This window comes from Haemophilus haemolyticus, from assembly GCF_003490935.1.
Taxonomy (GTDB): Bacteria; Pseudomonadota; Gammaproteobacteria; order Enterobacterales; family Pasteurellaceae; genus Haemophilus; species Haemophilus haemolyticus_M.
On sequence record NZ_QQGD01000001.1, the window covers coordinates 230,142 to 450,725 of the forward strand.

Sequence of the window (220,584 nt, forward strand, 5' to 3'; positions counted from 1 at the left end):
AAATGTTTGGTCGAAAAGTCGGAGACAGTGAAACCATCGGTTTTTTTGAATACGCGAATGAGGGAACTGTATTACTAGATGGCATTGCAGAACTTTCATTGGGCTTGCAGGCTAAATTATTGCGTTTTTTAACGGATGGCTCTTTTCGTCGGGTGGGTGAAGAGAAGGAACATCATGCAAACGTACGAGTGATTTGCACATCACAGGTTCCACTTCATTTGCTTGTTGAGCAAGGCAAAGTTCGTGCTGATTTATTTCATCGCTTAAATGTTCTCACTATTAATGTGCCTCCATTACGTGATCGCATTACAGATATTGAGCCACTGGCACAAGGTTTTTTACAGGAAATCAGTGAAGAATTAAAAATTGCAAAACCAACTTTCGATAAAGATTTTCTTCTTTATTTGCAGAAATATGATTGGAAAGGGAATGTTCGTGAGCTTTATAACACTCTTTATCGTTCCTGCTCTCTGGTACAAGATAATCATTTAACTATCGAAAGTTTAAATCTTGCTCCGCCACAAAGTGCGGTAATTTCTTTGGATGAATTTGAAAATAAAACCTTAGATGAAATCATTAGTTCTTATGAGTCGCAAGTCCTAAAATTATTTTATGCAGAATATCCAAGTACGAGAAAATTAGCTCAACGTTTAGGCGTTTCCCATACTGCGATTGCGAATAAATTGAAACAATATGGGATTGGAAAATAATTTTCTATAAATTAGGCATTGTCAGATTGTATTTTAATATCCGCTAATCTAGAAAATTGCTTACATAACTTTAACCACATAATTTTATCAATCTGTACGTCTAACAAGAACTCGCCTTGTTCCGAAATTTGTTCATGGCGTACACAATCAAGTTGATAAAAAGCATGGCGAAGTTTGCCTTCGTGTGGTTGTAAAATTAAAGAAAGAGAAAGTATCTCGTTTTTTAACCGCACTTTAATGGCTTCAAACAATAAATGAATACCCAGCTCATCTTGCGCAGAGAGATAGACTGCAACAGGCTGATTTTCATCATTGTATTCGATATGCGGTGCAACATTTTCCAGCAAATCAATTTTGTTATATACCAATAGAACAGGAACTTCTCCTGCACCAATTTCTTCTAGCACATCATTGACGGCATCGATATTTTCTTGTTTTCGCGAGTCAGCGGCATCAATGACATGGAGTAATAAGCTAGCTTCTACTGTTTCTTGTAAAGTCGATTTAAAGGCTGAAACAAGATCATGCGGAAGCTGTCGAACAAATCCTACTGTATCCGCTAAAATTGCCGTACCCACATCTTGAATCTGTAATTTTCGTAAAGTGGGATCTAATGTTGCAAAAAGCTGATCTTCGGCATAAACCTCTGCATTGGTTAAGCGATTAAATAAGGTTGATTTTCCTGCATTGGTATAGCCAACAAGTGAAATCGTTGGAATGTCTGCTTTTTGGCGTGTTTGGCGATTTTGATTGCGCTGTTTCTCCACTTTTGCTAAGCGATTTTGTAATTGAGAAATGCGCACTTTAATTAAGCGGCGATCTGTTTCTAACTGGGTTTCACCCGGTCCACGTAATCCTACCGCGCCTTTTTGTTGATCTAAGCCTGTTTTGCGACGAACTAATCGAGTGGATAAGTGTTTTAGTTGCGCAAGTTCAACCTGTAATTTCCCCTCATGAGAGCGTGCTCGTTGGGCGAAAATATCTAAAATGACGCCAGTGCGATCGACCACTCGACAATGACATAAACTTTCTAAGTTACGTGTTTGTGCTGGGGTTAATTGATGGTTAAAAAGCACAACATCAGCATTATGTGATTGCACCGCATCTGCAATTTCTTGAGCTTTTCCCTCACCTACAAAATATTTAGCTTGAGGAGTGTTACGGCTTGTAGTGATAGTATCTAATACATCCACATTGGCAGAATCAGCGAGTAGCAAAAACTCTTGTAGATCATCAGTGTTTTTATCTTGCGCAAAGAAAACGTGAACCACGATGGCGGTATCACGCATTTTTTCAGATTGTTGGGATGAAGAAAGTGCGGTTGAAATTTCCTGAGAATTTCCAACCGCACTTAATAAATATTGATTATCCATTGATGGAGCTGTGATTATTCTGCTTGAGTTTCCACGCTTTCAACGGCTTCAGGTGTTGCTACATGATGGCTGCTATTGTGATGAGAAACAGAGCGCGCAGGCACAACAGTTGAAATTGCGTGTTTATATACCATTTGGTTCACAGTGTTTTTTAATAAAATCACAAATTGATCGAATGATTCAATTTGACCTTGAAGTTTGATTCCGTTTACAAGGTAGATTGATACAGGAATGCGTTCGCGACGAAGCGCATTTAAATAAGGATCTTGTAAAGATTGTCCTTTTGCCATTTTGCTATCCTTTGTTGTCGTTATTATGAAATTTTGGTGATAGAAACGAGTTGTCTCCGCGCGCAAGTGTAGCAATAAACACAAATGTTGTCTATTTGCTTTCCCGTAACTTTTGCAAAATTGCTTTCATTTTATGATCTAGTGGTGCATTGAAGCGCAGTGTTTCGCCATTTTTAGGGTGCTCAAATCGAATTGAAAAGGCATGCAAGAACAAACGGTTCAATCCTAATTCGCTCATTTGTTTATCAAAATCTTTATCACCGTATTTATCATCTAATGCAATGGGATGTCCGGCATATTGTGTATGTACACGAATTTGATGTGTTCGCCCTGTGACTGGCGATGCTTTTACAAGTGTAGCATTTGTATAGCGTTCTTCAATGCTAAATCGGGTTTCAGATGGTTTGCCTTGCTCGCTGACACGCACAATACGCTCGCCGCTGGATAATTCATTTTTCAAAAGAGGGGCCTGAACAACTTTTACATGGGATTGCCATTGCCCACGTACTAACGCTAAATAATCTTTTTGAACGGTTTTTACGCGAAGTTGTTCGTGCAAATTGCGTAATGCTGAACGTTTTTTCGCAATTAATAAAATGCCTGATGTATCGCGATCCAAACGATGAACCAATTCTAAAAAGCGCGCTTCTGGACGTAGTGCTCGTAAGGCTTCAATCACCCCAAAATTTAAACCACTTCCACCATGCACAGCGATTCCTGAAGGTTTATTTAAAACAATCAAGCAATCATCTTCAAATAAAATTTGGTTTTCAAGTGCGGCGACTTTATTGAGATTTTTGGAAATCGATGCGTCGTTTTTTTCAGCCACACGCACTGGTGGAATGCGAACGATATCACCTGTTTGCAATTTATACTCTGGCTTAATACGGCCTTTATTTACCCGCACTTCACCTTTACGCACAATGCGATAAATTAAACTTTTAGGCACACCTTTGAGTTTTGCTAATAAATAATTATCGATACGTTGGCCGCTTTCATCTTCACTAATTGTCAGCATTTTTACTGATGAATTAATGATTTTTTCGTTTTGTTCTGTCATCTTTTTTCCTTTTGAAAATTGGCGCGAATCATATCACAAAGGCGCTATTAACGTAACTCTATGAACGTAATATTCACCTTGCTAATTAATCGTTTTCTATGGATAATAGAGCGTCTTTTTGCGCCTAAGAATTTGCGTAAAAAAGGATAAGTTTTGTTGGTGAAAACTCAATGCGGCAATCGGCATAAGACATTGATAATCAACATTTTTCTTAAAATAAATTAGCCGCTTGCAACGCGTGCGGAATATCGCGTTGTTTTATAAAGCAAATGTTTATGCTTAATAACGTTATCAATGCACCCAGCAACATACAGTCGTGAGATTGACTGGCGCGAGAAACACGAGGTCGATAACGAAGCAAAGTGCGGTTTATTTTGAGGTCTTTTAAAAATTTAATAAGAGAATTGACAATGAAAAGAATGTTAATTAATGCGACTCAAAAAGAAGAGTTGCGTGTAGCGCTTGTTGATGGACAGCGCTTATTTGACCTGGATATTGAAAGCCCAGGACATGAGCAAAAAAAAGCGAATATCTACAAAGGGAAAATTACTCGCGTTGAGCCAAGCTTAGAAGCGGCTTTTGTAGATTATGGTGCAGAACGTCATGGTTTTTTGCCATTAAAAGAAATTTCTCGTGAATATTTTCCCGATGATTATGTTTTCCAAGGTCGTCCGAATATTCGCGATATCTTGAACGAAGGCCAAGAAGTTATCGTTCAAGTTAATAAAGAAGAACGCGGAAATAAAGGCGCAGCCTTAACCACTTTCGTTTCTCTTGCGGGTAGTTATTTGGTTATTATGCCAAATAATCCGCGTGCCGGTGGGATCTCTCGTCGCATCGAAGGAGATGAGCGTACTGAATTAAAAGAGGCATTAAGTTCATTAGATGTGCCTGAAGGCGTGGGATTGATTGTTCGTACTGCAGGTGTGGGTAAATCTCCAGAAGAGTTGCAGTGGGACTTAAAAGTTTTACTTCACCATTGGGAAGCGATTAAACAAGCATCTCAAAATCGTCCAGCACCTTTCTTGATTCACCAAGAAAGTGATGTAATTGTACGTGCTATTCGTGATTATTTGCGCCGAGATATTGGTGAGATCCTTATTGATAGCCCGAAAGTGTTTGAAAAAGCAAAAGAGCATATCAAACTTGTTCGCCCAGATTTCATCAATCGCGTGAAACTTTATCAAGGTGAAGTGCCTCTTTTCAGCCACTATCAGATCGAATCTCAAATTGAGTCAGCATTCCAACGTGAAGTGCGTTTACCTTCTGGCGGTTCAATCGTTATTGATGTAACCGAAGCATTAACCGCTATTGATATTAACTCCGCGCGTTCTACTCGTGGTGGCGATATTGAAGAAACGGCATTAAATACTAACCTTGAAGCGGCAGATGAAATTGCGCGTCAATTACGTTTGCGTGACTTAGGTGGTTTAGTTGTTATCGATTTCATTGATATGACGCCAGTTCGTCACCAACGTGAAGTGGAAAATCGTATTCGTGATGCCGTTCGCCAAGATCGTGCTCGCATTCAAATTAGCCGCATTTCTCGTTTCGGTTTGTTAGAAATGTCGCGTCAGCGTTTAAGTCCTTCATTAGGTGAGTCTTCACATCACATTTGTCCTCGTTGTCAAGGAACAGGTAAAGTGCGTGATAACGAATCTCTTTCCTTGTCTATCTTGCGTTTAATCGAGGAAGAAGCGTTAAAAGAAAACACCAAGCAAGTGCATACGATTGTGCCTGTACAAATTGCTTCTTATCTTCTTAACGAAAAACGTAAAGCAATTAGCAATATTGAAAAACGTCACAATGTAGATGTTATTGTTGCGCCAAATGAAGCAATGGAAACACCGCACTTTAGCGTTTTCCGCTTACGCGATGGCGAAGAGGTAAATGAATTGAGCTATAACTTAGCGAAAATTCACTGTGAGAAAGATGAAAGCACTGAGGAATCTCTTGTTTCTCGTAATGTGGAAACAACAGTTGTTGCTGAACAACCTGCCGTTGAAAGTGCGGCAGTGGCGCTTTCTATTTCTGAAGCTGCTCCGACTCCAGTTGAGCGTAAATCGAATGAACCGTCTTTGTTAGCGAAAATTATCGCGAAGATTAAAGGATTGTTTGCTTCTGAATCCGAAGAAAATAAACTAAAAAATAACCGCACTTCGCGCAATTCTAATCGTAATCAACGTCGTCCACAGGATCGTCGAACTTCTCGTCGTCCACGTTCTGAAAATAACGAAACGGAAAGAACCGAAGAACAAGTTCGTAATATTCGTGAGCGTAATCAACGCCGTCCGCGCCGTAACTTAGTGGAAGAAAGTATCGCTGAAAGTGCGGTAAATTCTACACCGGTTTTTGAGGCTCAAGATGAAAAAACTGAGCAAGTGACTCAACGTCGTCAACGTCGTGATTTACGTAAACGCGTGCGTGTTGAAGATAATGAGATGGCTGTTGAAAATAACGAAAGCATTATTGAACAAATGCCAGAAATGGATGTTGTCTCAGTTCAAGCCGTTCAAGATGATGAAAAACCAGCTCGTCAAAACCAAGAACGTTCTGAACGTCAAGATCGTCAACGTCGCACTCCACGTCATTTACGAGCAGCGAATAATCAACGTCGTCGCCGTCATCAAGAGCCAAAATCACCAATGCCATTATTTGCTGCAGTGGCTTCACCTGAATTGGCAAGTGGAAAAGCTTGGGTGGACTATTCAACAGTGAACACTCCGAAAGAAAATAATTTCTTATCTGTGGATGAATTGCTTGAGCAAGAAAAAACTAAAAAAGGTTTTATCACGCCAGCAATGGGGATTGTGGTTGAAGAAAAATCTCTTGAAGTAAAACCAGCATTAGATTTTATTACTCAGCCAGCCAACGAATCTGTACAGAAAAAAGTACAAGAATCTTTAGAGCGTTTAAATTCTCATAAACCTCAAGAGATTGTTGAGTCTATTGAAGCAACGATTGCTGTAAATGAGTCTGAAACTGTAAATGAACCAGCCTTTGTTCGTACTTATGAGTTTAATGGGCGTTTAGGTACCATTTCTTCAGTTGCTCATACAAAAGCAGAGATGACTTTGGCGAAAGCGAGTGATGAAATGCCAGAAACTTTCCCAATTATTGAATGGCAAGATTCTCGCTATTATTTTTACGGTAAAGGGGCAGCAGGACATCATTGTGCGATTAGCCATGTATATTCTGAGCCTACCCGAGCTAAATCAGAGTAATCTAAAATAAAAAATTAGAATTGGCGTGATGTTTATTACGTCAATTCTTTTTATTTTTGGAGTGCAGTAAAAATAATCACTTGATAAAAACGAGATGATTTCTGCTTGACGGTCTTTCTCAAAAAACGTATTATGCGTGCGCATTAAATCACGGAGGAATGGTCGAGTGGTTGAAGGCACCGGTCTTGAAAACCGGCGAGGGTTTACGCCCTCCTAGGGTTCGAATCCCTATTCCTCCGCCATCAACCTTTCAAAGTTAACTAACTCGAGAGAATTAGTTTTTCTATTTCTAATCATCTATTTTCCGTATTTTCACGGTTTTCTAATTCTTCCTTAAACACCAAATATTCTTCTAAAAGATCGATTGCATCCTGGCATTTCTGTTGACGTTTTTTATAACCTTCTGCAAGTTGAGCATAACGTATTTTTTCATCATTATTTTTTTCTGCCTGTGCTAAATCTTTATGTTGTTGATAAAGCTTATTCAAGCGTTCTAATGCTTCATAGTATTTTTCCAACCGTTCTCTTGGTGGTAATTTATGAATGCTATGTTGAGATTTTTGAATGGTTTGTTTCGTTGTTGTTTGGGGGGCTGTTTGGTGAGTATTCTTGCGAGTTAAAGCTTCTGAAAGAACGGAACATTGAGCGAGTAAACGCTCTGCCAGAAAATTATAGTAATTAAGATCGTTAGATTCTAATGTCTTTATTCTATCTAGCGTTTGATTGATTTCATTTAGATAAAAGGAAACATTCTGTCCATGTTCACTGAACAAAGTGCGGTCAAATTTGGCGAAGATTTTTTCTTCTCGTTTTGATAAATGAGCTTGATAAAGTTGCTGAACTTTTTGATCTAAGATCTGGATAAGTTGTTGAATGGTCATAAAAAATCCCCCAAGTCGGGGGATTATAATCGTTAAAGGTACATTGCTGCAATCCAGCCAAACGCTAATAATGGAATATTGTAGTGTAGGAAAGTGGGTACAACAGAATCCCAAATGTGGTCGTGTTTACCATCCATATTTAAACCTGATGTTGGACCTAAGGTGGAGTCAGATGCTGGGGAGCCAGCGTCTCCTAATGCAGCCGCAACACCAACGATTGAAACGGTGGCTAATGGTGAGAAACCAAAAGATAAACAAAGTGGCACGTAGATAGAAGCAATGATTGGTACAGTTGAGAATGACGACCCAATTCCCATTGTAATCAACAATCCGACCAGTAACATTAAGAATGCGGCTAAACCTTTACTTTGAATCGCACCATTACTTAAGCTTTGAACTAAATCTGTTACACCCGTTGTTGCATTAATCACATTAGCAAAACCAGATGCCGCAATCATAACAAATCCAATCATTGCCATTAAACGTAAACCTTGTTGGAAAATATCGTTACTTTCTTTCAATTTGAAAATGCCAAATATTGCGAAAATGACTATCCCAACTAAACCACCAATAATGGTTGAACTTGTCACTAATTGTGTTGCGAAGGTCGCTACAATGGCGATTAAACTTGCAGTGATTTGTTTTGGTTTTATGTTTGCGATGTGTGCTTCAATTTCTTTTGTGGTTGGCTCTTGAATAGTCACATCATATTCTCTTGGTTTGCGATAAGTGATGAATATTGCGGTGAGCAACCCTAAAATCATACCAATTACGGGCAATAACATCGCGAGGGATACCTGAGCTACATTTGTTTGTAAACCAAGAGCAGCACCTGCTTGATTGATATTTTTGACCAAAATACTTTCGATAAAAATTTTACCAAAGCCAACAGGAAGTAACATATAAGTTGCCGTTAAGCCGAATGTAAGTACACAGGTTACAGCGCGACGGTCTATTTTTAGACGATTAAAAATAGAAAGTAACGGCGGCACGACGATTGGAATAAAAGCAATGTGTACAGGAAGTAAGTTCTGTGAAGAAATGGCGAATAATACCAATACACCAAAAATTAAATATTTAAACCAGGTTAAATTGCTGGAACTTGGAGTTTTATTCATTTTAGTGATGATCTTATAGGCAATTAAGTCGGTAATACCTGATTTAGAAATCGCAATCGCGAACGCACCAAGCATTGCATAGTTCATCGCTACTTCAGCACCGCCACCTAAGCCGCCTGTAAAGGTTTCGATGGTTTTAGTTAAGCCTAAATTACCGATAAATCCTGCGGTAAGCGCAGCAATCACCAGTGCGATAATAACGTTGATGCGTAGCAAACTTAGTGCCAGCAAAACGATGATTGAGATAACAACAGGGTTTGATAACATTGTGTTTTTCCTTGTAAATTAAATGATGAATACTTTACTTTAAAATTTGTATTTGTTGAACAAATAATAACGCTAAATTAATGCCTCCTATATCATAAATAAAACAAAACCCCTCGAAAGTCGCCTTCCGAGGGGTAAGATTTTTATTATCCTGTCAGCTCGGAAGAAATCTTCCAAGCACACCAAAAACCTGAAAGATTATTCAGTTGAATGGTGATGATGGTGACGACGGATAATGTTCATTTTCAAATCTCCAAATAAGAATTGCTTTTTAAACTACTGGAAAAAGAAAACGATTGCAACCACTTTTTTATTTTTTTAAAGTGCGGTCTCTTTTTTAGTTGTTTTTTCCTGTTCCAGTTCAGAAGCAATATGCGGGAATCCCCCGAGATCTTTTAAATGATTCACCATATAGCAAAATAATTCCGCCGTGCGTTCTGTGTCGTATAGGGCGGAGTGAGCTTGCTTCCCATCAAATGGGATTTTAGCAGCAAGACAGGCTTTAACGAGAACAGTCTGACCAAACATTAAACCTGCTAAACTTGCTGTATCAAACATTCCAAAAGGGTGGAAGGGATTACGCTTTACGCCAGTACGTTCAGCAGCAGCCATCACAAAACTTTGGTCAAAAGCAGCATTGTGCGCCACGATGATAGAACGTTGGCAATCTGCATCTTTTTGTCCTCGACGTACCATTTGAAATAACCCCGTGATTGCATCGAGTTCAGACACTGCGCCACGTAATGGATTGTGAATATCAATGCCATTAAATTTCAAGGATTCTGGATTAATATTTGCTCCTTCAAAAGGCTCGATATGAAAATGGCATTTCTGATCAGGATGCAAATAACCGTTTTCATCCATTTTTAATGTGATGGCGGCTAGTTCGAGTAACGCATCTTTTTTTGCATCAAAACCTGCAGTTTCAACATCAATAATGACGGGGAAATAGCCACGAAAGCGATTTTTTAATTGGTTGTGATAAGGGATTTCTTGAGAATCGGACATAATCTATCTCTTAAAAATAAAATAACGTAGGAATCCCTACGTTATTCAAAATATAATAAAAATTGACCGCACTTTAGTTGCCTAAACCAGATTTAGTACTTTTGTTTTCGATAAATTCAATTTTATAACCATCTGGATCTTCAACAAAAGCAATGACGGTTGAGCCACCTTTAACTGGCCCAGCTTCGCGAGTAACGTTACCACCGTTTGCGCGAACGGCTTCACAAGTCGCATAAATGTCATCTACACCGATAGCGATATGTCCATATGCTGTGCCGTGTTCATATTTATCTACGCCCCAGTTGTATGTTAATTCAATTTCTGCCGCACTTTCGCCATCTTCGTAACCTAAAAAAGCCAGCGTATATTTGTATTCTGGGTTTTCACTGGTGCGTAATAAGCGCATACCTAAAACATCTTGATAGAATTTGATTGAACGATCTAAATCGCCCACGCGTAACATAGTGTGTAAAATTCGCATTGGTTTAATCCTTTTTTGATAAAAGTGCGGGCATTATGCCACAAAAAAGTTTAATTAAATAAATTTGTTATGAATTATTTAACCGCAATCATTGAGCCAAAATTAAAGCATTGGAACCAAAGTTCTACTTGTGAAAATCCTACGTTTTTTAACCGCACTTTGTGTGTCTCGATAGAATCTGTACGCATCACATTTTCAAGTGCGGTGCGTTTCTGACTCACTTCAAGTTCGCTATAACCATTAGCACGTTTGAATTGGTGGTGGAGATCAATCAGTAGCTCATTTACCTTTTCATCTTCAAAACGGAATTTTTCAGATAGCACCAATACACCATTTGGATTTAAACCTTCATAGATTTTGGTAAGCAATGCGATACGATCTTCAGGCGGTAAAAATTGCAAGGTGAAGTTGAGAATGACCATTGAGGCATTTTTAATTTCAACGTGGCGAATATCGTCACAGAGAATTTCTACAGGTACTTCACTATGATATGCCGCAATATGTTGACGACAACGTTCAACCATAGGTTGAGAATTATCGATGCCAATAATTTTTACGTTTGGTTGATGAATATTTCGACGTGCCGAAAGTGTGGCCGCACCTCGTGAGCAACCAAGATCATAAACATGACTATCAGCAGTAACGAAACGTTCTGCCAGCATACCGATTGCCGTAATAATGTTGGAATAGCCTGGTACGGAGCGTTGAATCATGTCTGGAAAGACTTCAGCAACGTTTTCATCAAAGGTAAAATCGCCGAGTTTTTCAATAGGCGCGGAAAAAATAGTATCTTTCATGATTTACATTGTGTGCGGGATGTGTTTTTTAACTTTCCACACCCTACGGATTAGAAAATATTTAAAAAGTGCGGTCATTTTAAGGAAAGTTTTCAAAGGGTCAAATAAATTTCCGTTTAAGATTTAAAAGACGCGCCTTTTTCCGTATAATTCTGCGGTATTTTTCCATTTTTATAGAGAGTTAAGGAATTGAATATGATGCGTACACATTATTGCGGAGCATTAAACCGTAACAATATCGGACAAGACGTAACATTAAGCGGTTGGGTTCATCGCCGTCGTGATTTAGGTGGCTTGATTTTTATTGATATGCGCGATCGTGATGGTATCGTGCAAGTTTGTTTTGACCCGAAATATCAAGAAGCGTTAACTGCAGCTTCAGGCTTACGTAATGAATTTTGTATTCAAATTAAAGGTGAAGTAATCGCGCGTCCTGACAATCAAATTAATAAAAATATGGCGACAGGCGAAGTGGAAGTGTTAGCAAAAGAATTACGCATCTACAATGCTTCTGATGTTTTACCGTTAGACTTCAACCAAAACAACACAGAAGAACAACGTTTAAAATATCGTTATTTAGATTTACGTCGTCCAGAAATGGCACAACGTTTGAAAACTCGTGCGAAAATCACCAGTTTTGTACGCCGTTTTATGGATGACAATGGTTTCCTTGATATCGAAACCCCAATGCTTACCAAAGCAACGCCAGAAGGTGCGCGTGACTATTTAGTGCCAAGCCGTGTACATAAAGGCAAATTCTATGCATTGCCGCAATCACCACAGCTTTTCAAACAGCTTTTAATGATGTCTGGTTTTGATCGTTATTATCAAATCGTAAAATGTTTCCGTGATGAAGACTTACGTGCAGATCGTCAGCCTGAATTTACTCAAATCGATGTGGAAACCTCTTTCTTAACTGCACCAGAAGTACGTGAGATCATGGAACTCATGGTACATGGTTTATGGCAAAATATCATTGGTGTGGATTTAGGTAAATTCCCGCAAATGACCTGGCAAGAAGCGATGACTCGTTTTGGTTCAGATAAACCAGATTTGCGTAACCCGCTTGAATTAGTCGATGTGGCAGATATCGTTAAAGACGTTGAATTTAAAGTATTTAATGAGCCTGCAAACAATCCAAACGGCCGTGTGGCAGTCATTCGTGTACCAAATGGTACTGAAATCACTCGTAAACAAATTGATGAATATACACAATTTGTTGGTATTTACGGTGCAAAAGGTTTAGCTTGGGCGAAAGTAAATGACATTAATGCAGGTCTTGAAGGCGTACAAAGCCCGATTGCGAAATTCTTAAATGAAGAGGTATGGAAAACCTTAGCTGAACGTGTGAAAGCTCAAACTGGCGACATCTTATTCTTCGGTGCAGATAAATGGCAAACCACCACTGATGCAATGGGTGCGTTACGTTTGAAATTAGGTCGTGATCTTGGCTTAACTCGTTTAGACGAATGGCAACCGCTTTGGGTGATTGATTTCCCAATGTTTGAACGTGATGAAGACGGTAATCTTGCTGCAATGCACCACCCATTCACTTCACCAAAAGATTTCAGCCCAGCGCAATTAGAAGCGAATCCAACCGATGCGGTAGCAAATGCTTACGATATGGTGATCAATGGCTATGAAGTAGGTGGTGGTTCTGTTCGTATTTTCGATCCGAAAATGCAACAAACGGTATTCCGTATTCTTGGTATCAATGAACAAGAACAACGTGAAAAATTTGGTTTCTTATTGGATGCATTAAAATTCGGTACACCGCCACATGCAGGTTTAGCATTTGGTTTAGACCGTTTAACCATGCTTTTAACTGGAACGGAAAATATCCGCGATGTGATTGCTTTCCCTAAAACTACAGCGGCAGCGTGCTTGATGACAGAAGCACCTAGCTTTGCGAATCCGCAAGCATTGGAAGAGTTGGCAATTTCTGTCGTTAAAGCAGAATAAGTTTGAAATATTAGGAATGAAGTGCGGTCAGATTTGGCCGCATTTTTGTGGAGAAAACGGAATGAAAAGACCAGCTGTTGTTACAGTAGTTAGTTATTATTTTTTGATCAATCTTTTTATTATCTTAACGAATATTTTATTGAATTATTTTTTAGGTTTTACGAATCTAGAATTAGAGTCTTTAATCATGATGAACATAGGTGTTATAGTTTCGGCTATTCCAGCTTTATTAATGCTTAAAGGTAAGAACAGTGGGCGGATTCTTTATATCTTTTTTGAAATATTTGCCATAGGTTACTCTGCTTATAATGCAAATGGATATCCACCAGCATTAATTGGAACGGTTGCACCAATAATTTTATTTATTGTTTCTATTATTTTGTTATACCAACCTGCAGTAAATGAATATTTTAATACTTCAAAAAGTGATGAAGTTCAAAAATAATCAATCTGTTCTCGTTGTAATTTACGCAAAAGATACAAACCAAGTTTTAATGCTCCAGCGACAAGACGATCCTGATTTTTGGCAGTCTGTTACTGGCACCATTGAAAGTGGTGAAACACCAAAAAACACAGCAATTCGTGAGCTTTGGGAAGAAGTGCGGTTAGAAATTTCGGAAAATTCCACCACACTTTTTGATTGCAAAGAGAGCATAGAATTTGAAATTTTTCCACATTTCCGATATAAATACGCACCGAATGTGACTCAATGTCATGAACATTGGTTTTTATTGGCAGTTGAGCAGGAATTTGAACCGATATTAAGTGAGCATTTGGCGTATCAATGGGTTTCACCTGAACAAGCGATCCAAATGACGAAATCTTCTAATAATGCGGAAGCAATTAGAAAATATATTCTTAAAGTTAAATAGAAGGAAAACAACATGGCAGGCCATAGTAAGTGGGCTAATATTAAACACCGCAAAGCAGCACAAGATGCACAACGCGGTAAAATTTTTACTAAATTAATTCGTGAACTTGTTACTGCAGCTAAAATTGGTGGTGGTGATGTGAGTGCTAACCCTCGTTTACGTGCAGCAGTTGATAAAGCGCTTAGCAATAATATGACTCGTGATACTATCAACCGCGCCATTGATCGTGGTGTAGGTGGTGGCGATGACACCAATATGGAAACCAAAATTTATGAAGGTTATGGTCCAGGTGGAACTGCTGTGATGGTTGAGTGTCTAAGTGACAACGCAAACCGTACGATCTCACAAGTTCGCCCAAGTTTCACTAAATGTGGGGGTAATTTAGGGACTGAGGGATCGGTTGGTTATTTGTTTAGTAAAAAAGGTTTAATTCTAATTACTGAAGCAGACGAAGATGCGTTAACTGAAGCAGCAATTGAAGCTGGAGCTGATGATATTCAACCACAAGATGATGGTTCATTTGAAATCTATACTGCTTGGGAAGATTTAGGTTCAGTGCGTGATGGCATTGAGGCAGCTGGCTTTAAAGTTCAAGAAGCAGAAGTAACGATGATTCCATCAACAACGGTTGATCTTGATATTGAAACTGCACCAAAATTACTTCGTTTAATTGATATGTTGGAAGATTGTGATGACGTACAAAACGTATATCACAATGGCGAAATCAGTGACGAAGTGGCATCTCAACTTTAATAATGTAATAAATGGGTAATTTAATTACCCATTTTTTATAGAAATTATGAGCATTATTTTAGGTATTGACCCCGGCTCTCGTGTAACTGGCTACGGTGTGATTCGCCAAACAGGGAGACATTTAGAATATCTCGGCAGTGGCGCAATTCGAACTCAAGTTGAAGATTTACCAACCCGATTGAAACGGATTTATGCTGGAGTGGCTGAAATCATCACGCAATTTCAACCTGATATGTTTGCGATTGAGCAAGTGTTTATGGCGAAGAATGCAGATTCAGCTTTAAAACTCGGGCAGGCTCGTGGTACGGCGATTGTGGCGGCAGTAAATCATGATTTACCTGTTTTTGAATATGCCGCACGTTTAGTAAAACAAACGGTTGTGGGCATTGGTTCCGCAGATAAAGTGCAAGTGCAAGAAATGGTGACTCGTATTTTGAAGTTGTCAGATAAACCTCAAGCTGATGCCGCGGATGCATTGGCTATAGCAATTACACACGCTCATTCTATTCAGCATTCTTTACATATTGCCAATTCTGTGAAAGTGACAGAAACGCAAGAAAAAATGACCGCACTTTTAAAGACCAGATATAGCCGAGGACGCTTTAGATTAAAAATTTAACTGGATGTTCGTCCAGTTTTATTTTATGCTATGTGCTATGTTTTTTATCATTCGGAAGAATTATGATCGGTCGTTTACAAGGCATTCTTTTAGAAAAACAACCTCCAGAAATTTTACTTAATGTGCAAGGCGTAGGCTATGAATTGCTTTTGCCTATGACGAGTTTCTATGATTTACCAGAAATTGGTCAAGAAACTACTTTATTCACCCATCTTGTTGTTCGTGAAGATGCTCACTTACTCTTTGGATTTGCCCAGAAAACAGACCGCACTTTATTTCGTGAATTAATTAAAACAAATGGGGTGGGGCCTAAATTAGCCTTAGCGATTTTATCTGCCATGTCTGTCGAACAATTTGCTTATGCGATAGAGAGAGAAGAACTTTCTAAACTCACTAAAATTCCGGGAGTTGGCAAAAAAACAGCTGAACGTTTGTTAGTTGAACTCAAAGGTAAATTCAAAGGCGTAAAACAAAGCGATTTCTTTGTAGAAAGTACTCATATTCCGTCAGTTCCATCTATTGAACCGAGTGTAGAAAATTCATCTGATGAAGCTATCTCAGCCTTGATTGCTTTAGGTTATAAACCTGCAGAAGCCGAAAAATTGGTAAAACGCGTAGCTAAACCTGAATTAACCAGTGAACAAGTTATTCGTGAAGCTTTAAAAGCCGCATTGTAGGAAAAATATGATTGAAGCAGATAGAATTATTAGCGGGCAAGCTAAGGTTGATGAAGAGGTTATCGACCGCGCTATTCGCCCTAAACTATTAGCAGATTATGTTGGGCAGCCGCAAGTACGCGAGCAAATGGATATTTTCATCAAGGCAGCCAAACTCCGTCAAGATGCCTTAGATCATTTGTTAATTTTTGGCCCTCCCGGTTTGGGAAAAACAACTCTTGCTAATATTGTGGCAAATGAAATGGGCGTGAATATTCGTACAACGTCAGGGCCTGTATTGGAAAAAGCGGGAGATTTAGCTGCAATGCTAACCAATCTTGAACCGCACGATGTGTTGTTTATTGATGAAATTCATCGACTTTCCCCTGCGATTGAAGAAGTTCTTTATCCCGCAATGGAAGACTATCAATTGGATATTATGATTGGTGAGGGGCCTGCTGCTCGTTCTATTAAATTAGATTTGCCTCCTTTTACTTTGGTTGGCGCAACGACTAGAGCGGGTTCTTTGACTTCGCCATTGCGTGATCGTTTTGGTATTGTGCAACGTTTGGAATTCTATTCTGTAGAAGATTTAACATATATCGTTGCAAGAAGTGCGGGGTGTTTGAATCTCGAATTAGAACAGCAAGCTGCTTTTGAGGTGGCTCGTCGTTCACGAGGCACTCCTCGAATTGCAAACCGTTTATTACGACGTGTGCGTGATTATGCAGATGTGCGTAATGGGGGAGTAATTTCGGTAGATGTGGCAAAACAAGCGCTTTCAATGCTGGATATAGATGATGCCGGATTTGATTATTTAGATAGAAAATTATTGTCTGCAGTTATTGAACGTTTTGACGGTGGGCCAGTAGGGTTGGATAATCTTGCTGCTGCAATTGGTGAAGAACGCGATACTATTGAGGACGTTTTAGAGCCTTATTTGATTCAACAGGGGTTTCTACAAAGAACGCCACGTGGCCGTATTGCAACATCGCAAACTTATCGCCATTTCGGTCTGCAGAAATTATCAGACTAGATAAATTTAATCACTAAAAAAGCCTTATTGTATTCAATAAGGCTTTTTTAATTACTCACTATAACTTTTCAAATTACTTAATTTTGCTAAACCCACTTCACAACTTTTTAACTGAGTTGCTAATTCCATTTGAAGAATCTGTTGTTTACTTTGGTTTAACTTATTTTTAATTTTTCCTACCTGTGTATGTGTGCCAGGTTGTTTTTCTGCTTGCGCAATCAAATTCTCTGTTTCTTTAAATAGTTGTTCACATTGTTGTGGCAGAATATTTGATGCAAAAGTAGAGGTTGATACAGTAGAGAAAAGTGCGGTTAAAATAAGGAATGTTTTTTTCATTTTAAGTCCTTGTTTCTCTTTATTATAAAATCTAAAAATTAAACTAGGCGGGAAAATAGCAAAATATACTTAGTATGTCTAGCTTTTGAAGTCATTTATTGTTGTAAATTGTGATAAGGATCACGTGTAACATATATTTTTGTACAAAAAATAGCAAAATTGATTTATATCAATTAAATTATTTTTAATAAATAATAGGTATTTTATATCTTATGTCAAAAATGTGATCTAGATATCGTTTTTACTGTTTTTTATACTTATATTTAGTAGTAGAATACCCGCCAATTTGGCTTATCTCTATAATAATTGGTGTTTTTTAACCATTTGAGAATGATTATGTAGATAAACCAATTTAAACTTAGCTAATTGGAGTTGAGTGATTAGGGATTATTTAAGGCTTTGCCTTTTTAATCATTGTTGGAACTAATGTTGTTTATACAGAGGAGTTGAGAATGTTGGACGTTGTTGACCTTTCTCGCTTGCAGTTTGCTTTAACTGCGTTGTATCACTTCATTTTCGTGCCGCTGACATTAGGTTTGTCATTCGTCCTTGTGATTATGGAAACCATTTATGTGGCGACAGGCAAAGAAGTTTATAAAGATATGACAAGATTCTGGGGTAAGTTATTTGGTATTAACTTCGCCCTTGGGGTGACCACAGGTATCATTATGGAATTCCAATTCGGTACTAACTGGTCTTATTATTCTCATTATGTAGGTGATATTTTTGGTGCGCCATTAGCGATTGAAGCGTTACTAGCCTTTTTCTTAGAATCAACTTTTGTGGGGTTATTCTTCTTTGGTTGGGATCGTTTAACTAAAGGTAAACACTTACTTGCTACATATTGCGTAGCTTTCGGTTCGAACTTATCTGCAATGTGGATTTTAGTTGCTAATGGTTGGATGCAGTCTCCTGCTGGCTCAGAATTTAATTTTGAGACAGTACGTATGGAAATGACGAGCTTCTTAGACCTTTGGCTAAATCCAGTTGCCCAAAGTAAATTCTTGCACACGTTAACAGCAGGTTATTCGACTGGTGCAATGTTTGTATTAGGTATTAGTGCATTCTATTTATTAAAAGGTCGTGATATTGGTTTTGCCAAACGTTCATTCTCTGTTGCTGCAACCTTTGGTTTTATTGCGGCATCAGCGGTGTTAATTATGGGGGATGAATCAGGTTACGACATAGGTAAAGCACAACCAGTGAAATTGGCTGCAATGGAAGCCGAGTTTGAAACTCATCCTGCGCCAGCGCCATTTCATCCAGTTGCAATTCCAAATACTGCAGAAATGAAAAATGATTTTGCGATTGAGATCCCATATTTGGGTGGTTTAATTGCAACGCGTTCTTTAGATACTGAAATTGTTGGTTTGAAAGATATTCAAGCGAAAAATGAAGGTCGTGTTCGTAACGGTATGGTAGCTTACGATTTATTCACGCAATTAAAAGCAGAGAAAAAATCAGCAGGCCACGTAAATCCAGAAACTAAAGCAAAATTTGATGAAGTAAAAGGTGATTTAGGTTTTGGTTTATTATTAAAACGTTACACAGATAAAGTTGTAGATGCAACAGATGAACAAATTAAACAAGCTGCTCGCGATACTATTCCAAACGTAGGTCCTAACTTCTGGGCATTCCGTGGGATGTTAGCAGCCGGTGGTTTAATTATTTTACTGACCTTCGGCGCATTTGTTCAAAATTTACGTAACAAAGTCACTTCTTCTCGCTTATTGCTTAAAGCATTACTTTGGTGTATCCCATTGCCAATCTTAGCAATTGAATTTGGTTGGTTCTTAGCTGAGTCTGGTCGTCAACCTTGGGCAATCTATGAAGTTTTACCTGTTGGGGTATCAGCGTCTCAGTTAAGTACTGGTGATTTATGGTTCTCTATTGGTTTAATTTGTGCGCTTTATCTTGCGTTCATTATTGTTGAGATGTATTTGATGTTTAAATATGCGCGTTTGGGTCCAAGTGCGTTAAAAACCGGCAAATACTACTTTGAACAATCATCTAAATAAGCAGGAGATGAATTATGGTTGATTATGAATTTCTACGTTTTATTTGGTGGGTGTTAGTTATTGTATTGTTGATCGGTTTTTCTGTTACCGACGGATTCGATATGGGCGTGACCGCACTTTTACCTGTAACAGGCAAAAAAGAAGTGGAACGCCGTATTATGATCAACTCTATTGCCCCACATTGGGATGGTAACCAAGTTTGGTTGTTAACTGCGGGCGGCGCAGTATTTGCGGCATGGCCAATTGTATATGCAGTTTCATTCTCAGGTTTCTACATCGCTTTAGTATTGGTTTTAGCTGCATTATTCTTACGCCCATTGGGTTTTGAATATCGTGCAAAAATTGATAACCCGACTTGGCGTTCTGTTTGGGATTGGGGACTATTCGCAGGTGGTTTTGTACCATCATTAGTATTTGGTGTGGCTTTTGGTAATTTATTACAAGGCGTTCCATTCCATTTCAACGAATTGACTCAAGTAACTTATACCGGTTCATTCTTTGAATTATTAAATCCATTTGCATTATTGTGTGGTGTTATTAGCTTATCAATGCTTGTGACTCACGGTGCGAACTGGTTACAAATGAAAACAACCGAAGAATTGCGTGATCGCGCTCGTTCAGTAAGCCAAATCGGTGCTATTGTGACTTTAATTGCATTCGTATTAGCTGGAGCATGGTTATACTTTAAAGAGGGTTATGTAGTAACGAGTGTAGTGGATCATTACGCGCCATCTTCTCCAATGAATAAAGAAGTTACTGTTGAAACTGGTGCGTGGTTTAGAAATTTCAATGAAATGCCAATTCTTTGGATTTTCCCTGCATTAGCCGTAGTTGCTGCGCTATTAAATGCGGCATTTTCTAAAGCCAATCGTTGTGGTTTTGCATTCTTTTTCTCTGCATTAACAATGGCTGGTGTAATTATTACTGCTGCAGTATCTATGTTCCCATTTGTGATGCCTTCAAGCTCACATCCTGAACAAAGTTTGTTAATGTGGGATGCAACTTCAAGTGAATTAACATTAACGTTAATGTTGATTTTTGCGCTTATCTTTGTGGCTATTTCTTTGGTTTATACCATTTGGTCTTATTCGAAGATGTTTGGTCGCTTAGATGCGAATTTCATTGATGAAAATAAACACTCATTATACTAAGGAGATTAATATGTTATATGTAATTTGGGTAGTGGGTGTGTTATTAGCTATATTTGCCAGTGCAAAATTAACCATTGGCAAAGAAAAAGCAGGAAAATTTGACGAGTAATATGATTCGTTCACTCTATCAATTAATTAATAAGGGTTCGTTTCGAACCCTTTCATTTATTTTAGCGCTAGGACTAACAGCTGTATTTTTCTTTAATATTGATAATTTTTCAACGTTGTTACGAAATGATTCTCCTTGGTGGATTTTGATGATCTTTTGGGGATTGATTACGGTTTGGATTCATGGAATCGGATTTGAAATTAAAAGCGTAATTTGGAAACTAATTTTCTTACCTTATATCGCTTATATCATTATATTGATTAGTGCTGTAGAGCATTTTTATTTACGAGGATGATTTTTTTCTTCGGCATATTGCTTATCTAAAAAACAGGTTCTAAAATACCCGACCTATTGCGGTGGCAAAGCTTAATAATGTCAGAAAAAACCTTCTATCTTCCCGTTCGAGTATATTATGAAGATACTGATGCTGGTGGCGTTGTGTATCATGCTCGTTATTTGCATTTTTTTGAGCGGGCTAGAACAGAATATTTACGAGCGTTAAATTTTACGCAGCAAACTTTATTACAAGAACAACAACTCGCGTTTGTTGTCAAATCGCTCGCTATTGATTATTGCGTTGCGGCAAAATTGGATGATTTACTCACGGTAGAAACAGATGTCATAGAGATAAAAGGTGCAACAATCCTTTTTGAGCAACGACTTATGCGTGATACGGTGATGTTATCAAAGGCTACAGTCAAGGTAGCCAGTGTTCATCTTGGCAATATGAAACCTGTGGCTCTTCCTAAAGAAGTAAAAGCTGCGTTTTACAACCTAAAATAAACTTTTCGGAGTATGCAATGACTGCAGAATTGAATTTTTTAGATCTTTTTCTAAAAGCAAGTATTGTTGTTCAACTTGTAATTGTGATTTTGATTTCATTCTCAATTATTTCTTGGGCAATTATTATTCAACGTAGCCGAGTTTTAACGGCTGCTTTAAAAGAAGCGAATACTTTTGAAGACCGTTTCTGGTCTGGTGAAGATTTGAATAAGCTATATGAAGGATTATCAAATCGTCGTGATATTTTAACGGGTAGTGAGCAAATTTTCTTTGTTGGTTTCAAAGAGTTTTCTCGCTTGAAACAAGTGAATCCTGATGCGCCAGAGGCGATTATTAAAGGAACCACTCGAGCAATGAATCTTACAATGAATCGTGAAGTTGAAAGTCTTGAAAGTCGCGTTCCGTTTTTGGCTACAGTAGCTTCTGTTAGTCCTTATATTGGTTTATTCGGAACCGTTTGGGGTATCATGCACGCTTTTATGGCATTAAGTGGTGCTAAACAAGCAACTTTACAAATGGTTGCTCCTGGTATTGCTGAGGCTTTGATTGCTACTGCAATCGGTTTGTTTGCTGCGATTCCGGCTGTAATGGCTTATAACCGTTTAAGTTTACGCGTGAATGCTATCGAACAGAATTACGGTAACTTTATTGATGAATTTACGACGATTTTACATCGCCAAGCTTTCGGCAAAGCACCGCACTAAAATATAGAAAAAATACACCGCACTCTTTCGTTAAGTGCGGTGAAAAATAAGAGAGATTTGAATTATGGCTCGTCGTCAGCGTAAAGATATTAAATCTGAAATTAATATTGTACCGTTTTTGGATGTATTATTAGTGCTTGTGTTGATCTTTATGGCAACAGCACCAATTATTAGCCAAAGCGTACAAGTGGAATTGCCGGATTCAGTGCAAAGTCAAAATGTATCTAATGAAGATAAAGTGCCGGTAATTCTTGAAGTTTCAGGGATTGGACAATATGCGATTTCTATTGGCGGAGAACGTCAAGAAGGGTTAACGGAAGAAATGGTGACACAGTTATCTCGACAAGAATTTGATAAAGATAATAACACACTATTTTTAGTGGGTGGAGCTAAGGAAGTTCCCTATGAAGAAGTGATTAAAGCACTTAATCTGCTCCACCTCGCTGGAATTAAATCTGTTGGTTTAATGACAAACCCAATTTAACTAAGTAGGTAACCGTGCAAAATAATCGACAAAAAAAAGGCGCAAATGCATTTGTTATTTCTATAGTGATGCACCTTGTTTTGTTTGGATTGTTGATTGTCAGCTCTTTCTACCATACAGTTGAAATTATGGGTGGTGGAGAAGGTGATGGTGATGCTATGGGGGCAGTAATGGTCGATACTGGCTCTGCAGCGCAAGAATGGGGTAGAATTCAACAACAGAAAAAAGGGCAAGCGGATAAACAGAAACGTCCAGAACCCGTTGTTGAAGAAAAACCGCCACAACCTAATCAAGAAGAGATTAAGCGTCAACAGGAAGTTCAACGACAAGAAGAGTTAAAACGTCAGCAAGAACAGCAACGTCAGCAAGAACAGCAACGTCAGCAAGAAATAAAAAAACAACAAGAGCAAGCTCGTCAAGAAGCGTTGGAAAAACAGAAGCAAGCTGAAGAGGCTAAGGCTAAACAAGCTGCTGAAGCTGCAAAATTAAAAGCAGATGCAGAGGCTAAACGTTTAGCTGCAGCTGCAAAACAAGCTGAAGAAGAGGCGAAAGCTAAAGCGGCAGAACTTGCAGCACAAAAAGCAAAACAAGAAGCAGAAGCCAAGGCAAAAGCTGAAGCCGCTGCTAAAGCAAAAGCTGAGGCTAAAGCGAAAGCAGAAGCTGATGCAAAAGCTAAAGCCGCTGCTGATGCTAAAGCAAAAGCTGATGCAGAGGCTAAAGCTGCGGCAGAGGCGAAAGCTAAGGCTGCTGCAGATGCTAAAGCTAAAGCGGATGCAGCAAAACGAAAAGCGGACCAAGCCAGTTTAGATGATTTCTTAAATGGCGGAGATATTGGTGGCGGTAGTGCATCTAAAGGCGGAAATGCGAATAAAGGTGGAACTCAAGGTAGCGGTGCTGCGCTTGGTTCTGGCGATGGTGGCAAAGTAGGAGATCAATACGCTGGAGTGATTAAGAAAGAGATTCAACGTCGTTTCTTAAAAGATCCAAGTTTTGCAGGAAAAGTTTGTCGTATTAAAATTCAATTAAGTCGAGATGGAACAATCTTGGGATATCAAAAAATTTCAGGCCCTGATGATATTTGTACAGCAGCATTAAGTGCGGTTGCTAGAACGAAAAAAGTTCCAGCTGCGCCATCAGATGAAATTTATGAAAAATATAAATCGCCAATTATTGACTTTGATATTCGATAATTCTTTAGAAAAATTTATTGTTAAATTTTAAAGGTAACAAAATGAAATTATTAAAACGTTTAGTGAGCGTATTAGCGATTGTACTTGCTGTTGCAAGCAATGCATTCGCAGATGATGAAGTTCGCATTGTAATTGATGAAGGGGTTGATGGTGCACGTCCTATAGCTGTTGTGCCGTTTGCCGGATCTGCACCGGAAGATATTAGCAAAATTGTTGCTGATGATTTACGTAACAGTGGTAAATTTAATCCTATTGCGGTGTCTCAGATGCCTCAACGTCCAACTTCAGCAGCTGAAGTAAATCCTGAAGCTTGGTCTAATATTGGCATTGACGCAATTGTGGTCGGACAAGTTGTTCCATCTGGTAATGGTTATAGTATTACTTATCAATTAATTGATACCGTTGGTGCATCAGGTACGCCAGGGGCGGTATTAATGCAAAATAGCTATACAGTGACAAATAAATGGTTACGCTATGGTGCTCATACTGTTAGTGATGAGGTTTTTGAAAAGTTAACTGCGATTCGTGGTGCGTTTAGAACTCGTATCGCTTATGTCGTGCAAAAAAATGGTGGTTCACAGCCCTATGAAGTGCGTGTTGCAGACTACGATGGCTATAATCAATTTATCGTAAATCGTAGCTCTCAACCAATTATGTCACCAGCTTGGTCTCCTGATGGTCAACGTTTAGCATATGTATCCTTTGAAAATAAAAAATCACAACTTGTTGTACAAGATTTAAATTCTGGTGCTCGTAAAGTGGTGGCTTCTTTCCCTGGACATAATGGTGCTCCTGCATTCTCTCCGGATGGTTCACGTTTAGCCTTTGCCTCTTCACAGGATGGATCATTAAATATTTATGTGATGAGCTCATACGGCGGAGCTCCAACTCAATTAACTCGTGGTGCAGGTAATAATACAGAACCATCTTGGTCTCCAGACGGTAGCTCAATTTTATTTACATCCGATAGAAGTGGTTCACCACAAGTTTATCGTATGAGTGCAAACGGTGGTGGTGCAACACCGGTTGGTGGTCGCGGTAGTGCACAAATTAGCGCTGATGGCAAAACCCTTGTGATGATTAATGGAAACAATAATGTTGTTAAACAAGATCTTACATCTGGTGCATCAGAAGTACTTAGTACGTCTTTCTTAGGCGAAAGTCCAAGTCTTTCACCAAATGGAATTATGATTATTTATAGTTCTACACAAGGCTTAGGAAAGGTGCTACAATTAGTTTCTGCAGATGGTCGCTTCAAAGCGAGCCTTCCAGGAAGTAATGGCCAAGTGAAATTTCCTGCTTGGTCGCCATACTTAACTAAATAAAGAAAACTCATTGAGGAGAAATCTAATGAACAAATTTGTTAAATCATTATTAGTTGCAGGTTCTGTAGCTGCATTAGCTGCTTGTAGTTCATCTAACAACGATGCTGCTGGCAATGGCGCAGGCCAAACTTTTGGCGGTTACTCTGTTTCTGATCTTCAACAACGTTACAACACCGTATATTTCGGTTTTGACAAATACAACATCGAAGGTGAATACGTTCAAATCTTAGATGCACATGCAGCATATTTAAATGCAACTCCAGCTGCTAAAGTATTAGTAGAAGGTAATACTGACGAACGCGGTACACCAGAATACAACATCGCGTTAGGTCAACGTCGTGCAGATGCAGTTAAAGGTTATTTAGCTGGTAAAGGTGTTGATGCTGGTAAATTAGGCACAGTATCTTACGGTGAAGAAAAACCTGCAGTATTAGGTCACGATGAAGCTGCATATTCTAAAAACCGTCGTGCAGTGTTAGCATACTAATTCTTAGTATTTCTAATACTTGAAAAACAGGATCCATTTTATTGGATCCTGTTTTGTTTTCATCGTTTGTAATTTAATCAATTAGTTTGAAAGAATGAATTTATTCTTTTGATTCTAAAATAAATGCGCTATCATTAATTCATCAACACAGTGGGTCGTTAGCTCAGTCGGTAGAGCAGCGGACTTTTAATCCGTTGGTCGAAGGTTCGAATCCTTCACGACCCACCACTCTCTGATTTAGTTGTCCAGTTGGGTTGTTAGCTCAGTTGGTAGAGCAGCGGACTCTTAATCCGTCGGTCGAGAGTTCGAACCTCTCACAACCCACCATTCTTATTTTTATTATTCATCTCTAATATTTTAAATTTCTTTAATTTGCTTAAATTCTTGACTATTTTTAGCGGTTATTGTGGTAGAATATCCTTAAATTTTAGTCGGGCATCATTATGTTGGAAAATATTCGTATTGTTTTAATTGAGACTTCGCATAGCGGTAATATTGGTTCTGCTGCTAGAGCAATGAAAACAATGGGATTGACCCAGCTTTGTCTTGTTTCACCAAAATCCGTTGATGAACAATCTTATGCTCTTTCAGCTGGCGCAGAAGATATTGTAAAAAATGCAAGAGTTGTCGATAGTTTTGATGAAGCTGTCAATGATTGCTCTTTGGTGATTGGAACAAGTGCTCGTTTACGTCATTTGCAAAGTACATTGATCGAGCCTCGAGAATGCGCGGAGAAAGTTGTAGCGCATGAAGGCAAGATAGCTATTGTGTTTGGTCGTGAACGTATTGGATTAACGAATGAAGAGTTGTTGAAATGTCATTACCATTTGAATATCCCAGCTAATCCTGATTATTCTTCTTTAAATTTGGCAATGGCTGTGCAGTTGGTGAGTTACGAATTGCGTATGGCGTTTTTAGCACAAGATAAGAAGGAAAATTCACTTTCTTTAATAGAACAAAACTATCCAACAGCAGAACAACTCACTTATTTTTTTGAGCACACAGAGCGTGTATATCAAGCACTAGGATTTATTCAAAATCAAGGTGTTATGCATAAATTGAAGCGCTTATATTACCGCGCTCAACTTGAAAAAAATGAATTAAATATTTTAAATGGCATGCTAAGTGCGGTCGAAAAATGGATTGATCTTGATTTAGATTAATTGACTGATTTAGTAGGATATGTAAATATTGCAACATCACTTTTTAAGGATACTTCATGAAACTTACATCAAAAGGTCGTTATGCAGTCACTGCGATTCTTGATATCGCTTTAAATGCAGAAAAAGGTCCTGTGAGCCTTGCAGATATTTCTGAGCGTCAACATATTTCGTTATCTTATTTAGAACAACTTTTTGCTAAATTACGCCGTGATGGATTAGTAAAAAGTGTTCGTGGACCTGGCGGAGGTTATCAGCTAGGTTTACCAAGTGACCAAATTTCAGTGGGAATGATTATTTCAGCGGTAAATGAAAATATTCATGTGACAAAATGTCTTGGTCGTGGAAATTGTCAAAATGGCGTAGAATGTTTAACTCATACATTGTGGGAAGATCTGAGTAATCGCATTGAAAATTTTCTTAATGAAATTACTTTGGCTGAATTGGTGAGTAAACGTGAGTCAAAACGCCAAACTCATAGCGATTTTGAGAATTTAATTAATTGTTAATCAATAAAGGAAAGTAGTCCGTACAGTGCAAAATGCATTAAAAGTGCGGTCAAATTTAGAATGATTTAGGAGTGAAAAATGAAATTACCTATTTATTTAGACTATGCAGCAACTTGTCCTGTGGACGAGCGTGTTGCGAAGAAAATGATGGAATTTTTAACCATTGACGGTACATTCGGTAACCCAGCTTCTCGCTCGCATAAATTTGGTTGGCAAGCAGAAGAAGCGGTTGATGTGGCTCGTAATCAAATTGCGGATCTTATTGGTGCCGATTCTCGTGAAATTGTGTTTACTTCTGGTGCGACAGAATCAGATAACCTTGCAATTAAGGGTGCTGCGCATTTTTACCAAACTAAAGGCAAGCATATCATCACTTGCAAAACCGAGCATAAAGCCGTTTTAGATACTTGTCGTCAATTAGAGCGTGAAGGTTTTGAAGTGACTTATTTATCACCCGAGTCTGATGGTTTAATTGATTTAGAGAAATTTAAAGCCGCACTTCGTCCCGATACTATTTTAGTTTCAATTATGCATGCCAATAATGAAATTGGCGTGTTGCAAGATATTAAAGCTATTGGTGAGCTTTGTCGTGCAAATAAAACGATTTTCCATGTGGACGCAACTCAAAGTGTGGGCAAGGTTGCGATTAACTTGGAAGAGTTGCCAGTTGATTTATTATCTATGTCTAGCCATAAACTTTATGGACCTAAAGGTATTGGTGCGTTATACGTTCGTCGTAAACCACGTATTCGTTTAGAAGCGATTATTCATGGTGGTGGTCATGAGCGCGGAATGCGTTCAGGTACATTACCTGTCCACCAAATCGTGGGAATGGGCGAGGCTTATCGAATTGCAAAAGAAGAAATGGCAACAGAAATGCCACGTTTAAAAGCTCTTCGTGATCGTTTATATAATGGCTTAAAAGATATTGAAGAAACCTACGTAAATGGCTCAATGGAGCACCGTTTAGATAGTAATTTAAATATTAGCTTTAACTATGTTGAAGGTGAATCTTTAATGATGGCATTGCGTGATATTGCAGTATCTTCTGGTTCTGCTTGTACATCAGCTAGCTTAGAGCCGTCTTATGTATTACGTGCACTTGGTTTAAATGATGAATTGGCACATAGTTCAATTCGTTTCACACTTGGTCGTTACACCACTGAAGAAGAAATTGATTATACAATTAATTTAGTAAAAGGTGCGGTGGAAAAACTTCGTGCATTATCGCCATTATGGGATATGTTTAAAGAAGGCATCGACCTTAGTACAATTGAGTGGTCAGCTCACTAGGATTTAACTGCTATTATTAAATGGCGTTTCTCAAGGATTTAAAAAAGGAAAGTTAAAATGGCTTATAGCGAAAAAGTAATCGATCATTATGAAAATCCGCGCAATGTGGGTTCTATGGATAAAAAAGATAGCAATGTTGGTACTGGCATGGTGGGGGCGCCAGCTTGTGGCGATGTAATGCAGTTACAAATTAAAGTAAATGATAACGGCATTATTGAAGATGCAAAATTCAAGACTTATGGTTGTGGTTCTGCTATTGCATCTAGCTCATTAATTACCGAATGGGTGAAAGGTAAATCTTTAGAAGAAGCAGGTGCTATCAAAAATAGCCAAATTGCAGAAGAGTTAGAATTACCACCAGTGAAAGTACACTGTTCCATTTTAGCAGAAGATGCAATTAAAGCGGCAATTGCTGATTACAAATCCAAAAAAGGCGAATAATATGAAAAAGTGCGGTCGGTTTTGACCGCACTTTTAGTGGTTTTGGGGGATATATGAGTATTACATTAACAGAAAAAGCCGCTCAACGAGTGAAAGCTTTTTTGGATAATCGTGGCAAAGGTATTGGTTTGCGTTTAGGAGTGAAAACATCAGGCTGTTCTGGCTTAGCTTATGTGCTTGAGTTTGTTGATGTCTTAAATGAAGAAGATCAAGTTTTTGAACAGTACGGTGTGAATATTATTGTCGATCCAAAAAGCTTAGTTTATCTCAATGGTATTGAGTTGGATTATGTGAAAGAAGGCTTAAATGAAGGCTTCAAATACAATAATCCAAATGTAAAAGAATCTTGTGGCTGTGGCGAAAGTTTCCATGTTTAAGGTAATAATCTGATGTTAAATCCTTTTCAAATTTTTGATTTACCCGTTGATTTTCAGTTAGATGAGAAGGTGTTAAATACACGTTATTTAGAATTACAAAAGGCGCTACATCCAGATAATTTTGTATCAAGTAGTGCGTTAGAACAACGCGTTGCGATGCAAAAATCCACCGAAGTGAATGATGCCTTAAAAACGTTAAAAGACCCAATTTTGCGAGCGGAAGCTATCATTGCGCTTAATACGGGTGAACAGATAGATCTTGAACAAAAAAGTACGCAAGATGTGGCGTTTTTAATGCAACAGTTACAGTGGCGAGAACAACTAGAAGAACTTGAAGATCAGAAAGATGAAGAAGCATTAAACGCTTTTACAAAAGAAATTAAACAAGAAACTCAGTCATTATTAACCGCACTTTCGGAGAGTCTGACATCCCAACAATGGACGAAAGCATCTCAACAGTGTGATAAATTACGTTTTACTCGTAAGCTTTCTGAAGAAATTGAACGTGTAGAAGAACGCCTTGTTGAACTGTAATAGATCTATATCTCAATATCCCTTGATATTATGCAAACTCTCGAACAACTAATCTCTTCAGAAAATTCTGCTTGGCCTATACTTTCCCAATGGATTGAAAGTGCACGTAATCATTGTTATGTCATTAAAAAAGATCAATCAAGTGCAGAACGTGAACTTTTTACCATGCAAATGCCAACATCATCACCAATGGGGGCTGTGATTTATGAAACAGGTGGAATTTTAATTCATTATGGTTGGTTGCGTATTTTAGGTTCAGGAAGTTTTAAATTACCGCGTGGATTGATGGATTGGAATTTTAGTAAGTCTTTTAGTGAGTCTGGTGAAAAACCAAAATATTTATTGGTTGCAGATGATGTGATAGGCGGTTACTTTGCATTAAATGGTGGTTCGTTAGGCGATAACCTTGGCAAAATTTATTACTTTTCACCAAAAGATCTCACTTGGCATAATTTAAATTTTACTTATACAGAATTTTTAGCTTGGGCATTGAATGGTGATTTAGAGGCTTTTTATCAAGGTCTATTTTGGCAAAATTGGCAAGATGATGTAAAACAATTGGATGGTAATCAAATTTTTATATTCTCGCCTGACTTAAGCGAAGAGAGAAAAATAGCGATTGATGAACGTCAAAAACACGAAGTCAATATTGAAACACATTACCAAGCAAGCTTTGCAGAAAAAAATAAATTTGATTTGGCGTATTCCGTCGCATAACCAGTAGAAAGATAACATATGGCATTATTACAAATTGCAGAACCAGGACAAGCTGCTGCACCGCATCAACATCGTTTAGCCGTTGGGATTGATTTGGGAACAACCAATTCTTTGGTTGCATCCGTGCGTAGTGGGCAATCCGTGATTCTTAATGATGAAAAAGAGCGTAGTCTTTTACCATCAGTTGTTCATTATGGCGTTAAAGAGAAGAAAGTTGGTTTAGAAGCTTTTGAACAAGCCTCACTTGATCCAAAAAATACGATAATTTCGGTAAAACGCCTAATTGGTCGTAGTCTTGCTGATGTTCAGTCTCGTTATCCTAGTTTGCCTTATGAATTTGTGGCGAGTGAAAATGGATTGCCTTTAATTGTCACGGCACAGGGGCCAAAAAGTCCAATTGAAGTGTCTTCAGATATTTTATCGCGCTTAAATCACATTGCAGAACAACGCCTTGGTGGTGAGCTTTCGGGGGTTGTGATTACGGTTCCTGCTTATTTCGATGATGCTCAACGTCAAAGTACTAAGGATGCTGCGCGTTTAGCTGGGCTAAATGTATTACGTTTATTGAATGAACCCACTGCAGCCGCAGTCGCTTATGGATTAGATAGCGGGCAGGAAGGGATTATTGCCGTTTATGATTTAGGTGGTGGTACATTTGATATTTCAATTTTACGCTTATCAAAAGGTGTTTTTGAAGTTCTAGCAACAGGGGGCGATACTGCGCTAGGTGGTGATGATTTTGATCATTTAATTGCAGATTGGATAGTTGAACAAACCCAAATAAAACCACAAACCCCAAATCAACAGCGCGAATTGATAACCCTTGCGAGCCATGCCAAAATTGCTTTAACTACAGAGAAAAGTGCGGTGATTTCTTGGCAGAATTTTTCAGTAGAAATTTCACGAGAACAATTTAATGCGTTGATTCATTCACTGGTAAAACGTTCATTGCTAACTTGTCGCCGAGCTTTGAAAGATGCCAACGTTGAATCTGAAGAAGTGCAAGCTGTGGTGATGGTTGGTGGTTCAACTCGAGTGCCATACGTACGAGAACAAGTTGGCGAGTTTTTTGGTAAAACACCACTCACTTCCATTGATCCAGACAAAGTTGTGGCACTTGGTGCCGCAATTCAAGCGGATATTTTAGTCGGTAATAAAACTGATTCAGATATGTTGTTGTTGGATGTCGTGCCGCTTTCTTTAGGCATTGAGACGATGGGGGGATTAGTGGAAAAAATTATTCCACGTAACACAACAATTCCTGTGGCTCGTGCACAAGAGTTTACTACTTTCAAAGATGGCCAAACAGCAATGACCGTTCATGTTGTACAAGGTGAACGTGAGCTGGTAGATGATTGTCGCTCTTTAGGGCGTTTTACTCTACGAGGTATTCCGGCAATGGCTGCGGGTGCCGCTCATATTCGAGTGACTTATCAAGTCGATGCGGATGGTTTATTAAGTGTGACTGCAATGGAAAAATCGACGAAAGTGCAGGCATCAATCCAAATTAAACCTTCCTATGGTTTAACCGATGAAGAAGTGACCGCAATGATAAAATCTTCTTTTGATAATGCGCAAGAGGATTTACAAGCTCGCGAATTAGCTGAGCAACGAGTAGAAGCGGATCGTGTGATTGAAAGTGTGATTGTTGCGTTACAAGCAGATGGGGCTGACTTGCTGAGCACAGAAGAGTTTCATCATATTGAAAGTGTGTTAAAACAATTAATGGATGTAAAACAAGGTTCAGATCGTGATGCAATCGCGCAAGGAATTAAAGCCTTGGATACTGCTACCCAAGAATTTGCAGCACGTCGAATGAATGCATCGATTAATAAAGCTTTGACAGGCAAAAATTTGTCAGATATTGAAAAACCGTAAAAGTGCGGTCAGATTATTAAATAATTTTGAGGAAAGTGTTATGCCAAAAGTGATTTTTTTACCTAATGAAGAATTTTGTCCCGAAGGTATGGTTGTTGATGCCGCTGCAGGTGATAATTTATTAGAAGTTGCCCACAATGCAGGAGTAGAAATCCATCATGCTTGTGATGGCTCCTGTGCTTGTACAACTTGCCATGTCATTATCCGTGAAGGCTTTGACTCTCTAAATGAAACGAGTGACCAAGAAGAAGATATGCTGGATAAAGCTTGGGGATTAGAAATGGATAGTCGTTTATCTTGCCAATGTGTCGTGGGAGACGAAGATCTTGTGGTAGAAATTCCGAAATATAACATTAACCATGCCAATGAGGCTGCTCACTAATGAAATGGACTGATGCACAGTTAATTGCAGAAGAACTTTACGATCGTAATCCAGATTTAGATCCAAAAACCGTTCGTTTTACCGATTTACATAAATGGATTTGTGAACTTGAAGATTTTGATGATGATCCTAATAAGTCAAATGAAGCGATTCTTGAGGCTATTTTATTGAAATGGTTGGATGAATTTGAATAATCAGAAATTTGATTGAAAAAATACCCGCACTTTGGTGCGGGTATTATTTTTTTAAAGGTTATTTAATTTCATTTTTGCCATTTGTTGTTCTAATTGGCTACCACTTTGTTGTGCTTGCTCAAAGCTGTTTTTAGCCGCAACTTTATCTCCTTTGGCGACTTGGATATCGCCGGTTAAAATTGCTTTACGAGCATTAAAGCTTTCGCCTTTCACTTGGTTTAAGGTGGTTAAAGCATTGTCTAATTGACCCAGTTGAAATTGCACCGCACTCAGACGTAATGCAACAATAGATGTTAATACTTCATCTTGAGATTGGGTTAATGCTTGATTTAAGTTTGCTTCTGCTGCAGCAAAGTCTTGTTTTTCAGTCGCTTTTTTCGCTTCATCTAACAAAGCAAAGACAGCGTATGCCGTTTTGCTGTTAGCTTGCACAAATTGTTCTATATTGGCTTTTTTAGCTTGTTCATCCTGTTGTGCAGAATAGATTAACGCATCATACTGAGCAGAAGCTTGAGCGATTTGTTCTGCCTGGTGAGCTTGCCAATAACGCCATCCAAACATACCACCAACCCCTAAGATAAAAGCGACAATAATTGTTTTGCCATTTTCTTTCCACCAGTCTTTCAACTGGTTAATCTCTTGTTCTTCTTCAATGGAATAAGCCATGTTTTTCCCCTTTTAAATTAAAATTGAGTTTGAATATAGTCGATTATATTCACTAAATCTAAGGTTTGCTGCTCTGCACCACCTTGTAAGTGTTTAACAACGACTTGTTTATTTTGTACTTCGCTTTCGCCGATAACTAATGCCAATGTTGCACCAGATTTATCTGCACGTTTAAATTGTTTTTTGAAATTACCGCCAGAGCAGTGCAACATCGTATTTAAGTGCGGTAATTCTGAACGCACTTTTTCCGCTAATTCAAAAGCGACTAATGTTGCGCCTTTGCCTTGATAAACAACATAAATATCCACCGCACTTTTCACAGGAATATTTGGATTAACTTCTTGCACCAACAAGACTAAACGTTCTAATCCCATCGCAAATCCGATGCTCGGTGTTGCGTGTCCGCCAAGTTGTTCCACTAAACCGTCATAACGACCGCCGCCACATACAGTACCTTGTGCGCCGAGGGCGGAGGTTACCCATTCAAATACAGTTTTGTTGTAATAATCTAAGCCACGAACGAGTTTAGGATTAATTTCATATTGAATACCCACTGCATCTAATAATGAACATAATTGTTCAAAATGCTCACGGCTTTCATCATCTAAATAATCAAGTAATTTTGGCGCGTTATCTAATACTTTTTGTAATTCTGGGTTTTTGGTATCCAAAATACGAAGTGGATTTTTTACCAAGCGATCTTTTTCTTCATCACTCATTAAATCTTGATGATTTTCTAAGAATCCAACCAAAGCTGAACGATAATTTGCTCGTGCTTCTAAAGAGCCAATTGAGTTAAGTTGAAGTGTCACATGTTGATCGATACCTAATGCTTTCCATAAACGGTAGGTAAGCATGATTAATTCTGCATCGATTTCTGGATTCGCAATACCGAATACCTCAACACCTGCTTGATGGAATTGACGGTAACGACCTTTTTGTGGGCGTTCATGACGGAACATTGGTCCCATATACCACAAGCGTTGTTCATTGTTATAGATCCAGCCGTGTTCAATAGCGGCACGCACGCAACCTGCCGTGCCTTCGGGGCGTAAGGTTAATTGTTCATCGTTATCCCAAAATGTGTACATTTCTTTTGAAACAACATCTGTTACTTCCCCGATTGCACGCGCAAATAATGGCGTGCTTTCTACAACTGGCATACGCACTTCGGAATAACCGTAGTTGTTTAATACTTGGCGTACTTGTGCTTCAATCCATTGCCATAATGGAGATTCAGTAGGGGAGCAATCGTTCATTCCGCGAATTGCTTGAATAGTTTTAGCCACGAGCTTTCCTTAAATAATTCTGTTTTTTGGATCTTGTTGTGCCAATTTTGCACGAATTTTTGCTTCTAATTGGTTAACAATATCTTCGTTATCGAAGCGTTCTTTTTGGCGTTCGCCATTAAGATAATAACCGCTTTTTTTGTTACCACCGGTTACCCCTAGATCAGATACGAGTGCTTCGCCTGGACCATTCACTACGCAACCGATAATCGATACATCCATTGGTGTAATAATATCTTCAAGGCGTTGTTCTAAGGCATTTACTGTACCGATTACATCAAACTCTTGGCGAGAACACGTTGGGCACGCAATAAAATTAATGCCACGAGAGCGAATTCGTAAAGATTTCAAAATATCAAAACCGACTTTGATTTCTTCTACAGGATCTGCCGCTAAAGAAACGCGTAGCGTATCGCCAATGCCCTCAGCTAATAACATTCCTAAACCCACCGCAGATTTTACTGCACCAGCGCGTGCGCCACCTGCTTCTGTAATGCCTAAATGTAAAGGTTGTTTAATTGCTTTAGCTAATAAACGATAAGCTTCCACCGCTAAGAATACATCAGAGGCTTTTACACTCACTTTAAATTGATCGAAATTAAGACGATCTAGAATTTCTACATGACGTAATGCTGATTCTAATAATGCTTCTGGTGTTGGCTCGCCGTATTTTTCTTGCAGATCTTTTTCTAAAGAGCCTGCATTTACGCCGATCCGAATCGGAATATTTTTGTCACGAGCACAATCAACAACGGCACGAATGCGATCTTCACGACCAATATTGCCTGGATTGATACGTAAACAATCCACTCCATATTCTGCAACTTTTAGTGCGATACGATAGTCGAAATGAATATCTGCTACGAGAGGGACATTCACTTGCTGTTTAATTTGTTTAAATGCTTCTGCAGCATCCATTGTTGGAACAGATACACGAATGATATCTGCACCAACACGTTCTAATGATTTAATTTGAGCAACTGTCGCTTCCACATCAGTGGTACGAGTATTTGTCATAGATTGCACGGCAATTGGCGCATCACCACCAACTGGTACATTTCCTACATAAATTTTTGTCGATTCACGACGCTTAATGCTTGGTTGAAAAGCTGACATCTTTTTCCTTATTAAGGTTGTGAAAGTTTGAATTTTGCAATGCGGCCATCCACTTTTAATGGATAATTTTCACCTTTATAGGTGATACGCACATTACTTGGTGCGCCAACAATTAATGAAAACTCATCTCCATTAAAAGTTAATACTTCACCTTTTTTGTACTCTTTTTGTGCTAATACTCGGCGATTTTTATCTTTTACGCTGAGCCAGCTCGTATTATTTAAGATTTCTACAATCAAGTCTCCTTTTACAGTAGGAGATGCTTGAGAAATTGATGGATTTTCTACCGCACTTTGAGTGTCTGAAACTGATTTTTCATCGTTTTTTGTTTGTGGAACGGCATTTTCTTGTGCTATGTCTGGTAACACATTATTTGTTATTTCTACTGGTTGTGAGACAGCTGCTGTTGTTTCTGGTGCAGTTTTATTACTTTCTTCTGTCGTCACAAGAGCTGTGGCTGGCTGATTGTTTTCGGTAGAGGCAACATAGCTTTGTACTAAGTCATCACGTTCTTGATTATTTTGTTGGTAACTTTGCCACCACCAAAGTCCAGTCATGCCAAGGACTAAAATAAGTACAATGATAGATAAACGTCCGACCCAACGAGAGTGCGATGAATATTGATTTACTTCACGAGTTGAACGAGCATTTTTACTCAGATCGTTTTTATCATTTTCTGCAAATGTAATATTTTCCCATACAGAATCAGGTAAGCGTAAGAACTTGGCATAGCTACGCACATAACCTTTTACAAAGATTGCAGGGGTAGATTTTTGAATAAATTCGTTATTTTCAAGCTGCTGTAATATGGAGGGACGCAGCGAAATTTCTTTGGCGACGTCTTCGAGAGAAAGATTTAAGTTTTCACGTGCTTGGCGAAAAATCTCACCCGGTGAAAGTTCTTGCTCAGTTGTTGGATTCATAAATTCAATTAAATAATATGCGATAAATAAAGGCTAAATTTTAAAGTCCAACGCTTGATTTGGCAATGCTTTATTTGAGGGTATTAAATTTTTCCGCTCGTTTACTATCAGTTTGTCGCAATTTTTGTAATGCTTGTTGATAAATATCCATTTTTTTAGCGGAATAAGCACAAAGAGCCATATTTTCAAATGTATCTGCTTGATGATAATAATTAGGTGAATTCAGTGCGAGTTGAAATTGCTGCATGGCTTGTTCAAATTGCTTTTGACGACATAAAAATGTGCCAAAATTATTATGTAAGTCTCCCTGTTGATTATTGAGTTTTAACGCTATTTCATATTCACGATGTGCGTTCTCGATTTCACCTTGTTGTTGATAATAATGCGCAAGTGCTGAATGCACGAGATAGTAATTTTTATCGTGTTGAAGTGCTTTATCTAAGTTGATTTTAGCGAGTTGAGGATTACCTTGTTGAAGGTAACCGAGTGCAAGTTCTACGCGAGCTTTAGCTGCTGATTGTTGATTGAAATCTTGAATGGTTGATTGGGAAACGCAAGCAGAAAAAATGAAAGGGAAAATAACCGCACTTAGTTGTTTACTTATTGTTTGCATTTTTTCTCCTTTTAACGGGGGGGGGGGGGAAGAAATAGTTAATATGCTTTAATTTGTATGAAAACATAGGGCATGTGAACTTGATTCATTCACATGCCTAGAATATTAATTAATTTCTGTCACCCCAATATTTTGTCCAAATTGGCGTTTCATTGCCGTACGTTTAGTACGATCGATAACATCTCCAGCTAACTGTCCGCAAGCCGCATCAATGTCATCTCCACGAGTTTTACGAATAATCACGGTAAAGCCATATTCCATTAAGGTTTTTTGGAAACGGTCAATACGCGTATTCGAGCTTTTTGCATAAGGTGCTTCTGGGAACGGATTCCACGGAATTAAATTAATTTTACAAGGTGTATTTTTTAATACTTCTGCAAGTTGATGAGCATGTTCTACACCATCATTCACATGATCGAGCATGACATATTCGATCGTGACTTTGCCGTGGTTTGCATTTGATACACTCAAATAACGATTTACTGAGTCAATCAAGGTTTTGATATTATATTTTTTGTTGATTGGCACAATTTCATCACGCAATTCATCGTTTGGGGCATGTAATGAAATAGCCAAAGCCACATCGATCATTTTGCTCAAATTATCCAATGCTGGCACAACGCCAGAAGTTGATAAAGTGACACGACGTTTTGATAAACCGTAGGCAAAATCATCTAACATAATTTCCATTGCGGGAACAACGTTAGCGACATTTAACAAAGGTTCACCCATTCCCATCATTACCACATTTGTAATTGGTCTAATGCCAGTAACTCCAAAGTTGCCAATAATTTTAGAGGCTCTCCAAACTTGGCCGATAATTTCTGAAACCGTTAAATTGCGATTAAATCCTTGTTGTGCTGTTGAACAGAATGTACAAGCCAAGGCGCAGCCAACTTGGGAAGATACACAAAGCGTAGCGCGATCTGCTTCGGGAATATACACAGTTTCAACTTGTTGTTCACCCACTTGCATTGCCCATTTTATCGTGCCATCGGCTGAACGCTGTTCAACGGCAACTTCTGGGGCTTTAATTTCTGCAACCGCCTTGAGCTTTTCTCGCAATTTCTTATTAATGTTTGTCATATTGTCGAAGTTATCTTCGCCAAAATGATAAATCCATTTTACTAACTGATCTGCTCGGAATGGTTTTTCGCCAAGTTCTTTAAAAAATTCGCGCATTTGTTGGCGCGTTAAATCCATTAGATTAATTTTTTTAGCTGGTGCCTCTGATTGCACAGACAATAATTCTGACATTTTAGCCTCGTTATTACACATTGTGGCGATAGCGTTGTACAGGTGTTTTTATTAAAAACTCACAACGAAAAATTCGCAATTAAAAAATGAACGGCGATTGTACAGATTTGTCACCGCATAATCTAGCGGAATTAAAAAACGATGGAAAATATCACCGTACTTTTTTGCGATCTAGATCGCAAATATTTCCAATTACAGCGTAAAAAGTGCGGTAAAATGTAAGCCTATTTTCTAAGGTGACCAATAATGTTTAAAAAAGCTTTATTTATTTTATCTTTGTGTCCTTCTTTTGCGGTGGCACAGTCTTATGTTGTGTATGATTTTACGCATAATCGAGTGTTGGAAAGCCATGCGCCTGATAGCGTTCAGCCCATTGCTTCTGTAACTAAATTAATGACGGCGAACGTTTTTCTAGAGAATAATACAAATCCTAATTGTACCATTGCGATAACCAGTGACGATCGTGATTACATTAAAGGTACAAGCACAAAATTACCAATGAATGTTCCGATGGCCTGCAGAGAATTATTAAAGGCGATGCTTGTACATTCTGATAACTATGCTGCCCATGCGCTTTCTCGTGCAGCAGGAATGAGCAGAGTACAATTTATTAATAAAATGAATGAAAAAGCTCGCCAATTAGGCATGTATTCTACTCGTTTTCATGATAGTTCAGGTTTATCGAGTAGCAATATCTCCAGTCCTATGGATTTAGTTAAACTTGCTAAACATTCTTTAAATAAACCTGAAATTCGACAACTATCCAATATCAGTGCTACGAATATTCAAGCTGGAAGACATAGCGTATTAATGAAAAATACAAATAAATTAGTGCGTGATGAAATTTTTGATGCTGTAGTAAATAAGACAGGATACATTCGAGAATCTGGTTATAACCTTGTTTTCATCAATAAACACCCGTGTAAAAATGCAACTATTGGCGTAATTAGTTTAAATAACGCTTCCTCTGCGTATCGTTCTAGTTTTACTAAAAGTAAATTAGAGAAATTTGGCTGCACGGCATTAAATGGAAGAACAATTCGTGATGTAGCAGGAGAAGCCCAATATGAAGATGGTTACGATGAAGCGGGATTTAATACGCTAATTCAGAAATTATCAAAATAATGTTCATAAACATAAAAACGCGAGATAACAGTTTGTTTTATCTCGCGTTTTTTGCTTGATTTAAATAGCAATGAGAAGAATGAAACTTGCCCTATTTTTCGGAAGATTGAGCTTATTGATTAGCCTTATTGGCAGCTTCTTCAGCCTCTTTAGAAAGCTGAATTGAAAGCGTTGAAGCTGCTTCTGATTCTTCTGACAATTTTAGAGACAAATCTGCAGCTGAATTGGATTCGTCCATCTTTTGTTTAGAAAGTTTTTCTGCATCTTCACCTCCTTGTTTTAAGATAATTTGTGCTTCTTCCTGCTTCTGCATTGCTATTTTTACAGCTTCTTTAGCTTGTAACGATTTATCTTTCGCTAATGCAGACGCATCTCTTGCTTGTTTAGATTTATCTAGTGCAATCTGTTTATAGTTTATAGACACCGTCTTTTGAGCAGGTTGTTCCATCGCAGTTTTAGTTTGTTCAGGTGCCTTAGATTTATCATCACAGGCAGTTAAGAGCATGGCTGAACCCAATACTAACCAAAGTACTTTCTTCATATTTTATCCTTGAAAAGTAAATTTAAAGTTTTTTTCATTCTAGACTTAATTTTTGAAAAAGTCATTATAATAGCAGAAAAATATTTTCACTTTGCGTCAATCATTCAATCAACAATAAGTGTAAAAGATACCTAAAACTTAGCTTATCACGATGATATAACACTTAAAAACATAGGGAAAATCTATCTCACTTTTTGTTATGCTTTCAAAAATCAAAATAATTTTAATGTTTGATAATTATTTTCATTTAAAAGGCGTAATAAAAATAGTATTATTACCCTTGATGAATAATTGTTGAGCTGTTGAGCGATTATTCAGGCATCCAATCTAATACTTTTTTATAAGGACATCTTATGCGAAATTCATTAAAAATTATGACCGCACTTGCACTTGGTTTATTTGCAATGCAGGCTAATGCAAAATTCAAAGTCGTCACCACCTTTACCGTGATTCAAGATATCGCGCAAAATGTGGCAGGCAATGCAGCTACAGTGGAATCTATCACCAAACCAGGTGCTGAAATTCATGAATATGAACCTACTCCAAAAGACATTGTGAAAGCACAATCTGCCGATTTAATTCTATGGAACGGCTTAAATTTGGAACGTTGGTTTGAACGTTTCTTCCAAAATATTAAAGACAAACCAGCAGTAGTGGTGACTGAAGGTATTCAACCATTGTCTATTTATGAAGGTCCGTATAAAGATGCGCCTAACCCACATGCGTGGATGTCGCCATCTAATGCATTAATTTATATTGAAAATATTAAAAATGCATTGGTGAAATACGATCCACAGAATGCAGCAGTGTACGAAAAAAATGCTGCTGACTATGCTCAAAAAATTAAACAACTTGATGAGCCACTTCGTGCAAAATTAGCACAGATTCCAGAAGCTCAACGCTGGCTTGTGACAAGTGAAGGTGCTTTCAGTTATTTGGCGAAAGATTACAACTTAAAAGAAGGTTATTTATGGCCAATTAATGCTGAACAACAAGGCACCCCACAACAAGTGCGTAAAGTGATTGATTTAGTTCGTAAAAACAATATTCCTGTTGTGTTTAGTGAAAGTACAATTTCACCAAAACCAGCACAACAAGTAGCAAAAGAAAGTGGCGCAAAATACGGTGGTGTATTGTATGTTGATTCACTTTCTGCGAAAAAAGGCCCTGTGCCAACTTATATTGATTTGCTTAACGTCACTGTATCAACCATTGTTAAAGGATTCGGAAAATAATGGACTCTTTCTCGACATCAATTTGGGTTAATGATGTAACTGTTCGTTACAACAATGGCCACACAGCTATTCACAATATGACGTTCTCATTAAACAGTGGAACTATTTGTGCATTAGTGGGTGTGAATGGCAGTGGTAAATCCACATTATTTAAAAGCATAATGGGGCTTGTGAAGCCACAACAAGGTGAAATCAGACTTTGTGATTTGCCAATTTCCCAAGCACTGAAACGTAATTTGGTTGCTTATGTTCCACAATCTGAAGAAGTAGACTGGCAATTTCCTGTGTCAGTGTATGATGTCGTGATGATGGGGCGTTATGGGTATATGAATTTCCTTCGTATCCCCAAGGCGATTGATAAACAAAAAGTTCAAGAGGCGATGCAGCGGGTGAACATTGAGCATCTCGCGCATCGTCAAATTGGTGAGTTATCTGGCGGGCAGAAAAAACGCGTGTTTTTGGCCCGCGCTTTAGCACAACAAAGTCCAATTATTTTATTGGATGAACCTTTCACTGGCGTTGATGTGAAAACTGAAAATGCCATTGTTGATCTTCTTCAACAGCTTCGAGAAGAAGGTCATCTTATTCTTGTTTCAACCCATAACTTAGGTTCTGTCCCAGATTTCTGTGATCAAGTAGTGATGATTAATCGTACGGTGATTGCTGCAGGGAAAACTGAAGATACCTTTAACCAACATAATTTGGAAATTGTGTTTGGTGGGGTATTACGCCATATTAAATTATTGGGCGAAAATTTACATAATGATGAAGATAAACGTGCGGTTACTGTCTTAACGGATGATGAAAAAGCCGTTGTATTCTATGGTGAAACTAAACAAGATCCACCTGCACCAACAACACAGGATTGCCATTTTGAAGACTGTCCTTGTAAAAATTCGGTCAAAAAAGAGAAGGATTAAGGCATGTTAGCATTATTATTAGAACCCTTTTCCTATGATTATATGCTCAAGGCGATGATCTTGAGTACCGCAGTTGGTGGGATTTGTGCTTTTTTGTCTTCATATTTAATGCTTAAAGGCTGGTCTTTGATTGGCGATGCGCTTTCTCATTCCGTTGTGCCTGGCGTTGCGATAGCTTATGCCTTCTCTTTGCCTTATGCCCTTGGTGCATTTTTTGCCGGAATTTTAGCCGCACTTTCCATTCTTTGGATTAAATCCATTTCTAAACTGAAAGAAGATGCCGTTATCGGGTTTATTTTCAGTACTTTTTTTGCATTAGGTCTGTTAATTATTTCTTTAAATCCAACAGCAGTAAATGTGCAAAGCATCATTTTAGGCAATATTTTAGGCATTGCTGACGAAGATATTTACCAAGTGGCAATTATCATCGGTGTTTGTTTAGTATTGCTTTTATTATTTTGGAAGGATTTACTACTGATTTTTTTCGATGAAACTCAAGCGATTACAGTTGGTCTTTCTCCATTATTTTATAAAATTTTATTTTTCACATTATTGAGTGCTTGTGTGGTAGCTGCATTGCAAACTGTAGGCGCGATTTTAGTGATTGCGATGGTCGTTACCCCAGGTGCGACAGCATATTTACTCACAGATAAATTCAAAACCTTGTCAATCATCGCTATTATTTTAGGGGCGGTGACAAGTTTTGTTGGTGTTTATATTAGCTATTATTTAGATGGTGCCACTGGCGGTGTGATTGTGACATTGCAAACATTATTATTCTTGGCAGCTTTCTTATTTTCACCAAAATATGGCTTACTCACTCGTAATAAAAAGGCGGTAGAAAATGTTTGATTGGCTTTTAGAACCGCTACAATTTGAGTTTATGCAAAATGCCTTGTTGACCGCATTTATTGTTTCAATTATTTGTGCGCTGCTTTCTTGCTATTTAGTCTTGAAAGGTTGGTCATTAATGGGCGATGCGATTTCCCATGCGGTGTTGCCTGGTATTGTGCTTGCGTATTTGGCAGGAATTCCTTTAGCGATTGGCGCATTTTTCTCAGGCATTTTTTGCTCCCTTGGCGTGGGGTATTTAAAAGAAAATAGTCGCATAAAAGAAGATACCGCAATGGGCATTGTATTTTCTGGAATGTTTGCTATTGGTCTTGTTATGTTTACCAAAATTCAAACAGAACAGCATTTAACGCATATTTTGTTCGGTAATGTATTGGGCGTAAGTCATCAAGAGCTTATTCAAAGTGCGGTCATTTCTGCGATAATTTTTTGTATGATTGTCTTTAAACGTAAAGACTTTTTGCTTTATTGTTTTGACCCAAGTCATGCTCGTGTTGCAGGGCTTTCTCCTAAAATTTTACATTATGGCTTATTAATGTTGCTTGCTTTAACCATTGTAAGCACGATGCAAGTAGTAGGCGTTATTTTGGTTGTGGCAATGTTAATTGCGCCAGGAATTACCGCACTTACGCTCACAAAATCTTTTGATAAAATGTTATGGGTTGCTATTGTAAGTTCCATTACATCAAGCCTAATTGGCGTAATATTGAGCTATCATTTTGATGCGTCAACTGGAGCTTGTATTATTCTGTTACAAGCTGTGTTTTTTGTTATTGCATTAGCTTATAGCAAAATTAAAACAAGATAATTTCCCTTCTTTGAAAAACGGTACAAGCTTAGGTTTGTACCGTTTTTATTCAATGAAATATTCTTTTAACTTCCACAAGGTATTTATTTTACATAACTCATTCTTTATCTTATTTCTCTCATAATTCTCAAAATCTTCTTTAGCTGAATTTTGTGGTATCTCTTATTGAATAGATATAGGTGAGGATTTAACGTAGAGAAAAATCGAAATGAATAACCATAAAATAACGTCGCATACTTTGTAATATATGTCGGTCTTAAATATTTTAAAAAACTTCAGATTGTCTTATTCGATTTTAGAACAAACAAAAAGGCGAATCTTTCGATTCGCCTTCATAGTTTCTAATCATTTAATTAGAAGAATACACGCATACCTACGCCAATAGCTTTGTCTCTAACTTTGCTACCTTCGTAATTACCTTGTGCATCATATCCTTTAGTAACTTGGTATTTACCTTCAACATAAGTGATGACTTGTTTATGAAGTTTATAGTCAACACCTAACAAGAAACCGTGTTGTTTGGTTTTTGAATCATCGCTATCTTTAACTTGTTCGTATTTGTAGTTACCATATACGCTACTTAAATCAGTAACTTGATATTGGAAACCTGGAGATACAAAGAAACGTTTTTCTTTCTTAGGTGTGTTAATGAATTTAGTTTTAGCATAACCACCATCTACAGAAAGAGTAAGACCATCAAATTCATAACCAAGGCTTGCAAGAACTGCATCTTTATGTTGAGTAGTATAGACTACAGGAGTAATTTTAGTTGTAACTGGGGCACCGTCTGTTGCGCCAGGAACTACTTTAGTAATAGTTTCTGTGCCAGTTTTATAATTTGTGCGTCCAAGTCCTAATTTAGCGATAATTCCGTCTTTTTCATAAGATGCACCAACTTGGAAACCATTTTGAAGTTTACCGCTTAATACTTCATTACTTTCATCACGTTCATTTGCGAACAAGTAATCTGCGCCGATTACTAAACCTTCAATGCCTTTATAAGTATAACGAACAACTGAGTTACCTTCATCTGGAAGATAATCGCTTTTCTCAATGATTCCGTAAGTATAATCTTTAGCGGTGCTTAAAGAATCTGCGAATGTTGCTTGGCGACCAAATGTAACTTCACCACGTTCTTTATGACCCAAACCAACAACTGCACGTTTAGTACCTAAAGCGCCGAAACCATCGCCTTTAGCGCCATTACCTTGTTTTCCATCAAGACGAACTTGTAAATAACCTAATGCATAATAGCCACTATCTAAAGTATGTTTTGCTTTAACTTCTAAACGAGAGCCTGCATTTCTTAAGCCTGAGTGGGTGTGTTTATTTGCTTCTCCACCTTTGTTAGTTTTTTCTAAAATAAGACGAAGAGAACCGCCAACTTCAACTTTAGTTCCTTCGTTATCGTAAACTACTGCTGCGTTCGCTGCTGAAGCTGCGAATGCACCGATGATTAATGCTGCAAGTGTTTTTTTCATAATTTGTATTCCTTATGGTTGTTTACTATCTATGATTGAACTCTTTTCATATAAGATTGTCCAACCGCCTAAATAGACATAGCGAATCATTACAAATTCGCATTTTGATGTCAACTCTCCAAAATTTTAATTTTCTTGAAATCTGATCGAGATCACATTTTTTGTATATTTTTGTCTGTTTTTTGTTCTTTTTTTGAGGTTTAAGTATCGTCTATAAATATTTTTAGGTATTGGGGAATAGGATGGTATATCTGTTTTCTATATTATTCTTCCATATAGCCAATATCTTCCTGTGTTGGGTTTTCAGCCCCTTTTTTAGCTAATTCATCGCACATTTCATTTTCTCTGTGTCCAGCATGCCCTTTCACCCATTGCCAATTAATTTTATGACGTTGGATGGATTCATCTAAGGCTATCCATAAATCTTGGTTTTTTACATGCTTTCCAGAACTTGCTTTCCAATTATTTTTTTTCCAGTTAAAGATCCATTTTGTTATGCCATTTTTCATATATTGGCTATCACTATAAAGCGTGATCAAGCAAGGTTCTTTTAAGGCATTTAATGCTTCAATAACAGCGCGTAATTCCATTCGATTATTGGTGGTTTTAAAATATCCTTTGGAGAGCATTTTTTCATGCTGTTTATAGCGTAATACGGCGCCAATTCCCCCTGCTCCAGGATTACCTAAGCAAGAGCCATCAGTAAAAATTTCAATCTGTTTTTGCATAACAAAAAGGTTGTTGTGTAGAATGACAGGTATTTTAATGGAAAGAGATAGGTTGAACAAATGATTAATCCCAATCGCCAAATTGTATTAGATACTGAAACTACAGGTATGAATCAGCTTGGTGCGCATTATGAAGGACACTGCATTATTGAAATTGGTGCAGTTGAATTAATAAATCGTCGTTACACAGGTAATAATTTCCATATTTACATTAAGCCAGATCGCCCCGTTGATCCTGATGCGATTAAAGTTCATGGTATAACCGATGAAATGTTAGCAGATAAACCTGAATTCAAAGACGTTGCCCAAGATTTTTTGGATTATATTAATGGTGCGGAATTGCTTATTCACAATGCCCCCTTTGACGTTGGATTTATGGATTATGAATTTCGTAAACTCAACCTTAATGTGAAAACTAACGATATTTGTTTGGTGACAGATACTTTGCAAATGGCGCGTCAGATGTATCCTGGAAAACGTAATAATTTGGACGCACTTTGTGATCGTTTAGGTATTGATAATAGCAAACGTACTTTGCACGGTGCGTTACTGGATGCCGAGATCTTGGCGGATGTTTATTTGATGATGACGGGGGGGCAAACAAATTTATTCGATGAAGAAGAATCTGTTGAGTCTGAAGTTATCCATGTTGTGCAAGAAAAAGCGGCGGAAGAAATAAAAAGTGCGGTGGATTTTGCGCACAATTTAAAATTACTTCAACCTACTGATGATGAGCTACAAGCGCATTTAGAATTATTAAAGATGATTAATAAAAAAAGTGGAAATAATTGTATTTGGGATAAACGCTTTGGCAATGATAATGTGCATTAATCGTTTGGAATTTAAGCAGGTGAGTAAAATTTCATAAAAAAAGATTGACGAGATTTATGTTCGTCATTATGATACGCACCACTTAGCGGAGTGGTAGTTCAGCTGGTTAGAATACCTGCCTGTCACGCAGGGGGTCGCGGGTTCGAGTCCCGTCCATTCCGCCAATTTAAAATTAATATCTTATCTCGGAGTGGTAGTTCAGCTGGTTAGAATACCTGCCTGTCACGCAGGGGGTCGCGGGTTCGAGTCCCGTCCATTCCGCCAATTAAGATAAATAAAGATAGCACCTAACGGTGCTTTTTTTGCATCTAAAATTTGCTTCATCCTTGACAAAAATAAAGCAAACTTTTAAGATTTGAAGAACTAGGGAGCTGTTACTCCCTAGTATGTCGTGTTATTAGTAAGTCGGTAAACTCACTAATAATAGTAGTACGACAAGGATAATGAGTTTCATCATTTTCTTATCCTCTTCAAACGTTGCGAAAAAGCGCAACACTCGCTTTCAAGTTGGATCCTTGAAAGCGAGATTATTATAACGTTAAGTTATAGATAAATAAACAGTGTTTAGAAAGCCATAGGATTGTATCCTGTGGCTTTTCTTTTCTTTATGAAATCATTTTTTACCAATCCTTTAACTTCCGATATAATAGCCGCCATTTTTGACAAAATAAGAGATTTTTTATGGCAACTCCAGTTGTGGCCCTTGTTGGTCGCCCGAATGTGGGAAAATCCACATTATTTAATCGCCTTACTCGTACGAGAGATGCGTTAGTCGCTGATTTTCCTGGTTTAACTCGTGATAGAAAATATGGCCATGCTCATATTGCTGGCTATGAATTTATTGTTATTGACACTGGCGGGATTGATGGAACCGAAGAGGGCGTAGAAGAGAAAATGGCGGAGCAATCTTTGCTTGCTATTGATGAAGCCGATATTGTTCTTTTCCTTGTGGATGCTCGTGCAGGTTTAACGGCAGCTGATATTGGTATTGCCAATTACTTACGTCAACGTCAAAACAAAACGACGATTGTGGTGGCGAATAAAACCGATGGCATTGATGCGGATTCTCATTGTGCTGAATTTTATCAGTTAGGTTTAGGGGAAATTGAGCAAATCGCTGCTTCGCAGGGTCGTGGTGTTACTCAATTAATGGAACAAGTGCTTGCACCGTTTGCGGAACAAATGGGAAACTCCGATGAAAATGACCGCACTTCTGAGGAGGAACAAGACGAATGGAAACAAGAATTTGATTTTGATTCAGAAGAAGATACGGCCTTGCTTGATGAGGCGTTAGAAGAATCGGAAGAAGAGCAAGATAAAAATATTAAGATTGCCATTGTTGGCCGCCCAAATGTGGGTAAATCTACCTTAACCAATCGTATTTTAGGTGAAGATCGTGTGGTGGTTTACGATATGCCGGGTACGACACGCGATAGTATTTATATTCCAATGGAGCGTGATGGGCAGCAATATACCTTGATTGATACGGCAGGCGTGCGTAAACGCGGTAAGGTGCATTTAGCTGTGGAAAAATTCTCCGTAATTAAAACCTTGCAAGCGATTCAAGATGCTAATGTTGTATTATTGACTATTGACGCGAGAGAGAATATTTCTGATCAGGATTTATCTTTGCTCGGCTTTATTTTAAATGCAGGGCGTTCTTTAGTGATCGTCGTGAATAAATGGGATGGTTTAGATCAAGATGTGAAAGACCGCGTTAAATCTGAACTTGATCGTCGTTTAGATTTTATTGATTTTGCTCGCGTGCATTTTATTTCCGCATTGCACGGCAGTGGTGTGGGTAATCTTTTTGATTCGATTAAAGAAGCCTATGCTTGTGCCACTCAAAAAATGACGACTTCGCTTTTAACTCGTATTTTACAAATGGCAACGGACGAGCACCAACCACCGATGATTGGCGGTCGTCGAATTAAATTAAAATATGCTCATCCAGGTGGTTATAATCCGCCGATTATCGTGGTTCACGGTAACCAAATGGATAAATTACCCGATTCTTATAAACGTTATTTATCTAATTATTATCGTAAGAGTTTGAAAATTATTGGTTCACCGATTCGTCTTCTTTTCCAAGAAGGCTCAAACCCATTTGCAGGACGCAAAAATAAACTCACTCCGAACCAATTGCGTAAACGTAAACGTTTGATGAAGTTTATTAAGAAATCGAAACGTTAAATTCAAGATAAATAAAACTTAGCAAGATTTAACCGCACTTTTAAAACTCTTTTTGGAGAACTAAAGTGCGGTTATTTTTTTACTTGTTTTGCAGAAGAAATGTATGGCGATATTTTAAGTGCGTTGTAATAAAAATGATGAAACCGATTAAACCTAATGCTGCGCCCGTATAACCAATTTCGTTTAATCCTAAATAGGTTGTCGCAAGATTTCCAAATAATGCGCCAGCTCCAATTCCTGCATTGAAAATGCCCGAGTAAATAGCTGTTGCAACATCGGTTGCATCTGGTGCAAGTTTTAGTACGCGCATTTGTAGAGATAGTCCGATACAAGAAATGCCAATCCCCCAAATAAACACAAGGCTGAACATTGCTATCATTGTTTCGGTCGAGAAAAGGAGTAGCAGGAGAGAGAACATCAATAAACTCATCGAAACAATAATAAATTTTGTAGGAGCAAGTCGGTAGAATCTGTTAAATAATAGACTTGCGGCAATACCTGAGAAACCAAAAACTAATAATACAGCCGTGGCAAAATTTGGATCCAAGTGCCCGACATCAATCATGAATGGTTCGATATAAGTATAAGCAGTAAAGTGTGCTGAAATCACGATTGCCGTTGTTACATAAAGCCAAAGTAATAATGGGCGTTTAGCAAGTAAGGGCAAACTTGCAATAGAGCCAGCATTTTTACTTGGTAAATTTGGCAATAATCGAATAATTAAAAACATGATGGATAATGCCAGTACTGCAATAATGCCAAAAGTGACCCGCCAACCGACGAGCTGTCCGACAATTCGCCCAATCGGTAAGCCTAATATGGTGGCAAGTGCGGTGCCAATAGCGAGCATTCCTAATGCTTGAGTTTTCTTGTGTTTAGGTGCGATGCGCATCACAAGTGAGGCAGTAATTGACCAAAACACTGAGTGGGCTAATGCAATACACATTCGAGCGAGAAGTAATATCCAAAAATTCCAAGCAATGACCGATAAAATATGCCCAACAATAAATATAATGAAAAGTTTGATTAGCAGGCTTTTACGTTCCATATTGCCAGTAGCAAGCATTGCAGGCAGAGACATAATTAGTACCGTCCAAGCATAAACTGTCATCATTAAACCAGTATCAGCAGTTTGCATATTAAAACTTTGTGCAATATCGCTTAACATTGCGACAGGCACAAATTCTGTAGTATTAAAAATAAATCCTGCGCAAGCCATAATAAACACGCGCCACGATTGAATTTTTTCAGCTTTTAAATATAACGACATTAACGTAACTTTTCTTTAATCGCATCAATTAATTGATGGCGGAATTTCTTCGTAAAATTAATTTTATATTGTGGTGAACTGCAGTTACCAAAAAAATTGATTGGTAGTGTCAAATTTTGATAGCGTTGATCCGTAGAATGTAAATTGATATTTGCATTACATTCCATTCGATTTAAATCAATGATGCCATTTCCAAGCCCTAAAAGTGCGGGCGTTTTTAATTCGATTTTTTCAGCAATAAGTTGATTTTGTTGGAGAAATAATTGTAAGTAAAATTGTTCAAAGCGAGTGTTTAATTCTTTGTTTTGTAACAGATCACCGTTGTAATTGATAGGGAAATATTGACTGACCATATCCAATAAATTTACACCAAGAATTTCACCATTTTGAGCGAGGATATTTAACTTTCCTTGAATAAGTTGTGAATGTAAAAATGTGAAATCAATATTAAAATCTGCGTGTCCACTTAATATTTCGGGTATGTTTAATAACGTTAATAAGCGTTTAACCGGGAAATATTTGCCTGAAAAATTTACCGCACTTTGGTTGCCAATTTGTTGATATTTCAATACGGCTAAACAATCGTTATCGCATTGTGGTTTTATATAAGTCACCATTTGTTGGTGGGCTATGTGAGTTTCAATATAACCGATAGGCTGATTATTTAGGTTTGCATCTACAAATTGAAGTAGGGCTGATTCTGATGTTGAGAAGTCTAAATTCGCTTTATGGAAAGAAAAATGGAAAGTTTTTGTTTTTCCATAAATAGGTTTGTTAAATTCCATGCGAATATGGTTTTCGCCATTCAATATTACTTTTTTTGATAAAAGCTGTTTTAACGAAAAAGGCGAAACCTCTATTGATACATTGGCAGGATTTTGTGTATTTTGAAGTAATTGAAGCTGTTGAATATTGAGCGAACGAAGTGCGGTATTACCATACAAAAGAGGCAAGAAATTAAGTTTAGCTTCAATTTTTTGAGCTGAAAATCGCGTAGTTTTTATATTTTCAAAGGAAAGTGCGGGAGAAAATAATGATAAATTGATTGACTGAACGGCAAGGTTTTGTTGTGCCAGTTGTTCACTAATGGCACTTTGCACTCGGTAAAGTTGAATATATAAAAAAGAAAAGATCGCCAAAGCGACGATCCCTACGACAAGCGCGAACTTTTTCATTGATTATTCCTTGTCTTCGTCAATACGACTTGCTACCGCACTTTGTTGATTCTTATATTTTGCATCTTTGCGGCTACTGTATGGTCGTTTCGCTTCGCCACTTAATATTTCAAAGCTTAATGCACCAATCACCATATTTGGACGTAATGCTAATGGTAATTTCCCTGAATTATAAAATTCCAACACGATTTTACCTTCCCAACCTGGATCAATACGGTGTGCGGTTACGTGTACCATTAATCCTAAACGGGCTAAAGAAGAACGACCATCTAACCAACCGATAATATTGGCGGGTAATTTCACAGATTCAAGTGTGGTTGCTAACGCTAAAGTACCAGGATGCAAGAAAAATGCTTCCCCGTCTGGGATAATAATTTCATCGCTCATTACCGATTCAAGCTGAGCAGATACTTCTTCTTTCGGGCCGCTTAAATCAATAAAAGGCGCAGAATGTTCACGAAATACACGGAAAGAATTACCCAAGCGAACATCAATCGTCGCACCGTTGATCTTGTCATTATTTGGACGTGGTGTTAATGAAATAATGCCATCATTGAGATAGCGTTCAATATCAGTATCGCAAAGACGCATAAGATTTCCTATTTTTGATTCAATAAATGAAGGATTTGAGCTTTTAACATATTGATTGCAATACGGTTTTTCCCGCCACGAGGAATGACAATATCTGCATATTGTTTAGATGGCTCAATAAATTGTAAGAACATTGGGCGCACGGTTGCACGATATTGATCAATAACTGATTGTAGGGAACGACCGCGTTCTTCCATATCACGTTGTAAACGGCGAATAAAACAAATGTCTAATGGCGTGTCCACGAATACGGAAATATCCGCAAGTTGACGAACGCGTTCATCAGTAAGCAGTAAAATCCCTTCTAAAATCACAATACGTTTTGGTGTAAATGTTGTGGTTTGACCCGTACGAGTATGATCAACATAGCTATAAACAGGCACATCAACCGCTTTTCCCGATTTTAAATCTTTTAAATGTTGAATGAGCAAATCGCGATCCATTGAGCTTGGATGGTCGTAATTTGTTTTTATGCGTTCGCTCATTTCTAAATGGCTTTGATCTTTGTAGTAACTGTCTTCGGCAATAATCCCAATTTCTTGGCAGCCTAATTCATTACAGAGTTCTTTGTGAACGGTAGAAGCGATAGAACTTTTGCCTGATGCGGATGCGCCAGTGATGGCGATGATGATACAAGAATCTGACATAATCGTATTTTGATGTAAGGGAAATTTCGGCAATTATAAGTAAAAGTGCGGTGAATTTCACGTTTATTTTTTTTCTGATAATTTCTAAAACTGTGAACTTCATCACGGTATTATTTTGGGGTTTCACGTAAGATTTTGACGTTTTTATCCAATAAGGAGTATTTATTATGAAGTTCAACAAGATTTCTCTTTCTGTTTCTGCCACACTTTTAGCGGCTGGCTTAGCAATTTCTGGTTCGGCTAGTGCAAAGGGTAGATTGGTAGTGTATTGTAGTGCAACGAATGCGCTATGCGAAGCAACAACGAAGGCGTTTGGCGAAAAATATGATGTGAAAACATCCTTTATTCGCAATGGTTCAGGCAGTACTTTTGCCAAAGTTGAAGCTGAAAAAAATAACCCTCAAGCGGATGTTTGGTTCGGCGGTACTTTTGACCCTCAAGCTCAAGCTGCAGAATTAGGGTTAATTGAGCCTTATAAATCCAAACACATTGATGAAATCGTAGAACGTTTCCGTGATCCAGCGAAAACGAAAGGTCACTATGTTTCCTCAATTTATATGGGGATCTTAGGTTTCGGTGTGAATACTGAACGTTTGGCAAAATTAGGCATTAAAGAAGTGCCGAAATGCTGGAAAGACCTAACAGATCCACGCTTAAAAGGTGAAGTTCAAATTGCAGACCCTCAAAGTGCGGGTACAGCCTACACTGCATTGGCGACATTTGTTCAATTATGGGGTGAAAAAGAGGCGTTTGAATACTTAAAAGCCTTGCATCCTAATGTTTCTCAATATACCAAATCGGGTATCACGCCATCACGTAACTCTGCTCGTGGCGAGGCAACTATTGGTGTGGGTTTCTTACATGATTATGCATTAGAAAAACGCAATGGTGCACCGTTAGAATTAGTCGTGCCTTGCGAAGGAACTGGTTATGAGTTAGGTGGAGTGAGTATCTTAAAAGGTGCGCGTAATATTGATAATGCAAAATTATTCGTCGATTGGGCTTTATCAAAAGAAGGTCAAGAATTAGCTTGGAAACAAGGGGATTCTTTACAAATCTTAACTAACACAACCGCAGAACAATCACCAACTGCATTTGATCCAAATAAACTCAAATTAATCAATTATGACTTTGAAAAATACGGTGCAACAGAACAACGTAAAGCCTTAATTGAAAAATGGGTACAAGAAGTTAAATTAGCGAAATAGCGCTGAATAAGTGCGGTAAAAAATACTGAAGTTTTTGACCGCACTTTTTCGTATTTTTAATGTGATTTCGTTTTCCCTCTAAGAGATTGCAAAACCTTCATTCATAAGGGAGTTATAAGTCAGATGAAACTATCAAAAATCGCAGTAACCCTGTCTGGTGTGATGCTAAGTGGATTAGTGTTAAGTAATCCATCTTTTGCAAAAGGGCGTTTAGTCATTTATTGCAGCGCGCAAAATACGATGTGTGAGCAAGAAGCGATGGCATTTGAGAAAAAATTTGATGTTAAAACAAGTTTTATTCGTGGTGGCACGGGAACCATTTTAGCAAAAATTGATGCTGAAAAAGATAATCCACAAGGCGATGTTTGGTATGGTGGAACGATGGATCCTCATTCTCAAGCAGGAGAAATGGGCTTGTTGGAACCTTATAAATCATCCAATCTTCCTCAGATCGTAGAAAAATTCCGTGATCCAGCCAAAATGAAAGGGAATTATTCTTCGGCGATTTATTTAGGCGTGTTAGGTTTTGGCGTAAATCCAGAGCGTTTGAAAAAATTGAATTTACCTATTCCAAAATGCTGGAAGGATTTAGCTAACCCAATTTACAAAAATGAAATTCAAGCTGCGGATCCACAAAGTTCTGGTACGGGTTACACTCAGCTAGCCACTTATATGCAGCTTTGGGGAGAAGACGAGGCGTTTAAATTCTTAAAAGAGTTGAATAAAAACGTATCGCAATATACCAAATCTGGTAATACGGCAACACGCAATACAGCGCGTGGGGAAACGGCAATTGGCATTGGTTTCTTACATGAATATTCTTTAGAAAAAGCGAAAGGCGCGCCAGTAGAATTAGTTGTACCTTGTGAAGGTACTGGTTATGAAATTGGCGGAGTCAGTGTCATTAAAGGTGCTCGTAATTTAGATAATGCGAAACTTTTTGTTGATTGGGCATTATCCAAAGAGGCGCAAGAATTAACTTGGCAAAAAGGTGAGGCGTATTCCATTTTAACGAACACCACCGCACAACAATCGCCTTATGCGTTAGATTTTAAATCTATTAATTTAATTAACTATGATTTTGATAAATACGGTGCGACTGATTTACGTAAACGCTTAATCACAAAATGGGTTGATGAAGTAAAATTAGCCAAATAATGATGTCATTAACGAAGTGATATGTCGCATATCGCTTCGTTTTTTTACCTTATGCGAGGTTGTATGAACGCAAAAAAACTTTCCATAATGCATTCTGCTTATTTTTGGATTATTTTATCCTTATTGGCATTTGTGCTTCTGCCTTCCAATGCACTTGATTACGGTTTGTTTGAAAGTACTTCAGATGAATATTTAGAGGCAATGGGCTGGGCTTCTTTCAATTTAACTTGGGCTTGGTTCCTGCCTGTTATTGTGTATGGTGCTTTGCCGTTATTGAGATTGCCACAGCAAACCCAAGCAAAAACAGAGCTATTTTTGACCGCACTTTCTGTACTGTTTATGTTTATCAGTGCGACGGTGTACAAAATTAGTATGGGCTATTCCGTGATTGTGTTGCTTGTGGGATATACCGCATTAGCAACACTTTCATTGGCAAAACTGAAAGTAATGCAAGGGGATAAGTTTATTATCACTTCTTTACTTTGCATTATTTTGTTGATTTTCTTCTTTATCGTTTATCCAACATTGGCGATTTTCGTTTCAATGTTTTATGACGGCGATACCTTTTCTCCACAACAAGTGATGCGTATTTTAACGCAGAGCTATATTGTTCGCGTAATTACCAATTCGCTTTTCTTATCGGGCTTTGTGGGCATCGTTTCGACTATGTTTGGTTTGGCCTTTGCGCTTTATACCACGCGTATCGCTCGTAGAACGGCATTTATCGGAAAAATTTTCTCTATTTTGCCAATTGTTACGCCACCATTTGTTGTGGGATTAGGGGTAACGTTAATGCTTGGCCGTTCTGGTTATGTAACCGAATTTTTAAGTGAATATTTTGGTTTTTCCAATCATAACTGGCTTTATGGTTTTAATGGGATTGCGATTGCGCAAATTCTCGCTTTTGCTCCGATTTCTTTTATGATTTTAGACGGCGCATTAAAATCAGTTCATCCTTCAATTGAAGAAGCCTCTTATACGTTACGAGCCAATCGCTATCAAACTTTTTATAATATTATTTTCCCATTGTTACGCCCCGCATTGGCGAACTCATTTTTAATTGTATTTATCCAATCGCTTGCAGATTTTAGTAATCCATTGGTATTGGGTGGTAGCTTTGATGTGATTGCAACACAGATCTATTTCTATATTGCGGGTTCACAATTAGATTACGCATCAGCAAGTACCTTAGGTTCAATATTATTAATTTTCTCTCTAGCGATTTTTATCATTCAATACATTTGGATTGGTAACCGCTCTTATGTCACCGTTTCAGGTAAATCTTATCGTGGTGATGTGCAAGATCTTCCAACTGGTTTGAAATATACCATCATTGGTATGCTTGGATTCTGGGTGATCTTTAATATGGCGCTTTACGGAAGTATTTTCTACGGAAGCTTCACTGTAAACTGGGGCGTAGATTACACTTTAACCTTGAAAAACTATGCCATGTTATTCGGGCAAGGATTGAGCGATGGCGCGTGGCCGTCACTAATCAATACCTTAATCTATGCAGGTATTGCCGCACCATTAACCGCATTCTTTGGATTATTGATTGCGTACATTGTGGTGCGTAAAGATTTCCAAGGTAAAAAATCCCTTGAGTTCTTAACCATGCTTTGTTTTGCCGTGCCGGGTACAGTGGCGGGGGTGTCTTACATTTTAGCCTTCAACAATGCACCGCTTTATATTACGGGTACTGGCATTATCGTGATTATTTCAATGGTTATGCGTGACTTACCAATCGGTATGCGAGCAGCGATAGCTGGGTTAGGTCAGCTTGATAAATCTCTTGATGAAGCATCGCTTTCTTTAAAAGGGAGTTCGTGGAAAACCTTATGGTATATCGTCTTGCCATTACTAAAACCAGCATTGCTTTCAGCGCTTGTTACCAGTTTCGTTCGTGCAATGACGACAGTAAGTGCAATTATATTCTTAGTGACAGCAGATACTCGGGTTGCAACAGCTTATATCCTAAATCGCGTTGAAGATGGTGAATACGGTGTTGCTATTGCGTACGGCTCAATCTTAATTGTTGTCATGATGGCAATTATTTTATTCTTCGACTGGATTGTAGGTGATACACGTATCTCTCGTTCTAAAGCGAAAAAAATGAATTAACTCGTTAAGTTGTAGGTAAATATTATGAGTAATAATGATTTCTTAGTATTAAAAAATATCACCAAAGCATTTGGTAAAGCCGTCGTCATTGATAATTTAGATTTAACGATCAAGCGTGGCACGATGGTGACATTGTTAGGGCCGTCAGGTTGTGGCAAAACTACCGTATTGCGTTTGGTTGCGGGGTTAGAAAATCCAACATCAGGTCAAATATTTATTGATGGAGAAGATGTAACAAAATCCTCTATTCAAAATCGAGATATTTGTATCGTTTTCCAATCTTATGCGCTCTTTCCGCATATGAGCATTGGTGATAACGTGGGCTACGGCTTAAAAATGCAGGGCGTTGGCAAAGAAGAGCGTGCTCAACGTGTAAAAGAGGCTTTAGAGTTGGTGGATTTAGCTGGGTTTGAAGACCGTTTCGTGGATCAAATTTCTGGCGGTCAACAACAACGTGTTGCATTGGCTCGTGCTTTGGTATTGAAACCAAAAGTCCTATTGTTTGATGAACCATTAAGTAATTTGGATGCAAACTTACGTCGTTCAATGCGTGAAAAAATCCGTGAATTGCAACAACGTTTAGGCATTACCTCGCTTTATGTGACACACGACCAAACAGAGGCTTTCGCTGTATCTGATGAAGTTATTGTTATGCATAAAGGTAAAATTATGCAAAAAGCGTCAGCGAAAGAGCTTTATCTCCGACCCAACTCCTTGTTCTTAGCAAACTTTATGGGCGAATCCAGTATTTTCGATGGAAAATTAGAAAATGGTATGGTGGATATTAATGGTTATCATGTGCCTTTAAAAAATGCTTCACAGTTTAATTTACCCGATGGTGAATGTTTAGTAGGTATTCGCCCAGAAGCAATTTATCTTGCTGCAGAGGGCAGCGATGCTCAACGTTGTGAGATTAAAAGTGCGGTCTATATGGGCAACCATTGGGAAGTGGTCGTAAATTGGGCAGGAAAAGATTTATTGGTGAATTGTAAGCCAGAAGATTTTAATGCCGATTTAAAACAAGCCTATGTCAATTTATCTGATCACGGTATTTTCTTATTGAAGAAAGAGTAATCCAAGTATAAAAAAGTGCGGTGAAATTTCACCGCGCTTTTGTGATTACAATTAAGGGGAAGGATTTTCCCCTTTCTTATTTCTGTTGTTAAATCGCCCAACCGCCTGCATAGAATGCAACGAGTACGATTGCAATAATCACAGTACCTACATTTAAGCGTTTAATATCGCCACTCACGATCCTTCCAATCACTAATGCCGCAAAACCTAACATAATGCCTGTTACGATGTTAGCGGTAAGTACGATAAATACTGCGCAGACTAATCCACTCATCGCGCCAACGAAATCATCGAAATCTAATTTGCTTACATTGCTTAACATTAATAAACCAACATACATTAATGCTGGGGCAGTTGCGTATCCAGGAACTAAGAAAGCTAATGGTTGGAAGAAAAGCATTAATAGGAATAACACCCCAACAACGATAGCAGTAATACCTGTTTTACCGCCTGCTGCTGTTCCTGCTGCTGACTCAATATAAACAGCAGCTGGTGCTGTACCGAATAGGCCTGAGAATAAGCTACTGATTGAGTCTGAAGTTAAAGCTTTACCGCCATTGATAATTTGACCATCCTTATCAAGCAAGTCGGCTTGACCTGCAACTGCGCGAATAGTGCCCGTTGCATCAAATACGGCGGTCATCACTAAAGCAAATACGACAGGCAAGATTGCGGGTTGTAGTGCGCCCATAAAGTCTAATTGTAAGAAAAGAGAATTTTCACCAAAGGTTGGCATTTTGAAAATCTCTCCGCCAAATTTTACATTTGGATCAAAAATTAAACCTACGATAGTAATAGCAATGATTACCCATAAAATGCCGCCTTTAATTTTCATTTTTTCAAGGCCGATAATGAGCGCTAAACTAATTAAGGACATCATTACAGGGAATGAGGTGAAATCGCCTAATTTTACTGGTAAGCCAGATTGGTTGCTGACGACTAAACCAACGCCATTTGCCGCAATTAAAAGTAAAAAGAGTCCGATACCAATGCCTGCTCCGTGAGCGATACTGGATGGTAAATTACGCAAGATCCATGCACGGATACCTGTGGCAGAAATTAAGGTAAACACAACCCCCATTAAGAATACTGCGCCTAGAGCAACAGGAATGGCAACCTTTTGACCAATTACTAAGCTAAATGCCGTGAAAGCAGTGAGAGAAATTGCACAACCAATTGCCATTGGTGCATTAGCCCATAAGCCGATTAAGATAGAGCCTAATCCTGCAACTAAACAGGTGGCAATAAAGACAGATTCAGCGGGAAAACCTGCAGCACCTAGCATATTGGGTACCACGATTACAGAATAAACCATTGCTAAGAACGTGGTTAGACCCGCGATAATTTCTTGACGAACAGTTGAACCACGTTGCTTGAGCTCAAATGTTTTTTCTAAAGTTGGCATAGTGTTCCTTAAAGTTGAGTGAAAAATTGAAGTGAATAAGGTGCGCTATTTTACATCATAAAAATGATAAGTAAACGTTTGCGTGAGTTTTGTTTAGGATAAAGTGCGGTCAAAATTATGAATAGTTATGAAATAATTTATTTGCTTATTTTCTCTACAAATGAGACTGTGAGTCAGCAGAAAAACTGCTATACTTGTCGCGTTTTTTAACTTGATAAAATGAAGGAAACAAAATGGCTGATTTTAATCAAATTTTAACGCCAGGCGATGTAGATGCTGGCATTATCAATGTAGTAAATGAAATTCCAGAAGGTAGCTGCCATAAAATCGAATGGAACCGTAAAGTTGCGGCATTCCAGTTAGATCGCGTTGAGCCAGCAATTTTTGCAAAACCAACTAACTATGGCTTCATTCCACAAACTTTAGATGAAGATGGCGATGAGTTAGATGTGTTATTAATCACTCGCCAACCATTAGCAACAGGTGTATTCCTTGAAGCTAAAGTAATTGGTGTCATGAAATTTGTTGATGATGGTGAAGTGGATGACAAAATCGTTTGTGTTCCAGCAGATGATCGTGATACAGGCAATGCGTACAATTCATTAGTAGATTTACCGGCAAACTTAATTAAACAAATTGAGTTCCATTTCAATAACTATAAAGCGCTTAAGAAACCAGGCTCAACGAAAGTAACTCATTGGGGCGATGTAGAAGAAGCGAAAGAAGTGATTCGTGAGTCTATTAAACGTTGGAATGAGCGTTAATTAACAAATAGATTTGGTTGTAAAAGTCCCTGATTCTTTGAGTCGGGGATTTTTTTATAGTAAATTTCAGGAATTTAGATAATAAAAAAACACCTTTCGGTGCTTGCTTTATTTTTAAGTGGTGGGTCGTGAAGGATTCGAACCTTCGACCAACGGATTAAAAGTCCGCTGCTCTACCGACTGAGCTAACGACCCAATTAGATGATTTTAAAGTAAATTTTAAAATCTTTGGATTGGTGTTTAAATGGTGCCCGAAGCCAGACTTGAACTGGCACGCCTCGAAAGGCGAGGGATTTTAAATCCCTTGTGTCTACCGATTCCACCACTCGGGCATATAGACAACTAACATTTGCGCATTATGGAGGCGTGTCCCGGAGTCGAACCGAGCTACATGGATTTGCAATCCAGTGCATAACCGCTTTGCTAACACGCCACGAATTGGAGCGGGAAACGAGGCTCGAACTCGCGACCCCGACCTTGGCAAGGTCGTGCTCTACCAACTGAGCTATTCCCGCATTCGCTGTTAGTGGTGCGCATTTTACGGAAATTCAGATAACTGTCAATTACAGATTTAAAAAAATTATCTAACCGTTTAAAAAAAGTTCATTTTGTTCAAATAAATCACAGAAAATGATGGAAAAATGGAATTTTATGTAATTTTCTAATTTCTACTTTTATCACTTTTTCCTTTGTGCCAAAATGCTAAACGTTTTTTAGCACGTAAAGTGCGATTAATTTTTTCATTATTTTTAGAGGATGTTATGACACAACAATATGCTATCGATACTTTATTAGCTCAAGCAGGCAATCGCAGCGATGAGCGTACGGGTGCGGTTTCTACACCAATTTTTCTATCTACGGCTTATGGTCATTATGGTATCGGTGAAAGCACGGGATTTGATTACACACGTACCAAAAACCCAACTCGTACAGTATTAGAAGAAACGATAGCTAAATTAGAGAATGGAGATCGTGGCTTTGCGTTTTCTTCTGGTATGGCTGCAATTCAAGTTTTGATGACGCTTTTCACTGCCCCAGATGAATGGATTGTTTCTAGCGATGTGTATGGTGGTACTTATCGATTATTAGATTTTTCTTATAAAAATAACAATAGTGTAAAACCTGTTTATGTTAATACAGCATCTGCTTCTGAAATTGAGGCGGCAATTAATCCAAATACGAAAGCGATTTTTATTGAAACCCCATCGAATCCTTTAATGGAAGAATGTGATGTGGTTGAAATTGCAAAACTTGCGAAAAAACATAATTTGATGTTGATCGTGGATAATACGTTTTTAACGCCTGTGCTTTCTCGCCCATTAGATTTAGGCGCTGATGTGGTGATTCACAGCGGGACCAAATATATTGCTGGTCATAATGATGCACTTGTCGGGTTGATTGTTGCAAAAGGGCAAGAACTTTGTGATCGCATTGCTTATATTCAAAATGGTGCGGGTGCAGTACTTTCACCTTTTGATTCTTGGCTGACTATTCGCGGTATGAAGACCCTTTCTTTACGCATGAAACGCCATCAAGAAAATGCACAAGCTATTGCGGAATTTTTAAAAGCTCAACCACAAGTGGAATCGGTGCTTTATCCAAATAAAGGTGGAATGTTGTCTTTCCGTTTACAAGATGAAGCTTGGGTTAATACATTCTTAAAATCCATCAAATTGATTACTTTTGCAGAAAGTTTAGGCGGCACAGAAAGTTTTATTACTTATCCTGCTACTCAAACTCATATGGATATTCCAGAATCCGAGCGTGTAGCTCGTGGGATTACTAATACCTTGTTGCGTTTTTCAGTCGGTATTGAAAATGTAGAAGATATTAAAGCGGACTTATTACAGGCTTTTGCAAACTTAAAATAATTGGAGCAAACCATGAAAATTGCAATCTATAGCACTAAAAGCTATGACCGAAAATATATTGAGCTCATTAACGCGAAATATAATTTCGATTTAGAATTTTTTGATTTTATGTTGAACGAGAGCACCGCGCGTTTGGCAGAACATTGCGAAGTAGTATGCATTTTCGTGAATGATAATGGTAGCCGAAAAGTATTAGAAAAATTAGCCGCACTTGGTGTGAAAATCGTGGCTTTGCGCTGTGCCGGTTTCAATAATGTTGATTTAAAAGCCGCTCAAGAATTGGGCATTCAAGTTATACGCGTTCCAGCTTATTCGCCTGAAGCGGTAGCGGAACATACCATTGGTTTGATGATGACACTGAACCGTCGAATTCATCGTGCTTATCAGCGTACCCGAGAAGCGAATTTCTCTCTTGAGGGATTAATTGGTTTCAATATGCACGGACGCACGGTCGGCGTAATCGGAACGGGTAAAATTGGGATTGCGGTGATGCGAATTTTGAAAGGTTTTGGCATGAATATCTTGGCGTACGATCCTTTTAAAAATCCAGTGGTGGAAGAACTGGGTGGACAATATGTTGAATTAGATGAGCTTTATGCTAAATCTCATGTGATTACGCTCCATTGCCCAGCAACGCCAGAAAATTATCATTTATTAAATCGCGAGGCTTTTGCCAAAATGAAAGATGGCGTGATGATCGTTAATACGAGCCGCGGTTCTTTGATTGATACTCAAGCCGCAATTGATGCGTTAAAACAGCGTAAAATCGGTGCGTTAGGTATGGATGTGTATGAGAATGAGCGAGATTTGTTCTTTGAAGATAAGTCTAACGAAGTGATTCAAGATGATATTTTCCGTCGTTTATCTTCTTGCCATAATGTATTGCTGACAGGCCATCAAGCATTTTTAACCGAAGAGGCACTAACCAATATTGCGGATGTGACTTTATCAAACGTTTATAAATTGAAGTCTGGTAAAGTGTGTGAAAATATTATTTTGCCGTCTTAGCTTTTGGCAATTAAAACGATTAGTTTACATTTTTTAAAACGGTGTTATTCTGCACCCCACTTGTAAGTTTAAAAAAAGCCCTTATATAGGGATTCCATTCACAAAATAAGGAAAACAAAATGAGCGAAGTATTACACATTAATGACGCAGATTTTGAAAGTGTTGTAGTTAATTCAGATATCCCCGTTTTATTAGACTTTTGGGCACCATGGTGTGGTCCTTGCAAAATGATTGCGCCAGTGTTAGATGAACTTGCGCCTGAATTTGCGGGTAAAGTTAAAATCGTGAAAATGAATGTGGATGACAACCAAGCAACGCCAGCACAATTTGGTATTCGTAGTATCCCAACATTATTATTGATTAAAAATGGTCAAGTTGTTGCAACTCAAGTTGGCGCATTACCAAAAACTCAATTGGCTAACTTCATTAACCAACATATTTAATAGTTGCTTAAAGTTATAAGTAACTTTAGAGTATTGATAAGATTGCCCCTTAATGGGGCAATTTTTTTGTCTGAAATTTAGATGAACGACTTGATGAGAATCAAAGCACTTGCTCAAATTCTATATTTAAAGGAAAGGCTTTGATTATCGTGTTGTAAACAAAACAACAGCGTAATGCGTTTTGTGTGAGTTGTGTGAAGATATCATCGGTTAAATCTGATGAAATAAAAATTTTAATTTTTCCGTCATTAATGACAGGCTGCTCACTATAGCCGCGAACACCCAGTAAGGTTAAAGGATTGGCGAGGTTGAGCCAAATTTTTCCTTCCATTTCTACAATATCGGCTCGTTGTTGAGCAAAATGGGCTTTTACACTGCTCAAAATGCCACCTAAAATAGAAACAGCAAAATAATCTACCGCACTTTTTTGTAACGATTGGTTATCAAAATTGACTTGTGAATAGAGCGAGATACTGTCATTCGGGGTGAATAATTTAATTTCTTCTCCGCGTAATACGGCTCGATATTTCGCTGTAAAACATTCACTTTCAGGTACGTTATACATAACGTTCCCTCAATATTGATTTTGCCTCATTTAATACCTTAAGTTTGGCTTCAATAATGTCAAAACCATTTAAAGGGCGGTTAGAAAAAGTGGCAAATCCACAATCTGGATTTAGCCAAATTTGCTCTGGTGGAAGGTAATTTAAGGCTTTTTCCGCTCGTTGAACAATCTGATCTACGCTTTCCACTTCATCAGAACGAGGATTGATGACCCCTAAGCCTAAAATGCATTTTTGTCTTAAGATTTCACTTTCTAATAACGAACTTAATTCTCCCGCTCTTGGCGTAGAAAATTCGAGCATTAAAATATCAGGTAATGCCGATTCAAATAAATCCACTAATGATGTATAAGGCCCGCGCAGTAATACGCTTTCATCTTTGCTCCAGTTGCCTCGGCATACATGTAGTGCGGTTTTGATATTTTTATTTCTTGAATACTCAAAGATTTGAGTAATTAAACTTTTTGCAAACTGTAGTTCTGCTGCAAAATCTTGTTTTTCGCTTAATGCTGCACACATAAATGAACGTGTTTGATGATGGCTAAAAATAACTTCAGTCAAAACAGGCTCATCAAATTGAACTACGCTTACGCCTAGCTCACACAAATGATCAATTTCTTGCTTTAAGATAGCAACAACATCTTTTGCCATTTCTTCTTTTGATGAATAATGTTGCCCTGACACAGGCGAAAGCCACATGGAGCGAGCCATTAAGTAAGGCCCTGGCAAGGTTGCTTTAATTAGCTGCTTAGTTAGATTTTTCAATAGCAACATTTCATCTGCGACTAAAGATTGTTTGTAGCTGATTTTTCCCACGCAAATAGCATTCTTTATGGAAAGTGCGGGAACATCCAAGGTTTCTAGCATTGACTCAAAAATTTGCTTTTCTTTAATGTGATCGAGCATTTCACTCATGCTCATTAAGGTCGCGCCTTGAATTTTTTGTGCAATAAAAGAAAGGTAATTGTCGCGAAGTAATTCACCGCTAGTGATGATATCAATGCCAGTTCGTTGTTGAAGTTCGACAATTTGTTTCGTTTCTTGAACAACGATTTGCACAAGCTCTGCTGTGGTTATTTTGCCGAGTGCGTGCTTTTTACGCGCCATCAAAAGTGCTTGGCTACGAGGCATTGAGCCTAAAAGGGAGGTTGTGAAAAGTTCCATAGAAAATCCACAATGATGGGCGTTTATTACACGCCCATCATGACATATCAATCTTAAAAGAATTTTAAATATTCATTGGCAGCTTGTAATTGAGCAAAACCTTCTGTTCTACCCGCAACCCAACGTTTTAATCCTTCCAAATCCATCATTTCTTTATGTTCTGGATTGTTGTAATCCATTTTGAACAAGGTTTCGGTGAATGCATTGAATTTGGTTTCATCTAATTCCACGCGCCCACTGAAAATACAATGGTCAAATGATGGTGTTTTTGCAAGTACTCGAACTGTTGCTGGATCGAGTGTGCCATCTTTTGTCCAACGTTCAAAGTTGAAATCTAACATCCATGTTGCCACGACTTGGCGATCTTTTAATGCATTGGCTGCATCTAATTCACCGCCTACATGATCGCCGTGCAAACCAACACCCACATCAAAGCGTTTTTCTACATAATCTTGACCAAATTCCAAGCCATGTTGATGTAAAAACTCGATTGGAATTAACCGCGCTTGTGGAGAATCTATCGCACCAAAAGCAATAGTTTTATTTTTTAAATCTTCAATCGATTGGATGTTTGGATCATTAACAACTAAATAGCTTTGACGATCTTGGTCGGTATCACGCATGGCACCATTTAAGGTTTTACCGCCACTACGTAAGTAACCATCTAACCAAGCTAGGGGAGAGTTCCACGCTACATCAATTTCATTATTGAGTAACGCATCAACTTGTCCTTTGTAATCTTTGAAATACACGGGTTCAATAGAGAAGCCTTCTTTTTCGAAAAAGTCTGCAATAATGCCCCAAATCACTGTCACTTGTGGGGCGTAGATTACCGCCCCAATTTTTAATTTCTCACTCATTTTTCACCGCACTTTATGGAATTTGTTGACCTGTAATGGCTTTACCTAACCAAATATTTAGCACATCGACACTTGGCGCCATCACTTGGCTTGCTAATGCATCGCGTAAATAGCGTTCCATTGGTCCCATTTTGTTATAAGCTTTGCCACCGCCAATACGCATACCAATTTGTGCAAGAGTAATCGCATTTTCGCTCGCGATAATACGAGCAGCTAATAATTTAGCCAAGGCATCAGTATCCCCTTCTGTGGCTGCTCGAGCCGCATCTTGCGTAGCACATACAGCAGCGTTTGTGTTTGCATAGATTTTAGCTAAGTGAATTTGCACGGTTTCGATTTCAGCTAATGCAGTGCCCGATGTGTATTTACGGTGTGTTGAATGTTTAATTGCTTCAGTAAGCACGGCTTTACAGACGCCACTATAGACAGCTGCCAAACCGCAAATAAAGGCTGGTGCAATGCCACCAAATACTTGTTCTGCGCCTGCGCCAACTTCACCAATACGCCAGCTACGATCCAATGGCATATCGGTCATGCGCATAAAGCAAGAGACATTGCTACGCATACCTAATCCATTCCAGCTATCGGCTTCAAAAGTTAAGCCTTGAGTGCCAAGTGGAAGCACCCAGTTATCAATAGTTTCACCATTTTCGGAAGGCAAAAGTGCTAAATAATAAGAGGCATAATTGCCCGATGTCACCATGGATTTTAAGCCATTGAATACTACATGTTCAGCATTAAATTGTGCGGTTGCATCGGTAATATAGAAGTGAGTTCCAGTGCCTAATTCACTATAGGCGAGTGCGGCAAAGGTTTGATTTTGAACAATGTCAGAAAAGATTTTTTGTTTGAGTTGAGCGCTGCCGAATAGATTTAAACAATTCACTGCAACGTTACTCATCATGTAACAGAGACCAGCAGAGGCTGAACTTTCAGCTAATGCCATACAGACTTCAGCGTGTTCTTTTAGGGTTAATCCCATTCCGCCGTATTCTTTTGGAATTAAAAGTGAAAACCAACCGGCTTTACCTAATTCCTTAAATGCCTGAACAGGAAATTCTTTTTTTTGATCGAGTTCGTCGGCGTAAGGCTCAATAAACTGTTCCGCTAACTTTCTCACCTGAGTATAGATTTGCGACATAATATATCCTTATTGTGTGTTGAGAAAAACTTTCTACGAGGCGGATATTATTATGCTCAGTTTCTTTTTTCTAGTATTTAATTCAAAATAATTTCAGTAATGTGACGTGGATCAAGAAAAAATCTGGCAAGCATTTTCCCATGTGGCTTTTTTAATCAATTCTGCAGATTCATTTCTTAAGGTGCAAAGGGCTTTGAAACTTTCCACAATACGCTCTGGTCGATTAGGTTGGCCTTGAAAACCAAATACAGGCATATCTGGACTGTCTGTTTCCAACACTAAGGCATCAAGTGGTAGTTTTGCAATCGCTTGACGAGTTTTATTGGCGCGTTCATAAGTGATAGTGCCGCCAACCCCGATTTTATAACCTAAATCAACAAAGCGTTTTGCTTGATCGTAGCTTCCTGAAAAACCGTGTACCACGCCAAGTTTAGATAATGGAATACGTTTTAAAAAAGTAAAAATTTGATCATGGGTTTTTCGACTGTGAATATTGACGGGTAAGTTAAATTGCTTTGCCAAATAAAGTTGGCTTTCAAAAAAATGGCATTGTTTCGCCCAAAGTTCATCGGTGAGCAAATCAGGAATCGTGCGTTCTAAACCAATTTCTGCCACCGCCGTGCAATTTGCATCACGATTTTTTAAGGCTTGTTCTAACAGAATCAAATCATTTTCGGCGTGTTCTTGAATATAAAGAGGATGGAGCCCAAGCCCATAGCACAAATTATTAGGAAAAAGTGCGGTCATATTTTGGATTGTTTTAAAATCAGCTTCTTTCACTGCCACAATCAGTATTTTTTGCACATCGGCTTGCTTAGCATTATCAACAAGCTGTGACAAAGGATCCCCAGTAAATTGTTGGAGATAATCAAGATGCGTGTGAGTGTCGAAGAAAGGCATGAGAATTTTCCTTTAGGTCGATAAAAAATGGCGGAATTCATCCGCCATTCACCATTATTCTACTGAAACCGATGTAATCACTACATCTTCAGTTGGAACATCTTGATGAAAGCCTTTGTTGCCTGTTTTCACTTTTTTGATTTTATCCACAACATCCATACCTTCAACCACTTCACCAAATACCGCATAGCCCCATTCTTGAACGACTTCGCGACCAAACATTTCTTTTGAACGATAATTTAAGAAATCGTTGTCTGCCACGTTAATGAAAAATTGTGCGGTCGCTGAATGTGGATCTGAAGTACGAGCCATTGCAATGGTTCCACGTTTGTTACTTAAACGATTGTTCGCTTCATTTTGGATAGGTGCTTTGGTTGCTTTTTCGCGCATACCGCTTTCCATACCACCGCCTTGAATCATAAAGCCATCAATAACACGGTGAAAAATTGTGTTATTATAAAAACCATCTTTGCAGTAATTTAAGAAGTTTTCTGCTGTAACTGGAGCTTTATCAAAATCCAATTTAATTTTAATGTCGCCAAAGTTTGTGTGTAACGTAACCATTTTGTTTTCCTTCTGAAAAATTAAGGGTCGTATTATTCCACAATCGAGGTAAAAGTGCTATAAAAGTGCGGTTTGTTTTTATTTCATTTTACGAGCTTAAAAATGCTAAAAATTTTCAATACCTTAACGAGAGAAAAAGAAATCTTTAAACCTATCCACGAAAATAAAGTGGGAATGTATGTTTGTGGCGTCACTGTTTATGATTTGTGCCATATCGGTCATGGACGCACTTTTGTGTGTTTTGATGTGATTGCCCGTTATTTACGTTCTTTGGGTTACGATTTAACTTATGTGCGCAATATTACGGACGTAGATGACAAAATTATTAAACGTGCGTTAGAAAATAAAGAAACCTGTGATCAGTTAGTGGATCGTATGGTGCAGGAAATGTATAAAGATTTTGATGCTCTTAATGTATTACGCCCTGATTTTGAACCTCGTGCGACCCATCATATTCCAGAAATTATTGAAATTGTGGAAAAATTAATTAAACGCGGACATGCTTATGTTGCGGATAATGGTGATGTGATGTTTGATGTAGAAAGCTTCAAAGAATACGGAAAATTATCTCGTCAAGATCTTGAGCAATTACAAGCGGGTGCACGTATTGAAATCAATGAAATCAAGAAAAACCCAATGGATTTCGTGCTTTGGAAAATGTCGAAAGAAAACGAACCAAGTTGGGCTTCCCCTTGGGGCGCAGGTCGTCCGGGTTGGCACATTGAATGTTCCGCAATGAACTGCAAACAGCTTGGTGAGCATTTTGATATTCACGGTGGTGGCTCTGATTTAATGTTTCCACACCACGAAAATGAAATTGCGCAATCTTGCTGTGCGCATGGTGGCCAATATGTCAATTATTGGATCCACTCTGGCATGATTATGGTGGATAAAGAAAAAATGTCGAAATCCCTCGGCAATTTCTTCACAATTCGTGATGTATTAAATCACTATAATGCAGAGGCAGTACGTTATTTCTTATTAACGGCACATTATCGTAGCCAGCTCAATTATAGCGAAGAAAACTTGAATTTAGCGCAAGGTGCGTTAGAACGTTTATACACGGCTTTACGCGGAACAGATCAAAGTGCGGTTGTTTTGGGCGGAGAAAATTTTGTAGAAACTTTCCGTGAGGCAATGGATGATGATTTTAATACGCCAAATGCACTTTCTGTTTTATTCGAAATGGCGCGTGAAATTAACAAATTAAAAACAGAAGATATTGAGAAAGCCAATGGCCTTGCCGCACGTTTGCGTGAATTGGGGGCGATTTTAGGATTACTTCAACAAGAACCAGAGAAATTCTTACAAGCAGGTTCCGACGATGATGAAGTGGCAAAAATTGAAGCGCTCATCAAACAACGCAACGAAGCGCGTGCAGCTAAAGATTGGGCAGCTGCAGATGCTGCGCGTAATGAGCTTACAGCTATGGGTATCGTATTAGAAGATGGTGCGAATGGAACAACTTGGCGTAAGCAATAAATTCAAACCTTAAATCACTTCCATTAAAAAGACTAAGTTCAGAATGTAATAGAACTTAGTCTTTTTATTCTTTCATCATTTCTTAATATAGGATTTCAATGTTTGTTCCACTTCATAAATCCAATCTAACTCATGCTGAGTGAAACCTGCTTGAATACGAGCATCGGTATTAATGACACCTTTAAAAATCACAATACGATATTTGTGTAACAGCTCTGTAAAACATTTCATCGCATCCAAACCCCGTTTTTTAGAAAGGGCGTGATACCAATGGTTGCCGATATACACATGTCCAATTTCATCGCGCAAAATAATATCCAAAATGTTCACTGCGGCAAAATCTTTACGTTGTGCGATTTTCTCTTGCAGAACAGGTGTTGCATCGAGACCTCGAGCTTCTAATACACGAGGAACTAACGCCATTCGTTCCCAAATATCGTGTGCGGTGGCTTGCGCCATTTCCCATAATCCAGCATGTGCTTCAAAATCACCATATTGATAACCCAATGTTTTCAAATGTTCATTGACTAAGGAAAAGTGCGTGCTTTCTTCACGAGCGACACGCAACCAATCCTTCACAAAAGCCAAACCTTCACCAAGTTCTTCTTGTGCATTACGCCCGAATCGCCAAGCGGCATCTAAGCCTAAATTAATCGCATTAAACTCAATATGGGTAATAGCGTGCAATGTGGCTGCATAGCCTTCTTCTGTAGCAAAAGAACGTTTTGGCACATCTTTCGGTGCAACTAAGAGTGGTTTTTCAGGAAAAGCGGCAATATTATCTTGCGGTACGACTTCGGGAAAATCTTCTAATTTAATCAACTGAATTTGTGGCAGAAGATTATCGTAGAGGTCATTAACTAAACTACATTTTTCTTGTGGATTCGCTGTTTTTAGTGCGGTTTCAACTTGTTGCCAAAATTGTGTAATAAGTGCGGTCATTTTTTCTCTCTTATTCGTTAAAACGGATCAAGCCTTCTTGTTGTGTTGTCGCGATTAATTTACCATCTTGCGAGAAAATTTGTCCGCGTGCTAAGCCTCGGCCTCCAAATGCATTATTGCTTTCAATTGCGTGCAAATGCCAGTGATTTAAATCAAACGGACGATGGAACCAAATACTGTGATCAATGGTTGCCACTTTCATTCCTTTTTGTAAAAAGCCTTTTTCGTGCGGATGAAGTGCGGTCAAAATACAGTGAAAATCAGAAAAATAAGCCAATAAACATTGCTGAATTTTTATATCAAGCGGCGTTTCACCATTGGTTTTAAACCAAGAATATTGCTCGGCTGGCAATTTTGTCCCGTTAAATGGGTTATTCAAATATTTGGTACGTACCTCAAATGGACGCTCTGCTGCAAATTTTTCATTGAGTGGTTCTGGCAAGGTTTGAGCCACTTTTTGTAGCATCACATTTTCATCCGTAAAGTCTTCAGGCGCACCAACATTTGGCATTGTATTTTGATGTTCAAAACCTTTTTCTGGCACTTGGAAAGAAGCGGTTACATGACAAATAGTATTTTTATGTTGAATGGCTTTCACGCGTAATGCAGAAAAATTACGCCCTTCACGCAAGGTTTCCACATCGTAAATAATCGGATATTGGCTGTCTCCTGGGGCAAGAAAATAGGCATGACAAGAATGTAAAATGCGATCTTCTGGCGCGACCTGCATTGCTGCTGATAATGCTTGAGCCACAACTTGCCCGCCAAATACTTGACGAAAACCTAAATCTTGGCTTTCACCACGAAAGATTAAATCATCAATTTTTTCAAGTTTAAGAAGATGAATGAGGTTATTGAGAATATCTGACATATTGCTTTCCTTTAAGATAAGAAAAAGTGCGGTTATTTTAGCGGAGATTTTGGGGAATGCCAAAGTTGGAAAAACAAAAAGCACGTATTAAAAAATGCGTGCTTTTGCTAGCGTGTTAATCAAAGATGTTTAACTCTTCTCTTCACTTCTTCCTGTTTTCCAGCATTAAATGGGCGGGCATCAGGGCTGCCTAGATAGCCACATACGCGGCGAGTGACAGACACTTTTGTGCTATCGTGATTGCCACATTTCGGGCAGACGAAACCTTTACTGGTACATTCAAACTCACCGGTGAAACCACATTCATAACATTCGTCAATCGGTGTGTTTGTGCCGTAGTAAGGCACGCGATCGTAGCTATAATCCCACACATCTTCCAATGCTTTTAAGTTGTGTTGAATATTTGGATATTCGCCATAGCAAATAAAACCGCCGCTGGCGAGTGGGGGATATGCCATTTCAAAATCCAGTTTGTCGTAAGGATTCACTTTCTTTTCTACATCTAAGTGGTAACTATTTGTGTAGTAGCCTTTATCCGTGACGCCTTCAATCACGCCAAATTTTTTGGTGTCTAGACGGCAGAATCGGTCGCATAAGTTTTCGCTTGGCGTGGAGTAAAGACTGAAGGCATAGCCTGTTTCTTTTTGCCAGCGTTTAACTGCCTCGCTAAGGTGGCGAACAATCGCAATGCCTTTTTCGCGTAATTGTTCATCATCAAAAATATGTCCTTTGTTATATAGCGCATTAATGGTTTCGTGAATACCGATATAGCCGAGCGAAATAGAGGCGCGTCCATTTTTGAAAATTTGTGCCACATTTTCATCCGCTTTTAACCGCACTCCGCATGCGCCTTCCATATAAAGAATGGGAGCAACGCGAGCTTTGGTATTCTCAAGGCGGGCAATACGCGTCATTAATGCTTTTTTCGCAATAGCCAAACGTTCATCTAAAGTGCGGTAGAAATCTTCTTCGTTTTTAGACTCCAACGCAATACGCGGTAAATTCAAACTTACCACACCAAGATTATTACGCCCATCGTGAATTTCATGTCCGTCTTCTTCGTATGCACCTAAAAAGCTACGACATCCCATTGGGGCTTTAAAAGATCCCGTAACTTTGACAACCTGATCGTAATTGAGAATATCTGGATACATACGTTTTGATGCACATTCCAAAGCGAGTTGTTTGATATCGTAATTCGGATCGCCTTGAGTTTGGTTCAAGCCTTTTTTAATGGTGAAAACAAGTTTTGGAAAGACTGGCGTTTTATGATTTTTTCCGAGTCCACGAATACGATTTTTCAAAATAGCTTGCTGAATTAAGCGGGATTGCCAGCTTGTACCTAAACCAAAACCAAAGGTAACAAACGGTGTTTGTCCATTCGAAGTATGCAGTGTATTGACTTCATATTCTAAAGATTGGAAGGCATCGAAACATTCCTTTTCAATCAATGCTTTTGCATAACCTTCAATATCAGGCACGTTCCATTCTTGGGCATGTTTGAGGTGTTTTTCGTAACTGATTTGCACATAAGGGGAAAGCACTTCATCAATACGGTTAATGGTTGTGCCACCGTAAATATGGCTGGCGACTTGGGCGATAATTTGTGCTGTCACTGCCGTTGCGGTGCCGATAGATTTAGGGGGTTCGATTTCCGCATTACCCATTTTAAAACCACGAGAAAGCATCCCTTCTAAATCAACTAACATACAGTTAAACATTGGGAAGAACGGCGCGTAATCTAAATCGTGATAATGAATTTCCCCTTTTTCGTGAGCCTCCACCACATCGCGTGGAAGAATATGGTGTTTGGCATAATGTTTTGCGACAATCCCAGCTAGCAAATCACGTTGTGTTGGAATCACTTTCGCGTCTTTATTGGCGTTTTCATTAAGTAATTCTACGTTGCTTTGTTCAATCAAACCTTCAATTTCTTTTGTTAACTGACTACGTTTTTCACGGGCTAAATCACGATCATGACGATATTCGATATACGCACGAGCAACCTCGGGATAACGACTTGCCATCAATTTATCTTCAACGATTTTTTGAATCTGATTAATATCAATCTCGCCTTGATGATGGGTGAAAATTTCATTTCCTACTTCTTGCCCAATTTGGTGGCAATAAAATTCATCGGAAATATTGACCGCACTTGCGGCTTTTTTAATGGCATTGATGATACGTTGAATCTCAAACTCTGCACGAGAACCATCGCGCTTGATGACCCCAAAGTTACTCATAATATAGCTCCAATATATAGTGTTTTTGAAATGCGGATTGCACTATATATAGATCTAAAAAGATAATCAACACACAATATGTAGTGTTTTTAGATATTTTATTGTAAGAGAATTTTGTTAAAGATTGATTTTATTAGAAAAATATCGAATTAAGTTGTTGAGAACTTTTCTCAAATATTTTTTGATTTTGTGAGCGAGATCAAAGTTTTGATTGAGAGAATAGATTACTGAATGACTTCGTGACAATTTAAAATGATTTGTTTAAATTTTTCGCTAGTTAATGACCAATCTACAAGATCAACGCGCCAAGGCAAGTCAGATTCGGAAAAGGCATCAACTAGATCGGCGTGAGTTTGTAAATTAAGCGGGGTGTTTGTTATGATGGCCAAATCTAAATCTGAATAGGGTTTTGTCGTGCCTTTAACACGTGAACCAAATGCCCAAACAGAATGTTCGGGCACATAGCGTTGTAAAATTGCTTTGATAATCTCAAGCTCTTGACTAGAAATGATAAGCATCTAATTTCTCTTGTAGAGCCTTTTGTAAAAATTTGGCTTCTTGTAAAAATTCAGGTATGCCAGAAACAACTTGAATTGCTGTTTCTTCATCGTAAGTGTGGCTAGTACGGCTTCGCATATCTCGAAATTTTCGCCAATGTGTCCAATCTCTCATTAATAGATTTTTTTCATTTCCTAATCGGATGATATTTTGAAAAGTCATTTCATCAAATTCATCAGGGTTAGCGGATGTTTTTTCTAAATAACGTTTAAGGATTTTATGGCTAATTTCATACGTAAATTCAAAGCGTTGAACCAAGCCATCGCGAATTTGAATATCAGAAATGTCTTCTTGATAACGAGTTAGACCCTCTTCTAACCGTAAAATAGCCTTTTTTAAAGGCGTGAGATCGAAATCAACCATTGCGGATCCTTATGGAGTAATTGGTAAAAACGGCCGAAAAACCGACCGCTTTTTAGACAAAATATAAATTAAGCTGCCACCATTACCATAGCAGGGCGAATGACTCGACCATTTAAGGTGTAGCCTTTTTGCAATACGACGCTAATTTGATTGCTTTCAAAGCCTTCAGCAGGTTGCATTGAAATGGCTTGATGTAAGTCAGGATTAAATGCTTCTCCGACAACACCTACAGCTTCCACACCAAAACGACCAACGGTTGAAACTAATTCTTTTAAGGTCAGTTCTACGCCGTCAAATAACGCTTTTACGCTTTCATCTTCTTTATTTGCTGGAGTGGCAAGTGCGCGCTCTAGGTTATCGATAGTATTCAAAATGTCTTTTGAGAATTTTTCTAATGCGAATTTATGTGCTTTTTCAACGTCTTGTTCAGTACGACGACGAAGATTTTCAATTTCAGCACGAGAGCGAAGTAAAATATCCTGTTCTTTGTTTGCCGCTTCTTCTATTTGAGTTTTTAGCTGCTCTTCAAGCTCTTGCACTCGTGCAATAGCTTCTTCTAAAGGATCAAGTTCTTGAGAAGGCTCTGTTTGTTGTGTTTCTTCCACAACAGAGTCTTCTTGCTTTTCTACTTCTGGGGTTTCAATTTTTTGTTCTTGTTCTGACATTTTTTTCTCCGTAAATACAAAATTCGCCATAGTCGTTAGCTATAGTCTAACAAAAAACTATATAATGACGAAAATGTTAAATTCAAGTGCGGTTTATTTTATGAATAATTTATATTGTTCCTTTAAAACCATTGGGCTTGTAGGAAAACCTAGAAATGACATTAACCTACAAATGCACAAAAATTTGTTTCACTGGTTAACGGAACGCGGCTATCAAGTAATGATGGAAAAAGATGTTGCTGAAAAACTTGGGCTTCCTGCAGAAAATCTTGCAACACTTGATGAAATTGGTTGCCAAGCACAGTTGGTTATCGTGATTGGTGGTGATGGCAATATGTTGGGGCGTGCTCGCGTATTAGCAAAATATGATATTCCATTGATTGGCATCAACCGTGGTAATTTGGGATTTTTAACAGATATTGACCCGAAAAATGCCTATGCTCAACTTGAAGCTTGTTTAGAACGCGGTGAATTCTTCGTCGAAGAACGTTTTTTATTGGAAGCAAAAATTGAGCGTACAGGTGAAATTGTATCGACAGGTAATGCAGTGAATGAGGCGGTTATTCACCCTGCGAAAATTGCGCACATGATTGATTTTCATGTATATATCAATGATAAGTTTGCATTTTCACAACGTTCTGATGGATTAATTGTTTCTACTCCAACAGGTTCTACGGCTTATTCTCTTTCCGCTGGTGGCCCGATTTTGACACCAAACCTTAATGCCATTGCGCTAGTGCCTATGTTTCCACATACATTAACTTCTCGTCCTCTTGTTATTGATGGTGATAGCAAAATATCGATTCGTTTTGCTGAACATAATACATCTCAATTAGAAGTGGGCTGTGATAGTCAAATAGCCTTACCTTTTACCCCTGATGACGTGGTTCATATTCAAAAAAGCGAGCATAAACTCCGATTGCTTCACCTAAAAAATTATAATTATTACAATGTATTAAGTACCAAATTAGGTTGGTTGAAATCATTTTAGTTTTTATAAAAAAGCATAGTAGAAACGCATCATTAAAATACTGTAAAAAAATCCTTTACTGTAAATTAAATCAGTTTTAATATGATTGATATACAGTTAAAGGATTTTGTTATGCTTACTCAACTTACTATCAATAATTTTGCGATTGTTCGCCAGCTTGATATCGAATTGGCGAAAGGAATGTCTGTTATTACTGGGGAAACAGGGGCTGGTAAATCTATCGCCATTGATGCTTTAGGTTTATGTTTTGGACAAAGAGTAGAAACTTCAATGGTACGCGAAGGGCAAGAACGTGCAGAAATTTGTGCAACTTTCCAACTAGAATCCCAGAATCCTGCTTATCAATGGTTGAATGATCAAGAATTACAAGATCCAGATAATCCCACTGAGTGTATTTTGCGTCGTGTGATTAATGCAGACGGACGTTCTAAAGCTTTTATTAATAGTACTCCTGTATCCGCGTCTCAATTAAAAGAAATTGGTCAATATCTTGTTCATATTAATGGGCAGCACGCTTCTCAATTATTGCTAAAAAATGACTATCAGCTTCAGTTAGTTGATAATTTTGCCAGACATCCTGAATTACTTGTGAAAATGCGTGAAGAGTATCAGGCGTGGAAAAATCTTCAAAATCAGGTTAAAACCTTTCAACAAAAAGTGGCAGAAAATGAAGCACGTAAACAACTTTTACAGTATCAAGTGGATGAGTTAGATGAATTTAACCTTCGACCAAATGAATATTTGGAATTAGAAGATGAACAACGTCGTTTATCTAGCAGCGAACAGCTAACTCAACTTTCTCAATCAGTCCTGCAAATTTTAAGTGAAAATGACACGGTAAATATCGATAGCTTGCTTTATCGTGCGACACAATATATTGATGAATTAGCTGAACTTGATCCGCAATATGCTGAAGTGCAAAGTATGTTGAATGATGCGTTGATTCAAGTGCAAGAAGCAACCAGTGAAGTGCGAAATTTATCGAGTAATATCGAGCAAGATCCTCAACTTTTACAGGAAATAGAACAAAGAATTAGTCAGGCTTTACAACTTGCTCGTAAACATCAAGTTAAACCTGAAGATCTTGTGGAACATCACAAAAAATTAAAAGCAGAATTAACCGCACTTTTAGATTTTTCTGAAAGTGAAGAGATGTTGATTGAGCAAGAAAAACTCGCATTTGAACAAATGCAATCAACGGCTAAAGCATTAACTGTAAGTCGTCAGCAATCTGCAGCTCGCTTAGCGCAGAATGTCACGCAGTCGATAAAACAACTTGCAATGGAAAATGCTGAATTTTATGTAGAGTTGAATACGGATTTAGATAAAGTAGGATCAAACGGTGCGGATAATGTGATTTTTACTTTGCGTAGTAATTTAGGTCAACAACCTCAAGCGTTAGCTAAAATTGCCTCTGGTGGTGAGCTTTCTCGTATTTCTTTGGCGATTCAAGTTTTAACTTCTGATCAATCGGCTATTCCAACGTTAATTTTCGATGAAGTGGACGTGGGCATTAGCGGAAAAACAGCAAGTGTTGTCGGAAAACTTTTACGTCAATTAAGTGAACGCTGCCAAGTATTATGCGTAACGCACTTGCCACAGGTTGCTTGTCATGGCCACCATCAGTTCAATGTAGAAAAATTTACTGTGGATAATAAAACTGAAACACAAATGACCGCACTTTCACAAGCTGAACGTGTACCAGCCTTGGCAAGACTCTTGGGCGGAAGTGAAATTACAGAATTAGCCTTAGCCAATGCACAGGAAATGTTAGATTTAGTTCATTAAAAATGGGATTTCATTACTATTTTATGAACTAAATAGCTTATCCCAAAATGCTTGAATAAATGACCGCTCTTTGACAAATTCAGTTTCATCTACAACAGGGGATTTGCCGATCAAATTTAAATGGTGAATAGCATTGCGTAAATCAACATAACATTGTTTTAATGTGTCGCAGTCTGTTTGGCTAATAATTTTAGCCTCTGCCATATCATCGAAAATACGTACATTGTCTGACCATTTTGTTAGTTGTGGGTTTTTTGGGGCATTGGCAAGCATTAAATATTGAGCAATAAATTCAATATCAGTGATACCACCGCGATCTGTTTTAAGGTTAAATTCACCATCTTTTGAATGGGACAAATGCGCGAACATTTTTCCTCGCATTTCCACAATATCTCGCTTTAATTGCTCAATATCTCGTGATGCAGAAAGTACTTGTTGGCGGATATGCTCAAATTTAGCTTTAAGAGATGATTCACCAAATACAGGGCGAGCACGCACAAGAGCTTGTTTTTCCCATGTCCAAGCTTCATTTAATTGATAATGGGCAAATGCAGAAAGAGAGCAGCCAATTAAGCCAGCATCGCCAGAAGGGCGTAGGCGCATATCTGCCTCATAAAGTACGCCAGCGGAAGTATTTATGCTGAAAATACTTACAATCTTTTGTGCCAAACGCAGGTAAAATTGATTGCTATCAATCACTTTTTTGCCACCTGTTGTTTGACTTTCTACGGCATCGTACAAAAATACGAGGTCTAAATCGGATTTATAACCGAGTTCAATACCACCCAGTTTTCCATAACCAATAACTAGAAATCCTTTTTCACCATTTTGTAAATGTTCAGGCACACCAAATTTAGACGAAACTTGTTTCCAAGCTAGATTCACAACGACTTCAATAATTGCTTCGGCAAGATAGGTTAAATGATCGCTTACCTTCATCACCGGTAATGCCCCTAAAATATCTGCCGCAGCCACTTTTAATAGGGTTGCTTGTTTAAATTGACGTAAAGCATCAATAAGCTGTTCTTCATCATCAGGTGGTAAACGAAGCAAATATTGGTGTAACTCTGCAGGATATTGGGTAAATGGCAACGGATGGCGTAGCGCTTCTGTATTAAGCAATTCATCTAATAAGATAGGATGGCGGGCCAGTTGCTCTGAGATAAGTTGAGACTGCGCACAAAGTTCAATAACTTGCTGAAGGGCACGAGGATTTTCCAATAATAATTCTAAATAAGTCGTGCGACTCGAAATTTTTTCAATAATGTTCAGAATTCGGGGGAGCAAAGTGCGGTAATTTTCTTGTTCAAAAATGAGTGCAAGTACTGTTGGCATCAAATGACTCAAAACATCACGTCCACGCGAACCAATCACTCTGTGATTTAGGCTGTCTTTGAATTGAGCAAGCTTTTCTAAAACGTCATCAATATTATTTTCTGATATGCCGCTCTCTAATAATGTCTGTTCAATATCCTCAAAATCTGATTCTAAAAAATCTTGCCATTGGCTATCAGTTTGTGAAGGCTCATCTTGTTCATCACCGATTAATTGAGTAAATACAGCCCGCACTTTTTCTTGTTTTTGTTGTAAAGTGCGGTAAAAATCGTCCCAATTTTCTATTGGATAATGTTTTTCAATGGTTTGATTATTTTCATTTAAACAGGTGAATGTTTTACATGCCTCGACTAAACGAATTTGATCTATTTCATCGGTTGGCAGTGTTTGAGTTTGTTGATCGTTAATGGCTTGTAGAATGTTTTCTACGCGGCGTAAAAAAATATAACTTTCACGTAAATCGTGGAATTGTAGCTCGGTAATTAATCCTAGTTTGGTAATTTCAGGCAAGATCTTTAAGAGTGAATGTTGTTGCAGATTGATTTCTCTCCCGCCTCGAATGAGTTGAAAAACTTGTACGATAAATTCGACTTCACGAATACCACCAGCACCTAGTTTAATATTATCTTTCAAACCACGACGGCGTACTTCTCGCTCAATTTTGCCTTTCATTTCGCGTAAAGATTGAATCACACTAAAGTCAATATAGCGACGATACACAAAGGGGCGTAACATTTTTTGTAATTTGGATACGTTGGGATCCTTTGTTTGTGCGCCCAATACTCGCCCTTTAATCATTGCATAGCGTTCCCAATCTCGACCTTGATCTTGATAATATTGTTCCATTGCCGCAAAGCTGAGAACAAGCGTACCGCTGTCACCAAATGGTCGCAAGCGCATATCAGTTCGATACACAAAACCATCAGAAGTAAATTCATCTAAGGCAGAAATGAGGCGTTGCCCTAAACGCGTAAAAAATTTTCCATTATCCACAGAACGTCGAGCATTCGTATTCTCAATGGACGTTTCCCCTTGTGATGGATAAGTAAAAATTAAATCAATATCTGAGGAAAAATTTAGTTCAAAGCCGCCTAATTTCCCCATTCCTAGGATATAAAGATGCTGCGGATTACCTTGTTCATCCATTGGTGTGCCCATCTCCGCACAGGCTTGATGATAAAGCCAATCGCGGGCAGCGATAATTAAACTTTCTGCAAGTTGTGAAAGCTGAACAAAAATTTCCTCAACGGTCGCAAGATTCAAACTTTGACAAAAACTTAATTTTGCCATTTCAATGTTACGGAATTGGCGTAATGTTTGATAGAGTGAGGTTTCGTCATGTACATTGGCTAACTCTCTATTCAAACGTTCAATATAGGCAGAGCAATTTGCAAAACAGGGGGATTTTTCCCACCATTGTTTCACTAAGTGCGGGTATTTTTGCAAGACTTTTTCCACAAAGTCAGACATTGCCATAGAATAGCCTAATTGATAAACAGGCAGTTCAGGATGATTTGAATTTTGTTGAATGGCGTCGTGAATTTTTTCTGGGGAAATGTCTGGAAAAGATTGGCACAGGATTGCGCCAAGGGATTGTAATTTTTGTTCAATGAGGGCAGAAAGTGCGGTCATTTTTTCTAACCTTTTTGATAAGAATCTAAGTGACGTAATACGGCTTCTTTCGCTTGTTTAGGTTGCAAACTATCCAGCCATTGTATTGGTGTTTTCCAACCGCGCAGCCAAGTGAGCTGGCGTTTTGCAAGTTGGCGAGTTGCACAAATACCACGGAAAATCATTTCTTCGTGATCATAATCGCCTTGCAAATATTCCCACATTTGACGATAGCCTACACAGCGAATTGACGGTAGATTAATATTTAAATCGCCACGCGCATAAAGTTTTTCCACTTCTTCTTGAAAGCCCAGTTCAATCATTTTATGAAAGCGTTGTTCGATGCGGTCATGCAAAATATGGCGATCTTGCGGCGCAATCGCAAATTGCACAAAATCATAAGGCAAGGCTTCGCCCTTTTCTTCTGTAAGCTCTGTGAGTGATTTTCCTGTGATGTAAAAAACTTCTAAAGCACGATTGATTCGTTGAGAATCGCTAGGATTAATTCGGGCGGCAGACATGGGATCGATTTTGGCGAGTTCTGCGTGTAATGTTGCCCAACCTTGTTGTTCTGCTTTTTGTTCGATCTCGGCGCGAATATCTTCATCAGCAGAAGGCAAGGGAGAAAGCCCTTCAATTAATGCTTTGTAATACAACATCGTACCGCCCACTAGTAACGGAATTTTGCCTTGTGCGGTAATACCCGCCATTTCGCGTAGCGCATCATCGCGGAAATTCATTGCGGAATAGCTTTCTGAAGGATCTAAAATATCAATCAAACGGTGAGGCGCAAGGTCAAGTTCTTCTTTTGATGGTTTCGCTGTGCCAATATCCATTCCCTTATAAATAAGAGCCGAATCCACACTAATCACTTCGACTGGAAGCGATCTTCGTAGTTGAATGGCTAAATCTGTTTTACCTGAGGCTGTAGGGCCCATTAAAAAAATTGCGGTTGGTTTCATGAAGAATCTAAATTTCGTCTAATAAAGGCTGCCAATTAACAGGTTTGAGTAATTGGATGAATGCCGTGCGATTCGTTTGCGTGAGTAAACGTTCCGTCTCGCTCAATAAATTGAGTGCGTCCGCTAAAGCGTCAAAGGTTTTACATTCTAATTGTGCGCAAAGTGAGGTTAAAAATGGTGATGAATTTTCATCTCTAGTCAGCATTGCCATCACGCATTTTTGTAGATTTTGTGTGCGTAATACACTTGGCACTTTATTTAAGGTTAAGCGTAATTGTGCTTGATTTTCGATAAATTCAAAGCCAATTTTTTTGAAATCAGCCGAATATTGTTGCCATGTTTGAAATTGTGCTTCCGTTAAACGAAACACAATGGGAATCAATAAAGGCTGTTGTTCAATCTGTATTTGTTTTAACGCTAGTTGCCATTGCAAGCGTTGTAATTTTTCCAATGAAAGCAAAAAGAAATCTTGGTTTTGTTGTAATAACAACGCGCGATTTTCAATAAGTGAAAGGGCGCGCAGATGTGATGAGCACTCAATTATTTCAGTTGAGATGATTTTAGCTGTATCTGAAATATTTTGTTGTGATATATCCTTTTGCTCTGTAGGTGGTAATGTGCGTAACAATTCACCATATAAACGTTGCTCAGTTTTACTCGGTGCATCAGAACGGTAATCTCGATAACCGGTAGTTACATGATTTGGCAACACTGGTGTATTAGAAAAGTGCGGTTGATTTTGCTGTGGTTTTTCATGATATTGTGGCGCAAAGATATTTTGCCCCGCAGCGGCACGATTAGGACGAATGCTATAATTTGGTTGGGGCTCACGCACCGTATTTTCTTCGTGATTTTCTACCGCACTTTGGTCTGTGTGCCAATTAAGCTGTTCTTGATTGTTTAGCGCATGGCTGATGCCTTCGTAAATAAAATCATGAATGAGGCGTTGTTGGTGAAAGCGCACTTCATGTTTGGTCGGATGAACATTGACATCCACATCATGTGGGTTTAAGTCAATAAACAACACAAACGCAGGATAAGCATCGGTTGGTAAATATTGTGCATAGGCTTGTCGAATAGCATGACTGATCACTTTATCTCTCACCATTCGACCATTAATATAGCAATAACTTAAATCATTTTGAGTTCGTCTAAAATTTGGTGTAGCTACCCAGCCCGATAAGTGCAAATCATCGTGTTTCCAATCAATTCGTAAGGCATTTTTGACAAAATCATCTCCACAAATAGCTGCAACACGTTTTAGTTGCTGATTGAGCTCTTCAGCTGGACGATATTGACGGATGATTTTCCCATTATGCGTTAGCGTAAATGCCGTGTTAAATTTTGTTAAAGCAATACGGCGAATGACTTCATCAATATGAGCAAATTCTGTTTTATCTGTGCGCAAAAATTTTCGGCGGGCTGGCGTGTTGAAAAAAAGATTGGCGACTTCAACTGTTGTGCCAACGGGATGTGATGCGGGTTTGATTGTGGTTTCCATCTCACGACCTTGCGCATAAACTTGCCACGCTTCAGTTTGCGCTTCGGTGCGAGAGGTGAGCGTTAAGCGCGATACCGAGCTGATGCTTGCTAAAGCTTCACCACGAAAACCTAAACTTAAAATTGCCTCGAGATCGTCAAGATCGGCTATTTTACTCGTAGCATGTCGAGCTAGAGCCAGGCTTAATTCTTCTTTGGGAATGCCACAGCCGTTGTCACGAATGCGGATTAAATTTGCCCCACCATTTTCGATATCAATTTGGATTTTATTTGCACCTGCATCAAGGCTATTTTCCACTAATTCTTTCACTACAGACGCAGGGCGTTCGACCACTTCACCAGCAGCAATTTGGTTCGCAAGTTGTGGGGAAAGAATTTTAATTGGCATTTATTTTTCTCTTAATTTAATTTTTTGTCCGCTTAGGGCTTTACCATCTTTTAATTTTGGATTCAGCTTTAAAATTTGGTTGACTGAAATATTGTATTCTCGCGATACAGCATAGATTGTCTGATCTTTTTGAATGACATGGTAAAGCGGGATTTCTTTTTTCTCATCCGATTTTTTAGTGGATGAGGTTTCCTCTTTTTTCGTTTTATTTGAGGATGTATTTTTATCCGTTTTATTTTCTGATTTTTCTACTTTTACAGTATTGGTTTTTTCAGTCGTTTTTTCAGTCTTTTTCACCGCACTTTCTTTATTTTTTGATGAATTTACTTTGTCATCTTGTACTTTCTGAGTTTTTCCATTATCTGGAATTTTTACGGTTTCACCAATCCAAAGCGCTTCGCGTTTTAATTTGTTTAACGCCACAATGTCCGCCACTTTGACATCGTATTTATTCGCAAGGCTTCCTAAACTTTCCCTCTTTTTTACAATATGACGAATACCACTGTCTTTTATGTTATTTTCATTTGTATTTTGTTCGGAAGTGCGGTTATTTTTTTCTGAATTTTTTGTGTCATTTTGTTTGATATTTTGAACAAAATCATCATTAACAAAGGGTTTTACTTTTCCACCTCGGAATGCGACCAAGCCTTCATAAATCATATAAGCAATGCGGCGACGATAAGTTTGAGAGTTAAGTTTTTGTTCTTCATCAGAATTTGATAGAAAACCTGTTTCCACTAACACGGAAGGAATATCGGGCGAACGTAAAACGCCAAGGCTTGCATGTTGAGGAACACTGCGGCTTAAAGTCGTCACTTTTGAAAAATGACTTAAAATATGTTTGCCAAGTTCATAACCTGTACGTTGGCTATGACCAAATTGTAAATCAAGTACAGTTTGATCTAGGTATTTATCATTATTGTGCGAAAGCACTTTTCCTGCGCCACCAAGTAATTCGGAGCGTTTTTCATCGTCTTCTAACCATTGACCCATTTCATCATTAGCTCGACGGTTTGATAACACCCAGACTGATGCGCCGCGACGCTCAGGTGATTCGGATGAATCCGCATGAATGGAAATGAGATAATTCGCTTTAAATTTACGTGCGATTTCTGAACGCTCAGGCACGGAAATATAGTAATCACCGCTTCGTGTTAATACGCCGCGAAAATTTGGATCTTTATCGAGTAAGGCTTTTAACTCTTTTGCAATCGAAAGGGTGACATTTTTTTCATAAATGCCTAAGTTTCGGCTGATTGCACCGGGATCTTTTCCTCCATGACCTGGGTCAATCGCAATCGTAATAGGTGCTGCAAAAAGAGAGAAGCTAAACGTTGAGAAAAAAAGAAAAAATAAAATTTTTGTTTTCATAAATAAATTAATTAGAGAATGCTTTTATAATATTTTTACCTAAGTTTGTTTGTGCGATTAATTCAATATTTCGTGCATCATCGTAATAATCAATATTTACTAAAATATCCGCTTCCGGCAATATGCCTTGGCCTTTTTCAGACCATTCAATTAAGCAGATGCTATCCGTATTAAAATAATCTCTAATGCCCATAAATTCGAGCTCTTCAGGATCTGCTAAACGATATAAATCAAAATGATAAATCATTTTGCCTGCAATATTGTATTCTTCAACCAGCGTATAAGTTGGGCTTTTTACATTACCCTGATGGCCGATACCTTGCAGCATTCCGCGTGTTAGCGTTGTTTTTCCTGCACCAAGATCACCGTTAAGATAAACCATAATTGCTTTTTCTGTATGCAATTTTAAAAGAATTTCCGCAAATTTTTTGCCGAAGCGGAGCATAGAAAATTCATCGGGGATATATTGAGTCAAGCTTTCCATAACGGGTCATGAATGAAGAAAAATGTGGGCAGATTCTACCGCACTTTTGAGGTTCATAAAAGTGCGGTGAAATTTCTAGGGAGTTAATTTTATCATTTCATGGTCATCGAATTGCTTGACCAAATCTACTAGTGGTTGAGTGTTAGGTAAGACTAAATCCGATGCGATTTCAAATAACGGCACAATGACAAACTCACGGTTATGCATATCATAATGGGGAACCGTTAGGCGCTCGTTTTGAATGATTTCGTTGTCGTAAAGCAAAATATCCAAATCTAATGTACGCTCACCCCAGCGACGTAAACGTACTCGACCTTGCTCATTTTCAATGCGTTGCAATTCATCCAATAGCGCAAGCGGGCTAAGCTCGGTTTCAATTTTTGCAACAGCATTCACATAATCGGGTTGATCTTGTGGGCCGAGCGGTTTGCTTTTATAAAAAGAGCTCGTCGTTACCAAATGCGAGTTTGGTAACTGACTTATCGCTTTAAGCGCAGCATGTAATTGTTCCACTGGTGTGTTTAAATTGCTACCAAGGGCAATATATACAGTAATCATCTTTTCCCTTATTCTGCGGAGCGCGTTGTTTTACGACGGCGTGGACGGTAGTATTTTTTCTTTGGTTTGGGATGTAAGCGTTGTTGCTCGTGTATCAGCTGTTCACGCTGTTCACCATTGCTGAATTGATATTCGTGCCACCATTTGGCCAATTCAATCGTTTCGCCACCTTCAATTTCTGCACGCATAGCCAGTAAATCAAAGCCTGCACGGAATTTTGGATGTTCCATGGTTCGCATTGGTGCTGATCCAGTACGTTTTAATAATTGCAGTTGTAAGAACCAAATATCACGAATGACCGCAGTATGACGACGTGGTGCAGCTAAAGCGCGACAGAATAAATCTAAAACCTCATTACCCGCCAAAGCATAAGCATCATGATTATTTAAACCGCCTTCATTTTTCAAAATTTCCACTTTTTCGCGTAATGGATACCAGAAAAATGCTGCAAATAAGAATGCAGGATTGATGCGCAATTTATCTGAAACACGTTCATCCGTAGAAGTAAGTGCGGTGACGATCATGCGTTCTGCAAAACTATCTTCTTTCTCGGTAAAATATGCACTTAATGCAGGGAAAAGTTGTTCAAATAAACCATATTGGCGTAATAAACGATAGGTTTTTACCCCTTGTCCCGCCTGCAATAATTTTAAACTTTCGTCAAATAAGCGAGCTGGCGGAATATTTTTTAATAAAGGTGCAAGTTCACGAATTGGTTGTTCGCTCGGTTTTTCAAGGAACATATCAAGTTTTGCCATGAAACGAATTGAGCGTAGCATGCGCACAGGATCTTCTTGATAACGCGTCACTGGATCGCCGATTAAGCGTAGTTTTCCCGCTTTGAGATCCTTAATGCCCTCGAAATAATCTCGTAACGTATTATCTTGTGGATTGTAATACAGCGCATTGACCGTAAAGTCTCGGCGTTCTGCATCTTGTTCGATCGTACCGTAAACATTATCGCGCAGTAACATGCCTTCATTACTTTGCTTCGCTTGATTTTCATTGCGAGCATCACTGTGATTAGCACGGAAAGTGGCGACTTCAATAATATCTCGACCAAACATAATATGTGCTAATCGGAAACGGCGACCCACTAAACGGCATTGGCGTTGAAAAATATTTTGGATTTGCTCAGGACGGGCGTTTGTTGCAACATCAAAATCTTTTGGTTTTTTACCGAGCAATAAATCGCGGATACATCCACCGACGATATAAGCTTCGAAACCTTGACGTTGCAGTTTTTCCACTACGGTGAGTGCATTACGGCTAAAATCACGCGGTGAAATATCAAATTGAGCCGCTTTAATTACATTTTTATCGTAGCGGTGTGTTTGTTCTGATTTTTTTGCCCGCGCTTTTGGCATTTGACTATTAGAATGCTCAACTCGTTTAGAATGAGCACTTGTTTTGGCAACCTCTTTTGATTTTTTTGTTTTTTTGCCAAACAAATTTTTGATATAAGTAAGAATAATTTACTCCGTTTTTTATTGTAAATTAATGGTTTAGCTATTTTCTTGTAGGAAAAGTTAAGGGAAAATTTTCCGCATTTTTAAATGTAAAAAAGTGCGGCTAATTTTAACCGCACTTTGGTATTTTTCAATAGAATGAATTAACCAGCGACTTGTTTTTCGCGGATTTCAGCTAACGTTTTGCAATCAATGCAAAGATCTGCTGTTGGGCGTGCTTCTAAACGGCGGATACCGATTTCTTCGCCACAACAATCGCAGTAACCGAAATCATCGGTATCAAGTTTTTTCAAGGTTGTTTCGATTTTTTTCATTAGTTTGCGTTCGCGATCACGATTACGCAATTCTAGACTAAATTCCTCTTCCTGAGTTGCTCGGTCTGCGGGATCGGGGAAATTAGTTACTTCATCCTGCATATGTGCAACGGTGCGAGAAGCTTCTTCCACGATTTGCTCGTGCCAAGCATTAAGAATTTTTCTGAAATGAAGAATTTGCTCTTCATTCATATATTCTTCATCTTTTTTCATTTGATAAGGCTTAACGCCTGCTAAATCTAGCAAGCTCAATGACGCTCTTGACATCTCTCACTCCTAATACATACAGAATTTAAGCGTGGACTTCACGACTTCCTGTCTTGTTATTTTAGTTTGTTCCTGACTGCTCTTTTAGGAACCCAATTTTTGCGGGCGGTATAAATATCAGAAGTTGTTTGTTTTAGCAAGTAAATTTTCCTGAAATATTTATTTTTACGATATGGATCGCAAAATTTGAAGCAACCGTTTGCATATTTAAATAAAACTAGCCTAGTCTTAGAGAGATTAGGATTAATCTTTTACAAAAATGAAATTAAACTTAATAACTTTAGCTGTCTTGTTAATTGTTGCGGATTTAACCTTGTTATTTCTACCGCAAGCATTTCTATTGCCTTGGCAAGTTGCTTTCGTTATTGCGCTTGCTTTGATTTTTCTTTTTATTTTTTTCCGTAGAAACGTTTTAGTTTATCTTGCCTTTTTTGTTGTTTCTCTAGATTATACACACCATTCGGCACTTAGCTTGTTACAACAGGCTCAACGTATTACCGCTCAAAAGCAAATGGTAACTTTTGAGATTCAAGAAATTTTGCATCAACAGGATTATCAAACTCTCATTGCCACAGCAACATTGGCAAATAATTTGCAAGAACAACGAATTTTCTTAAATTGGAAAGCGAAAGAGGTGCCTCAACTATCGGAAATTTGGCAAGCTGAAATTTCTTTACGTCCTCTTTCAGCGCGATTAAATTTTGGTGGGTTTGATCGGCAACAATGGTATTTTTCAAAAGGAATTACAGCTGTTGGAACCGTAAAAAGTGCGGCGAAAAGTGCTGATGTTTCATCATTGCGTGCAGAAAAATTGCAACAAGTAAAGAAGCAAACGGAAGGATTATCTCTACAAGGTTTATTGATCGCATTAGCTTTTGGCGAACGGGCTTGGCTAGATAAAAACATTTGGTCAATTTACCAACAAACGAATACCGCACATTTTATTGCTATTTCTGGCTTACATATTGGGTTGGCTATGGGAATTGGATTTTACTTGGCGCGTGTTGTGCAAGTATTTTTCCCCACCCGTTTTATTCATCCTTATTTTCCTTTAGTTTTTGGTGTTCTATTTGCTTTAATTTATGCGTATTTGGCTGGTTTTAGCGTGCCGACTTTTCGTGCCATTTCAGCACTTGTTTTCGTTTTCTTCATTCAAATAATGCGGCGACATTATTCGCCCATTCAGCTTTTTACGTTGGTTGTCGGATTCTTGCTTTTCTGTGATCCATTAATGCCGCTTTCGGTCAGTTTTTGGCTTTCTTGTGGAGCCGTTGGTTGTTTGATCCTCTGGTATCGTTATGTGCCTTTTTCACTTTTTCAATGGAAAAATCGTCCCTTTTCCCCAAAAGTGCGGTGGATTTTGAGTTTATTTCATTTGCAATTTGGGTTATTGCTCTTTTTTACGCCTTTGCAACTTTTTCTATTTAATGGCTTATCGCTGAGTGGATTTTTAGCCAATCTTATTGCCGTACCACTTTATAGCTTTTTTCTTGTGCCCTTGATTTTATTTGCTGTTTTTACCAACGGCGCGGTTTTTTCTTGGCAACTAGCAAATAAGCTAGCCGAAGGAATCACTTGGTTAATTTCTGTTTTTCAAGGAAATTGGTTTAATGTTTCATTTAATTTAGCGCTGGTTTTAACCGCACTTTGTGCGGGAGTTTTTATGTTAATTATTTGGAGTATTTACCGAGAACCTGAGGTTTCATCATCGAACTGGCAAATAAAACGAGCAAAATTTTTTACATTAAATCTCAGTAAACCTTTGCTAAAAAATGATCGGAGCAACGTTTTGCGATGTTCTTTCAGCATTATTTCGCTGTGTTTTATGATTTTGTTGTTTAAACAATTGAGCAAACCAACTTGGCAGGTAGATACTTTAGATGTGGGGCAGGGGCTGGCAACGCTGATTGTGAAAAATGGCAAAGGGATTCTTTATGATACGGGTTCTTCTTGGCGAGGGGGGAATATGGCTGAGTTGGAAATTTTGCCTTATTTACAAAGAGAAGGGATTGTTTTGGAAAAATTGATTTTAAGTCACGACGATAACGATCACGCAGGTGGTGCTTCGACAATTTTAAAGGCGTATCCCAATGTGGAATTTATTACCCCTTCACGAAAAAACTATGGGGAAAATCACCGCACTTTTTGTACTGCTGGACGTGATTGGCATTGGCAAGGGCTACATTTTCAAATACTTTCACCGCATTCTATTGTGGAGAGAGCAGATAATCCCCATTCTTGTGTAATTTTAGTCGATGATGGAAAACATCGAGTTTTGCTGACTGGCGATGCTGAAGCAAAAAATGAACAAATTTTTGCTCGCACTTTAGGCAAAATTGATGTGTTGCAAGTGGGGCATCACGGAAGTAAAACATCGACAAGTGAATACTTACTTTCTCAGGTTCGACCAGATGTGGCGATTATTTCTAGCGGACGTTGGAATCCGTGGAAATTCCCCTATTATTCGGTTATAGAAAGGCTTCAACGCTATAAAAGTGCGGTAGAAAATACCGCTGTTTCAGGGCTAGTGCGGGTAAATTTTTTTCAAGATCGATTAGAAATCCAACAAGCACGCGCAGAATTTTCCCCTTGGTATGCGCGTGTAATTGGATTATCAAAGGAATAAAAGGTACAATGCGCGCAATTTTTACTATTAGATAGCGATTATGCAAAAACAAAAATTACAAGATCATGACTTTTCTACCCTGCAAACTTTTAAACGTTTGTGGCCAATGATTAAATCTTTTAAAGCGGGTTTAGTGGTGGCTGCTATCGCATTGGTGCTTAATGCTTTGGCAGATTCAGGTCTTATTTATTTATTAAAACCTTTGCTAGATGATGGATTCGGTAAGGCGGATCATTCATTTTTGAAAATGATGGCTGTGGTCGTCGTGGGAATGATTTTTTTGCGTGGGGTCTCTAACTTTATTTCTAATTATTGTTTAGCATGGGTGTCAGGCAAAGTTGTGATGACAATGCGTCGTCGCTTGTTTAAGCATTTGATGTTTATGCCAGTGAGTTTCTTTGACAGAAATTCAACAGGTAAATTACTTTCTCGTATTACTTATGATTCTGAGATGATTGCAAGTTCTTCTTCAGGATCTTTGATTACCATTGTGCGAGAGGGGGCATATATTATTTCGCTATTAGCAGTAATGTTTTACACAAGCTGGGAATTAACCCTTGTTTTATTTGTTATCGGGCCAGTTATTGCGGTATTGATCACTATCGTGTCAAAAATTTTCCGTAAATTGAGTAAGAATTTACAAGATTCAATGGGAGAATTAACAGCGACGACCGAACAAATGCTGAAAGGACATAAAGTCGTGCTTTCGTTTGGTGGTCAGCTTGTAGAGGAAGAACGTTTTAATAAAGTGAGTAACAATATGCGTCGTAAAGGTATGAAAATGGTCACCGCAGATTCCATTTCCGACCCAGTGGTGCAGATTATTGCTTCTCTTGCTTTGGCGGCAGTATTGTTTTTAGCGACGACTCCGTTGATTGCGGAAGATAACCTAAGTGCGGGTTCTTTTACGGTAGTTTTCTCATCTATGTTGGCGATGATGCGCCCATTAAAATCTTTAACGAACGTAAACTCTCAATTCCAACGCGGAATGGCAGCATGTCAAACGCTATTTGCCATTTTAGATTTAGAACCAGAAAAAGATAACGGCACTTATCAAGCTGAACCCGCGAAAGGAGAATTAGAATTTAAGAATGTGAGTTTTGCATATCCAGGAAAAGAGGAACTTGCATTAAATAATATTTCTTTTAGCGTTCCAGCTGGAAAAACCGTAGCTCTAGTGGGGCGTTCTGGATCGGGTAAATCAACCATTGCTAATTTAGTGACCCGTTTTTACGATATTGAGCAAGGTGAAATTTTACTGGATGGTGTAAATATTCAAGATTATCGTTTATCCAATTTACGTGAAAACTGTGCGGTGGTTTCTCAACAGATCCATTTATTTAACGATACCATTGCGAATAATATTGCTTATGCGGCGCAGGATAAGTATTCTCGCGAAGAAATTATCGCTGCAGCAAAAGCGGCTTATGCTTTAGAGTTTATTGAAAAATTACCGCAAGGTTTTGATACGGTAATTGGCGAAAATGGCGCAAGCCTATCCGGTGGGCAACGTCAGCGTTTAGCGATTGCTCGCGCTTTATTGCGTAATTCGCCAGTATTAATTTTAGATGAAGCTACATCTGCACTAGATACAGAATCAGAACGAGCAATTCAATCTGCATTAGAGGAATTAAAGAAAGATCGTACTATTATCGTAATCGCCCATCGTTTATCAACTATTGAAAATGCGGATGAAATTCTTGTGATTGATCACGGAGAAATTTGTGAGCGTGGCAACCATAAAGCATTGCTTGAACAAAATGGCGCTTATAAACAGCTACACAGTATGCAGTTTACTGGCTAATTTATTGATTATCGAAAACGCGAGTTGAAAAACTCGCGTTATTTTATCCGCACTTATTAGAAAGGATTTTCTATGCCCTTCTGGTATTCCAACTCCAAACTTATTTGGCTCTTATCGCCTTTTTCTTTATTGTTTTGGTTGATTAGCCAACTTCGTCGCGCCTTATTCTCTTTGGGGCTCAAGTCTTCTTATCGCGCACCGAAACCAGTGATAATTGTGGGAAATTTGTCTGTTGGTGGAAATGGTAAAACGCCCGTGGTTGTTTGGCTTGTGGAAGAATTAAAAAAACAAGGTCTGCGTGTAGGTGTGATTTCTCGTGGTTACGGCAGTAAATCTAAAACGTATCCGTTATGCGTCACTGAAAATACGAATCCAATTGAAGGTGGCGATGAGCCTGTATTGATCGCGAAACGTACTAATGCGCCAGTTGTGATTTCCCCGAATCGCCAGCAAGCGATTGAATTACTCTTAAGCCAAGCAGAGTGCGATACTATTATTTCTGACGATGGTTTACAGCATTATCAATTACAACGTGATTTAGAAATTGTCGTAATGGATGCTGAGCGCGCATTGGGAAATGGTTTTGTATTGCCAGCAGGCCCATTGCGTGAATTACCAAGTCGATTAAAATCCGTAGATTTTGTGATCACTAATGGTGGAAAAAATCAGTATTCAGATGCGGTTATGCGTCTCGTGCCCCATTTCGCGATTAATTTAAAAACCAATGAAAAACGCCAATTAAAGGAATTTCAAGCAGGCGTTGCTATCGCAGGGATTGGCAATCCACAGCGTTTTTTTACTATGTTAGAAAACTTAGGGATTCAATTAGAGCGAACTCAAGCATTTCAAGATCATCAACATTTTGAAGCCTCTCAATTAGAAAAACTTGCTGAAAATCAACCGCTCTTTATGACGGAAAAAGATGCCGTAAAATGCCAATCTTTTGCCAAAGATAATTGGTGGTATGTCCCTGTCGATGCGGAGATTATTGAGGCTGAAAAACAAAGTGAAAATTTACCGCTCTTTTGGGCCAAAATAGACAAACTTGTGGAGCAATATAGAAATGTCTGAAAAGATTAATCCTCAGTTGTTTTGATTGCTTGCCGATAAAGCTGAAATATTAAAGAATAAGGAATAAATTATGTCATTTACCGTGATTATCCCCGCTCGTTTTGCATCAAGTCGTTTACCTGGAAAACCTCTTGCTGATATTGCAGGCAAGCCAATGATTCAACATGTATTTGAGAAAGCTCTGCAGTCTGGTGCGAGCCGAGTGATTATTGCCACCGATAATGAAAATGTGGCTAATGTTGCCAAAAGTTTTGGTGCTGAAGTCTGTATGACTTCGGTTAATCATAATTCTGGTACAGAACGTTTAGCGGAAGTGGTAGAAAAATTAGCGATTCCTGACAATGAAATCATTGTCAATATTCAAGGGGATGAGCCTTTGATTCCTCCCGTTATCGTGCGACAAGTGGCAGATAATTTAGCAAAATTTAATGTCAATATGGCAAGCCTTGCGGTAAAAATTCACGATGCTGAGGAATTATTTAATCCAAATGCAGTGAAAGTATTAACAGATAAAGAGGGCTATGTACTGTATTTTTCCCGTTCGGTTATTCCTTACGATCGTGATCAGTTTATGAATTTACAGGATGTTCAGAAGTTACAGCTTGCGGACGCTTACTTACGTCATATTGGCATTTACGCGTATCGTGCTGGTTTCATAAAACAATATGTGCAATGGGCACCAACTCAACTTGAAAATCTAGAAAAACTTGAGCAGCTTCGTGTGTTATATAACGGCGAACGCATTCATGTGGAGCTTGCGAAAGAAGTGCCTGCAGTGGGGGTGGATACTGCTGAAGATTTGGAAAAAGTGCGAGCAATTTTAGCGGCGAATTAAAATGTTTGATGCTAAAAAGTTCTTAGCGGATGTCTCTCACGAACCTGGTGTTTATCGTATGTATGATGATAAAGATCAGGTTATTTATGTTGGGAAAGCAAAGGATTTAAAAAAACGTCTTTCAAGCTATTTTCGTAAAAATCTGAGCAGTAAAAAAACAGAAGCGTTGGTGGCGTCAATTCATCATATTGACACCACGCTAACTTCATCTGAAACAGAAGCTTTACTGCTAGAGCATAATTTTATCAAGCTTTATCAGCCTCGTTATAACGTATTATTGCGTGATGATAAATCCTATCCATTTATTTTATTAACCAAAGAACGTCATCCAAGAATCACTTCTTATCGTGGTTCTAAAAAATTTGCAGGTGAATATTTTGGGCCTTATCCTCACGCGGGAGCCGTGCGTGAAACTTTATCGCTTTTGCAAAAACTTTTCCCTGTTCGACAATGTGAAAATTCCGTTTATTCCAACCGCTCTCGTCCTTGTTTGCAGTATCAAATTGGGCGTTGTTCTGCACCTTGTGTACAGGGATGTGTTTCTGATGAAGAATATAATCAGCAAGTTGAATTAGCCCGCTTATTTTTACAAGGCAAAGATCAACAGGTGTTAGATTATTTAATCGGTAAAATGGAGCAGGAAAGCAGAAATTTAGATTTTGAACAGGCTGCGCGTTATCGTGATCAGATTCAGGCGGTACGTTCAGTTATTGAAAAACAATTTGTATCCAATGAGCGTTTAGATGATATGGATATTATGTCTATCGCTTACCAATATGGTTTAGCCTGTGTACAGGTGATGTTTATTCGTCAAGGAAAAGTGCTAGGCAATCGTAGTTACTTCCCCAAAGTACCCGCCAATACGGATTTATCGGAACTTACAGAAACTTTTGTAGGGCAATTTTATTTACAAGGCCATCAAGGACGAAGTATCCCGAATAGCATTATTGTCGATCGTCAATTAGCTGAAAAATCAGAGCTTGAGCAACTTCTTACTGATCAAGCGGGCAGAAAAGTAACGATTCAAGAAAGTGTAAAAGGTGATAAGAGTAAATACTTACAGCTTGCACAAGTTAATGCTAAAGCGGCTTTAAATGTACAACTTAAACAATCTTCACGAATGTCAGAGCGTTATCAAGCGTTGTGTGAACTGTTAAATCTTCCTGAAATTAAGCGTATGGAATGTTTCGATATAAGCCACACGATGGGAAATCAAACAGTAGCATCTTGTGTTGTCTTTAATCAAGAAGGTCCACTAAAATCTGATTATCGTCGTTTTAATATTGAAGGCATTACTGGCGGGGATGATTATGCTGCGATGGAACAAGCGTTGCAGAAACGTTATGAGCGAGATTTAGAAGAAGATAAAATTCCCGATATTATTTTTATTGATGGTGGAAAAGGGCAATTAAATCGTGCATTGAATGTGTTCCAACATCTTCAAGTAAAATGGGATAAAAATAGACCGCACTTAATTGGCGTAGCAAAAGGTGTGGATCGTCGAGCAGGGCAGGAAGTACTGATCATCAGCAAACAAGACCGCGAAATTCATTTGCCTGATGATAGTTTGGCATTGCATTTGATTCAACACATCCGTGATGAAAGCCATAATCATGCAATAAGCGGACACCGTAAAAAACGTCAAAAAGCCTTTACACAAAGTGGTTTAGAAACCATCGAAGGAGTGGGCACTAAACGTCGTCAGGCTTTACTGAAATATCTTGGTGGTTTACAAGGTGTGAAAAAGGCGACCTTAGATGAAATAGCCTCTGTACCTGGAATTTCTCTTAAACTTGCCGAAACGATTGTTGAAACGCTCAAAAACGATTAATCAATTATCTCTTAAGTGTAAATAACGATTGCTTTTCATCATAAAGCCATTATGATCCGCACTTTCGGATTTATTTAACTCTATTATAGGAAAAATTATGTTTGAATGGATTACCGATCCTGAAGCGTGGATATCACTTGCGACACTTGCTGCTTTGGAGATCGTTTTAGGGGTCGATAATATTATTTTTATTAGTATCCTAGTTGGGCGTTTACCTGAAAGCCAACGCCAGTCTGGTCGTATTGTTGGACTTGGTTTAGCAATGTTGACAAGAATTTTACTTTTAATGTCACTTGCTTGGATGATGAAACTTACTGCACCGTTATTTACTGTGTTTAATCAAGAAATTTCTGGGCGTGATTTGATTTTATTAATCGGTGGTTTATTTCTGATTGTAAAAAGTTCAGGCGAAATTAAAGAAGCAATCAATCATCAAGACCATCATGAATCGGAAAGAAAAAATAAAGTGAGTTATCTTGGCGTATTAATTCAAATTGCAGTGCTAGATATTGTATTTTCTTTAGATTCCGTGATTACAGCAGTAGGTATGGCAAGCCATCTTTCTGTGATGATTTTGGCGATTATTATTGCCGTTGGCGTGATGATGTTTGCGGCAAAACCAATCGGCGATTTCGTAGATACGCATCCAACCTTGAAAATTCTGGCTTTAGCCTTCTTAGTTTTAGTCGGAATTAGTTTAATCGCAGAAAGTTTAGATATTCACATCCCGAAAGGTTACATCTATTTTGCAATGGGATTCTCTGTTGTAGTCGAAATGATCAATATTCGAATGAGAAGATTGATGAAATAAATTAGAAGTGCGGTCTATATAGACCGCATTTTTCGATTAAGCTTTTTTCAAAAACTCAGATTTCAACATGATTTTGCCGCAATCGACATTATGATCGCCATTTACTAAGCGGATGTTTTTGAATTTTGTACCTTTTTTCAATACTTCTGATGAACCTTTTAATTTTAAATCTTTAATCAAAAGTACATCATCACCATCTACAAGCAAATTCCCATTGCTGTCTTTTACGATGAGTTGATCTTCATCTGATTCTTGAATTTCATTATTGTCCCATTCATTACCGCAATCAGGGCAAACAAAATTAATTGAATCGTGGTAAACGTATTCACTTTGACATTTTGGGCAATTAGGCATTTGATCCATTGGGTTTTCCTTCTTGATTACATATAATAGGCGCGCGAGTATAGCAAAAAAGATGTCTTTCGCCAAAGCGTGAAAGTTTTTGATGAATTTTTGAGGAAAATGTATGAAAAAACAAATTCTTGCCTTAGTTTGTGGCGTGATGTTTAGTAGTTCGACTTGGGCACACAATTTGCAATTAGAGCAATCTTTACCATCGGTAAAAGTGAGTGAGTACGGTGAAATTGTACTTTCTGGAAAAGATATCGCGTTTCAACCTTGGGGTTCTGCGGGATTAGCGGGTAAAGTGCGTGTAGTCCATCATTTGGCTGGTAGAACTGCAGCAAAAGAGAAAAATCAGCCAATGATTGATGCTATAAAAGCATCTCATTTTAATCCTGCAAAATACCAAACAACGACCATTATTAATGCGGATGATGCGATTGTTGGTACAGGTATGTTTGTAAAAAATAGTGCACAAAAAGGAAAACAGGAAAATCCACATAGCCAGGTTGTATTAGATGATAAAAGTGCGGTGAAAAATGCTTGGGGATTAAATCCTAAAGATAGTGCAATTATAGTGTTAGACAAAACGGGAAAAATAAAATTTGTGAAAGAAGGAAAATTGTCTGATAGTGATATTCAGGCTGTTATTTCACTGGTGAATGTATTGACCAAATAACGTAATACAAAGTAAAAATCCCTAAGCCTTTTGACTTAGGGATTTTTTTAATCCTGATGGCGGAGGAATAGGGATTCGAACCCTAGGAGGGCGTAAACCCTCGCCGGTTTTCAAGACCGGTGCCTTCAACCACTCGACCATTCCTCCGTGATTGATAGGCGTAGTATAATGAATATTTTATTGATGTAAACAGAAATCTAATGATTTAAGTTTAGGTGATGATAATTTATTCATTTTGATGAAATTAATTCCATTAATTCCATTGACTTTTTTACCCCCAACCCTTATTTTACAAGAGACTTTTTATTTATTTTACAAGGAGCTTTTATGCAATCACGTCTTATTGTGGATGCTCAGCAGGAATCGCTACTCAGCACACATAAAGTGTTGCGTAACACGTATTTTTTATTGGGATTAACAATGGCATTTTCAGCGGTTGTTGCATTTATTTCAATGAGTCTAAACTTGCCATATCCAAATATTATTGTGTTATTAGTGGGGTTTTATGGCTTACTTTTCTTAACAAATAAATTAGCTGATCGCCCTGCGGGTATTTTGGCTGCCTTTGCTTTCACAGGATTTATGGGATACACCATCGGGCCAATTTTAAATATGTATGTGGCACGTGGAATGGAAGATTTGATTATGCTTGCATTCGCAGGAACTGCTATCGTATTTTTTGCGTGTTCTGCTTATGTATTGACTACGAAAAAAGATATGTCATTTTTATCAAGCGCAATGTTCGCATTATTTATTGTGCTATTGCTTGGTATGGTGGCAAGTTTCTTCTTCCAAATTCCTGCGTTATCAGTCGCAATTAGTGCATTATTTGTTGTGTTCTCTACAATGACTATTTTGTATGAAACGAGTAATATCATTCACGGTGGTGAAACGAATTACATTCGAGCAACCGTGAATATTTATGTTTCAATCTACAATTTATTCTTGAGTTTATTAAGATTACTTTCTATCTTCTCAAGCGATGAATAATGATTGAATTTTGACGTTGTGACCCCACTTTTCAGTGGGGTTATTTTTTGGGAATAGGCAATGGAAAAACAAATTTTTGAACATGCAGTCAACGTTGAGGAAGAACAATATCAGCCTAAGCAAGAGTTTCATCATGTAGAAACAAAACTAGATGAACCCTTGGAAGGGGAATTACTTGATGCTCAACTTGAACAGGCATTGAAACCAAAATCAGGTTTTGGAAAAACTTTATTAAAATTTACCGCATTTTTATTTGGCTCGGCGACGGTTGCGCAATCCGTGCAGTGGATTTGGGATAGCTATCAACAACATCAATGGATTTATCTTGCTTTTGCTTTAGTCAGTTTAATTGTCATTTTATTGGGGATTAAAGAGATTATTGGTGAGTGGCGACGTTTAGTTCGTTTAAAAAAACGTGAGCAATTGCAACAACAAAGTCAGCAGATCTGGTTGGAAAGTGCGGTAAAAAATGGTGATGTTTTTTCTGTTCATAACGCAGAAAAAAGTAAAGTTCTTTGCTTAGATATTGCAAAATCTCTACGTTTGGAAAATGATTCTCCAGTGGTAATTCAATGGCAACACCAATTAAATGAAGCTTATTCAGCGCAAGAAATTACGCATTTATTCAGTCGTAATGTTTTGTCTTCTTTTGATATACAAGCTAAAAAATTGATTAGTAAAATGGCCGCTGAATCAGCAGTAATTGTCGCGATTAGTCCGCTTGCTGTGGTGGATATGTTTTTTATTGCGTGGAGAAATCTTCGATTAATGAATAAGATTGCTGAGATTTATGGAATTGAATTAGGGTATTTTTCACGTATTCGATTGTTAAGAATGGTATTGGTCAATATTGCTTTTGCTGGAGCAACCGAAGTGGCACAAGATATTGGAATGGATTGGCTTTCTCAAGATATGACTGCAAAACTTTCTGCGCGTATAGCTCAAGGAATCGGCGTGGGATTGCTCACTGCTAGATTAGGCGTGAAAGCAATGGAGCTTTGTCGCCCGTTAGCATTTCAATTAAATGAAAAACCAAAGCTCTCACATATTCAACAGGAATTACTTAGCTCGGTGAAAGATATTGTTCTCGGTAAAAATAAAATTTACAAAAAGGAGCAAGTCTGATGAAAATCGAGGTTGTTTATCAACATAGCGATTTTATTATTATCAATAAGCCTGAAGGTATTAGCGTTCATAAAGATCAAGAAGAACAAGGTTTAACAGAACTTGTTGCAAAACAACTCAATATGCCTCAAGTATGGCTCGTTCATCGCTTGGATAAAGTGACGTCGGGGCTATTAATTTTGGCGCTGAATGCTGAAAGTTCGGCTGAATTTTCACGACTTTTTTCTGAACATAAAATTCATAAAACGTATTTGGCATTAAGTAACCAAAAACCTAAAAAGAAACAAGGTTTGATTATCGGGGATATGAAGAAAGCCCGAGATGGCGCATGGAAACTTTGTCAAACAAAAGAAAATCCAGCAATTACGCGTTTTGAAAGCGTAAGCTGTGAGCCTAATTTACGTTTATTTATTTTAAAACCACAAACGGGGAAAACGCATCAATTACGTGTTGCGATGAAAAGTTTAGGTAGCCCGATTTTGGGCGATGGACTTTATGGTAAAAACATTGAAAAAATTGACCGCACTTATTTGCATGCTGCCCAATTGGAATTTGATTATTTGAATGATTTTATTTCGGTAACTTGTTTACCCTCTCAAGGTCAATTTTGGATTAAATCCAGTGTGTTTGAGCAAATTAAGGCTTATCTGGCAAAGCCGTTTTTATCAAAATAGAAATCTCTGTATAATAAAGACAATTTTACTCTTTAATAGGAACAAAAATGAAATTTATCTCTTTTAATATAAATGGTTTACGTGCTCGTCCACATCAACTTGAAGCCATTACTGAAAGATATCAGCCAGATGTAATCGGCTTGCAAGAAATTAAAGTCGCTGATGAAGCTTTTCCTTATGAAATTACAGAAAACTTAGGTTATCACGTATTTCATCACGGTCAGAAAGGTCACTATGGCGTAGCATTATTGACTAAACAAGAACCTAAAGCGGTTCTTCGTGGTTTTCCAACAGACAATGAGGATGCGCAAAAACGCATTATTATGGCTGATCTTGAAACTGATTTTGGTTTGTTGACCGTAATTAATGGCTATTTCCCTCAAGGGGAAAGCCGTACGCACGAGACTAAATTTCCAGCTAAAGAGAAATTTTATGCAGATCTTCAACAATATTTAGAAAAAGAACATGATAAGTCGAATCCTATTTTAATTATGGGTGATATGAATATTAGTCCAAGTGATTTAGATATTGGTATCGGAGATGAAAATCGTAAACGTTGGTTACGCACAGGTAAATGTTCTTTCTTACCTGAAGAACGAGCGTGGTATCAACGTTTGTATGATTACGGATTAGAAGATAGTTTCCGTAAGCTGAACCCAACAGCAAATGATAAATTCTCGTGGTTTGATTATCGTTCGAAAGGTTTTGATGATAATCGAGGTTTACGAATTGATCATATTTTAGTAAGTCAAAAATTGGCTGAACGCTGTGTCGATGTGGGCATTGCGTTGGATATTCGAGCAATGGAAAAACCTTCTGATCACGCACCGATTTGGGCTGAATTTAAATAGGAAAGCGAAATGGATATGGCAAATTGGCAGAATTATCGTTCTACCGTGAATGGTATGCCTGCCGTGTTTACCGCAAATATTGAAGATGTTGAAAAATATCACGGTAAAGATCTTGATAAAATAGTGCAATTCACTATCGCTTATAAAGCAGATGATGAAACCGGTTTGCCTTCAGAAGTTGAGTACGATAAGTTAATTAATCGTGTATTTAAAATTCTGGCGCAATTAACCGCACTTCCGAATGTATTTTTTGCGGGACATTTTATTTGTAATTCCCAAGCTAAAATGCATTTTTACTGTGAGCATGAAAATCTTATTGTAGAAACTTTACAACAAATTGATTTTGTTAAAGATATTAATGTACAAAAAGATTTAAGTTGGGATACTTATTTTGACTTTTTGCTTGCTTCTCCATTAGAGATTAAATTAAATGCAACGGAAGAGTTACTTGATTTACTGAAAAATAAAGGTCGTGATTTAAGTGATACGTATCTGGTGGAGCATAGTTTTCATTTTGATGAAGAAGAGAAAATGTTCCCTTTTATGGATGAGCTTAGTTTGGGGGATTATTCTTTCACGACATTACAATATTCCGCACAAGCTATTCAGTTTAATGAAGATGATGAACCTTATTTCTTGGTGAAATTAGAGCAAGAAATTTCATTAGATAATGGTGAAATTTTTGAACAAGTCGAATGGTTTGAAAAACTGGCTGGACAATTTGGGGGAGAGTATATCGGCTGGGAATGTGATTCTTTGATGGATGCTAATAAGCAGTTGAATTAGGTTTTTAGATACTCGCAAGTCATAAAAAAGAGAGATATTTATCTCTCTTTTTTTAATGTAATTTAACTTTTCGGCGCATTTTACGCATTAGTAAAAATACCCATGGCCATAGTATTCCCGACGCTAAAGCCCCAAAGATTTCTTGCCAGTTAAAAAATGCGGTATGCAGGGAGAATTCGACTAAGAAAATAGCTAATCTGACAATAAACACAAACGCAATTACTAAAAGGCTTTGAAACCAAAGCGATAAATTTCTTAGTACCAGATAGTTTTTTACCACAAAATAAATTGTCACAGAAAGGACTAGGGCATGAATACCCAATGTGGAACCTAGGATTAAATCCCATACAAGTCCTAATAAAAATGCCCATCCAATACTGACTTTATTTGGAATAGCCAGAACCCAGTAAAGCAAAACGAGAATTAACCAAGCCGGCTTAAATGCCTGAAAACCAAGTGGCCAGGGTGCGAGTTCTAGCACTAATGCCACGACAAAGAAGCTTAAAATTGTGAGCCATTGTAGAATAAAGCGAGTTTGCATTAGTCTTCTTCCCTATGTTCTTGTTGTTCTGACGGTACAGCTTCTTCATTTTGTGGTGCATCGGTTGGAATTTCAGGTTCAACCGTTGATTTATCCTTATTTTCTTGAAGATTATCGTCTGTTAATGGGGCTTTTTTTACTTTGTAATCAGCTTCATTTGCTTGGCTTTCTAAACGTTTTTGCACTAAATTACGCACTTCTTCTGGAGACATCGATTTTACTTTAGACATATCTAAATTGCTTGGCCAAAGAAGTAATACATAGCGCAAGCGTTCAAGGGCGGCGAGAGGTTTAGCTTTGACAGTCGCAAAGTAATTGGAACCATCTCGTGAAACACTTTGTACAACCGCTACTGGATAGCCTTCAAGGAAACGGCCACCAAGACCAGACGTTACAAGTAAGTCGCCTTTCTCAATATCCACAGAACGAGGTACATTATCAAGAGTTAGCTCATCAGTATGCCCAGTTCCACTTGCAATGACGCGAACATCGTTACGTAGAACTTGTACTGGAATAGAATGAGTGACATCAGTTAAGAGTAATACTCGGCTGGTATTCTCACCCACAGAAATAATTTGACCAATAACGCCTTTTTCATCAATTACAGGCTGGCCTACATACGCACCGTCTTTTTCGCCTTGGTTAATAACAATTTGTTGACGATAAACATCGGTTTCTGCAGTTAAAATTTCCGCAATCTTTTTGTATTCATCGGTGCGTAAAGGGGAGTTTAACAATAAACGTAAACGCTGATTCTCGACTTTGAGTTGATCTAGTAAGAGTAAATCTGCATTTTTTTCACGTAATTGTTCGCGTAACACTTTATTTTCGATTTGTAATTTACTGGTATCCACTAAATTATCTGATACCCCATCTAATACTGTACGAGGGCTATTGGCAAGATAATAGAGTCCACCCACTGCAGTTTCCATGGCGCTGCGAGCTTTAGTCATTGAATTAGTTTGACCATCAGCTAAGATTAAAGAAAGGGAAGCCGCTACAGCTAATAATAATCGAATGCCAAGCGGGGGAGCTTTACCGAAAATAGGCTTCATTAAGCGTCCTACGTTGAGATAAAAAGATTAAAAGGAAAAGTGCGGTCATTTTTAACCGCACTTTTTATTTATTTTGGTCTAAATTAAATTTCGTCACTAAAAATATCGCCACCGTGCATATCGATCATTTCTAACGCTTCACCACCACCGCGAGCAACACAGGTTAACGGATCTTCTGCGATAATGACTGGAACGCCAGACTCTTTAGAGAGAAGTGTATCAATATTACGCAATAGTGCACCACCACCAGTTAACACCATACCTCGTTCAAAAATATCGGCAGCGTGTTCTGGTTGACATTCTTCGAGTGCAGTTCGCACAGCGGTTACGATACCATTTAATGGCTGTTGAATAGCTTCTAAAACATCGCGTGAGGTTAAGGTGAATGAACGAGGTGCGCCTTCAGCAAGATTGTGGCCATGCACTTCCATTTCTTTAATTTCATCACCTTCTTGAATATAGGCTGTACCGATTTCTTGTTTGATACGTTCCGCTGTTGGTTCGCCGATAACAGAACCAAAAGTGCGACGAACATAAGAAATAATCGCTTCATCAAAACGGTCACCACCGATACGAACTGAAGAAGAATATACGATACCGTTTAAGGAAATAACAGCAACTTCTGTTGTACCACCACCGATATCAATTACCATAGAACCAACAGCAGTAGAAACAGGTAATTTAGCGCCGATTGCGGCTGCCATTGGTTCTTCAATTAAATATACTTCACGCGCACCCGCACCGATTGCAGATTCTTTAATTGCGCGACGTTCTACTTGAGTTGCGCCAGCAGGCACACATACTAGTACACGAGGGCTTGGACGCATAAAATTACCGCTGTGAACTTGTTTAATAAAGTATTGCAACATTTTTTCTGTAACAAAGAAGTCTGCGATTACGCCATCTTTCATTGGGCGAATGGCTGCGATGCTTTTTGGTGTACGTCCAAGCATTAATTTTGCTTCTTTACCGACAGCCGCGATGCTTTTTAGTGAACCAACGCGATCTTGTCGAATGGCAACAACCGACGGCTCATCTAAGACAATACCTTGGCCTTTCACATAAATTAACGTGTTTGCAGTACCTAAGTCGATAGAAAGATCGTTTGAAAAAAGTCCACGAATTTTTTTAAATAACATAATTATCCTATTCTAAAATCAGAGTTAATTTTGCTTGGCTGAAAAAGTGAAATTATCTCATCGCCAAGCACACAAAAAAATTGTGCTAAATGTACCAAAAAATGTGTTGAAATTACAGTTGTTTTTCGTGTTTTTTACATCAGTTGCCACTGACCTTTATCTTGCAGAGTTAGATGTTGCTGGTGTAAAGCTTTCAGCGTTGAACGGTGGCCAACACTGATTAGCGTGGTTTTTGGTAGCTCTTGTTTTAATAGTTGATACATCGCAAATTCCAAACCTTCGTCCATACTTGCTGTGGCTTCATCTAAGAAGGCTACGGCAGGTTTGTGTAGAATCAAACGAGCAAATGCTAAACGCTGTTGCTCACCAAGCGAAAGAATACGCGTCCAGTCTTGTTCTTTTTCTAATTGTTCAGCCAAATGTCCCAGTTGCACTTTATTTAATATTTCTACCGCTTGTGTATGTGAAATATTGTCGGGCTTATTGGGATAAGTTAATGCCGACATCAAATTTCCTTGTGGTACATAGGGTTTTTGCGATAAGAAAAGTTGACTGTTTGTTGGGCAAATCACCTCACCTTCTGCGTAGCTCCAGAGTCCAGCGATTGTTCGTAAAAGTGTCGTTTTTCCTGAACCAGATTTTCCTTGAATGAGTAAACTCGTTCCTTGCGGTAGCGTAATGTTGAGATTTTCTACCAGAGTGTGACCTAATGGATTTTTAACACTTAAGTTGTTGAAAATAACATCCGTAGGGTGATTGTGGATTTGTACTTGCGATTCATGATTCACCATTTCAATGGCGTAGCTGAAACCGGTTAAACGATTGAGCGTCGCTTTATATCCTGCAAAACTATCATAAGTATTACGGAAAAATGAAAGATTGCTGTGCAATTTTCCAAATACTTGTAAAGTTTGCATTAAATCACCGAGTTTTATTTGTTTTTCAAAGTAACGTCCAACTTGAATTAATAATGGAAAAACAACAGAAACTTGACTGACAACTAAGTTAAATCCTGAAAATTTTAGCGTTCTAAATACTATTACCCACATGTTATTGATGACAGCATTGAATTGTTGGTAAAGCTGATTTTTTTCTACTTTTTCACCTGCGTAAAAAGCAATGCTTTCGGCATATTCTTTTATGCGAATTAAAGAATAACGGTAGTTTGCGTTTAAGCGTTCATTAATAAAATTCAACGAGATTAATGGACGACCGAGCCAAAATGCAATGAGGGTAGTGAAAATGACATAGCCAAACACTAAGAACACCATCATATGTGGAATTTCCACGCCAAGTACCATCATTGGACCTGCTAATCCCCATAACAAAATCGTGTAAGAGATCATTGAGGTGACCGCATCAATGACTCCAGTGCTTAAAGAAAGCGTGGTTTTTACATAAGATTGGACATCTTGTTGAATACGTTGATCGGGGTTATCTAGGTTTTCGGATAAATACTGTGTTTTGTAATAGGCGCGATGTGCCATCCATTTATCAACAAGCTGTTCGTTAAGCCACTCAATCCAGTTGATGACGAAACGTTGCTCTAAATAATAGCCTACTAATGCTGCTGAAACAGAACTTGTGGCAATGACGCAGAACAAGCCCATTTGTTGCCAAAATACATGTTCATTAAATTCTTGCAATGATGTGTACATATTTTTGTACCACTCAGAATGTACAAGGCTGATACGTACGCTGAGTAATGTCATTGCAACAATAAGCAGAAAGAAGAGGATAGGTTTTATGCTGCGTTTAGGTGAAAGATAGCCACCTGCAAACATCCAAAATTGTTTTCCCCATTGAGTAAAACGCACCAAAAGAAAAATGCCAAAACTAAAGACGACAGAGGTGATGGCTAACGTTTGTAAAATCCAAATAAGAGAAGTAATGGCTTCTTGGCCGTAATCCATAAATATTCCATCCGAGATAAAAGTGTGGTGAAAAATAACCGCACTTTTTGTAAAAGGGTCAAAAATTTTCGGTATTGTAGAGTCTATGCTCAATTTCGCAAGAAAAAATGTGACGAACGTAGCATTTTTTGAGTTTGGTTAAGGTTTTCAAAAAACAACTTGGATATAATCCGAAGGAGTTAGATTTCATTTTTAAGGGGTCAATATGAGTGATATTGCAATCACGATTAGTCTTCTTGCCCTCGTTGCCGTAATCGGTTTATGGATCGGGCATTGGAAGATCCGTGGGGTTGGGCTTGGCATCGGTGGTGTGCTGTTTGGTGGTATCATTGTGGCTCATTTCACCAATCAATATGGTTTGCAATTAGATGCACATACGTTGCATTTTGTGCAGGAATTTGGCTTGATTCTGTTCGTTTATACGATTGGGATTCAGGTTGGGCCTGGTTTTTTTGCATCTTTAAGAAAATCAGGTTTAAAACTGAATGCGTTTGCTATTTTAATCGTTGTTCTGGGTTCTATTGCAGCGGTGATTGTGCATAAGGTTGCGGATGTTCCGTTGGAAATCGCTCTTGGTATTTATGCGGGAGCGGTAACTAACACGCCAGCCCTTGGTGCTGGTCAGCAAATTTTGACTGAACTTGGCGTGCAACAAACTACAGTGACAATGGGGATGTCTTATGCGATGGCTTATCCATTCGGGATTTGTGGTATTTTGCTTGCAATGTGGTTAATCCGCTTATTTTTTAAAGTCAAAGTAGACGATGAAGCCGCTCGTTTTAATGCAGAGAGTGGTCAAGATAAGGAAAGTTTACATAATATTTCTTTAAAAGTGACCAACCAAAATTTAGATGGTTTGATGCTGATTGAAGTGCCAGGATTTAGTGATGAGGAAGTGGTTTGCTCTCGCCTAAAACGCGAGGACATGGAAATTGTTCCAAAGGCTAGCACAGAAATTCGTATCAATGATATTTTACAATTAGTCGGCGATGATACGGCTCTATCCAAAATGCGCTTGATTATTGGTCATGAGGTAGATGCGCCAACATCCTCTTATAGTGGAGAGATTCGTGCCGAACGCGTAGTGGTTACTAATGAAAAAGTCTTAGGTAAAAAGATCCGCACGTTGGGGATTCATCAAAAATATGGTGTGGTGATTTCTCGTTTGAATCGTGCCGGTATTGAATTAGTGCCAACAGCGAATACAACTTTGCAATTTGGTGACGTACTTCATATGGTGGGGCATACTGATGTGCTAAATAAAGCGATTTCCGTAATTGGTAATGCACAACAAAAATTGCTTCAAGTGCAGATGTTACCTGTATTCATCGGTATTGGTTTAGGGGTACTCGTTGGTTCTATTCCATTCTATATTCCAGGTTTCCCAGTTGCGTTAAAATTAGGGCTTGCTGGTGGGCCATTGGTGGTTGCGTTGATTTTAGCGAGAATTGGCACGATTGGTAAACTTTACTGGTTTATGCCACCTAGTGCTAACTTGGCATTGCGCGAAATAGGGATTGTTCTTTTCTTGGCTGTGGTAGGTTTAAAATCAGGCGGAAGTTTCTTTGATACCTTGTTGAATGGCTCAGGCCTTGAATGGATGGGATACGGTATTTTTATCACCTTTATTCCATTAATGATTACCGGTATTTTGGCTCGTCTATATGGCAAACTGAATTACCTTACAATCTGTGGTTTACTTGCAGGTTCCATGACAGATCCGCCAGCTTTAGCATTTGCTAATGAAATTAAAGAAGATAACGGTGCAGCAGCACTTTCTTATGCCACTGTGTATCCATTGGTGATGTTCTTGCGGATAATGTCTCCACAATTATTAGCAGTGTTATTGTGGGCTGCATAGTTTAAATAGTTCAATTTATACAAACAAAAGCGCGGTTAATTTCGCGCTTATTTTTTGTGTGGATTTTGCGCGAGAGGGTATTCAATGATAGAATCTCGCACTTTTATTGCGAAGCGAGAACAAAATGGCATTAGTTGAATTTTTGATGGAAACCTTAGATGGGTTAAAGGGAATAGATATTGTACATTTTGATGTACGTGGAAAATTATCGATTACGGATAATATGATTATTTGCACGGGTACATCGAGCCGACAAGTTTCTGCAATGGCAGATAATTTAATTACAGAATGTAAAAAAGCAGGTTTTGAAACTTTTGGTGAAGAAGGTAAAAATACTGCAGATTGGATTGTGGTGGATCTTGGTCAAGCAATCGTACATATCATGCAACGTGACGCGCGTGAAATGTATCAATTAGAGAAACTTTGGGCGTAAATTTTAGTAAAGTGCGGTGAAAAATAACCGCACTTTTTAGATGAGGATGACTTGTGAAAATCACGTTAATTGCTGTCGGAACAAAAATGCCTTCTTGGGTTACAACGGGTTTTGAGGAATATCAACGCCGTTTTCCAAAAGATATGCCTTTTGAACTGATTGAAATTCCAGCAGGCAAGCGTGGAAAAAATGCTGATATTAAACGTATTTTAGAACAAGAAGGTAAAGCGATGTTAGCCGTCTGTGGAAAAGGTAAAGTCGTAACGTTAGATATTCCTGGTAAACCTTGGACCACCCCGCAATTAGCCGAGCAACTAGAAGCGTGGAAAAACGATGGCCGTGATGTATGTTTGTTGATCGGGGGACCTGAGGGGCTTTCGCCTGAATGTAAAGCTGCCGCAGAGCAAAGCTGGTCGCTTTCACCCTTGACATTACCTCACCCGCTTGTTCGTGTTGTGGTTGCTGAAAGTTTGTATCGTGCGTGGTCGCTCACGACGAATCATCCTTATCATCGAGAATAGTAAATCCTCATTTTTAGTCAGATGAATTTAAAAAGATTCTTCAATACGCCAACTCATGAGCCGTTCCGCGATAAAAAAGCGGAGCGTAACCTTTTTGCTCGCCGAACTTTAGTGGCTTTTTTGGGGATTTTGCTACTAACAGGCGTGTTATTCACCAATATTTATCAGCTACAGATTGTTAATTTCGATACTTACCAAACGCGTTCTAATGGTAACCGAATTAAATTATTACCTTTACCTCCAACGCGTGGCTTAATCTATGATCGTTACGGTAAATTATTAGCCGAAAATCTTACTTTTTTTGGTTTATATATTGTGCCAGAAAAAACTGAAAATTTAGACCGCACTTTAGATGAATTACGCTACATTGTGGGATTGACGGATAATGATATTGAAAATTTTAAAAAGGAACGTCGCCGCGGAACGCGTTACACGCCTATTTTATTGAAACCGAATTTAACGGAAGAACAAATCGCACGTTTTGCAGTGAGTGGCTATCAATATCCGAGTTTAGATGTACGTCCTTATTTCAAACGCTATTACTTATATGGCGAGATTATGACGCATATTTTAGGCTATGTGGGCAAAATCAATGATAAAGACGTTGAGCGTTTGAAAAAAGATGAAAAATTTGCCAATTATTCTGGTAGCAATGATATGGGCAAATTGGGGATTGAACGCTACTATGAAGATGAGTTACATGGCACCACAGGTTTTGAAGAAGTAGAAATCAACAATCGCGGTAAAGTTATTCGTAAGTTACGTGAACAACCTTCAGTAGCAGGAAAAAGTATTTATCTTACTATCGATTTAGAATTGCAGCGTTACATAACAGATCTTTTGGCTGGGCAAAAAGGCGCGATTGTTGTATTGGATCCTAAAGATAGTGGTGTGCTGGCTATGGTGTCTACGCCAAGTTATGACAATAATTTGTTTGTTGATGGTATTTCGTCAGAAGATTATAAGCGCCTATTAAATGATCCATCTCGTCCACTTTATAGTCGTGCGACCCAAGGTGTGTATCCTCCTGCTTCTACGGTAAAACCTTTTATTGCAGTAGCCGCACAAACTGAAAATGTGATTAGCCAAAATACGACGATTTTTGACCCAGGCTATTGGGTATTGCCAAATACGACTAAGCGATTCCGAGATTGGAAAAAGAGTGGTCATGGTTATACAGATTTAAATAAAGCAATTACAGAATCATCCGATACCTATTTTTACCAAGTCGCTCATAGTATGGGCATTGATCGCCTTTCTGATTGGATGAAACGATTTGGCTTTGGTATGCCAACTGGGATTGAAATTCAAGAAGAAACAGCAGCCAATATGCCAACGCGCGAATGGAAACAAAAACGCTATAAACGCCCTTGGGTACAAGGTGATACTATTTCTGTGGGAATTGGCCAAGGGTATTGGACTGCAACCCCGTTACAAGTAGCAAAAGCAACAGCTGTATTGGTGAACAATGGAAAGGTGAATACCCCACATTTAATGAAAGCAATTGAAGTATCCACACTAAAACCTTATGAAGATCCTTTGCTTTATCCTGATATTACAGAGGCTAAACAAAGCTATTGGGATGCCGCAAAACGTGGAATGTATAATGTTGTCAATTCAGCTTTAGGAACGGGGAGAAAGGCTTTTGCTGGAGCAAATTATCGTGTGGCAGGAAAATCTGGTACTGCTCAAGTATTTAGTTTAAAAGAAAATGAAAAATACAATGCGGCGGGATTGAAAAAAGAACTACATGATCACGCATGGTTTACCGCATATGCGCCTTATGAAAATCCTAGATTGGTTGTGACAGTTATTTTAGAGAATGCGGGTGGTGGTTCAAGTAATGCCGCACCATTAGCACGTAAAGTGATGGATTATTATTTAAATCAGCGTTTACCTCAAGTTGAAAAATATAATGCAACCATTCAGCAAAAAGAAGATTTACCACAAGAGAGCGAGCAAATAAATGGAAGATAAAATCCCTTTCTGGTTGCGCGCATGGCAACGTTTGCATATTGATTTTTGGCTTTTTATTGGCTTAGTTGCAATAACAGCCTATGGCATGCTTGTGCTTTATAGTGCCACTGGTGCGAGTGAAACTATGTTTAACAACCGGATTATTCAGGTTTTTCTTGGATTTACTGTTATGCTCGTCATGGCGCAATTTCCACCTAAATTTTATCAACGCATTGCGCCTTATCTCTATCTGATAGGCTTTATCATGTTGATTTTAGTGGATGCGATTGGAACAACCAGTAAAGGTGCACAGCGTTGGCTTGATCTTGGATTTATTCGTTTTCAACCCTCTGAAATTGTAAAGCTTGCGGTGCCATTAATGGTCGCGGTGTATTTAGGTAATCGACCACTTCCACCTAAATTAAGTGAAACATTTATTGCGATTGCAATGATTATGATTCCGACTTTACTTGTGGCTATACAACCAGATTTAGGCACATCAATTTTGGTAAGTGCGTCAGGTTTATTTGTCGTATTTTTAGCTGGAATGAGTTGGTGGTTGATTTTAGCTGCAGTGATTGGCTTAGCTGGATTTATTCCGATCATGTGGCTATATCTAATGCACGATTATCAACGCACTCGCGTTCTCACATTATTGGACCCAGAAAAAGATCCTCTCGGTGCTGGCTATCATATTTTACAATCAAAGATTGCGATTGGTTCTGGTGGTCTTTGGGGAAAAGGCTGGATGCAGGGTACGCAATCCCAGCTTGAGTTCTTACCTGAGCCTCATACAGATTTTATTTTTGCTGTAATGAGTGAAGAACATGGAATGGTTGGGTTTCTTATTTTAATCTCCATTTATATGTTCATTATTGTACGTGGTTTGATTATTGCCGTGAACGCTCAAACTTCTTTTGGGAGAATTCTTGCTGGAGCAACGACGTTAATTTTCTTTGTTTATGTGTTTGTTAATATAGGCATGGTAAGTGGTATTTTGCCTGTAGTGGGTGTGCCATTACCTTTATTCAGCTATGGCGGTACGTCTTACGTTGCTATTATGGCTGCTTTTGGCTTGGTGATGTCAGTTCATACACATCAAGTAAAATTTATGAAAGGGAACTAATTTCATTTTTGCTTTTCTTAAAAGGGTAAATAAATGAAAATAGTCAACGCTTATGAAATTAAAAACATTATTAAATCTGACCGCACTTGCTTTATTTGCTATAATTACTAGCTTTTCAGCCCATGCGGACACTCACCAAATGTATGGTATCCAAGGGGATAAACTTTCGATTATAACCAAAGTACCTTCTCCTAGTACTTATTCCGTGAAAGGGCAAACTTATACGACAAAAGCTGAAGATGATGCTAAATCCTATACGAAAGAAGGGATGGCAAGTTACTATCATCTCAAATTTAATGGGCGTAGAACTGCAAGTGGTGATGTTTATAATTCAACACAATTTACTGCGGCACATAAAACATTGCCAATAAATTCTTATGCTTTGGTGACTAATTTACATAATAATCGTAAAGTTATCGTACGTATTAATGATCGTGGGCCTTTTAGTGATAAACGTTTAATTGACCTTTCTCATGCAGCGGCGAAAGAAATTGGATTAATTTCTCGCGGTATGGGGCATGTTAGAATTGAGGCGTTGCACGTTGCCAAAAATGGGAATTTATCAGGCGCAGCGACAAGAACGCTGGCTAAGCATGCAAAAACTCAAGAAGCAGCTGATCGTTTAGTATTAAAATCTAATACGCTTTTTGATAACGCATCTAAGTCAATAAATGCTCTAAAAGGAACCGAATTTTACCGTTTGAAAATGCTTGAATTAACCTCTCGTAGCCAAGCAAATAAGTTAATTACGCAACTTGCGTTAGCGAATATTCAAACTGAAGTAAATCGCTCGGGAAATAAATATGAAATTCACATAGGGCCCTTTGATAATAAAGCACAAATGGCACAAGTGAGAGCTAAATTACAAAAAATGGCAGTAAACAAGCCACTAATTGTTTACACATATAAAAATTAATTGTAGGAACACACTATGTTGAAAAGAACAACAAAAATCGCATTTTTATCAAGTTTTGTGGCACTTAGTGCTTTTTCGGTATCTGCAGAGGATATGCAGTTTGGAGTAACTCCGCCTCAAATTACTGCTCAAACGTATGTATTGATGGATTACAATTCAGGCGCAATTTTGGCCGCACTTAATCCTGATGAGCGTCAATATCCTGCATCATTAACAAAAATGATGACAAGTTATGTGGTAGGGAGCGCTTTAAAACAGGGCAAAATTCACAATACCGATATGGTAACCATTGGTGAGAGTGCATGGGGGCGTAATTTCCCAGACTCATCAAAAATGTTTTTAGATTTAAATACACAAGTATCTGTAGCAGATTTGAATCGTGGTGTGATTGTTGTTTCTGGTAATGATGCGACAGTGGCATTAGCTGAACACATTTCTGGCAATGTACCGAACTTTGTAGAAACCATGAATAAATATGTTCAACAATTTGGTTTGAAAAATACAAATTTCACTACGCCGCATGGTTTAGACGATCCAAATCAATATTCTTCCGCGCGTGATATGGCAATTATTGGTGCGCATATTATTCGTGATTTACCTGAAGAATATAAAATTTACTCAGAAAAAGATTTTACCTTTAACAAAATTAAACAGCCTAACCGCAATGGCTTATTGTGGGATAAAAATATCAATGTTGATGGAATGAAAACAGGGCATACTAGCCAAGCTGGATATAACTTAGTTGCTTCAGCGATTACACCGAACAATATGCGTTTAATTTCTGTTGTAATGGGTGTGCCAACTTACAAAGGTCGTGAAGTAGAAAGTAAAAAACTTTTACAATGGGGTTTTGCTAATTTCGAAACATTTAAAACTTTAGAGGCAGGCAAAGAAATTTCAGAACAACCAGTTTATTACGGTAATAAAGGTAGTGTGAAATTAGGCACGTTACAAGATAGCTTTATCACAGTTCCGAAAGGCAAACAAAATGAGCTTAAAGCTCGATATGAGTTAGAAAGTAAAAACTTACAAGCGCCTTTAGCAAAAGGCCAAGTCGTAGGTAAAGTCATTTATCAATTAGAAGGTAAAGATATTGCAGCGGTAAACTTACAAGTGATGGATGAAGTAGGTGAAGCTAGTATTTTCGGAAAAGCTTGGGATTGGCTCGTGCTCACTGTAAAAGGCTTATTTGCATAAAATATGCCAGAAATTTACCGCACTTTTTTCATTTTTAACTGAGGCATTCGTAATGTGTGGGTGGTGTACCATTCACACATCATTTTTATTATTGGGAAATAATATGACAACAGAAAACGATTACGCAAAACTTAAAGAATTAATGGAATTTCCAGCAAAAATGACATTTAAAGTTGCTGGAATTAATCGCGAGGGGTTAGCGCAAGATCTAATTCAGGTCGTCCAAAAATATGTTAAAGGCGATTATATTCCTAAGGAAAAACGGAGTAGTAAAGGTACCTATAATTCGGTTTCAATCGACATTATTGCTGAAAACTTTGAGCAGGTAGAAACACTTTATAAAGAACTTGCTAAAGTTGAAGGCGTAAAAATGGTTATCTAGCATGAATAATTCCCTTATTGTTCGTCAGTTAGGGTTGCAAGATTATCAAGAAATTTGGCATAAAATGCAGAATTTCACAGATAGTCGCACAGCGGAAACGCAAGACGAAATTTGGTTGGTGCAACATCCTCCTGTATTTACCCAAGGGCAAGCAGGTAAACCAGAGCATCTTTTACAACGTAGTGAAATACCTGTGGTGCAGTCGGATCGTGGCGGGCAAATAACCTATCATGCACCCGGTCAGCAAGTGATGTATGTACTCATTGATATTAAGCGTCATGAGAATTTAAATGTGCGTCAATTAGTGACCGCACTTGAGCAAACGGTGGTAAAAACCTTATCTGAATATGGTATTGAAAGTTATCCAAAACCTGATGCCCCAGGCGTGTATGTGGATGGGAAAAAGATTTGTTCTCTTGGACTGCGTATTCGTCGTGGTTGCTCCTTTCACGGGTTAGCATTGAATATCAATATGGATCTGAACCCATTTCATTATATTAATCCATGCGGCTATGCCAGTCTTGAAATGTGTCAATTAGCGGATTTTGTTAATCAAGATGAAGCTAATTGCGATAAGGTTTCACCAAAATTAATTAAACACTTTGCCGAGCTTTTAGGCTATAATGTAACAAATTTGTAATATTTAATGATCAAAAATGCCCTGTTTGGGCATTTTTATTTAGGAACGCTTATGTCAACGCCTTTCAAAATGGAACGCGGTGTAAAATATCGCGATGCGGCAAAAACGTCGATTATTCCAGTAAAAAATATTGATCCAAACCAAGAGCTATTGAAAAAGCCCGAATGGATGAAAATTAAACTTCCGGCAAATTCACTTAAAATTGAAAGCATCAAAAATGGAATGCGTCGTCATGGTTTACATTCCGTTTGTGAAGAAGCATCTTGTCCAAATTTACACGAATGTTTTAATCATGGAACAGCAACTTTTATGATTTTAGGCGCAATTTGTACGCGCCGTTGCCCGTTCTGTGATGTTGCGCATGGGAAACCATTACCGCCCGATCCTGAAGAGCCACAAAAATTAGCTGAAACTATCCAAGATATGAAACTTAAATATGTGGTGATTACATCGGTGGATCGTGATGATTTGCCTGATCGTGGCGCAGGTCATTTTGCAGAATGTGTAAAAGCTGTGCGTGAGCTTAATCCTAATATTAAGATTGAAATTTTAGTACCTGATTTCCGTGGTCGTATTACACAGGCATTGGAAAAATTAAAAGATAATCCGCCAGATGTCTTTAACCATAATTTAGAAAACGTACCGCGCCTGTACAAAGAGATTCGTCCTGGAGCAGATTACGAATGGTCACTTAAATTATTGCGCGAATTTAAAGAAATGTTCCCGAATATCCCAACTAAATCTGGTTTAATGGTGGGATTAGGTGAAACTAATGAAGAGATTTTACAAGTCATGCAAGATTTACGTGATAACGGTGTGACAATGCTCACATTGGGGCAATATCTTCAACCTAGCCGTCATCATTTGCCGGTTGCGCGTTATGTTCCGCCTGCTGAATTTGATGAATTCCGAGAAAAAGCCAATAAAATGGGCTTTGAACATGCGGCTTGTGGACCATTTGTTCGCTCTTCTTATCACGCTGATTTACAAGCCAGTGGCGGGTTAGTGAAATAATTTAAAACTGCTCTGAATTAAACCGCACTTTTTGCTTGTCACGAAAGTGCGGTTTATTTTTGATGTTTTTTTTCACCGAATATTTACTAGCCAGAATTATTGCAAGCCTGTAAAATAGCCGACCGCTTTATTTGACTAATTATTTATAACACCTGACGATATTGTAGAAAATGACTCAAAAATTACATATTAAAACTTGGGGCTGCCAGATGAATGAATACGATTCATCTAAAATGGCCGATCTTTTATTAAGTACTCATGGACTAGAACTTACCGAAATTCCTGAAGAAGCAGACGTATTATTATTGAATACCTGTTCTATTCGTGAAAAAGCACAAGAAAAAGTGTTCCACCAACTTGGGCGTTGGAAAGAATTAAAGAAAAATAATCCAAATTTAGTGATTGGCGTGGGTGGCTGTGTGGCCTCTCAAGAAGGGGAACATATTCGTCATCGTGCGCCTTATGTCGATATTATTTTTGGTCCGCAAACTTTGCACCGCCTACCTGAAATGATTAACCAAATTCGTGGTGGTAAGAGCTCAGTTGTAGATGTAAGTTTCCCTGAAATTGAGAAATTTGACCGCTTACCTGAACCTCGTGCAGAAGGTCCAACGGCATTTGTTTCGATTATGGAAGGCTGTAATAAATACTGTACTTTCTGTGTTGTACCTTATACACGCGGAGAAGAAGTCAGCCGTCCTGTGGATGATGTCTTATTTGAAATTGCGCAACTTGCGGATCAAGGTGTGCGTGAGGTCAATCTACTTGGTCAAAATGTAAATGCTTATCGTGGGCCGACACATGATGGTCAAATTTGTAGCTTTGCTGAATTGCTTCGTCTTGTCGCATCAATTGATGGTATTGACCGTTTACGTTTCACAACTAGTCATCCAATAGAATTTACAGATGATATTATTGATGTATATCGTGATACGCCTGAATTGGTGAGTTTCTTACATCTTCCAGTCCAAGCAGGTTCTGACCGTGTATTAACGATGATGAAACGTGGCCATACAGCATTAGAATATAAATCTATTATTCGCAAACTTCGTGCTGTGCGCCCTGATATTCAAATTAGCTCAGACTTTATTGTTGGTTTCCCAGGTGAAACGGCTGAAGATTTTGAGCAAACTATGAATTTGATTGCACAAGTGAACTTTGATATGAGCTTCAGTTTTGTGTATTCTGCCCGACCAGGTACGCCTGCTGCAGATATGCCAGATGATGTAACGGAAGATGAAAAGAAACAGCGTCTTTATGTGTTACAAGAGCGTATTAATCAACAAGCCGCACAATTTAGCCGCCGTATGCTTGGCACAGAACAACGCGTGTTAGTTGAAGGGCCATCGAAGAAAGACATTATGGAATTGACGGGACGTACTGAAACGAATCGTATTGTCAATTTCCAAGGTTCTCCAGAAATGATTGGTAAATTTGTGGATGTGAAAATCACTGATGTTTATACTAATTCTCTACGTGGTGAAGTGGTGCGTACTGAAGATGAAATGGGATTACGTATTGCGCAATCTCCACAAGAAGTGATGAATCGCACACGTAAAGAAGATGAATTAGGTGTAGGGCGTTACCACGGCTAATTGAAATTTTGAAATATTTAACCGCACTTTGAGAAATTAAAGTGCGGTTATTTTTTTAGAGATATATGGTTTAGATTTGCCAATCAATTGGTTTCATTCCATTGCTTTCCAAATATGAATTTGTTTTGGAAAAATGATGACAGCCAAAGAAACCACGATGGGCTGAAAGTGGGGAAGGGTGTGGAGCCGTTAAAACAAGGTGACGAGTGCGGTCAATAATTTGCCCTTTTTTTTGTGCGTGACTGCCCCAAAGTAAAAACACGAGTTTTTCACGATATTCATTAAGAGCCGTAATAACACGATCAGTAAACGTTTCCCAGCCGAAATTAGCATGTGAATGTGCCATCCCACGTTCTACGGTAAGCACTGTGTTGAGCAGCAATACTCCTTGTTCTGCCCATTTGACTAAATAACCATGAGATGGCATTTGAAATCCAGAAATATCTTGTGTGAGTTCTTTATACATATTTAATAGGGAAGGGGGAATGGCGACTTCAGGTTTTACTGAAAAAGCTAATCCATGAGCTTGGTTTGGACCATGATATGGATCTTGACCTAAGATTACCACTTTTACATCTTCAAAAGCGGTATATTTGAATGCGTTAAATACATCTTCTTGTCGGGGATAAATCGTTTTCCCGCTTGCTCTTGCAAGATGAACCTGTTGTAGTGCGTGTTGAAAGTAAGGTTGTTCTTTTTCTTTTCCGATAACATCTGTCCAGGTTTTCATTATTTTGATCCTATTAATAAGTTTGCTCTTATTATAAACAAAAAGCTTAAGTCAATAAAAAGTTTAAAAGGTTAAATTAATGTTAAATTATTTTGGGTAAATAGCTATATAAATGAGCAAAGTTTAATTTAGATCAAGTTTGTAAAATTATCCTAAAAAGATAACCTGTTCTTTATCAAAAAAATCCAAAATAATTTGAAATCTTCAAATTATTTGATAAAATTTGTACAGTTTCTATGATTATTCTAATGCCAATTAGGAGGCTATTATGATTAAAGGTATTCAAATTACTCAAGCGGCAAATGACAATTTGCTTAATTCATTCTGGTTATTAGACAGCGAAAAAAATGAAGCGCGTTGCTTATGTGCAAAAGGCGAATTCGCTGAAGACCAAGTTGTTGCAGTTAGCGAATTAGGTCAAATCGAATACCGTGAATTACCAGTAAACGTAGCGCCAACTGTTAAAGTTGAAGGTGGCCAACACTTAAACGTAAATGTATTACGTCGTGAAACTTTAGAAGATGCGGTAAACAATCCAGATAAATATCCACAATTAACTATCCGTGTTTCTGGTTACGCAGTACGTTTCAACTCTTTAACGCCAGAACAACAACGCGACGTTATCACTCGTACTTTCACTGAAAGCCTATAATTTCAGTTTGAATGAAAAAAGAAACCTCGAAGTTATTCGGGGTTTTGTTTTATCTAAAAGTTCTGAAAATTTGACCGCACTTTCGTTTTATTTTGTGTAAAATAACCTAATGTTTTTACACAAAGAGGTATTTATGAAAAAGTTATTTTTTAGTGGTCTAGTTCTTGCCTTAGTAGGTTGTTCATCAACTCCATCAAACCTAACGAAACAAGATTTTGTGGGAGAATGGTCTTGCTCAATCAAATATGAAGATATTGGAGTGGGAACTATTGATCTAATTTATCTTAAATCTGACGGTTCTCTTAAAGATGAGAATTTCATTTTTGATCATAGCTTAAGTAAATATGGTGAATTACCAATTAAAGACTATTTCTCTTCACCATTAACATATTTAACTATTAGTAATGGCACTTGGAGTTTTAATGATAATTATTTGATATACAAATTAAGAAAACAAAGTGCACACCGTTTAATTTATCCTGATATATTTGAGAAAATACAACGGATAAAGAGCTTAAAGAACATTGAGCAAAGTGCTTTTAGCCTTTATTCAGACAATATTGGTAAAGAGGATAGTATCGAGTTGAGGGTAACTAAATTCTCAAGAGATAGATTCACGGTAGTTCAGCATTTTACTAAAACATACGACGGCGAGTGTGTACGTAAAGATAAGGCTGATAATAAATTTAATGGCTTTTTAGAGGCTCTTAAACTAATATTTAAAGTCAAGTAATGTAACCGCCTCTTAATAAGAGGCGGTTACATATTAATGTTTAGTTTCTGATTGTTTTTCTAAATTTTTCTGCATTTCGATGAGTGCATTTTCTTTTTCTCCAAATTTTTTTCCAGCATATTGGCAAACTGTTGCTGATATGAGAGATAAAAGAGAGGTATTTTGCATTTCTATTTTTTCTGCCTTTTCGGGGATGTCAAAAAGTTTTTCACCTTGAGCAAAGAACTGGGTATATACTTCAAACTGATTGTTTGCGCTGAGTATAGCCGTCTTATCTGCACAATTTACCTTTGTTAGTTTTTTCATCGACGTGCCTTTTAGAGCTCGATCAGATGAGCTTATATTGGTTATCAAATAGTATGACAGCTCATTGGAGTTATCAGAATTAACACGGATGCTTGATTTATCTAGATAAATAGGATTTTGGCCATTTAGCACTTTTAAGTATCTATCTTGTTGCTGTAATTCTTGATTTTGTAATAGTTTTGGTTGTGAACAACCAATACAAAACAAGCTGATTAATGTGAGAGTTACAAATCTTTTCATAGGATCCTCTAGGGATATGGGAATTGATTGAGCTATATTGGGGATTATAGAATTAATTTTTAAATAAAAAACTCATCACACTCATCCTTTTATTTTCTAGCGATTTCCACGCTTTTCAGGTACAATTTGGCAGTTAAATTTATTGATTTTTTGAGAAAAACTATCTTTTATGAAGAATATTCGTAACTTTTCTATTATTGCCCATATTGACCACGGTAAATCGACGCTTTCTGACCGTTTGATTCAAACTTGTGGTGGCCTTTCGGATCGTGAAATGGAAGCGCAAGTGCTCGATTCAATGGATCTTGAGCGTGAGCGTGGAATTACCATCAAAGCACAAAGTGTTACTTTAAATTATAAAGCCAAAGATGGCGAAACTTATCAATTAAACTTTATCGATACACCAGGACACGTGGACTTTTCCTATGAGGTATCTCGCTCTCTTGCTGCTTGTGAAGGGGCATTGTTAGTTGTGGATGCAGGACAAGGTGTAGAAGCACAAACCTTGGCAAACTGTTATACCGCAATCGAAATGGATTTAGAAGTAGTACCGATTTTAAATAAAATCGACTTGCCAGCCGCAGATCCCGAACGCGTAGCTGAAGAAATTGAAGATATTGTTGGAATTGATGCGATGGAAGCGGTTCGATGCTCTGCTAAAACGGGTGTAGGTATCGAAGATGTATTAGAAGAAATCGTTGCAAAAATTCCAGCACCGGAAGGCGATCCTAATGCGCCATTACAAGCATTGATTATTGATTCTTGGTTCGATAACTATTTGGGCGTGGTGTCTTTAGTGCGTATTAAAAACGGGGTATTACGTAAAGGCGATAAAATTAAAGTGATGTCTACAGGACAAGCTTACAATGTAGATCGTTTAGGGATTTTCACGCCAAAACAAGAGGATACTACCATTTTAGAATGCGGTGAAGTTGGTTGGGTAGTTTGTGCGATTAAAGATATTTTAGGGGCACCAGTTGGGGATACTTTAACTCTTCAACATAATCCCGCAACTGAGGTTTTACCAGGCTTTAAAAAAGTAAAACCGCAAGTGTATGCAGGCCTTTTCCCCGTTAGCTCAGATGATTATGAAGCATTTCGTGATGCGTTGAGTAAATTGAGCTTAAATGATGCTTCACTTTTCTATGAGCCAGAAACTTCAACCGCACTTGGCTTTGGTTTCCGTTGTGGTTTCCTTGGTCTTTTGCACATGGAAATCATTCAAGAGCGTCTAGAGCGTGAGTATGATTTAGATCTTATTACTACTGCGCCAACGGTAATTTACGAAGTGCAATTAACGAATGGTGATGTTGTTTACGTCGATAGTCCATCGAAATTGCCTCCGCTTAATAATATTGCTGAAATCCGTGAGCCGATTGCTGAATGTAATATGTTAGTGCCGCAAGAATATTTAGGTAACGTCATTACACTTTGTGTGGAAAAACGTGGCGTGCAAACCAATATGGTATATCACGGTAATCAAATTGCGCTGACTTATGAGATTCCAATGGGCGAAGTTGTTCTAGACTTCTTTGATCGTTTAAAATCAACATCGCGTGGTTATGCTTCGTTAGATTACGGTTTCAAACGTTTCCAAGCTGCAGATATGGTTCGCGTAGATATTATGATTAACAGTGAACGAGTAGATGCTTTGGCTTTAATCGTTCATAAAGATAATTCACAATATCGTGGTCGTGAATTGGTTGAAAAAATGCGTGAGCTGATTCCACGTCAACAATTTGATATCGCGATTCAAGCAGCGATTGGAAACCATATTATTGCGCGTTCAACCGTAAAACAATTACGTAAAAACGTATTAGCAAAATGTTATGGTGGCGACGTGAGCCGTAAGAAAAAACTCTTACAGAAACAGAAAGAAGGTAAAAAACGTATGAAGTCTTTGGGTAACGTAGAAGTACCACAAGAAGCGTTTTTAGCAATTTTACATGTAGGAAAAGATAAATAAGGGAAATTATGTCAAATTTATTTTTTGTGATTTTACTGGCTGTGGGTTTTGGTGTTTGGAAAGTTTTAGATTATTTTCAATTACCAAACACATTCAGTATTGTATTGCTAATTTTGACCGCACTTTCAGGCGTATTATGGTGCTACCATTATTTTGTGGTAACGCCAAAACGTCATCGTAAAATCGCACGTGTCGAACAGCGTTCAGGCCAAGTATTAACTGACGAAGAAAAAGCAAAAATTGAACCGATTTCCGAAGCCTCTGAGTTTTTATCATCTCTTTTCCCAGTGCTTTCTGTCGTATTCTTAGTACGCTCTTTTTTATTTGAACCATTTCAAATTCCATCAGGTTCAATGGAATCAACCTTACGAGTTGGTGACTTTTTGGTCGTGAACAAATATGCTTATGGTGTGAAAGATCCGATTTTCCAAAACACCATTATTGCTGGCGAAAAACCACAACGAGGTGATGTAATTGTGTTTAAAGCTCCACAACAAGCTTTAATTCGTACTGGCCTAGGTGCAACTCGAGCTGCTTTTGCGGAAAATCTTGCGTTAAGCTCAAAAGATAATATGTCTGGTGTTGATTATATTAAGCGTATTGTTGGAAAGAGCGGAGATCGCGTCATTTTTGATGCGGAACAAAAAACGCTAAAAGTGGTATATGGCAAAGAAGGCAAACCTTGTGAAGTTGATTGCGAAACCAAGGCGTTTGAATATACACAAAATCCAACAAATCCTGCTTTTCCGAATGAATTAGAATTGACTGAAAAAGGCGATGTAACACATAACGTGTTAATTAGTGAATATCGTCGTTATTCAGGCCCTGAATTTTTCCCACAAGAAGGTATGCAAACTGCAGAGTGGCTTGTGCCAGAAGGACAGTATTTTGTGATGGGGGATCACCGTGATCACAGCGATGATAGCCGTTTCTGGGGCTTTGTGCCTGAAAAAAATATTGTGGGTAAAGCCACTTATATTTGGATGAGCTTAGAAAAAGAAGCGAATGAATGGCCAACCGGTTTCCGCTTTGATCGTTTCTTTACAGCAATAAAATAAGATGAATCATTTAGATCGACTTGAGCGTAAAATCGGTTATCGTTTTAATGATATTGCGCTTTTAAAGCAGGCACTTACGCATCGAAGTGCGGCGACTCAACATAATGAACGCCTAGAATTTCTAGGCGATTCTATTCTTAATTTTACTATCGCTGAGGCGCTTTATCATCAGTTTCCACGTTGTAATGAAGGTGAACTGAGCCGTATGCGAGCTACTTTGGTGAGAGAGCCCACTTTAGCGATTTTAGCGCGTCAATTTGAATTGGGAGATTATATGTCTCTTGGTTCTGGCGAGCTAAAGAGCGGTGGTTTTCGCCGCGAATCTATTCTTGCCGATTGTGTAGAAGCGATTATTGGCGCAATGTCTTTGGATCAAGGATTGGCAGTGACGACCCAAGTGATTCAAAATTGGTATCAACAATTATTGGCTGAAATCAAACCGGGTGACAACCAAAAAGATGCGAAAACTCGGTTACAAGAATATTTACAGGGTAAACATCTGCCATTGCCAACTTATGAAGTGGTAAATATTCAAGGGGAAGCCCATTGCCAAATTTTCACTGTTGAATGCAAAGTGAAAAGTGCGGATAAAATTGACCGCACTTTTGTGGCAAAAGGATCTAGCCGTCGTAAAGCTGAACAAGCGGCAGCAGAACAAATTTTAAAAGAACTGGACATCAAATGACCGAACAATTCGACAAAACCTATTGCGGCTTTATTGCTATCGTAGGTCGCCCAAATGTGGGTAAATCAACGCTCTTAAATAAAATTTTAGGGCAAAAAATTTCAATTACATCGCGTAAAGCACAAACCACGCGTCACCGTATTGTTGGGATTAAAACTGAAGGGGCATATCAAGAAATCTATGTGGATACGCCGGGACTTCATATTGAAGAGAAACGTGCTATTAACCGCTTGATGAACCGCGCAGCAAGTAGTGCTATCGGCGATGTTGATTTAATTATTTTTGTCGTAGATGGCACACACTGGAATGCAGATGATGAGATGGTGCTAAACAAATTACGCAATGCAAAGGCACCAGTTGTGTTAGCTATTAACAAAGTAGATAACATCAAAAATAAAGATGATTTGTTGCCGTTTATTACAGATCTTAGCAGTAAATTTAACTTTGCTCATATTGTGCCAATTTCTGCACAGCGCGGTAATAATGTTCATGAATTAGAGAAAATTGTACGCCAATCTTTACGCGAAGGTGTGCATCATTTTCCAGAAGATTATGTCACAGACCGTTCGCAACGTTTTATGGCATCGGAAATAATCCGTGAAAAACTAATGCGTTTTACGGGGGAAGAATTGCCTTATTCTGTGACTGTTGAAATTGAACAGTTCAAAGTGAATGAACGTGGCACTTATGAAATAAATGGATTAATTTTGGTTGAGCGTGAGGGGCAGAAAAAAATGGTAATTGGTGCGGGCGGTCAAAAAATTAAAACTATTGGTATGGAAGCGCGTGCTGATATGGAACGTTTATTTGATAACAAAGTCCATCTTGAACTTTGGGTAAAAGTGAAATCAGGTTGGGCTGATGATGAACGTGCACTGCGTAGTTTAGGATATATGGATGAATAAAGTGCAGTGAAATCCATAAGTAATAAATAGAAAAATCCCCATTATTGCGATGGGGATTTTTTTGTTTCTAATTTTTCACTGAATACGCTTTAAATTTACCTGTTTGAGCAAGCACTTCGTAATCATCGAAATGTTGTCTAAGTAATTCTGGATAAGGCAAAAATGAATTGGCGACGATGCGTAATTCTCCACCTTGATTGAGATGCCATTTTGCTTGAGTGATGAGTTCTGTCACTGCTCGATAGGCGGTATCAATACCATCATGGAATGGTGGATTAGAAATGATCAAATCAAATTTTCCTTCTATATCAGAAAAGACATCACTGGCGTAAACTTCGCCTTGTAATTGATTTTCAGAAAGTGTTTTACGCGCTGATTCCAATGCCATTGCATGAATATCAGTCATGGTAATTTGTGCGTTAGGAGAACGTTTTTTGATCATAGATCCAATTACTCCTGCTCCACAGCCAAGATCGAGTACTTTTCCTTTTATTTTATTATCAATGGTTGAAAGTAACAGTTCTGTGCCTGTGTCTAATTCCGCTGCACTAAATACCCCAGGTAAACTATATATCGTTAAGTCTTGTAGCGTAGAATGTTGATAGGTTTTCCAGAAATTTTTAAGTTCAAAGTGCGGTTTATTTTGTAGTGAAAAATGATATAAACCGCAACGACGAGCGGAGTCAATTTTCGCTATTTCACCATAAGGTTCTAATGTTTTTTCTACTGAACGCACGCCACAACGGTTTTCTCCAATAATTAATATTTCTTGGCCAATAGGTGCTTGAGCTAATAGTTGAAGCAGTTGGAAATTGACTTCTTGTTTGTTTTTAGTCCAATAATAAACGATTAAATCAGTTTGACCTTGAAATTCAACGGAAAAATTGACCGCACTTTGCGTTCTTGCATAGTCAAAATAGCAACTCCAAATTTGGATTGATGGGCATTTAGAGGCTAATGTTTGAGGAAAATTATCAGAAATACCGCCAGCAAATAATACAGATTTTCCATCAAAAAATGAAAGATGTCGTTCTAAAACTTGGCTCTCTAGAGAAATCACGCTTTGAATCCTGTGGGTTATTAGTTAAAATTACGCGCTATTTTAGCAAAATTATTAATAAAAATTGATTAAAACTATTTTAGGAAAATCCTTTATGAAAAAAATTCTCTCTGCAGCCTTAATGACAACGTTATTATCTGGATGTCAAGTTCTCGACCTTGTTCAAGGTACGCCTCAAAAGGCATCTAAAGTATCAAAGCCGGTATTAACTCCAGCTCAAACTGAAGTATTACAAAAGTTAGATGCGCAGTTTCAGCGTATTTCAGCTCAAGGTATCGAAATTGAATTCAATGGCGAGAAATATGTGAAACAAACACAAGCAGTAAAAGGTGATGATCCTCGTTTTGTGAGTTTGGCATTAAGTAAAAACAGTGAGGCTCGTAAAGCTGTGCTAAGTGATACATTCTATTTAACTGATGTTTCTCATGAGAAAGCTATTACGGAACGTTATTTTGCAAAAAATAAAGAGACGTGCCAGTTACAAGCTGTGAAATCAGATATTCATGATTATTATACTTGTGCCAGTGATAAATTTAAACGTTATGTTGCTTTAGTACATAAAGATAAAAATATTATTGCTTATCGTAGTTATACCTCATATCAAGTGGAACCTACACAGGCTGAAGAACGTGCGATTATTAAGGCATTAGTCGATTATCCATTTGATAGTATTGCTCGTTAATATGAATAGACGCGATCTTCTTTTACAAGAAATGGGCATTTCCCAGTGGACGTTATATCGCCCAGAGGTGCTACAAGGTTCAGTAGGAATTAGTGTTGCTGAGAATATCCGCTTTATCACTGTTTCTGATGAAAATATAAATGGCTCGTCCTTGTTGGCTGATGTGCTACTCAGCCTTGATCTTAAAAAAGAAGATTGCTTATGTTTGAATTACGATCAAATCCAGCATATCGAATGTAAGCAGCCTATTCGTTACTGGTTACTATCAGAAAATAACGACCAAATTGACCGCACTTTATCATTTTGCATGGAGGCTGAGCGTGTTTATCGCTCACCAAGTTGGCAACAATTTCAATTTAATCACCAAGCCAAACGAGAGTTGTGGCAACAAATTCAGCAGCCTTAATTATGTCTATTATTTCTCAAATTGAAGCCAGTGATTTCGACCGATTGTATGAAATCGAGCAGCAAGCACATCTTGTGCCTTGGTCATTTGGTACGTTAAAAAATAATCAAGGTGAGCGTTATCTCAATTTAAAATTAATAGAGAATAATAAGATTATTGGTTTTGCTATTTGCCAAACAGTATTGGATGAAGCGACTTTGTTTAATATTGCTATTGTACCGTCTCATCAAGGTAATGGATTGGGGAAATTATTGTTGAATGAGCTAATCATCCAATTGAAAGAAAAAGGTGTTCAGACCTTATGGCTAGAAGTCAGAGAGTCTAACCCAGCTCGTTTCTTGTATGAAAAAATTGGTTTTAATGAAGTCGATATTCGAAAAAATTATTATCCGAAACCCAGTGGTGGACGAGAAAATGCCGTAGTAATGGCCTGTTATTTATAGATACAAATGATATAGCCTAGGATGTCGTCCTAGGCTATATTTTTATGCTTCTTCTGCAGGAAAAACAAATGGATTTAATCCGCTGCGTGCGAAACCTTTTTCTTCCATTTCAATGTCTAAGAAAATAGAAGCCAAATCATCGGCTACTGGCTCTACATGAGGATCTTTTTCTTGAAACATGATTTTCAAGTAACTTTCACAGCTACCACAGGTTTCAGCACGAACAAGTGCAAGTTCTTCATCTAACGACCACATTTCAAGTTTGTCATGACTATTACAGTTGGTGCATTGTGCGCGTACTAAATTCCATTCACTTTCACATAAATTACAATGTAAGTAGCGTAAACCTTGTGATGTACCAATTTGTACAATACTTGTAACAGGTAATGAGCCACAAACAGGGCAGTGATGTAAATTTTCGGCGTTTTCAACTTGGCTATTATGAGGAATTTGTTGAGCTGCTTGTAACCAATAAAGGGAAAGTGCGGCCCAAATAAAGACGGCTTTATCACTGCTGACTAAATTAAATTCTTGTGCTAAGAGCTTATTTGCCATTTCTTCTAATTCGGCAGAGGATGCTTTTTCAAGAAATTCAATTGTCGCGGCGACTTGCTCATTAGCCTTTGGTTTAATCTCATCAAGAATTTCAGTTAAGTATTCACGCCAGATGCGGTTTCTTTTAAAGGTTTTTGCATTTAGTGGCTCGATATCATTTAGCTGTTCAAACTGTTGTGGCGGTAAGGGATTTCTTTCTAACGTGGAAAGTTGGCTTTCAACTATGTCTGCAGCAAATAATAAATAATCTGATAGTGGATGATTTTGCGCTAAGTCTCTTAAACGTTTTGCCCTGCGTTGATAAAGATTTTTAGGATTGGCAAATAACACAGCAGGCGTTTGGAAGGAATTCGCTGCTTGTTTGATTTCTGATTCTGATAAGATTTTGATACTCATGTTCTTTTCTCACTTTCATAATAAAAAGTGCGGTCAATTTTAACCGCACTTTTTTCTTTTTCAGGATTTCAGCTTATTTGCCAAATCCTTTAAATAATACTTTGGTTTTGCCTTTTTTACCTGATTGCTCGTTGAGTAAATCTTTTTCAAGCTCAGGTAAAATTTCTTCGCGATACCATTTCGGGTGGTGTTTCTTCGCCCAACGAACGGTTACCCAACCTTCAATGATTCCTCGAATCGAACCCTTAATCCAGAATGCCATATACATATGCACTAAGATACCAGTGAATAACATAAATGCACTCAAAGAATGGAGCAGAATCGAAAAACGCAATACAGAGATTGAGAAGTAGTGCGAAAAATATTGACGCCACATAATGATGCCAGTGACTAATAACGTTACCATTGCCAAATTTAATGTCCAGAAGAGCATTTTTTGACCAAGGTTATATTTGCCATTATCCGCAACCGCGTGTTCGTTCCCTTTAAGAACTTCAACGACACCTTTTGCCCAGCGAATATCGTTTTTCTCTGGAATATTGTGATCCCAGTACAATAATGCCAAGTAGATGAAGGCAAAGAACATTAAAATCCCAGTAAATGGGTGAATTGCACGTGCAATTTGTGGTGTACCTAAAATTTCTGTTAACCATGCGAAATCAGGGAAGAAAAACGCAACACCAGTGAACATCGTCATAAAAAAGCAAATAACCAACATCCAGTGACTGATACGCGCTGGCGTTCTATGGCGGACGATTCGAGTATCGTTGTTGATTTCAATTTTACTCATTATTTTCCCCCTTAGATGGTTTTTCTTCTTCAAATTCGTGGTGATGATCTTCCACATCTTCTTCAATATTCGGACCTACAGTTAAGTAGTGAGCGATTTCAGCTAATGCCAAGCCACCCATTGCAACTGCTGCTACTGGTTTCAATACATCTTTCCATAAGGTCACACTTAAATCAATTTGTGGATCTTTTGGAAGACCATTGTAAAGCTCTGGTTTATCAGCGTGATGTAACACATACATTACGTGTGTTCCGCCTACGCCTGGAGGATCGTAAAGTCCAGCATTTTCATAACCACGAGATTTTAATTCAGCAATGCGTTGTTCAGCATACACTTTCATTTCTTCTTTAGAACCGAAACGAATTGCACCTGTTGGACAAGTTTTCACGCATGCAGGCTCTTGACCTACAGAAACACGATCCACACAAAGAGTACATTTGTACACACGGTTATCATCTGGATTCATACGTGGAATGTTGAATGGACAGCCGGCAATACAATAACCACATCCGATACATTTATCAGATTGAAAATCTACAATACCATTGGCGTATTGAATGATAGCACCTGGTGCAGGACAAGCCTTTAAACAACCTGGCTCTGCGCAGTGCATACAACCATCTTTACGGATTAACCATTCTAAACGATCGTTTTCTTCTACTTCGTTAAAGCGCATCACAGTCCATGCTTTGGCATTTAGATCTACAGGGTTATCGTAAATACCATGACACTGTGCATTTACATCAGAGCGGATGTCATTCCACTCTGAGCAGCCAACTTGGCAAGCTTTACAACCGATACATGTACTGACATCGATTAATTTTGCCACTTCAACTTTATGATCTCGCGCTTGTGGTGCAGGCGTTAAGCCTGAAGTTGCGGAGATTTTAATAATGTCTTGCGTTTGAACGCCTTGAGCAGTTCCAGCCATATTATGCCTCTCCAACTTTTTCAATATTCACCAAGAATGTTTTGTATTCTGGTGTTTGCGTGATTGCCTCACCCCAAGATGGTGTTAAGGTATTAGTAGAGAATCCACGGTTACCTTTACCATTTAAGGCTTTCATATTCCAGTGAATTGGAAGACCTACATGGTGTACGGTACGTCCATCAATTTCTAGATCTTTAAGACGTTTTGTAACCACGGCAACCGCTTTAATATAGCCACGACGAGAAGTAATTTTTACCATATCGCCTTTTTGGATACCTTTTTCTGCCGCTAATTTTTCACCAATTTCCACAAATTGTTGTGGTTGTGCGATGATATTTAATGCAGATTGTGCAGTCCAACTATGGAAGTGTTCTGTTAATCGGTAAGTTGTTGCCACGAATGGGAACTCTTTATTTGAACCGATAAATTCTTTATCTTCAGGATAAATACGCACAGTTGGATCACTTACCACTGCAGAGTGTAATGGATTTGTATCAATTGGGCTTTCAATCGGCTCATAGTGTTCAGGCATTGGACCATTTGCAACTTTATCAACCGCAAATAAACGACCTACACCTTCAGCAGACATAATAAATGGACCTGTATCTGAACCCGGTGGCTGTGTACCATAGTCTGCTACATCATGCCAGTTCCAGTTTTTACCGTTCCATTTGATTAATTGGCGGTTTTTATCCCAAGGATTACCATTGATATCTAATGATGCACGGCTATAAAGTACGCGGCGGTTTGCAGGCCATGCAAAGCCCCAACCAATGGTACAGCCTAAACCTGATGGATCTGAGTTATCACGGTTTGCGGTTTGGTTACCTTTTTCAGTCCATTGACCAACATATAACCAGTTACCTGATGTTGTTGTACCATCATCACGTAAATGTGCAAATCCATTGAGTAATTGACCTTTCTTGTACATCAAGTTACCGTTTGGATCATAAAGATCTTCAAGCGCGTAACCATTTAATTCTTTGGCTAATTCTACCGCACTTGGTGAGTGTGGTTGAGCATAATTCCAAGTCATTGCTTCAAATGATTCAATACCGCGACCACCTTCTTTTTGGTAAAGATGATGCATTTCTTCACGAATCATAGAAAGAATTTCAACATCTGGTAATGCTTCACCTGGTTGATCGCAACCTTTCCAGTGCCATTGAGCCCAACGCCCTGAGTTTACAATCGAACCATCTTCTTCAGCAAAACAGGTTGTTGGTAAGCGGAAGACTTCAGTTTGAATTTCTGAAGAATTTACATTGTTTGACTCACCAAAGTTTTTCCAGAATTCGGAAGATTCAGTTTGAAGCGGATCCATCACGATTAAGAATTTTAACTTACTCATTCCTGCAACAGTTTTGTTTTTGTTCGGTAATGAGTTTAATACGTTAAAGCCTTGTAAAATCCAACCGTGTAATTTGCCTTCATTCATTAATTTAACGTGAGTAATCGGATCATATAAGCGATCTGCTTTTGGTAAGAAATCGAAACCCCAACCGTTTTCTTTGGTTGCTTTATCACCATAGAAGGTTTTCATCATACTAACAAAGAATTTTGAAGTATGACGATAATAGTTCACTTGGTTTGGAACGATATCCTTTGGTGTAATCGCATTAATGTATTGCTCGTAAGAGGTATCTTTATCGTTTGGTAAACGCATATAACCTGGTAAAGACATTGGCAATAAGCCCATATCTGTTGTACCTTGCACATTGGAGTGTCCACGTAATGCGTTAATACCACCACCAGGCATACCCATATTACCTAAAAGTAATTGGATCATCGCCATTGAGCGAATATTTTGTGTACCGATTGAATGCTCGGTAAAGCCTAACGCATACAGATGCGTCATCGTTTTATTTGGTGCAGAGGTTTTACCAATTTCTTCACAGATTTGTAGGAAAAGTTTTTGTTTTACACCTGTAATGCGTTCAACCATTTCTGGAGTATAACGTGAAACATGCTCTTTTAAGATGTTAATGACACAACGAGGATGTTGTAAGGTCATATCACGTTTAGCCTGTCCGTTCTCATCAAACTGATAGTTCCATTTAGATTTATCGTAGTTACGTTTTTCTTCGTTGTAACCTACAAATAAACCGTCTTCAAATTTGAAACCTTCATCAATTAAGAATGAGGCATTGGTATAGTGTTTAACGTATTCGTGTTGAATCTGGTTTGTTTCCAATAAGTAACGGATGACACCCATTAAAAATGCGATATCAGAACCAGAACGAATTGGCGCATGTAAATCTGCAACAGAGGCTGTACGGTTAAAGCGTGGATCGATGACGATAAGTTTCGCACCGTTTTTCTTCGCTTCAATTGCCCAACGGAAGCCAACAGGGTGAGCTTCAGCAGGATTACCGCCTTGAACAATGATAAGGTTGGCATTTTTTATATCAACCCAGTTATTTGTCATGGCACCGCGACCAAATGATGGAGCAAGACTTGCTACCGTTGGTCCGTGTCAAGTATTCGCTTGGTTACACATCGGCACTATGCCTAACATTCTCACCCATTTATGAGTAAGAAGTGCTGCTTCATTACTCATAGCAGATGCAGTCATAATACCTGTAGTTGCCCAACGGTTCACAGTTTTGCCACTTGCGTCTTTTTCAACAAAGTTAGCATCACGATCATCTTTCAGTAAGCGAGCAATGCGTTTAATTGCATCTTTCCAAGAAATTCGCTCCCATTTATCAGAACCAGGTGCGCGATATTGAGGGTATAAAGAACGGCTTTCACTATTGACATAATCTAGTGCGCCAGCACCTTTCGGGCAAAGTGCTCCACGACTGACTGGATGATCTGGATCGCCTTCAAGGTGAAAGAGTTTTGAACGAGTATTTGTGCCAGTATGGCTGCTTAATGAATCGTAAGGTTTGCCTGTGCTGTATAACAACATACCGCAGCTTACGGCACAATATGTACAAGTGTTACGAGATTCAAATGCGCGTAATAATTTATATTCACGCGGCGCAGCTAATGCATTTGCTGGAGCAAAACCCAACATTGCAGCCGATGTTCCCGCCATACCACCTGCACAGACCTTAAAGAATTTTCTTCTTGAGATCTGCATAATCACTCCTTTCAACAACAAGTTGTTGAGATATTTAGATAGTAATAAATTCGTCTAGTGTAACTAGATAATTTGGTTGATTCCGTTAGAATAACGTTATTCAACATCGCAAATTGGTTCAAAGTAGGCCAATTTATGGGCGCCTAGGATAACGATTTTTTAACGATAAATCTATAATCAAATGGCATTATAACGCAGAAATATTGTGATCTAGATCATGATTTTATAAAAAAATTAACATTTTTTTTACATTTAAGTGATGGGTAGGTAAAGAATGGATTGGCTGATTAAACAAACGATTAACTTTTTTAAAAGAAATAAAAGTATAGAAAATTCAACCGCACTTTTACAATCAAAAGAAGATTTTCTAGCTGTCGAAATGCCAGTTTCATTAGTTTATAACGGTATTTCTCATGCGGTGATGATGTGTTCACCGAAAGATTTAGAGATGTTTGCTCTAGGGTTTTCTCTCACGGAAGGAATTATTGAAAAACCTTCGGATATTTACGGCATCGATGTTGTGGAAGTTTGCAATGGTATTGAAGTGCAAATCGAACTGTCTAGCCGAAAATTTATGGCATTAAAAGAGCATCGTCGTAATCTTACAGGACGTACTGGGTGTGGCATTTGTGGAACGGAGCAGCTTAATCAAGTGTATAAAAATTTTCCAAAATTAGACCGCACTTTTAAGTTTGATTTGAATTTACTCGATGGATGTTTGTCAGAGCTTCATAAAAATCAACGATTAGGTCAGCAAACAGGTTCGACTCATGCTTGTGGTTTTTTTGATTTAGAAGGTAATATGCTTGTTATTTTTGAAGATGTGGGTCGTCACGTCGCTCTTGATAAATTACTTGGCTGGCATGCAAAATCAGGTAAGCCTAATGGAATTATTATTGCTTCGAGTCGTGCAAGTTATGAAATGGTTCAAAAAACTATTTCTTGTGGGGTGGAAATGTTAGTCACGATTTCTGGGGCAACTGATCTTGCCGTGAAAATGGCTGAAGCACATAATTTGACTTTGATTGGTTTTGCAAGAGAAGGTAAAGGAAATATCTATAGTGGATATGAACGAATTAATGGTTGATATCTGAGGTCACTCTATATACATACGAGATATTTTTTTCTATTTATTTGTAATCCAACTAGCCAACGCGATAAAAATTGCAAAGATGCAAAACCAAATTATGTGGAGTTTTGCACTTTTACGATTGATGTCAGCATTATGCAGGCGTCGTTTTTCTAATTGTTGTTTATAAATTTCTAAATCTGCGTGTTTGAAAGAAAAACCACAATTAGGGCAGTTTTCTGCATTTTCACTAATCTTTTTTCTGCATTCAGGGCATCGAGTTAAGGCCATATTTTCTCTATAATCTATAAAATTACTTATTTATTAGTATATTAATTGAATTTTTAGATTTTACAAATGTGATATAAGTCACAAATCTATAAAAATCTAAAAATTCAATTTTTGATTTAGAACAATTTGAAATAGAATACCGCGGCTTGTTTAGGGCATACACTAAATATTTTTGTTTATCTTTTGAGGAGCCTTTCTATGTTATGGTTTTTCTTTTGTGTAGCCATCTTGATTCTTGGTTACTTTGTTTATGGAAAAATTATCGAAAAAATCTTTGTGATTAATCCACAACGTCAGACCCCTGCTTACCAGGTAAATGATGGCGTGGATTATATGCCAATGTCAAAAACCAAAATTTGGTTAATTCAATTATTAAACATTGCTGGAACTGGTCCTATTTTTGGTCCAATTCTTGGTGCTTTATACGGACCAGTGGCAATGCTTTGGATTGTAATCGGTTGTATTTTTGCCGGTGCAGTACATGACTATTTCTGTGGTATGTTGAGTATCCGTCATGGCGGTGCAACTATGCCACATTTAGCTGGTAAATTCTTAGGTCGTCCTGTAAAAGTATTTATTAACACATTAGCACTTGTACTTTTATTATTAGTAGGTGTTGTGTTTGTATCAAGCCCAGCTCAATTAATGGGTACGATTACCATGGATTTATTGGGTGCATCTCAAGGTGCGTTACAATTAGGTGATGCTGAAGCTGTTCATCATGCAGTTGAAGCCGGTGGTATCAAAGTATGGGGAATGGATAAAGCAACTGTTGTTGCAGTTTGGACGATTATTATCTTTGCGTACTATATTCTTGCGACTTTATTACCGATCGACAAAATTATCGGTCGAATCTATCCGCTCTTTGGCGCGTTGTTGCTATTTATGTCTGTGGGTATGGTGTATGGTTTAGTTTCTGCACACTTTAGTGCTGTTGATCCTATTGAGTTCTTCCGTACTATCAATGCAGATGGCCAAGGTTTAACTTTAGAGAAATTCACGCAAAACTTCCAAGTGAAGGGTGATGTTCCAATTTGGCCATTATTGTTCTTAACTATTTCTTGTGGTGCATTATCTGGTTTCCATGCAACTCAAACTCCTTTAATGGCGCGTTGTGCTGAAAATGAAAAAGAAGGTCGTTTTATCTTTTACGGTGCAATGATTGCTGAAGGTGTAATTGCGTTAATCTGGTGTATGGTTGGTCTTTCATTCTATGAAAATCCACAAGCATTACAAGATGCGATTTCAGCAGGTTCTCCGTCTAAAGTTGTGTATGACAGTTCATTACACTTCTTAGGCTTTATCGGTGGTATTTTTGCTGTGTTAGGTGTGGTGGTTTTACCTATTACTTCTGGCGATACAGCATTCCGTGCAGCTCGTTTACAATTAGCGGAAATTTTCCATATCGACCAACGTTCATTACCTAAACGTTTACTAATTGCTGTACCACTATTCGTATTAGGCTATTTCGTTTCAACCATTGACTTTAGCGTATTATGGCGTTATTTCACTTGGGCAAACCAAATGACAGCAATGGTAATGTTATGGACTGCAGCAGCATACTTATATCGCTACCATAAATTCCACTGGGTTGCGTCTATTCCGGCTTGGTTTATTACAACAGTATGTGCAACTTACTTGTTCTACAACAAAATCGGTTTCGGTTTAGATTATCAACTTTCAGTTTATCTTGGTTTTGCAACAACAATTGTTTGTATCGTGTTATTCTTCACTATGCTTAAGCCACTAGGCGAGCGCGATGAAGAAGCGTATGTGAATAATTAATCAAGATAATTTGGTTGAAAAAAGCCGTTTGAGATATTGTCTCAAACGGCTTTTTATTTTGATAAAAAATAGGGTTGTTTCAGGGATAATTGCTTGCAACTTAAGCAAACAAATTATAAACTTACGCTGATGTGGGGAAAAGTGGTGTTTTGTGGAGATTTTTAGAAAAATTTCTCAAAATAAGTTCAATTTTTAAGGCGTAATATGTTTCGTGGTGCAACAGCGGTTAATTTAGATTCTAAGGGACGCGTAGCGATCCCAACCCGCTATCGCTCTGAAATTCTTGAAAAGAACCAAGGGCAAATGGTTTGTACTGTGGATATTCGCCAACCCTGTCTTTTACTTTATCCCCTTGATGAATGGGAAAAAATCGAACAAAAACTTCTCGCACTTTCTAACTTTGATCCTACCCAACGCCGTTTGCAACGAGTAATGCTTGGTCATGCCACTGAATGTGAGATGGATGCACAGGGCCGTATCTTGCTTAGTGGGCCATTACGCCAACATGCAAAATTAGAAAAAGGTTTAATGTTGGTGGGACAACTTAATAAATTTGAAATTTGGAGTGCTGTAGAATGGCATGCCCAAATTGAAGAAGATATGGAAATTGGTTCAAGTGCAGACTTTGCGTCTGAGGCTTTGAAAGATTTCTCATTATAGAAAATGATTCACCGTTTTTTACTTTTATATTGTATTTATGGATACCGAAAATTCCTTTTCTTCACCTGAACATGTCACAGTTTTACTTCACGAAGCCGTGAATGGCTTGGCATTGAAGGAAAATGGAATTTATATTGACGGAACTTTTGGCCGTGGTGGTCATTCTCGCTTAATTCTTTCTAAATTATCCTCAAATGGTCGTCTCATTGGAATTGACCGTGATCCCAGAGCCATTGCTGAAGCTCAAAAAATTCAAGATTCACGTTTTCAGATTGAACACAACAGCTTTTCCCATATTTCTGAAATTTGTGAAAAATTAAATTTGGTTGGCAAAATTGACGGCATTTTACTTGATCTTGGCGTGTCATCCCCACAGCTTGATGAAGCTGAACGTGGATTTAGTTTTATGAAAGATGGCCCACTTGATATGCGTATGGACACGACTCAAGGTTTATCCGCAGAAGAATGGTTAAAACAAGTATCGGTTGAGGATTTAACTTGGGTTTTGAAAACTTTTGGCGAAGAGCGTTTCGCTAAACGTATTGCCACCGCTATTGTTGATTACAACAAAAGTGCGGCTAAAAATGGCACTGAATTTTTATCGCGTACTAGTCAATTAGCTGAGCTTATTTCACAAGCGGTACCTTTCAAAGATAAACATAAACATCCTGCGACTCGCAGTTTCCAAGCTATTCGTATTTTCATCAATGCAGAATTAGATGAATTGGAAAGTGTACTCAATTCTGCTTTAGATATGTTAGCGCCGGAAGGGCGTTTATCAATTATTAGTTTCCATTCTTTAGAAGATAGAATGGTAAAACATTTTATGAAAAAACAAAGTAAAGGTGAGGATATCCCTAAAGGTTTGCCATTGCGAGAAGACCAAATTCAACGTAATCAAAAATTAAAAACTATTGGTAAAGCAATTCAACCAAGTGATGCAGAAATTCAAGCAAATCCTCGTTCAAGAAGTGCAGTATTGCGTGTAGCGGAGAGAATTTAGTGATGTCTGAAAATAATAAACCTCGTTATCCGTTACAGCAGATTTTGGTTGAAGATCTATTTTCTTCAAATAAATTAATTGTGTTGTTATTGGTTGCAATTTTGATTTCATCAATGAGCGTGATTTGGGTAACTCATCAGACACGTCGATTAATTTCTGAAAATGGTCAATTGATTTTACAGCGCCAAGCGCTTGAAAGTGAATATCGAAATTTGCAAGTGCAAGAAGCAACAGAAGGAGACAGTACTAGAGTCGAGTCTATTGCTGTTGGCACCTTAAAAATGAAAACATTATCCCCAGAACAAGAAGTTGAAATTAGAGAATAATAGGTAGAAAAGATGGTTAAGTTCAATTCTTCTCGTAAATCAGGTAAAGCAAAAAAAACAATTAGAAAATTGACCGCACCTGAAGCCGTAAAACATAACAAACCGAAAATTGTGTTTGAAAAATGTTTTATGCGTGTTCGTTATTGGGTTTCTGCTTTTTTTATTTTGGCTGGTTTATGTGCTTTAGTCGCTCGTGCGGCTTATGTGCAGTCTGTTGATTCAAGCACTTTATCTGGAGAGGCTGATAAACGTTCTTTGCGTAAAGATGAAGTGTTATCTGTGCGTGGTTCAATTTTAGATCGTAATGGTCAGCTTTTATCTGTAAGTGTACCGATGAATGCGGTGGTTGCAGATCCGAAAACCATGTTAAAAGAAAATGCACTTGAGGATAAAGAGCGGATTACTGCTTTGGCCCAAGAATTGGGTATGAGCGAAAATGATTTGGTGAAAAAAATCGAGAAGAACTCCAAATCCGGTTATTTATATTTGGCCCGTCAAGTAGAATCTAATAAAGCAGACTATATTCGTAAACTTAAGATTAAAGGTATTAATTTAGAAACTGAACATCGTCGTTTTTATCCTCGCGTAGAAGAAGCTGCGCATGTGGTGGGTTATACCGATATTGATGGAAATGGTATTGAGGGCATTGAGAAAAGCTTTAATTCTATGCTTGTGGGTAAAGATGGTTCACGTACTGTTCGTAAAGATAAACGCGGAAATATTGTTGAACATATTGCGGATGAGAAAAAATATGATGCGCAAGATGTCACTTTAAGTATCGATGAAAAATTACAATCCATGGTATATCGTGAGATTAAAAAGGCGGTGTCTGACAATAATGCTGAGTCTGGTACTGCTGTGTTAGTTGATGTTCGAACTGGTGAAGTATTGGCTATGGCTACTGCACCATCTTACAATCCAAACAACCGTGTTGGTGTGAAATCCGAGTTAATGCGTAACCGAGCAATCACTGATACGTTTGAGCCTGGTTCTACTGTAAAACCTTTCGTAGTTTTAACCGCACTTCAACGTGGAGTAGTGCGCCGTGATGAAATCATCAACACGGGATCATTCACAGTGAGTGGCAAAGAAATTGTGGACGTTGCACCTCGCGCACAACAAACTTTAGATGAGATTTTAATTAATTCTAGTAACCGTGGTGTGAGTCGCCTTGCATTGCGTATGCCACCTAGTGCATTGATGGAAACTTATCAAAATGCAGGTTTAAGTAAACCGACAGATTTAGGCTTGATTGGTGAACAAGTTGGGATTTTGAATGCAAACCGTAAACGCTGGGCAGATATTGAACGTGCAACAGTCGCTTATGGTTATGGTATTACTGCGACACCTTTACAAATCGCTAGAGCATATGCAACCCTTGGTAGTTTTGGGGTGTATCGCCCGCTTTCTATCACTAAAGTCGATCCGCCAGTCATTGGAAAACGTGTTTTCTCTGAAAAAATAACTAAAGATATTGTGGGGATTTTAGAGAAAGTAGCAATTAAAAATAAACGCGCAATGGTGGAAGGCTACCGTGTTGGCGTGAAAACGGGAACAGCGCGTAAGATTGAAAATGGACATTATGTAAATAAATATGTGGCATTTACTGCGGGTATTGCACCGATTAGTGACCCTCGTTATGCATTAGTGATTTTGATTAATGATCCAAAAGCCGGTGAATATTATGGTGGTGCAGTTTCTGCGCCAGTATTCTCTAGCATTATGGGCTATGCTTTGCGTGCAAATGCTATTCCACAAGATGCTGAACCTGTTGAAAAAACAGCAACGAAAAGCGCAAAACGTATCGTATATGTTGGTGATCACAAGAATCAAAAAGTGAATTAAGGAAAAATTATGAAAAAACTCACCGCACTTTTTAATTTGCCTGAATTAAAGGATGATATAGAACTCCATAATATGGTGTTGGATAGCCGTAAAGTTAAAGCTGGTGATCTTTTTGTAGCGATAAAAGGGCATCAAGTCGATGGAAATCAATTTATTGATTCTGCTATTCATTCTGGTGCGAGAGCGGTGTTGTCTGAGACAGAATTATCTAGCGAGCATTTAACTGTGGCGTTTATTGGGAATGTACCAGTCGTTAAATATTATCAACTTGCACGCCATCTTTCGTCTTTGGCGGATATTTTCTATGATTCGCCTTCTAAAAAATTAACGCTTGTTGGTGTAACAGGGACAAATGGCAAAACCACTATTTCTCAATTATTAGCGCAATGGGCGGAATTATTAGGTCATCGTGCGGCTGTGATGGGAACTATTGGTAATGGCCTTTTAGGTCAAGTTGTAGAAGCTAAAAATACAACTGGATCAGCTGTGGAAATTCAATCATCACTTTTCAGTTTTAAGCAAGCTGGCGCTGATTTTGCCTCTATTGAAGTTTCATCGCATGGTCTGGCACAACATCGCGTGGAGGCGTTGCATTTTAAAGCAGGGATTTTTACCAACTTAACGCGTGATCATTTAGATTATCACCAGACCATGGAAAATTATGCTTCCGCTAAAAAACGTTTGTTCACCGAATTAGATACGCAAATTAAAGTGATTAACGCTGATGATGAGATTGGATGCCAATGGTTAAGTGAATTGCCCGATGCTATTGCGGTAAGTACGAGCCCTGATTTCCAATCAAACTCACATCAATGGATGAAGGCAACAAATATCCACTATCATGCTAAAGGTGCTGATATTACCTTTGAATCTAGCTGGGGTAATGGCGTATTGCATAGTCCATTAATCGGTGCTTTCAATGTAAGCAATTTGTTATTAGTGATGACCACGTTATTATCATTTGGTTACCCATTGGAAAATTTACTCGCTACGGCGAAATCTTTGAAAGGAGTATGTGGAAGAATGGAAATGATTCAATATCCAAATAAACCAACAGTTATTGTAGATTATGCGCATACACCTGATGCACTAGAAAAAGCCTTGATGGCAGCGCGTGAACATTGCCAAGGTGAGTTATGGTGTATTTTTGGCTGTGGTGGAGACCGCGATAGAGGTAAACGTCCATTAATGGCACAAGTTGCAGAACAGTTTGCTGAAAAGGTGATTGTGACAAAAGATAATCCTAGAACAGAATCACAAAGCCAAATTGAATCAGATATTATCGCCGGCTTTAAAAATATGGATAAAGTCGGCATTATTCCTGATCGTGAACAGGCTATTCAGTTTGCGATTGAAAGTGCGGTTGAAAATGATGTGATTTTAATTGCTGGCAAAGGGCATGAAAATTATCAAATTATTGGCACTGAGATCGTGCATTTTTCAGACCAAGAAATTGCCCATGATTTTTTAAAATAATAACAATTAAATTATGATTAAACTCTCTACTGAACAATTAGCACAGATTCTTCAAGCTAAATTAATTGGCGATAAAAATGTGCAAGTTGAGGAAATTAATACAGATACCCGAAAAAGCGTATCAAATAGTTTATTTTTTGCGTTGAAAGGCGAAAAGTTTGATGCTCACCAATATCTTGAACAAGCGGTAGCACAAGGTGCGGTAGCCGTGGTTGTTCAGCAAGAAAATTTTTCCATTTCTGTTCCTCAGCTGGTGGTTAAGGATACTCGAATTGCTTTAGGCGAACTTGCAAAATGGTTACGCGAGAAAATTAATCCGCGTACTGTTGCGATGACTGGGTCTTCTGGTAAAACCACGGTGAAAGAAATGACGGCGAGTATTTTGCAACATACTGCTGGTGATTCAGACGCGGTACTTTTTACCAATGGGAATTTTAATAACGATATTGGTGTGCCTTTAACCCTTCTTCGTTTAACAGAAAAACATCGTTTCGCAGTGATCGAACTTGGTGCAAATCATCAAGGTGAAATTGATTACACTACAAAATTAGCTCAACCTGATGCCGCATTGATTAATAATATTGCACCCGCGCATTTAGAGGGCTTTGGTTCTTTAGAGGGCGTTGCACAAGCTAAAGGTGAGATTTATAGTGGTTTAACATCGAATGGTGTGGCGATTATTAACGCAGAACATAATCATTTAAATGTTTGGCAAAAAGAAATCGGTGAACATGAGATTCAATATTTCAACGGTAAAGATTATTCTGCAAAAAATATTCATCATACTACCCAAGGATCTACTTTTACAGTTGTTTCCCCACAAGGTGAAATTGAGATTAACTTACCTTACCTTGGTGAACATAATGTAAAAAATGCCTTGGCTGCTACCGCACTTGCCATGAATGTCGGTGCAACTCTGACGGATGTAAAAGCTGGATTAGAACAACGTTCACAAGTGAAAGGGCGTTTATTCCCAATTCAAGTAACACCTAATTTATTGTTATTAGATGATACTTATAACGCAAATAAAGATTCTCTCTGTGCTGCCATTGATGTCCTAAAAAGTTATGATGCTTTCCGTATTTTGTGTGTCGGCGATATGAAAGAGTTAGGTGAAAACTCTCTCACTATTCATCGTGAAGTTGGACAATATGCTAATTCGGCAAATTTAGATTTAGTTTGTTCTTATGGCAATGAAAGTGCGGTTATTTCTGAGGCTGTTTCGGGTAAGCATTTTACTGATAAGGCGAAAATGGTTGATTTTCTTGTGCCATTGATTGAAACCCAATTACAACAAAATAACAAAGTTGTGGTGCTAGGAAAAGGCTCGCGCTCAATGAAAATGGAAGATGTGATCTATTCATTAAAGGATAAAATTAAATGTTAGTTTGGCTTGCTGAATATCTTGTTCGTTATGAAACCGCGTTTAATGCGATTTCTTATATCACTGTCCGTGCAATTCTTGCATTATTAACCGCACTTTTTATCTCACTTTGGATTGGCCCTAAAGTGATCAAACGTTTACAGATCTTAAAATTTGGCCAAGAAGTGCGAAATGATGGGCCTGAAAGTCATTTTGCTAAAAAAGGCACACCCACTATGGGCGGTGTGATGATTTTATTCTCTATTGGCGTAAGTACGTTATTATGGGCAAATCTTGCTAATCCTTATATTTGGGTTTGCTTATTTGTATTATTTGGATACGGTGCAATTGGTTTTGTGGATGATTTCCGCAAAATTACTCGTAAAAACACGGATGGTTTGATTGCTCGTTGGAAATATTTCTGGATGTCTGTTGTGGCATTAGTGGCAATACTTTGGCTTTATTGGCTTGGACACGACACTGATGCAACTCGTTTAGTGATTCCATTCTTTAAAGACATTATGCCCCAGTTAGGTTTGTTCTATATTGTATTGTCTTACTTTGTGATTGTTGGAACCGGTAATGCGGTGAATTTAACAGATGGCTTGGATGGATTGGCAATTATGCCAACAGCGCTTGTCGCAGGTGCATTTGCGTTAATTGCATGGGCAACGGGTAACGTGAATTTTGCAGAATACTTGCACATCCCATACATTAAATATAGTTCTGAAGTGGTTGTGTTTTGTACCGCCATCGTTGGTGCAGGGTTAGGGTTCTTGTGGTTCAATACTTATCCCGCGCAAGTCTTTATGGGCGATGTAGGTTCTCTTGCATTAGGTGGAGCACTTGGTGTAGTGGCGATCCTAGTTCGTCAGGAATTTTTACTTGTGATAATGGGCGGAGTATTTGTTGTTGAAGCGCTCTCTGTTATTTTGCAAGTAGGGTCTTATAAGTTACGCAAACAACGCATTTTTAGAATGGCACCGATTCACCACCATTTTGAATTGAAGGGATGGCCAGAGCCAAGAGTGATTATTCGGTTTTGGATTATTTCCTTAATGTTGGTGTTGATGGGATTGGTCACCTTGAAGTTGCGTTAATGAATATAGCTAGGTTCGCTCTTTCAGTTTTTGAAAGGGTGACCTTTTTTACGTTAGTAAAGGAAATTTATATTTCCATTGATAATATAATTTTAAAATTTATAGCTATTAAGAAGAAAGAAAATGAACGCCTATCAAAACAAAAATATTACTATCATCGGGCTTGGCAAAACAGGTCTTTCTTGCGTGGATTATCTCTTATCCCAAAAGGCTAATATTCGTGTGATTGACACCCGAAAAAATCCTACTGGTGTTGATAAACTTCCTCAAAATATCCCTCTTCATACTGGTAGTTTAAATCAGGAATGGTTACTCGAAAGCGATATGATTGTTATTAGTCCTGGGCTTGCGGTAAAAACACCTGAAATTCAAACTGCACTTAAAGCCGGCGTAGAAGTAATCGGTGATATTGAATTATTCTGCCGCGCGGCGACAAAGCCAATTGTGGGGATTACAGGTTCAAATGGAAAAAGTACTGTTACTACTTTAGTTTATGAAATGGCGAAAGCTGCTGGCGTGAAAGTTGGTATGGGTGGAAATATTGGGATTCCCGCTTTGTCATTGTTGAATGAAGATTGTGAACTTTATGTATTAGAGCTGTCTAGTTTTCAACTTGAAACAACTTACAGCTTAAAAGCTGCGGCTGCAACGGTCTTGAACGTGACTGAAGATCATATGGATCGCTATGTGGATTTAGAAGATTATCGCCAAGCAAAATTACGCATTTATCATAATGCTGAGGTCGGCGTTTTGAATAATGAGGATACGTTGACTTTTGGTGAAGGTGAAAATCAAGCGAAACAAAACGTTTCTTTTGCGGAAAATACCGCAGATTATTGGCTAAAAACGGAAAACGGCAAGCAATACTTAATGGCAAAAGATGAAGTAATTTTGCCTTGTGAAGAAGCAACATTAGTCGGTCGCCATAATTATATGAATATTTTGGCGGCAACGGCATTGGCACAAGCTGTCGGTATTAATTTAGATTCAATTCGTACCGCACTTCGTCATTTCAAAGGGTTAGAGCATCGTTTTCAATTAGCACATCAAGCCAATGGTATTCGTTGGATTAATGACTCTAAAGCAACAAATGTGGGGAGTACAGTTGCCGCATTAGCAGACCTTTATGTTGAAGGCAAATTACATTTATTGTTAGGCGGTGATGGAAAAGGGGCTGATTTTTCAGAATTAGCTGAATTAATTAATCAACCACACATTATTTGTTATTGTTTTGGTCGAGATGGTGCGCAACTCGCTAAGCTTTCATCGCAAAGCTATTTGTTCGATACAATGGAACAAGCGATAGAATTTTTACGCCCAACATTGCAAAGCGGAGATATGGTGTTATTGTCGCCAGCTTGTGCAAGCCTCGATCAGTTTACCTCTTTTGAAAAGCGCGGTGAAGAATTTACTCGTTTAGCTCAATATTCAGCCTAATTTAGTCATTAATAAAAATAAGATGGAATTTTTACAGAACATCAAAAAAAATTACGATGAATGGACACGTATCACACCGCAAGGTTTGTTGTATGATCGTGCGCTATTTTGGTTATTTGTTATTTTACTTTTAATTGGTTTAGTTTCGGTAACATCTGCATCTATTCCTTATAGCTCTCGTTTATTTAATGATCCTTTTTACTTTGCAAAACGAGATGCTTTTTATGTATTTCTTTCTTTAGCGACTTGTTATGCCATGTTGTATATTCCAACTGAAAAGTTGGAAAAATGGAATGTAAATATTTTCTGGGCAGCAGTGGCTTTATTGATAGCCGTATTATTTATCGGTACATCAGTAAATGGTGCTAAACGTTGGATTTCATTGGGAATTTTGAATTTTCAGCCAGCTGAATTTGCGAAGCTAGCACTGACTTGTTTCTTGGCAAGCTATTTTACTCGTCGTTATGATGAGGTTCGAGGTAGAAAATTTAGTGCGATAAAACCCTTTATTGTGATGGGCGTGATGGGGATGTTCCTCTTAGTTCAGCCTGATATGGGAAGTACAGTTGTGCTGTTTGTGATTACTTTCGGTATGCTATTTATCGTTGGCGCTCACTTTTTCCAATTTATTTTGCTTGGTGCAACAGGTGTAATTCTTGGCTCTTGGTTAATCATCTCTGCTTCTTATCGTTTAAAACGTTTCACTGGTTTTTTAGATCCATTTAAAGACCCTTATGGTACAGGATTCCAATTAACGAATTCTCTTATGGCATTTGGTCGTGGAGAAATAACGGGGGAAGGGTTAGGTAATTCAATTCAAAAACTAGATTATTTACCTGAAGCGCATACTGACTTTATCATGGCGATTATTGGTGAAGAGTTTGGCTTTATAGGCATTTTAATTGTTGTTATTTTGCTCGGTTTACTTGTATTTCGTGCTTTGAAGATTGGAAAGGAATCTTTAATGTTAGAACAACGTTTTAGAGGATTTTTAGCTTTAGGCATTGGCTTTTGGATTTTCTTCCAAGGCTTTGTTAATTTAGGTATGGCTCTTGGAATGTTACCGACTAAAGGTTTAACCTTTCCACTCGTGAGTTATGGTGGTTCGAGTATTATTATTATGTCAGCGACTATTGGCATTTTATTACGTATTGATCACGAAAATCGTTTACTTCGCGCAGGTCAAGCACGCCTACACGATGATTAGAGATAAAGAAGATGAAAAATAAAAAATTATTAGTAATGGCTGGTGGAACTGGCGGTCATGTTTTTCCAGCGATAGCTGTGGCCCAATTTTTACAAAAACAAGGATGGGATATTTGCTGGTTAGGTACCAAAGATCGAATGGAGGCTCACCTTGTACCAAAACATGGAATCCCGATTAGATTTATCCAAATTTCCGGTTTGCGTGGTAAAGGTATAAAAGCTTTATTAAGTGCTCCTTTTGCTATTTTCCGTGCCGTGTTGCAGGCAAAAAAAATTATTCAAGAAGAAAAGCCTGACGCTGTACTTGGAATGGGTGGTTATGTTTCAGGCCCTGGCGGTATTGCTGCAAAACTTTGTGGTGTCCCGATAATTTTGCATGAACAAAATGCGATAGCGGGTTTAACGAATAAATGGTTAGCTAAAATTGCTACTCGCGTATTGCAAGCATTTCCAAGTGCTTTTCCTCATGCTGAAGTTGTAGGAAATCCAGTTCGAGAAGATTTATTTAAGATGCCATATCCTGAAGTTCGTTTTGCGGAGCGTGAGAAAAAATTACGTGTCTTAGTGGTCGGTGGTAGCCAAGGCGCGAGAGTTCTTAACCATACTTTACCTAAAGTAGTCGCCCAGCTTGCAGATAAAATAGACGTTCGTCATCAAGTAGGTAAAGGTGCGGTAGAAGAAGTTAGCAAACTTTATGGCGAGAATTCAGAACAAGTTAAAATAACAGAATTTATTGATGATATGGCTGAAGCTTATGCTTGGGCTGATGTGATAATTTGCCGTTCTGGCGCATTAACTGTATGTGAAATTGCGGCAGTTGGTGCTGCAGCTATTTTTGTACCTTTCCAACATAAAGATCGTCAACAATATTTGAATGCGAAATATTTGGCTGATGTGGGGGCGGCAAAGATTGTCGAACAGGCAGATTTAACGCCTGAAATTCTGGTGAATTATTTAAAAAACTTTACTCGTGAAAATTTATTACAAATGGCTGAGAAAGCGAAAGCTATGTCGACCCCTCTCTCTGCACAGCGAGTTGCTGAGGTTATTATAGAAAACTCAAACTAATTGATATTCCAAAGAATAAGAAAAACATTGCGATTTTCAACCGCACTTTTAGAATAGGCACCAATATTTTGCCAATGTGTCAAAAAGGAAAAATAAATGAAACATTCCCACGAAGAAATTAGAAAAATTATCCCTGAAATGCGTCGAGTGCAACAAATTCATTTTATTGGAATTGGTGGAGCGGGAATGAGTGGTATTGCTGAGATTTTATTAAATGAAGGCTATCAAATCTCTGGCTCAGATATTGCTGACGGATTAGTAACTCAACGTTTAGCCCAAGCTGGAGCAAAAATCTACATCAGACATGCAGAAGAACATATTGAAGGTGCAAGTGTTGTTGTCGTATCCAGTGCGATAAAAGATGATAACCCTGAATTAGTTGCAGCGAAACAAAAACGCATTCCAGTGATTCAGCGAGCACAAATGTTGGCTGAAATCATGCGTTTCCGTCATGGCATTGCTGTTGCAGGAACACATGGGAAGACGACGACAACTGCTATGATTTCCATGATTTACACCCAAGCAAAACTCGATCCAACATTCGTTAATGGTGGTTTGGTGAAATCTGCAGGTAAAAATGCACATTTAGGTGCTAGCCGTTATTTAATTGCCGAAGCGGATGAAAGTGACGCTTCGTTTTTACATTTGCAGCCAATGGTATCTGTTGTAACCAATATGGAACCAGACCATATGGACACCTACGAAGGTGATTTCGAAAAAATGAAAGCCACCTATGTGAAATTCCTGCATAATTTGCCCTTCTATGGTTTAGCAGTGATGTGTGCAGATGATCCTGTATTAATGGAACTTGTGCCAAAAGTTGGTCGCCAAGTGATTACATATGGTTTTAGTGAACATGCAGATTATCGCATTGAAGATTATGAACAAATTGGTTTTAAAGGTCATTACACAGTGATTTGCCCAAATAATGAACGTATTAATGTGCTGTTAAACGTGCCAGGAAAACATAATGCGTTAAATGCAACGGCTGCACTTGCTGTAGCAAAAGAAGAAGGTATTGGCAATGAAGCTATTTTAGAAGCCCTTGCTGATTTCCAAGGTGCAGGTCGTCGCTTTGATCAGTTAGGTGAGTTTATTCGTCCAAATGGTAAGGTTCGTTTAGTTGATGATTATGGCCATCACCCAACAGAAGTGGGCGTAACGATTAAAGCCGCACGAGAAGGATGGGGAGATAAACGTATTGTTATGGTTTTTCAACCTCATCGTTATTCTCGTACTCGTGATTTATTTGATGATTTTGTACAAGTGCTTTCGCAAGTGGACGCATTAATTATGCTTGATGTGTACGCAGCGGGAGAAATGCCGATTGTTGGAGCTGATAGTAAATCTCTTTGTCGTTCAATTAGAAATTTAGGAAAAATCGATCCAATCTTGGTTTCTGACACATCACAATTAGGCGACGTTCTTGATCAAATTATTCAAGACGGTGATTTGATTTTGGCACAAGGTGCGGGTAGCGTAAGTAAAATCTCTCGTGGCTTAGCTCAATCTTGGAAAAATTAAGACTTTTATAAATAGATTTTAGAAATTTGAGATGGTCTTATCTATTAACTAAGGCCATCAGAATAAGATATATAAGTAGGATAAAATGAATTTAAAACAAGAAAAAATTGCAGTGTTATTGGGTGGGACATCAGCTGAGCGTGAAGTTTCTCTCAATTCAGGTAAAGCGGTATTAGAGGCTTTATTAAACCAAGGTTATGATGCTCATCCTATTGATCCTAAAGAATATAATGTTGCTAATCTTAAAAAGGATGGCTTTAATCGAGTGTTTAATATTTTGCATGGACGAGGTGGTGAAGATGGCACAATGCAAGGTTTATTAGAGCAAATTGGTTTACCTTACACTGGTTGTGGAGTGATGGCTTCCGCATTAACTATGGATAAAATGCGTACAAAAATGTTGTGGAAAGCATTTGGATTACCTGTAGCAGATATGGAGGTTGTTACCCGTGAAACCTTCGCTGATTTAGACGCTCAGGTTGTAGTAGATAAATTGGGTTTGCCGTTAATGGTGAAACCTTCTTTAGAAGGCTCTAGTGTTGGATTAACTAAAGTTAAAGCAGTGGATGAGCTAAAAAGTGCGGTGGAATATGCACTTAAATTTGATAATACGATTCTGATTGAAGAATGGTTAGCTGGCGATGAATTAACAGTGCCTGTATTGGATAGCCAAGTGCTTCCCGCTATTCGTATTGTTCCTGAAGGTGAGTTCTATGATTACAATGCGAAATATATTTCTGATAATACTCAATATTTCTGCCCAGCAGGTTTAACGCCTGAGCGTGAGCAAGAGTTAGCTCTATTAGTAAAACGCGCTTATGATGCAGTGGGATGTCGCGGTTGGAGCCGTATTGATGTCATGTGCGATGCAAAAGGTGATTTTCGTTTAGTTGAAGTGAATACGAATCCAGGAATGACGAGCCACAGTTTATTCCCAAAATCTGCCGCAAGCGTGGGTATTTCTTTTGAACAGCTTGTTGTGAAAATTTTGGAGCTAAGTGCGTAATGAACATTCTGAAAAGGAAAACTCCACAGAATATTCGTTTTGGTGAACAAAAGCCTAAATATTATTTTCATATTCGGGCTTTCTTGGCTTTGCTTGGTATACTTTTTGCTCTTAGTATCTATTTTAATTGGCAAACTCTGCTAGAGAAAATGGATGATAAGCCTATTAGTGGTTTTGCTCTGGCTGGACAAAAGGTTTTTACTACGGATGCCGATATTAAGGAAAGCTTATTAAAAATGGGCGCTCTTAAAGGCTTTTGGGGGCAAGATGTTGAGCCAATTCAAGCGCAAATAGAAGCTTTACCTTGGGTTAAAAGCTCAATTGTGCGAAAAATATGGCCAAATCGTTTAAGTATTTGGATTACTGAATATCAACCAGTGGCATTTTGGAATCAGAATCAATTTGTTACTCAGGATGGCGTTGTATTCCAACTTCCAATTGAACGATTAAAAGAAAATACTTTGCCTTATTTAGGTGGGCCAGATTATCAAAGTTTAAAAGTATTGGAAGCATGGAATCAGATTTATGCCGATTTTAAATCAAAAAATTTAATTGCAAAAGGCATGAATATTGATGAACGCGGTGCATGGCAAGTAACACTTGATAATGACATTGTGTTAAAGTTAGGTCGTGGAGAATGGAAATCTAAGCTTGAACGATTTGTCACGATTTATCCGCAAGTTGATGTTCCAGAAAATAAAAAAATAGATTATGTAGATTTACGATATGCGGCAGGTGCTGCTGTGGGTATGGCTGATAAATAAAAACTAGGTGCGAAAATGGTTAAAGGTGTGGAAGCTAAAACAATTGTAGGATTAGAAGTCGGTACGTCAAAAGTTGTTGCCGTAGTTGGTGAGGTATTTCCTGATGGCGTAGTGAATGTGTTAGGTGTCGGTAGTTGCCCATCTAAAGGGATTGATCGTGGCAGTATCACAGATCTTGAAGCTGTCGTAAATTCTATTCAAAGAGCCATTGAAGCAGCGGAATCTATGGCTGATTGTCAGATTATGAGTGTAACTTTGGCAATTACTGGTGAACATATTCAAAGTTTAAATGAAAGTGGTTTTGTTCCAATTTCAGATGGTGAAGTAACACAAGATGAAATTGATTCCGCACTGCATACAGCGAGCTCTATTAAGTTGCCTGAAGGCTTATCTTTATTGCATGTGATTCCGCAAGAATATGCGGTGGATCGCCAGTTGAATATTAAAAATCCATTGGGTTTGCAAGGTGTCCGTTTAAAAGCGCAAGTACATTTAATTGCCTGTCATCAAGATTGGCAAAACAACCTGAAAAAAGCGGTTGAGCGCTGTGGTTTACAAGTGGATAAAGTGGTTTTTTCTGGTTTTGCAGCAACACATTCAGTATTAACCGAAGATGAAAAAGATCTTGGTGTTTGCTTGATCGATTTCGGCGCAGGCACAATGAATGTGATGGTTTATACAAACGGCGCATTACGTTTCAGTAAGGTTATTCCTTATGCAGGAAATATTGTGACTAACGATATTGCCCACGCTTGTACTATTTCGCGTGCAGAAGCTGAACGAATTAAAGTTAATTATGCAAGTGCATTTTACCCAGCTCGTTTGCACGGTGATAAAAAAATTGAAGTTACAAGTATTGGTGGACGAGCTCCTCGTTCATTAACCAAGAGTGATTTATCCTTAATTACATCAGCTCGCTACACGGAACTTCTAGGTGTTGTAAAAGATGAATTAGATAAATTAAAGGCTGAGTTGGAAACAAAACATGTGAAGTTTGAGCTTATTGCTGGCGTAGTGATTACTGGCGGTGGGGCGCAAATAGAAGATTTGAAAGAATGTGCATCTGACGTATTTAATTGCCAAGTACGTATTGGTAGCCCGCTGAATATTACTGGATTGACTGATTACGTGAATCGTCCTCAATATTCAACAGTTGTCGGCTTATTGCAGTATAACCATAGTAACAGTGATGATGATTTGATTTCAGGAAATGATGAATCTGATGACGGAATACTAAAACCAATTTGGAATGGAATTAAAAAAATTGTAAATAAAGTGCGGTCAGAATTTTGATTATTTTGATTTTTCATCTACAATAGAGAGAATTTAGGTTTTATATTGAGCCAGCTTATCTGGCCTTAACGGAGAACATCGATGTTATACCCAGAGTACCCTGAGTACGATAATTTTAATGAGTCCGGCGCACTGATCAAAGTCGTAGGCGTTGGCGGCGGTGGCGGTAATGCTGTAAATCATATGGTTATGAGTATGGTAAAGCAAGAAATGGGTGGAACTTATTTAGGTGAAAGCTCATTAACTTCAGAAGAGCATGGCCGTATTATTTTTTATGCTGTAAATACAGACGCTCAAGCATTACGTAAAAGCCAAGTTCAACAAACTGTACAAATTGGTGGAGAAACTACCAAAGGTTTAGGTGCTGGGGCAAATCCGAATATTGGTCGTAAGGCTGCTGAAGATGATCAGGAAGAAATTCGCAAAATGCTTGAAGGTGCGGATATGGTCTTTATTGCAGCTGGTATGGGCGGTGGTACTGGTACTGGTGCAGCGCCTGTTGTCGCAAAAATAGCTCAAGAATTAGGTATTTTAACTGTTGCTGTTGTGACCAAACCATTTGCTTTTGAAGGCAAGAAGCGTATGCAATTTGCAGAGCTCGGTATTAAAGATTTATCCCAATATGTTGATTCAATGATTATTATTCCGAATCAACAAATCCAAAAAGTTCTCTCTAAAAATGCTAAATTAATTGAGGCTTTTGCTGCTGCAAACGACGTGTTGCGTAATTCCGTGATGGGAATTTCAGATATGATTACCTCTCCTGGTTTAATTAATGTGGACTTCGCTGATGTAAGAACAGTGATGTCCGTTCAAGGACAAGCCATGATTGGTTTTGGTTCAGCTGTGGGAGAACCCGGTACGGGTAGAGCAGAAGATGCGGCTCGTCTTGCGGTACGTAACGATCTTCTAGAAAAAATAGATCTTTCTAACGCTCAAGGTATTTTAGTTAATATTACTGCTGGAATGGATTTAGTTTTTGATGAGTTTAACATTATAGGTGAGACAATAGGTAGTTTTGCTTCTGAAGAAGCGACAGTTGTTGTTGGTACGAGTCTAGTGCCTGAGATGAGTAATGAAATTCGAGTGACTATTGTGGCAACAGGATTAGGAGAAATCGCCCCAACTGAGTCTGTTCAAGTATTGCGTCCTTCTCGTCCAGTTGAGCCAGAAGGTACAGGTCGCGTAAATATTGTGCCTGATATACATACTCGTGAGCCAGTAGAAACTCAAAAAACTCCAGCAGAAGAATATCATCGCCCGCTGGATAAACCTATCACAGATCGTTTAGAAGCATTTAAGAAAAACAGTTTCTTTAATCCTGCGCAACGTGAAGAGAATTAATTTAATTGGTTTTGAGAAATACCTGGAATATTAAGGTAGTAGAATGATTAAACAAAGAACATTAAAACAAAGTATTAAAGTAACAGGTGTTGGTTTACATAGCGGTAAGAAAGTGACTTTAACGTTACGTCCAGCTATGCCAAACACTGGTGTTGTTTACTATCGTACAGATTTAAATCCTGCAGTGGCATTCCCTGCTGATCCTAATTCCGTACGTGATACAATGCTTTGCACTGCATTAATTAATGAGCAAGGTGTGCGCATTTCTACTGTTGAACATTTAAATGCCGCATTATCGGGCCTTGGTATTGATAATATCATTATTGAGGTTGATGCGCCTGAGATTCCTATTATGGATGGTAGCGCGAGTCCGTTTATCTATTTGTTGTTAGATGCAGGAATTGAAGAACAAAATGCACCTAAGAAATTTATTCGTATTAAAGAATATGTTCGAGTTGAAGATGGTGATAAATGGGCTGAATTTAAACCTTACAATGGTTTCCGTTTAGATTTCACTATTGATTTTGATCATCCTGCTATTGGCAAAAATGTTTGTAATTATGTCATGGATTTCTCTGCTCAAGCATTTGTTCATCAAATTAGCCGAGCAAGAACGTTTGGTTTTATGAAAGATATAGAATATCTTCAATCTCAAGGTTTAGCATTAGGTGGTAGTCTTGATAATGCTATTGTTCTTGATGATTATAGAATTTTAAATGAAGATGGCTTACGCTTTAAAGATGAACTTGTTCGTCATAAAATGTTAGATGCAATTGGCGATCTTTATATGGCTGGTTATAACATTATTGGTGATTTTAAGGCTTATAAGTCTGGTCATGGTTTAAATAACAAGTTAATACGTGCTGTATTAGCAAATCAAGAAGCGTGGGAATTCGTAACTTTCGAAGATAAAGAACAAGTACCGCAAGGATATGTTGCGCCTGTTCAAGTATTTATCTAATCATTTTATTTTTGAAAAAGCTATATTTCTGCTAAGAAGTATAGCTTTTTTATTTTCATCGCACTTTAAATGACTAATGCCTTAAAGTGCGGTTTATTTTTCTTATTTTTTATAAGGGGATGCTATGAAGCTAGAATTATCTGAAATTCGCCAACAAATTACGCAAATAGATCGTAGTTTATTAAAATTGCTTTCTGAGCGTCATCGTTTAGCTTTCGATGTAGTGAGAAGTAAAGAGATCTCGCAAAAAGCTTTACGTGATGTAGAGCGAGAGCAGCAACTTTTACAAGAATTAGTTCAATTTTCAGAAAATGAGAATTATCAACTTGAACCACAATATATCACTTCAATTTTCCAAAAAATCATTGAAGATTCAGTATTGACACAGCAAGTCTATTTGCAGAATAAACTTAATGAACAACGTAATCAAAATTTACATATTGCTTTTTTAGGTAAGAGAGGTTCTTATTCAAATTTAGCTGCACGTAATTATGCTGCTCGTTATCAAAAACAATTTGTAGAACTAGGATGTCAGTCTTTTGAGCAAGTATTTGAAAAAGTGCAAAATGGTGAAGCAGATTTTGGCGTATTGCCTTTAGAAAATACAACATCAGGCGCTATTAATGAGGTCTATGATTTGCTCCAGCATACTGACTTATCATTGGTAGGCGAGCTCGCTTATCCAATTCAGCATTGTGTTTTGGTAAATGGCACGACTGAATTAAGTGAAATCGATACTTTATATAGTCATCCTCAAGTGATTCAACAATGTAGTCAATTTATACATAGTCTTGATCGAGTACATATTGAGTATTGTGAAAGTAGCTCCCATGCAATGCAACTTATTGCAAGTTTAAATAAGCCGAATATTGCGGCATTAGGGAATGAAGATGGTGGTAAATTGTATGGACTTAGTGTATTAAAAACTAATATTGCTAATCAAGAGAACAATATTACGCGTTTTATTGTCGTTGCTAGAGAACAGCGTGAGGTTTCACCACAGATACCGGCAAAAACATTATTGCTAATGACAACTTCACAGCAAATTGGCTCATTAGTTGATGCACTTTTAGTTTTCAAAAAACATCAAATTAATATGACGAAATTAGAGTCTCGTCCAATTTATGGGAAACCTTGGGAAGAAATGTTTTATCTCGAAATAGAAGCGAATATCCATCATCCTGATATTCAGCAAGCGTTGGAAGAGTTAAAGAATTGTAGTAATTATTTAAAGATTTTAGGTTGCTATCCTAGCGAGATTGTAAAACCAGTTAATTTATAAGAAAGTGCGGTCAATAAAATTATGTTTGACCGCACTTTTTTTATGCTTTTTTATTTCGTTCTAAAGATTTATGCTGAATCTGGACGATTTTCCCTTTAGCTTGAAAATATTCGCCTAACTGCTGTGCAATATAAACGGATCGGTGTTTTCCCCCTGTACACCCAATGGCAATGGTTAAATAGCTACGATTGTTTTTTTCTAACATAGGCAACCAAGTATCAATATAGTTACGAGTGAGGTAGATAAATTCATTTACCTGCGTGTGACTATTCAGAAATTCTGCTACTGGCGCATCTAATCCTGTCATTGGGCGTAATGTTGGATCCCAATGCGGGTTAGGTAAGAAACGTACATCGAAAACATAATCAGCATCTAAAGGAATTCCATATTTAAAGCCAAAAGATTCAACAACGATTTTTAGTTCTTTATCACTATTTCCTCGTAAAAATTCGCGTAGGCGTTCCGCAAGGGTATGAGTAGAAAGATGAGTGGTATCAATAATAAAGTTTGTGTGTTGAATTAATGGCTCAAGGTAGCGATATTCTTCATCTATTGCTGCTTCAAGAGATAGATCTTTCAAGGAAAGTGGGTGCAGACGGCGTGAATCGCTATAACGACGAATCAATGTGCCACGATCTGTTTCAAGGAAAATAATCTTTAATTGATGATATTTTTGTAAGGTATTTAGAGTTTGTTCAAGAGTATTGACTGAATTAGGAATATTACGAATATCAAGACTGATTGCGACCGAAGATTGGGATTGGGATAGAATATCAGTCAATTGAGGAAGTAAATCCAGAGGAATATTATCAACACAATAATATCCAGCGTCTTCTAATGCCCGTAAGGCTACGGATTTTCCTGCACCAGAACGTCCACTAATAATGATAATTTCCATAATTCCTCCCTTTAAATTATTCTTGGGTTTCTTCAGGCGAACTTTCGGCTCTATCTGCAATCTCAAAAACTTGCCAAATTTCATCCGCACTTTTGGCTGAACGTAATTGTTTTAACATATTTTTATCGGTAAGTTTTTCGATTAATGATGCCAATATAGGGATGTATGTTTCGCACTGATTCTCTGGAATAAGTATAGCAAAAATTAAATCTACAGGTTTACCATCAAGCGAATCATAATTAATGGGGGTATTCAATTGCATAAACGTGGCAATTGCTTTGTCACATACCTCAAGAGGAATTTTCGCCTTAGGCATTGCTATGCCATTGCCTAGTCCTGAGTTCCCCAGCTTTTCGCGCTCAAAAAGGGATTCAAAGCACGCTTGCTCACCTTTATCACAGTGAAGTTTTTCTTCTACAAAATGTGCGATAGATTCAAATAATCGTTTTTTGCTAGAAAAACTAACGCCCTGACGAATATTCTCAGGGCTTAATAGTTCAGTTATTTTCATTTTTATAATTTGAATTGTTCGCCAAGATAAATGCGTTTAACGTGTTCATCGTTCATAACTTGTTCTGGTGTGCCTGTTGCGATAATTTTACCTTCGCCAACAATATAAGCGCGTTCACATACATCAAGTGTTTCACGTACATTATGATCGGTAATCAAAACGCCTAATCCTCGGTTACGTAAGTCGGTGATAATTTTCTTAATATCGCTCACAGAAATTGGATCTACACCAGCAAATGGCTCATCTAATAGAATAAACTTGGGATTTGCAGCTAATGCTCGTGCAATTTCAACTCGACGGCGTTCACCTCCAGATAATGACTGACCTAAACTATCCCGAATATGGCCAATATTAAATTCCTCAATCAACTCATCAGCTTTTTCTCTACGTTGTTGAGAGGTTAAATCTTTGCGTATTTCTAATACAGCCATTAGATTTTCGTATACAGTCAAACGGCGAAAAATAGAGGCTTCTTGTGGCAAATAACCGATTCCACGTTGCGCACGATTATGCATTGGGAGCAAACTAATGTTTTCTCCGTCAATAATAATTTTGCCTTGATCTTGGCGAACTAACCCGACAACCATGTAGAAGGTTGTTGTTTTCCCAGCACCGTTTGGTCCGAGCAAACCGACAATTTCATTAGAGTTTACAGTTAAACTTACATCCGAAACAACTTTACGGCTTTTATAGCTCTTCGCTAAATTTTCAGCAGTCAGAATTGACATAAATTACTTCCCTTTAGCTTGTTGTAATTGCGATGGAATAAGGACTGTTGTTACACGTGATTTTCCATTGCCATTAGCTTTAAGTTGCTGTTTTTTCACATCGTAGGTAATCAGTTGTCCATTAATCTTACTATCAAGTTGCTTTAATTCAGCATTGTCAGTTAATGTCAAAAATTCAGTACCAAGATCATAGTGAACTTTGTTTGCTTTCCCATCCACTGGCTTACCATTATCTAGCTGTTGATGGAATGTCACTGGAGTACCAAATGCTTCTACGGTTTCTTTTTTACCTGAATTTTCAGGTGGGCGCGTAATGACAACTTTATTTGCCTTGATTAAAATTGAACCCTGAGTAATTGAAACGTTATCAGTAAAAGTGACAACACTTTTTTCCATATCTAATGATTGATTATCGGAAACAATGTTAATTGGTTGATTCGTATCATCTTTCAATGCGAAAGCAGAGAAAGAGGTCATGATTAATGCCGCGAGTAAAATAATTTTATTGTTTATTAATTTCATAATATGTTTTTACCTGTTCTTTTAATGTTGCAATTTGTTGACGTAGATTGCCAACCATTTTTAAGCCTGTTGAGTTAAAATTTTGTCCGTTTATTTTCACCATTGTATCTGATGAAATATCTTGAGTTTTTAAGTTAACCTCTGCAACTTGTGTTTCGATTCGCTGTAAACGAGAAGTCGGTTCTAAACTTTCAGCAATGACATCACCCTCTAAATAAAGCATTTCATCTTTCGTCAATTTGGCTTTTTTTGCGCTAAGTTTCCAACTTTGTGATTCTAATAATTTTGCTGAATTATTTGATTTTTCAGCATTATTAGATGTAGAGACATCGAATAAGTACACCAAAGGTATTTCAAACTCAGTATGGCCATCAGCTGTATAATGTTTTACTTTGTCTGCGGTCGAAAGATATTGTTTCTTACCTTCAGGGGAAAACACCGTAGTTTCCATTTTATTTCCGATATAATCTGGACTATCTGTTTTTTTTACTAAGTTTGACAAATCAGGTTTATCGCTATTTAAAGAATAAAACCATCCCAGAGAGCCGATAGCGATAAGACCTAAAATTACATTCCAACGAATATTCATATTTTTAAATTTGTTACTCGAAAAGTGCGGATAAAAATTTAATATTTTTTAATCTTCTAACATCAATGCTTTGAGCATTTGATAAATTTCTCGATAGGCTTTCGATGGTTTATTTTGCTCACGTTCTTTTTGTGCTGAACGAATAAGATTACGTAGTTGTTGACGATCTACATCGGGATAATCATTGAATAAATCGGTTAGCGCCACATCACCTTTTTCTACTAATTCATCCCGCACTTTTTCGATTTTGTGCAGCATAGCCTGCTGTTGGTTATGTTTATTTTCGATTTTATCTAATGCTTCACGAATAGGCTCAACATCAATTCCTCGAAATAATTTTCCGATATACTGTAATTGACGGCGACGAGCTTCTTTTTGTAAACGTTGTGCAAGTTCAATGGCATCAAGTAAGGATTCATCAAGTGGGATTTTCGCAAGATTAGCTTTGGTTAAATTTACAATCTTTTCACCAAGTTGTTTTAAGTCTTCAGCATCTCGTTTGATTTCGCTTTTACTTACCCAAATAATTTCTTCTTGGTCTTCATTTTCCCAATCGAAAGCTTCTTTTTTCTTACGTTTCGCCATAATTTCTCTCAACTAAAATTTGGCGCGTATTTTAGCACAAAGTTTCAAAATAATATAAAATGTGACAAATTTTTAATGGGAAAAAATAATGAAAATAGCCGAAAATCAAACCGCACTTTTGAAAGCTCAAGAACAAGAATTACGTCAAGCAGTCAGCTTTGCTATTGAATTAGCAACAAAATCGGGCGCAAGTGCAGAAGTCGCTGTCACTAAAGTGAGCGGATTGTCAGTATCTACACGCTTGCAAGAAATTGAAAATGTTGAATTTACTAATGATGGTGCATTGGGGATCTCCGTTTATGTGGGACAACAAAAAGGCAATGCATCAACATCAGATTTAAGTGAAGGTGCAATTCGAAACGCAGTGGAAGCCGCACTTGCTATTGCAAAATACACTTCACCCGATGATTGCACAGGTCTTGCGGATAAGGATTTAATGGCTTTTGATGCGCCTGATTTAGAGCTTTATCATGCTGCTGATGTGAATGTTGATAAAGCAACAGAACTTGCACTTCAGGCTGAAAAGGCGGCTTTAGAGGTGGATGAACGCATTATAAACAGTAATGGTGCAAGTTTTAATTCACATACAGGCGTGAAAGTGTATGGAAATAGCCATGGCATGTTGCAAAGTTATTTATCAAGCCGTTATTCCTTATCTTGTTCGGTTATTGGTGGAGTAGAAGATGCCTTAGAAAATGATTATGAATACACAATTTCTCGTGAATTTGACAAACTTCAATCGCCAATTTGGGTTGGCGAAAATTGTGCAAAGAAGGTCGTTTCTCGTTTAAATCCTCAAAAACTTAGTACACGAGAAGTGCCAGTTATTTTCTTAAATGATGTTGCAACTGGTCTTATTTCTCACTTTGCCGCTGCAATAAGTGGTGGCAGTTTATATAGAAAATCGAGTTTCTTGCTCGATCATTTAGGTAAACAGGTCTTACCTGATTGGTTCAATATCAGTGAGAGACCACATTTATTACGCCGTTTGGCTTCAACGCCTTTTGATAGTGAAGGTGTTCGTACCCAAGATCGTGAAATTGTTGAAGGTGGGATATTACAAACTTATTTAGTGACAAGTTACAGTGGTAAAAAACTCGGTATGCCAAGCACTGGTCATGCTGGTGGAATTCACAACTGGCTTGTTAAGCCAAATTTGGCTGGTGGATTGACCGCACTTTTACGTCAAATGGGAACTGGATTGTTAGTAACGGATGTCATGGGACAAGGTGTCAATATTGTTACAGGCGATTATTCGCGTGGTGCATCGGGTTTTTGGGTGGAAAATGGTGAAATTCAATATCCAGTCGCCGAAATTACTATTGCGGGGCAATTGCAAGATATGTTGAAGAATATGGTTGCTGTAGCGGATGATATAGAGCATCGTTCTAACATCCAAACTGGTTCTATTTTGTTAGATAAGATGAAAATTTCAGGAAATTAAAAAATATTTTTAAAATTGAGAATTATTCTTATTGACATTAACTAAATGTCTGCTACTATACGCACATCTGTTAAGCGATTGCAGGTTGCTCCAACAGGTAGAGTAGAAAGTAAATTCGTTAGGGTTCAAAAAGGCTGAAGGTTTAAACTTCAGCCTTTTTTTTGTAAAATAGCAAACGATTTTATCCCCTGTCATTTCATAAGGAAACACAATGAAAAAACACCACGTTGACGTTTTAATCTCAGAGAACGATGTTCATTCGCGTATTGCTGAATTAGGTGCTCAAATCACAAAATTTTATCAAGAAAAACAGATTGATAGCCTTGTTGTTGTGGGGCTTTTACGTGGTTCCTTTATGTTTATGGCGGATATCGTTCGTCAGATAAATTTACCTGTGGAAATTGAATTTATGACTACTTCAAGTTATGGCACAGGCATGACCACGAATCACGACGTTCGTATTACTAAAGATTTGGACGGCGATATAAAAGGTAAACACGTTTTAATTGTTGAAGATATTATTGATACGGGCTATACGTTGGAAAAAGTGCGTGATATTTTGAATTTGCGTGAGCCTGCTAGCCTTGCAATTTGTACTTTGCTTGATAAACCTTCTCGCCGTGAAGTGGAAGTGCCTGTTGAATGGGTTGGTTTTGAAATTCCTGATGAATTTGTGGTGGGGTATGGTATCGATTACGCACAACGCCATCGTAATTTAGGCTACATCGGTAAAGTTGTTTTAGAAGAATAATTTGATTTTATTGAAAAGTGCGGTTGAAATTTTAAATGAATTTTTAGTCGCACTTTTTATAACTTAAATCGATGAATAATTTGATTTGCTGAACCTCGCCAAACTAAACTAGGGTCTGCCTGTTCTTGAATAAATTTCCCATCAATTAACACATCAATATAAGGCAACATAGCACGTTGTTGTTCATCTAATTCATCTAGCTTATAACCCGTCCAAACCCAGATGTCTTTATCTGGGCATTCTCGTTTTACGCGTTGCACAAAGGGCAATAATGTTTCTACGTTAAGGGGATGAAGAGGATCGCCACCTGAAAGTGTCAAACCTTGGCGTTTAATGCGAGTGTCTTTTAAATCATTGATGATTTGTTGTTCCATTGCGTCATCAAATAATATCCCTGCTGAAAATGACCAACTTTTTTGGTTGTAACAGCCTTTGCAAGCATGCGTACATCCACTGACGAAAAGAGTGCATCTTGTACCTTCGCCATTGATAACATCAGTCGGGTAGTATTGGAGGTAGTTCATTTCATAAAAATCCTAAAGCTTAAATTCTCACCAAATTCACCGCGCTTTTGAATTAATCTTTGCAATACGGCGGTAATTTCTGCATAATAACGCAAAATCGCATTGCGATATCAATGGAAACCTTCTCGGTCTCTCGCAACGGTGTCGGGTTTACTCGGTCAGGTCCGGAAGGAAGCAGCCAAAGTCGGAATTACTGTGTGCCGAGAAGAAGCTGGGAAGGTTTCCGCCCAACTTCCTTTTCTTATACTCGCTCAATCAATCTTTTAAAGAAACCATTTTCTTTTGTGATTAAGCTATTGTAATCGCCTTCTTCGATTAATCTTCCGTTATCAATTACGCAAATTTTATCAAATTGTTCAATTGAACTTAGACGGTGAGTGACCATTATTAGGGTTTTATTTTCAGCATGTTGCAGAATTAAACGTAAAATTTGACGTTCAGTTTCGCGATCTAAGCCTTCTGTTGGTTCATCCAATAATAAAATTGGCGCATTATTGAGTAAAATACGTGCTAAACCTAAACGGCGTTGTTCCCCACCAGAAAGTGGACGACCGCCATCACCAAGCCAAAGATTTAAACCTTTTCCTTCTTGCTCAAGTAATTTGCTTAAGCCAACCTGATGTAGCACTTCAATCATTTTTTCATCAGAAATTTCATCCGCACTTGCAAATTGTAAATTTTGACGAAGCGTATCGCTAAATACGTGAACACGTTGAGTTAAAAAACAAATTTGTCGGCGTAATGTTTCTTCTGAATAGGCGGAAATGGGTTTTTCTGCCAATAAAAGCTCTCCTTGATTCGCATCATAATTGCGTACTAAAAGTTGAAGGAGTGAAGATTTTCCACTTCCAGTTTTGCCTAAAATAGCAATTCTTTGGCCTTGTTCTAAATCTAATGTAAGATTTTTTAATACAAGCGTTTCTTGCCCTGGATAGGAAAAACTTAAATCCTTCGCAGAAATTAACCGCACTTTTGTTTCAAATTCCTCGTTACCATTAAACTCAACAAGCGGTTTTTGCTCAATGATTTCGGTTACACGTTCTGCTGCCGCAATCACTTGACCTATATGCAAAAAAGCAGCGCCCAATGGCATGATGATCTCAAAGGCGGCAAGTGCAGCAAAAGTGAAAAGTGCAATATAAGCCGTGCGATATTCATCTGTGCCAAAATCGGCGTTACTTGCAAACCATAGCATTCCAGAAATCAACAAACCATTAAGAAAAAGAACAAGTGCGGTAGAGAATCCGCTTAATTTTGCTTCTTTGGCTTGATCTTCCTGCCATGTTTTTTCTGTGACTGACATTTTCTCTTTTAATTTATCTTCTGCATTAAATAATAAAAGCTCAGCTTGTGCTTGGATAAATTCTAAAAACTGGGTTCGATAGGTTGCGCGTGCTTGGATTAAGCGTTCTCCAAATTCCTCTCCTAGTCGATAGAAAACAGTTGGGATAATCATTAATAAAATTAACAAAAATAATCCTAAACCAAGAGCGAGTGGAATATTGACAAAGCTAAGTCCAATCGTCATGGCAATGATTACAAGTGCAGCTGTGAAAAATGGCGCAAGTAAACGTAAATAGAGGCTATCAAGTGTATCCACATCGGACACTAAACGATTTAACAAATCGCTGTTGCGATAATGATTTAATACCGCTGGGCTTAAAGGAATGATTTTTTCAAATACTTGTACGCGTAATTTGGACAATATGCGGAATGTTGCATCATGCGTTACTATTTTTTCAAAATAGCGCATGACGGTTCGTCCGATAGCTAAACCTCGCACACTGGCTGAAGGGTAGAAAAAGTTAAATAGCGTTCCTAGTCCTGCAATGGCTGTAGCAGCTAAAAACCAGCCTGAAACGGTAAGCAACCCCATGCTGGAGCCCAAACCTAAAATCATCAGCACCAAGCCTAAAATAAGCGGGAATTTGGCGAATTTAAATAAACGTATAAACGGAAGTAATGTGCGCATTATTGGATATCCTGTTGTCGTTGAGCGAGTAGTTCAGCAAAGAAACCTTCATGTTGTAATTCGGTAAATTTACCTTGTTGTACTATTTCTCCTCGTTGCATCACAAAAATTTGATCACATTGTTTCAAATCTTCAATTCGGTGGGTAATCATCAGCGTAGTTTGATGCTGGCTTGCTTCATTCAATGCTTGTAAAACAAGATTTTCTGATTGCGCATCTAAGCTTGCGGTTGGCTCATCGAGCAGAAGTAAATCTCCTTTGCGTAACAAGGCACGCGCAATGGCAAGACGTTGAGCTTGCCCCACAGAAACGCCTAATCCACCATCTTTGATTTCGTGATGAAGTCCAAGTTTATCGGTAAATTCTTTCGCTTGAGAACGTATTAACGCTTGATTAATTTCTTCATCGTTAGCTCGAATATCGCCAAGTAGTAAGTTTTCTTTAATTGTGCCTTGTAATAACAATGGATTTTGTCCTACCCAGGCAATATGTTTGCGCCAGTCAGCTAGATTGCTTTCGCGCAGTTCTTGACCATTAATTTTTAGCGAGCCCTCATAAGGTAAAAAGCCCAAAATTACATTCATTAATGAGGTTTTCCCTGCGCCACTTTGTCCTACAAGCGCAACATTATGATTCGCTGGAATCTGGAAGTTTAACGGCTTGGTTAATGCTGAACCCTGTGTCGAAAGCACCACTAAATTTTCGGCAGAAATTTCAACCGCACTTTCTAAAGAAATTGTTTTTTCGTTTTGATGAACGGTTAAATAATCGGATTCTAAGAAATCAACAATGGCATCTGCTGCACCAATACCCGCTGCGCGGTCGTGGTAATAAGCGCCGAGATCGCGTAAGGGTTGATAAAATTCAGGTGCAAGAATTAAACAAAAGAAACCTGTGAAAAGTGTAAGCGGTGCATTATAGGTACCAAATTCAATTTGACCTAGGTAGCTAAAACCAAAATAGACCGCCATCAGTGCAATGGAAATAGAGGTAAAAAATTCCAATACGGCAGAAGAGAGAAAAGCGAGTTTTAGCACATCCATTGTGGTTTCACGGAAATCTTCAGTGGCGTTTTCAATATGCTCAGTTTGTTCAGAAGTGCGGTTAAAAAGACGCAAGGTTTCCAAGCCGCGTAAGCGATCTAAAAATTGGGCACTTAGGCGAGAAAGGGTATCCATATTTTTTTGGCTGTTGTCAGCCGCAGCAATACCGACAATGATCATAAAAAGAGGAACAAGCGGGGCGGTAATCATTAAGATTAAGCCTGCAGCCCAGTTCAACGGAAATACAGCAATTAAAATAACGACTGGAACAATGGCTGAAAGACTTTGTTGAGGCAGAAAACGGGCATAGAAATTATGTAAGTTTTCAACTTGTTCCAACATAATGCTTGCCCAACTTCCAGCTGGTTTTTGATTGATTGTCGCAGGGCCAACAAGATGGATTTTATCCAGAATTTTTTGACGAATATGATTGCGTAATAACTGTCCGCTTTGGAAACCAATTTTTTCGCGTGCCCATAAAATAATAGCACGCATCCCGAAGCCGATAATTAGTCCGATAAAATAAGGAATGAGTTCATCACGAGGCACATTTTGCATAATCAGTTTATCGAGCAAAGTTGCAAGAAAATAAGTTTGCGCGACTAAAATTAGTGCAGAAAGCGTAGCTAGGACAATGTTTGCGCGCATTAATTTTTTGATAGGTTCTTGTTGTGCGCGAAGCCATTTTTGTAAATATTTTTGGCGAAGTTTGTTCATAGTTTTATCGTGATATAGAAAAAGTTCCCCTCTTTTAAAAAGAGGGGAATTAGTTAGAGAATTTATGCTTCTTGAGCATCTAAATAGCGTTCTGCATCCAATGCTGCCATACAACCAGTTCCCGCAGAGGTAATGGCTTGGCGATAATTGTGATCCATTACATCGCCTGCTGCGAATACGCCTTCCACAGAGGTGGCTGTTGCATTTCCTTCAAGACCAGATTTTACAACGATATAGCCATTATTTAATTCTAGTTGCCCTTGGAAAATTTCCGTATTTGGCGAGTGACCAATCGCTACGAATAAGCCATCTAATTTGAGTTCTTCTTTCTCCCCAGTTTTTGTGTTGGCTAAACGTAATCCGGTTACGCCCATGTTGTCACCCAACACTTCATCTAAAGTGCGGTCAGTATGCAGAACTATTTTTCCTTCTTCTACTTTTTTGTATAAACGCTCGATAAGAATTTTTTCCGCACGGAAGCTATCGCGACGGTGGATTAAATGCACTGTACTTGCAATATTGGCTAAGTAAAGCGCTTCTTCTACCGCAGTATTTCCACCACCAATGACACCAACCGGCTTATTACGATAAAAGAAACCATCACAGGTTGCACAAGCAGAAACCCCACGACCTTTGTAGTTTTCTTCTGAAGGTAAGCCAATATAGCGTGCAGAGGCGCCTGTTGCGATAATTAACGCATCACAAGTGAAATTTTGTACATCGCCAAAAAGTTTGAATGGACGAGAAGATAAATCTACGCGATTGATATGATCGAAGACGATTTCTGTCTCAAATTTTTCTGCATGTTGCAACATACGTTGCATTAAACCTGAACCAGTAGTCATCTCAAAATCACCTGGCCAGTTTTCGATTTCATCTGTGGTGGTAAGCTGGCCGCCTTGTTGCAAACCAGTCACCAATACAGGTTTTAAGTTTGCACGTGCCGCATAAATGGCTGCAGTATAACCAGCAGGGCCTGAGCCTAAAATTAAAAGTTTTGCGTGTTTGATATCTGACATAAAGAATCCTTGTTTTTCGTAAAGAGAGAATTAATTAAATTCAAGTCTATTCTAATGATTGCAATGCATGGAATTGTTCCATACACCTTATCAATTATAAATCTTTCGATTAATAGAGCAGTGAATAAAGCAATCGGCGAAACTTATTTGTTAACGGATCAGCATTGCCCATTGCACTTAAAATGGATAAAAATTGTTGTTTAACTTCACCATTCTGCGCGCCTAAGTCGGTTTTTAAAATACCGAAAAGTAGTGTCAGCGCTTCTTCATTTCGTCCAGCTTGATGAAGTTGTACGGCAAGTTTTATTGTAATTTCAGCTGTTGGGTTTTTAGCATAATCGGCCTGTAATTGTTGGATTTCAGGTGTATCAGCTGCTTGAATTTGTAGCTCAATTTGTGCTTGTAATCCGTGCCAACGACTATCACGATCTTGCAATGGAATTTGTTTTAGAATTTCTTGTGCTGGCTCCGTTTTTTTCATTGCAATATAGGTTTCAGCGTAGAGCAGGGCGACATCACTATTTTTCTTATCAGAAAGTTCCCATGAATCTTTCAATAATGGCAATGCAGCCTCATAATTTTCTACTTGCAAGAAATCTAATGCTTGTTGGAATTTTAAATCTTCCTCTTTAGGTAAAATAATGCTTAATCGTTGGATTAGTGAAGATTTATCAAGTGCACCAGGAAATGCATCTAATGCCTGTGCTTCTTTAAACAAATAGGTGGTTGGCAATGCTTGGATGCGGAATTGTGCGGCAATCATTTGCTCTTTTTCACAATTTACTTTTCCAAGAACAAATTGTCCTTGATATTGTTCTGCAACTTGCTCAAGTTGTGCCAAAAAATCCGCGGATTCTTTATGTGTTGGCGCGTAAAAATTGATGACAAGTGGTTTTTCTAAGGATTGTTGCAGTATTTCAGTAAGATTTTGTTCGTTGATGTCAACGATAAAAGGAAAATCAGCCATGTTTTATCCTTGTGAAAAAATAATGGCTGATTTTAGCAAAGTGCGGAAGATTTTAGAAACGTTTTACCATTTCTATTATTAAGCAAGTTTTTCTAGAATCAATTTTCCCATCATTTCAATATGTATATGCTCTACATTAAGTGCGGGAATATATTGATAAGATTGCCCGCCATTGGTTAAGAAATTTTCTCGATTTTCTTTGTCAATTTCTTCAATGGTTTCTAAACAATCTACGGAAAAACCAGGGCAAATAACGGCAATTTTTTGAATATTCTGTGTTGCAGCAGATTCTAAAAATTTGTCGGTATAAGGTTGTAGCCATTCTTCACGCCCAAAGCGAGATTGAAACGTCATTCCCCATTGGTTTTCTGTTAAGCTCAGCTTATTAACAACTGCAATAGTCGTTTGTTTACAATGTTCACGATAATAATCGCCCATTTTTTCATAACGCAAAGGAATACCATGATAAGAAAATAACAAAAACTCATCGGGTTTTAACCGCGCTTTTATGGAATTGACTAACGCATCAATGTAATTCTCATCGACATGATAAGAATGGATAAAATCAAAGGGCGCTAATCCTCGTTCTTCTTTAAGGGCGTTAGCGAAAGCATCAAATACTGCGCCCGTGGTTGAGCTAGAGTATTGCGGATAAAGTGGCAAAACAATAATTCGATCAACTTGATTTTCAAGCAAGTTTTTTACCGCACTTTGCATTGATGGATTGCCGTACGTCATGGCAATTTCTACTTGAGTATCGATATTTTGATTATCTAAATAGGCTTGTAATGCATCTTTTTGTTGTCGCGAAATGGCAAGTAAAGGCGATCCTTGTTCTGTCCAAATGGCTTGATAATTTTTAGCGATACGTTTTGAACGCAATGGCAAAATAATCGCCTTGAGCAGTGGATACCATTTGCAACGCGGTAAATCTACCACGCGAGGATCCGTTAAAAATTGCCATAAATAACGGCTAATTGACTTCGGTGTCGGGCTATCTGGCGTGCCTAGATTGGCAAGTAATACGCCGATTTTTGCTGGTTTTGTCATAAATTGATTACGGAAAGGGTTAATCTAGAAACACAACAAAGTTTATTCTCTTCTGTGCGGATGTCAATTTGCCAAACTTGGATATTTCTGCCTAAATTAATTGGCGTGGCTCTCGCAGTCACTTTACCTGAACGAACTGGGCGAAGATGATTGGCATTAATATCTAATCCTACCGCAGCTTTGCCTTCTTCTAATAAACAAAGCGAACCCGCAAGGGAACCAATTGTTTCAGCTAAAGCAACCGAAATCCCGCCATGCAAGACACCAAACGGCTGCATAGTACGATGATCCACTGGCATTGTCGCTTCAATCCAATCCTCGCCAAAAGCAGAAATTTCAATGCCAAGATGGCTAACTGCACTGTTGGAGCAAAGTTGATTTAAGTTTTCGAGTGTGAAGTTTTTTTGCCAAATCATGATGTTCCTTTCATTACGCTAAAATTTCTAACAATGCCTGCACAGGGTGTTTTAGCACCACATGTTCATAACGTTTTACCTGACTGCGGCAAGAATAACCGGTAGCTAAACAAAAGTGCAGATCTTTTCCATGTAGTTTTTTATGCCAGGATACATCGTAGATTTCTCGGCTCATTTTTTGATTTTGTATTTCGTGTCCAAATACACCAGCCATACCGCAACATCCTACTTTTTCTACATTCAGTTGTTGTCCAAATCTTCCAAAAATTTCTTGCCATTCTTTTGGGCTGTTCGGCATAAAGGTAGATTCCGTACAATGTGGGAATAAATACCAATCGGAAGTGCGGTCAGTTTTGACGATGTTTTTCAGTTTATCTTGTAACTCCGCATTTTGTAATCTTTGTTTTAACCATTCGTGTGCGGTGAGAACGTGAAAATCGCCACGTTTTTCTTGTAGTGCTTCTTTGTATTCATCTCGATAAGACAGCACGATGGCTGGATCAATGCCTACAAGTGGAATGCCTAATTTTGCCATTCGATTTAAAAACTCGGCTTGGTTTTGTGCTGTTTTGCTAAAGCGTTTTAAGAAACCTTTAATGTGCATTGCTTTACCATTTGGTTTAAATGGCAACAGAATTGGTTTGAAGCCTAATTTCTGCGTAAGCAGAACAAAATCGCGTACTACTTTGGCATCATAGTAAGATGTGTAAGGATCTTGCACAATAAATAAAATATCGTTTTTTTCTACCGCACTTAGGCCTTCCAATTCTTCCAATGATTGTCCTTGATAGCGGATTTCTACAAGTTGTCGTTGCAAATTGGGTTCAGAAAGCAAGGGCAAATCAGTCATGCCTAGTGTTTTTTCCACTAATGTTTGCGTGACTTTTAGCTTGGTAAAATAATTAAACAATTTTGCCTGTTTTGCCATATAAGGCGCAGCAATTTCTAAATTTGCCACAATGTGATCTTTTGCCGGTCGTAAGTAGCGACTGTGATAAAAATGAAAGAATTTCGCACGGAAACTTGGCACATCAATTTTAATCGGGCATTGACTCGCGCAGGCTTTACAAGCAAGGCAAGTATCCATTGCAGCTTTCACTTCGTGAGAAAAATCATAATTCCCTCGCCATTTTTGAACCGTATTGCTTAGTCTTTTCACAAGTGCGGTTAGTTTTATTTCTGTTTTACGGAAGTCTAATTGTTCGGGCGAAACATTTTCATTTGCCATCAATCGAAGCCATTCTCGAACCATAGCTGCGCGACCTTTTGGCGAAAATACACGGTTTTTACTGACTTTCATCGATGGGCACATAATGCTGTGTTCATCAAAATTGAAACATAAACCGTTTCCATTGCAGTTCATCGCCCCCTTAAATTCATCGCGTATTTGGATAGGAATTTGGCGATCGTTATCAGCCCGCATTGGCGAAAGGATAGAATAAAGTTCATCTTTGGAATCTAAAGGCGTACAGATTTTGCCAGGATTTAACCGATTGTTTGGATCGAATAAGGTTTTTATATAACGAAGTTCGTGCCAGAGTTCTGGCGTAAAGAATTTTTCGCCGTAATGGGATCGCACGCCTTTTCCATGTTCTCCCCAGAGTAATCCACCATATTTAATCGTAAGTTCTGCCACTTCATCTGAAATTTGTTTAAATAATTTCACTTGTTCTTTATCGCATAAATCAAGCGCAGGGCGAACGTGTAACACGCCCGCATCGACGTGCCCAAACATGCCATATTGTAAATTGTGCTTGTCTAATAAAGCGCGAAATTCACTGATGTAATCCGCAAGATTTTCTGGGGGAACACAAGTATCTTCTACAAAAGGAATCGGTTTGGCTGCACCTTTTGCATTGCCAAGTAAGCCCACTGCTTTTTTTCGCATTGCATAAATACGTTCAATAGAAGGTAAATCAGAACAAACTTGATAGCCAATAATGTGATCTTGGTTGTGTTCGATTTTTTCATCAAGTGAGCGAGAAAGTTCGGTAACTTGGCGGTCTATTTTTTCTTTATTATTACCCGCAAATTCCACAATATTTAAACCGAGAATTGGATCCGTTTCATCTTCTGTAAGAAGTTCATTTACAGAGTGCCAAATAATATCTTGTTTGGCGAGGTTTAAGACTTTGGAATCAACGGTTTCCACAGAAAGCGCATTGGCTTTCACCATAAAGGGGGCGTTGCGCAATGCCGCATCAAAAGAACGATATTTAATATTGATGAGCGTGCGATACTGAGGAATTGGCAGTAGATTGAGTTTGGCTTCACAAATAAATGCGAGAGAACCTTCAGAGCCAGTGAGAATTCTAGTGAGATTAAATTCACTTTCATTTTCATTGAATACATTTTTCAGATCGTATCCTGTTAAAAAACGGTTAAGTTGTGGCAGATCTTTAATGATTGCCGCTCTTTTTTCTTTACAGTGTTGCGCAATGGTTTGATGGAGTCTTTTGCTACAGTCACTTAATTCAAGCACATCGATGTTTTCTAAAATATCAACAGAATTTACCGCACTTGTATCTAAAATCTCACCGTTCATTAATACTGCGCGTAATGCCAAAACGTGATTAGAGGTTTTACCGTATTGCAATGAACCTTGCCCAGAGGCATCGGTATTAATCATTCCACCTAAAGTCGCTCGATTGCTGGTGGATAGCTCTGGGGCAAAGAACAAACCATGTGGTTTTAAAAATTGATTAAGTTGATCTTTTACTACGCCTGCTTGTACACGAACCCAACGTTCTTTTACATTGAGTTCTAAAATGGCAGTCATATGGCGAGAGAGATCCACTATGATATTGTTATTGATGGATTGTCCATTTGTGCCAGTGCCTCCACCGCGAGGAGTAAAGGTGAGCAATTGATATTTAGGTAAATTTGCTAATTTTATTATACGCACTATATCAGCAACAGTTTTCGGAAAAAGAATCGCTTGAGGAAGCTGTTGATAAACGCTGTTATCCGTAGCAAGACTTAATCTATCTGCATAATTTGTAGCGATATCTCCTTCAAAATGTTGTTTTTTAAGTGATTGGAGATAGTTAAGGACATCTTGTTCAATTTGTGGAGTGTGATTTAGACTTGGCAACATAGCATTTAACTCATTTAAAGGTATAAATAGCTGGATGTTCTCGATAATATCTTAAGGTGAGAACAATGTCGAATTAGATTTTGAGTGATTTTAAGAAGCTTTTTATGGAGTAAATTAGTCAAGAATAGTGTATTATTGAGTGAAAAATGAACAAAAAGTTCAAAAGAATTTGATCTTTTCGATTTTTATAGGATAATAAGCGCACTTTTGAACGTTCCTTTGGCGTAAACAAAGGAATTGAATTTGTCAAAAGGTAAAAAGTAGGGCAAATTCAAAACCCTAGTTAAGCGACTGTTTAGAGTGTAACTTTAATTAAAAGTTCAGTATAAACAAGGACACTTTTTTATTACTATTCGATGACTAAATAGAGGACATCAAAATGAAAAAAACTGCAATCGCATTAGTAGTTGCTGGTTTAGCAGCTGCTTCAGTAGCTCAAGCAGCTCCACAAGAAAATACTTTCTACGCTGGCGTTAAAGCTGGTCAAGCATCTTTCCACGATGGCATTCGTGCTCAAGCTCGTGAAAATAATGAGGGTTATCACCGTAATTCTTTCACTTACGGTGTATTTGGTGGTTACCAAATCTTAAATCGTGATAACTTAGGTTTAGCGGTTGAATTAGGTTACGATGATTTCGGTCGTGTTAAATTCAAAGATGCTGGTAAAGTATCAGTAAAACACACTAACCACGGTACTCACTTAAGCTTAAAAGGTAGCTATGAAGTGTTAAATGGCTTAGATGTTTATGGTAAAGCAGGTGTTGCTTTAGTTCGTTCTGATTATAAATCCTACGATCAAAATGGCGTTCGTGAGCATGAAAATGGTCATCACAGCTTACGTACCTCTGGTTTATTCGCTGTAGGTGCAGAATATGCAGTATTACCAGAATTAGCAGTTCGTTTAGAATACCAATGGCTAACTCGCGTAGGTAAACTCCGCACTGAAGATAAACCAAATAGCGCAATTGACTATAACCCTTGGATTGGTTCTATCAACGCGGGTATTTCTTACCGTTTTGGTCAAGGCGCAGCGCCAGTTGTTGCAGCACCTGAAGTTGTAAGCAAAACTTTCAACTTAAACTCTGATGTAACTTTCGCGTTCGGTAAAGCAAACTTAAAACCACAAGCTCAAGCAGCTTTAGATGGTATCTACGGTGAAATCGCACAAGTTAACAACGCTAAAGTAGCTGTTGCTGGTTACACTGACCGTATCGGTTCTGATGCTGGTAACTTAAAACTTTCTCAACGTCGTGCTGACACTGTAGCTAACTACTTCGTAGCTAAAGGTGTTTCTGCAGATGCAATCTCTGCAACTGGTTATGGTAAAGCAAACCCAGTGACTGGCGCAACTTGTGACCAAGTTAAAGGTCGTAAAGCGCTTATCGCATGTCTTGCTCCAGACCGTCGTGTAGAAATCGCAGTTAACGGTACTAAATAATTTTAGTGTTCGTTTAACGAAAGATTAAATACAGCAAAAGGCTTAAACTTCGGTTTAGGCCTTTTGTCTTATATGAATCTAAACCCAAGCATTTCAATCAAGTTTTAACTTGTGATAGAATGCGACTTTCATTTATTTATAGGGAACATTATGGAAACCTTAGACAAAATCAAAAAGCAAATTAGTGAAAATCCAATTCTTATTTATATGAAAGGTTCACCAAAATTACCATCTTGTGGTTTTTCTGCGCGTGCATCTGAAGCATTGATGAATTGTAAAGTACCTTTTGGTTATGTAGATATTTTGCAACATCCAGATATTCGTGCTGAATTACCAGTATATGCAAACTGGCCAACTTTTCCGCAATTATGGGTAGAGGGAGAATTAATAGGTGGTTGTGATATCATTTTAGAGATGTATCAATCTGGTGAATTACAAACTTTATTAGCTGAAGTTGCAGCAAAACACGCTTAAGATATGAGAAAAATGAAACCCGCTTATAGCGGGTTTTTTATACAAATAAATTTGTTTTTTATTGAACAAATAGTCTAGGCAAGTTTTAATACCTTAGAAAGTGCGGTAAAAAATCGATCATTTTCTTCAGGTAAACCAATACTTACGCGCAAATGATTAGGCATGCCATACCCAGCAATTGGGCGAACAATTACGCCTTCATGTAATAATGCATCATAAATTGGGGCTGCAGATTGTTTGAAATCAATCGTTATAAAATTTCCCTTAGAGGGAATATATTCTAATTGATGATGTTGGCAGAACTCTTCGTAACGTCGCATTTCTACTCGATTATTTTTAGCTACTTTCTCAATAAATTCATCGTCATTCATTACGGCAACTGCAGCGGCTAATGCTAACGAATTACAGTTAAATGGTTGTCGAACTCGATTTAATAAATCTGCGATTTCAGGATTAGATACCGCATAACCAATGCGTAAACCTGCTAAGCCATAGGCTTTAGAAAGAGAGCGGGAAATAATTAAATTTGAATATTTTTTTAATAAACTGAAAGAGTCTACTCGTTCTTCAGATCTGGTAAATTCAGTGTAGGCTTCATCTAATACCACGATTACATTTTGGGGAACTTCTGCTAAAAAATCTTCAATTTCTTGCGATGTTAAAAAATTACCCGTTGGATTATTGGGATTAGCAATGTAAATGAGCTTTGTTTTATCAGAAAGTGCGGTCAAAAATCCTTGTAAATCGTGCCCCCAATTTTTAGCTGGAATTTCTTTTGCAATTGCATTTATCGCTTTAGTTACTAAAGGATAAACAATAAAGGCATATTGTGAATAAATGATTTCATCGTCTTCGGTTGCGAAAGTGTGAGCAAAAAGTTCTAATAAATCATTTGAGCCATTTCCGAGCGTAATTTGATTTGGTTGAATACCAAATTTTCTTGCGATAGTTTGTTTCAGTTCAAAGCCATTCGCATCAGGGTAACGAGTCAGTTTATCTAATTGTTCGAAAATTGCTTTTTTTGCACTTTCTGGAAAACCAAATGGGTTTTCGTTTGAGGCAAGTTTAACGATATTGGAAATACCAAGTTCTCTTTCTAATTCTTCAATGGGTTTGCCTGCTTGATAAGGGGATAAGGATTTTACGCCACGATTGGCAATGTTGATGTACTGCATAGTATTATTTGTAAATATTGATATGGGTTAATGAATTTTTAAATAAATTTGGGCGTGGTAAATACGCCCATTGAAAATGTTCTTTAACTATTGAGGAAGATTTTCAGCTTCAAATTTTTTCATAAATGAAATGAGTGCCTCAACACCTTCCTGTGGCATAGCATTATAAATAGATGCTCTCATTCCACCTAAAACCTTATGGCCTTTCAAGGCTTGCAAGCCCGCAGCAGTGGATTCTGCGACAAATTTGGCATCTAATTCAGGATTGCCTGTGATGAACGTGACATTCATTGTTGAGCGGTTTTCTTTTGCTACCACATTGCGGTAAAGTTTGCTCGAATCAATATAATCATAAAGGGTTTGTGCTTTTAGCGCATTACGTTTTGCGATCACCTCTAAGCCATCCATCTCTTTAAGATGTTTAAATACGAGGGAACATAAATACCAAGCAAATGTTGGTGGTGTATTAATCATTGAGTCTGCATCTCGTTGAGTTGCATAATTCCAAATAGATGGGGTTTCTTTACGTGCATTACCGATTAAATCATCACGAATAATGACTAATGTAATGCCCGCAGGGCCAAGATTTTTTTGAGCACCTGCATAAATTACCCCAAATTTACTGATATCGATCTGGCGTGAAAGAATATTTGAAGACATATCCGCGACCAATACGGCATCGCCCACATTTGGTACATCAAAAATTTCTACACCACTGATGGTTTCATTTGGGCAATAATGAACGTAGTCATACTGATTAGCAATATGGCTGAAATCAAGATTGGTAATTCGAGTCTGTTCGCCATTTTCTACAATAGTGATTTCATCAATTTCTGCAAAATTTCTTGCTTCTTTTGCCGCTGTAGCTGACCAATGCCCACTATTTAAATAAAGGGCTTTACCTTTTTTACCGATTAAGTTCATCGGAATGGCTGCAAATTGACCGCGAGCACCGCCTTGTAAAAAAAGTACGCGATAGTTATCAGGAATATTGTAAACCTCACGTAGATCTTTTTCTGCTTGAGCAATAAGTTCCATGAAATATTTACCGCGATGGCTCACCTCCATCACTGATACGCCTTGATTGAGCCAGTTTGTCAGTTCACCTTGTGCTTTTTGTAGCACTTCTGGAAAAATCATCGCTGGGCCAGCGCTAAAATTAAAGACTTGTGACATTGTGTTTCCTTATTTTTGTAGATAGTTGGATCTGTTTTATCACTAGAAAAGCAGAGAATCAAACGCTTTTTCGGTAAATAAAAAATTTTTTTGAGCTGACTCACAAAATTTACTTTCAGCTTTTGACGAATTACCAAAAAGAGGCTACATTACCGCCATCAATTTTCTTACTAAAAGAGAGTCATTATGGAAACTGTAAACAAGCAATCTTTCCAAGAAGTGTTGGAATACGTGCGTATGTATCGTTCGAAAAACAAAATTAAACGCGACATGGAAGACAATAATCGTAAAATCCGTGACAATCAAAAACGCGTATTATTGTTAGATAACTTAAATCAATACATTCGTGATGATATGACCATCGAAGAGGTGCGTGGAATTATTGAAAGTATGCGTGATGACTATGAAGGTCGTGTTGATGATTATACGATTCGTAATGCAGAGCTTTCTACGCAACGTCGTGAGATTAGTGCGAAAATGAAAAGTCAGAAAAAAGCGCATGCGAAATTGTTGAAAAACGCTGAAAAATAATTGTAATAAAATAGCCGGCTGAATCAGTCGGCTTATTTTTTATAAGCTATTCATTGCGTTAATGATTTTAATTTCATCAAAATTGACAATATCTTCTTGGAATATTGTGCATTCTTGAATTTTCCCCTCTTGTAATAATTTTTCTCGTTGTGTGCCTAAGAGCAATGGCGTGTCTGGTGTGTACCATTTTTTTCCTTGGCGGAAAATTAAATTACCAATGGAACAATCTGTCGCTTTTCCATTTTTGATAATAATAATTTCATCACAATAGCCTCGCTGATCAAACAATTTATTAATTAAACTGCGATCAGAATATTTTAAGCCATATTCGATATCGTCACAAATTATAGGTTGAAAAGTGCGGTAAATTTTTCGATGGTATTCAAAATATTGAATTTGTGTGGTTTTGTCATTGTAATTAATGCGGCAGCGAATTAATCGATTTTGTAAGAGAGCAGGCGGTTGAATAAGTGAAAAAAGATTAAAAATTTTCACCGCACTTTTGCCATAATATTCACGCAAACTACGTTCATATCGTGCTTGATGTAAATCGATATTTTGAATTTTCCCATTTTCAATACAAAGGGTTTCAAATAGAGGATACATTAATCAGCACCTTCAATCGGTAAATAGACTTTTTCTAACAATTCTTCATATTCATCTTGCACATTGCTATGAATGGTAATACCGCCCCCACTATGAAAATAAAATTTTTCATCTACTTGAGAAATAAATCGAATTGCCACCGCACTTTGTAGTGTTTTACCATCAAATATGCCAAAAACTCCTGTGTAATAACCGCGTTTTTGCTTTTCAGCTTGTTGAATAATTTGCATGGTTTTTTCTTTTGGAGCGCCACTAATGGAACCTGCAGGCAAGAGTTTCGCTAAAATATCACCAATTTGATTTTGCCAGTTTTCATTCAATTTTCCGTAAATTTCAGAACTGGTTTGCAGTATTTCGCCTTTTTGTGTTTTGATGCTATCGATATAACGAAATTTTTTCACCTGAATGTTTTCTGCCACCATGGATAAATCATTACGCATTAAATCAACAATTGTGTAATGCTCGCGTTGTTCTTTTTCATTTGTGAGTAACTGATTTTCTGCATCGGGCAGAGACGCATTAATTGTCCCTTTCATGGGATAAGTAAAAATGCTGTTGTCATGAATATTGATAAAACATTCTGGTGAGAAGCAAACAAATTGATCTTGTAACCACAATTTATAAGGTGCATTTGTTTGATGAAAAATCTGTTCAAGTGACATATTACCTGAAATTTCAGTGGGGTAGGTGAGATTCAATAAATAAGAATTGCCTTTCTGTAATTCACTTTGAACAAGTTTAAAACCTTGTTGATAACGCGAGAAGGGCATTGGATGTTTGGTAAAATTAAGAGGGATAGATTGTGGCGAAATAGTGCTATTTCTTTTCCCTAAAATATCAAAATAAATGCCTTGTTGTGCAGAATTTTCGAGAGGACAAATCAATGGTTTTTCTTTTTCAAAATCAATCAGAAAGAAAAATGGCGTGCGTTGTTTGCCATAATGATTAGACTGTTCAATAAAATGTTGCATTGTGCTTTGTGTCATTTTGCGTAAAATTGCCCGATTATAACGAATGCCGAGCGGTTATGAAATTACTCATCATTAATAATCACGATTCTTTTACTTTTAACTTGGTGGATTTAATTCGAAAATTAAATGTGCCTTATGATGTTTTAAACGTAGAAGATTTAAAGGAAAGTACAGCCGAAAAATACAGTCATATATTGATTTCACCGGGGCCTGATGTACCACGAGCTTATCCACAACTTTTTTCTATGTTGGAAAAATATTATCAGCAAAAATCTATTTTAGGTGTGTGTTTAGGACATCAAACCTTATGTGAATTTTTTTGTGGTACATTGTATAACTTAGAGAATGTTCGTCATGGCCAGAAACGAATTTTAAAAGTGCGGTCAAATTCTCCATTATTTTTTAGCCTTCCAAGCGAATTTAATATCGGGCTATATCATTCTTGGGGCGTACAGGAAGACGATTTTCCTCATTGCCTAGAAATCACCGCACTTTGTGATGAAGGTGTGGTAATGGCGATGCAGCATAAATCGTTACCAATTTATGGTGTTCAGTTTCATCCTGAGTCTTATATGTCAGACTTTGGTGAGCAAATTTTGCGTAATTGGTTGGCTATTCCTACGACGATAAATCAATAATAGTGCTTGCTTATTAAGCTAAAATACGTATTATAGACGTCTATACGTCAATACATCCAAATTTAAAAAAGAGAGAAAATATGTCTAGCTATTTATTTACATCTGAATCTGTATCTGAAGGGCATCCAGATAAAATTGCCGATCAAATTTCTGATGCGGTACTTGATGAAATCCTAAAACAAGATCCAAAAGCACGAGTAGCTTGTGAGACCTACGTAAAAACTGGTATGGCATTGGTGGGGGGGGAAATCACAACATCAGCATGGGTCGATATTGAGAATTTAACGCGTAAAGTGATTTGTGATATTGGTTATGAACATTCTGAAATGGGTTTTGATGGCCATTCTTGTGCGGTGCTTAATGCGATTGGTAAACAATCTGTAGATATTAATCAAGGCGTTGATCGTGAAAATCCATTAGATCAAGGCGCTGGCGACCAGGGTATTATGTTTGGTTATGCCACCAATGAAACGGATGTATTAATGCCAGCAGCTATTACTTATGCACATCGCTTAATGGAAAAACAAGCTGAAGTGCGTAAAAGCGGTAAATTAGCATGGTTACGTCCAGATGCGAAAAGCCAAGTAACGTTAAAATATGAAGATAATAAAATTGTTGGTGTGGATGCGGTTGTGCTTTCTACTCAACATTCTGAAGAAGTTAGCCAAAAAGATTTACATGAAGGTGTGATGGAAGAAATTATCAAACCTGTGTTACCAAGTGAATGGCTTTCTAAAGAAACAAAATTCTTCATTAACCCGACTGGTCGTTTTGTTATTGGTGGACCTATGGGGGATTGTGGTTTAACTGGTCGTAAAATTATCGTAGATACTTACGGTGGTGCCGCTCGTCACGGTGGTGGCGCATTCTCAGGAAAAGATCCATCTAAAGTTGACCGTTCAGCAGCTTATGCGGCACGTTATGTCGCAAAAAATATTGTGGCAGCTGGTTTGGCAGATCGTTGTGAAATCCAACTTTCTTATGCGATTGGTGTGGCTGATCCAACATCTATCATGGTTGAAACCTTTGGAACTGGAAAAGTTGCGAATGAATTATTAGTGTCATTAGTTCGTGAATTCTTTGATTTACGTCCTTATGGTTTAATTAAAATGTTAGATTTAATCCAACCAATCTATCGTGAAACGGCAGCTTATGGTCATTTTGGTCGTGAGCAATTCCCTTGGGAAAAAGTGGATCGTGCAGCAGAATTACGTGTTGCAGCGGGATTAAAATAATCTTATTTTTTAATTTAGTAAATTATATAAAAGCCGCTTATCTAGCGGTTTTTTCTTTTCAATCATGGCATCAATAGAGCAAATTCCATTTCGTCATTTAAAAATGCAAGTACAACGAAAATTGAGTCAATCTTTGCAGCTTGCAGAGGTGTACTTCAAGCGAAAATTTACAATGCCTGAGGTAAATTATGAGTTACGTGGAATAAAGGCAGGAGTAGCTTACCTACAAAAAAATGAAATAAAATTTAACCGCACTTTGTTATTAGAAAATGCAGATGAATTTATTCGACAAGTTGTGCCACATGAGCTTGCGCATTTGATTGTGTATCAAATGTTTGGTCGTGTAAAACCTCATGGTCGGGAATGGCAGATTGTAATGAATGAAATTTTTAAGCTTCCTGCGGATACTTGTCATCAATTTGATATAAAAAATGTGCAAGGGAAAACTTTTGAATATAGATGTGCGTGTCAAACTCATTTTCTAAGTATTCGACGTCATAATAGAGTCGTGAAAGAAAACATTGAATATTTATGTAGAAAATGTAAGGGGAAATTAGTTTTTGTCGATGAAATAGAATAATTTTTGTGATATATTCTTCCAGTTTATTCAATAAATAAAGGAGTTATCCAATGAAAAAATCTTTATTAGCCGTTATTGTTGGTGCATTTGCCTTTGCTTCTGTTGCAAATGCGAATATCTATGCTGAAGGCGATATCGGTTTATCTCAAACTCAAGCAAACGGTAGTAATAATACTCGAATTGAACCTCGTGTAGCGGTTGGTTATAAATTAGGAAATACGCGTGTTGCGGGTGATTATACTCATCATGGAAAAGTTGATGGTGCGAAAATTCACGGTTTAGGTGCGTCAGTATTATATGATTTTGATACAAATTCTAAAGTTCAGCCTTATGTCGGTGCTCGCGTAGCAGCTAACCAGTTTAAATATGATAACAGAGCTAACCAACCATATAGAAGTTCCTCAGAAATTAAGCTCGGCTATGGCGTTGTAGCAGGTGCAAAATATAAGTTAGATGGTAACTGGTACGCTAATGGTGGGATTGAGTACAATCGTTTAGGTAATTTTGATAGTACCAAAGTTAATAACTATGGTGCGAAAGTTGGTGTGGGTTACGGATTCTAATTTTTAGAATACAAAAATCTTTTTTATAAAACACTTTAATTTAACGGTGATCGTCTAAGGCGATCACCGTTATTCGTTTTAGGGCAGAGTAGAAAATAGTTGACTAAAAGTGCGGTTAAAATTCTCGGAAATCTTATTTTTCAATAGCTTTTTGAGAAAACTATCACATTAAAATATAAAAAATCCCAACCTAGGTTGGGATTTAAAAATGACTAAAAATTTTACTGCACTTTATGCTTTGCTTATTTCAAAACGTTCAAATGCCAATACTTTTTTCTCTAATTTACGTAGCAATAAAGTTGCAATACCCGTAATAATTAAATAGATGCCGCCCGCAATGCCGTAAATTGTCAGTGCATCATATTCTGTACCATAAAGTTGGCGAGCATAGCCCATAATATCCATAATCGTAATGGTGGAGGCTAATGCCGTTCCTTTAAATACCAAAATAATTTCGTTACTGTAAGACGGCAACGCACGTTTTAAGGCATAAGGAATTAAAACTTTTAAAGTTTGTATGCGGTTTAGTCCTAATGCGGCACAACTTTCCCATTGTCCTTTTGCAATGGCTTTCACTGCACCATGAAATAATTGTGTGGAGTAGGCTGCACTGTTTAGCGCTAAAGCTAATGCAGCACAGAACCAGGCATTGGATAAGAGATACCATAATGGGCTGTCAATAATCCACTGGAATTGGCCCGGCCCCGCATAAATTAAAAAGAACTGTACTAACAGTGGCGTGCCAGTGAATAAAGTGAGGTATAAATTAACCGCTCTTTTTACCCATTTGTTTTCCATTGAAAGCAAAAAGGTGAGAAATAATGCCAAACAGAAGGCAATCAACAACGATACGACTGTAAGCAACAAACTCGTTGGAATCCCTTGTGCGATTACGCTTAAATATTCTTGAAACATTATTTCACGCCCCTTTCAAAACGAGTAAAACGTAGCTCTAATTTTCGAATACCAACTTGGCTAATTAATGTTACCGCTAAATAAATTAACGCAGCAATACCGTACCAAGTAAAGGGTTGATGAGTATTGGTATTAATCAGATCCGCTTGGCGCATCAAATCGTCCACGCCGATTAATGAAACCAATGCCGTATCTTTTAGTAATACAAGCCATTGATTGCTTAAACCTGGTAAGGCATGGCGCCATACTTGTGGCATGACAATGTAGATGAACGTATAGCTTTTGCTTAAGCCTAACGCTGCGCCAGATTCCCATTGGCCTTTCGGAATAGCTTGAATTGCACCGCGTAATGTTTGTGAAGCATAAGCTGCAAAAATGAGAGAAAGTGCAAATACACCGCAGCCAAATGCTCCAAATTCAATGTATTCTCCTGTTAGTATTTCTACTAATTCAGTAGAACCAAAATATACGAGTAATACAACGAGAATTTCAGGTAAGCCACGCAATAAAGCAATGAGTATTGCCGTTGGTTTACCAACAAAACGATTTGCTTCAAGTACGGCAAAAATTAGGCTTAAAAATAACCCTAGGATTAATGAACAGACCGCAAGCCCTAAAGTCATTAGGGCTGCGGTAAACATTAAAGAAAGAAAATCATAACTCATAGATTATTTTGTCATCCATTTATCATAGATTTTTTGGTATTCACCATTTGCTTTAATTGCAGCTAAACCTTTGTTTAATTGCTCTGCTAATTCTTTATTTGATTTATGCATAGCAATACCTAAACCATTACCAAAATATTTTTTATTTGCTACTTTTTCACCAACAAATTGCATTTCTGGCTCTTTGCTAATCATATCTGCAAGTACTGCGGTATCACCAAAAATCATATCAATTCTACCGCTCTTTAAGTCTAAAATTGCGCTTTGTAAGCTCGCATAAGCCTTAGTTGTATATTGCTTAGTTTCAGCTACTGTGTATTGTTGGAATGTGGTTCCATTTTGAACGCCGACATTTTTTGCACTTTCTAACGTTGCTTTTCCTTTAAGGGTTACATAGCTTGCAGTGCTATCGTAATATGCATCAGAGAATAAAACCTGTTTTGCTCTCGCATCGGTAATATCAATAGCGGAAATGGATGCATCAAAGCGTTTTGCTTTTAAATTTGGAATTAGTGCATCAAAAGCTTCGCCTTTGAATTTACACGTTGCTTGGATTTCTTTACAAATTGCATTTGCCACATCAATATCAAAACCAATAATCTCGCCTTTTTCATTTGTGGTTTCAAATGGTGGATAGCTAGGTTCCATTGCAAAAGTAAGCTCTTGTGCGCTTGCTGCTACGGATGCGCCTAATAAAATTGCAGTTAATAATGTTTTTTTCATAATAAAATCCTTATTCTCTAGTGAGAAAGATATTGTTTAAATTGTTCGGTTTTCGGGTTTTCAAAACAATCTGCCGAGCCTATTTCGACAATTTTTCCCTGTTCCATATATACCACTTTCGTTGCTACTTTTTGTGCAACATTGACTTCGTGGGTTACAATCACTTGCGTAATGCCGGTTTCTTGTAATTCTTTAATAATATCTACCACTTGTGCAGTAATTTCTGGATCTAGCGCTGCCGTTGGTTCATCAAATAACAGAACTTGTGGCTTCATCATCAGTGCGCGGGCTATTGCAACACGTTGTTGCTGGCCGCCTGATAAATGTAATGGAAAGCGATCTGCCAGTTGTTCTAAACGTAAACGTTTTAACAACTCCATTGCATCTGCTTTGACTTCATTTTCACTTACACCGCGCACTTTCATTGGTGCTTCAATTAAGTTTTCAATAACAGTTAAATGTGGCCAAAGGTGATATTGTTGAAATACCATTCCTACATCTTGGCGTAATTGTCGGATTGCTTTGGGATTTGCTATTGCATTGGATAAATTAAAATCATTATTTGCAATACTTAATTCACCAGACTTCGGTACTTCTAATAAATTTAATGTGCGAATCAATGTGCTTTTACCTGCGCCACTTGGGCCAAGCAATACAACGGTATCACCCTCATTAGCTTCAAGATTAATATCAAATAATGCTTGAGATGAACCGTAAAAGAAATTTAGATTTTTAACACGAATAGTCATTTCAATTTTCTCGTCTTTTAAGATGAAAAAATATTACATTTTTATGCATAATTATGCAAGTGGCATAAATAAAAAATCCCAAAAAAATTTGGGATTTTAGAAATTCGATTAAAATCAACCGCACTTTAGGCTTCTTTAGCCATCTCAAACTCAATTAACATCATTAAAATATGAATGACTTTGATATGGATTTCTTGAATACGATCTGCATAACGGAAATGTGGCACACGAATTTCAACATCCGCTAATCCAGCCATTTTTCCTCCATCTTTACCTGTCATCGCAATGACTTTCATGCCTTTTGCTTTTGCGGCTTCAATGGCGTTTAAAATATTTTTTGAATTACCAGAGGTCGATAAACCGAATAACACATCGCCTTTTTGACCCACCGCTTCAACATAGCGAGAAAAGACATATTCATAACCAAAATCATTACTTACACAGCTTAAATGACTTACATCTGAAATCGCAATAGCAGGGTAGCCAGGACGATTTTCACGATAACGACCTGTTAATTCTTCTGCAAAATGCATCGCATCACAGTGCGAACCACCGTTACCACAAGAAAGCACTTTTCCGCCTTGCTTGAAACTGTTGGAAATTAATAATGCCGCTTCTTGAATTAATTTAATGTTATTTTTATCAGCAATGAATTTGTTTAACACATCTTGTGCTTCCACAAGTTCTGCTTTTATTTGCTCTAAATACATTGATTGCTCCTTGTTGGGAATAAAATCGCGATGGCATTGTATAGCAGATAAACATTCTCCGCTAGCCTAAATAAAAATTCATCTTTTTCTGATGAAGTGAGGATTTTTTGCGATTTAGATCGTAATAGTGAATTTGCGTGCTTTTAGATTATTTCAGATACACTTATTCTGAAAAAAATGACCAGTTCTAAGATTTACAAAAATACCATGAAATTTTATCGCACTTTGTTACTTTTATTCGTAAGCTCTTTCGCTTTGGCTAGCCCAGACTTAATGCTTCTTCATACCTACGATAATCAACCAATAGAAGGTTGGGTTATGTCCGAAAAATTAGATGGCGTACGCGGTTATTGGGATGGAAATCAATTATTAACCCGGCAGGGGCAACGTTTATCTCCTCCAGCCTATTTCATTAAGGATTTTCCGCCTTTTACTATTGATGGCGAATTATTTAGTGAGCGGAATCATTTTGAGGAAATTTCATCAATCACAAAATCTTTTAAAGGCGATGGTTGGGAAAAACTTAAATTGTATGTTTTTGATGTGCCTGATGCAGAAGGCAATTTATTTGATCGTTTAGCTAAATTGAAAGCGTATTTACTTGAACATCCAACAACTTATATTGAAATTATTGAACAAATTCCAGTGAGAGATAAAGCGCATTTATATGAGTTTCTTAATCAAATCGAATCTTTGAAGGGGGAAGGTGTCGTAGTACGAGATCCTTATGCACCTTATGAACGAAAACGTAGCCATCGGATTTTAAAATTAAAAACGACTCAAGATGAAGAATGTACGGTTATTACACACCATAAAGGCAAAGGGCAATTTGAAAATGTGATGGGGGCTTTAACTTGTAAAAATCATCGGGGAGAATTTAAAATTGGTTCAGGTTTTAATTTAAATGAACGAGAAAATCCCCCTCAGATAGGAGTCGTGATTACTTATAAATATCGAGGCCTTACGAATAGTGGAAAACCTCGATTTGCAACCTATTGGCGAGAGAAAAAATGAGCCTATTTATCAGTCTGACAAAATGAATTTAATCAATATGGAAACAAGCGATTAATTTTCCATCAGTATGTTGCTTCAAGTGCGGTTGATTTTCACGACATTTTTCTGTCGCTTTCCAACAACGAGGATTAAATGCACAGCCTTTTGGCGGATTAATCGGACTTGGTAATTCGCCTGTCAGCTTAATACGCTCACGGCGCAAGTTTGGTGACAAACGTGGTGTTGCTGAAAGTAACGCTTTGGTATAAGGATGTTGAGGATTAGAGAAGATTTGCTCTGTTGTCCCTTTTTCGACACAACGACCTAGATACATCACCATTACTTCATCTGCGATATGCTCTACCACAGAAAGATCGTGTGAAATGAACACGTAAGACAAGCCTAATTCATCTTGTAAATCCATCATTAAATTCAGTACTTGCGCACGCACGGAAACATCCAATGCAGAAACAGGTTCATCGGCAACAACAACATCAGGCTCTAACATTAAACCACGTGCAATAGCGATACGCTGGCGTTGTCCGCCTGAGAACATGTGAGGATAACGATCATAAAATTCAGTGCGCAAGCCCACTTTTTCCATCATTGATAAAACTTTTTCTCGACGTTCTTTGGCAGAAAGTTTTGTATTGATGATCAATGGTTCTTCCAAAATTGAACCAATTTTTTTACGTGGATTTAATGACGCATAAGGATTTTGGAAAACTATTTGAATTTTTTTACGACGTAGCGCCTTTGTTTCGGAATCATTTTCTAAAAAATTGTGCCCTTTGTAATACAATTCGCCTTCGGTTGGTTGTTCAATCATGGTTAGCAAACGCCCTAGCGTTGATTTACCACAACCGGATTCCCCCACGACAGCTAAAGTTTTACCTCGTTCAAGCTGAAAAGAGACACCATCTAACGCTTTTACTTGCTGTGGTTTTGCAAACAAGCCTTTTTTTACAGGGTAATATTTTTTTAAGCCAATGGCATTTAATAATGGCGCATTTTCTTTTACTTCATTCGTCATTATTAAGCTCCTTGATATTCAACGGGATCGCCTTGCTCGTTCAGCGGAGTATGGCATTTTACTTTACGTGAACCGATATGATGTAATTGAGGTTCAAGTTGGCGACAGTATTCGGTTGCATAAGGACAGCGAGGATTTAATAAACAGCCTGTTGGGCGATCGTATTTTCCAGGTACTACACCTTGTAATGACTCTAAGCGAGATTTTCCTTCTGCAAATTCAGGTAATGAACGTAACAAGGCCTGCGTGTAAGGGTGTTTTGGTTCTCGGAAAATATCTTTTGCGGTGCCTTCTTCAACGATTTGTCCAGCATACATCACGATTATTCGATCTGCAGCTTCAGCAACAAGCGCAAGATCATGGGTAATCAAAATCAGCGACATGCATTCTTTTTTCTGCAATTCGAGTAAGAGTTCCATAATTTGAGCTTGAATAGTCACGTCCAATGCCGTGGTGGGTTCATCTGCAATCAATAATTTAGGTCTGCAAGCAATTGCCATCGCAATCATCACACGCTGACTCATTCCGCCAGACAGCTGATGGGGATAAACATCAATCCGAGATTCAGGATCAGGAATACCGACCAATCTTAAAAGTTCTAAAGTGCGGTCCTTTCTTGCCTTTTTTGTACCGCCTTCATGAGTTTTTAATGCCTCCATAATTTGGAAACCCACAGTATAAGCTGGATTCAAGCTTGTCATCGGATCTTGGAAAATCATTGCGACATCAGCACCAATAAGCTGGCGTTTGGCTTTACTCTCTAAAGTGAGTAAATCAGTGTTTTCAAATTGCAAGGATTCTGCCGATACACGTCCTGGATGATCAATTAGTCCCATAATAGCGAGCGAACTCACTGATTTACCTGATCCTGATTCTCCCACGATGCCAAGCACTTCACCTTGTGCGACTTGATAGCTGATGCGATCCACTGCTTTAAATGGCGTATTTTTATCGCCAAAGTGAACAGAAAGTTCTTTTACGTCTAATAATGCCATTCTGTTTTCCTATTCCTATTGTTTGAGTTTTGGATCAAGTGCATCGCGCAAGCCATCACCCATTAAGTTGAAGGCGAGCACTAAAGATAAAATAACTAAGCCAGGAATTGTAACCAACCAGTTTGCCGCTTGCATAAAACCACGTGCTTCTGAAAGCATTGTGCCAAGTTCTGGTGTTGGCGGTTTTGCACCAATGCCTAAGAAACCAAGTGTTGCGAGTTCTAAGATCGCATTGGAAATACCCATCGTCATTTGCACAATTAAAGGAGCTAAACAGTTGGGTAAAATCACAATAAACATGAGGCGAAGAACACCTGCGCCAGCGACTTTAGATGAGGTGACATAATCACGATTTTTTTCATTCATCACCGCTGCTCGAGTTAAACGCACATAGCTAGGAATCGATACAACGGCGATCGCTAAAGTGGCATTGGCGAGTGATGGCTCTAAAATAGAGACGACTACAATCGTCAAAAGTAAGTTTGGAATCGCGAGCATAATATCAATTAGGCGAATGATAATTGTATCTAGCACACCGCCATAATAACCAGAAATCAAGCCAAGACTAGTACCAAAGGCACAAGATAGCAATACAATGACAAATCCCGCAAAGACGGAAATTCGCGTTCCGTAAATGATGCGAGAAAGGATATCTCGCCCAATATCATCTGTTCCGAGTAGATAGGCAGGATTGCCGCCTTCATACCAAGCGGGAGGCAGTAAAAGTGCGGTACGATTTTGTTCTGTTGGATCAAAAGGCGCAATATAAGGCGCTAAAATGCTGATTAAGGCAACAATCACAATGAAAGTTAAACCGATTAGCGCGCCTCGGTTTTGTTTGAAGTAAAACCAAAATTCTTGCAAGGGCGTTTTCGGCGCGAAAGTTGAAGGCGTGTCAGACATAATTTCTCCTACAATTAATGACGGATACGCGGATTGACCACGCCGTAAAGTAAATCAACAGTTAAATTCACTACGATAATAATTGTTGCAATAATCAGTACAGAACCTTGTAATACCGGATAATCACGAGCTTGAATGGCATCAATAATCCATTTTCCAATTCCTGGCCATGAAAAAATGGTTTCTGTCAGTACGGCACCGGAAAGCAATTGACCAACGATTAATCCGACCACAGTGACAACAGGAATTAATGCATTACGCAATGCATGCACAATAACGATTCGAGTATAACTTAGGCCTTTTGCTTTTGCCGTACGAATGTAATCTTCTCCTAATACTTCCAACATCGCAGAGCGTGTCATACGCGTAATAATGGCGAGAGGAACTGTGCCTAGGACTATTGCAGGAAGAATTAAGGATTTAATCGCATTTTCGAAGGCGCCGGGCATACCAGAAAGCCAGCTGTCAATGAGCATAAATCCAGTCGGCGTATCGATCCAAAATTCATTATCTAAACGTCCACCTTGCGGTAAACCGAGTTGTGGTGAAACATATAAAATTAAAATCAATCCCCACCAGAAAATTGGCATAGAATAACCTGTGAGCGATGCTGCTGTAACCGTGTGAGAAATCCAACTGTCCTTTTTTACTGCAGCAATCGTGCCCAAAATCACCCCGCCTAATAACGACCAAAATAACGCAAAAAATGCTAATTCAGCTGTGGCAGGGAAAAGTGTAAAGAATTCAGTAAGAACCGGTTGTTGAGTGCGGAATGATGCACCAAAATCACCTTGTAGCACTTTAGCAATATAATTGAAATATTGTTCATGCAAAGGAAGATCTAATCCTAATTGATGCATCATTTGTTGATGTATTTCAGGTGTTAAGCCTCGTTCACCCATCATTATTTCAACTGGATCGCCAGGAATAAAATGCACAAGGGCAAACGTGATAAAAGTAATGGCAATAAAGGTTGGAATTACCATTAAGATACGCTTGAAGAAAAATTTAAACATTCAATCACTCAAATACAAAAAAAGTGCAGTTAAAATTCACCGCACTTTTCAAAGAAATTAATCGGTAGAAGTAAAACTCTCTTGGATTCTACCGCACTTTTTCCAGTTTTGCCAAATGTGCAATGAGCCATTTAATGCCTTGCGCTTGGAAGGCAATTTGGAGGCGAGTATTGTTATCTGATCCTTCGACATTAATGACGGTGCCAAAACCGAATTTTTCATGTTTGACTTTTTGACCCATTTTCCATTCATTTTCGACCGCACAGGTATTCGACAATGAACCGACTTTTGCTAGATTCATTGCGCGCGTGACAGTTCCTCGTAAACGAATTTCTTGGATACATTCTCGTGGTAATTCCGCAATAAAGCGTGATGGCAAATGGCGTTCTTCTTTGGCATATAATCGACGACTTTCTGCATAAGAGATGGTCAGTTTTTTCTTCGCGCGAGTAATACCGACGTAAGCTAAACGACGTTCTTCTTCTAAACGTCCAGGTTCTTCAAAAGAACGGAAACTTGGGAATAAACCTTCTTCTACGCCAACCATAAATACACGAGGAAATTCTAAGCCTTTAGCAGAGTGTAATGTCATCATTTCTACACAAGATTGATGCGGAGAAGCTTGTTCTTCACCTGCTTCTAAAGAGGCGTGAGTTAAAAAGGCGGTAAGCTCCGTCATATCTTCTGCATCATCAGGTTTGATGAATTCACGGGTTGCGGTAACTAATTCTTCCAAGTTTTCAATCCGCACTTCGCCTTTTTCACCTTTTTCTTGTTTATACATTTCATATAAACCTGAATGTTTAATCACAAAATCAGTTTGTGCGAAAAGCGGCATTTCTGCGGTATCAAGTTGTAGTGAATTAATTAATTCTTGGAAACGCAATAATGCTGTTGAGGCTCGCCCAGCCAACATATTTTCTTGTGTTGCGACTTGTACTGCTTGCCATAAGGTAATTTGGCGTTCGCGTGTTAAGTTACGCAATATATCTAAAGTGCGGTCACCAATGCCACGGGTTGGCGTATTAATTACACGCTCAAAAGCCGCATCATCTTGACGATTATTAATCAAACGAAGATAGGCTAACGCATCTTTAATTTCTTGACGTTCGAAGAAACGCATACCGCCATAAATACGATATGGAATTTGACAACGAATCAAGGCTTCTTCAATAACGCGTGATTGGCTATTACTACGATAAAGTACAGCGCAATCATCAAGTTTTCCGCCATGTTCTACCCAATCCTGAATTTGTGAGGCAATAAATTTTGCTTCGTCTAATTCATTAAAAGCGGCATAGATGCCCACTGGATTGCCTTTTTCACCCTCTGTCCATAAATTTTTACCAAGACGATCACTATTGTTTGCAATTAATTCATTTGCGCTGTTTAAGATATTGGCGGTAGAACGATAGTTTTGTTCAAGGCGGATTGTTTCGGCTTTGAAATCTTTCAAGAATTTTTGAATATTTTCGATTTGTGCGCCACGCCAACCATAAATAGATTGATCATCATCACCTACGATCATGACCTTGCCTGCGTTACCCGCAAGAATTTTGATCCATTTATATTGGATTTTATTGGTGTCTTGAAACTCATCCACCAAAATATGCTGAAAACGTTGTTGATAACGTTGCAAAATTAATGGTTTTTTCTCAAATAATTCATAGGCCCGAATTAATAATTCAGCAAAATCGACCAATCCTGCGCGATCGCAAGTGTCTTGATAGATCTTATAAATTTTAATCCATTCACGCTCTTGACGATCATTAAAATCTTCAATATCGTTTGGGCGCAAGCCTTCATCTTTTTTGTTATTGATGTACCAACAAGCCTGTTTAGGAGGAAAAGCTTTTTCATCAAAATTATGTAATTTTAATAACCGTTTAATTAAACGAAGTTGATCTTCTGAATCCAGAATTTGGAAATCTTGTGGCAATCCTACATCTAAATGATGGGCTCGTAATAAACGATGGGCAATGCTATGGAAGGTACCAATCCACATACCAAATAATTGATGTTGTGCGTGTTTGGCAAGGGTAGCTTGAATACGATGACGCATTTCTGCTGCTGCTTTATTGGTAAACGTTACTGCCATAATGCTGCCTTCAGAAATATTTTCTACCGCAATTAACCAAGCGATACGGTGCGTCAATACACGCGTTTTGCCAGAGCCTGCACCAGCTAGCACTAAGTGATTACCAAGAGGAGCTGCTACGGCTTCGCGTTGTTTATCGTTAAGTCCGTCAAGTAATTCAGAAATATCCATGATGAAATTTTTATCTGTTCAAATTTACAGGAATTATAAGTCTAATTTTTTTATATCACAATCAAGAAAATCATAAACTTATCAGACTTTACAAAAATAGTATTACAACTTATATTGATTCGCGGTTAGTCGGGGTGCGGACATCGCTGAGAAAATACCCGTGAACCTGAAACAGTTAGCACTGGCGTAGGAAACTAATCTCTCCTCCTTAAAGGGCTGACTTACTTTTTTCTGTATTCATATAAGTAAGGATGCATCATGACACTCTCTTTTTCTTTAAAAAATTCTTTTAAATTGACCGCACTTTCCAGTGTGCTTGGTTGCGGCTTATTAGGATTAAGTTTATCAACCCCTGCTCAAGCGGAAGGCAAATTAGTGCTTTATTGCAGTGTCCAAAATACGACTTGTGAAAAAGTCGCTCACGCGTTTAGCAAAAAATATAATGTGGACACTCAGTTTGTGCGTAATAGCACTGGGACTGTATTAGGCAAAATCAAAGCCGAAAAAGAAAATCCACAAGCAGATGTGTGGTATGGTGGTACATTGGAACCGCACTTTCAGGCTCGAGATGCTGGTTTGTTAGAAACTTATCGTTCTCCTCTGCAAAAAGAAATTATGCCTCAATTCAAAAAGCTCACTGAACAACGCGGCGATACTACGTCGATTATTTATCTTATGGAGCTTGGCATTGGGATGAATGAAAAACTGCTGGCTGAAAAAAATATTGCAAAACCTCAGTGTTATGCTGATTTATTAAAACCAGAATTTAAAGGGTTAATTCAATATCCAGATCCTCGAGTATCGGGCACTGGCTACACCATTCTTACAACTTTAATTGAAATTATGGGCGAAGATAAAGCCTTTGCTTATTTGAAAGAACTTGACAAAAACATTGCTCAATACACGAAAACTGGATTAGCAACGGCTAATATTTCTACTGGTGCAGCCGCAGTTGATATTGGTTTTATGCATACTTATGTGCGTGAAAAGGATAAAGGCGCACCGGTTATTGGGGCTTTACCTTGCGAAGGCACAGGTTATACGTTAGGGGCGGTCAGTATCATTAAAAATGGACGCAATTTAGATAATGCTAAACGCTTTGTCGATTTTGTTCTTTCTGCTGAAGCTCAAGAAATTCCTTGGCGTGAGGCGGATTCTTACCAACTGCCAACAAATATTCATGCCAAAGCACATCCACATCTTTCAGAGCCAGCAAAACTTAAATTACTTGATATTGATTTCATCAAGTTTGGTTCGGATCAAGAAGCGAAGCGATTAATAGAACGCTGGGTTGAAAATGTGAAGGAAAGAAAAGAGTAATTGATGTTAGCCTGATAAAAGTGCGGTGAAAATTCACCGCGCTTTGCTTTTCCCCTTGAAATCTTTCTTTTTATTCTTATATCTGTGACGTTCAATTTTTATCTTTATGAAGGAAAAAATTATGTCACAAAATCAAGAAACTCGTGGCTTCCAATCTGAAGTCAAACAACTTCTCCAATTAATGATTCATTCTTTGTATTCCAACAAAGAGATTTTTTTACGTGAATTAATTTCTAATGCCTCTGATGCAGCAGATAAATTACGCTTTAAAGCACTTTCCAACCCTGCTTTATATGAAGGTGATGGTGACTTGCGTGTGCGCGTTAGCTTTGATGCGGATAAAGGCACTATTACAATTAGCGATAACGGCATTGGTATGACTCGCGAGCAAGTCATCGATCATTTGGGGACGATTGCAAAATCAGGAACAAAAGAATTTTTAACCGCACTTGGCCAAGATCAAGCAAAAAATAGCCAACTTATTGGGCAATTTGGTGTAGGTTTCTATTCGGCGTTTATAGTTGCCGATAAAGTGACGGTGAAAACCCGTGCGGCAGGTGAGGCAACTGATAAAGGCGTACTCTGGGAATCTGTGGGCGAAGGCGAATATTCTGTGGCGGATATTGAGAAAAAATCCCGTGGCACAGATGTGATTTTACATTTACGCGAAGATGAAAAAGAATTTTTAAACGAATGGCGTTTACGTGAAATTATCGGTAAATATTCTGACCATATTGGCTTGCCAGTGGAAATGCTAACGAAAGAATACGATGATGAAGGCAAAGAGAGCGGTGAGAAATGGGAGAAAATTAATAAATCCGATGCACTTTGGACTCGTTCTAAAAATGATGTGTCCGATGAGGAATACAAAGAGTTTTATAAACACTTAAGCCATGATTTTGCTGATCCTGTGACTTGGGCGCATAACAAAGTTGAAGGAAATCAAGCATATACTAGTTTGCTTTATGTGCCAGCTAAAGCACCTTGGGATTTATTTAATCGCGAACATAAACACGGCTTAAAACTTTATGTTCAACGCGTATTTATTATGGATGATGCTGAGCAATTTATGCCTAATTATCTACGTTTTATGCATGGTTTAATCGATAGCAATGACTTGCCATTAAATGTATCTCGTGAAATTTTACAAGATAACAAAATTACTGCTGCACTACGCAAAGCATTAACTAAGCGTTCATTACAAATGCTAGAAAAATTAGCAAAAGATGATGCAGAAAAATATCTTCAATTCTGGAAAGAGTTTGGTTTAGTCTTGAAAGAAGGCCCTGCAGAAGATTTTGGTAACAAAGAAACTGTTGCGAAGTTATTGCGTTTTGCTTCAACGCATAATGATAGCAGCGAGCAAACTGTATCTTTAGAAGATTACATCTCGCGTATGAAAGAGGGGCAAAAAGCTATCTATTACATTACAGCGGATAGTTATGTCGCAGCGAAAAATAGCCCGCACTTGGAATTATTCAATAAAAAAGGCATTGAGGTTTTATTGCTTTCCGATCGCATTGATGAATGGATGTTAAGCTATTTAACTGAATTCGATGGTAAACAATTACAAAGTATTACAAAAGCAGATTTAGATTTAGGCGATTTAGCGGATAAAGAATCTGAAACACAAAAACAACAAGATGAAGCTTTTGGTAGTTTTATTGAACGTGTGAAAAACTTACTTGGCGAACGGGTAAAAACGGTGCGTTTAACACACAATTTAACGGATACACCAGCGGTGGTTTCTACAGATAATGATCAAATGACGACCCAAATGTCGAAATTGTTTGCAGCTGCAGGGCAACCTGTACCAGAAGTAAAATACACTTTTGAACTTAATCCAGAACACTATTTAGTGAAAAAAGTGGCTGATATTGCCGATGAAACTGAATTTGCTGATTGGGTGGAATTGTTGCTCGAACAAGCTATGTTAGCAGAGCGCGGATCTTTGGAAAATCCAGCTGTGTTTATTAAGCGCATTAATAAGTTGTTGGCATAATAAATAAACGCCTTGGTGTAGTTCCAAGGCGTTTTTAGTTTCAATCTATTTTTGAATAGATTATTTTATTTCACCACCTAACTTATTTTCATCACTTAGTTGTAAATAAGATAAATGTAGTCTTTTCTTTTTTTTATTGTCCGCCTGGGCGACGATCAGCGGCACGATCTCCACAGGCTGAGCCATCTTTTGCGGTTTGCCAATAATGATCACATCTTCCTGCGTTAGCAAAAGATGAAAATGTACCTAAAGCAAATGTTGCTAATAAAATCATTACAATTTTTTTCATATATACTCCAATGTAAATTAAACATAGTATGAATAAAACACGACACTAAATTGACTTTAGGTTAAAATCTTCATGCGGTGTATATTCTTATAAATTATAATTCTATGGATATTATACAAAAGATAGTAGTTGTAATGATGTTCTATACTATTTGTTACTTGACAAAATATGAGGTCTAAAATGAGCGTTAATGAGAAAGTAAGATTATTCAGAGAGTTAAATCAATGGTCTCAAGAAGAAATGGCTGAAAGAATGAATATGTCTGTGGCTGGATATGCAAAAATTGAAAGAGGTGAAACGAATATAAGCCTTCATAAATTGAAACAGATAGCATCAGTCCTACAAATAGATCTTTTGGATTTGGTATCCACCCATGATAGCGGCGTTATTTTAGTTGGTGGAGAAAATAATCAAAATCATTTTCGTAATAACTATTATGGTAATCAAGCAGCTGAGTTAGAAGTAGAAAAATTAAAGTTAGAATTAAAACATAAAGATGAATTATTGAAACAAAGAGAAAATGAATTAGAAATTTTAAGAGATATAGTAAATTTATTAAAACAACAAATGAAAGATTAGGGGATATTATGCTAATAGTCTATGGCATTAAAAATTGCGATACAGTAAAAAAAGCGTTGAAATGGCTAGCGGATCACAACATTGAACACAAACTTCACGACTACCGTGTTGATGGTTTAGATTCTAATTTTTTAGTCCAAGCAGAAGCTAAATTTGGCTGGGATGTATTGGTGAATAAACGCAGTACAACTTGGCGTAATTTGGATGAACAAGTTAAAAATTCTCTTGATAAAACGACCGCACTTTCCGTGTTGGCGGAAAATCCAACCTTAATTAAACGCCCAATTATTTTACAAGATGGAAAGGCATTAATTGGATTTAATGAAAAGGAATATCAGGCTGCTTTTGCTTAAAGTGCGGTTATTTTTTAGGAGTTTTTATGAGAGAAAAAGTGGTTTCGTTGGCGCGAGATTTAATTCGTCGCCCGTCTATTAGCCCTAATGACGAAGGCTGTCAGCAAATTATCGCTGAACGTTTAGAAAAGTTAGGTTTTCAAATTGAATGGATGCCTTTTAATGATACGCTGAATTTGTGGGCAAAACATGGAGCGGGTGAGCCAGTTATTGCTTTTGCGGGACATACGGATGTTGTGCCTACTGGTGATGAAAATCAATGGTCGTATTCTCCGTTTTCTGCTGAGATTATTGATGGCATGCTTTATGGCCGTGGTGCGGCGGATATGAAAGGCTCCCTTGCAGCAATGATTTTGGCGGCAGAAGAATACGTAAAAGCTAACCCTAACCATAAAGGTACTATTGCATTATTGATTACGTCTGACGAAGAGGCAGCCGCAAAAGACGGCACCGTGCGAGTGGTTGAGACTTTAATGACGCGTGATGAAAAAGTTACTTATTGTATGGTTGGCGAGCCATCGAGTGCTAAAAACTTAGGCGATGTTGTCAAAAATGGTCGCCGAGGCTCCATTACAGGAAATCTTTATATTCAGGGGATTCAAGGACATGTGGCATATCCGCATTTAGCCGAAAACCCAATCCATAAAGCAGCCCCATTTTTGCAAGAATTAACAACTTACCAATGGGATGAAGGCAATGAGTTTTTCCCTCCAACAAGCCTACAAATTGCTAATATTCATGCGGGTACAGGAAGTAATAATGTGATTCCAGGCGAGTTATATATTCAGTTCAATTTGCGTTATTGCACAGAAGTAACGGATGAAATCATCAAGCAAAAAGTGGCTGAAATGCTAGAAAAACACAATTTGAAATATCGTATTGAATGGAATTTATCAGGTAAACCGTTTTTAACAAAACCAGGTAAATTATTAGATTCGATAACCTCCGCTATTGAGGAAATCACAGGCATAACGCCAAAGGCTGAAACAGGTGGTGGCACGTCAGATGGTCGTTTTATTGCATTGATGGGCGCTGAAGTAGTGGAATTTGGTCCGCTTAACGCAACAATTCATAAAGTAAATGAATGTGTCAGTGTTGAAGATCTTGGAAAGTGCGGTGAAATTTATCACAAAATGTTAGTGAATTTATTGGATAGCTAAAATGAAATTAACGCCAGAAATGCTTACAGGAAAGTCCCGTGAGCATTTAGTCAATTTACCCGCAACTCATTCATCAAATCATTTTTTGCAAACACAAGCTGTGCAAGCATTTCAAGGGCTGCAACAAAGTGCGGCGAAAAATGGTTTTAATTTACAGCCAGCGAGTAGTTTTCGTGATTTTGAACGCCAGCAGCTTATTTGGAACAGCAAGTTTAAGGGCGAGAGAAAAGTCCATGATGACACAGGAAAGGCATTAGATTTGAGCCAATTAGATGACTGGCAAAAATGTCAGGTGATTTTACGTTGGTCTGCATTGCCAGGGGCGAGCCGTCATCATTGGGGAACGGAAGTGGATATTTTCGATCCTGATCTTTTGCCACAGGGGCAATCTTTACAACTGGAGCCTTGGGAATATGAAAAAGGTGGCTATTTCTTTGAATTGAGTGAATTTCTTACCGAAAATTTACCGCACTTTGATTTTGCTTTGCCTTTTATAAATATGCACTCCAATAAGAAAGTGGGGCGGGAGCCTTGGCATATCAGTTATTTGCCGTTAGCTGAATTGGCAAGCCAGCAATTTTCTCCAGACATTTTGCAACAGGCGTGGAAAGGGGAAAATATTTTAGGCGCAGACTGTTTAATATCAAATCTTGAACAAATTTTTTCTGAATATATTGTTTAAAAATAAAGCCTTATCGTGAAGATAAGGCTTTATTTTTAGGAGTAAAAAAGCCCTTTTCCATGCAAATAAATTGGCAGCTCATCGCCAATAGATAAATCAGGGAAAATGATGTTCTCAATCCATATTGCGTAGCCATTAATTTCAATTTGAATAGCAGTAATTTTCCCTTTAAATTCGATTTGTTTCACTTGCCCTTTGAAAAGTGCGGTTGGATTTTCCGATGTTTTAAACAGGTTGAATTGTTCGGGACGAAGTAAAATCTTACCTTGTTTCAGCGAGATTGATTTATTTTTTACTGGAATATTACCTAATTGGCATTGAACTGTGTTTTCATCAATCAGATTCGCCGATAGCACGAGGTTGTCACCAATAAAACTTGCGGTTTCAATATGATTAGGCAACCAATAAAGTGTACGAGGCGTGTCGATTTGTAAAATTTTTCCTTGTTGGATAACCGCGATTTTATCCGCATAACGTAATGCTTCATCACGATCATGGGTGACGAAAATCGCTGATGCACCACTTTGACGCAGTGCTTTTAGCATATCATGACGAATTTGCTGGCGTAGATGTTCATCTAAGGCACTAAAAGGTTCGTCTAATAAAATCAGTTCTGGATTCGGTGCTAGTGCTCGAGCTAGCGCCACGCGTTGTTGTTGTCCGCCTGAGAGTTGGTGAGGAAAACGTTCTGCCAGTTCACTAATTCCAGTGAGTTGCATTGCCTGCTCAATCCTCATTTTCTCTTCATCCGTTTTCCCTTTTCCATTCCCTAATCCATAAGCAATGTTACGATAGACATTTAAGTGAGGGAACAGAACGCCTTCTTGCACCACATAACCTAGATGGCGCTGTTGCGTTGGCACATTCGTATTCTCGCCAAAAATTAACCGCTCTTTTAGCCAAATTTCGCCCGTATTGGGTTGTTCAAATCCAGCAATTGCACGTAATAAGGTTGTTTTTCCACAACCAGAGGCACCAAGCAAAAAGAGGATTTCACCTCGTTGCAAGGTAAAGGAAATATCGTGTAGAACTTGTTGTTCATTAAAAAATTTATTGAGATTTTTAATGGTTAATAAAGGATTATTTATCATTTTATTTGAATGCATATTTTTTCAATAAAAACACAGGAATCCCTGAAAAGAGAACGAGCATTAAGGCATAAGGCGTTGCCGCAGCGTATTGTGCATCACTGGTATATTCCCAAACGGCAATAGAAAGGGTTTTGATGTCGTTTGGCGTGAGCAAAAGTGTTGCAGTAAGCTCTTTCATTAAATTCAAAAATACTAGAGAGAATGCCGCCGCAATGCCTGGTAGCATTGCAGGTAATGTTAAAGTTCGGAAAATATAGAATGGGCTTCGTCCTAGGCTTTGTCCTACTTTCTCAATATTATCAGAAAGTTGCTCAAGTGAGGCTCTAAGTGTGGTTTGTGCCATTGGTAAATAGAGCATAAAGTAAGCTACGATAATAACTAAAAAGGTTTGATATAAGCTGTTAGCATAGTTGATCGTAAAGTAGATCAGCGATAATGCGATAACTAAGCCGGGTACGGCGTGTAATAGATAAGGTAATCGATCAATCCAAATGGTTAATTTGCTACGATAGCGTACGGCGGCCCAAACTAACGGCAAGGCACAAATTACGGTAAGCAGTGCGCCTAAGCTTGAAATGATAAATGAATTGCTGAATGCCGATAAAAATTCTGAAAAATCACCCGCACTTTCGAGTGAAGTTCCCACAATAAGCCAGTAAATTAACATAATCACAGGCACGCCAATGCTTAAGATGAATATGCTAGAGAAAAAAACGAAAGTTAAACATTGTTTGCCAAAAGAAAGCGTTTTTACTGGATAAGGACGAGTGACACCTTTGCCACTGTTGTAAAGCGTTTGTTTACCTCGGAAGAATGTTTCTCCCAGCACAATAATGCTACAAATTGCCATTAATACAGCGGAAAGTAGTGCTGCGGTGCTGTTATTAAAAGACATTTCATATTCTTGGAAAATAGCTGTGGTGAATGTTTGGTAATTTAAAATTGAAACTGCACCGAAATCCACGAGCATATGTAATGCTATCAGTAACAAACTACTACCTATTGCCGGTTTTAATTGCGGGAAAATAGCGTGCCAAAAGGTGTAAGTTTGGCTTTTTCCTAATGAAAGGCTTACTTCTTCAAGAGAGCGATCTAGTCGTTTAAGTGTGGCTGAAATAGGCAAGTAAGCGAGTGGGAAAGAGCTTAATGTCATGATGCCAATTGTTCCCCAAAAACCTTCTACTCGAAAGGTGAGGCTGATCCAAGTAAAACAGCTTACAAATGCAGGAATACAAAGTGGCAAACTCATCGCCACTTCAAAAAATGATTTGCCGAAAAAACGATATCGTTCAAGTAAAAATGCACAAAGCGTACCGAGAAAAATGGAACCAATGGTTACGCAGACCATGAGAAGCATTGTGTTGCTCAGTAATTCCCCCATTCTCGGGCGAATAAGAAGCTCAAGGCTACGACCTAATCCGACTTCAATCGCACGGAAAAGAATATACAGAAATGGTAATAAGAGCGGTAAACCAATAAGTAAAATAATGATGGTGAGCCAAAGTGGGGGAGTTCGGGTCAAAAGATAGTCCTTTATATGTGGCAACTGTATCTCCACTTTGGGTGAAAATACAGTTGCGACGTTAGCGGGCTTATTTTAAACCAGCTTCTTCAATTAATTTATTTGCTTGTTCTTTATCTTGAGCCGTAGTTGCTGAAACTACTGGTGCTTGCAATTTAGCATAAGGTTCCATATTGAATGGAGAAGTCACATCTGTACGTAATGGATATTCTGCACGTACAGCAACTAAGGCTTCTTGACCTTTTTTGCTTGCTAAGAAGTCCACGAATTTTTTCGCTTCTTCTTTATTTTTAGATGATTTTAAGATTGCAGCACCAGAATAAGTGACTAATGCACCAGGGTCTTTATGACGAATAAAGTACAAACGAGTTTTTAAGTTTTCTGCGCCTTTTTCTTTTGCTAGTGCATACCAGTAGTAGTTATTAATTAAGGCTGCAGGCACTTCGCCATTTTCAACAGCTTGCAGTGCAACACTGTTTTTCGCGTAAAGCTTACCATTTTCTTTTAAGCCTTTTAACCAATTAAGCGCAACTTTGTCGCCTTTTAGTTTAACAATGGCCACAACTTGTTCTAAGAATGCACCAGAGGTTGGTACATAACCGATTTTATCTTTCCATTTTGGTGTCGCGTAATCAAGCACTGATTTTTCCATATCTTTTTCAGATAATTTAGTGTGATCATAAACCACAACACGAGAACGACCACTTAATGCGATCCAATCTTTTTTAGGTGCCACTGGTACACCTTGGTGAGAGGTTTGTTTGATCGTATTGGCTGAAAGTGGTTCTAATAAACCCGCTTCAGAAAGTGCGGCAAATGGAGAAGTTTGTTCTGAATAGAATACATCGGCTGGGCTTTTATCGCCTTCTTCTTTAAGTTGACCAGCTAACTGTTCACTTTTAGCACTATTTAAAGTGACTTTGATGCCGGTTTCTTGCGTAAATGCATCAGCTACGGCTTTTGCAGCTTCTTTATGTTGGCCGTTATAAACGGTAATATCGGCAAAGCTACTTGCTGAGAATGTAAGTGCGGCAGCGAGTGTAGCAATTTTGAAAGATTTGAATGTCATTGAAAACTCCTTGTTTTATGAGAATGAATGTTTTAATTAAGCCTGAATGACCCTTATTCTATTTTCAAACTCATTTAAATGCAAATAATTCTCAATTTTTATTTGTAACAAAACAAAAGGAGAGCAGTTAGCTCTCCTTCAATATATTGATTTCTTTGAATTTTGTTTATAGTGGGGCTGGTTGAATGTAACCTAAGTCTGCTAATACTGTACAAATAGAATCACATAATCCTGAACAATCAAACTCTTCATCAATGAGTTTTTCGTTGTTGTTCATATCTTTGTAGCCATTTTCAATTAAATATGCTTTGAGTGACACATTGAGGGCCGCTTTAGTGGTCGGTGTTTTCATTTGAGACATCATATAAACATGCAGTTCATTTAAATTTTCAACTCCACAGTTATACATATTGCCTGCTCCTATATATTGATTTGCACCTTCTAATAAAGCTTGAGAATATTGATTAAAGCGTTTTGGTATATAGGTTTTGTTATCTTCAAATGTATATGTTTGATATGGTGTAAGAAATACATTGATATAGCCTAAGACTATAGCTAACAATACAGAAGAATAAATTTGATTCTCGGTGAGATTTTCAAATTCTTTATGTTCAGCAACGTAATCAATTAATGATTGAATAGTGAAATGACCTACTTGATAGATAAAGTGTTCAAGTAATTTTTCTACATCTTGATTATTAAATATATTGCTCAGATTATTTTCTTTGCCTTGATTAATGAACGTTAGTTTATTTAATAAATCTGTCTTTATGTTCTCAGTGCGGTTAATGTTATCTTGTAAATGAGCATGGCATAGTAAACTTCTTCTAAATGCTACATCGTAAAGATAATCTAGGCATTGCTCACGTGCAACATAATCTGTTTCGGATAATTGATTGATCATGTCACGGAGATGTTGCGGCATCCAAGAAATATATGAAAGTTGAAAATCCGTATCACCAATATAAGCCAATTGATGCTGATGTAGACTATCAACAAATTGATTTAAATAGAGTGGATTGTTATGATATTCGAGATATTCATGAGCAACATAATGCTCGCCTTTTGTTTGAATTCCATCAAAGTTCTCAATTCTACTTTGATTTTTAGATTTTTCAGACTCAATCGATTTAATTGCATCTGAGAATAATTGAACAACGGCTTTACCACGACGAGTTTGCTCAGAAAGCGGTAAATTTTGTGTGTATTTATTAGCATAGAGCATAATATCTCGTGCAACTTCTCGGTTTTTCCAACCCGGATAGGTATTGTAAGAAATATAAGCAATACCGTTTGTCGTTAAATTTTTGCGGCAAACTTCAAGAATTTTGTTTTTAACATTTTCAGGCACCCAAGAATAAATACCATGTATGATGATGTAGTCAAACATACCAAATTCAGGCGTAATATCGAGAATATTTTTTGTTTCTAAACGAACGTTTGTTAATCCCATTGATTTGATGATTTCATTACCTTGAGTAATTTGACTATCTGATAAATCAATGCCCACAAATTCAGTATCTGGATAATAAACCGCTTGAGAAATTAAGTTTCCACCAAAAGAAGAACCTAATTCTAATACTTTAGCACCTTTGAGTGCTGGTGGTGTTAATCCCCATAATGTTGCATTTCCTTCCAAAAGCGCAATGCTCGTGTAAGAAAAGGGTTTTGAGTAGTATCTAAGTTCGTCGTAGCGGTTATTTTGTTCGGTCATAATCTATCCAGTTTGTCACATAATTGAGGGCACATATTATAGAGGGAATAGGGATGAAAACAAAGCGATGATTATTTCCCATGAAGTGATAATTACGCTAGAATAAACGCAATTTTCACCAGCTTAGTGTCCTCATGCTTTCATTTACTCTCGAACCTCAAGATAATGCACGTTTGCAATCTTTATGCGGTGCATTTGATGATCATCTAAAACTTATCGAAAAACAATTTAATCTTGTCATTGCTCGTCATAATTTCACTTTTAATATTGATACAGTGGAAGAGGATCCAAAACCTTATCATGCAAAATTGATAAAAAGTGCGGTGAAATTAATCCAAGATTTATATGTTGAAACTGCGCCCGTAAAAGGTAAAGTGAAAGAGTTAGATTTGGAAGATGTGCATATGGCTTTACAAGAAAGCCGAATGCTATCTCAAGTTGAACCGAACCGTGCTGAAAATAATGTTTTCAGTACAACGATTAAAACTAAACGAGGCGTGATTAAGCCTCGAGGTGAAAATCAAGTTCAATATTTGCATAATATTTTAACTCACGATATTAGTTTTGGTATTGGCCCAGCAGGAACGGGGAAAACATTCTTAGCGGTTGCCGCTGCAGTTGAAGCCTTAGAACGTCAAGAAATTCGTCGTGTCTTACTGACGAGGCCTGCGGTGGAAGCGGGCGAAAAGCTAGGTTTTTTACCAGGGGATTTAGGTCAGAAAATCGAACCTTATTTACGTCCGCTTTATGATGCTTTATTTGAAATGCTAGGTTTTGAGCGTGTGCAAAAATTAATGGAACGTAATGTTATTGAAATTGCCCCTTTGGCTTATATGCGTGGACGTACACTCAATGATAGTTTTATTATTTTAGATGAAAGCCAAAATACGACAGTTGAGCAAATGAAAATGTTTTTAACCCGCATTGGTTTTAATTCTAAAGCCGTGATTACGGGCGATATTACGCAAATTGACTTACCTCGTAGCACAAAATCTGGTTTACGCCATGCTATTGAAGTGTTGGAAAAAGTACCAGAATTAAGTTTTAACTATTTTGATAGCAAAGATATTGTGCGCCATCCGGTGGTGGCTAAAGTCGTGCAAGCATACGAAGCATGGGAAGTGCAAGATGAAATTCGTCGCAAAGAATTAGCGGAGCTTCGTAAAGCCGAACGTGAAAAAGAGCGGTCAGAAATTGAAAAGAATTTAGGAGAGTAGAATGGGAAGTATATTCGTTGATCTGCAAATTGCCACAGAAAATATAGAGGGTTTGCCAACAGAAGAGCAAATTGTGCAGTGGGCAACAGCGGCTGTTCAACCTGAAGGGGATGAAGTCGAAATGACGGTTCGTATTGTGGATGAAGCCGAAAGCCATGAATTAAATTTAACTTATCGCGGCAAGGATCGCCCGACTAACGTGCTTTCATTTCCATTTGAATGCCCTGATGAGGTGGAGTTGCCGTTGTTAGGGGATCTCGTTATTTGTCGTCAAGTCGTGGAGCGAGAAGCCGCAGAACAAGAGAAACCATTAATGGCACATTGGGCTCATATGGTCGTGCATGGTAGCTTACATTTACTCGGTTATGATCATATTGAAGACGATGAAGCGGAAGAAATGGAAAGCTTAGAAACTCAAATTATGCAAGGATTAGGCTTTGATGACCCTTATCTAGCTGAGAAATAATTTTATTCGGAGTAATGATGTATAAAGCGGTATTTAGTGATTTTGATGGCACCTTATTAACCTCTCAACATACCATTTCCCCTCGAACTATTGCAGCAATTAAGCGTTTAACGGTAAATAGTATTCCTTTTGTGCCAATTTCGGCGCGTTCTCCTTTGGGTATTTTGCCTTATTGGAAACAGCTTGAAACGAATAATGTGCTTGTTGCATTTAGTGGCGCGCTTATTTTGAATCAATATCTTGAACCAATTTATAGCGTACAAATTGATCCAAAAGATATTTTAGACATTAATACCGTTTTGGCGGATCATCCTTTTCTTGGCGTGAATTATTATACAAATAATGATTGCCATGCTCGCGATGTAGAAAATAAATGGGTGATTTATGAACGCAGTGTTACCAAAATTGAGATTCATCCTTTTGATGAAGTGGAGACACGTTCGCCACATAAAATTCAAATTATTGGAGAAGCACAAGAAATCATCGAGATTGAAATTATTTTAAAGGAAAAATTTCCACATCTGAGCATTTGTCGTTCTCATGCTAACTTTTTAGAGGTGATGCATAAGAGTGCTACCAAAGGAAGTGCGGTGTGTTTTTTGGAAGATTATTTTGGCGTACAAACCAGTGAGGTGATTGCGTTTGGTGATAACTTTAATGATCTGGATATGCTAGAACATGCGGGGCTTGGGGTGGCAATGGGAAATGCACCTAATGAAATTAAACAAGCTGCAAATGTAGTCACCGCGACCAATAATGAAGATGGGTTAGCATTAATTTTGGAAGAAAAATTTCCTGAATAATTGGCAAGAAAAAGGCTCTCAAACGAGAGCCTTTTAGTTATGAATTTTTTGATTCTTTTGAATTATACATATCTTCAATTTGCTTACGATAACGTTCTAAAATCACTTTTCTACGTAATTTTAATGTTGGTGTAATTTCACCTAATTTGATGCTGAATGCTTGAGAAAGTAACGTGAATTTTTTTACTTGCTCGAAATGAGCCAATTCTTTTTGTACTGCATTAATACGCTGCTCAAACATTTTTAGAATTTCAGAATTTTTTAGTAATTCTAAGCGGTCATGATATTTAATATTGAGCTGTTTAGCGTACTCTTCCAAACTATCAAAGCAAGGCACAATAAGTGCAGATACATATTTTTTCGCATCGGCGATGATCGCAATTTGTTCGATAAATTTATCTTTACCGATTTTGCTTTCGATATATTGTGGTGCGATATATTTGCCGTTTGAGGTTTTCATTAATTCTTTAATACGATCGGTAATAAATAAATTGCCTTGTTCGTCAAATTCTCCTGCATCGCCAGTTTTTAAGAAACCATCTTCTGTGAAGACTTGAGCCGTTTCTTCTGGCTTCTTGTAATAGCCTTTCATCACCATTCCGCCACGCACGAGGATTTCATTATTTTCCCCAATTTTAACTTCCGCTTTTGGCATGAGTGTGCCGATTGAATTTGGGTTAAATTGGAAATCATGCCAGCAAGAAACGGTCGCAGTTGTTTCTGTCATGCCATAGCCTAATTTGATGTTGATACCAATAGCATGGAAAAATAGCCCAATAGCCAGTTCTAATTTTGCTCCTCCGCAAGGCATCATTTTTATACGCCCCCCCAATAATTGGCGAAGTTTTGAGAGCACTAATTTATCTGCCAAAGCAAATTGTTTTTTCAACAAGAACGGAATAGTTTTGTTATTCGCACGTAAATCAAAATGTTTTTGTCCTACGGAAATTGCCCAATGGAACATTATTTGGCGAAGTTTTGGTGCTTTTTGAACTTTATCCAACACGGCGGCATAAATTTTTTCGTAAAAACGCGGTACGGCACACATTAAGGTTGGGCGAATTTCCATTAAAGCTGACCGCACTTGATTGGTGTCTTCTAAATAGCAAAGTATTGCACCTCTATGAAGAATATAAGCCGCCCAGGCCCGTTCAAAAATATGAGAGAATGGTAAGAAAGAAAGTGAAACGTCCTGATCTGTCACATTAAGTGAAAGATCATGTGTTTCTAATTGGTGAGCGAGATTAGCGTAATCTAACATGACACCTTTAGGCTCTCCCGTTGTGCCAGAGGTATAAATAATCGTAAATAAATCCGATAATTGTTTTTGATTTAAGCGCTGGGTTAGTTCATTTTGTTGGGCGTTTGAATCTGTTTCAATAAAACTTTCCCAAGAGCAAGAAAGAGGATCTTGTTGTAATTGAATGGTGGGTTTCATTGCCACGATTTTTTGTAATTGTGGACAATGATGAGCGATTTCTAATGCTTGATCGTATTGCTCTTGATCGCCGACGAATAGAATTTTTATATCGGCGTGATTTAGGATAAATTCTGCTTGCTGGGCTGTATTGGTTGCGTAAATAGGTACTGTGATTGCTCGAATTTGTAACGTCGCAATGTCAGCGATTGTCCAACGTTCCATATTATGGGCAAAAATGCCGATTTTATCTTGTACGTCAATATTGTGAGCAAGTAATGCACGAGAAAGTTGATTGAGTTGATCTTGAAAGTTTTTCCAAGAGATGTCTCTCCACAAGCCGTGTTCTTTATAGCGAAGTGCGGTCATATTTGCACGAGTTTTGGCTTGTTGTTGAATACGATGAACAAAATGGAGATCGAGATTCATATTAACCCTATTTTTTGATTTTATTGAGCGAACAGTTGTGCGCTAATATAATCTTAAATAGGAATAAAAGCTAGAAGAATATTGATTGTTTTAAATTATTTTTAGTGATCCCTTGTTCATTTTTAGATCGTAAACTAAATTATAGATAATAAAAAACCGCTCCGAAGAGCGGTTAATTTTTTCAAAGTTTTAATTAGCCTTTGTAGTTGTAAATGTGAGCTACTAAGTCTAATACTTTGTTTGAGTAACCAGTTTCGTTATCGTACCAAGATACTAATTTAACGAAAGAATCAGTTAATGCGATACCAGCGTCTGCATCAAATACAGAAGTTAAAGTACAGCCGTTGAAGTCAGTAGAAACAACAGCATCTTCAGTGTAACCTAATACGCCTTTTAATTCACCATTGAAAGTTTTACCTTCAGCAGCGTCTTTGATTGCTTGTTTGATGGCATCGTAAGAAGCTGGTTTTTCAAGGTTAACAGTTAAGTCAACAACAGATACGTTTGGAGTTGGAACACGGAAAGCCATACCGGTTAATTTACCGTTTAATGCAGGTAATACTTTACCTACTGCTTTCGCTGCACCTGTTGAAGATGGAATGATGTTTTGTGATGCACCGCGGCCGCCGCGCCAGTCTTTAGCTGATGGACCATCCACAGTTTTTTGAGTTGCAGTTGTTGCGTGAACAGTGGTCATTAAACCATCTTTGATACCGAAAGTTTCATGAACAACACGTGCTAAAGGAGCTAAACAGTTTGTTGTACAAGATGCGTTAGAAACGATATCTTGACCTGCGTATGCGTTGAAGTTTACACCACGAACGAACATTGGCGTTGCATCTTTAGATGGACCAGTTAATACAACTTTTTTTGCACCTGCAGTGATGTGTTTACGAGCAGTTTCATCAGTTAAGAATAAACCAGTCGCTTCAACCGCGATATCAACACCGATTGCACCCCAGTTTAAGTTTGCTGGATCACGTTCTGCAGTTACACGGATAGTTTTACCGTTAACGACTAAGTTACCATCTTTCACTTCAACAGTGCCGTCGAAACGACCATGAGTTGAATCATATTTCAACATATAAGCCATGTATTCAACGTCGATTAAGTCGTTAATACCTACAACTTCGATGTCATCACGGTGTTGTGCTGCACGGAATACGATACGGCCGATACGACCAAAACCATTGATACCAATTTTAATTGCCATAAGATTTTCACCTTTTATTTAAGTTAAACAAATCTGTTTGCTTTGAGTAATACTGCTCACTCAGTAAGACAGCGCACAGAGTATAGCACGAGCATTTTTATAAAACTATAAACCCTACTACTTTTTTGTGATCTATATCAAATCATCATTAGAATGAAAAAGTACCGTAAAAAATCATCGCACTTTTGATGATTTTTTATAGAGAAATCTGCATAATATACTGAAATTGTTAGAGAAGGTTAAATGTTCTATGTCTCAAGGTAATCTTTATATTTTGTCTGCACCAAGTGGTGCGGGAAAATCTTCATTAATTTCAGCATTATTGGCATCAGATAGCTCAACTCAAAAAATGGTTTCTGTGTCACATACGACTCGTGCTCCACGTCTGGGTGAAGTTGAAGGCGTACACTATTATTTTGTATCAAAAGAAGAGTTTGAATCGCTCATTGAGCAAGATTTATTTCTAGAATATGCCAAAGTTTTTGGTGGAAATTATTATGGAACCTCTTTACCTGCGATTGAAGAAAATTTAGCAAAAGGTATTGATGTATTTTTAGATATTGATTGGCAAGGCGCTCAACAAATCCGTAAAAAAGTGCCTTCGGTAAAAAGCATTTTTATTTTACCGCCTTCATTACCAGAATTAGAACATCGTTTAATTGGTCGTGGGCAAGATAGTGAAGAGGTTATCGCTGAACGAATGTCAAAAGCGATAAGTGAAATTTCGCATTATGATGAATATGATTATGTTATTGTGAATGATGATTTTGAGAAAGCATTAAAAGATTTACAAAGTATTTTGCAGTCGGAACGCTTAACTAAAGATTATCAACAAAAACAAAATGCAATGTTAATTCAACAGCTACTAGCAAAATAGGGCGAAATTGAGTATTATAACGCCCTTTCAATAGAGTAATTTTTGACAAATCGGAGTAAATTATGGCTCGTGTTACTGTGCAAGATGCAGTAGAAAAAATTGGTAACCGTTTTGATTTAATTTTAACGGCTGCGCGTCGTGCAAGACAATTACAACTTAACCAAAGTGCGCCGTTAGTGCCAGAAGATAATGACAAACCAACAGTAATCGCATTGCGTGAAATCGAAAAAGGTTTGATTAATCAAGATATTATGGATGCACAAGAATTCCAAGAAATGGCTAAAGTGCAAGAAACTGAAGAAGCAGCTGTTGCATTAATTACAGAATAATCTTTTAAAAGTGCGGTAAAAAATCACGATATTTTAACCGCACTTTCTCTTTCAACGATAAGTAGGTCTCCTTTGGAACTGTTTGCGGATTTAGATCGAATTATTCAAGGGTATTTGCCCGCAGATAAAATTGAGCTCATCAAGCGTGCATTTGTGATTGCAAGAGATGCGCACGAAGGACAATTTCGCTCCAGTGGCGAACCTTACATTACCCATCCAGTGGCGGTAGCCTCCATTATTGCTCAACTACACTTAGATCACGAAGCGGTAATGGCTGCGCTTTTGCACGATGTTATCGAAGATACACCTTATACAGAAGAACAACTGAAAGAAGAGTTCGGTGCCAGTGTGGCTGAAATTGTGGATGGTGTATCAAAACTCGATAAGTTGAAATTTCGTACTCGCCAAGAAGCACAAGTCGAGAATTTTCGCAAAATGATTTTGGCGATGACGCGTGATATTCGCGTTGTGTTAATAAAGCTTGCTGACCGCACGCATAATATGCGCACGCTTGGTTCGTTACGACCAGATAAACGCCGCCGTATTGCGAAAGAAACGCTTGAAATCTATTGTCCGCTTGCTCATCGTTTAGGCATTGAGCATATCAAAAATGAATTAGAAGACTTATCTTTTCAGGCAATGCATCCACACCGTTATGAGGTGTTAAAAAAACTCATTGATGTAGCGCGGAGTAACCGACAAGATTTAATCGAACGAATTTCACAAGAGATTAAAGTGCGGTTAGAAAACGCAGGCATTTTTGCCCGAGTGTGGGGACGTGAAAAACACCTTTACAAGATCTATCAAAAAATGCGCATAAAGGATCAAGAATTCCACTCTATTATGGATATTTATGCGTTCCGTGTGATTGTAAAAAATGTGGATGATTGTTATCGCGTTTTGGGGCAAATGCATAATCTTTATAAGCCACGCCCTGGTCGAGTAAAGGATTATATCGCCGTACCTAAAGCAAATGGCTATCAGTCTTTGCAAACTTCAATGATTGGGCCGAAAGGTGTTCCCGTAGAAGTTCATATCCATACTGAGGATATGGAACAAGTCGCCGAAATGGGCATTACGGCGCATTGGGTTTATAAAGAAAATGGTAAAAACGACAGTACAACCGCACAAATCCGCGCACAACGCTGGTTGCAAAGTTTGGTCGAAATTCAACAAAGTGTAGGGAACTCGTTTGAGTTTATTGAGAATGTAAAATCAGAGTTTTTCCCGAAAGAAATTTATGTTTTTACGCCAAAAGGTCGAATTGTTGAGCTGCCAATGGGCGCAACGGCAGTGGATTTCGCTTATGCCGTGCATTCAGATGTGGGGAATACTTGTGTTGGCGTAACCGTTGAGCATAAACCTTACCCGCTTTCGCAAGCTCTTGAGTCTGGGCAAACGGTCAATATCATCACCGATCCAAATGCGCATCCTGAAGCCGCATGGTTAAATTTCGTGGTAACTGCTCGTGCGAAAACACGGATTCGCCATTATCTCAAACAGCGTTGTGAAGAGGATGCGGTAAAATTAGGTGAGGTTGAGCTTAATGCGGCATTACAACCACATAATTTAGGCGATTTTTCTATTCAACAAATTAGAACGGTATTAGATGCTTTAGCACTTTCTTCTTTAGATGAATTATTACGAGAAATTGGTTTAGGCAATCAGTCTGCCGCCATCATTGCGCATCAATTTGTGGGCGTGCCGTTAGAATCTTCTAATACTCAGAATTTTGAATTTGAATCCAAAATTCTCACTATTGCACCAATGCAAGTTGGTAAAACACAATTTGCTCAATGTTGTCATCCAATCCCTGGTGATCCTATCGTGGGATGTAGTACACAAGAAAACACAGTGGTGGTACACCATCAACATTGTGCCAGTTTGAAAAATGCTTGTTGCCAATCACTGGCTAAATGGGATAATGTTCAAAGTGCGGTGAATTTTGAGGCTGAATTACAAATAGAAATATTGAATGAGCAGAATGCCTTGCTTAGTTTAATGACCGCAATTTCTGCGAGCGAAAGCAGTCTTCAAAATATTTGGACGGAAGAATTAGAGAACAATTTATTGCTTGTGATTTTGCAGGTTTGTGTAAAAGATATCAAACACCTTGCCAATATCGTTCATCGTATTAAAGGCATCACTGGCGTCGTTAATGTTAAACGCAATATTAATGAGCTATGAGCATTGAACTTCTCGATGCCGTACCTTTGACCAGCCTCTCTGGTGTTGGTGCGGCCATTTCTAATAAACTGGCTAAAATCGGCGTTCATAACCTGCAAGATCTACTCTTTCATTTACCTATTCGCTATGAAGATCGTACGCGAATTACACCAATCGCTAATCTTCGCCCCGAACAATATTTTACCATTGAAGGAATTGTACAAACTTGTGAAATCGCTTTTGGCCGTCGCCCGATTTTATCGGTCAGTTTGTCAGACGGCACATCGAAAATTATGTTACGTTTTTTCAATTTTAATGCGGGAATGCGTAATAGTTTTCAAGTTGGTGTGCGAGTAAAGGCTTTTGGCGAAGTGAAACGTGGGCGTCACATGCCAGAAATTCATCATCCAGAATATCAAATTGTGCGAGATAATGCGCCTATTGTATTGGAAGAAACCCTAACGCCGATTTATTCCACAACGGAAGGGCTTAAACAAAATTCATTACGAAAATTAACGGATCAGGCTTTGGCATTGCTCGACAAAGTTCAGATTGCAGAAATTTTGCCTAATGAATTTAATCCACATCAATATAGCTTAAAAGAGGCATTGCGATTATTGCATCGTCCGCCGCCAGATATTTCATTAGAAATGTTAGAGCAAGGTAAGCATCCTGCCCAACAACGATTAATCTTTGAAGAGCTGCTGGCGCATAATTTAGCTATGCAAAAAGTGCGGTTAGGAACGCAGCAATTTTTTGCCTTACCGCTACATTATCAAACAGATTTGAAACAGCGATTTTTAGCCACCTTGCCATTTCAGCCAACTAATGCGCAAAAGCGAGTAGTGTCGGATATTGAACAAGATCTTATCAAAGATTATCCGATGATGCGTTTAGTGCAAGGGGATGTCGGTTCGGGAAAAACATTGGTTGCCGCACTGGCTGCTTTAACGGCAATTGATAATGGCAAACAAGTCGCCTTAATGGCACCAACAGAAATTCTTGCAGAACAGCACGCGAATAATTTTCGACGTTGGTTTGAGCCTTTCGGTATCGAAGTTGGTTGGTTAGCCGGTAAAGTAAAAGGAAAATCAAGACAAGCAGAGCTTGAAAAAATTAAAACTGGTGCGGTGCAAATGGTGGTGGGGACGCACGCTTTATTCCAAGAAGAAGTCGAGTTTTCTGACTTAGCATTAGTGATTATTGATGAACAGCACCGTTTTGGGGTGCATCAACGATTAATGTTGCGTGAGAAAGGCGAAAAAGCGGGATTTTATCCCCATCAGTTAATTATGACGGCCACGCCGATACCAAGAACGTTAGCAATGACTGTCTATGCCGATTTGGATACATCAATTATTGATGAATTGCCTCCCGGTCGTACGCCTATAACAACAGTGGTGGTTTCTGAAGAACGTCGCGCTGAAATTGTGATGCGTGTAAAAAACGCTTGTGTTAATGAAAAACGCCAAGCCTATTGGGTGTGTACGTTAATTGATGAATCAGAGGTTTTAGAAGCTCAAGCCGCAGAAGCGATTTGGGAAGATCTAACTAAGGCATTGCCTATGTTAAATATTGGGTTAGTACACGGGCGGATGAAACCACAAGAAAAACAAGATGTCATGATGCGTTTTAAAAATGCAGAATTGGATTTATTGGTGGCAACGACAGTAATCGAAGTGGGTGTTGATGTTCCGAATGCAAGTTTGATGATTATTGAAAATGCAGAGCGTTTAGGTTTATCGCAACTTCATCAGTTACGAGGGCGGGTCGGTCGAGGCAGTACGGCTTCTTTTTGTGTACTAATGTATAAACCTCCGCTCGGTAAAGTTTCGCAAAAACGCTTGCAAGTGTTACGAGATAGCCAAGATGGGTTTGTTATTTCGGAAAAAGATTTAGAAATTCGCGGGCCTGGTGAAGTGCTTGGAACGAAACAAACAGGCATTGCTGAATTGCGAGTAGCAAATTTAATGCGAGATAGAAAAATGATACCAACGGTGCAATTTTATGCAAAATCACTTATCCTAAAATACCCAGATCTAGCAGAAAGTCTGATTCGTCGTTGGTTAAATAATAAAGAGATTTACTCGAACGCTTAAAAGTGCGGTCAATTTTCAAAGAGTTTTAAATGGATAAAAAAGAAAAACGCCCAACTGTACTTTTTTTTGACTCTGGAGTGGGTGGGTTTAGCGTATATCGTGAAGCCAAAAAATTATTACCAAATTGGCATTATCTCTATTGTTTTGATAATGCTGGTTTCCCTTATTCAGAACGCGAAGAAGAAAGTATTATTCAGCGCACTTTAGCGGTTTGCCAACTTATTAATCAACGTTATCCATTAGATGCCATCGTGATAGCTTGCAATACAGCGAGTACTGTTGTGCTTCCGCCTTTGCGAGCTGCTTTTGATATTCCTATCATTGGGACTGTACCAGCTATTAAACCTGCATCAGAAATAACAAAGACAAAACATATTGGTTTATTAGCTACAAAGGGTACTGTAAAGCGTCATTATGTCGATGATTTAATTAATAAATTTGCGCAAGATTGTGTTGTTGAGAGATTGGGAACAACAAAATTAGTAGAAATTGCGGAACAAAAAATTCGTGGTCATTCCGTTGATCTAATTGGTTTAAAAGATGAGTTATCTCCGTGGGCAGACATGGCAGATTTGGATACATTAGTTTTAGGTTGTACTCACTTTCCACTCATCAAAGATGAAATTCAGTTGTGCTTGCCACAAATTAAATATTTTATGGATCCTGGAGCAGCGATTGCTAAGCGGATAAAATATTTGCTCGATGGTAAAAGTATACGTGCTCAAGGTGAAAAACATAATCAAATGTTTTGCACCGAACATTTTCCTGAAGAATCTCAATTTAAAAAAGCTTTACACTTATGGGGATTTGAATCTTTAGATGTAATAAAAATAGACTAAAATTGATGTTAAATAGACCTTTTTGTATTAACTTTATCCAAAAGATCATTTTTTTAAATATTTTTACAAAAAAGTACTTGCAAGGGATTTGAAAATCCCTATAATGCACCGCACACAACGACGCACTGTTGTGAAATTTTTAAGTTTACAAGTGCGTCGTTGTTTTTTGCTCTTTAACAATATATCAGACAATCTGTGTGGGCACTTGTTGATTGACTTGTTTTAAAAATATTTTTAATTTTGAAGTCTTAATAGGTGCTTAACTGAAAATTCATAATTACTTTTAAAGTAGTGTTTTATTTTATAGCTAAGTAGTTTATTGAGCGATTGAACTTGAATTGAAGAGTTTGATCATGGCTCAGATTGAACGCTGGCGGCAGGCTTAACACATGCAAGTCGAACGGTAGCAGAAGAAAGCTTGCTTTCTTGCTGACGAGTGGCGGACGGGTGAGTAATGCTTGGGAATCTGGCTTATGGAGGGGGATAACTACGGGAAACTGTAGCTAATACCGCGTAGTGTCGAGAGACGAAAGTGCGGGACCGCAAGGCCGCATGCCATGAGATGAGCCCAAGTGGGATTAGGTAGTTGGTGGGGTAAAGGCCTACCAAGCCTGCGATCTCTAGCTGGTCTGAGAGGATGACCAGCCACACTGGAACTGAGACACGGTCCAGACTCCTACGGGAGGCAGCAGTGGGGAATATTGCGCAATGGGGGGAACCCTGACGCAGCCATGCCGCGTGAATGAAGAAGGCCTTCGGGTTGTAAAG

Annotated in this window: 213 protein-coding genes, 10 tRNA genes, 1 rRNA gene, 1 other RNA gene, 1 riboswitch and 1 other annotated feature (1 of these 227 cut by a window edge); of the genes, 128 read left to right on the plus strand and 97 right to left on the minus strand. The window is 38.2% G+C overall.

All coding sequences use genetic code 11. The features are described from left to right. A protein-coding gene (locus DV417_RS01215; protein WP_118878095.1) for a sigma 54-interacting transcriptional regulator crosses the window boundary here: on the plus strand, positions 1-710 show its 3' portion. It extends 247 nt beyond the left edge of the window; only the last 710 of its 957 coding nucleotides appear in the window; its start codon lies off the left edge, out of view; the stop codon is at positions 708-710. An 11-nt stretch (positions 711-721) separates the two neighbouring features. Here DV417_RS01215 and hflX read toward each other — a convergent pair whose 3' ends face one another. From hflX to rluC, 3 genes are all read right to left on the minus strand, one after another. Then, positions 722-2,083 (minus strand): ribosome rescue GTPase HflX, encoded by a 1,362-nt coding sequence (gene hflX, locus DV417_RS01220; protein ID WP_118878097.1) that lies wholly within the window; start codon positions 2,081-2,083, stop codon positions 722-724. A gap of 14 nt (positions 2,084-2,097) precedes the next feature. After that, a complete protein-coding gene (gene hfq, locus DV417_RS01225) occupies positions 2,098-2,373 on the minus strand; it encodes an RNA chaperone Hfq (protein WP_005641641.1) in 276 nt (91 codons plus the stop codon). Between the two features lie 91 nt (positions 2,374-2,464). Then, the gene (gene rluC, locus DV417_RS01230) at positions 2,465-3,433 is read right to left on the minus strand and encodes a 23S rRNA pseudouridine(955/2504/2580) synthase RluC (RefSeq protein ID WP_118878099.1); all 969 of its coding nucleotides are present in this window, start codon (positions 3,431-3,433) and stop codon (positions 2,465-2,467) included. Between the two features lie 410 nt (positions 3,434-3,843). Between rluC and rne the strand changes: the two genes are divergently transcribed. Next, a complete protein-coding gene (gene rne, locus DV417_RS01235; protein WP_118878101.1) occupies positions 3,844-6,657 on the plus strand; it encodes a ribonuclease E in 2,814 nt (937 codons plus the stop codon). A 152-nt stretch (positions 6,658-6,809) separates the two neighbouring features. Beyond that, positions 6,810-6,899: transfer RNA gene (locus tag DV417_RS01240), tRNA-Ser, on the plus strand. Positions 6,900-6,950: 51 nt separating this feature from the next. Here DV417_RS01240 and priC read toward each other — a convergent pair. The 5 genes from priC to cmoA form a co-directional block, all read right to left on the minus strand. Continuing rightward, complete coding sequence (gene priC, locus DV417_RS01245; protein ID WP_118878103.1) at positions 6,951-7,538, minus strand: primosomal replication protein PriC; 588 nt, start codon at positions 7,536-7,538, stop codon at positions 6,951-6,953. 32 nt (positions 7,539-7,570) lie between these two features. Further along, entirely contained in the window at positions 7,571-8,923 is a 1,353-nt protein-coding gene (locus tag DV417_RS01250; protein WP_118878105.1) for a Na+/H+ antiporter family protein, read from the minus strand. 101 nt (positions 8,924-9,024) lie between these two features. After that, positions 9,025-9,146 (minus strand) — a sequence feature (His leader region). 95 nt (positions 9,147-9,241) lie between these two features. Continuing rightward, positions 9,242-9,931, minus strand: coding sequence for a ribonuclease T (rnt, locus tag DV417_RS01255; protein WP_118878108.1), 690 nt, complete (start codon positions 9,929-9,931; stop codon positions 9,242-9,244). 73 nt (positions 9,932-10,004) lie between these two features. Next, on the minus strand, positions 10,005-10,412 hold the full coding sequence (gloA, locus tag DV417_RS01260; protein WP_105888648.1) for a lactoylglutathione lyase: 408 nt from the start codon (positions 10,410-10,412) through the stop codon (positions 10,005-10,007). A gap of 74 nt (positions 10,413-10,486) precedes the next feature. Then, positions 10,487-11,212, minus strand: coding sequence for a carboxy-S-adenosyl-L-methionine synthase CmoA (gene cmoA / locus DV417_RS01265; RefSeq protein WP_118878111.1), 726 nt, complete (start codon positions 11,210-11,212; stop codon positions 10,487-10,489). A gap of 192 nt (positions 11,213-11,404) precedes the next feature. Between cmoA and aspS the strand changes: the two genes are divergently transcribed. The 7 genes from aspS to ruvB all read left to right on the plus strand — a co-directional run bounded on the left by aspS (position 11,405) and on the right by ruvB (position 17,107). Next, positions 11,405-13,171 (plus strand): aspartate--tRNA ligase, encoded by a 1,767-nt coding sequence (gene aspS / locus DV417_RS01270; RefSeq protein WP_118878113.1) that lies wholly within the window; start codon positions 11,405-11,407, stop codon positions 13,169-13,171. Between the two features lie 61 nt (positions 13,172-13,232). Next, positions 13,233-13,616: a hypothetical protein gene (locus tag DV417_RS01275; RefSeq protein WP_053466246.1), complete on the plus strand. Its 384-nt coding sequence runs from the start codon at positions 13,233-13,235 to the stop codon at positions 13,614-13,616. Continuing rightward, positions 13,573-14,043 (plus strand): dihydroneopterin triphosphate diphosphatase, encoded by a 471-nt coding sequence (gene nudB, locus DV417_RS01280; protein ID WP_118878115.1) that lies wholly within the window; start codon positions 13,573-13,575, stop codon positions 14,041-14,043. The genes DV417_RS01275 and nudB overlap by 44 nt, the downstream gene beginning before the upstream one ends. A gap of 12 nt (positions 14,044-14,055) precedes the next feature. Next, on the plus strand, positions 14,056-14,796 hold the full coding sequence (locus DV417_RS01285; protein WP_118878117.1) for a YebC/PmpR family DNA-binding transcriptional regulator: 741 nt from the start codon (positions 14,056-14,058) through the stop codon (positions 14,794-14,796). Positions 14,797-14,842: 46 nt separating this feature from the next. Continuing rightward, entirely contained in the window at positions 14,843-15,415 is a 573-nt protein-coding gene (gene ruvC / locus DV417_RS01290) for a crossover junction endodeoxyribonuclease RuvC (RefSeq protein WP_118878119.1), read from the plus strand. A 62-nt stretch (positions 15,416-15,477) separates the two neighbouring features. Continuing rightward, complete coding sequence (ruvA, locus tag DV417_RS01295) at positions 15,478-16,092, plus strand: Holliday junction branch migration protein RuvA (protein WP_118878121.1); 615 nt, start codon at positions 15,478-15,480, stop codon at positions 16,090-16,092. Positions 16,093-16,099: 7 nt separating this feature from the next. Then, positions 16,100-17,107, plus strand: a complete 1,008-nt coding sequence (ruvB, locus tag DV417_RS01300) for a Holliday junction branch migration DNA helicase RuvB (protein ID WP_118878123.1) — start codon at positions 16,100-16,102, stop codon at positions 17,105-17,107. 51 nt (positions 17,108-17,158) lie between these two features. On the opposite strand, the gene DV417_RS01305 is transcribed toward ruvB, so the two are convergent. Beyond that, on the minus strand, positions 17,159-17,443 hold the full coding sequence (locus DV417_RS01305; protein ID WP_005630076.1) for a DUF5339 domain-containing protein: 285 nt from the start codon (positions 17,441-17,443) through the stop codon (positions 17,159-17,161). Positions 17,444-17,895: 452 nt separating this feature from the next. On the opposite strand from DV417_RS01305, the gene DV417_RS01310 reads away from it, so the two are divergent. The 21 genes from DV417_RS01310 to iscX all read left to right on the plus strand — a co-directional run bounded on the left by DV417_RS01310 (position 17,896) and on the right by iscX (position 33,179). Beyond that, positions 17,896-19,461, plus strand: a complete 1,566-nt coding sequence (locus DV417_RS01310) for a cytochrome ubiquinol oxidase subunit I (protein WP_009766713.1) — start codon at positions 17,896-17,898, stop codon at positions 19,459-19,461. Between the two features lie 14 nt (positions 19,462-19,475). After that, positions 19,476-20,612, plus strand: coding sequence for a cytochrome d ubiquinol oxidase subunit II (gene cydB, locus DV417_RS01315; protein WP_118878125.1), 1,137 nt, complete (start codon positions 19,476-19,478; stop codon positions 20,610-20,612). 110 nt (positions 20,613-20,722) lie between these two features. Then, positions 20,723-21,016, plus strand: a complete 294-nt coding sequence (ybgE, locus tag DV417_RS01320) for a cyd operon protein YbgE (RefSeq protein ID WP_118843158.1) — start codon at positions 20,723-20,725, stop codon at positions 21,014-21,016. A gap of 77 nt (positions 21,017-21,093) precedes the next feature. Continuing rightward, positions 21,094-21,504, plus strand: coding sequence for a tol-pal system-associated acyl-CoA thioesterase (gene ybgC, locus DV417_RS01325; RefSeq protein ID WP_005626975.1), 411 nt, complete (start codon positions 21,094-21,096; stop codon positions 21,502-21,504). A 17-nt stretch (positions 21,505-21,521) separates the two neighbouring features. Then, a complete protein-coding gene (tolQ, locus tag DV417_RS01330; RefSeq protein ID WP_005626973.1) occupies positions 21,522-22,208 on the plus strand; it encodes a protein TolQ in 687 nt (228 codons plus the stop codon). Between the two features lie 64 nt (positions 22,209-22,272). After that, a complete protein-coding gene (gene tolR / locus DV417_RS01335; RefSeq protein ID WP_005634116.1) occupies positions 22,273-22,692 on the plus strand; it encodes a colicin uptake protein TolR in 420 nt (139 codons plus the stop codon). 14 nt (positions 22,693-22,706) lie between these two features. Continuing rightward, positions 22,707-23,882, plus strand: coding sequence for a cell envelope integrity protein TolA (gene tolA, locus DV417_RS01340; protein ID WP_118878127.1), 1,176 nt, complete (start codon positions 22,707-22,709; stop codon positions 23,880-23,882). Between the two features lie 41 nt (positions 23,883-23,923). After that, on the plus strand, positions 23,924-25,207 hold the full coding sequence (gene tolB, locus DV417_RS01345; protein WP_118803315.1) for a Tol-Pal system beta propeller repeat protein TolB: 1,284 nt from the start codon (positions 23,924-23,926) through the stop codon (positions 25,205-25,207). A 25-nt stretch (positions 25,208-25,232) separates the two neighbouring features. Next, positions 25,233-25,694 carry a peptidoglycan-associated lipoprotein Pal gene (pal, locus tag DV417_RS01350; protein ID WP_005626966.1) on the plus strand — a complete coding sequence of 154 codons (462 nt, stop codon included), beginning with the start codon at positions 25,233-25,235 and terminating at the stop codon, positions 25,692-25,694. 152 nt (positions 25,695-25,846) lie between these two features. Next, positions 25,847-25,922 (plus strand) — tRNA-Lys (locus DV417_RS01355). Positions 25,923-25,945: 23 nt separating this feature from the next. Further along, positions 25,946-26,021 (plus strand) — tRNA-Lys (locus tag DV417_RS01360). 116 nt (positions 26,022-26,137) lie between these two features. Next, positions 26,138-26,857 (plus strand): tRNA (cytosine(32)/uridine(32)-2'-O)-methyltransferase TrmJ, encoded by a 720-nt coding sequence (gene trmJ, locus DV417_RS01365; RefSeq protein WP_118878130.1) that lies wholly within the window; start codon positions 26,138-26,140, stop codon positions 26,855-26,857. A 56-nt stretch (positions 26,858-26,913) separates the two neighbouring features. After that, positions 26,914-27,363 (plus strand): Fe-S cluster assembly transcriptional regulator IscR, encoded by a 450-nt coding sequence (gene iscR / locus DV417_RS01370; protein WP_118803313.1) that lies wholly within the window; start codon positions 26,914-26,916, stop codon positions 27,361-27,363. 78 nt (positions 27,364-27,441) lie between these two features. Next, on the plus strand, positions 27,442-28,656 hold the full coding sequence (locus tag DV417_RS01375) for an IscS subfamily cysteine desulfurase (protein ID WP_046938642.1): 1,215 nt from the start codon (positions 27,442-27,444) through the stop codon (positions 28,654-28,656). A gap of 57 nt (positions 28,657-28,713) precedes the next feature. Next, a complete protein-coding gene (gene iscU, locus DV417_RS01380; RefSeq protein WP_005626962.1) occupies positions 28,714-29,097 on the plus strand; it encodes a Fe-S cluster assembly scaffold IscU in 384 nt (127 codons plus the stop codon). A gap of 53 nt (positions 29,098-29,150) precedes the next feature. Further along, positions 29,151-29,474 (plus strand): iron-sulfur cluster assembly protein IscA, encoded by a 324-nt coding sequence (gene iscA, locus DV417_RS01385; protein WP_118855810.1) that lies wholly within the window; start codon positions 29,151-29,153, stop codon positions 29,472-29,474. A 12-nt stretch (positions 29,475-29,486) separates the two neighbouring features. Continuing rightward, positions 29,487-30,008: a Fe-S protein assembly co-chaperone HscB gene (hscB, locus tag DV417_RS01390; protein WP_118878132.1), complete on the plus strand. Its 522-nt coding sequence runs from the start codon at positions 29,487-29,489 to the stop codon at positions 30,006-30,008. A 30-nt stretch (positions 30,009-30,038) separates the two neighbouring features. Then, positions 30,039-30,725, plus strand: a complete 687-nt coding sequence (locus DV417_RS01395; RefSeq protein WP_118878134.1) for a DUF2625 domain-containing protein — start codon at positions 30,039-30,041, stop codon at positions 30,723-30,725. 18 nt (positions 30,726-30,743) lie between these two features. After that, a complete protein-coding gene (gene hscA, locus DV417_RS01400) occupies positions 30,744-32,603 on the plus strand; it encodes a Fe-S protein assembly chaperone HscA (RefSeq protein ID WP_118878137.1) in 1,860 nt (619 codons plus the stop codon). Positions 32,604-32,643: 40 nt separating this feature from the next. Next, complete coding sequence (gene fdx / locus DV417_RS01405) at positions 32,644-32,985, plus strand: ISC system 2Fe-2S type ferredoxin (RefSeq protein WP_005629440.1); 342 nt, start codon at positions 32,644-32,646, stop codon at positions 32,983-32,985. Next, positions 32,985-33,179: a Fe-S cluster assembly protein IscX gene (iscX, locus tag DV417_RS01410; protein ID WP_005630102.1), complete on the plus strand. Its 195-nt coding sequence runs from the start codon at positions 32,985-32,987 to the stop codon at positions 33,177-33,179. The genes fdx and iscX overlap by 1 nt, the downstream gene beginning before the upstream one ends. 51 nt (positions 33,180-33,230) lie before the next feature. Here iscX and DV417_RS01415 read toward each other — a convergent pair whose 3' ends face one another. The 6 genes from DV417_RS01415 to rlmN form a co-directional block, all read right to left on the minus strand. Further along, positions 33,231-33,845 carry a YfgM family protein gene (locus tag DV417_RS01415; RefSeq protein ID WP_065245858.1) on the minus strand — a complete coding sequence of 205 codons (615 nt, stop codon included), beginning with the start codon at positions 33,843-33,845 and terminating at the stop codon, positions 33,231-33,233. 17 nt (positions 33,846-33,862) lie between these two features. Continuing rightward, positions 33,863-35,134, minus strand: a complete 1,272-nt coding sequence (gene hisS / locus DV417_RS01420) for a histidine--tRNA ligase (protein WP_118878139.1) — start codon at positions 35,132-35,134, stop codon at positions 33,863-33,865. Positions 35,135-35,143: 9 nt separating this feature from the next. Continuing rightward, positions 35,144-36,250: a flavodoxin-dependent (E)-4-hydroxy-3-methylbut-2-enyl-diphosphate synthase gene (gene ispG / locus DV417_RS01425; RefSeq protein WP_118878141.1), complete on the minus strand. Its 1,107-nt coding sequence runs from the start codon at positions 36,248-36,250 to the stop codon at positions 35,144-35,146. An 11-nt stretch (positions 36,251-36,261) separates the two neighbouring features. Next, positions 36,262-37,173 (minus strand): RodZ domain-containing protein, encoded by a 912-nt coding sequence (locus DV417_RS01430; protein WP_118878143.1) that lies wholly within the window; start codon positions 37,171-37,173, stop codon positions 36,262-36,264. Positions 37,174-37,243: 70 nt separating this feature from the next. Next, positions 37,244-37,786 carry a type IV pilus biogenesis/stability protein PilW gene (gene pilW, locus DV417_RS01435; protein WP_118878145.1) on the minus strand — a complete coding sequence of 181 codons (543 nt, stop codon included), beginning with the start codon at positions 37,784-37,786 and terminating at the stop codon, positions 37,244-37,246. Between the two features lie 105 nt (positions 37,787-37,891). Continuing rightward, on the minus strand, positions 37,892-39,043 hold the full coding sequence (rlmN, locus tag DV417_RS01440) for a dual-specificity RNA methyltransferase RlmN (RefSeq protein ID WP_192878520.1): 1,152 nt from the start codon (positions 39,041-39,043) through the stop codon (positions 37,892-37,894). Between the two features lie 246 nt (positions 39,044-39,289). On the opposite strand from rlmN, the gene DV417_RS01445 reads away from it, so the two are divergent. After that, positions 39,290-40,168: a D-alanyl-D-alanine carboxypeptidase family protein gene (locus DV417_RS01445; RefSeq protein WP_118878150.1), complete on the plus strand. Its 879-nt coding sequence runs from the start codon at positions 39,290-39,292 to the stop codon at positions 40,166-40,168. Between the two features lie 112 nt (positions 40,169-40,280). On the opposite strand, the gene DV417_RS01450 is transcribed toward DV417_RS01445, so the two are convergent. Further along, positions 40,281-40,709: a hypothetical protein gene (locus tag DV417_RS01450; protein WP_118878153.1), complete on the minus strand. Its 429-nt coding sequence runs from the start codon at positions 40,707-40,709 to the stop codon at positions 40,281-40,283. A 353-nt stretch (positions 40,710-41,062) separates the two neighbouring features. Here DV417_RS01450 and DV417_RS01455 point away from each other — a divergent pair, with 353 nt between their 5' ends. From DV417_RS01455 to DV417_RS01470, 4 genes are read left to right on the plus strand one after another with little or no spacing between them, the layout of a single operon-like run. Next, the gene (locus DV417_RS01455; RefSeq protein WP_005626941.1) at positions 41,063-41,944 is read left to right on the plus strand and encodes a metal ABC transporter substrate-binding protein; all 882 of its coding nucleotides are present in this window, start codon (positions 41,063-41,065) and stop codon (positions 41,942-41,944) included. Beyond that, entirely contained in the window at positions 41,944-42,864 is a 921-nt protein-coding gene (locus DV417_RS01460; RefSeq protein ID WP_118878156.1) for an ATP-binding cassette domain-containing protein, read from the plus strand. Before DV417_RS01455 ends, DV417_RS01460 begins: the two co-directional genes overlap by 1 nt. Positions 42,865-42,867: 3 nt before the next feature. Next, positions 42,868-43,716, plus strand: a complete 849-nt coding sequence (locus DV417_RS01465; protein WP_118878158.1) for a metal ABC transporter permease — start codon at positions 42,868-42,870, stop codon at positions 43,714-43,716. Then, entirely contained in the window at positions 43,709-44,524 is an 816-nt protein-coding gene (locus tag DV417_RS01470) for a metal ABC transporter permease (protein WP_065250186.1), read from the plus strand. Before DV417_RS01465 ends, DV417_RS01470 begins: the two co-directional genes overlap by 8 nt. Positions 44,525-44,877: 353 nt before the next feature. Here the strand turns inward: DV417_RS01470 and DV417_RS01475 are convergent, their stop codons facing one another. Next, positions 44,878-46,005 (minus strand): porin, encoded by a 1,128-nt coding sequence (locus tag DV417_RS01475; protein WP_118878161.1) that lies wholly within the window; start codon positions 46,003-46,005, stop codon positions 44,878-44,880. Positions 46,006-46,268: 263 nt separating this feature from the next. After that, complete coding sequence (rnhA, locus tag DV417_RS01480; protein ID WP_118878163.1) at positions 46,269-46,733, minus strand: ribonuclease HI; 465 nt, start codon at positions 46,731-46,733, stop codon at positions 46,269-46,271. A 60-nt stretch (positions 46,734-46,793) separates the two neighbouring features. Here rnhA and dnaQ point away from each other — a divergent pair, with 60 nt between their 5' ends. From dnaQ to DV417_RS01495, 3 genes are all read left to right on the plus strand, one after another. Then, entirely contained in the window at positions 46,794-47,564 is a 771-nt protein-coding gene (gene dnaQ / locus DV417_RS01485; RefSeq protein WP_118878165.1) for a DNA polymerase III subunit epsilon, read from the plus strand. A gap of 87 nt (positions 47,565-47,651) precedes the next feature. Then, a tRNA-Asp gene (locus tag DV417_RS01490) sits at positions 47,652-47,728 on the plus strand. Between the two features lie 23 nt (positions 47,729-47,751). Next, a tRNA-Asp gene (locus DV417_RS01495) sits at positions 47,752-47,828 on the plus strand. Between the two features lie 133 nt (positions 47,829-47,961). On the opposite strand, the gene DV417_RS09635 is transcribed toward DV417_RS01495, so the two are convergent. Beyond that, positions 47,962-48,021, minus strand: a complete 60-nt coding sequence (locus DV417_RS09635; protein ID WP_371258027.1) for a hypothetical protein — start codon at positions 48,019-48,021, stop codon at positions 47,962-47,964. A gap of 224 nt (positions 48,022-48,245) precedes the next feature. Between DV417_RS09635 and der the strand changes: the two genes are divergently transcribed. After that, positions 48,246-49,757, plus strand: coding sequence for a ribosome biogenesis GTPase Der (gene der / locus DV417_RS01500; RefSeq protein WP_118878168.1), 1,512 nt, complete (start codon positions 48,246-48,248; stop codon positions 49,755-49,757). Between the two features lie 79 nt (positions 49,758-49,836). On the opposite strand, the gene DV417_RS01505 is transcribed toward der, so the two are convergent. The 4 genes from DV417_RS01505 to udk are packed head-to-tail and all read right to left on the minus strand — an operon-like array spanning position 49,837 to position 53,440. After that, positions 49,837-51,027: a sugar transporter gene (locus tag DV417_RS01505; protein WP_118878170.1), complete on the minus strand. Its 1,191-nt coding sequence runs from the start codon at positions 51,025-51,027 to the stop codon at positions 49,837-49,839. Then, on the minus strand, positions 51,027-52,202 hold the full coding sequence (locus DV417_RS01510; protein WP_118878172.1) for a hypothetical protein: 1,176 nt from the start codon (positions 52,200-52,202) through the stop codon (positions 51,027-51,029). Before DV417_RS01510 ends, DV417_RS01505 begins: the two co-directional genes overlap by 1 nt. Before the next feature lie 3 nt (positions 52,203-52,205). Next, positions 52,206-52,793 carry a dCTP deaminase gene (gene dcd, locus DV417_RS01515; RefSeq protein ID WP_118878175.1) on the minus strand — a complete coding sequence of 196 codons (588 nt, stop codon included), beginning with the start codon at positions 52,791-52,793 and terminating at the stop codon, positions 52,206-52,208. Between the two features lie 8 nt (positions 52,794-52,801). Continuing rightward, positions 52,802-53,440, minus strand: a complete 639-nt coding sequence (udk, locus tag DV417_RS01520) for a uridine kinase (RefSeq protein WP_180978651.1) — start codon at positions 53,438-53,440, stop codon at positions 52,802-52,804. Positions 53,441-53,607: 167 nt separating this feature from the next. On the opposite strand from udk, the gene DV417_RS01525 reads away from it, so the two are divergent. The 4 genes from DV417_RS01525 (at position 53,608) to fbpC (DV417_RS01540) (ending at position 59,001) form a co-directional block, all read left to right on the plus strand. Continuing rightward, on the plus strand, positions 53,608-54,648 hold the full coding sequence (locus DV417_RS01525; RefSeq protein ID WP_005634063.1) for an ABC transporter substrate-binding protein: 1,041 nt from the start codon (positions 53,608-53,610) through the stop codon (positions 54,646-54,648). 123 nt (positions 54,649-54,771) lie between these two features. Further along, on the plus strand, positions 54,772-55,806 hold the full coding sequence (locus DV417_RS01530) for an ABC transporter substrate-binding protein (RefSeq protein ID WP_005627956.1): 1,035 nt from the start codon (positions 54,772-54,774) through the stop codon (positions 55,804-55,806). Between the two features lie 63 nt (positions 55,807-55,869). Then, the gene (locus DV417_RS01535) at positions 55,870-57,927 is read left to right on the plus strand and encodes an ABC transporter permease (protein WP_192878521.1); all 2,058 of its coding nucleotides are present in this window, start codon (positions 55,870-55,872) and stop codon (positions 57,925-57,927) included. A 24-nt stretch (positions 57,928-57,951) separates the two neighbouring features. Then, on the plus strand, positions 57,952-59,001 hold the full coding sequence (gene fbpC / locus DV417_RS01540) for a ferric ABC transporter ATP-binding protein (protein WP_118878177.1): 1,050 nt from the start codon (positions 57,952-57,954) through the stop codon (positions 58,999-59,001). A gap of 88 nt (positions 59,002-59,089) precedes the next feature. Here the strand turns inward: fbpC (DV417_RS01540) and DV417_RS01545 are convergent, their stop codons facing one another. After that, positions 59,090-60,406 carry an NCS2 family permease gene (locus tag DV417_RS01545; RefSeq protein WP_118878180.1) on the minus strand — a complete coding sequence of 439 codons (1,317 nt, stop codon included), beginning with the start codon at positions 60,404-60,406 and terminating at the stop codon, positions 59,090-59,092. Between the two features lie 233 nt (positions 60,407-60,639). On the opposite strand from DV417_RS01545, the gene DV417_RS01550 reads away from it, so the two are divergent. Continuing rightward, the gene (locus tag DV417_RS01550; RefSeq protein ID WP_118878182.1) at positions 60,640-61,170 is read left to right on the plus strand and encodes an inorganic diphosphatase; all 531 of its coding nucleotides are present in this window, start codon (positions 60,640-60,642) and stop codon (positions 61,168-61,170) included. A gap of 119 nt (positions 61,171-61,289) precedes the next feature. Here the strand turns inward: DV417_RS01550 and DV417_RS01555 are convergent. The 4 genes from DV417_RS01555 to DV417_RS01570 all read right to left on the minus strand — a co-directional run bounded on the left by DV417_RS01555 (position 61,290) and on the right by DV417_RS01570 (position 61,685). Continuing rightward, positions 61,290-61,365: transfer RNA gene (locus tag DV417_RS01555), tRNA-Lys, on the minus strand. Between the two features lie 50 nt (positions 61,366-61,415). Next, a tRNA-Leu gene (locus DV417_RS01560) sits at positions 61,416-61,502 on the minus strand. Positions 61,503-61,529: 27 nt separating this feature from the next. Next, positions 61,530-61,603 (minus strand) — tRNA-Cys (locus DV417_RS01565). A 6-nt stretch (positions 61,604-61,609) separates the two neighbouring features. Beyond that, positions 61,610-61,685 (minus strand) — tRNA-Gly (locus DV417_RS01570). 246 nt (positions 61,686-61,931) lie between these two features. On the opposite strand from DV417_RS01570, the gene DV417_RS01575 reads away from it, so the two are divergent. The 3 genes from DV417_RS01575 (at position 61,932) to trxA (ending at position 64,492) form a co-directional block, all read left to right on the plus strand. Further along, positions 61,932-63,041 (plus strand): methionine biosynthesis PLP-dependent protein, encoded by a 1,110-nt coding sequence (locus tag DV417_RS01575; RefSeq protein WP_192878522.1) that lies wholly within the window; start codon positions 61,932-61,934, stop codon positions 63,039-63,041. Between the two features lie 12 nt (positions 63,042-63,053). Continuing rightward, positions 63,054-64,049 carry a 2-hydroxyacid dehydrogenase gene (locus DV417_RS01580; protein ID WP_118878184.1) on the plus strand — a complete coding sequence of 332 codons (996 nt, stop codon included), beginning with the start codon at positions 63,054-63,056 and terminating at the stop codon, positions 64,047-64,049. Positions 64,050-64,168: 119 nt separating this feature from the next. After that, complete coding sequence (gene trxA, locus DV417_RS01585; protein WP_118878186.1) at positions 64,169-64,492, plus strand: thioredoxin; 324 nt, start codon at positions 64,169-64,171, stop codon at positions 64,490-64,492. A gap of 100 nt (positions 64,493-64,592) precedes the next feature. On the opposite strand, the gene DV417_RS01590 is transcribed toward trxA, so the two are convergent. The 6 genes from DV417_RS01590 to DV417_RS01615 form a co-directional block, all read right to left on the minus strand. Then, a complete protein-coding gene (locus DV417_RS01590) occupies positions 64,593-65,057 on the minus strand; it encodes a peroxiredoxin (protein ID WP_118878188.1) in 465 nt (154 codons plus the stop codon). Further along, complete coding sequence (locus tag DV417_RS01595) at positions 65,050-66,219, minus strand: cobalamin-independent methionine synthase II family protein (RefSeq protein ID WP_118878190.1); 1,170 nt, start codon at positions 66,217-66,219, stop codon at positions 65,050-65,052. Before DV417_RS01595 ends, DV417_RS01590 begins: the two co-directional genes overlap by 8 nt. A 53-nt stretch (positions 66,220-66,272) precedes the next feature. Further along, a complete protein-coding gene (locus DV417_RS01600) occupies positions 66,273-67,079 on the minus strand; it encodes a phosphate/phosphite/phosphonate ABC transporter substrate-binding protein (protein ID WP_118878193.1) in 807 nt (268 codons plus the stop codon). Between the two features lie 13 nt (positions 67,080-67,092). Beyond that, positions 67,093-68,220: an acyl-CoA dehydrogenase family protein gene (locus tag DV417_RS01605; protein ID WP_118878196.1), complete on the minus strand. Its 1,128-nt coding sequence runs from the start codon at positions 68,218-68,220 to the stop codon at positions 67,093-67,095. Between the two features lie 111 nt (positions 68,221-68,331). Further along, entirely contained in the window at positions 68,332-69,120 is a 789-nt protein-coding gene (locus DV417_RS01610) for a TatD family hydrolase (RefSeq protein ID WP_118878198.1), read from the minus strand. 54 nt (positions 69,121-69,174) lie between these two features. Continuing rightward, the gene (locus DV417_RS01615) at positions 69,175-69,684 is read right to left on the minus strand and encodes a peptidylprolyl isomerase (RefSeq protein ID WP_005634038.1); all 510 of its coding nucleotides are present in this window, start codon (positions 69,682-69,684) and stop codon (positions 69,175-69,177) included. A gap of 102 nt (positions 69,685-69,786) precedes the next feature. Between DV417_RS01615 and cysS the strand changes: the two genes are divergently transcribed. Then, the gene (cysS, locus tag DV417_RS01620; RefSeq protein ID WP_065250170.1) at positions 69,787-71,166 is read left to right on the plus strand and encodes a cysteine--tRNA ligase; all 1,380 of its coding nucleotides are present in this window, start codon (positions 69,787-69,789) and stop codon (positions 71,164-71,166) included. A 75-nt stretch (positions 71,167-71,241) separates the two neighbouring features. Here the strand turns inward: cysS and DV417_RS01625 are convergent, their stop codons facing one another. The 6 genes from DV417_RS01625 to grpE form a co-directional block, all read right to left on the minus strand. After that, positions 71,242-72,108 carry a ferritin-like domain-containing protein gene (locus DV417_RS01625; RefSeq protein ID WP_118878200.1) on the minus strand — a complete coding sequence of 289 codons (867 nt, stop codon included), beginning with the start codon at positions 72,106-72,108 and terminating at the stop codon, positions 71,242-71,244. Between the two features lie 10 nt (positions 72,109-72,118). Further along, complete coding sequence (tesB, locus tag DV417_RS01630) at positions 72,119-72,979, minus strand: acyl-CoA thioesterase II (protein ID WP_118878202.1); 861 nt, start codon at positions 72,977-72,979, stop codon at positions 72,119-72,121. A 119-nt stretch (positions 72,980-73,098) separates the two neighbouring features. After that, positions 73,099-75,222: an anaerobic ribonucleoside-triphosphate reductase gene (gene nrdD / locus DV417_RS01635; protein WP_118878205.1), complete on the minus strand. Its 2,124-nt coding sequence runs from the start codon at positions 75,220-75,222 to the stop codon at positions 73,099-73,101. A 224-nt stretch (positions 75,223-75,446) separates the two neighbouring features. Further along, entirely contained in the window at positions 75,447-75,740 is a 294-nt protein-coding gene (locus DV417_RS01640) for a nucleotidyltransferase family protein (protein ID WP_118878207.1), read from the minus strand. After that, positions 75,724-76,143 carry a nucleotidyltransferase substrate binding protein gene (locus tag DV417_RS01645; protein ID WP_118878209.1) on the minus strand — a complete coding sequence of 140 codons (420 nt, stop codon included), beginning with the start codon at positions 76,141-76,143 and terminating at the stop codon, positions 75,724-75,726. The genes DV417_RS01640 and DV417_RS01645 overlap by 17 nt, the downstream gene beginning before the upstream one ends. Positions 76,144-76,211: 68 nt before the next feature. Continuing rightward, entirely contained in the window at positions 76,212-76,808 is a 597-nt protein-coding gene (grpE, locus tag DV417_RS01650) for a nucleotide exchange factor GrpE (protein ID WP_153063329.1), read from the minus strand. Between the two features lie 100 nt (positions 76,809-76,908). Here grpE and DV417_RS01655 point away from each other — a divergent pair, with 100 nt between their 5' ends. Continuing rightward, positions 76,909-77,799, plus strand: a complete 891-nt coding sequence (locus DV417_RS01655) for an NAD(+) kinase (protein WP_118878427.1) — start codon at positions 76,909-76,911, stop codon at positions 77,797-77,799. Positions 77,800-77,910: 111 nt separating this feature from the next. After that, positions 77,911-79,587: a DNA repair protein RecN gene (gene recN / locus DV417_RS01660; protein ID WP_118782184.1), complete on the plus strand. Its 1,677-nt coding sequence runs from the start codon at positions 77,911-77,913 to the stop codon at positions 79,585-79,587. A gap of 21 nt (positions 79,588-79,608) precedes the next feature. Here the strand turns inward: recN and glnE are convergent, their stop codons facing one another. The 8 genes from glnE to dksA form a co-directional block, all read right to left on the minus strand. After that, positions 79,609-82,554 carry a bifunctional [glutamate--ammonia ligase]-adenylyl-L-tyrosine phosphorylase/[glutamate--ammonia-ligase] adenylyltransferase gene (glnE, locus tag DV417_RS01665; protein WP_118878214.1) on the minus strand — a complete coding sequence of 982 codons (2,946 nt, stop codon included), beginning with the start codon at positions 82,552-82,554 and terminating at the stop codon, positions 79,609-79,611. A 5-nt stretch (positions 82,555-82,559) separates the two neighbouring features. Continuing rightward, positions 82,560-83,495 (minus strand): tRNA (adenosine(37)-N6)-dimethylallyltransferase MiaA, encoded by a 936-nt coding sequence (miaA, locus tag DV417_RS01670; protein ID WP_118878217.1) that lies wholly within the window; start codon positions 83,493-83,495, stop codon positions 82,560-82,562. 7 nt (positions 83,496-83,502) lie between these two features. After that, on the minus strand, positions 83,503-85,383 hold the full coding sequence (gene mutL / locus DV417_RS01675) for a DNA mismatch repair endonuclease MutL (protein WP_118808296.1): 1,881 nt from the start codon (positions 85,381-85,383) through the stop codon (positions 83,503-83,505). Beyond that, positions 85,384-86,754, minus strand: a complete 1,371-nt coding sequence (locus tag DV417_RS01680; protein ID WP_118803299.1) for an N-acetylmuramoyl-L-alanine amidase — start codon at positions 86,752-86,754, stop codon at positions 85,384-85,386. Positions 86,755-86,761: 7 nt separating this feature from the next. Next, entirely contained in the window at positions 86,762-87,238 is a 477-nt protein-coding gene (gene tsaE, locus DV417_RS01685; protein WP_005635434.1) for a tRNA (adenosine(37)-N6)-threonylcarbamoyltransferase complex ATPase subunit type 1 TsaE, read from the minus strand. Between the two features lie 75 nt (positions 87,239-87,313). Then, positions 87,314-87,796: a 2-amino-4-hydroxy-6-hydroxymethyldihydropteridine diphosphokinase gene (folK, locus tag DV417_RS01690; RefSeq protein WP_118803298.1), complete on the minus strand. Its 483-nt coding sequence runs from the start codon at positions 87,794-87,796 to the stop codon at positions 87,314-87,316. An 8-nt stretch (positions 87,797-87,804) separates the two neighbouring features. Further along, the gene (pcnB, locus tag DV417_RS01695; protein ID WP_420897206.1) at positions 87,805-89,247 is read right to left on the minus strand and encodes a polynucleotide adenylyltransferase PcnB; all 1,443 of its coding nucleotides are present in this window, start codon (positions 89,245-89,247) and stop codon (positions 87,805-87,807) included. 161 nt (positions 89,248-89,408) lie between these two features. Further along, the gene (dksA, locus tag DV417_RS01700) at positions 89,409-89,846 is read right to left on the minus strand and encodes an RNA polymerase-binding protein DksA (RefSeq protein ID WP_118808298.1); all 438 of its coding nucleotides are present in this window, start codon (positions 89,844-89,846) and stop codon (positions 89,409-89,411) included. Positions 89,847-90,105: 259 nt separating this feature from the next. Here dksA and DV417_RS01705 point away from each other — a divergent pair, with 259 nt between their 5' ends. From DV417_RS01705 to DV417_RS01730, 6 genes are all read left to right on the plus strand, one after another. Continuing rightward, a complete protein-coding gene (locus tag DV417_RS01705; RefSeq protein WP_118878219.1) occupies positions 90,106-92,472 on the plus strand; it encodes a DNA internalization-related competence protein ComEC/Rec2 in 2,367 nt (788 codons plus the stop codon). Positions 92,473-92,512: 40 nt separating this feature from the next. After that, entirely contained in the window at positions 92,513-94,276 is a 1,764-nt protein-coding gene (gene msbA / locus DV417_RS01710; protein ID WP_118878221.1) for a lipid A ABC transporter ATP-binding protein/permease MsbA, read from the plus strand. Between the two features lie 72 nt (positions 94,277-94,348). After that, a complete protein-coding gene (gene lpxK, locus DV417_RS01715) occupies positions 94,349-95,347 on the plus strand; it encodes a tetraacyldisaccharide 4'-kinase (RefSeq protein WP_118878224.1) in 999 nt (332 codons plus the stop codon). Between the two features lie 70 nt (positions 95,348-95,417). Continuing rightward, on the plus strand, positions 95,418-96,182 hold the full coding sequence (gene kdsB, locus DV417_RS01720) for a 3-deoxy-manno-octulosonate cytidylyltransferase (RefSeq protein WP_118878226.1): 765 nt from the start codon (positions 95,418-95,420) through the stop codon (positions 96,180-96,182). A gap of 1 nt (position 96,183) precedes the next feature. Next, positions 96,184-98,013 carry an excinuclease ABC subunit UvrC gene (uvrC, locus tag DV417_RS01725; protein ID WP_118878229.1) on the plus strand — a complete coding sequence of 610 codons (1,830 nt, stop codon included), beginning with the start codon at positions 96,184-96,186 and terminating at the stop codon, positions 98,011-98,013. A gap of 97 nt (positions 98,014-98,110) precedes the next feature. Beyond that, the gene (locus DV417_RS01730) at positions 98,111-98,824 is read left to right on the plus strand and encodes a TerC family protein (protein WP_118878231.1); all 714 of its coding nucleotides are present in this window, start codon (positions 98,111-98,113) and stop codon (positions 98,822-98,824) included. A gap of 36 nt (positions 98,825-98,860) precedes the next feature. Here the strand turns inward: DV417_RS01730 and DV417_RS01735 are convergent, their stop codons facing one another. Next, positions 98,861-99,187, minus strand: a complete 327-nt coding sequence (locus tag DV417_RS01735; RefSeq protein ID WP_118878233.1) for a zinc ribbon domain-containing protein YjdM — start codon at positions 99,185-99,187, stop codon at positions 98,861-98,863. A 103-nt stretch (positions 99,188-99,290) separates the two neighbouring features. On the opposite strand from DV417_RS01735, the gene DV417_RS01740 reads away from it, so the two are divergent. After that, complete coding sequence (locus DV417_RS01740) at positions 99,291-99,845, plus strand: YtfJ family protein (RefSeq protein WP_118878235.1); 555 nt, start codon at positions 99,291-99,293, stop codon at positions 99,843-99,845. Positions 99,846-99,902: 57 nt separating this feature from the next. On the opposite strand, the gene DV417_RS01745 is transcribed toward DV417_RS01740, so the two are convergent. Next, positions 99,903-99,992 (minus strand) — tRNA-Ser (locus DV417_RS01745). A gap of 180 nt (positions 99,993-100,172) precedes the next feature. Here DV417_RS01745 and DV417_RS01750 point away from each other — a divergent pair. From DV417_RS01750 to DV417_RS01770, 5 genes are read left to right on the plus strand one after another with little or no spacing between them, the layout of a single operon-like run. Next, complete coding sequence (locus DV417_RS01750) at positions 100,173-100,835, plus strand: Bax inhibitor-1/YccA family membrane protein (RefSeq protein ID WP_005635459.1); 663 nt, start codon at positions 100,173-100,175, stop codon at positions 100,833-100,835. Between the two features lie 60 nt (positions 100,836-100,895). Then, complete coding sequence (locus tag DV417_RS01755) at positions 100,896-101,960, plus strand: YcjF family protein (protein WP_114891675.1); 1,065 nt, start codon at positions 100,896-100,898, stop codon at positions 101,958-101,960. Next, positions 101,960-102,634 carry a TIGR01621 family pseudouridine synthase gene (locus DV417_RS01760; RefSeq protein WP_114891676.1) on the plus strand — a complete coding sequence of 225 codons (675 nt, stop codon included), beginning with the start codon at positions 101,960-101,962 and terminating at the stop codon, positions 102,632-102,634. The genes DV417_RS01755 and DV417_RS01760 overlap by 1 nt, the downstream gene beginning before the upstream one ends. Positions 102,635-102,681: 47 nt before the next feature. Then, positions 102,682-103,485 (plus strand): exodeoxyribonuclease III, encoded by an 804-nt coding sequence (gene xthA / locus DV417_RS01765; protein WP_118878238.1) that lies wholly within the window; start codon positions 102,682-102,684, stop codon positions 103,483-103,485. A gap of 9 nt (positions 103,486-103,494) precedes the next feature. Then, positions 103,495-104,271, plus strand: a complete 777-nt coding sequence (locus tag DV417_RS01770; RefSeq protein WP_118878240.1) for a TIGR01619 family protein — start codon at positions 103,495-103,497, stop codon at positions 104,269-104,271. Positions 104,272-104,323: 52 nt separating this feature from the next. Here the strand turns inward: DV417_RS01770 and mreD are convergent, their stop codons facing one another. The 4 genes from mreD to DV417_RS01790 all read right to left on the minus strand — a co-directional run bounded on the left by mreD (position 104,324) and on the right by DV417_RS01790 (position 108,919). After that, on the minus strand, positions 104,324-104,812 hold the full coding sequence (gene mreD, locus DV417_RS01775; RefSeq protein ID WP_118878242.1) for a rod shape-determining protein MreD: 489 nt from the start codon (positions 104,810-104,812) through the stop codon (positions 104,324-104,326). Then, complete coding sequence (mreC, locus tag DV417_RS01780; protein WP_118878245.1) at positions 104,812-105,867, minus strand: rod shape-determining protein MreC; 1,056 nt, start codon at positions 105,865-105,867, stop codon at positions 104,812-104,814. The genes mreD and mreC overlap by 1 nt, the downstream gene beginning before the upstream one ends. A gap of 83 nt (positions 105,868-105,950) precedes the next feature. Then, complete coding sequence (locus tag DV417_RS01785) at positions 105,951-107,006, minus strand: rod shape-determining protein (protein WP_005635474.1); 1,056 nt, start codon at positions 107,004-107,006, stop codon at positions 105,951-105,953. 134 nt (positions 107,007-107,140) lie between these two features. Further along, positions 107,141-108,919 carry an ABC transporter ATP-binding protein/permease gene (locus tag DV417_RS01790; protein WP_118878247.1) on the minus strand — a complete coding sequence of 593 codons (1,779 nt, stop codon included), beginning with the start codon at positions 108,917-108,919 and terminating at the stop codon, positions 107,141-107,143. 205 nt (positions 108,920-109,124) lie between these two features. On the opposite strand from DV417_RS01790, the gene DV417_RS01795 reads away from it, so the two are divergent. The 11 genes from DV417_RS01795 (at position 109,125) to miaB (ending at position 120,560) form a co-directional block, all read left to right on the plus strand. Continuing rightward, positions 109,125-110,780 carry a putative transporter gene (locus DV417_RS01795; RefSeq protein WP_118878250.1) on the plus strand — a complete coding sequence of 552 codons (1,656 nt, stop codon included), beginning with the start codon at positions 109,125-109,127 and terminating at the stop codon, positions 110,778-110,780. Between the two features lie 124 nt (positions 110,781-110,904). Then, a complete protein-coding gene (rsfS, locus tag DV417_RS01800; RefSeq protein ID WP_118878252.1) occupies positions 110,905-111,213 on the plus strand; it encodes a ribosome silencing factor in 309 nt (102 codons plus the stop codon). A gap of 53 nt (positions 111,214-111,266) precedes the next feature. Continuing rightward, positions 111,267-111,734: a 23S rRNA (pseudouridine(1915)-N(3))-methyltransferase RlmH gene (rlmH, locus tag DV417_RS01805; protein ID WP_032824218.1), complete on the plus strand. Its 468-nt coding sequence runs from the start codon at positions 111,267-111,269 to the stop codon at positions 111,732-111,734. A 21-nt stretch (positions 111,735-111,755) separates the two neighbouring features. Next, positions 111,756-113,711 carry a penicillin-binding protein 2 gene (gene mrdA, locus DV417_RS01810; RefSeq protein WP_118878254.1) on the plus strand — a complete coding sequence of 652 codons (1,956 nt, stop codon included), beginning with the start codon at positions 111,756-111,758 and terminating at the stop codon, positions 113,709-113,711. Beyond that, the gene (rodA, locus tag DV417_RS01815) at positions 113,701-114,816 is read left to right on the plus strand and encodes a rod shape-determining protein RodA (RefSeq protein WP_005630284.1); all 1,116 of its coding nucleotides are present in this window, start codon (positions 113,701-113,703) and stop codon (positions 114,814-114,816) included. Before mrdA ends, rodA begins: the two co-directional genes overlap by 11 nt. Before the next feature lie 52 nt (positions 114,817-114,868). Next, on the plus strand, positions 114,869-115,732 hold the full coding sequence (locus DV417_RS01820) for a septal ring lytic transglycosylase RlpA family protein (protein ID WP_118878256.1): 864 nt from the start codon (positions 114,869-114,871) through the stop codon (positions 115,730-115,732). 15 nt (positions 115,733-115,747) lie between these two features. After that, positions 115,748-116,929: a D-alanyl-D-alanine carboxypeptidase family protein gene (locus tag DV417_RS01825; protein ID WP_118878259.1), complete on the plus strand. Its 1,182-nt coding sequence runs from the start codon at positions 115,748-115,750 to the stop codon at positions 116,927-116,929. A gap of 103 nt (positions 116,930-117,032) precedes the next feature. Beyond that, on the plus strand, positions 117,033-117,311 hold the full coding sequence (gene ybeD, locus DV417_RS01830; RefSeq protein WP_005646399.1) for a DUF493 family protein YbeD: 279 nt from the start codon (positions 117,033-117,035) through the stop codon (positions 117,309-117,311). A gap of 1 nt (position 117,312) precedes the next feature. Further along, a complete protein-coding gene (gene lipB, locus DV417_RS01835) occupies positions 117,313-117,951 on the plus strand; it encodes a lipoyl(octanoyl) transferase LipB (RefSeq protein WP_118878261.1) in 639 nt (212 codons plus the stop codon). Between the two features lie 51 nt (positions 117,952-118,002). Beyond that, positions 118,003-118,965 (plus strand): lipoyl synthase, encoded by a 963-nt coding sequence (lipA, locus tag DV417_RS01840; RefSeq protein WP_118843211.1) that lies wholly within the window; start codon positions 118,003-118,005, stop codon positions 118,963-118,965. Between the two features lie 170 nt (positions 118,966-119,135). Next, the gene (miaB, locus tag DV417_RS01845; RefSeq protein WP_005630294.1) at positions 119,136-120,560 is read left to right on the plus strand and encodes a tRNA (N6-isopentenyl adenosine(37)-C2)-methylthiotransferase MiaB; all 1,425 of its coding nucleotides are present in this window, start codon (positions 119,136-119,138) and stop codon (positions 120,558-120,560) included. A 70-nt stretch (positions 120,561-120,630) separates the two neighbouring features. On the opposite strand, the gene ung is transcribed toward miaB, so the two are convergent. Continuing rightward, the gene (gene ung / locus DV417_RS01850) at positions 120,631-121,290 is read right to left on the minus strand and encodes a uracil-DNA glycosylase (protein WP_118878263.1); all 660 of its coding nucleotides are present in this window, start codon (positions 121,288-121,290) and stop codon (positions 120,631-120,633) included. 268 nt (positions 121,291-121,558) lie between these two features. On the opposite strand from ung, the gene grcA reads away from it, so the two are divergent. Next, the gene (gene grcA / locus DV417_RS01855) at positions 121,559-121,942 is read left to right on the plus strand and encodes an autonomous glycyl radical cofactor GrcA (RefSeq protein ID WP_005628746.1); all 384 of its coding nucleotides are present in this window, start codon (positions 121,559-121,561) and stop codon (positions 121,940-121,942) included. A 133-nt stretch (positions 121,943-122,075) separates the two neighbouring features. Then, positions 122,076-122,675: a hypothetical protein gene (locus tag DV417_RS01860; protein ID WP_118878266.1), complete on the plus strand. Its 600-nt coding sequence runs from the start codon at positions 122,076-122,078 to the stop codon at positions 122,673-122,675. 33 nt (positions 122,676-122,708) lie between these two features. Here DV417_RS01860 and DV417_RS01865 read toward each other — a convergent pair whose 3' ends face one another. Next, complete coding sequence (locus DV417_RS01865) at positions 122,709-123,221, minus strand: surface-adhesin E family protein (protein WP_118795653.1); 513 nt, start codon at positions 123,219-123,221, stop codon at positions 122,709-122,711. Between the two features lie 169 nt (positions 123,222-123,390). Here DV417_RS01865 and lepA point away from each other — a divergent pair, with 169 nt between their 5' ends. From lepA to era, 4 genes are read left to right on the plus strand one after another with little or no spacing between them, the layout of a single operon-like run. Then, complete coding sequence (lepA, locus tag DV417_RS01870; protein ID WP_005637609.1) at positions 123,391-125,187, plus strand: translation elongation factor 4; 1,797 nt, start codon at positions 123,391-123,393, stop codon at positions 125,185-125,187. An 8-nt stretch (positions 125,188-125,195) separates the two neighbouring features. Further along, complete coding sequence (lepB, locus tag DV417_RS01875) at positions 125,196-126,245, plus strand: signal peptidase I (RefSeq protein WP_118878268.1); 1,050 nt, start codon at positions 125,196-125,198, stop codon at positions 126,243-126,245. A 1-nt stretch (position 126,246) separates the two neighbouring features. Further along, positions 126,247-126,930, plus strand: coding sequence for a ribonuclease III (rnc, locus tag DV417_RS01880; RefSeq protein ID WP_118878270.1), 684 nt, complete (start codon positions 126,247-126,249; stop codon positions 126,928-126,930). Continuing rightward, the gene (gene era / locus DV417_RS01885) at positions 126,927-127,835 is read left to right on the plus strand and encodes a GTPase Era (RefSeq protein WP_005657841.1); all 909 of its coding nucleotides are present in this window, start codon (positions 126,927-126,929) and stop codon (positions 127,833-127,835) included. The genes rnc and era overlap by 4 nt, the downstream gene beginning before the upstream one ends. Before the next feature lie 67 nt (positions 127,836-127,902). Here the strand turns inward: era and rsmC are convergent, their stop codons facing one another. Next, the gene (gene rsmC / locus DV417_RS01890) at positions 127,903-128,895 is read right to left on the minus strand and encodes a 16S rRNA (guanine(1207)-N(2))-methyltransferase RsmC (RefSeq protein WP_118878272.1); all 993 of its coding nucleotides are present in this window, start codon (positions 128,893-128,895) and stop codon (positions 127,903-127,905) included. Between the two features lie 94 nt (positions 128,896-128,989). Between rsmC and DV417_RS01895 the strand changes: the two genes are divergently transcribed. From DV417_RS01895 to rimI, 3 genes are read left to right on the plus strand one after another with little or no spacing between them, the layout of a single operon-like run. Continuing rightward, entirely contained in the window at positions 128,990-129,577 is a 588-nt protein-coding gene (locus DV417_RS01895) for a lipoprotein (protein ID WP_118878274.1), read from the plus strand. Position 129,578: 1 nt separating this feature from the next. After that, on the plus strand, positions 129,579-129,983 hold the full coding sequence (gene holD / locus DV417_RS01900; protein WP_118878277.1) for a DNA polymerase III subunit psi: 405 nt from the start codon (positions 129,579-129,581) through the stop codon (positions 129,981-129,983). 2 nt (positions 129,984-129,985) lie between these two features. Further along, the gene (gene rimI / locus DV417_RS01905; RefSeq protein WP_118878280.1) at positions 129,986-130,426 is read left to right on the plus strand and encodes a ribosomal protein S18-alanine N-acetyltransferase; all 441 of its coding nucleotides are present in this window, start codon (positions 129,986-129,988) and stop codon (positions 130,424-130,426) included. Between the two features lie 42 nt (positions 130,427-130,468). On the opposite strand, the gene fdhE is transcribed toward rimI, so the two are convergent. The 4 genes from fdhE to fdnG all read right to left on the minus strand — a co-directional run bounded on the left by fdhE (position 130,469) and on the right by fdnG (position 136,186). Continuing rightward, positions 130,469-131,377, minus strand: coding sequence for a formate dehydrogenase accessory protein FdhE (fdhE, locus tag DV417_RS01910; protein ID WP_118878283.1), 909 nt, complete (start codon positions 131,375-131,377; stop codon positions 130,469-130,471). 73 nt (positions 131,378-131,450) lie between these two features. Continuing rightward, complete coding sequence (locus DV417_RS01915) at positions 131,451-132,167, minus strand: formate dehydrogenase subunit gamma (RefSeq protein WP_118878286.1); 717 nt, start codon at positions 132,165-132,167, stop codon at positions 131,451-131,453. Further along, positions 132,160-133,098 carry a formate dehydrogenase subunit beta gene (gene fdxH / locus DV417_RS01920; protein WP_065250116.1) on the minus strand — a complete coding sequence of 313 codons (939 nt, stop codon included), beginning with the start codon at positions 133,096-133,098 and terminating at the stop codon, positions 132,160-132,162. The genes DV417_RS01915 and fdxH overlap by 8 nt, the downstream gene beginning before the upstream one ends. A gap of 1 nt (position 133,099) precedes the next feature. Beyond that, the gene (gene fdnG, locus DV417_RS01925) at positions 133,100-136,186 is read right to left on the minus strand and encodes a formate dehydrogenase-N subunit alpha (protein ID WP_153063330.1); all 3,087 of its coding nucleotides are present in this window, start codon (positions 136,184-136,186) and stop codon (positions 133,100-133,102) included. A 274-nt stretch (positions 136,187-136,460) separates the two neighbouring features. On the opposite strand from fdnG, the gene fdhD reads away from it, so the two are divergent. Next, positions 136,461-137,273, plus strand: coding sequence for a formate dehydrogenase accessory sulfurtransferase FdhD (fdhD, locus tag DV417_RS01935; protein WP_118878288.1), 813 nt, complete (start codon positions 136,461-136,463; stop codon positions 137,271-137,273). 39 nt (positions 137,274-137,312) lie between these two features. Here the strand turns inward: fdhD and DV417_RS01940 are convergent, their stop codons facing one another. Then, positions 137,313-137,546, minus strand: coding sequence for a zinc ribbon domain-containing protein (locus DV417_RS01940; RefSeq protein ID WP_118878290.1), 234 nt, complete (start codon positions 137,544-137,546; stop codon positions 137,313-137,315). A 198-nt stretch (positions 137,547-137,744) separates the two neighbouring features. Here DV417_RS01940 and DV417_RS01945 point away from each other — a divergent pair, with 198 nt between their 5' ends. The 18 genes from DV417_RS01945 (at position 137,745) to DV417_RS02030 (ending at position 158,989) form a co-directional block, all read left to right on the plus strand. Continuing rightward, positions 137,745-139,331 (plus strand): carbon starvation CstA family protein, encoded by a 1,587-nt coding sequence (locus tag DV417_RS01945; RefSeq protein ID WP_118878292.1) that lies wholly within the window; start codon positions 137,745-137,747, stop codon positions 139,329-139,331. Positions 139,332-139,535: 204 nt separating this feature from the next. Further along, on the plus strand, positions 139,536-139,991 hold the full coding sequence (mraZ, locus tag DV417_RS01950; protein ID WP_005628276.1) for a division/cell wall cluster transcriptional repressor MraZ: 456 nt from the start codon (positions 139,536-139,538) through the stop codon (positions 139,989-139,991). A gap of 37 nt (positions 139,992-140,028) precedes the next feature. Next, complete coding sequence (gene rsmH / locus DV417_RS01955; protein WP_118878294.1) at positions 140,029-140,994, plus strand: 16S rRNA (cytosine(1402)-N(4))-methyltransferase RsmH; 966 nt, start codon at positions 140,029-140,031, stop codon at positions 140,992-140,994. Between the two features lie 2 nt (positions 140,995-140,996). Continuing rightward, positions 140,997-141,320 carry a cell division protein FtsL gene (gene ftsL, locus DV417_RS01960; RefSeq protein WP_118861425.1) on the plus strand — a complete coding sequence of 108 codons (324 nt, stop codon included), beginning with the start codon at positions 140,997-140,999 and terminating at the stop codon, positions 141,318-141,320. A gap of 12 nt (positions 141,321-141,332) precedes the next feature. Then, the gene (locus DV417_RS01965) at positions 141,333-143,165 is read left to right on the plus strand and encodes a penicillin-binding transpeptidase domain-containing protein (protein WP_065250108.1); all 1,833 of its coding nucleotides are present in this window, start codon (positions 141,333-141,335) and stop codon (positions 143,163-143,165) included. A gap of 9 nt (positions 143,166-143,174) precedes the next feature. Continuing rightward, positions 143,175-144,641, plus strand: a complete 1,467-nt coding sequence (murE, locus tag DV417_RS01970) for a UDP-N-acetylmuramoyl-L-alanyl-D-glutamate--2,6-diaminopimelate ligase (RefSeq protein ID WP_118878297.1) — start codon at positions 143,175-143,177, stop codon at positions 144,639-144,641. A gap of 13 nt (positions 144,642-144,654) precedes the next feature. After that, complete coding sequence (murF, locus tag DV417_RS01975) at positions 144,655-146,028, plus strand: UDP-N-acetylmuramoyl-tripeptide--D-alanyl-D-alanine ligase (protein WP_118878300.1); 1,374 nt, start codon at positions 144,655-144,657, stop codon at positions 146,026-146,028. Further along, positions 146,022-147,104, plus strand: a complete 1,083-nt coding sequence (gene mraY / locus DV417_RS01980; RefSeq protein WP_005630348.1) for a phospho-N-acetylmuramoyl-pentapeptide-transferase — start codon at positions 146,022-146,024, stop codon at positions 147,102-147,104. The genes murF and mraY overlap by 7 nt, the downstream gene beginning before the upstream one ends. A gap of 123 nt (positions 147,105-147,227) precedes the next feature. After that, positions 147,228-148,541, plus strand: coding sequence for a UDP-N-acetylmuramoyl-L-alanine--D-glutamate ligase (gene murD, locus DV417_RS01985; protein WP_118878301.1), 1,314 nt, complete (start codon positions 147,228-147,230; stop codon positions 148,539-148,541). A gap of 22 nt (positions 148,542-148,563) precedes the next feature. Next, on the plus strand, positions 148,564-149,748 hold the full coding sequence (gene ftsW, locus DV417_RS01990) for a putative lipid II flippase FtsW (protein WP_118878303.1): 1,185 nt from the start codon (positions 148,564-148,566) through the stop codon (positions 149,746-149,748). Positions 149,749-149,759: 11 nt separating this feature from the next. After that, positions 149,760-150,815: an undecaprenyldiphospho-muramoylpentapeptide beta-N-acetylglucosaminyltransferase gene (murG, locus tag DV417_RS01995; protein ID WP_118878305.1), complete on the plus strand. Its 1,056-nt coding sequence runs from the start codon at positions 149,760-149,762 to the stop codon at positions 150,813-150,815. A gap of 96 nt (positions 150,816-150,911) precedes the next feature. Further along, on the plus strand, positions 150,912-152,339 hold the full coding sequence (gene murC / locus DV417_RS02000; RefSeq protein ID WP_118878308.1) for a UDP-N-acetylmuramate--L-alanine ligase: 1,428 nt from the start codon (positions 150,912-150,914) through the stop codon (positions 152,337-152,339). Positions 152,340-152,424: 85 nt separating this feature from the next. Next, positions 152,425-153,345, plus strand: coding sequence for a D-alanine--D-alanine ligase (locus tag DV417_RS02005; RefSeq protein WP_118878311.1), 921 nt, complete (start codon positions 152,425-152,427; stop codon positions 153,343-153,345). After that, the gene (locus tag DV417_RS02010; RefSeq protein WP_065250101.1) at positions 153,345-154,109 is read left to right on the plus strand and encodes a cell division protein FtsQ/DivIB; all 765 of its coding nucleotides are present in this window, start codon (positions 153,345-153,347) and stop codon (positions 154,107-154,109) included. The genes DV417_RS02005 and DV417_RS02010 overlap by 1 nt, the downstream gene beginning before the upstream one ends. A 15-nt stretch (positions 154,110-154,124) precedes the next feature. Further along, positions 154,125-155,402: a cell division protein FtsA gene (ftsA, locus tag DV417_RS02015; protein ID WP_065250100.1), complete on the plus strand. Its 1,278-nt coding sequence runs from the start codon at positions 154,125-154,127 to the stop codon at positions 155,400-155,402. Between the two features lie 81 nt (positions 155,403-155,483). Continuing rightward, positions 155,484-156,746 (plus strand): cell division protein FtsZ, encoded by a 1,263-nt coding sequence (gene ftsZ, locus DV417_RS02020; RefSeq protein ID WP_065250099.1) that lies wholly within the window; start codon positions 155,484-155,486, stop codon positions 156,744-156,746. 43 nt (positions 156,747-156,789) lie between these two features. Continuing rightward, positions 156,790-157,707, plus strand: a complete 918-nt coding sequence (gene lpxC / locus DV417_RS02025; RefSeq protein WP_118878313.1) for a UDP-3-O-acyl-N-acetylglucosamine deacetylase — start codon at positions 156,790-156,792, stop codon at positions 157,705-157,707. A gap of 124 nt (positions 157,708-157,831) precedes the next feature. Continuing rightward, positions 157,832-158,989, plus strand: a complete 1,158-nt coding sequence (locus DV417_RS02030) for a chorismate mutase (RefSeq protein WP_118878315.1) — start codon at positions 157,832-157,834, stop codon at positions 158,987-158,989. 40 nt (positions 158,990-159,029) lie between these two features. Here the strand turns inward: DV417_RS02030 and rapZ are convergent, their stop codons facing one another. From rapZ to yjgA, 6 genes are read right to left on the minus strand one after another with little or no spacing between them, the layout of a single operon-like run. Then, a complete protein-coding gene (gene rapZ / locus DV417_RS02035; protein ID WP_118878317.1) occupies positions 159,030-159,887 on the minus strand; it encodes an RNase adapter RapZ in 858 nt (285 codons plus the stop codon). A 16-nt stretch (positions 159,888-159,903) separates the two neighbouring features. Beyond that, the gene (gene ptsN, locus DV417_RS02040) at positions 159,904-160,398 is read right to left on the minus strand and encodes a PTS IIA-like nitrogen regulatory protein PtsN (RefSeq protein WP_118878319.1); all 495 of its coding nucleotides are present in this window, start codon (positions 160,396-160,398) and stop codon (positions 159,904-159,906) included. Positions 160,399-160,400: 2 nt separating this feature from the next. Further along, complete coding sequence (gene lptB / locus DV417_RS02045) at positions 160,401-161,126, minus strand: LPS export ABC transporter ATP-binding protein (protein ID WP_118878322.1); 726 nt, start codon at positions 161,124-161,126, stop codon at positions 160,401-160,403. Between the two features lie 3 nt (positions 161,127-161,129). Next, entirely contained in the window at positions 161,130-161,648 is a 519-nt protein-coding gene (gene lptA / locus DV417_RS02050) for a lipopolysaccharide transport periplasmic protein LptA (RefSeq protein ID WP_118878324.1), read from the minus strand. Beyond that, on the minus strand, positions 161,629-162,237 hold the full coding sequence (gene lptC / locus DV417_RS02055) for an LPS export ABC transporter periplasmic protein LptC (protein ID WP_118878326.1): 609 nt from the start codon (positions 162,235-162,237) through the stop codon (positions 161,629-161,631). Before lptC ends, lptA begins: the two co-directional genes overlap by 20 nt. A 48-nt stretch (positions 162,238-162,285) precedes the next feature. Further along, positions 162,286-162,822, minus strand: a complete 537-nt coding sequence (gene yjgA / locus DV417_RS02060) for a ribosome biogenesis factor YjgA (protein WP_118878328.1) — start codon at positions 162,820-162,822, stop codon at positions 162,286-162,288. A gap of 88 nt (positions 162,823-162,910) precedes the next feature. On the opposite strand from yjgA, the gene pmbA reads away from it, so the two are divergent. After that, complete coding sequence (gene pmbA, locus DV417_RS02065) at positions 162,911-164,266, plus strand: metalloprotease PmbA (RefSeq protein ID WP_118878330.1); 1,356 nt, start codon at positions 162,911-162,913, stop codon at positions 164,264-164,266. A gap of 211 nt (positions 164,267-164,477) precedes the next feature. Next, positions 164,478-165,017 carry a hypoxanthine phosphoribosyltransferase gene (gene hpt / locus DV417_RS02070; RefSeq protein WP_118878333.1) on the plus strand — a complete coding sequence of 180 codons (540 nt, stop codon included), beginning with the start codon at positions 164,478-164,480 and terminating at the stop codon, positions 165,015-165,017. A gap of 56 nt (positions 165,018-165,073) precedes the next feature. Here hpt and nrdG read toward each other — a convergent pair whose 3' ends face one another. After that, complete coding sequence (gene nrdG / locus DV417_RS02075) at positions 165,074-165,541, minus strand: anaerobic ribonucleoside-triphosphate reductase-activating protein (RefSeq protein ID WP_118878335.1); 468 nt, start codon at positions 165,539-165,541, stop codon at positions 165,074-165,076. Positions 165,542-165,663: 122 nt separating this feature from the next. On the opposite strand from nrdG, the gene ffs reads away from it, so the two are divergent. Further along, an RNA gene (ffs, locus tag DV417_RS02080) (signal recognition particle sRNA small type) lies at positions 165,664-165,762 on the plus strand. 20 nt (positions 165,763-165,782) lie between these two features. On the opposite strand, the gene cydC is transcribed toward ffs, so the two are convergent. The 7 genes from cydC to ydiJ form a co-directional block, all read right to left on the minus strand. Continuing rightward, positions 165,783-167,513: a heme ABC transporter ATP-binding protein/permease CydC gene (gene cydC / locus DV417_RS02085; protein ID WP_118878337.1), complete on the minus strand. Its 1,731-nt coding sequence runs from the start codon at positions 167,511-167,513 to the stop codon at positions 165,783-165,785. Further along, positions 167,513-169,273: a heme ABC transporter permease/ATP-binding protein CydD gene (cydD, locus tag DV417_RS02090; protein ID WP_118878339.1), complete on the minus strand. Its 1,761-nt coding sequence runs from the start codon at positions 169,271-169,273 to the stop codon at positions 167,513-167,515. The genes cydC and cydD overlap by 1 nt, the downstream gene beginning before the upstream one ends. A 62-nt stretch (positions 169,274-169,335) precedes the next feature. Further along, positions 169,336-170,292 carry a thioredoxin-disulfide reductase gene (gene trxB / locus DV417_RS02095; RefSeq protein ID WP_118800889.1) on the minus strand — a complete coding sequence of 319 codons (957 nt, stop codon included), beginning with the start codon at positions 170,290-170,292 and terminating at the stop codon, positions 169,336-169,338. A 109-nt stretch (positions 170,293-170,401) separates the two neighbouring features. Continuing rightward, a complete protein-coding gene (locus tag DV417_RS02100; protein WP_118878342.1) occupies positions 170,402-171,259 on the minus strand; it encodes a co-chaperone YbbN in 858 nt (285 codons plus the stop codon). Between the two features lie 78 nt (positions 171,260-171,337). Further along, positions 171,338-172,309, minus strand: a complete 972-nt coding sequence (gene hemH / locus DV417_RS02105; RefSeq protein WP_118878345.1) for a ferrochelatase — start codon at positions 172,307-172,309, stop codon at positions 171,338-171,340. After that, positions 172,306-172,725, minus strand: coding sequence for a hotdog fold thioesterase (locus tag DV417_RS02110; RefSeq protein WP_118878347.1), 420 nt, complete (start codon positions 172,723-172,725; stop codon positions 172,306-172,308). The genes hemH and DV417_RS02110 overlap by 4 nt, the downstream gene beginning before the upstream one ends. Positions 172,726-172,738: 13 nt before the next feature. After that, a complete protein-coding gene (gene ydiJ / locus DV417_RS02115; protein ID WP_118878349.1) occupies positions 172,739-175,822 on the minus strand; it encodes a D-2-hydroxyglutarate dehydrogenase YdiJ in 3,084 nt (1,027 codons plus the stop codon). Positions 175,823-176,201: 379 nt separating this feature from the next. On the opposite strand from ydiJ, the gene ompA reads away from it, so the two are divergent. Together ompA and grxD are read left to right on the plus strand one after the other, a co-directional pair. Continuing rightward, entirely contained in the window at positions 176,202-177,260 is a 1,059-nt protein-coding gene (ompA, locus tag DV417_RS02120; protein WP_118878351.1) for a porin OmpA, read from the plus strand. 150 nt (positions 177,261-177,410) lie between these two features. After that, positions 177,411-177,734 carry a Grx4 family monothiol glutaredoxin gene (grxD, locus tag DV417_RS02125; protein WP_118795693.1) on the plus strand — a complete coding sequence of 108 codons (324 nt, stop codon included), beginning with the start codon at positions 177,411-177,413 and terminating at the stop codon, positions 177,732-177,734. 74 nt (positions 177,735-177,808) lie between these two features. Here the strand turns inward: grxD and hisC are convergent, their stop codons facing one another. Further along, positions 177,809-178,909, minus strand: coding sequence for a histidinol-phosphate transaminase (gene hisC / locus DV417_RS02130; protein ID WP_118878353.1), 1,101 nt, complete (start codon positions 178,907-178,909; stop codon positions 177,809-177,811). An 87-nt stretch (positions 178,910-178,996) separates the two neighbouring features. Next, positions 178,997-180,085 (minus strand): 3-phosphoserine/phosphohydroxythreonine transaminase, encoded by a 1,089-nt coding sequence (gene serC, locus DV417_RS02135; protein WP_118878355.1) that lies wholly within the window; start codon positions 180,083-180,085, stop codon positions 178,997-178,999. A gap of 186 nt (positions 180,086-180,271) precedes the next feature. Here serC and DV417_RS02140 point away from each other — a divergent pair, with 186 nt between their 5' ends. Next, positions 180,272-180,616 carry a DUF496 family protein gene (locus DV417_RS02140; RefSeq protein ID WP_118878357.1) on the plus strand — a complete coding sequence of 115 codons (345 nt, stop codon included), beginning with the start codon at positions 180,272-180,274 and terminating at the stop codon, positions 180,614-180,616. A 39-nt stretch (positions 180,617-180,655) separates the two neighbouring features. Here the strand turns inward: DV417_RS02140 and DV417_RS02145 are convergent, their stop codons facing one another. After that, a complete protein-coding gene (locus DV417_RS02145) occupies positions 180,656-181,222 on the minus strand; it encodes an aminotransferase class IV family protein (RefSeq protein WP_118878360.1) in 567 nt (188 codons plus the stop codon). Beyond that, positions 181,222-182,208 carry an aminodeoxychorismate synthase component I gene (locus tag DV417_RS02150; protein WP_118878362.1) on the minus strand — a complete coding sequence of 329 codons (987 nt, stop codon included), beginning with the start codon at positions 182,206-182,208 and terminating at the stop codon, positions 181,222-181,224. The genes DV417_RS02145 and DV417_RS02150 overlap by 1 nt, the downstream gene beginning before the upstream one ends. Positions 182,209-182,249: 41 nt before the next feature. On the opposite strand from DV417_RS02150, the gene DV417_RS02155 reads away from it, so the two are divergent. The 4 genes from DV417_RS02155 to DV417_RS02170 all read left to right on the plus strand — a co-directional run bounded on the left by DV417_RS02155 (position 182,250) and on the right by DV417_RS02170 (position 185,209). Next, a complete protein-coding gene (locus tag DV417_RS02155) occupies positions 182,250-182,831 on the plus strand; it encodes an anthranilate synthase component II (RefSeq protein ID WP_118878365.1) in 582 nt (193 codons plus the stop codon). Positions 182,832-182,911: 80 nt separating this feature from the next. Beyond that, positions 182,912-184,066 (plus strand): methionine adenosyltransferase, encoded by a 1,155-nt coding sequence (gene metK, locus DV417_RS02160; protein ID WP_105905000.1) that lies wholly within the window; start codon positions 182,912-182,914, stop codon positions 184,064-184,066. Between the two features lie 64 nt (positions 184,067-184,130). Further along, the gene (locus tag DV417_RS02165) at positions 184,131-184,646 is read left to right on the plus strand and encodes a SprT family zinc-dependent metalloprotease (protein WP_118878367.1); all 516 of its coding nucleotides are present in this window, start codon (positions 184,131-184,133) and stop codon (positions 184,644-184,646) included. A gap of 50 nt (positions 184,647-184,696) precedes the next feature. Next, entirely contained in the window at positions 184,697-185,209 is a 513-nt protein-coding gene (locus DV417_RS02170; protein ID WP_118878370.1) for an opacity family porin, read from the plus strand. A gap of 231 nt (positions 185,210-185,440) precedes the next feature. On the opposite strand, the gene artM is transcribed toward DV417_RS02170, so the two are convergent. The 5 genes from artM to lpcA form a co-directional block, all read right to left on the minus strand. Continuing rightward, entirely contained in the window at positions 185,441-186,124 is a 684-nt protein-coding gene (gene artM, locus DV417_RS02175) for an arginine ABC transporter permease ArtM (RefSeq protein ID WP_118878373.1), read from the minus strand. Continuing rightward, positions 186,124-186,789, minus strand: coding sequence for an arginine ABC transporter permease ArtQ (gene artQ / locus DV417_RS02180; protein ID WP_118878376.1), 666 nt, complete (start codon positions 186,787-186,789; stop codon positions 186,124-186,126). The genes artM and artQ overlap by 1 nt, the downstream gene beginning before the upstream one ends. A 3-nt stretch (positions 186,790-186,792) precedes the next feature. Further along, positions 186,793-187,512 (minus strand): lysine/arginine/ornithine ABC transporter substrate-binding protein, encoded by a 720-nt coding sequence (locus tag DV417_RS02185; RefSeq protein WP_118878378.1) that lies wholly within the window; start codon positions 187,510-187,512, stop codon positions 186,793-186,795. A gap of 17 nt (positions 187,513-187,529) precedes the next feature. Beyond that, positions 187,530-188,261: an arginine ABC transporter ATP-binding protein ArtP gene (gene artP, locus DV417_RS02190; protein WP_118878380.1), complete on the minus strand. Its 732-nt coding sequence runs from the start codon at positions 188,259-188,261 to the stop codon at positions 187,530-187,532. Between the two features lie 125 nt (positions 188,262-188,386). Beyond that, positions 188,387-188,971 (minus strand): D-sedoheptulose 7-phosphate isomerase, encoded by a 585-nt coding sequence (lpcA, locus tag DV417_RS02195; protein ID WP_118878382.1) that lies wholly within the window; start codon positions 188,969-188,971, stop codon positions 188,387-188,389. 207 nt (positions 188,972-189,178) lie between these two features. Between lpcA and DV417_RS02200 the strand changes: the two genes are divergently transcribed. Further along, on the plus strand, positions 189,179-189,985 hold the full coding sequence (locus DV417_RS02200; protein ID WP_118878384.1) for a DNA ligase: 807 nt from the start codon (positions 189,179-189,181) through the stop codon (positions 189,983-189,985). A gap of 28 nt (positions 189,986-190,013) precedes the next feature. Here the strand turns inward: DV417_RS02200 and DV417_RS02205 are convergent, their stop codons facing one another. The 5 genes from DV417_RS02205 to uvrD form a co-directional block, all read right to left on the minus strand. Beyond that, entirely contained in the window at positions 190,014-190,997 is a 984-nt protein-coding gene (locus tag DV417_RS02205; RefSeq protein ID WP_118878386.1) for a peptide ABC transporter ATP-binding protein, read from the minus strand. Positions 190,998-190,999: 2 nt separating this feature from the next. After that, entirely contained in the window at positions 191,000-191,992 is a 993-nt protein-coding gene (gene dppD / locus DV417_RS02210) for a dipeptide ABC transporter ATP-binding protein (protein WP_118878389.1), read from the minus strand. Positions 191,993-192,007: 15 nt separating this feature from the next. Further along, positions 192,008-192,895 (minus strand): ABC transporter permease subunit, encoded by an 888-nt coding sequence (locus DV417_RS02215; RefSeq protein WP_118867874.1) that lies wholly within the window; start codon positions 192,893-192,895, stop codon positions 192,008-192,010. 14 nt (positions 192,896-192,909) lie between these two features. Further along, entirely contained in the window at positions 192,910-193,911 is a 1,002-nt protein-coding gene (locus tag DV417_RS02220) for an ABC transporter permease subunit (RefSeq protein WP_192878523.1), read from the minus strand. Positions 193,912-193,999: 88 nt separating this feature from the next. Next, positions 194,000-196,180: a DNA helicase II gene (uvrD, locus tag DV417_RS02225; RefSeq protein WP_192878524.1), complete on the minus strand. Its 2,181-nt coding sequence runs from the start codon at positions 196,178-196,180 to the stop codon at positions 194,000-194,002. Positions 196,181-196,300: 120 nt separating this feature from the next. Further along, positions 196,301-196,390: riboswitch (TPP riboswitch) on the plus strand. A gap of 48 nt (positions 196,391-196,438) precedes the next feature. Here uvrD and DV417_RS02230 point away from each other — a divergent pair. After that, on the plus strand, positions 196,439-197,500 hold the full coding sequence (locus DV417_RS02230; protein WP_005634953.1) for an ABC transporter substrate-binding protein: 1,062 nt from the start codon (positions 196,439-196,441) through the stop codon (positions 197,498-197,500). Positions 197,501-197,621: 121 nt separating this feature from the next. Continuing rightward, positions 197,622-199,502, plus strand: a complete 1,881-nt coding sequence (gene htpG / locus DV417_RS02235) for a molecular chaperone HtpG (RefSeq protein ID WP_192878525.1) — start codon at positions 197,622-197,624, stop codon at positions 199,500-199,502. A 133-nt stretch (positions 199,503-199,635) separates the two neighbouring features. Here the strand turns inward: htpG and DV417_RS09390 are convergent, their stop codons facing one another. After that, a complete protein-coding gene (locus DV417_RS09390) occupies positions 199,636-199,791 on the minus strand; it encodes a hypothetical protein (protein ID WP_162836956.1) in 156 nt (51 codons plus the stop codon). 180 nt (positions 199,792-199,971) lie between these two features. On the opposite strand from DV417_RS09390, the gene DV417_RS02240 reads away from it, so the two are divergent. From DV417_RS02240 to DV417_RS02255, 4 genes are read left to right on the plus strand one after another with little or no spacing between them, the layout of a single operon-like run. Then, positions 199,972-200,370: a helix-turn-helix domain-containing protein gene (locus tag DV417_RS02240; protein WP_192878526.1), complete on the plus strand. Its 399-nt coding sequence runs from the start codon at positions 199,972-199,974 to the stop codon at positions 200,368-200,370. Positions 200,371-200,378: 8 nt separating this feature from the next. Then, complete coding sequence (locus DV417_RS02245; RefSeq protein ID WP_009766880.1) at positions 200,379-200,723, plus strand: ArsC family reductase; 345 nt, start codon at positions 200,379-200,381, stop codon at positions 200,721-200,723. A 26-nt stretch (positions 200,724-200,749) separates the two neighbouring features. Then, on the plus strand, positions 200,750-201,883 hold the full coding sequence (gene dapE, locus DV417_RS02250; RefSeq protein WP_118878401.1) for a succinyl-diaminopimelate desuccinylase: 1,134 nt from the start codon (positions 200,750-200,752) through the stop codon (positions 201,881-201,883). Position 201,884: 1 nt separating this feature from the next. After that, the gene (locus DV417_RS02255) at positions 201,885-202,565 is read left to right on the plus strand and encodes a M15 family metallopeptidase (protein ID WP_118878403.1); all 681 of its coding nucleotides are present in this window, start codon (positions 201,885-201,887) and stop codon (positions 202,563-202,565) included. A 35-nt stretch (positions 202,566-202,600) separates the two neighbouring features. Here DV417_RS02255 and fbpC (DV417_RS02260) read toward each other — a convergent pair whose 3' ends face one another. The 4 genes from fbpC (DV417_RS02260) to DV417_RS02275 all read right to left on the minus strand — a co-directional run bounded on the left by fbpC (DV417_RS02260) (position 202,601) and on the right by DV417_RS02275 (position 207,961). After that, positions 202,601-203,671, minus strand: a complete 1,071-nt coding sequence (gene fbpC, locus DV417_RS02260; protein ID WP_192878527.1) for a Fe(3+) ABC transporter ATP-binding protein FbpC — start codon at positions 203,669-203,671, stop codon at positions 202,601-202,603. Then, the gene (locus tag DV417_RS02265) at positions 203,658-205,178 is read right to left on the minus strand and encodes an ABC transporter permease (protein WP_118878405.1); all 1,521 of its coding nucleotides are present in this window, start codon (positions 205,176-205,178) and stop codon (positions 203,658-203,660) included. Before DV417_RS02265 ends, fbpC (DV417_RS02260) begins: the two co-directional genes overlap by 14 nt. A gap of 70 nt (positions 205,179-205,248) precedes the next feature. After that, positions 205,249-206,247, minus strand: a complete 999-nt coding sequence (locus tag DV417_RS02270; RefSeq protein ID WP_118796380.1) for an iron ABC transporter substrate-binding protein — start codon at positions 206,245-206,247, stop codon at positions 205,249-205,251. Between the two features lie 166 nt (positions 206,248-206,413). Next, the gene (locus DV417_RS02275) at positions 206,414-207,961 is read right to left on the minus strand and encodes a class I SAM-dependent methyltransferase (protein WP_192878528.1); all 1,548 of its coding nucleotides are present in this window, start codon (positions 207,959-207,961) and stop codon (positions 206,414-206,416) included. A 134-nt stretch (positions 207,962-208,095) separates the two neighbouring features. On the opposite strand from DV417_RS02275, the gene DV417_RS02280 reads away from it, so the two are divergent. From DV417_RS02280 to DV417_RS02290, 3 genes are read left to right on the plus strand one after another with little or no spacing between them, the layout of a single operon-like run. Next, positions 208,096-209,178: a PhoH family protein gene (locus DV417_RS02280; RefSeq protein ID WP_118878407.1), complete on the plus strand. Its 1,083-nt coding sequence runs from the start codon at positions 208,096-208,098 to the stop codon at positions 209,176-209,178. 1 nt (position 209,179) lies between these two features. After that, positions 209,180-209,644 carry an rRNA maturation RNase YbeY gene (ybeY, locus tag DV417_RS02285; protein WP_009766889.1) on the plus strand — a complete coding sequence of 155 codons (465 nt, stop codon included), beginning with the start codon at positions 209,180-209,182 and terminating at the stop codon, positions 209,642-209,644. 17 nt (positions 209,645-209,661) lie between these two features. Continuing rightward, positions 209,662-210,447, plus strand: a complete 786-nt coding sequence (locus DV417_RS02290) for a Cof-type HAD-IIB family hydrolase (RefSeq protein ID WP_192878532.1) — start codon at positions 209,662-209,664, stop codon at positions 210,445-210,447. Between the two features lie 37 nt (positions 210,448-210,484). On the opposite strand, the gene DV417_RS02295 is transcribed toward DV417_RS02290, so the two are convergent. Both DV417_RS02295 and gap read right to left on the minus strand, forming a co-directional pair. After that, a complete protein-coding gene (locus DV417_RS02295; RefSeq protein WP_192878529.1) occupies positions 210,485-212,293 on the minus strand; it encodes an AMP-dependent synthetase/ligase in 1,809 nt (602 codons plus the stop codon). 193 nt (positions 212,294-212,486) lie between these two features. Beyond that, positions 212,487-213,506 carry a type I glyceraldehyde-3-phosphate dehydrogenase gene (gene gap / locus DV417_RS02300; protein ID WP_005634934.1) on the minus strand — a complete coding sequence of 340 codons (1,020 nt, stop codon included), beginning with the start codon at positions 213,504-213,506 and terminating at the stop codon, positions 212,487-212,489. A gap of 250 nt (positions 213,507-213,756) precedes the next feature. Here gap and gmk point away from each other — a divergent pair, with 250 nt between their 5' ends. The 6 genes from gmk to DV417_RS02330 all read left to right on the plus strand — a co-directional run. Continuing rightward, positions 213,757-214,383, plus strand: a complete 627-nt coding sequence (gmk, locus tag DV417_RS02305) for a guanylate kinase (RefSeq protein ID WP_118859170.1) — start codon at positions 213,757-213,759, stop codon at positions 214,381-214,383. A 62-nt stretch (positions 214,384-214,445) separates the two neighbouring features. After that, positions 214,446-214,712 carry a DNA-directed RNA polymerase subunit omega gene (gene rpoZ / locus DV417_RS02310; RefSeq protein ID WP_005625717.1) on the plus strand — a complete coding sequence of 89 codons (267 nt, stop codon included), beginning with the start codon at positions 214,446-214,448 and terminating at the stop codon, positions 214,710-214,712. Positions 214,713-214,784: 72 nt separating this feature from the next. Next, a complete protein-coding gene (gene spoT, locus DV417_RS02315; RefSeq protein ID WP_118878415.1) occupies positions 214,785-216,899 on the plus strand; it encodes a bifunctional GTP diphosphokinase/guanosine-3',5'-bis pyrophosphate 3'-pyrophosphohydrolase in 2,115 nt (704 codons plus the stop codon). After that, complete coding sequence (gene recG / locus DV417_RS02320) at positions 216,896-218,977, plus strand: ATP-dependent DNA helicase RecG (protein WP_118878417.1); 2,082 nt, start codon at positions 216,896-216,898, stop codon at positions 218,975-218,977. Before spoT ends, recG begins: the two co-directional genes overlap by 4 nt. Before the next feature lie 29 nt (positions 218,978-219,006). After that, the gene (gene murI / locus DV417_RS02325; protein ID WP_118878420.1) at positions 219,007-219,816 is read left to right on the plus strand and encodes a glutamate racemase; all 810 of its coding nucleotides are present in this window, start codon (positions 219,007-219,009) and stop codon (positions 219,814-219,816) included. A 335-nt stretch (positions 219,817-220,151) separates the two neighbouring features. Continuing rightward, a 16S ribosomal RNA gene (locus tag DV417_RS02330) occupies positions 220,152-220,584 on the plus strand; the annotation flags it as partial.

What these genes read in the sequence shown, in the direction of transcription:
- iscR (WP_118803313.1), top strand. Translation starts at nt 26,914, where the DNA reads ATGAAACTTACATCAAAAGGTCGTTATGCAGTCACTGCGATTCTTGAT.
- cydC (WP_118878337.1), bottom strand. Translation starts at nt 167,513, where the DNA reads ATGCGCACATTACTTCCGTTTATACGTTTATTTAAATTCGCCAAATTC.
- rsmH (WP_118878294.1), top strand. Translation starts at nt 140,029, where the DNA reads ATGGATACCGAAAATTCCTTTTCTTCACCTGAACATGTCACAGTTTTA.
- DV417_RS01770 (WP_118878240.1), top strand. Translation starts at nt 103,495, where the DNA reads ATGGATATGGCAAATTGGCAGAATTATCGTTCTACCGTGAATGGTATG.
- DV417_RS02200 (WP_118878384.1), top strand. Translation starts at nt 189,179, where the DNA reads ATGAAATTTTATCGCACTTTGTTACTTTTATTCGTAAGCTCTTTCGCT.
- rimI (WP_118878280.1), top strand. Translation starts at nt 129,986, where the DNA reads ATGTCTATTATTTCTCAAATTGAAGCCAGTGATTTCGACCGATTGTAT.
- DV417_RS01605 (WP_118878196.1), bottom strand. Translation starts at nt 68,220, where the DNA reads ATGTCGCAAATCTATACTCAGGTGAGAAAGTTAGCGGAACAGTTTATT.
- artM (WP_118878373.1), bottom strand. Translation starts at nt 186,124, where the DNA reads ATGTTTCAAGAATATTTAAGCGTAATCGCACAAGGGATTCCAACGAGT.
- nrdG (WP_118878335.1), bottom strand. Translation starts at nt 165,541, where the DNA reads ATGAACTACCTCCAATACTACCCGACTGATGTTATCAATGGCGAAGGT.
- DV417_RS01965 (WP_065250108.1), top strand. Translation starts at nt 141,333, where the DNA reads ATGGTTAAGTTCAATTCTTCTCGTAAATCAGGTAAAGCAAAAAAAACA.
- mutL (WP_118808296.1), bottom strand. Translation starts at nt 85,383, where the DNA reads ATGCCAATTAAAATTCTTTCCCCACAACTTGCGAACCAAATTGCTGCT.
- DV417_RS02220 (WP_192878523.1), bottom strand. Translation starts at nt 193,911, where the DNA reads ATGTTTAAATTTTTCTTCAAGCGTATCTTAATGGTAATTCCAACCTTT.
- trxB (WP_118800889.1), bottom strand. Translation starts at nt 170,292, where the DNA reads ATGTCAGATATCAAACACGCAAAACTTTTAATTTTAGGCTCAGGCCCT.
- tolQ (WP_005626973.1), top strand. Translation starts at nt 21,522, where the DNA reads ATGACTGCAGAATTGAATTTTTTAGATCTTTTTCTAAAAGCAAGTATT.
- DV417_RS02150 (WP_118878362.1), bottom strand. Translation starts at nt 182,208, where the DNA reads ATGACACAAAGCACAATGCAACATTTTATTGAACAGTCTAATCATTAT.
- hemH (WP_118878345.1), bottom strand. Translation starts at nt 172,309, where the DNA reads ATGACAAAACCAGCAAAAATCGGCGTATTACTTGCCAATCTAGGCACG.
- DV417_RS01680 (WP_118803299.1), bottom strand. Translation starts at nt 86,754, where the DNA reads ATGAAAACAAAAATTTTATTTTTTCTTTTTTTCTCAACGTTTAGCTTC.
- ydiJ (WP_118878349.1), bottom strand. Translation starts at nt 175,822, where the DNA reads ATGTTGCCAAGTCTAAATCACACTCCACAAATTGAACAAGATGTCCTT.
- DV417_RS02155 (WP_118878365.1), top strand. Translation starts at nt 182,250, where the DNA reads ATGAAATTACTCATCATTAATAATCACGATTCTTTTACTTTTAACTTG.
- DV417_RS02185 (WP_118878378.1), bottom strand. Translation starts at nt 187,512, where the DNA reads ATGAAAAAAACATTATTAACTGCAATTTTATTAGGCGCATCCGTAGCA.
- DV417_RS02280 (WP_118878407.1), top strand. Translation starts at nt 208,096, where the DNA reads ATGCTTTCATTTACTCTCGAACCTCAAGATAATGCACGTTTGCAATCT.
- dnaQ (WP_118878165.1), top strand. Translation starts at nt 46,794, where the DNA reads ATGATTAATCCCAATCGCCAAATTGTATTAGATACTGAAACTACAGGT.
- hfq (WP_005641641.1), bottom strand. Translation starts at nt 2,373, where the DNA reads ATGGCAAAAGGACAATCTTTACAAGATCCTTATTTAAATGCGCTTCGT.
- DV417_RS09390 (WP_162836956.1), bottom strand. Translation starts at nt 199,791, where the DNA reads ATGAAAAAAATTGTAATGATTTTATTAGCAACATTTGCTTTAGGTACA.
- DV417_RS01275 (WP_053466246.1), top strand. Translation starts at nt 13,233, where the DNA reads ATGAAAAGACCAGCTGTTGTTACAGTAGTTAGTTATTATTTTTTGATC.
- DV417_RS01530 (WP_005627956.1), top strand. Translation starts at nt 54,772, where the DNA reads ATGAAACTATCAAAAATCGCAGTAACCCTGTCTGGTGTGATGCTAAGT.
- hscA (WP_118878137.1), top strand. Translation starts at nt 30,744, where the DNA reads ATGGCATTATTACAAATTGCAGAACCAGGACAAGCTGCTGCACCGCAT.
- DV417_RS02245 (WP_009766880.1), top strand. Translation starts at nt 200,379, where the DNA reads ATGCTAATAGTCTATGGCATTAAAAATTGCGATACAGTAAAAAAAGCG.
- recN (WP_118782184.1), top strand. Translation starts at nt 77,911, where the DNA reads ATGCTTACTCAACTTACTATCAATAATTTTGCGATTGTTCGCCAGCTT.
- fdxH (WP_065250116.1), bottom strand. Translation starts at nt 133,098, where the DNA reads ATGGCTGGAACTGCTCAAGGCGTTCAAACGCAAGACATTATTAAAATC.
- DV417_RS01730 (WP_118878231.1), top strand. Translation starts at nt 98,111, where the DNA reads ATGTTTGAATGGATTACCGATCCTGAAGCGTGGATATCACTTGCGACA.
- lpxC (WP_118878313.1), top strand. Translation starts at nt 156,790, where the DNA reads ATGATTAAACAAAGAACATTAAAACAAAGTATTAAAGTAACAGGTGTT.
- ptsN (WP_118878319.1), bottom strand. Translation starts at nt 160,398, where the DNA reads ATGAAAATAACTGAACTATTAAGCCCTGAGAATATTCGTCAGGGCGTT.
- DV417_RS02140 (WP_118878357.1), top strand. Translation starts at nt 180,272, where the DNA reads ATGGAAACTGTAAACAAGCAATCTTTCCAAGAAGTGTTGGAATACGTG.
- DV417_RS01595 (WP_118878190.1), bottom strand. Translation starts at nt 66,219, where the DNA reads ATGGAACTTTTCACAACCTCCCTTTTAGGCTCAATGCCTCGTAGCCAA.
- DV417_RS01250 (WP_118878105.1), bottom strand. Translation starts at nt 8,923, where the DNA reads ATGTTATCAAACCCTGTTGTTATCTCAATCATCGTTTTGCTGGCACTA.
- ompA (WP_118878351.1), top strand. Translation starts at nt 176,202, where the DNA reads ATGAAAAAAACTGCAATCGCATTAGTAGTTGCTGGTTTAGCAGCTGCT.
- DV417_RS01795 (WP_118878250.1), top strand. Translation starts at nt 109,125, where the DNA reads ATGAGTGATATTGCAATCACGATTAGTCTTCTTGCCCTCGTTGCCGTA.
- lepA (WP_005637609.1), top strand. Translation starts at nt 123,391, where the DNA reads ATGAAGAATATTCGTAACTTTTCTATTATTGCCCATATTGACCACGGT.
- lipB (WP_118878261.1), top strand. Translation starts at nt 117,313, where the DNA reads ATGAATAATTCCCTTATTGTTCGTCAGTTAGGGTTGCAAGATTATCAA.
- DV417_RS01860 (WP_118878266.1), top strand. Translation starts at nt 122,076, where the DNA reads ATGAAAAAGTTATTTTTTAGTGGTCTAGTTCTTGCCTTAGTAGGTTGT.
- lpxK (WP_118878224.1), top strand. Translation starts at nt 94,349, where the DNA reads ATGCCCTTCTGGTATTCCAACTCCAAACTTATTTGGCTCTTATCGCCT.
- cydB (WP_118878125.1), top strand. Translation starts at nt 19,476, where the DNA reads ATGGTTGATTATGAATTTCTACGTTTTATTTGGTGGGTGTTAGTTATT.
- pilW (WP_118878145.1), bottom strand. Translation starts at nt 37,786, where the DNA reads ATGCAAACAATAAGTAAACAACTAAGTGCGGTTATTTTCCCTTTCATT.
- lptA (WP_118878324.1), bottom strand. Translation starts at nt 161,648, where the DNA reads ATGAAATTAATAAACAATAAAATTATTTTACTCGCGGCATTAATCATG.
- DV417_RS01940 (WP_118878290.1), bottom strand. Translation starts at nt 137,546, where the DNA reads ATGGCCTTAACTCGATGCCCTGAATGCAGAAAAAAGATTAGTGAAAAT.
- lepB (WP_118878268.1), top strand. Translation starts at nt 125,196, where the DNA reads ATGTCAAATTTATTTTTTGTGATTTTACTGGCTGTGGGTTTTGGTGTT.
- lipA (WP_118843211.1), top strand. Translation starts at nt 118,003, where the DNA reads ATGTCAACGCCTTTCAAAATGGAACGCGGTGTAAAATATCGCGATGCG.
- htpG (WP_192878525.1), top strand. Translation starts at nt 197,622, where the DNA reads ATGTCACAAAATCAAGAAACTCGTGGCTTCCAATCTGAAGTCAAACAA.
- ruvB (WP_118878123.1), top strand. Translation starts at nt 16,100, where the DNA reads ATGATTGAAGCAGATAGAATTATTAGCGGGCAAGCTAAGGTTGATGAA.
- DV417_RS01465 (WP_118878158.1), top strand. Translation starts at nt 42,868, where the DNA reads ATGTTAGCATTATTATTAGAACCCTTTTCCTATGATTATATGCTCAAG.
- DV417_RS01575 (WP_192878522.1), top strand. Translation starts at nt 61,932, where the DNA reads ATGACACAACAATATGCTATCGATACTTTATTAGCTCAAGCAGGCAAT.
- tesB (WP_118878202.1), bottom strand. Translation starts at nt 72,979, where the DNA reads ATGTCAGATATTCTCAATAACCTCATTCATCTTCTTAAACTTGAAAAA.
- DV417_RS01505 (WP_118878170.1), bottom strand. Translation starts at nt 51,027, where the DNA reads ATGTCGTTATATTTAAAAGCTGAAAAAATTCAATCGTGGCGCGTGTTT.
- hscB (WP_118878132.1), top strand. Translation starts at nt 29,487, where the DNA reads ATGTTAAATCCTTTTCAAATTTTTGATTTACCCGTTGATTTTCAGTTA.
- uvrD (WP_192878524.1), bottom strand. Translation starts at nt 196,180, where the DNA reads ATGGATATTTCTGAATTACTTGACGGACTTAACGATAAACAACGCGAA.
- ybgC (WP_005626975.1), top strand. Translation starts at nt 21,094, where the DNA reads ATGTCAGAAAAAACCTTCTATCTTCCCGTTCGAGTATATTATGAAGAT.
- DV417_RS01735 (WP_118878233.1), bottom strand. Translation starts at nt 99,187, where the DNA reads ATGGATCAAATGCCTAATTGCCCAAAATGTCAAAGTGAATACGTTTAC.
- DV417_RS01655 (WP_118878427.1), top strand. Translation starts at nt 76,909, where the DNA reads ATGAATAATTTATATTGTTCCTTTAAAACCATTGGGCTTGTAGGAAAA.
- DV417_RS02010 (WP_065250101.1), top strand. Translation starts at nt 153,345, where the DNA reads ATGAACATTCTGAAAAGGAAAACTCCACAGAATATTCGTTTTGGTGAA.
- DV417_RS01550 (WP_118878182.1), top strand. Translation starts at nt 60,640, where the DNA reads ATGGCTGATTTTAATCAAATTTTAACGCCAGGCGATGTAGATGCTGGC.
- mrdA (WP_118878254.1), top strand. Translation starts at nt 111,756, where the DNA reads ATGAATTTAAAAAGATTCTTCAATACGCCAACTCATGAGCCGTTCCGC.
- miaA (WP_118878217.1), bottom strand. Translation starts at nt 83,495, where the DNA reads ATGAAACCAACCGCAATTTTTTTAATGGGCCCTACAGCCTCAGGTAAA.
- aspS (WP_118878113.1), top strand. Translation starts at nt 11,405, where the DNA reads ATGATGCGTACACATTATTGCGGAGCATTAAACCGTAACAATATCGGA.
- nudB (WP_118878115.1), top strand. Translation starts at nt 13,573, where the DNA reads ATGAATATTTTAATACTTCAAAAAGTGATGAAGTTCAAAAATAATCAA.
- DV417_RS01865 (WP_118795653.1), bottom strand. Translation starts at nt 123,221, where the DNA reads ATGAAAAGATTTGTAACTCTCACATTAATCAGCTTGTTTTGTATTGGT.
- ftsA (WP_065250100.1), top strand. Translation starts at nt 154,125, where the DNA reads ATGGTTAAAGGTGTGGAAGCTAAAACAATTGTAGGATTAGAAGTCGGT.
- serC (WP_118878355.1), bottom strand. Translation starts at nt 180,085, where the DNA reads ATGTCACAAGTCTTTAATTTTAGCGCTGGCCCAGCGATGATTTTTCCA.
- ftsL (WP_118861425.1), top strand. Translation starts at nt 140,997, where the DNA reads ATGTCTGAAAATAATAAACCTCGTTATCCGTTACAGCAGATTTTGGTT.
- fdhD (WP_118878288.1), top strand. Translation starts at nt 136,461, where the DNA reads ATGGATTGGCTGATTAAACAAACGATTAACTTTTTTAAAAGAAATAAA.
- hpt (WP_118878333.1), top strand. Translation starts at nt 164,478, where the DNA reads ATGAAAAAACACCACGTTGACGTTTTAATCTCAGAGAACGATGTTCAT.
- DV417_RS01755 (WP_114891675.1), top strand. Translation starts at nt 100,896, where the DNA reads ATGGAAAAACAAATTTTTGAACATGCAGTCAACGTTGAGGAAGAACAA.
- DV417_RS01445 (WP_118878150.1), top strand. Translation starts at nt 39,290, where the DNA reads ATGTTTAAAAAAGCTTTATTTATTTTATCTTTGTGTCCTTCTTTTGCG.
- rluC (WP_118878099.1), bottom strand. Translation starts at nt 3,433, where the DNA reads ATGACAGAACAAAACGAAAAAATCATTAATTCATCAGTAAAAATGCTG.
- DV417_RS01825 (WP_118878259.1), top strand. Translation starts at nt 115,748, where the DNA reads ATGTTGAAAAGAACAACAAAAATCGCATTTTTATCAAGTTTTGTGGCA.
- DV417_RS02275 (WP_192878528.1), bottom strand. Translation starts at nt 207,961, where the DNA reads ATGACCGAACAAAATAACCGCTACGACGAACTTAGATACTACTCAAAA.
- DV417_RS01740 (WP_118878235.1), top strand. Translation starts at nt 99,291, where the DNA reads ATGAAAAAACAAATTCTTGCCTTAGTTTGTGGCGTGATGTTTAGTAGT.
- rnc (WP_118878270.1), top strand. Translation starts at nt 126,247, where the DNA reads ATGAATCATTTAGATCGACTTGAGCGTAAAATCGGTTATCGTTTTAAT.
- DV417_RS01610 (WP_118878198.1), bottom strand. Translation starts at nt 69,120, where the DNA reads ATGCCTTTCTTCGACACTCACACGCATCTTGATTATCTCCAACAATTT.
- fbpC (WP_118878177.1), top strand. Translation starts at nt 57,952, where the DNA reads ATGAGTAATAATGATTTCTTAGTATTAAAAAATATCACCAAAGCATTT.
- DV417_RS02290 (WP_192878532.1), top strand. Translation starts at nt 209,662, where the DNA reads ATGTATAAAGCGGTATTTAGTGATTTTGATGGCACCTTATTAACCTCT.
- tolR (WP_005634116.1), top strand. Translation starts at nt 22,273, where the DNA reads ATGGCTCGTCGTCAGCGTAAAGATATTAAATCTGAAATTAATATTGTA.
- murD (WP_118878301.1), top strand. Translation starts at nt 147,228, where the DNA reads ATGAACGCCTATCAAAACAAAAATATTACTATCATCGGGCTTGGCAAA.
- metK (WP_105905000.1), top strand. Translation starts at nt 182,912, where the DNA reads ATGTCTAGCTATTTATTTACATCTGAATCTGTATCTGAAGGGCATCCA.
- DV417_RS02270 (WP_118796380.1), bottom strand. Translation starts at nt 206,247, where the DNA reads ATGACATTCAAATCTTTCAAAATTGCTACACTCGCTGCCGCACTTACA.
- pal (WP_005626966.1), top strand. Translation starts at nt 25,233, where the DNA reads ATGAACAAATTTGTTAAATCATTATTAGTTGCAGGTTCTGTAGCTGCA.
- DV417_RS01535 (WP_192878521.1), top strand. Translation starts at nt 55,870, where the DNA reads ATGAACGCAAAAAAACTTTCCATAATGCATTCTGCTTATTTTTGGATT.
- DV417_RS01590 (WP_118878188.1), bottom strand. Translation starts at nt 65,057, where the DNA reads ATGTATAACGTACCTGAAAGTGAATGTTTTACAGCGAAATATCGAGCC.
- priC (WP_118878103.1), bottom strand. Translation starts at nt 7,538, where the DNA reads ATGACCATTCAACAACTTATCCAGATCTTAGATCAAAAAGTTCAGCAA.
- dppD (WP_118878389.1), bottom strand. Translation starts at nt 191,992, where the DNA reads ATGGCATTATTAGACGTAAAAGAACTTTCTGTTCACTTTGGCGATAAA.
- tolB (WP_118803315.1), top strand. Translation starts at nt 23,924, where the DNA reads ATGAAATTATTAAAACGTTTAGTGAGCGTATTAGCGATTGTACTTGCT.
- ybgE (WP_118843158.1), top strand. Translation starts at nt 20,723, where the DNA reads ATGATTCGTTCACTCTATCAATTAATTAATAAGGGTTCGTTTCGAACC.
- iscU (WP_005626962.1), top strand. Translation starts at nt 28,714, where the DNA reads ATGGCTTATAGCGAAAAAGTAATCGATCATTATGAAAATCCGCGCAAT.
- murC (WP_118878308.1), top strand. Translation starts at nt 150,912, where the DNA reads ATGAAACATTCCCACGAAGAAATTAGAAAAATTATCCCTGAAATGCGT.
- grpE (WP_153063329.1), bottom strand. Translation starts at nt 76,808, where the DNA reads ATGTCAGAACAAGAACAAAAAATTGAAACCCCAGAAGTAGAAAAGCAA.
- iscA (WP_118855810.1), top strand. Translation starts at nt 29,151, where the DNA reads ATGAGTATTACATTAACAGAAAAAGCCGCTCAACGAGTGAAAGCTTTT.
- DV417_RS01525 (WP_005634063.1), top strand. Translation starts at nt 53,608, where the DNA reads ATGAAGTTCAACAAGATTTCTCTTTCTGTTTCTGCCACACTTTTAGCG.
- DV417_RS02170 (WP_118878370.1), top strand. Translation starts at nt 184,697, where the DNA reads ATGAAAAAATCTTTATTAGCCGTTATTGTTGGTGCATTTGCCTTTGCT.
- mraY (WP_005630348.1), top strand. Translation starts at nt 146,022, where the DNA reads ATGTTAGTTTGGCTTGCTGAATATCTTGTTCGTTATGAAACCGCGTTT.
- nrdD (WP_118878205.1), bottom strand. Translation starts at nt 75,222, where the DNA reads ATGAGTAACTTTGGGGTCATCAAGCGCGATGGTTCTCGTGCAGAGTTT.
- DV417_RS02165 (WP_118878367.1), top strand. Translation starts at nt 184,131, where the DNA reads ATGGCATCAATAGAGCAAATTCCATTTCGTCATTTAAAAATGCAAGTA.
- DV417_RS02255 (WP_118878403.1), top strand. Translation starts at nt 201,885, where the DNA reads ATGAAATTAACGCCAGAAATGCTTACAGGAAAGTCCCGTGAGCATTTA.
- DV417_RS01415 (WP_065245858.1), bottom strand. Translation starts at nt 33,845, where the DNA reads ATGGCTTATTCCATTGAAGAAGAACAAGAGATTAACCAGTTGAAAGAC.
- grcA (WP_005628746.1), top strand. Translation starts at nt 121,559, where the DNA reads ATGATTAAAGGTATTCAAATTACTCAAGCGGCAAATGACAATTTGCTT.
- dcd (WP_118878175.1), bottom strand. Translation starts at nt 52,793, where the DNA reads ATGCGTCTTTGCGATACTGATATTGAACGCTATCTCAATGATGGCATT.
- fdhE (WP_118878283.1), bottom strand. Translation starts at nt 131,377, where the DNA reads ATGAGTATCAAAATCTTATCAGAATCAGAAATCAAACAAGCAGCGAAT.
- mreD (WP_118878242.1), bottom strand. Translation starts at nt 104,812, where the DNA reads ATGCAAACTCGCTTTATTCTACAATGGCTCACAATTTTAAGCTTCTTT.
- ybeY (WP_009766889.1), top strand. Translation starts at nt 209,180, where the DNA reads ATGGGAAGTATATTCGTTGATCTGCAAATTGCCACAGAAAATATAGAG.
- lptB (WP_118878322.1), bottom strand. Translation starts at nt 161,126, where the DNA reads ATGTCAATTCTGACTGCTGAAAATTTAGCGAAGAGCTATAAAAGCCGT.
- DV417_RS01615 (WP_005634038.1), bottom strand. Translation starts at nt 69,684, where the DNA reads ATGGTTACGTTACACACAAACTTTGGCGACATTAAAATTAAATTGGAT.
- holD (WP_118878277.1), top strand. Translation starts at nt 129,579, where the DNA reads ATGAATAGACGCGATCTTCTTTTACAAGAAATGGGCATTTCCCAGTGG.
- DV417_RS01645 (WP_118878209.1), bottom strand. Translation starts at nt 76,143, where the DNA reads ATGGTTGATTTCGATCTCACGCCTTTAAAAAAGGCTATTTTACGGTTA.
- murE (WP_118878297.1), top strand. Translation starts at nt 143,175, where the DNA reads ATGAAAAAACTCACCGCACTTTTTAATTTGCCTGAATTAAAGGATGAT.
- tsaE (WP_005635434.1), bottom strand. Translation starts at nt 87,238, where the DNA reads ATGGAAAGCTTGACTCAATATATCCCCGATGAATTTTCTATGCTCCGC.
- dksA (WP_118808298.1), bottom strand. Translation starts at nt 89,846, where the DNA reads ATGTCAAGAGCGTCATTGAGCTTGCTAGATTTAGCAGGCGTTAAGCCT.
- kdsB (WP_118878226.1), top strand. Translation starts at nt 95,418, where the DNA reads ATGTCATTTACCGTGATTATCCCCGCTCGTTTTGCATCAAGTCGTTTA.
- DV417_RS02205 (WP_118878386.1), bottom strand. Translation starts at nt 190,997, where the DNA reads ATGACGAATGAAGTAAAAGAAAATGCGCCATTATTAAATGCCATTGGC.
- ybeD (WP_005646399.1), top strand. Translation starts at nt 117,033, where the DNA reads ATGACAACAGAAAACGATTACGCAAAACTTAAAGAATTAATGGAATTT.
- DV417_RS01640 (WP_118878207.1), bottom strand. Translation starts at nt 75,740, where the DNA reads ATGCTTATCATTTCTAGTCAAGAGCTTGAGATTATCAAAGCAATTTTA.
- ruvC (WP_118878119.1), top strand. Translation starts at nt 14,843, where the DNA reads ATGAGCATTATTTTAGGTATTGACCCCGGCTCTCGTGTAACTGGCTAC.
- murI (WP_118878420.1), top strand. Translation starts at nt 219,007, where the DNA reads ATGGATAAAAAAGAAAAACGCCCAACTGTACTTTTTTTTGACTCTGGA.
- gap (WP_005634934.1), bottom strand. Translation starts at nt 213,506, where the DNA reads ATGGCAATTAAAATTGGTATCAATGGTTTTGGTCGTATCGGCCGTATC.
- DV417_RS01760 (WP_114891676.1), top strand. Translation starts at nt 101,960, where the DNA reads ATGAAAATCGAGGTTGTTTATCAACATAGCGATTTTATTATTATCAAT.
- DV417_RS02215 (WP_118867874.1), bottom strand. Translation starts at nt 192,895, where the DNA reads ATGTCTGACACGCCTTCAACTTTCGCGCCGAAAACGCCCTTGCAAGAA.
- grxD (WP_118795693.1), top strand. Translation starts at nt 177,411, where the DNA reads ATGGAAACCTTAGACAAAATCAAAAAGCAAATTAGTGAAAATCCAATT.
- DV417_RS02100 (WP_118878342.1), bottom strand. Translation starts at nt 171,259, where the DNA reads ATGGCTGATTTTCCTTTTATCGTTGACATCAACGAACAAAATCTTACT.
- cysS (WP_065250170.1), top strand. Translation starts at nt 69,787, where the DNA reads ATGCTAAAAATTTTCAATACCTTAACGAGAGAAAAAGAAATCTTTAAA.
- DV417_RS01545 (WP_118878180.1), bottom strand. Translation starts at nt 60,406, where the DNA reads ATGCCAACTTTAGAAAAAACATTTGAGCTCAAGCAACGTGGTTCAACT.
- ispG (WP_118878141.1), bottom strand. Translation starts at nt 36,250, where the DNA reads ATGTCAGCTTTTCAACCAAGCATTAAGCGTCGTGAATCGACAAAAATT.
- rlmN (WP_192878520.1), bottom strand. Translation starts at nt 39,043, where the DNA reads ATGTCAGAATTATTGTCTGTGCAATCAGAGGCACCAGCTAAAAAAATT.
- der (WP_118878168.1), top strand. Translation starts at nt 48,246, where the DNA reads ATGGCAACTCCAGTTGTGGCCCTTGTTGGTCGCCCGAATGTGGGAAAA.
- DV417_RS01785 (WP_005635474.1), bottom strand. Translation starts at nt 107,006, where the DNA reads ATGTTATTTAAAAAAATTCGTGGACTTTTTTCAAACGATCTTTCTATC.
- DV417_RS01750 (WP_005635459.1), top strand. Translation starts at nt 100,173, where the DNA reads ATGCAATCACGTCTTATTGTGGATGCTCAGCAGGAATCGCTACTCAGC.
- rne (WP_118878101.1), top strand. Translation starts at nt 3,844, where the DNA reads ATGAAAAGAATGTTAATTAATGCGACTCAAAAAGAAGAGTTGCGTGTA.
- cydD (WP_118878339.1), bottom strand. Translation starts at nt 169,273, where the DNA reads ATGAACAAACTTCGCCAAAAATATTTACAAAAATGGCTTCGCGCACAA.
- murF (WP_118878300.1), top strand. Translation starts at nt 144,655, where the DNA reads ATGATTAAACTCTCTACTGAACAATTAGCACAGATTCTTCAAGCTAAA.
- msbA (WP_118878221.1), top strand. Translation starts at nt 92,513, where the DNA reads ATGCAAAAACAAAAATTACAAGATCATGACTTTTCTACCCTGCAAACT.
- gloA (WP_105888648.1), bottom strand. Translation starts at nt 10,412, where the DNA reads ATGCGAATTTTACACACTATGTTACGCGTGGGCGATTTAGATCGTTCA.
- ruvA (WP_118878121.1), top strand. Translation starts at nt 15,478, where the DNA reads ATGATCGGTCGTTTACAAGGCATTCTTTTAGAAAAACAACCTCCAGAA.
- DV417_RS01820 (WP_118878256.1), top strand. Translation starts at nt 114,869, where the DNA reads ATGAAATTAAAAACATTATTAAATCTGACCGCACTTGCTTTATTTGCT.
- mreC (WP_118878245.1), bottom strand. Translation starts at nt 105,867, where the DNA reads ATGAAGCCTATTTTCGGTAAAGCTCCCCCGCTTGGCATTCGATTATTA.
- pmbA (WP_118878330.1), top strand. Translation starts at nt 162,911, where the DNA reads ATGAAAATAGCCGAAAATCAAACCGCACTTTTGAAAGCTCAAGAACAA.
- era (WP_005657841.1), top strand. Translation starts at nt 126,927, where the DNA reads ATGACCGAACAATTCGACAAAACCTATTGCGGCTTTATTGCTATCGTA.
- dapE (WP_118878401.1), top strand. Translation starts at nt 200,750, where the DNA reads ATGAGAGAAAAAGTGGTTTCGTTGGCGCGAGATTTAATTCGTCGCCCG.
- DV417_RS01305 (WP_005630076.1), bottom strand. Translation starts at nt 17,443, where the DNA reads ATGAAAAAAACATTCCTTATTTTAACCGCACTTTTCTCTACTGTATCA.
- DV417_RS01580 (WP_118878184.1), top strand. Translation starts at nt 63,054, where the DNA reads ATGAAAATTGCAATCTATAGCACTAAAAGCTATGACCGAAAATATATT.
- ftsZ (WP_065250099.1), top strand. Translation starts at nt 155,484, where the DNA reads ATGTTATACCCAGAGTACCCTGAGTACGATAATTTTAATGAGTCCGGC.
- trmJ (WP_118878130.1), top strand. Translation starts at nt 26,138, where the DNA reads ATGTTGGAAAATATTCGTATTGTTTTAATTGAGACTTCGCATAGCGGT.
- uvrC (WP_118878229.1), top strand. Translation starts at nt 96,184, where the DNA reads ATGTTTGATGCTAAAAAGTTCTTAGCGGATGTCTCTCACGAACCTGGT.
- hisC (WP_118878353.1), bottom strand. Translation starts at nt 178,909, where the DNA reads ATGCAGTACATCAACATTGCCAATCGTGGCGTAAAATCCTTATCCCCT.
- DV417_RS02295 (WP_192878529.1), bottom strand. Translation starts at nt 212,293, where the DNA reads ATGAATCTCGATCTCCATTTTGTTCATCGTATTCAACAACAAGCCAAA.
- DV417_RS01455 (WP_005626941.1), top strand. Translation starts at nt 41,063, where the DNA reads ATGCGAAATTCATTAAAAATTATGACCGCACTTGCACTTGGTTTATTT.
- rnhA (WP_118878163.1), bottom strand. Translation starts at nt 46,733, where the DNA reads ATGCAAAAACAGATTGAAATTTTTACTGATGGCTCTTGCTTAGGTAAT.
- hflX (WP_118878097.1), bottom strand. Translation starts at nt 2,083, where the DNA reads ATGGATAATCAATATTTATTAAGTGCGGTTGGAAATTCTCAGGAAATT.
- lptC (WP_118878326.1), bottom strand. Translation starts at nt 162,237, where the DNA reads ATGAATATTCGTTGGAATGTAATTTTAGGTCTTATCGCTATCGGCTCT.
- yjgA (WP_118878328.1), bottom strand. Translation starts at nt 162,822, where the DNA reads ATGGCGAAACGTAAGAAAAAAGAAGCTTTCGATTGGGAAAATGAAGAC.
- DV417_RS01705 (WP_118878219.1), top strand. Translation starts at nt 90,106, where the DNA reads ATGAAATTAAACTTAATAACTTTAGCTGTCTTGTTAATTGTTGCGGAT.
- rnt (WP_118878108.1), bottom strand. Translation starts at nt 9,931, where the DNA reads ATGTCCGATTCTCAAGAAATCCCTTATCACAACCAATTAAAAAATCGC.
- DV417_RS02030 (WP_118878315.1), top strand. Translation starts at nt 157,832, where the DNA reads ATGAAGCTAGAATTATCTGAAATTCGCCAACAAATTACGCAAATAGAT.
- DV417_RS01395 (WP_118878134.1), top strand. Translation starts at nt 30,039, where the DNA reads ATGCAAACTCTCGAACAACTAATCTCTTCAGAAAATTCTGCTTGGCCT.
- DV417_RS01945 (WP_118878292.1), top strand. Translation starts at nt 137,745, where the DNA reads ATGTTATGGTTTTTCTTTTGTGTAGCCATCTTGATTCTTGGTTACTTT.
- DV417_RS01375 (WP_046938642.1), top strand. Translation starts at nt 27,442, where the DNA reads ATGAAATTACCTATTTATTTAGACTATGCAGCAACTTGTCCTGTGGAC.
- fdx (WP_005629440.1), top strand. Translation starts at nt 32,644, where the DNA reads ATGCCAAAAGTGATTTTTTTACCTAATGAAGAATTTTGTCCCGAAGGT.
- ung (WP_118878263.1), bottom strand. Translation starts at nt 121,290, where the DNA reads ATGAAAACCTGGACAGATGTTATCGGAAAAGAAAAAGAACAACCTTAC.
- DV417_RS02230 (WP_005634953.1), top strand. Translation starts at nt 196,439, where the DNA reads ATGACACTCTCTTTTTCTTTAAAAAATTCTTTTAAATTGACCGCACTT.
- DV417_RS01915 (WP_118878286.1), bottom strand. Translation starts at nt 132,167, where the DNA reads ATGAGTAAAATTGAAATCAACAACGATACTCGAATCGTCCGCCATAGA.
- DV417_RS02110 (WP_118878347.1), bottom strand. Translation starts at nt 172,725, where the DNA reads ATGATTTGGCAAAAAAACTTCACACTCGAAAACTTAAATCAACTTTGC.
- artP (WP_118878380.1), bottom strand. Translation starts at nt 188,261, where the DNA reads ATGACTATTCGTGTTAAAAATCTAAATTTCTTTTACGGTTCATCTCAA.
- murG (WP_118878305.1), top strand. Translation starts at nt 149,760, where the DNA reads ATGAAAAATAAAAAATTATTAGTAATGGCTGGTGGAACTGGCGGTCAT.
- rsfS (WP_118878252.1), top strand. Translation starts at nt 110,905, where the DNA reads ATGGCATTAGTTGAATTTTTGATGGAAACCTTAGATGGGTTAAAGGGA.
- fbpC (WP_192878527.1), bottom strand. Translation starts at nt 203,671, where the DNA reads ATGCATTCAAATAAAATGATAAATAATCCTTTATTAACCATTAAAAAT.
- DV417_RS01310 (WP_009766713.1), top strand. Translation starts at nt 17,896, where the DNA reads ATGTTGGACGTTGTTGACCTTTCTCGCTTGCAGTTTGCTTTAACTGCG.
- DV417_RS01460 (WP_118878156.1), top strand. Translation starts at nt 41,944, where the DNA reads ATGGACTCTTTCTCGACATCAATTTGGGTTAATGATGTAACTGTTCGT.
- udk (WP_180978651.1), bottom strand. Translation starts at nt 53,440, where the DNA reads ATGTCAGATTCTTGTATCATCATCGCCATCACTGGCGCATCCGCATCA.
- DV417_RS01625 (WP_118878200.1), bottom strand. Translation starts at nt 72,108, where the DNA reads ATGACCGCACTTATTACACAATTTTGGCAACAAGTTGAAACCGCACTA.
- DV417_RS01510 (WP_118878172.1), bottom strand. Translation starts at nt 52,202, where the DNA reads ATGAAAAAGTTCGCGCTTGTCGTAGGGATCGTCGCTTTGGCGATCTTT.
- iscX (WP_005630102.1), top strand. Translation starts at nt 32,985, where the DNA reads ATGAAATGGACTGATGCACAGTTAATTGCAGAAGAACTTTACGATCGT.
- DV417_RS01430 (WP_118878143.1), bottom strand. Translation starts at nt 37,173, where the DNA reads ATGAATCCAACAACTGAGCAAGAACTTTCACCGGGTGAGATTTTTCGC.
- DV417_RS01895 (WP_118878274.1), top strand. Translation starts at nt 128,990, where the DNA reads ATGAAAAAAATTCTCTCTGCAGCCTTAATGACAACGTTATTATCTGGA.
- DV417_RS01790 (WP_118878247.1), bottom strand. Translation starts at nt 108,919, where the DNA reads ATGGATTACGGCCAAGAAGCCATTACTTCTCTTATTTGGATTTTACAA.
- gmk (WP_118859170.1), top strand. Translation starts at nt 213,757, where the DNA reads ATGTCTCAAGGTAATCTTTATATTTTGTCTGCACCAAGTGGTGCGGGA.
- ftsW (WP_118878303.1), top strand. Translation starts at nt 148,564, where the DNA reads ATGGAATTTTTACAGAACATCAAAAAAAATTACGATGAATGGACACGT.
- DV417_RS02005 (WP_118878311.1), top strand. Translation starts at nt 152,425, where the DNA reads ATGAATTTAAAACAAGAAAAAATTGCAGTGTTATTGGGTGGGACATCA.
- lpcA (WP_118878382.1), bottom strand. Translation starts at nt 188,971, where the DNA reads ATGTATTTAGAGCAAATAAAAGCAGAACTTGTGGAAGCACAAGATGTG.
- glnE (WP_118878214.1), bottom strand. Translation starts at nt 82,554, where the DNA reads ATGACCGCACTTTCTGCCCTCATTGAACAAAAATTACAATCCCTTGGC.
- DV417_RS01285 (WP_118878117.1), top strand. Translation starts at nt 14,056, where the DNA reads ATGGCAGGCCATAGTAAGTGGGCTAATATTAAACACCGCAAAGCAGCA.
- artQ (WP_118878376.1), bottom strand. Translation starts at nt 186,789, where the DNA reads ATGAGTTATGATTTTCTTTCTTTAATGTTTACCGCAGCCCTAATGACT.
- DV417_RS01470 (WP_065250186.1), top strand. Translation starts at nt 43,709, where the DNA reads ATGTTTGATTGGCTTTTAGAACCGCTACAATTTGAGTTTATGCAAAAT.
- mraZ (WP_005628276.1), top strand. Translation starts at nt 139,536, where the DNA reads ATGTTTCGTGGTGCAACAGCGGTTAATTTAGATTCTAAGGGACGCGTA.
- rpoZ (WP_005625717.1), top strand. Translation starts at nt 214,446, where the DNA reads ATGGCTCGTGTTACTGTGCAAGATGCAGTAGAAAAAATTGGTAACCGT.
- DV417_RS02240 (WP_192878526.1), top strand. Translation starts at nt 199,972, where the DNA reads ATGAGCGTTAATGAGAAAGTAAGATTATTCAGAGAGTTAAATCAATGG.
- DV417_RS01475 (WP_118878161.1), bottom strand. Translation starts at nt 46,005, where the DNA reads ATGAAAAAAACACTTGCAGCATTAATCATCGGTGCATTCGCAGCTTCA.
- DV417_RS01450 (WP_118878153.1), bottom strand. Translation starts at nt 40,709, where the DNA reads ATGAAGAAAGTACTTTGGTTAGTATTGGGTTCAGCCATGCTCTTAACT.
- DV417_RS02145 (WP_118878360.1), bottom strand. Translation starts at nt 181,222, where the DNA reads ATGTATCCTCTATTTGAAACCCTTTGTATTGAAAATGGGAAAATTCAA.
- rapZ (WP_118878317.1), bottom strand. Translation starts at nt 159,887, where the DNA reads ATGGAAATTATCATTATTAGTGGACGTTCTGGTGCAGGAAAATCCGTA.
- DV417_RS01600 (WP_118878193.1), bottom strand. Translation starts at nt 67,079, where the DNA reads ATGAGTGAGAAATTAAAAATTGGGGCGGTAATCTACGCCCCACAAGTG.
- recG (WP_118878417.1), top strand. Translation starts at nt 216,896, where the DNA reads ATGAGCATTGAACTTCTCGATGCCGTACCTTTGACCAGCCTCTCTGGT.
- rodA (WP_005630284.1), top strand. Translation starts at nt 113,701, where the DNA reads ATGGAAGATAAAATCCCTTTCTGGTTGCGCGCATGGCAACGTTTGCAT.
- trxA (WP_118878186.1), top strand. Translation starts at nt 64,169, where the DNA reads ATGAGCGAAGTATTACACATTAATGACGCAGATTTTGAAAGTGTTGTA.
- xthA (WP_118878238.1), top strand. Translation starts at nt 102,682, where the DNA reads ATGAAATTTATCTCTTTTAATATAAATGGTTTACGTGCTCGTCCACAT.
- folK (WP_118803298.1), bottom strand. Translation starts at nt 87,796, where the DNA reads ATGATTACTGTATATATTGCCCTTGGTAGCAATTTAAACACACCAGTG.
- miaB (WP_005630294.1), top strand. Translation starts at nt 119,136, where the DNA reads ATGACTCAAAAATTACATATTAAAACTTGGGGCTGCCAGATGAATGAA.